Source organism: Bradyrhizobium sp. USDA 4510, assembly GCF_054059095.1.
Window position 1 is genome coordinate 5,274,146 of sequence record NZ_JBSSBT010000001.1, and the last position, 225,856, is coordinate 5,500,001.

Annotated in this window: 212 protein-coding genes, 1 tRNA gene, 1 other RNA gene and 3 pseudogenes (2 of these 217 cut by a window edge); 77 read left to right on the forward strand and 140 right to left on the reverse strand. The window is 64.1% G+C overall.

Features of this window, described 5'->3' with window-relative positions; all coding sequences use genetic code 11:
- A protein-coding gene (locus ACVMDN_RS24560; protein ID WP_246786778.1) for an adenylate/guanylate cyclase domain-containing protein crosses the window boundary here: on the reverse strand, window positions 1-1,302 show its 5' portion. Its footprint begins 105 nt before the window's first position; only the first 1,302 of its 1,407 coding nucleotides appear in the window; its start codon is at window positions 1,300-1,302; the stop codon falls past the left edge of the window.
- Window positions 1,303-1,697: 395 nt separating this feature from the next.
- A complete protein-coding gene (locus tag ACVMDN_RS24565; protein WP_244558996.1) occupies window positions 1,698-2,012 on the reverse strand; it encodes an invasion associated locus B family protein in 315 nt (104 codons plus the stop codon).
- A gap of 315 nt (window positions 2,013-2,327) precedes the next feature.
- Here ACVMDN_RS24565 and ACVMDN_RS24570 point away from each other — a divergent pair, with 315 nt between their 5' ends.
- The 3 genes from ACVMDN_RS24570 to ACVMDN_RS24580 all read left to right on the forward strand — a co-directional run bounded on the left by ACVMDN_RS24570 (window position 2,328) and on the right by ACVMDN_RS24580 (window position 4,104).
- Window positions 2,328-2,456, forward strand: a complete 129-nt coding sequence (locus ACVMDN_RS24570) for a hypothetical protein (protein ID WP_283805986.1) — start codon at window positions 2,328-2,330, stop codon at window positions 2,454-2,456.
- 64 nt (window positions 2,457-2,520) lie between these two features.
- Window positions 2,521-2,985 (forward strand): GNAT family N-acetyltransferase, encoded by a 465-nt coding sequence (locus ACVMDN_RS24575; protein WP_076834136.1) that lies wholly within the window; start codon window positions 2,521-2,523, stop codon window positions 2,983-2,985.
- A gap of 84 nt (window positions 2,986-3,069) precedes the next feature.
- Window positions 3,070-4,104 carry an AI-2E family transporter gene (locus tag ACVMDN_RS24580; protein WP_076834138.1) on the forward strand — a complete coding sequence of 345 codons (1,035 nt, stop codon included), beginning with the start codon at window positions 3,070-3,072 and terminating at the stop codon, window positions 4,102-4,104.
- On the opposite strand, the gene ACVMDN_RS24585 is transcribed toward ACVMDN_RS24580, so the two are convergent.
- From ACVMDN_RS24585 to xoxF5, 7 genes are all read right to left on the reverse strand, one after another.
- Window positions 4,101-5,819 carry a metallophosphoesterase family protein gene (locus ACVMDN_RS24585; RefSeq protein WP_307720412.1) on the reverse strand — a complete coding sequence of 573 codons (1,719 nt, stop codon included), beginning with the start codon at window positions 5,817-5,819 and terminating at the stop codon, window positions 4,101-4,103. The genes ACVMDN_RS24580 and ACVMDN_RS24585 overlap by 4 nt on opposite strands.
- Window positions 5,820-5,885: 66 nt before the next feature.
- Entirely contained in the window at window positions 5,886-7,025 is a 1,140-nt protein-coding gene (locus ACVMDN_RS24590) for an epoxide hydrolase family protein (RefSeq protein ID WP_076834141.1), read from the reverse strand.
- A 310-nt stretch (window positions 7,026-7,335) separates the two neighbouring features.
- Window positions 7,336-8,289 (reverse strand): hypothetical protein, encoded by a 954-nt coding sequence (locus ACVMDN_RS24595; protein ID WP_076834143.1) that lies wholly within the window; start codon window positions 8,287-8,289, stop codon window positions 7,336-7,338.
- A gap of 137 nt (window positions 8,290-8,426) precedes the next feature.
- On the reverse strand, window positions 8,427-8,990 hold the full coding sequence (gene gfa / locus ACVMDN_RS24600) for an S-(hydroxymethyl)glutathione synthase (RefSeq protein ID WP_016847312.1): 564 nt from the start codon (window positions 8,988-8,990) through the stop codon (window positions 8,427-8,429).
- A gap of 33 nt (window positions 8,991-9,023) precedes the next feature.
- The gene (locus ACVMDN_RS24605; protein ID WP_026193090.1) at window positions 9,024-10,133 is read right to left on the reverse strand and encodes an S-(hydroxymethyl)glutathione dehydrogenase/class III alcohol dehydrogenase; all 1,110 of its coding nucleotides are present in this window, start codon (window positions 10,131-10,133) and stop codon (window positions 9,024-9,026) included.
- A 50-nt stretch (window positions 10,134-10,183) separates the two neighbouring features.
- Window positions 10,184-10,666 carry a c-type cytochrome, methanol metabolism-related gene (locus tag ACVMDN_RS24610; protein ID WP_076834145.1) on the reverse strand — a complete coding sequence of 161 codons (483 nt, stop codon included), beginning with the start codon at window positions 10,664-10,666 and terminating at the stop codon, window positions 10,184-10,186.
- 123 nt (window positions 10,667-10,789) lie between these two features.
- Window positions 10,790-12,595, reverse strand: a complete 1,806-nt coding sequence (gene xoxF5, locus ACVMDN_RS24615; protein ID WP_076834147.1) for a lanthanide-dependent methanol dehydrogenase XoxF5 — start codon at window positions 12,593-12,595, stop codon at window positions 10,790-10,792.
- A 420-nt stretch (window positions 12,596-13,015) separates the two neighbouring features.
- On the opposite strand from xoxF5, the gene ACVMDN_RS24620 reads away from it, so the two are divergent.
- Window positions 13,016-13,990, forward strand: a complete 975-nt coding sequence (locus ACVMDN_RS24620; RefSeq protein ID WP_016847804.1) for a helix-turn-helix domain-containing protein — start codon at window positions 13,016-13,018, stop codon at window positions 13,988-13,990.
- Window positions 13,991-14,020: 30 nt separating this feature from the next.
- Complete coding sequence (locus tag ACVMDN_RS24625) at window positions 14,021-14,455, forward strand: YkvA family protein (RefSeq protein WP_076834149.1); 435 nt, start codon at window positions 14,021-14,023, stop codon at window positions 14,453-14,455.
- Here the strand turns inward: ACVMDN_RS24625 and ACVMDN_RS24630 are convergent.
- Window positions 14,452-15,816, reverse strand: a complete 1,365-nt coding sequence (locus ACVMDN_RS24630) for a histidine kinase (protein WP_076834151.1) — start codon at window positions 15,814-15,816, stop codon at window positions 14,452-14,454. The genes ACVMDN_RS24625 and ACVMDN_RS24630 overlap by 4 nt on opposite strands.
- Before the next feature lie 181 nt (window positions 15,817-15,997).
- On the opposite strand from ACVMDN_RS24630, the gene ACVMDN_RS24635 reads away from it, so the two are divergent.
- Both ACVMDN_RS24635 and fghA read left to right on the forward strand, forming a co-directional pair.
- Window positions 15,998-16,618, forward strand: a complete 621-nt coding sequence (locus tag ACVMDN_RS24635) for a response regulator transcription factor (RefSeq protein ID WP_016847801.1) — start codon at window positions 15,998-16,000, stop codon at window positions 16,616-16,618.
- A 30-nt stretch (window positions 16,619-16,648) separates the two neighbouring features.
- Entirely contained in the window at window positions 16,649-17,488 is an 840-nt protein-coding gene (fghA, locus tag ACVMDN_RS24640; RefSeq protein WP_076834153.1) for an S-formylglutathione hydrolase, read from the forward strand.
- Between the two features lie 189 nt (window positions 17,489-17,677).
- Here fghA and ACVMDN_RS24645 read toward each other — a convergent pair whose 3' ends face one another.
- The gene (locus ACVMDN_RS24645; RefSeq protein WP_143271241.1) at window positions 17,678-18,196 is read right to left on the reverse strand and encodes a DUF3280 domain-containing protein; all 519 of its coding nucleotides are present in this window, start codon (window positions 18,194-18,196) and stop codon (window positions 17,678-17,680) included.
- 146 nt (window positions 18,197-18,342) lie between these two features.
- On the opposite strand from ACVMDN_RS24645, the pseudogene ACVMDN_RS24650 reads away from it, so the two are divergent.
- The 6 genes and pseudogenes from ACVMDN_RS24650 to ACVMDN_RS24675 all read left to right on the forward strand — a co-directional run bounded on the left by ACVMDN_RS24650 (window position 18,343) and on the right by ACVMDN_RS24675 (window position 23,224).
- Window positions 18,343-19,525, forward strand: a pseudogene (locus ACVMDN_RS24650) (ABC transporter substrate-binding protein).
- A gap of 5 nt (window positions 19,526-19,530) precedes the next feature.
- Window positions 19,531-20,508 carry a YVTN family beta-propeller repeat protein gene (locus tag ACVMDN_RS24655; protein ID WP_076834157.1) on the forward strand — a complete coding sequence of 326 codons (978 nt, stop codon included), beginning with the start codon at window positions 19,531-19,533 and terminating at the stop codon, window positions 20,506-20,508.
- Window positions 20,505-21,326, forward strand: a complete 822-nt coding sequence (locus ACVMDN_RS24660) for an ABC transporter ATP-binding protein (protein ID WP_244558997.1) — start codon at window positions 20,505-20,507, stop codon at window positions 21,324-21,326. Before ACVMDN_RS24655 ends, ACVMDN_RS24660 begins: the two co-directional genes overlap by 4 nt.
- Window positions 21,323-22,171: an ABC transporter permease gene (locus tag ACVMDN_RS24665; protein WP_057020563.1), complete on the forward strand. Its 849-nt coding sequence runs from the start codon at window positions 21,323-21,325 to the stop codon at window positions 22,169-22,171. Before ACVMDN_RS24660 ends, ACVMDN_RS24665 begins: the two co-directional genes overlap by 4 nt.
- Window positions 22,168-22,785, forward strand: a complete 618-nt coding sequence (locus tag ACVMDN_RS24670) for a hypothetical protein (RefSeq protein WP_076834158.1) — start codon at window positions 22,168-22,170, stop codon at window positions 22,783-22,785. The genes ACVMDN_RS24665 and ACVMDN_RS24670 overlap by 4 nt, the downstream gene beginning before the upstream one ends.
- 142 nt (window positions 22,786-22,927) lie before the next feature.
- A complete protein-coding gene (locus ACVMDN_RS24675; protein WP_016847793.1) occupies window positions 22,928-23,224 on the forward strand; it encodes a copper-binding protein in 297 nt (98 codons plus the stop codon).
- A gap of 27 nt (window positions 23,225-23,251) precedes the next feature.
- Here the strand turns inward: ACVMDN_RS24675 and ACVMDN_RS24680 are convergent, their stop codons facing one another.
- Together ACVMDN_RS24680 and ACVMDN_RS24685 are read right to left on the reverse strand one after the other, a co-directional pair.
- On the reverse strand, window positions 23,252-23,806 hold the full coding sequence (locus ACVMDN_RS24680) for a PQQ-dependent catabolism-associated CXXCW motif protein (RefSeq protein ID WP_076834160.1): 555 nt from the start codon (window positions 23,804-23,806) through the stop codon (window positions 23,252-23,254).
- A complete protein-coding gene (locus tag ACVMDN_RS24685) occupies window positions 23,803-24,684 on the reverse strand; it encodes a substrate-binding domain-containing protein (protein WP_212056182.1) in 882 nt (293 codons plus the stop codon). Before ACVMDN_RS24685 ends, ACVMDN_RS24680 begins: the two co-directional genes overlap by 4 nt.
- 203 nt (window positions 24,685-24,887) lie before the next feature.
- Between ACVMDN_RS24685 and ACVMDN_RS24690 the strand changes: the two genes are divergently transcribed.
- A complete protein-coding gene (locus tag ACVMDN_RS24690) occupies window positions 24,888-25,778 on the forward strand; it encodes a quinoprotein relay system zinc metallohydrolase 2 (RefSeq protein WP_456835861.1) in 891 nt (296 codons plus the stop codon).
- Window positions 25,779-25,821: 43 nt separating this feature from the next.
- Window positions 25,822-26,646: a quinoprotein dehydrogenase-associated SoxYZ-like carrier gene (locus ACVMDN_RS24695; protein WP_456834859.1), complete on the forward strand. Its 825-nt coding sequence runs from the start codon at window positions 25,822-25,824 to the stop codon at window positions 26,644-26,646.
- Between the two features lie 121 nt (window positions 26,647-26,767).
- On the opposite strand, the gene ACVMDN_RS24700 is transcribed toward ACVMDN_RS24695, so the two are convergent.
- Window positions 26,768-27,109, reverse strand: a complete 342-nt coding sequence (locus tag ACVMDN_RS24700; RefSeq protein ID WP_371852187.1) for a hypothetical protein — start codon at window positions 27,107-27,109, stop codon at window positions 26,768-26,770.
- 149 nt (window positions 27,110-27,258) lie between these two features.
- On the opposite strand from ACVMDN_RS24700, the gene ACVMDN_RS24705 reads away from it, so the two are divergent.
- The 4 genes from ACVMDN_RS24705 to ACVMDN_RS24720 are packed head-to-tail and all read left to right on the forward strand — an operon-like array spanning window position 27,259 to window position 30,025.
- A complete protein-coding gene (locus ACVMDN_RS24705) occupies window positions 27,259-28,191 on the forward strand; it encodes an ABC transporter substrate-binding protein (RefSeq protein ID WP_168856108.1) in 933 nt (310 codons plus the stop codon).
- Between the two features lie 2 nt (window positions 28,192-28,193).
- Window positions 28,194-28,931: an ABC transporter permease gene (locus ACVMDN_RS24710; RefSeq protein ID WP_057020570.1), complete on the forward strand. Its 738-nt coding sequence runs from the start codon at window positions 28,194-28,196 to the stop codon at window positions 28,929-28,931.
- The gene (locus ACVMDN_RS24715) at window positions 28,921-29,631 is read left to right on the forward strand and encodes an ABC transporter ATP-binding protein (protein WP_076834171.1); all 711 of its coding nucleotides are present in this window, start codon (window positions 28,921-28,923) and stop codon (window positions 29,629-29,631) included. The genes ACVMDN_RS24710 and ACVMDN_RS24715 overlap by 11 nt, the downstream gene beginning before the upstream one ends.
- 40 nt (window positions 29,632-29,671) lie before the next feature.
- Window positions 29,672-30,025 (forward strand): hypothetical protein, encoded by a 354-nt coding sequence (locus ACVMDN_RS24720; RefSeq protein ID WP_057020572.1) that lies wholly within the window; start codon window positions 29,672-29,674, stop codon window positions 30,023-30,025.
- A gap of 5 nt (window positions 30,026-30,030) precedes the next feature.
- Here ACVMDN_RS24720 and ACVMDN_RS24725 read toward each other — a convergent pair whose 3' ends face one another.
- The 4 genes from ACVMDN_RS24725 to ACVMDN_RS24740 form a co-directional block, all read right to left on the reverse strand.
- The gene (locus ACVMDN_RS24725; protein ID WP_168856069.1) at window positions 30,031-30,267 is read right to left on the reverse strand and encodes a hypothetical protein; all 237 of its coding nucleotides are present in this window, start codon (window positions 30,265-30,267) and stop codon (window positions 30,031-30,033) included.
- A gap of 117 nt (window positions 30,268-30,384) precedes the next feature.
- On the reverse strand, window positions 30,385-31,269 hold the full coding sequence (locus ACVMDN_RS24730) for a hypothetical protein (RefSeq protein WP_375162599.1): 885 nt from the start codon (window positions 31,267-31,269) through the stop codon (window positions 30,385-30,387).
- A gap of 223 nt (window positions 31,270-31,492) precedes the next feature.
- Window positions 31,493-31,573 carry a pyrroloquinoline quinone precursor peptide PqqA gene (gene pqqA, locus ACVMDN_RS24735; protein WP_009031067.1) on the reverse strand — a complete coding sequence of 27 codons (81 nt, stop codon included), beginning with the start codon at window positions 31,571-31,573 and terminating at the stop codon, window positions 31,493-31,495.
- A 335-nt stretch (window positions 31,574-31,908) separates the two neighbouring features.
- On the reverse strand, window positions 31,909-32,307 hold the full coding sequence (locus tag ACVMDN_RS24740) for an EF-hand domain-containing protein (protein WP_092083082.1): 399 nt from the start codon (window positions 32,305-32,307) through the stop codon (window positions 31,909-31,911).
- A 193-nt stretch (window positions 32,308-32,500) separates the two neighbouring features.
- Between ACVMDN_RS24740 and ACVMDN_RS24745 the strand changes: the two genes are divergently transcribed.
- From ACVMDN_RS24745 to ACVMDN_RS24760, 4 genes are all read left to right on the forward strand, one after another.
- A complete protein-coding gene (locus ACVMDN_RS24745; protein ID WP_456814777.1) occupies window positions 32,501-32,746 on the forward strand; it encodes a hypothetical protein in 246 nt (81 codons plus the stop codon).
- Window positions 32,747-32,966: 220 nt separating this feature from the next.
- Window positions 32,967-34,631 carry a methanol/ethanol family PQQ-dependent dehydrogenase gene (locus ACVMDN_RS24750; RefSeq protein WP_076834181.1) on the forward strand — a complete coding sequence of 555 codons (1,665 nt, stop codon included), beginning with the start codon at window positions 32,967-32,969 and terminating at the stop codon, window positions 34,629-34,631.
- Between the two features lie 79 nt (window positions 34,632-34,710).
- Window positions 34,711-34,998, forward strand: coding sequence for a c-type cytochrome (locus ACVMDN_RS24755; RefSeq protein WP_229188856.1), 288 nt, complete (start codon window positions 34,711-34,713; stop codon window positions 34,996-34,998).
- The gene (locus ACVMDN_RS24760; RefSeq protein ID WP_141339829.1) at window positions 34,995-35,951 is read left to right on the forward strand and encodes a substrate-binding periplasmic protein; all 957 of its coding nucleotides are present in this window, start codon (window positions 34,995-34,997) and stop codon (window positions 35,949-35,951) included. Before ACVMDN_RS24755 ends, ACVMDN_RS24760 begins: the two co-directional genes overlap by 4 nt.
- 12 nt (window positions 35,952-35,963) lie before the next feature.
- Here ACVMDN_RS24760 and ACVMDN_RS24765 read toward each other — a convergent pair whose 3' ends face one another.
- The 11 genes from ACVMDN_RS24765 to ACVMDN_RS24815 all read right to left on the reverse strand — a co-directional run bounded on the left by ACVMDN_RS24765 (window position 35,964) and on the right by ACVMDN_RS24815 (window position 46,098).
- Window positions 35,964-36,872 (reverse strand): flagellin, encoded by a 909-nt coding sequence (locus tag ACVMDN_RS24765; protein ID WP_141339830.1) that lies wholly within the window; start codon window positions 36,870-36,872, stop codon window positions 35,964-35,966.
- 16 nt (window positions 36,873-36,888) lie between these two features.
- Window positions 36,889-38,664 carry a flagellar hook-associated protein FlgK gene (gene flgK, locus ACVMDN_RS24770; protein WP_456814778.1) on the reverse strand — a complete coding sequence of 592 codons (1,776 nt, stop codon included), beginning with the start codon at window positions 38,662-38,664 and terminating at the stop codon, window positions 36,889-36,891.
- A gap of 27 nt (window positions 38,665-38,691) precedes the next feature.
- Window positions 38,692-39,147 (reverse strand): hypothetical protein, encoded by a 456-nt coding sequence (locus ACVMDN_RS24775; protein ID WP_038379117.1) that lies wholly within the window; start codon window positions 39,145-39,147, stop codon window positions 38,692-38,694.
- Between the two features lie 19 nt (window positions 39,148-39,166).
- Window positions 39,167-39,421: a hypothetical protein gene (locus ACVMDN_RS24780; protein ID WP_141339832.1), complete on the reverse strand. Its 255-nt coding sequence runs from the start codon at window positions 39,419-39,421 to the stop codon at window positions 39,167-39,169.
- The gene (flgE, locus tag ACVMDN_RS24785; RefSeq protein WP_456834858.1) at window positions 39,418-40,707 is read right to left on the reverse strand and encodes a flagellar hook protein FlgE; all 1,290 of its coding nucleotides are present in this window, start codon (window positions 40,705-40,707) and stop codon (window positions 39,418-39,420) included. The genes ACVMDN_RS24780 and flgE overlap by 4 nt, the downstream gene beginning before the upstream one ends.
- A gap of 19 nt (window positions 40,708-40,726) precedes the next feature.
- On the reverse strand, window positions 40,727-41,386 hold the full coding sequence (locus tag ACVMDN_RS24790) for a flagellar hook assembly protein FlgD (protein ID WP_310885676.1): 660 nt from the start codon (window positions 41,384-41,386) through the stop codon (window positions 40,727-40,729).
- 231 nt (window positions 41,387-41,617) lie between these two features.
- The gene (locus ACVMDN_RS24795) at window positions 41,618-42,124 is read right to left on the reverse strand and encodes a hypothetical protein (protein ID WP_456834857.1); all 507 of its coding nucleotides are present in this window, start codon (window positions 42,122-42,124) and stop codon (window positions 41,618-41,620) included.
- Between the two features lie 103 nt (window positions 42,125-42,227).
- Window positions 42,228-42,671 carry a flagellar export chaperone FliS gene (locus ACVMDN_RS24800; RefSeq protein ID WP_456834856.1) on the reverse strand — a complete coding sequence of 148 codons (444 nt, stop codon included), beginning with the start codon at window positions 42,669-42,671 and terminating at the stop codon, window positions 42,228-42,230.
- Entirely contained in the window at window positions 42,671-44,368 is a 1,698-nt protein-coding gene (fliD, locus tag ACVMDN_RS24805) for a flagellar filament capping protein FliD (protein WP_456834855.1), read from the reverse strand. Before fliD ends, ACVMDN_RS24800 begins: the two co-directional genes overlap by 1 nt.
- Window positions 44,369-44,431: 63 nt before the next feature.
- Window positions 44,432-45,256, reverse strand: coding sequence for a flagellin (locus ACVMDN_RS24810; RefSeq protein ID WP_028336954.1), 825 nt, complete (start codon window positions 45,254-45,256; stop codon window positions 44,432-44,434).
- Between the two features lie 140 nt (window positions 45,257-45,396).
- Complete coding sequence (locus ACVMDN_RS24815) at window positions 45,397-46,098, reverse strand: RNA polymerase sigma factor (RefSeq protein ID WP_076834197.1); 702 nt, start codon at window positions 46,096-46,098, stop codon at window positions 45,397-45,399.
- Between the two features lie 667 nt (window positions 46,099-46,765).
- Here ACVMDN_RS24815 and ACVMDN_RS24820 point away from each other — a divergent pair.
- The 3 genes from ACVMDN_RS24820 to ACVMDN_RS24830 are packed head-to-tail and all read left to right on the forward strand — an operon-like array spanning window position 46,766 to window position 51,295.
- Window positions 46,766-49,114: a hypothetical protein gene (locus ACVMDN_RS24820; RefSeq protein WP_456834854.1), complete on the forward strand. Its 2,349-nt coding sequence runs from the start codon at window positions 46,766-46,768 to the stop codon at window positions 49,112-49,114.
- A 58-nt stretch (window positions 49,115-49,172) separates the two neighbouring features.
- A complete protein-coding gene (locus tag ACVMDN_RS24825) occupies window positions 49,173-50,531 on the forward strand; it encodes a hypothetical protein (RefSeq protein ID WP_456834853.1) in 1,359 nt (452 codons plus the stop codon).
- 38 nt (window positions 50,532-50,569) lie between these two features.
- Entirely contained in the window at window positions 50,570-51,295 is a 726-nt protein-coding gene (locus tag ACVMDN_RS24830; RefSeq protein ID WP_456835860.1) for a formyltransferase family protein, read from the forward strand.
- A 9-nt stretch (window positions 51,296-51,304) separates the two neighbouring features.
- On the opposite strand, the gene ACVMDN_RS24835 is transcribed toward ACVMDN_RS24830, so the two are convergent.
- On the reverse strand, window positions 51,305-51,526 hold the full coding sequence (locus tag ACVMDN_RS24835; protein ID WP_057020587.1) for a hypothetical protein: 222 nt from the start codon (window positions 51,524-51,526) through the stop codon (window positions 51,305-51,307).
- Window positions 51,527-51,646: 120 nt separating this feature from the next.
- Between ACVMDN_RS24835 and ACVMDN_RS24840 the strand changes: the two genes are divergently transcribed.
- Entirely contained in the window at window positions 51,647-51,844 is a 198-nt protein-coding gene (locus ACVMDN_RS24840) for a hypothetical protein (protein WP_456834852.1), read from the forward strand.
- A gap of 42 nt (window positions 51,845-51,886) precedes the next feature.
- Here ACVMDN_RS24840 and ACVMDN_RS24845 read toward each other — a convergent pair whose 3' ends face one another.
- Both ACVMDN_RS24845 and ACVMDN_RS24850 read right to left on the reverse strand, forming a co-directional pair.
- Window positions 51,887-53,341, reverse strand: a complete 1,455-nt coding sequence (locus ACVMDN_RS24845) for a short-chain fatty acid transporter (protein ID WP_456834851.1) — start codon at window positions 53,339-53,341, stop codon at window positions 51,887-51,889.
- A 53-nt stretch (window positions 53,342-53,394) separates the two neighbouring features.
- Window positions 53,395-56,796, reverse strand: coding sequence for a molybdopterin-dependent oxidoreductase (locus ACVMDN_RS24850; protein WP_456834850.1), 3,402 nt, complete (start codon window positions 56,794-56,796; stop codon window positions 53,395-53,397).
- 143 nt (window positions 56,797-56,939) lie between these two features.
- On the opposite strand from ACVMDN_RS24850, the gene ACVMDN_RS24855 reads away from it, so the two are divergent.
- Window positions 56,940-57,617 (forward strand): GntR family transcriptional regulator, encoded by a 678-nt coding sequence (locus ACVMDN_RS24855; protein WP_016844644.1) that lies wholly within the window; start codon window positions 56,940-56,942, stop codon window positions 57,615-57,617.
- A gap of 37 nt (window positions 57,618-57,654) precedes the next feature.
- On the opposite strand, the gene ACVMDN_RS24860 is transcribed toward ACVMDN_RS24855, so the two are convergent.
- The 8 genes and pseudogenes from ACVMDN_RS24860 to ACVMDN_RS24895 all read right to left on the reverse strand — a co-directional run bounded on the left by ACVMDN_RS24860 (window position 57,655) and on the right by ACVMDN_RS24895 (window position 65,458).
- Entirely contained in the window at window positions 57,655-58,815 is a 1,161-nt protein-coding gene (locus ACVMDN_RS24860; protein WP_456834849.1) for an acyl-CoA dehydrogenase family protein, read from the reverse strand.
- Between the two features lie 121 nt (window positions 58,816-58,936).
- A complete protein-coding gene (locus tag ACVMDN_RS24865; protein WP_057020591.1) occupies window positions 58,937-59,704 on the reverse strand; it encodes a crotonase/enoyl-CoA hydratase family protein in 768 nt (255 codons plus the stop codon).
- 20 nt (window positions 59,705-59,724) lie between these two features.
- Window positions 59,725-60,507 (reverse strand): SDR family NAD(P)-dependent oxidoreductase, encoded by a 783-nt coding sequence (locus ACVMDN_RS24870; protein ID WP_456834848.1) that lies wholly within the window; start codon window positions 60,505-60,507, stop codon window positions 59,725-59,727.
- An 18-nt stretch (window positions 60,508-60,525) separates the two neighbouring features.
- Entirely contained in the window at window positions 60,526-61,776 is a 1,251-nt protein-coding gene (locus tag ACVMDN_RS24875) for an acetyl-CoA C-acetyltransferase (protein WP_456814787.1), read from the reverse strand.
- A 216-nt stretch (window positions 61,777-61,992) separates the two neighbouring features.
- Window positions 61,993-62,256 (reverse strand): annotated as a pseudogene (locus ACVMDN_RS24880) (helix-turn-helix domain-containing protein); the annotation flags it as partial.
- Window positions 62,257-62,266: 10 nt separating this feature from the next.
- A complete protein-coding gene (locus ACVMDN_RS24885) occupies window positions 62,267-62,674 on the reverse strand; it encodes a hypothetical protein (protein ID WP_253639293.1) in 408 nt (135 codons plus the stop codon).
- An 802-nt stretch (window positions 62,675-63,476) separates the two neighbouring features.
- Window positions 63,477-64,688 carry a CaiB/BaiF CoA transferase family protein gene (locus tag ACVMDN_RS24890; RefSeq protein ID WP_253639292.1) on the reverse strand — a complete coding sequence of 404 codons (1,212 nt, stop codon included), beginning with the start codon at window positions 64,686-64,688 and terminating at the stop codon, window positions 63,477-63,479.
- A 2-nt stretch (window positions 64,689-64,690) separates the two neighbouring features.
- Window positions 64,691-65,458: an enoyl-CoA hydratase/isomerase family protein gene (locus ACVMDN_RS24895; RefSeq protein ID WP_141339846.1), complete on the reverse strand. Its 768-nt coding sequence runs from the start codon at window positions 65,456-65,458 to the stop codon at window positions 64,691-64,693.
- Window positions 65,459-65,707: 249 nt separating this feature from the next.
- Between ACVMDN_RS24895 and ACVMDN_RS24900 the strand changes: the two genes are divergently transcribed.
- Window positions 65,708-66,784, forward strand: a complete 1,077-nt coding sequence (locus tag ACVMDN_RS24900) for an AraC family transcriptional regulator (RefSeq protein WP_141339847.1) — start codon at window positions 65,708-65,710, stop codon at window positions 66,782-66,784.
- Here the strand turns inward: ACVMDN_RS24900 and ACVMDN_RS24905 are convergent.
- The 4 genes from ACVMDN_RS24905 to ACVMDN_RS24920 are packed head-to-tail and all read right to left on the reverse strand — an operon-like array spanning window position 66,747 to window position 70,316.
- Window positions 66,747-66,899, reverse strand: a complete 153-nt coding sequence (locus ACVMDN_RS24905) for a hypothetical protein (RefSeq protein ID WP_159109497.1) — start codon at window positions 66,897-66,899, stop codon at window positions 66,747-66,749. The two genes, ACVMDN_RS24900 and ACVMDN_RS24905, sit on opposite strands and share 38 nt — an antisense overlap.
- Before the next feature lie 15 nt (window positions 66,900-66,914).
- A complete protein-coding gene (fahA, locus tag ACVMDN_RS24910) occupies window positions 66,915-68,270 on the reverse strand; it encodes a fumarylacetoacetase (protein ID WP_456816409.1) in 1,356 nt (451 codons plus the stop codon).
- A 37-nt stretch (window positions 68,271-68,307) separates the two neighbouring features.
- Window positions 68,308-70,002 (reverse strand): cation/acetate symporter ActP, encoded by a 1,695-nt coding sequence (actP, locus tag ACVMDN_RS24915; RefSeq protein ID WP_256558674.1) that lies wholly within the window; start codon window positions 70,000-70,002, stop codon window positions 68,308-68,310.
- Entirely contained in the window at window positions 69,999-70,316 is a 318-nt protein-coding gene (locus ACVMDN_RS24920; protein ID WP_057020600.1) for a DUF485 domain-containing protein, read from the reverse strand. Before ACVMDN_RS24920 ends, actP begins: the two co-directional genes overlap by 4 nt.
- Window positions 70,317-70,713: 397 nt before the next feature.
- On the opposite strand from ACVMDN_RS24920, the gene ACVMDN_RS24925 reads away from it, so the two are divergent.
- The 3 genes from ACVMDN_RS24925 to ACVMDN_RS24935 all read left to right on the forward strand — a co-directional run bounded on the left by ACVMDN_RS24925 (window position 70,714) and on the right by ACVMDN_RS24935 (window position 71,560).
- Window positions 70,714-70,845: a hypothetical protein gene (locus ACVMDN_RS24925; protein ID WP_283809223.1), complete on the forward strand. Its 132-nt coding sequence runs from the start codon at window positions 70,714-70,716 to the stop codon at window positions 70,843-70,845.
- A gap of 85 nt (window positions 70,846-70,930) precedes the next feature.
- Window positions 70,931-71,128, forward strand: coding sequence for a hypothetical protein (locus ACVMDN_RS24930; protein WP_076834229.1), 198 nt, complete (start codon window positions 70,931-70,933; stop codon window positions 71,126-71,128).
- Window positions 71,129-71,395: 267 nt separating this feature from the next.
- On the forward strand, window positions 71,396-71,560 hold the full coding sequence (locus ACVMDN_RS24935; protein ID WP_156436541.1) for a hypothetical protein: 165 nt from the start codon (window positions 71,396-71,398) through the stop codon (window positions 71,558-71,560).
- Between the two features lie 391 nt (window positions 71,561-71,951).
- Here the strand turns inward: ACVMDN_RS24935 and ACVMDN_RS24940 are convergent, their stop codons facing one another.
- The 6 genes from ACVMDN_RS24940 to ACVMDN_RS24965 are packed head-to-tail and all read right to left on the reverse strand — an operon-like array spanning window position 71,952 to window position 79,380.
- Entirely contained in the window at window positions 71,952-73,178 is a 1,227-nt protein-coding gene (locus ACVMDN_RS24940; RefSeq protein ID WP_076834231.1) for a Zn-dependent hydrolase, read from the reverse strand.
- Entirely contained in the window at window positions 73,175-74,005 is an 831-nt protein-coding gene (locus ACVMDN_RS24945) for a type 1 glutamine amidotransferase (RefSeq protein ID WP_076834233.1), read from the reverse strand. Before ACVMDN_RS24945 ends, ACVMDN_RS24940 begins: the two co-directional genes overlap by 4 nt.
- A gap of 3 nt (window positions 74,006-74,008) precedes the next feature.
- A complete protein-coding gene (locus tag ACVMDN_RS24950) occupies window positions 74,009-75,181 on the reverse strand; it encodes an iron-containing alcohol dehydrogenase (RefSeq protein ID WP_456816411.1) in 1,173 nt (390 codons plus the stop codon).
- A 16-nt stretch (window positions 75,182-75,197) separates the two neighbouring features.
- Entirely contained in the window at window positions 75,198-76,583 is a 1,386-nt protein-coding gene (locus tag ACVMDN_RS24955) for an aldehyde dehydrogenase family protein (RefSeq protein ID WP_057020604.1), read from the reverse strand.
- A 35-nt stretch (window positions 76,584-76,618) separates the two neighbouring features.
- Complete coding sequence (locus ACVMDN_RS24960) at window positions 76,619-77,986, reverse strand: glutamine synthetase family protein (RefSeq protein WP_057020645.1); 1,368 nt, start codon at window positions 77,984-77,986, stop codon at window positions 76,619-76,621.
- 50 nt (window positions 77,987-78,036) lie between these two features.
- Window positions 78,037-79,380: an aspartate aminotransferase family protein gene (locus tag ACVMDN_RS24965; RefSeq protein WP_057020646.1), complete on the reverse strand. Its 1,344-nt coding sequence runs from the start codon at window positions 79,378-79,380 to the stop codon at window positions 78,037-78,039.
- A 352-nt stretch (window positions 79,381-79,732) separates the two neighbouring features.
- On the opposite strand from ACVMDN_RS24965, the gene ACVMDN_RS24970 reads away from it, so the two are divergent.
- The 3 genes from ACVMDN_RS24970 (at window position 79,733) to ACVMDN_RS24980 (ending at window position 82,458) form a co-directional block, all read left to right on the forward strand.
- Complete coding sequence (locus tag ACVMDN_RS24970) at window positions 79,733-80,554, forward strand: DeoR/GlpR family DNA-binding transcription regulator (protein WP_057020605.1); 822 nt, start codon at window positions 79,733-79,735, stop codon at window positions 80,552-80,554.
- A gap of 13 nt (window positions 80,555-80,567) precedes the next feature.
- The gene (locus ACVMDN_RS24975; protein WP_057020606.1) at window positions 80,568-81,599 is read left to right on the forward strand and encodes a helix-turn-helix domain-containing protein; all 1,032 of its coding nucleotides are present in this window, start codon (window positions 80,568-80,570) and stop codon (window positions 81,597-81,599) included.
- Between the two features lie 67 nt (window positions 81,600-81,666).
- On the forward strand, window positions 81,667-82,458 hold the full coding sequence (locus ACVMDN_RS24980; RefSeq protein ID WP_057020607.1) for an inositol monophosphatase family protein: 792 nt from the start codon (window positions 81,667-81,669) through the stop codon (window positions 82,456-82,458).
- Window positions 82,459-82,484: 26 nt separating this feature from the next.
- Here ACVMDN_RS24980 and ACVMDN_RS24985 read toward each other — a convergent pair whose 3' ends face one another.
- Window positions 82,485-83,441 carry a choline/ethanolamine kinase family protein gene (locus ACVMDN_RS24985; protein WP_057020608.1) on the reverse strand — a complete coding sequence of 319 codons (957 nt, stop codon included), beginning with the start codon at window positions 83,439-83,441 and terminating at the stop codon, window positions 82,485-82,487.
- Entirely contained in the window at window positions 83,438-84,394 is a 957-nt protein-coding gene (locus ACVMDN_RS24990) for a phosphotransferase family protein (RefSeq protein ID WP_063790183.1), read from the reverse strand. The genes ACVMDN_RS24985 and ACVMDN_RS24990 overlap by 4 nt, the downstream gene beginning before the upstream one ends.
- Window positions 84,395-84,595: 201 nt before the next feature.
- Between ACVMDN_RS24990 and ACVMDN_RS24995 the strand changes: the two genes are divergently transcribed.
- On the forward strand, window positions 84,596-86,002 hold the full coding sequence (locus ACVMDN_RS24995; RefSeq protein ID WP_057020610.1) for an amidase: 1,407 nt from the start codon (window positions 84,596-84,598) through the stop codon (window positions 86,000-86,002).
- Between the two features lie 4 nt (window positions 86,003-86,006).
- Here the strand turns inward: ACVMDN_RS24995 and ACVMDN_RS25000 are convergent, their stop codons facing one another.
- The 4 genes from ACVMDN_RS25000 to ACVMDN_RS25015 form a co-directional block, all read right to left on the reverse strand.
- A complete protein-coding gene (locus ACVMDN_RS25000) occupies window positions 86,007-87,827 on the reverse strand; it encodes an ABC transporter ATP-binding protein (protein WP_057020611.1) in 1,821 nt (606 codons plus the stop codon).
- Between the two features lies 1 nt (window position 87,828).
- Window positions 87,829-88,746 (reverse strand): ABC transporter permease, encoded by a 918-nt coding sequence (locus tag ACVMDN_RS25005; RefSeq protein ID WP_057020612.1) that lies wholly within the window; start codon window positions 88,744-88,746, stop codon window positions 87,829-87,831.
- A gap of 2 nt (window positions 88,747-88,748) precedes the next feature.
- Window positions 88,749-89,729 (reverse strand): ABC transporter permease, encoded by a 981-nt coding sequence (locus tag ACVMDN_RS25010; protein ID WP_076834245.1) that lies wholly within the window; start codon window positions 89,727-89,729, stop codon window positions 88,749-88,751.
- A 101-nt stretch (window positions 89,730-89,830) separates the two neighbouring features.
- On the reverse strand, window positions 89,831-91,393 hold the full coding sequence (locus ACVMDN_RS25015; protein ID WP_057020614.1) for an ABC transporter substrate-binding protein: 1,563 nt from the start codon (window positions 91,391-91,393) through the stop codon (window positions 89,831-89,833).
- A 341-nt stretch (window positions 91,394-91,734) separates the two neighbouring features.
- On the opposite strand from ACVMDN_RS25015, the gene ACVMDN_RS25020 reads away from it, so the two are divergent.
- From ACVMDN_RS25020 to ACVMDN_RS25030, 3 genes are all read left to right on the forward strand, one after another.
- Entirely contained in the window at window positions 91,735-92,544 is an 810-nt protein-coding gene (locus ACVMDN_RS25020) for an HAD-IIA family hydrolase (RefSeq protein WP_233475840.1), read from the forward strand.
- Window positions 92,541-93,524: a phosphotransferase enzyme family protein gene (locus ACVMDN_RS25025; RefSeq protein WP_076834296.1), complete on the forward strand. Its 984-nt coding sequence runs from the start codon at window positions 92,541-92,543 to the stop codon at window positions 93,522-93,524. Before ACVMDN_RS25020 ends, ACVMDN_RS25025 begins: the two co-directional genes overlap by 4 nt.
- A gap of 175 nt (window positions 93,525-93,699) precedes the next feature.
- A complete protein-coding gene (locus ACVMDN_RS25030) occupies window positions 93,700-95,859 on the forward strand; it encodes a N,N-dimethylformamidase beta subunit family domain-containing protein (RefSeq protein ID WP_141339852.1) in 2,160 nt (719 codons plus the stop codon).
- A gap of 367 nt (window positions 95,860-96,226) precedes the next feature.
- Here the strand turns inward: ACVMDN_RS25030 and ACVMDN_RS25035 are convergent, their stop codons facing one another.
- Together ACVMDN_RS25035 and ACVMDN_RS25040 are read right to left on the reverse strand one after the other, a co-directional pair.
- The gene (locus ACVMDN_RS25035) at window positions 96,227-97,270 is read right to left on the reverse strand and encodes a CapA family protein (protein ID WP_141339853.1); all 1,044 of its coding nucleotides are present in this window, start codon (window positions 97,268-97,270) and stop codon (window positions 96,227-96,229) included.
- Between the two features lie 52 nt (window positions 97,271-97,322).
- The gene (locus tag ACVMDN_RS25040; protein WP_141339854.1) at window positions 97,323-98,711 is read right to left on the reverse strand and encodes an MFS transporter; all 1,389 of its coding nucleotides are present in this window, start codon (window positions 98,709-98,711) and stop codon (window positions 97,323-97,325) included.
- Between the two features lie 169 nt (window positions 98,712-98,880).
- Between ACVMDN_RS25040 and ACVMDN_RS25045 the strand changes: the two genes are divergently transcribed.
- Window positions 98,881-99,774 carry a LysR substrate-binding domain-containing protein gene (locus ACVMDN_RS25045; protein WP_057020618.1) on the forward strand — a complete coding sequence of 298 codons (894 nt, stop codon included), beginning with the start codon at window positions 98,881-98,883 and terminating at the stop codon, window positions 99,772-99,774.
- A gap of 1,051 nt (window positions 99,775-100,825) precedes the next feature.
- On the forward strand, window positions 100,826-102,136 hold the full coding sequence (locus ACVMDN_RS25050; RefSeq protein WP_245311789.1) for a patatin-like phospholipase family protein: 1,311 nt from the start codon (window positions 100,826-100,828) through the stop codon (window positions 102,134-102,136).
- A 68-nt stretch (window positions 102,137-102,204) separates the two neighbouring features.
- On the opposite strand, the gene ACVMDN_RS25055 is transcribed toward ACVMDN_RS25050, so the two are convergent.
- From ACVMDN_RS25055 to nagA, 4 genes are all read right to left on the reverse strand, one after another.
- The gene (locus ACVMDN_RS25055; RefSeq protein ID WP_057020620.1) at window positions 102,205-105,564 is read right to left on the reverse strand and encodes an AAA family ATPase; all 3,360 of its coding nucleotides are present in this window, start codon (window positions 105,562-105,564) and stop codon (window positions 102,205-102,207) included.
- A gap of 228 nt (window positions 105,565-105,792) precedes the next feature.
- Entirely contained in the window at window positions 105,793-106,218 is a 426-nt protein-coding gene (locus ACVMDN_RS25060) for a YybH family protein (RefSeq protein WP_057020648.1), read from the reverse strand.
- Window positions 106,219-106,519: 301 nt separating this feature from the next.
- Window positions 106,520-106,681 carry a hypothetical protein gene (locus ACVMDN_RS25065; RefSeq protein WP_156436543.1) on the reverse strand — a complete coding sequence of 54 codons (162 nt, stop codon included), beginning with the start codon at window positions 106,679-106,681 and terminating at the stop codon, window positions 106,520-106,522.
- Complete coding sequence (gene nagA / locus ACVMDN_RS25070) at window positions 106,682-107,857, reverse strand: N-acetylglucosamine-6-phosphate deacetylase (RefSeq protein ID WP_076834254.1); 1,176 nt, start codon at window positions 107,855-107,857, stop codon at window positions 106,682-106,684.
- A gap of 119 nt (window positions 107,858-107,976) precedes the next feature.
- On the opposite strand from nagA, the gene ACVMDN_RS25075 reads away from it, so the two are divergent.
- The 4 genes from ACVMDN_RS25075 to ACVMDN_RS25090 all read left to right on the forward strand — a co-directional run bounded on the left by ACVMDN_RS25075 (window position 107,977) and on the right by ACVMDN_RS25090 (window position 111,141).
- Window positions 107,977-108,915 carry a BadF/BadG/BcrA/BcrD ATPase family protein gene (locus ACVMDN_RS25075; protein WP_141343127.1) on the forward strand — a complete coding sequence of 313 codons (939 nt, stop codon included), beginning with the start codon at window positions 107,977-107,979 and terminating at the stop codon, window positions 108,913-108,915.
- Between the two features lie 19 nt (window positions 108,916-108,934).
- Window positions 108,935-109,891: an N-acetylmuramic acid 6-phosphate etherase gene (locus ACVMDN_RS25080; RefSeq protein WP_229159522.1), complete on the forward strand. Its 957-nt coding sequence runs from the start codon at window positions 108,935-108,937 to the stop codon at window positions 109,889-109,891.
- A gap of 11 nt (window positions 109,892-109,902) precedes the next feature.
- A complete protein-coding gene (locus tag ACVMDN_RS25085; protein WP_057020624.1) occupies window positions 109,903-110,901 on the forward strand; it encodes an SIS domain-containing protein in 999 nt (332 codons plus the stop codon).
- A gap of 72 nt (window positions 110,902-110,973) precedes the next feature.
- Window positions 110,974-111,141, forward strand: a complete 168-nt coding sequence (locus ACVMDN_RS25090) for a hypothetical protein (RefSeq protein WP_156436544.1) — start codon at window positions 110,974-110,976, stop codon at window positions 111,139-111,141.
- 20 nt (window positions 111,142-111,161) lie between these two features.
- On the opposite strand, the gene tenA is transcribed toward ACVMDN_RS25090, so the two are convergent.
- The 6 genes from tenA to ACVMDN_RS25120 form a co-directional block, all read right to left on the reverse strand.
- The gene (gene tenA / locus ACVMDN_RS25095) at window positions 111,162-111,836 is read right to left on the reverse strand and encodes a thiaminase II (RefSeq protein ID WP_456835859.1); all 675 of its coding nucleotides are present in this window, start codon (window positions 111,834-111,836) and stop codon (window positions 111,162-111,164) included.
- A 737-nt stretch (window positions 111,837-112,573) separates the two neighbouring features.
- A complete protein-coding gene (locus tag ACVMDN_RS25100) occupies window positions 112,574-113,356 on the reverse strand; it encodes a C13 family peptidase (RefSeq protein WP_245311791.1) in 783 nt (260 codons plus the stop codon).
- Window positions 113,357-113,496: 140 nt separating this feature from the next.
- On the reverse strand, window positions 113,497-114,264 hold the full coding sequence (locus ACVMDN_RS25105; RefSeq protein WP_057020625.1) for a DeoR/GlpR family DNA-binding transcription regulator: 768 nt from the start codon (window positions 114,262-114,264) through the stop codon (window positions 113,497-113,499).
- Between the two features lie 151 nt (window positions 114,265-114,415).
- The gene (pdxA, locus tag ACVMDN_RS25110; RefSeq protein ID WP_057020626.1) at window positions 114,416-115,414 is read right to left on the reverse strand and encodes a 4-hydroxythreonine-4-phosphate dehydrogenase PdxA; all 999 of its coding nucleotides are present in this window, start codon (window positions 115,412-115,414) and stop codon (window positions 114,416-114,418) included.
- Window positions 115,411-116,718 (reverse strand): four-carbon acid sugar kinase family protein, encoded by a 1,308-nt coding sequence (locus ACVMDN_RS25115; protein ID WP_141342407.1) that lies wholly within the window; start codon window positions 116,716-116,718, stop codon window positions 115,411-115,413. The genes pdxA and ACVMDN_RS25115 overlap by 4 nt, the downstream gene beginning before the upstream one ends.
- Window positions 116,719-116,747: 29 nt before the next feature.
- Window positions 116,748-117,788, reverse strand: a complete 1,041-nt coding sequence (locus tag ACVMDN_RS25120) for a 2-keto-3-deoxygluconate permease (protein ID WP_141342408.1) — start codon at window positions 117,786-117,788, stop codon at window positions 116,748-116,750.
- A gap of 443 nt (window positions 117,789-118,231) precedes the next feature.
- Between ACVMDN_RS25120 and ACVMDN_RS25125 the strand changes: the two genes are divergently transcribed.
- The gene (locus ACVMDN_RS25125; protein WP_076834270.1) at window positions 118,232-118,699 is read left to right on the forward strand and encodes a hypothetical protein; all 468 of its coding nucleotides are present in this window, start codon (window positions 118,232-118,234) and stop codon (window positions 118,697-118,699) included.
- 197 nt (window positions 118,700-118,896) lie between these two features.
- Here the strand turns inward: ACVMDN_RS25125 and ACVMDN_RS25130 are convergent.
- The 7 genes from ACVMDN_RS25130 to ACVMDN_RS25160 all read right to left on the reverse strand — a co-directional run bounded on the left by ACVMDN_RS25130 (window position 118,897) and on the right by ACVMDN_RS25160 (window position 125,532).
- Window positions 118,897-118,972: transfer RNA gene (locus ACVMDN_RS25130), tRNA-Lys, on the reverse strand.
- A gap of 164 nt (window positions 118,973-119,136) precedes the next feature.
- Window positions 119,137-119,727, reverse strand: coding sequence for a Spy/CpxP family protein refolding chaperone (locus ACVMDN_RS25135; RefSeq protein WP_028332421.1), 591 nt, complete (start codon window positions 119,725-119,727; stop codon window positions 119,137-119,139).
- Between the two features lie 162 nt (window positions 119,728-119,889).
- The gene (locus ACVMDN_RS25140) at window positions 119,890-121,173 is read right to left on the reverse strand and encodes a TRAP transporter large permease (RefSeq protein WP_076834271.1); all 1,284 of its coding nucleotides are present in this window, start codon (window positions 121,171-121,173) and stop codon (window positions 119,890-119,892) included.
- Window positions 121,173-121,745, reverse strand: a complete 573-nt coding sequence (locus ACVMDN_RS25145; RefSeq protein ID WP_057020631.1) for a TRAP transporter small permease — start codon at window positions 121,743-121,745, stop codon at window positions 121,173-121,175. The genes ACVMDN_RS25140 and ACVMDN_RS25145 overlap by 1 nt, the downstream gene beginning before the upstream one ends.
- A gap of 320 nt (window positions 121,746-122,065) precedes the next feature.
- Entirely contained in the window at window positions 122,066-123,070 is a 1,005-nt protein-coding gene (locus ACVMDN_RS25150) for a TRAP transporter substrate-binding protein (RefSeq protein ID WP_028342401.1), read from the reverse strand.
- A gap of 169 nt (window positions 123,071-123,239) precedes the next feature.
- Window positions 123,240-124,301 (reverse strand): IS481 family transposase, encoded by a 1,062-nt coding sequence (locus ACVMDN_RS25155; protein ID WP_141342409.1) that lies wholly within the window; start codon window positions 124,299-124,301, stop codon window positions 123,240-123,242.
- A gap of 877 nt (window positions 124,302-125,178) precedes the next feature.
- On the reverse strand, window positions 125,179-125,532 hold the full coding sequence (locus ACVMDN_RS25160) for a DUF2200 domain-containing protein (RefSeq protein ID WP_057020632.1): 354 nt from the start codon (window positions 125,530-125,532) through the stop codon (window positions 125,179-125,181).
- Between the two features lie 343 nt (window positions 125,533-125,875).
- Between ACVMDN_RS25160 and ACVMDN_RS25165 the strand changes: the two genes are divergently transcribed.
- On the forward strand, window positions 125,876-126,793 hold the full coding sequence (locus tag ACVMDN_RS25165) for an MBL fold metallo-hydrolase (RefSeq protein ID WP_456834846.1): 918 nt from the start codon (window positions 125,876-125,878) through the stop codon (window positions 126,791-126,793).
- A gap of 689 nt (window positions 126,794-127,482) precedes the next feature.
- On the opposite strand, the gene dapD is transcribed toward ACVMDN_RS25165, so the two are convergent.
- The 4 genes from dapD to ACVMDN_RS25185 form a co-directional block, all read right to left on the reverse strand.
- On the reverse strand, window positions 127,483-128,454 hold the full coding sequence (dapD, locus tag ACVMDN_RS25170) for a 2,3,4,5-tetrahydropyridine-2,6-dicarboxylate N-succinyltransferase (RefSeq protein ID WP_057015083.1): 972 nt from the start codon (window positions 128,452-128,454) through the stop codon (window positions 127,483-127,485).
- 232 nt (window positions 128,455-128,686) lie between these two features.
- The gene (gene fdhF, locus ACVMDN_RS25175) at window positions 128,687-131,473 is read right to left on the reverse strand and encodes a formate dehydrogenase subunit alpha (protein WP_371852079.1); all 2,787 of its coding nucleotides are present in this window, start codon (window positions 131,471-131,473) and stop codon (window positions 128,687-128,689) included.
- Between the two features lie 36 nt (window positions 131,474-131,509).
- Window positions 131,510-133,222, reverse strand: coding sequence for an NADH-ubiquinone oxidoreductase-F iron-sulfur binding region domain-containing protein (locus tag ACVMDN_RS25180; protein ID WP_057015082.1), 1,713 nt, complete (start codon window positions 133,220-133,222; stop codon window positions 131,510-131,512).
- 207 nt (window positions 133,223-133,429) lie between these two features.
- Window positions 133,430-134,683 (reverse strand): molybdopterin molybdotransferase MoeA, encoded by a 1,254-nt coding sequence (locus tag ACVMDN_RS25185; protein ID WP_057015081.1) that lies wholly within the window; start codon window positions 134,681-134,683, stop codon window positions 133,430-133,432.
- A gap of 184 nt (window positions 134,684-134,867) precedes the next feature.
- On the opposite strand from ACVMDN_RS25185, the gene ACVMDN_RS25190 reads away from it, so the two are divergent.
- Window positions 134,868-135,752 carry a formate dehydrogenase accessory sulfurtransferase FdhD gene (locus tag ACVMDN_RS25190; RefSeq protein ID WP_082653657.1) on the forward strand — a complete coding sequence of 295 codons (885 nt, stop codon included), beginning with the start codon at window positions 134,868-134,870 and terminating at the stop codon, window positions 135,750-135,752.
- On the forward strand, window positions 135,745-136,377 hold the full coding sequence (mobA, locus tag ACVMDN_RS25195) for a molybdenum cofactor guanylyltransferase MobA (protein ID WP_057015079.1): 633 nt from the start codon (window positions 135,745-135,747) through the stop codon (window positions 136,375-136,377). The genes ACVMDN_RS25190 and mobA overlap by 8 nt, the downstream gene beginning before the upstream one ends.
- 115 nt (window positions 136,378-136,492) lie before the next feature.
- Here the strand turns inward: mobA and ACVMDN_RS25200 are convergent, their stop codons facing one another.
- The 13 genes from ACVMDN_RS25200 to ACVMDN_RS25260 form a co-directional block, all read right to left on the reverse strand.
- Complete coding sequence (locus ACVMDN_RS25200) at window positions 136,493-137,131, reverse strand: HD domain-containing protein (RefSeq protein WP_057015113.1); 639 nt, start codon at window positions 137,129-137,131, stop codon at window positions 136,493-136,495.
- Window positions 137,132-137,319: 188 nt separating this feature from the next.
- The gene (locus ACVMDN_RS25205) at window positions 137,320-138,312 is read right to left on the reverse strand and encodes a LysR family transcriptional regulator (RefSeq protein WP_057015078.1); all 993 of its coding nucleotides are present in this window, start codon (window positions 138,310-138,312) and stop codon (window positions 137,320-137,322) included.
- Between the two features lie 318 nt (window positions 138,313-138,630).
- Window positions 138,631-140,190, reverse strand: coding sequence for a 2-isopropylmalate synthase (locus ACVMDN_RS25210; RefSeq protein ID WP_038383406.1), 1,560 nt, complete (start codon window positions 140,188-140,190; stop codon window positions 138,631-138,633).
- Window positions 140,191-140,599: 409 nt separating this feature from the next.
- Entirely contained in the window at window positions 140,600-141,613 is a 1,014-nt protein-coding gene (locus ACVMDN_RS25215) for a phosphatase PAP2 family protein (RefSeq protein WP_158074158.1), read from the reverse strand.
- A 92-nt stretch (window positions 141,614-141,705) separates the two neighbouring features.
- Complete coding sequence (locus ACVMDN_RS25220) at window positions 141,706-142,647, reverse strand: polyphosphate kinase 2 family protein (RefSeq protein WP_057015076.1); 942 nt, start codon at window positions 142,645-142,647, stop codon at window positions 141,706-141,708.
- Entirely contained in the window at window positions 142,613-143,623 is a 1,011-nt protein-coding gene (locus ACVMDN_RS25225) for a branched-chain amino acid ABC transporter permease (RefSeq protein WP_057015075.1), read from the reverse strand. Before ACVMDN_RS25225 ends, ACVMDN_RS25220 begins: the two co-directional genes overlap by 35 nt.
- Complete coding sequence (locus tag ACVMDN_RS25230) at window positions 143,620-144,501, reverse strand: branched-chain amino acid ABC transporter permease (RefSeq protein WP_057015074.1); 882 nt, start codon at window positions 144,499-144,501, stop codon at window positions 143,620-143,622. The genes ACVMDN_RS25225 and ACVMDN_RS25230 overlap by 4 nt, the downstream gene beginning before the upstream one ends.
- A gap of 232 nt (window positions 144,502-144,733) precedes the next feature.
- Window positions 144,734-145,438: an ABC transporter ATP-binding protein gene (locus ACVMDN_RS25235; RefSeq protein WP_057015112.1), complete on the reverse strand. Its 705-nt coding sequence runs from the start codon at window positions 145,436-145,438 to the stop codon at window positions 144,734-144,736.
- A 4-nt stretch (window positions 145,439-145,442) separates the two neighbouring features.
- A complete protein-coding gene (locus tag ACVMDN_RS25240) occupies window positions 145,443-146,216 on the reverse strand; it encodes an ABC transporter ATP-binding protein (protein WP_050385458.1) in 774 nt (257 codons plus the stop codon).
- 22 nt (window positions 146,217-146,238) lie between these two features.
- Window positions 146,239-147,549, reverse strand: a complete 1,311-nt coding sequence (locus tag ACVMDN_RS25245; RefSeq protein ID WP_076824302.1) for an ABC transporter substrate-binding protein — start codon at window positions 147,547-147,549, stop codon at window positions 146,239-146,241.
- A 176-nt stretch (window positions 147,550-147,725) separates the two neighbouring features.
- Window positions 147,726-148,490: a substrate-binding domain-containing protein gene (locus tag ACVMDN_RS25250; RefSeq protein WP_076824300.1), complete on the reverse strand. Its 765-nt coding sequence runs from the start codon at window positions 148,488-148,490 to the stop codon at window positions 147,726-147,728.
- 15 nt (window positions 148,491-148,505) lie between these two features.
- Window positions 148,506-149,207: a hypothetical protein gene (locus ACVMDN_RS25255; protein WP_076824298.1), complete on the reverse strand. Its 702-nt coding sequence runs from the start codon at window positions 149,205-149,207 to the stop codon at window positions 148,506-148,508.
- 12 nt (window positions 149,208-149,219) lie between these two features.
- The gene (locus ACVMDN_RS25260) at window positions 149,220-150,245 is read right to left on the reverse strand and encodes an ABC transporter substrate-binding protein (protein WP_057015070.1); all 1,026 of its coding nucleotides are present in this window, start codon (window positions 150,243-150,245) and stop codon (window positions 149,220-149,222) included.
- Window positions 150,246-150,426: 181 nt separating this feature from the next.
- On the opposite strand from ACVMDN_RS25260, the gene ACVMDN_RS25265 reads away from it, so the two are divergent.
- Entirely contained in the window at window positions 150,427-150,876 is a 450-nt protein-coding gene (locus tag ACVMDN_RS25265) for a cupin domain-containing protein (RefSeq protein WP_057015069.1), read from the forward strand.
- Window positions 150,877-151,214: 338 nt separating this feature from the next.
- Window positions 151,215-152,423, forward strand: a complete 1,209-nt coding sequence (locus ACVMDN_RS25270; protein WP_456843658.1) for a 4Fe-4S binding protein — start codon at window positions 151,215-151,217, stop codon at window positions 152,421-152,423.
- Between the two features lie 72 nt (window positions 152,424-152,495).
- On the opposite strand, the gene ACVMDN_RS25275 is transcribed toward ACVMDN_RS25270, so the two are convergent.
- Complete coding sequence (locus tag ACVMDN_RS25275) at window positions 152,496-153,380, reverse strand: SDR family oxidoreductase (protein WP_057015067.1); 885 nt, start codon at window positions 153,378-153,380, stop codon at window positions 152,496-152,498.
- 92 nt (window positions 153,381-153,472) lie between these two features.
- On the opposite strand from ACVMDN_RS25275, the gene ACVMDN_RS25280 reads away from it, so the two are divergent.
- Window positions 153,473-154,306, forward strand: coding sequence for a helix-turn-helix transcriptional regulator (locus ACVMDN_RS25280; RefSeq protein WP_057015066.1), 834 nt, complete (start codon window positions 153,473-153,475; stop codon window positions 154,304-154,306).
- On the opposite strand, the gene ACVMDN_RS25285 is transcribed toward ACVMDN_RS25280, so the two are convergent.
- From ACVMDN_RS25285 to ACVMDN_RS25295, 3 genes are read right to left on the reverse strand one after another with little or no spacing between them, the layout of a single operon-like run.
- Window positions 154,303-155,088 (reverse strand): ABC transporter permease, encoded by a 786-nt coding sequence (locus tag ACVMDN_RS25285; RefSeq protein WP_057015065.1) that lies wholly within the window; start codon window positions 155,086-155,088, stop codon window positions 154,303-154,305. The two genes, ACVMDN_RS25280 and ACVMDN_RS25285, sit on opposite strands and share 4 nt — an antisense overlap.
- On the reverse strand, window positions 155,088-155,903 hold the full coding sequence (locus tag ACVMDN_RS25290) for an ABC transporter ATP-binding protein (RefSeq protein ID WP_076824296.1): 816 nt from the start codon (window positions 155,901-155,903) through the stop codon (window positions 155,088-155,090). The genes ACVMDN_RS25285 and ACVMDN_RS25290 overlap by 1 nt, the downstream gene beginning before the upstream one ends.
- 34 nt (window positions 155,904-155,937) lie before the next feature.
- On the reverse strand, window positions 155,938-156,105 hold the full coding sequence (locus tag ACVMDN_RS25295; protein WP_168857129.1) for a hypothetical protein: 168 nt from the start codon (window positions 156,103-156,105) through the stop codon (window positions 155,938-155,940).
- On the opposite strand from ACVMDN_RS25295, the gene ACVMDN_RS25300 reads away from it, so the two are divergent.
- Window positions 156,104-157,027 (forward strand): ketopantoate reductase family protein, encoded by a 924-nt coding sequence (locus ACVMDN_RS25300; protein WP_057015111.1) that lies wholly within the window; start codon window positions 156,104-156,106, stop codon window positions 157,025-157,027. The genes ACVMDN_RS25295 and ACVMDN_RS25300 overlap by 2 nt on opposite strands.
- Here ACVMDN_RS25300 and ACVMDN_RS25305 read toward each other — a convergent pair.
- Window positions 157,003-157,800 (reverse strand): IclR family transcriptional regulator, encoded by a 798-nt coding sequence (locus ACVMDN_RS25305; RefSeq protein ID WP_057015063.1) that lies wholly within the window; start codon window positions 157,798-157,800, stop codon window positions 157,003-157,005. The genes ACVMDN_RS25300 and ACVMDN_RS25305 overlap by 25 nt on opposite strands.
- Window positions 157,801-157,931: 131 nt before the next feature.
- Between ACVMDN_RS25305 and ACVMDN_RS25310 the strand changes: the two genes are divergently transcribed.
- Genes ACVMDN_RS25310 through ACVMDN_RS25340 form a run of 7 tightly spaced genes read left to right on the forward strand, consistent with a single transcriptional unit; the run spans window position 157,932 to window position 163,853 of the window.
- Window positions 157,932-159,167 (forward strand): ABC transporter substrate-binding protein, encoded by a 1,236-nt coding sequence (locus tag ACVMDN_RS25310; RefSeq protein WP_076824293.1) that lies wholly within the window; start codon window positions 157,932-157,934, stop codon window positions 159,165-159,167.
- 56 nt (window positions 159,168-159,223) lie between these two features.
- Window positions 159,224-160,573 carry an aromatic ring-hydroxylating oxygenase subunit alpha gene (locus tag ACVMDN_RS25315; protein ID WP_076824291.1) on the forward strand — a complete coding sequence of 450 codons (1,350 nt, stop codon included), beginning with the start codon at window positions 159,224-159,226 and terminating at the stop codon, window positions 160,571-160,573.
- On the forward strand, window positions 160,570-161,376 hold the full coding sequence (locus tag ACVMDN_RS25320; RefSeq protein WP_076824289.1) for an SDR family NAD(P)-dependent oxidoreductase: 807 nt from the start codon (window positions 160,570-160,572) through the stop codon (window positions 161,374-161,376). The genes ACVMDN_RS25315 and ACVMDN_RS25320 overlap by 4 nt, the downstream gene beginning before the upstream one ends.
- Window positions 161,377-161,408: 32 nt before the next feature.
- Entirely contained in the window at window positions 161,409-162,002 is a 594-nt protein-coding gene (locus tag ACVMDN_RS25325; protein ID WP_141341381.1) for a 3-phenylpropionate/cinnamic acid dioxygenase subunit beta, read from the forward strand.
- 39 nt (window positions 162,003-162,041) lie between these two features.
- Window positions 162,042-162,224 (forward strand): hypothetical protein, encoded by a 183-nt coding sequence (locus ACVMDN_RS25330; protein ID WP_076824309.1) that lies wholly within the window; start codon window positions 162,042-162,044, stop codon window positions 162,222-162,224.
- 23 nt (window positions 162,225-162,247) lie between these two features.
- The gene (locus ACVMDN_RS25335; RefSeq protein ID WP_076824287.1) at window positions 162,248-162,643 is read left to right on the forward strand and encodes a hypothetical protein; all 396 of its coding nucleotides are present in this window, start codon (window positions 162,248-162,250) and stop codon (window positions 162,641-162,643) included.
- Window positions 162,644-162,653: 10 nt separating this feature from the next.
- Entirely contained in the window at window positions 162,654-163,853 is a 1,200-nt protein-coding gene (locus ACVMDN_RS25340; protein WP_141341378.1) for an FAD-dependent monooxygenase, read from the forward strand.
- Window positions 163,854-163,877: 24 nt separating this feature from the next.
- Here the strand turns inward: ACVMDN_RS25340 and ACVMDN_RS25345 are convergent, their stop codons facing one another.
- The 4 genes from ACVMDN_RS25345 to ACVMDN_RS25360 form a co-directional block, all read right to left on the reverse strand.
- On the reverse strand, window positions 163,878-164,150 hold the full coding sequence (locus tag ACVMDN_RS25345; RefSeq protein ID WP_016844297.1) for a DUF3551 domain-containing protein: 273 nt from the start codon (window positions 164,148-164,150) through the stop codon (window positions 163,878-163,880).
- Between the two features lie 115 nt (window positions 164,151-164,265).
- Complete coding sequence (locus tag ACVMDN_RS25350) at window positions 164,266-164,538, reverse strand: DUF3551 domain-containing protein (RefSeq protein ID WP_076824284.1); 273 nt, start codon at window positions 164,536-164,538, stop codon at window positions 164,266-164,268.
- A gap of 39 nt (window positions 164,539-164,577) precedes the next feature.
- Entirely contained in the window at window positions 164,578-165,288 is a 711-nt protein-coding gene (locus tag ACVMDN_RS25355) for a hypothetical protein (RefSeq protein ID WP_244978797.1), read from the reverse strand.
- Between the two features lie 112 nt (window positions 165,289-165,400).
- Window positions 165,401-166,237: a hypothetical protein gene (locus tag ACVMDN_RS25360; RefSeq protein ID WP_026193124.1), complete on the reverse strand. Its 837-nt coding sequence runs from the start codon at window positions 166,235-166,237 to the stop codon at window positions 165,401-165,403.
- 230 nt (window positions 166,238-166,467) lie between these two features.
- On the opposite strand from ACVMDN_RS25360, the gene ACVMDN_RS25365 reads away from it, so the two are divergent.
- From ACVMDN_RS25365 to ACVMDN_RS25375, 3 genes are all read left to right on the forward strand, one after another.
- Complete coding sequence (locus tag ACVMDN_RS25365; protein ID WP_016844293.1) at window positions 166,468-166,683, forward strand: hypothetical protein; 216 nt, start codon at window positions 166,468-166,470, stop codon at window positions 166,681-166,683.
- Between the two features lie 148 nt (window positions 166,684-166,831).
- A complete protein-coding gene (locus ACVMDN_RS25370) occupies window positions 166,832-167,620 on the forward strand; it encodes an ATP-binding cassette domain-containing protein (protein WP_076824282.1) in 789 nt (262 codons plus the stop codon).
- Window positions 167,617-169,176, forward strand: coding sequence for a glycine betaine ABC transporter substrate-binding protein (locus tag ACVMDN_RS25375; protein WP_076824280.1), 1,560 nt, complete (start codon window positions 167,617-167,619; stop codon window positions 169,174-169,176). The genes ACVMDN_RS25370 and ACVMDN_RS25375 overlap by 4 nt, the downstream gene beginning before the upstream one ends.
- Window positions 169,177-169,275: 99 nt before the next feature.
- Here the strand turns inward: ACVMDN_RS25375 and ACVMDN_RS25380 are convergent, their stop codons facing one another.
- Window positions 169,276-170,988, reverse strand: a complete 1,713-nt coding sequence (locus ACVMDN_RS25380) for a sulfatase-like hydrolase/transferase (RefSeq protein WP_057015052.1) — start codon at window positions 170,986-170,988, stop codon at window positions 169,276-169,278.
- Window positions 170,989-171,159: 171 nt separating this feature from the next.
- Window positions 171,160-171,867, reverse strand: a complete 708-nt coding sequence (locus ACVMDN_RS25385) for a TetR/AcrR family transcriptional regulator (protein ID WP_076824278.1) — start codon at window positions 171,865-171,867, stop codon at window positions 171,160-171,162.
- 107 nt (window positions 171,868-171,974) lie between these two features.
- Here ACVMDN_RS25385 and ACVMDN_RS25390 point away from each other — a divergent pair, with 107 nt between their 5' ends.
- On the forward strand, window positions 171,975-172,595 hold the full coding sequence (locus ACVMDN_RS25390; RefSeq protein WP_076824276.1) for a hypothetical protein: 621 nt from the start codon (window positions 171,975-171,977) through the stop codon (window positions 172,593-172,595).
- 12 nt (window positions 172,596-172,607) lie between these two features.
- On the opposite strand, the gene ACVMDN_RS25395 is transcribed toward ACVMDN_RS25390, so the two are convergent.
- Window positions 172,608-172,841, reverse strand: a complete 234-nt coding sequence (locus tag ACVMDN_RS25395; RefSeq protein ID WP_076824274.1) for a hypothetical protein — start codon at window positions 172,839-172,841, stop codon at window positions 172,608-172,610.
- A gap of 28 nt (window positions 172,842-172,869) precedes the next feature.
- The gene (locus ACVMDN_RS25400; protein ID WP_076824272.1) at window positions 172,870-173,133 is read right to left on the reverse strand and encodes a lysozyme inhibitor LprI family protein; all 264 of its coding nucleotides are present in this window, start codon (window positions 173,131-173,133) and stop codon (window positions 172,870-172,872) included.
- A gap of 273 nt (window positions 173,134-173,406) precedes the next feature.
- Here ACVMDN_RS25400 and ACVMDN_RS25405 point away from each other — a divergent pair, with 273 nt between their 5' ends.
- A complete protein-coding gene (locus ACVMDN_RS25405) occupies window positions 173,407-174,426 on the forward strand; it encodes an adenylate/guanylate cyclase domain-containing protein (protein ID WP_076824270.1) in 1,020 nt (339 codons plus the stop codon).
- Between the two features lie 193 nt (window positions 174,427-174,619).
- On the forward strand, window positions 174,620-175,726 hold the full coding sequence (locus tag ACVMDN_RS25410) for a DUF2336 domain-containing protein (RefSeq protein WP_076824268.1): 1,107 nt from the start codon (window positions 174,620-174,622) through the stop codon (window positions 175,724-175,726).
- 157 nt (window positions 175,727-175,883) lie between these two features.
- On the opposite strand, the gene ilvC is transcribed toward ACVMDN_RS25410, so the two are convergent.
- From ilvC to miaA, 8 genes are all read right to left on the reverse strand, one after another.
- Window positions 175,884-176,903 (reverse strand): ketol-acid reductoisomerase, encoded by a 1,020-nt coding sequence (ilvC, locus tag ACVMDN_RS25415; RefSeq protein ID WP_018272993.1) that lies wholly within the window; start codon window positions 176,901-176,903, stop codon window positions 175,884-175,886.
- A 150-nt stretch (window positions 176,904-177,053) separates the two neighbouring features.
- Window positions 177,054-177,662 (reverse strand): LysE family translocator, encoded by a 609-nt coding sequence (locus ACVMDN_RS25420; protein WP_057015047.1) that lies wholly within the window; start codon window positions 177,660-177,662, stop codon window positions 177,054-177,056.
- Between the two features lie 7 nt (window positions 177,663-177,669).
- On the reverse strand, window positions 177,670-178,545 hold the full coding sequence (locus tag ACVMDN_RS25425) for an EamA family transporter (RefSeq protein WP_057015046.1): 876 nt from the start codon (window positions 178,543-178,545) through the stop codon (window positions 177,670-177,672).
- Between the two features lie 35 nt (window positions 178,546-178,580).
- The gene (locus tag ACVMDN_RS25430; RefSeq protein ID WP_028332477.1) at window positions 178,581-179,276 is read right to left on the reverse strand and encodes a class I SAM-dependent methyltransferase; all 696 of its coding nucleotides are present in this window, start codon (window positions 179,274-179,276) and stop codon (window positions 178,581-178,583) included.
- A 3-nt stretch (window positions 179,277-179,279) separates the two neighbouring features.
- Window positions 179,280-179,822 (reverse strand): acetolactate synthase small subunit, encoded by a 543-nt coding sequence (gene ilvN / locus ACVMDN_RS25435; RefSeq protein ID WP_016841057.1) that lies wholly within the window; start codon window positions 179,820-179,822, stop codon window positions 179,280-179,282.
- A gap of 21 nt (window positions 179,823-179,843) precedes the next feature.
- Window positions 179,844-180,824, reverse strand: coding sequence for a threonine dehydratase (locus tag ACVMDN_RS25440; RefSeq protein ID WP_456834845.1), 981 nt, complete (start codon window positions 180,822-180,824; stop codon window positions 179,844-179,846).
- A gap of 207 nt (window positions 180,825-181,031) precedes the next feature.
- On the reverse strand, window positions 181,032-182,807 hold the full coding sequence (locus ACVMDN_RS25445; RefSeq protein WP_016841059.1) for an acetolactate synthase 3 large subunit: 1,776 nt from the start codon (window positions 182,805-182,807) through the stop codon (window positions 181,032-181,034).
- 442 nt (window positions 182,808-183,249) lie between these two features.
- Window positions 183,250-184,179: a tRNA (adenosine(37)-N6)-dimethylallyltransferase MiaA gene (miaA, locus tag ACVMDN_RS25450; protein ID WP_076824264.1), complete on the reverse strand. Its 930-nt coding sequence runs from the start codon at window positions 184,177-184,179 to the stop codon at window positions 183,250-183,252.
- Here miaA and serB point away from each other — a divergent pair.
- Complete coding sequence (gene serB / locus ACVMDN_RS25455; protein WP_076824262.1) at window positions 184,178-185,083, forward strand: phosphoserine phosphatase SerB; 906 nt, start codon at window positions 184,178-184,180, stop codon at window positions 185,081-185,083. The two genes, miaA and serB, sit on opposite strands and share 2 nt — an antisense overlap.
- 57 nt (window positions 185,084-185,140) lie before the next feature.
- Here serB and ACVMDN_RS25460 read toward each other — a convergent pair whose 3' ends face one another.
- The 12 genes and pseudogenes from ACVMDN_RS25460 to ACVMDN_RS25515 all read right to left on the reverse strand — a co-directional run bounded on the left by ACVMDN_RS25460 (window position 185,141) and on the right by ACVMDN_RS25515 (window position 195,739).
- Complete coding sequence (locus ACVMDN_RS25460) at window positions 185,141-186,637, reverse strand: Do family serine endopeptidase (RefSeq protein WP_456834844.1); 1,497 nt, start codon at window positions 186,635-186,637, stop codon at window positions 185,141-185,143.
- Window positions 186,638-186,904: 267 nt separating this feature from the next.
- Complete coding sequence (locus ACVMDN_RS25465) at window positions 186,905-187,105, reverse strand: DUF2065 domain-containing protein (protein ID WP_028332483.1); 201 nt, start codon at window positions 187,103-187,105, stop codon at window positions 186,905-186,907.
- A gap of 94 nt (window positions 187,106-187,199) precedes the next feature.
- Window positions 187,200-188,099 carry a protease modulator HflC gene (gene hflC / locus ACVMDN_RS25470; protein ID WP_076824258.1) on the reverse strand — a complete coding sequence of 300 codons (900 nt, stop codon included), beginning with the start codon at window positions 188,097-188,099 and terminating at the stop codon, window positions 187,200-187,202.
- Window positions 188,096-189,235 carry an FtsH protease activity modulator HflK gene (hflK, locus tag ACVMDN_RS25475; protein WP_028342342.1) on the reverse strand — a complete coding sequence of 380 codons (1,140 nt, stop codon included), beginning with the start codon at window positions 189,233-189,235 and terminating at the stop codon, window positions 188,096-188,098. The genes hflC and hflK overlap by 4 nt, the downstream gene beginning before the upstream one ends.
- A 144-nt stretch (window positions 189,236-189,379) precedes the next feature.
- Window positions 189,380-189,892 (reverse strand): dihydrofolate reductase, encoded by a 513-nt coding sequence (locus ACVMDN_RS25480; RefSeq protein WP_076824257.1) that lies wholly within the window; start codon window positions 189,890-189,892, stop codon window positions 189,380-189,382.
- Complete coding sequence (locus ACVMDN_RS25485; RefSeq protein ID WP_076824256.1) at window positions 189,892-190,377, reverse strand: GNAT family N-acetyltransferase; 486 nt, start codon at window positions 190,375-190,377, stop codon at window positions 189,892-189,894. The genes ACVMDN_RS25480 and ACVMDN_RS25485 overlap by 1 nt, the downstream gene beginning before the upstream one ends.
- Before the next feature lie 20 nt (window positions 190,378-190,397).
- Window positions 190,398-191,192, reverse strand: coding sequence for a thymidylate synthase (locus ACVMDN_RS25490; protein ID WP_028332488.1), 795 nt, complete (start codon window positions 191,190-191,192; stop codon window positions 190,398-190,400).
- Between the two features lie 174 nt (window positions 191,193-191,366).
- Window positions 191,367-192,347, reverse strand: a complete 981-nt coding sequence (locus ACVMDN_RS25495; RefSeq protein ID WP_076824255.1) for a tripartite tricarboxylate transporter substrate binding protein BugD — start codon at window positions 192,345-192,347, stop codon at window positions 191,367-191,369.
- Window positions 192,348-192,479: 132 nt separating this feature from the next.
- The gene (locus ACVMDN_RS25500) at window positions 192,480-193,994 is read right to left on the reverse strand and encodes a tripartite tricarboxylate transporter permease (protein WP_018272999.1); all 1,515 of its coding nucleotides are present in this window, start codon (window positions 193,992-193,994) and stop codon (window positions 192,480-192,482) included.
- Window positions 193,995-194,001: 7 nt separating this feature from the next.
- Window positions 194,002-194,453: pseudogene (locus ACVMDN_RS25505) on the reverse strand (tripartite tricarboxylate transporter TctB family protein); the annotation flags it as partial.
- Window positions 194,454-194,597: 144 nt separating this feature from the next.
- Complete coding sequence (locus ACVMDN_RS25510) at window positions 194,598-195,131, reverse strand: chromate transporter (RefSeq protein ID WP_076824254.1); 534 nt, start codon at window positions 195,129-195,131, stop codon at window positions 194,598-194,600.
- Window positions 195,128-195,739, reverse strand: a complete 612-nt coding sequence (locus ACVMDN_RS25515; protein ID WP_076824252.1) for a chromate transporter — start codon at window positions 195,737-195,739, stop codon at window positions 195,128-195,130. Before ACVMDN_RS25515 ends, ACVMDN_RS25510 begins: the two co-directional genes overlap by 4 nt.
- Before the next feature lie 89 nt (window positions 195,740-195,828).
- Here ACVMDN_RS25515 and ssrA point away from each other — a divergent pair.
- The 6 genes from ssrA (at window position 195,829) to ACVMDN_RS25545 (ending at window position 199,585) form a co-directional block, all read left to right on the forward strand.
- Window positions 195,829-196,184, forward strand: a transfer-messenger RNA (tmRNA) gene (ssrA, locus tag ACVMDN_RS25520).
- A 148-nt stretch (window positions 196,185-196,332) separates the two neighbouring features.
- A complete protein-coding gene (locus ACVMDN_RS25525; RefSeq protein ID WP_057015035.1) occupies window positions 196,333-196,854 on the forward strand; it encodes an SspB family protein in 522 nt (173 codons plus the stop codon).
- 167 nt (window positions 196,855-197,021) lie between these two features.
- A complete protein-coding gene (fumC, locus tag ACVMDN_RS25530; protein WP_194295303.1) occupies window positions 197,022-198,440 on the forward strand; it encodes a class II fumarate hydratase in 1,419 nt (472 codons plus the stop codon).
- 274 nt (window positions 198,441-198,714) lie between these two features.
- A complete protein-coding gene (locus tag ACVMDN_RS25535) occupies window positions 198,715-198,903 on the forward strand; it encodes a DUF4169 family protein (protein ID WP_016841076.1) in 189 nt (62 codons plus the stop codon).
- On the forward strand, window positions 198,900-199,175 hold the full coding sequence (locus ACVMDN_RS25540) for a ribbon-helix-helix domain-containing protein (RefSeq protein ID WP_024580116.1): 276 nt from the start codon (window positions 198,900-198,902) through the stop codon (window positions 199,173-199,175). Before ACVMDN_RS25535 ends, ACVMDN_RS25540 begins: the two co-directional genes overlap by 4 nt.
- A gap of 56 nt (window positions 199,176-199,231) precedes the next feature.
- Entirely contained in the window at window positions 199,232-199,585 is a 354-nt protein-coding gene (locus ACVMDN_RS25545; protein ID WP_076824248.1) for a VOC family protein, read from the forward strand.
- 64 nt (window positions 199,586-199,649) lie between these two features.
- On the opposite strand, the gene ACVMDN_RS25550 is transcribed toward ACVMDN_RS25545, so the two are convergent.
- Together ACVMDN_RS25550 and ACVMDN_RS25555 are read right to left on the reverse strand one after the other, a co-directional pair.
- The gene (locus ACVMDN_RS25550; protein ID WP_253589638.1) at window positions 199,650-203,357 is read right to left on the reverse strand and encodes an AsmA family protein; all 3,708 of its coding nucleotides are present in this window, start codon (window positions 203,355-203,357) and stop codon (window positions 199,650-199,652) included.
- 200 nt (window positions 203,358-203,557) lie between these two features.
- Window positions 203,558-204,790: a cytochrome P450 gene (locus tag ACVMDN_RS25555; protein WP_028332498.1), complete on the reverse strand. Its 1,233-nt coding sequence runs from the start codon at window positions 204,788-204,790 to the stop codon at window positions 203,558-203,560.
- A 122-nt stretch (window positions 204,791-204,912) separates the two neighbouring features.
- Here ACVMDN_RS25555 and ACVMDN_RS25560 point away from each other — a divergent pair, with 122 nt between their 5' ends.
- Window positions 204,913-205,524 carry a TetR/AcrR family transcriptional regulator gene (locus ACVMDN_RS25560; RefSeq protein ID WP_057015033.1) on the forward strand — a complete coding sequence of 204 codons (612 nt, stop codon included), beginning with the start codon at window positions 204,913-204,915 and terminating at the stop codon, window positions 205,522-205,524.
- Between the two features lie 4 nt (window positions 205,525-205,528).
- Here the strand turns inward: ACVMDN_RS25560 and ACVMDN_RS25565 are convergent, their stop codons facing one another.
- The 11 genes from ACVMDN_RS25565 to ACVMDN_RS25615 form a co-directional block, all read right to left on the reverse strand.
- Window positions 205,529-206,821, reverse strand: a complete 1,293-nt coding sequence (locus tag ACVMDN_RS25565; RefSeq protein WP_141341109.1) for an MFS transporter — start codon at window positions 206,819-206,821, stop codon at window positions 205,529-205,531.
- Between the two features lie 170 nt (window positions 206,822-206,991).
- Window positions 206,992-207,630 carry a hypothetical protein gene (locus tag ACVMDN_RS25570; protein ID WP_076824193.1) on the reverse strand — a complete coding sequence of 213 codons (639 nt, stop codon included), beginning with the start codon at window positions 207,628-207,630 and terminating at the stop codon, window positions 206,992-206,994.
- Entirely contained in the window at window positions 207,590-208,231 is a 642-nt protein-coding gene (locus ACVMDN_RS25575; RefSeq protein WP_076824191.1) for a hypothetical protein, read from the reverse strand. The genes ACVMDN_RS25570 and ACVMDN_RS25575 overlap by 41 nt, the downstream gene beginning before the upstream one ends.
- Window positions 208,232-208,271: 40 nt before the next feature.
- A complete protein-coding gene (locus tag ACVMDN_RS25580; protein WP_076824188.1) occupies window positions 208,272-211,511 on the reverse strand; it encodes an adenylate/guanylate cyclase domain-containing protein in 3,240 nt (1,079 codons plus the stop codon).
- 223 nt (window positions 211,512-211,734) lie between these two features.
- The gene (locus ACVMDN_RS25585; RefSeq protein WP_141341108.1) at window positions 211,735-212,481 is read right to left on the reverse strand and encodes an ABC transporter ATP-binding protein; all 747 of its coding nucleotides are present in this window, start codon (window positions 212,479-212,481) and stop codon (window positions 211,735-211,737) included.
- Window positions 212,462-214,261, reverse strand: coding sequence for a branched-chain amino acid ABC transporter ATP-binding protein/permease (locus tag ACVMDN_RS25590; RefSeq protein WP_076824186.1), 1,800 nt, complete (start codon window positions 214,259-214,261; stop codon window positions 212,462-212,464). The genes ACVMDN_RS25585 and ACVMDN_RS25590 overlap by 20 nt, the downstream gene beginning before the upstream one ends.
- Window positions 214,261-215,118: a branched-chain amino acid ABC transporter permease gene (locus ACVMDN_RS25595; protein ID WP_076824184.1), complete on the reverse strand. Its 858-nt coding sequence runs from the start codon at window positions 215,116-215,118 to the stop codon at window positions 214,261-214,263. Before ACVMDN_RS25595 ends, ACVMDN_RS25590 begins: the two co-directional genes overlap by 1 nt.
- A 19-nt stretch (window positions 215,119-215,137) precedes the next feature.
- Window positions 215,138-216,334 (reverse strand): ABC transporter substrate-binding protein, encoded by a 1,197-nt coding sequence (locus ACVMDN_RS25600; RefSeq protein ID WP_244558644.1) that lies wholly within the window; start codon window positions 216,332-216,334, stop codon window positions 215,138-215,140.
- Window positions 216,335-216,495: 161 nt separating this feature from the next.
- A complete protein-coding gene (locus ACVMDN_RS25605; protein WP_141341107.1) occupies window positions 216,496-217,479 on the reverse strand; it encodes an NAD(P)-dependent oxidoreductase in 984 nt (327 codons plus the stop codon).
- Window positions 217,480-217,491: 12 nt separating this feature from the next.
- Window positions 217,492-219,348, reverse strand: coding sequence for a TRAP transporter large permease (locus ACVMDN_RS25610; protein WP_076824178.1), 1,857 nt, complete (start codon window positions 219,346-219,348; stop codon window positions 217,492-217,494).
- Window positions 219,349-219,357: 9 nt separating this feature from the next.
- Window positions 219,358-220,389, reverse strand: coding sequence for a TRAP transporter substrate-binding protein (locus ACVMDN_RS25615; RefSeq protein WP_076824176.1), 1,032 nt, complete (start codon window positions 220,387-220,389; stop codon window positions 219,358-219,360).
- Between the two features lie 159 nt (window positions 220,390-220,548).
- Here ACVMDN_RS25615 and ACVMDN_RS25620 point away from each other — a divergent pair, with 159 nt between their 5' ends.
- From ACVMDN_RS25620 to ACVMDN_RS25630, 3 genes are all read left to right on the forward strand, one after another.
- Window positions 220,549-221,289 carry a FadR/GntR family transcriptional regulator gene (locus ACVMDN_RS25620; RefSeq protein ID WP_076824242.1) on the forward strand — a complete coding sequence of 247 codons (741 nt, stop codon included), beginning with the start codon at window positions 220,549-220,551 and terminating at the stop codon, window positions 221,287-221,289.
- Between the two features lie 445 nt (window positions 221,290-221,734).
- A complete protein-coding gene (locus ACVMDN_RS25625) occupies window positions 221,735-222,466 on the forward strand; it encodes a cytochrome c biogenesis CcdA family protein (RefSeq protein ID WP_016846251.1) in 732 nt (243 codons plus the stop codon).
- 91 nt (window positions 222,467-222,557) lie between these two features.
- The gene (locus ACVMDN_RS25630) at window positions 222,558-224,246 is read left to right on the forward strand and encodes a SulP family inorganic anion transporter (RefSeq protein ID WP_076824174.1); all 1,689 of its coding nucleotides are present in this window, start codon (window positions 222,558-222,560) and stop codon (window positions 224,244-224,246) included.
- 295 nt (window positions 224,247-224,541) lie between these two features.
- On the opposite strand, the gene ACVMDN_RS25635 is transcribed toward ACVMDN_RS25630, so the two are convergent.
- Window positions 224,542-224,934 (reverse strand): hypothetical protein, encoded by a 393-nt coding sequence (locus ACVMDN_RS25635; protein ID WP_057015020.1) that lies wholly within the window; start codon window positions 224,932-224,934, stop codon window positions 224,542-224,544.
- 236 nt (window positions 224,935-225,170) lie between these two features.
- Window positions 225,171-225,856: the 3' end of a Spy/CpxP family protein refolding chaperone gene (locus tag ACVMDN_RS25640; RefSeq protein WP_076824172.1), read on the reverse strand. It continues 694 nt past the right edge of the window; 686 of the gene's 1,380 nt are visible here — the last part of the coding sequence; its start codon lies beyond the right edge, outside the window — the gene reads right to left on this strand; it ends in the stop codon at window positions 225,171-225,173.

Sequence of the window (225,856 nt, forward strand, 5' to 3'; positions counted from 1 at the left end):
CACCCGCGAGACAAATACCTCATTGCTTCCCGACTGCGACATCACCCGCGCGGCTGCGTGGACGGCAATGCCACCGATGTCGTTGCCTCTGATTTCGACCTCGCCGCAATGAAGACCTGCGCGTACGGGCAGGCCAATACTCTTGCTCTCTTCACTGAGCGCCAAGGCGCATCGCACAGCCCGCCCCGGCCCGTCAAAGGTCGCCAGAACGCCATCGCCTGTGCTCTTCACCAAAGTGCCGCGATGCTTGCTGACAATCCGGCCGGAAAGATCGTCGTGATTGTCCAAGAGGTCGCGCCAACGGTGATCGCCGAGTTGCAAAGCGAGATTGGTCGATCCAACGATATCAGTAAAGAGAACGGTAGCGAGTATGCGCTCCAGATCAATTCCCTCGCTGGCGCGTTGTCCAGTGATGAATTCTTCGATGTCTCCGGTAACGCGCTCAATGTCTCCCGTCCAGAACGCGTGATCGCCCGACGGATATTCAATGTATTTCGCTCCGGGGATACCGGCGGCGAGCTGGCGGCCTAACGTTACAGGCACCTGCGCGTCGGTTGTTCGGTGCAGCACTAGGGTTGGCGTGCGGACGACTGGGAGGATGGGGTTGATGTCTATCCGTCGGTTCGAAAGTATGTAGGATTTTAGTGCGCCAGGACTGCTGCCCAACTTTTCGAATTTTGCGATGCGAGCGAGTATCTCCGGATTGCCAGCATCACTCGCGAAAACTCGCTTGAGGAAGTCCCCGTTTCCCCAACTCTTTACGACGTAAGCTAACCGTTCCTGAACCTCGGATGGCGTGAGGTTGGGCGGGAGCAGGTCTGATATCCGCGCCAGCCCTCCGAATAAGACCAAGTGGGAAACGCGCTCTGGGTAGGTCGTCGCGAATAGAACGCTCATCGACGCGCCTTCAGAGAAGCCAACTAGCGCAGCACGCTTGGAGTTGATTGCGTCCATGATCGTGCGGACATCGTCGATACGTTCCTCAAGAGACGGTACGTCGGCCAACCGATCTGATAGTCCTTGACCTCTCTTGTCGAACGTGACGACCCTTGAGAACTTCGCCAAGCGACGAAGAAAGCGCGTATAGCCCGGGAGTTCGTGCTGAAAATCGATGTGGGATATAATGCCCGGAACTAGGATAATGTCGGTGGGCCCGTCGCCCATGACTTGATAGGCGATGTTGAAGTCGCCGCTCTGCGCATACTGCGTCTCGGGCAACGCTACTTCCGTCATCGCGGCCCCCACCATTTGTTCGCGTTTCCAACTATCTTCCAGATCAGGCCGGACATCAACGGACGTCATCCACCGTAAATGCCCGGTATTTGTCCGTCACACGATGGGCCGAAGCTATGGTCTGGCACCTGAAGGTGAACGGTCTAAGGGCCTATTGGGACCCAGCTCAAGCGACTCTGTTTAAGCCGTTGACAGACATGGCTTTTATTCGTTCTTTGGATCATGAAAAAATAGGCTTGGCATCAGGACCACACGACTTCACCGTCCACGTCATGCGCACTCGTCAGTTGCGCAATCGGCGTCCACCGCATCTCGACCCACGTTCGTGACGACCGCGAAGCGCCCCTCAATCGGGTGAGACGGGCGGAATTGGATCAATGATTTGCCCGACGACGGAAGCGGGATTTGCCCGTCGGGGTGATCTGTCGCAGCCATCGTGCGGTGGGCGCGGAACGTCGTGCCGCTCAGCTTCCGAGCTGAATGGTGCGCTCCAGCGCCGCGGCGAAGCCGTTGAGGGAGACGTTAAAGACGACGGCCTGCCCGTTGCTGATGCTCTGTGCGGCAACGGTGAGCATTTTGGCCTTGCTGATGGTGTCGGTCACGGCCGTGGGAAAGGATACCGGCAGCAAGCTGCCTTGCGCCGTGCAGGTGGAGAAGCGCGTCTGTTCGAGATCCTTGCCGTCAAGCTTGAGGACGGCCCCGGCGGGAGCACCGTCTCCATGCCGATCGACACACGGAGCCGGACGTCCGCGATGGACGGCGTGGTCCGCGCCGTCCAACTTCCCAAGGGCGCTTTCCGCGATCAGCGAGACCTACGGAGACTGGATCGTCAAATGCCAGCTCGACGGCGGGGCCAAGCTGTGTACCCTCGGGCAGACACAGTTCGCCAAGGAAACCAATCAGCAAATCTTCGCCATCGAACTGATTCCCAGGGACGGAAAGGCCGAAGGCAACATCTTGATGCCGTTCGGGCTGAAGTTCGACTGCATTCACTCCGCCTCGTTACGTCCCGAAACCGATTTGCCTCTTCGTCGGCGTATTCGTGGGCATAATTCCCACGTGGACGAGATAGGTCTACGTGGAGAGCCGCTGATATGCAAGAGCTGATCGCCGCCGGTGTGATTGTCGCGATTGTTGCGTTCTGCGGCGGGTATTTCTGGGCAATTGCACGTGAAGCCAGGACCGCGAACAAGGCCGCGAACAAGCAACAACGCAAATGGTAGTCCGGCGCCTCGACCTTGCTCCCGTGATTTGCCCGCGGGATGCGTTTTCAACTAAGCTCGCCGGATGGACATGCTCGTCAAGCTCTACGCCCTGCCCGATTCCCGGCCCGCCTACGATCGATTGCTCAAGGCCGGAATTGTCATGCGCCGCGCGCTCGCCCCGGAAAAGCACAAGGTCGTGGCCTGGGTGCGGGAGACATTCAGCGAGGCGTGGGCCAGCGAAGCCGAGGTCGCGTTCAGCCGCCAACCGGTCTCTTGCTTCATCGCGATCCAGCAAAAGAAGATCGTGGGATTTGCCTGCCACGACGCAGCCTGTCGCAACTTCTTTGGCCCGACCGGTGTCGCGCCGAAGGCGCAGCAGGGCGGAATCGGCAAGGCGCTGCTGTTTGCCTGCCTCGAGGACATGAAACACCAGGGTTTCGGTTACGCCATCATCGGCGGCGTCGGGCCGGCGGATTTCTATACGAAAGCTGTCGGCGCGGTGGCCATCGAAGGTTCCGCGCCGGGGATCTATCGAGGATTGCTGTAGCTGCGTCGCAAGTTCATTTCCGTCTTGTCGCGCTACGAGACAGACTGACAATCTCTGCGTTCACGGAGATCGGGTAACCCAAGGATGGCTGGCGGGTTGAAGATCACGACCGGCATCATCGCCGCGGTGCTGGTCATTGCGGCGGTGGCTCAGGCGCGCAGCGTGCTCGCCCCGCTTGCGGCCGCCCTGTTCATCATCGCGATCGTCTGGCCCGTTCAGCAACGGCTGCAGTCGTGGCTGCCAAAACTCTTCGCGCTCGCCATTACCGTCGTTGTTACGGTTGCCACCTGCATCGCGTTTGCCTCGCTGGCAGCATGGGGGTTCGGCCGCGTCGGGCGCTCCTTGATTGCGGATGCGGCGCGGTATCAGGCCTTCTACGATGCCGCGGTGATCTGGCTCGACGGCCATGGCGTCTCGTTCGCCGGCGTCTGGGCGGAGCATTTCAATGTCGGCTGGCTACTGCGCACCACGCAATACGTCACGGGGCGCGTCAACACCACGTTGAGTTTCTGGCTCATCGCGCTGGTCTATGTCGTGCTGGGACTTCTCGAGGTCGAAGACGCTGGTCGACGAATCCAGCGGCTGGAGAATCGCACAGCTGCCCGCGTCCTGCTCAAGGGCAGCAAAGCGACGGCCGCCAAGTTTCGTAAATATATGCTGGTGCGGACGCAGATGAGCGCGGTCACGGGTCTCTTGGTCGGCCTGTTCGCCGCCGTGACCGGGCTGCCATTCGCATTCGAATGGGGCGTGATCGCCTTTGTCCTCAACTACGTTCCTTTCGTCGGTCCTTTCATCGCGACGCTGTTCCCCACGCTGCTGGCCATGACGCAGTTCGAGAGCTGGCCCGCGGTGTTTGGCGTGTTCGCCTGCCTCAACGTCATCCAGTTCGTGGTCGGCAGCTATATCGAACCGCGGGTGGCCGGCTCGACGTTGTCGATCTCGCCGTTTCTGGTGCTGTTTGCGATCTTCTTCTGGAGCTCGCTTTGGGGCCTGTTTGGGACCTTCATCGGCGTGCCGATCACGCTCGCTATTCTGACCTTCTGTGCCGAGAGTCCGTCGGCCGCATGGATAGCCGATCTGTGTGGCGGATCGCACCATGACAAGCCGGAAGCGTCCTAGCTTGCGGCAATCTCAACCCGCTCGGGCTCGACGAGGCAGAGCTTCCGGTCCGGGCCGACCATCATTTTGTGGATATAGAAATAGCTGGCTGCATCGTCGGCCCCCATCACCGGCGACGGGGCCGAGACGATCCTCGACGCACCACATGTACCGATCCAGTCGATATGCCTGTGACCGTGCATCACCACCGAGCGATCGGAAAACCTTTGCAACCTGCGTACAAACCAGCTGCCGTTGATCAAGGCTGTCCCAATGCGCTCGGCAAATGTCTTCACCGGCATGGGATATTCCATCACGTGATGATGTAGCGCGATGGTCCAGCATGCCGTCGGAAAATGACGGATCGCAGCCTCCAACCGCCGCGTTTGCGCTTCCGAAACCAAACCGAGCGCGTTGGTGAAGGAGAAGTGGGTTTCGGCGTTGGAGTTGAGAATGGCGATCCCGAGGCCACCGTCCTGGTCCGGCGGCAGGATCATCGGGAATTGATCATCGAACAGGCCACGGAGCGCCGCTGCGCGGCGCACGCCTCCGTGCTGCGCAAATTGTGTTATCCGATCATGATAAGGGGCGAGCGCCTGGTTCAACGTGGCCGACGGTTTGCCGGAACTGTCGATGACGCGCACGCGATCGCCCTGGACGGCCGCGATCGCCGACAGGGTACGCATCTGCCGTAGCCGCTTGCCCGGGCTGAACGGCAGGTCGAGGCGCGCAGGATTGGCACGATCCACGACGTTAACGTCATGATTGCCCGGGAGCATGATGATGCGTGCTGCAAGCTCGGGATGACCTGCCAATGCATCGAGAAATTCCGCCCATTCGCCGGGCCGGCCGGCGTCCGTCATATCGCCGCTGATCAGCACGTGGTCGAGCGGATCAATAGTGTGAATTTCGGCAAGGCGAGCCAACACGCGATTGAAGTGCTCGTTTCCCCGCGGACCGGCGGTCCCGCTTTCGATGCGGAAGCCGTACCGCTCGCCGACCACGTGAAGATCGGACAGATGCGCAACGCGCCAGCAGCGGCCTCCGGACGGCGTCGCGTCGAATCCGGCCAGGTCGGCCGGTTGTTCCATACTGGCGTCGGCCACGCTCCAGGCCAGTGATGCGACCGCAAGATAGCAGGACACCAGCACTACGGCGTTCGCGAACGTCGGCAACACCAGACGATGGATCAGAACAAGGTCATTGACGGTCGCAGTCCATTGCGAGGCAGGCCAGGCCAGGGCCGCGATCAATGCCGCCCCCGCGGAGAGCAGTATGCCGGCGCCGACCGAGCAACCGCGGCGCAGCCTCGTGCGAGAAGCAGGAGTTGCGCCGGTGCGCCAAAGCAGCTCCGCCAGATGGCCCAGCGCCTCGCGCGTGAAGGCATAACTCGGTTGGACCGCGAGCGCGTTCAGCGACCAGAAGCTTGTTTCCGCGATTTGAAGCAGCGGTCGTCCGCCGAGCCATCCCAAGGCCGCGATCACAATCAGCATCAGCACGGCGCCCACTTCGGACAGGGCAAGAGCGTGTTGCGAAAGGCTCGAAATCCAGGCGGATGCGACAAGTGGCGCAAGGCCGAGCAGTACGCCCGGAAGCAGAAGCGAGACCGTCCAGGCGAACAACAGTTTCGCCGGGCTTATCTCAACCAGAAGGCTACCCAAGATCGCGAACAACGAACGCTGTTCCGGGCTGGCGGCATTGTCCTCAAAGTCGCCGAGGCGGGGATCAAGCAGCACGCCGACGTCCTCCGTTGCACGGCGCATTCTGTCACAAACCGCTTCAGACCAACATACGCGTCAGGCTTAGCGCAGCTTCCCGAAGAACTCGCGCACCTCGCCGATGAACAGCTCGGGTTGCTCGAATGCCGAGAAATGTCCGCCTTTCGGCATCTCGCTCCAGTGCTGGATGTTGGTGAAGTTTGTCTCCATCCATTTGCGGACCGGCGTGACGATCTCCTTGGGGAACACGGCAACGCCGGTCGGCACGCTCACCTTGTGCGGGGTTCGCTTGCCCGGCCCAAAACTTTCCCAATAGAGCCGCGCCGATGACGCAGCCGTCGCGGTGACCCAGTACAGCATGACGTTGTCGAGCAGTTCGTCGCGGCTGAGGATGTTTTCCGGATGGCCGTCGCAATCGGTCCAGGCCCAGAACTTTTCCAGAATCCAGGCCGCCTGCCCGCCGGGCGAATCCGTCAGGCCATAGCCGAGCGTCTGCGGCCGCGTGGACTGCTGCTTGGAATAGCCGGAATCCCAGTCGGCATAATATTTGATGCCGTTGAGCGCCCTCGTCTCCTCCGGCGTCGGCTGCCCCTCGACATTGGGCCGGGTCGACATCGCAAGCGTGATGTGGATGCCGGCGCAATGTGCAGCATCCTGCCCGCCGATCGCGGTCGTGACCGCGGAGCCCCAGTCGCCGCCTTGCGCGAAATAGCTGGCGTAGCCGAGCCGCTGCATCAGGACGGCCCAGGCCGTCGCGATCCGGTCGACGCCCCAGCCCGTCGCTATAGGCTTGGCCGAGAAGCCGAAGCCCGGCAATGACGGGCACACCACGTGGAAGGCATCGGCGGCGCGGCCGCCATGCGCGGTCGGATCGGTCAGCGGCTCGATCACCTTGTGGAATTCGACCACCGATCCCGGCCAGCCATGGGTGATGATCAAGGGCCGCGCCTCCGGATGCTTCGAGCGGACATGGATGAAGTGGATGTCGAGCCCGTCGATTTCGGTGGTGAACTGGCTGAAGCGGTTGAGCCGCGCCTCGCGCTGCCGCCAGTCATAGGTCTCGGCCCAATAGTGGCAGACGTCCTTGATCCATTGCAGCGGCGCGCCCTGGCTCCAGTCGTCGACCAGCTCGGCTTCCGGCCAGCGGGTCCGGCGCAGCCGATTACGCAGATCCTCGAGGACATCGTCGCTGACGGCGATGCGGAACGGGCTGATGGCGGTCATGGCGTCTCCACGGGGATGCTGAACTTTCGGGGAAGATAGGCTGGCGCGGGTCGCCGATCAAACCCCGCGCCGCAAACCTCGCCTGCACGAACCCTGCACGACTAGCCGCGAAATCTGACGACAAGAACCATCATCGGCACCGCGATCTTGCTAAGACATCGGCCACAATAGATCGACATCACGCGCAGGCGATCGAAGCGCTGATGTCGCAGAGGACGGAGCTTGTTGTGGCAATCTATCTGATTAGCATCCATGACAGACAAGATGCCGTGCTGAAGTTGGGATTGCCGCTGGTCAATAGCTCGCCGAGCTATTTGCCGATCGCCACCTCGAGCAGCGCCTGGGCCTGCCTGGTGGCCGCGGCGAAGGCCGGCTGTTGCGGCGCGCGCTCGGTGAAGCAGCGCTTGAACGCATCCTCGCCCTGCTGGCGCAGGTCACCGAGCTTGTCATAGGCCTGCCTGGTGACCTGCTTGCGCTCGAGCCTCTCGGCCGCCGCATCGGCCTTCTTGTTGTAGTCGGTTCGGATCGCGGTGCAGGCCGGCACTTGCACCGCCGGCTCGATCTCGCCATAGGCGACATACATCTTGCCGCCGGCGAGCGCCGCCACGAACACCTCGTCGGCCTTGTCGGGGAACGAATCCTGGGTGCGGCCGGCTAGGAAGCCGTAAGCTAGGGCGGCCGACGCCGGCTTGGCGATCGGCAACTCGTCGAAATTGACCACCGCGGCATCGGTCGAGATCGCCTGGGTGTAGAGGCCCTCGAACTTCAGGGCGGCATCGACCTGCTGCGGCACGTTCTTGCTGCCCTTGTCCCACCAGGTCTTGTGTTCGTGCAGCCAGCGCGTGAACAGAGGCTCGGTGGTGACGATGATATGGGCTTTCGGCTCGACGAAGCTGCCGTCGGCGCGTTTTTCTCCGATCTTTGCCCCGTCCCTGCCGGTGTCGGCATCGAAGCGCAGGCCGTCCAGCATGCCGAACCCCGTATCGCCCTTATATAGAGTGTCGAGGTTGAGCTGGGCCGGAGCAAAGCCCGGCCGGGCGGGCTGGGACAGGATGGCCGTCAGCTGCCCCTTCAGCTCGTCGCGCGCGGCCACCTCGGCCTTGTCGACGGCCTCATTGATCTTGTTGTCGTTCGACAGCTTGGCGAATTTGGCGATCGCAGCGTCACGCGCGGCGATATAGCGGTCTTCCGGTGACGCGGCGCGGGCCGGCGAAAGCAGCAGGATCGGGGAAAGGACGAGGGCAAAGCGGAAAATAAAATGCATGCCCCGTGGTCGTCCGCAGGGCATGCAAGGTTCAAGGTCACGGGTACTACCAGCATATCCCTCGCCGGCAGACCCTCTGCCGGCGCAGGATCTCGTCAAGGCGAGCCGGTCAGGCCGCCTTTGTCACGGTGCCGTCGTCAGGCCGCCTTGGACTTCGCCACGTGGGTAGCGATCGCATCCATCAGCGGCGGCGACAAGCAGTCATAGGGCTCGAGCCCAAGCTCCTTGAGCCGCGACCTGATCCCGGCCATATCGGCCGGCTTGACGCCGGACTCGATCACCGACGACACGAAGGCGGCAAATCCGGGCGCAGCCGAGCCGGACTCCTGGAACAGCTCGGGATGGATGAAGTCGAGGCCATAGAACGGATGGCCCTTGTTCTCGATCCGGCCGTACATGTGGGTGCCGCATCCGGTGCAGGCATGGCGCTGGATCACCGCCGCGGCATCGACGATCTTCAGCTTGTCGCCGTTCTCCAACACGGTGACGTTCTCGCGCGGCACCACCGCGACCACCGAGAAGGTGGCGCCCGAAGGCTTCCAGCACTTGGTGCAGCCGCAGGCATGGTTGTGGGCGACGTCGCCCTTGATGCCGACCTTGACCGGCTTGTCCGCGCATTTGCAGACCAGCGTGCCGCCAGCAAAACTGCCGGAGCCTTGCTTGACGCCATTGTCGACCGACGGGTGGATATGAACAGTCATTGACCTATCCTCCTAGTGCTTGGTGTTTTGATTTCAGAACACGACGACCGAACGGATCGATTTTCCCTCGTGCATCAGGTCGAAGCCCTTGTTGATCTCGTCGAGTTTCAGCACGTGGGTGATCATCGGATCGATCTGGATCTTTCCGCCCATGTACCAGTCGACGATCTTCGGCACGTCGGTGCGGCCGCGCGCGCCGCCGAAGGCCGTGCCCTTCCAGACGCGTCCGGTGACGAGCTGGAACGGCCGGGTCGCGATCTCCTTGCCGGACTCCGCGACACCGATCACCACCGAGACGCCCCAGCCGCGATGGCAGGCTTCCAGCGCCTGCCGCATCACGTTGGTGTTGCCGGTGCAGTCGAAGGTGTAGTCGGCACCGCCATCGGTCAGGCCCACCAGGTGCTGGACGATGTCGCCGGAAACCTTGGTCGGGTTGACGAAATGCGTCATGCCGAACTGCTTGCCCCAGGCTTCCTTGGAGTCATTGATGTCGACGCCGATGATCTTGTCGGCGCCGACCATCTTGGCGCCCTGGATCACGTTGAGGCCGATGCCGCCGAGGCCGAACACGACCACGTTGGAGCCCGGCGTCACCTTGGCGGTGTTGACGACCGCGCCGACACCGGTGGTGACGCCGCAGCCGATGTAGCAGCTCTTGTCGAACGGCGCGTCCTCGCGAATCTTGGCCACCGCGATCTCGGGCAGCACGGTGAAGTTCGAGAAGGTCGAGCAGCCCATATAGTGGAAGACCGTCTTGCCCTTGTAGCTGAACCGCGAGGTGCCGTCGGGCATCACGCCCTTGCCCTGGGTGGCGCGGATCGCGGTGCAGAGATTGGTCTTCTGGCTCAGGCAGCTTTTGCACTGCCGGCATTCCGGCGTGTAGAGCGGGATCACATGATCGCCAGGCTTGACCGACGTCACGCCGGCGCCGACCTCGCGAACGATGCCTGCACCTTCGTGCCCGAGGATCGAGGGGAAGATGCCCTCGCTGTCGAAGCCGTCGAGCGTGTAGGCATCGGTGTGACAGATGCCCGTCGCCTTGATCTCGACCAGGACCTCGCCGGCCTTGGGACCCTCCAGATCGAGCTCGACGATCTCAAGCGGCTTCTTTGCTTCAAATGCGACTGCGGCGCGGGTCTTCATCTTGGTCTCCACAAAACGTCAAACAGGTTTCTCGTTCGCACCGGACGGGCTCACTTCTTGTCGTTGTGCCCCATGCAGGCGTCTTCCGCCTTTCCATAGGCTTCCGACTTGTCTTCGTGCTTGGCCGGCCGAACACGCCCAACCGCGTCATTGGCGCGGGCGCGCAGGTAGACATAGAGGTCGTCCATGTAGCAGGCAACGTTGGGGTTATCGCCGAACGCCGGCATCACGTTCTCCTGCGCCGTGGAAACGTTCTTGCGTCCGCTCGCGACCACGCCCATGAAATCCGCGTAGCTCATGGTCTTCAGCGAATTCGACAGCGCCGGCGCATAGGTCGATCCCATGCCGTCGGGGCCATGGCAGACATGGCACTCCGAATGATAGCGGCGATAGCCGGAGTAGGTGTACCAGTCCGTCGTGCCGTCGGCCGTAACCTTGAACGTCGGGTTTCCATCCTTGTCGAGATACTTGCCGTCCTCGGACTTGACGGCGGTCGGGTCGCCAGCGTCCTCGGCGGAGGCAACTCCACCCATTGCCACGACAAAGATCGCAGCACTCACAAACCAGATCTTACGCAAAAGCATATCCTCGCGTGCAGATTGAAGACGGACCGGCGCATGGAGATCGCTCCATGCGCCGGAACGAGGTCGCTCAGCTCACTGCTGCGGCAGCGAGAACACGGTGAGCGTTCCGCCGAGCGCAGTGTAGTTGCTCAGCGCGGCATAGCCGCCGACTGCGCCGAGACCGGCCGTCGGATCAGTCAGACCGGCCGCGAGGCCGATGCCCGCCCAACCGCCAACACCCGACAGAATGGCGACGTACTGCTTGCCGGCATGTTCATAGGTGGTGACGTTGCCGATGATGCCGGACGGGGTCTTGAACTTGTAGAGCTCCTTGCCCGTCTTGGCGTCGACAGCCTTCAGGTAGCCTTCCAGCGTGCCGTAGAACACCACGCCGCCGGCGGTCGCGAGCGCACCCGACCAGACCGAGAACTGCTCCTTGTTCGACCACACGATCTTGCCGGTCTTGCCGTCCCAGGCGATGAAGTTGCCCATGTTGGTCTCACCGGGAGGCGGATACATCGACAGCGTCGCGCCGACATAGGGCTGACCTGCGGTGTAGCTCACCTTGAACGGCTCGTAGTCCATGCAGACGTGGTTGGTCGGCACGTAGAACAGCTGCGTGTCCGGCGAGTAGGCTGCCGGCTGCTCGTCCTTCGAGCCGAGCGCTGCCGGGCAGATGCCCTTCACGTTGACGTCCTCGCCCGCCTTGTCGGTCGACGCGGCATCAAGAACCTTCGGGCGACCATAGGTCGGCGAGTCCTTCTTCATGTCGACGCCGGAGGTCCAGTTCACCTTCGGATCGTACTTCTCGGCGACCAGCAGTTCGCCGGTGGCGCGATCGAGCGTGTAGCCGAGGCCGTTGCGATCGAAATGCGTCAGCAGCTTGCGCGCCTTGCCGTCGATCGTCTGGTCCGAGAGGATCATCTCGTTGACGCCGTCATAGTCCCATTCGTCATGGGGCGTCATCTGGTAGACCCACTTGGCGACGCCGGTATCCGGGTTGCGCGCCCAGATCGTCATCGACCACTTGTTGTCGCCGGGACGCTGCTTCGGATTCCAGGTCGAGGGATTGCCCGACCCATAATAGACGAGGTTCAGTTCGGGATCGTAGGAGATCCAGCCCCAGGTCGCGCCGCCGCCGATCTTCCACTGATCGCCCTGCCAGGTCTTCAAGCTCGAATCCTTGCCGATCGGCTTGCCGAGCTCGGTGGTCTTGTCGTCGACCAGGAGCTGGTCATCCGGGCCTTCCGAGAAGCCGCGCCAGACCTGCTTGCCGGTCTTGATGTCGTAGGCGGTCACATGAGCCTGGACGCCGAACTCGCCGCCGGAGATGCCGAGCAGCACCTTGTCCTTGACCACCAGCGGCGCGGAGGTACCGGTCGAGCCCTTGCTGGGATCGCCGTTCTTCACCGTCCACTCCACCTTGCCGGTCTTGGCATCGAGCGCCACCAGTGTGGTGTCGGCCTGGTGCAGGAAGATCTTGCCGTCGCCATAGGCAACGCCGCGGTTGACCGTGTCGCAGCACATCACCGGAATGACGTTCGGATCCTGCTTCGGTTCGTACTTCCAGACGATCTTGTTGTCCTGCGAAAGGTCAAGAGCATAGACCTTGTTCGGGAACGGGGTGTGGACGTACATGATGTTGCCGACGATCAGCGGGCCACCCTCGTGGCCGCGCAGCACGCCGGTCGAAAACGTCCAGGCGACCTGCAACTTTCCGACGTTCGAGGCGTTGATCTGATTCAGCTTGGAGTAACGCTGATTGGCGTAGTCTCCGGCCGGCATCACCCAGTCCTTCGGGTTCTGCGACATCTTGTGGAGTTCGTCATTGGCGTTGGCCGCTCCGGCGGCAAATACCGCCATTGCCCCAAGACCGGTCGCGTAAAGCATCTTGCGCATCGTGGATTTCCTCCCAGGTTCAAGAGCTCAAGGGTTTCCGCCGAAACGGCCCCACTTCTTCCATTTTGGTGCCCCAGTCGTAGTCCTCTCGAAGCGCGCTGACTTGCCCAAAAGAGAAGAGCCGTTTGCTCAAAAGCGAAGCTTCGTCAGATTTTTGTCGCCCGGCCCTGAATTGGCTGGAAAGCTTGCTTCATGTTGCAGGGCATCAATCGCGGCCGGCGCGATCCGGATGCCAGATTGACGCGTGCTAAGGTTGCGCTTGACGCGCCCAGAACTAAGTCGGAGGATCACCCGACATTAACCGGGAAGAAATCCCGCCGCCTCCCTAAGCTATTCAGAATCAGGGAGAAGGCGCATCATTCCGGGCCAGACTTAAGCTCGGTGAGCAGTCACGTGGGGATCGAATCGGTGGCTGGAAAGATGTCCGATACAGTCCATTCTCTCAGCACGAACGGATTGACGCCCAAGCGGCAGATTCAGCGCTGGTCGGATGCGCTCACTGACCTTTGCGGCCAGTTCGACGTCGATGCGCTGGAAGGATCCTCGCTCGAAGCCCGGGTCAATTTCACGACGGTATCGCGCCTGAAGCTGTGTCAGATCGAGGCAAGCCAGCACCGGATCGCGCATACCATCTCGCGCATCAAGCTGAGCGAGCACCCCTACATCAAGATCGTGTTCCAGACCCACGGCGTCTCGCATTTCGAGCAAGACGGCCTGCACTTCGACATCATGCCGGGCGACTGCTTCGCCTACGACGTGTCGTGTCCGCACACCATCATCAGCCCGTCGCTGACGCGGCACGAGGTTGTCATCGTTCCAAAGGACCTGCTCAAGGAGCGCGGCTTCCAGCTCTCCAAGATGGCGCCGTGCAAGCTGTCGGCGCGCAACGGCACCGGCCGCATCGCCTATGATTTCGTCCATGCCGCCTTCGGCGAGGCACCGACGCTGACGCCGGTCAACGCCGTCGGCGTGGCTGATGCGCTGATCGACTTGCTGCTGTTGCCGCTGCGCGAGACCGGCGCCATGTTCGACCGCGGCAGCGCCGAGGCCACCTATGTGCGTGCCCAGGGCTTCATCCGCGAGCATCTGCGCGATCCGGATCTCTGCATCGACCGCATTTCCGCGGCGCTTGGTTGCTCGAAGCGCTATCTCCACATGCTGTTCAGCGATCGCGGCATGACGGTCAGCGACTACATCTGGAAGGCCCGGCTGCAAAACTGCCGGCAGGAGCTGGAGTCCCAGAACGGCAAGACCATCACCGACGTCGCGTTCTCCTGGGGCTTCTCGAGTTCGTCGCATTTCAGCCGCGTCTTCCGGAAGTATTTCGGCATCGCGCCCTCCTCCGTCCACAAGGGCCTGCACGGCGGTATGCCGGCGGATGTGGTGCTCGAATAGCGGTTCCATCCGACGCGCAGGCGTTGCGCCATGCCGTCCGCCGACAGACTTTCTCCAACCAAGTTGTCCTCAATCAAGCTGTCCTCGATCAGGGTTTGGGCGCGCAACCTCAAGCGGGACAGCGTTGCGCTGTATCTCGCATCGCGTGATCCGCGCGTGCCCTGGTATGCCAAGGCCCTTGCCGTCGCCGTCGCGGCCTATGCGCTGTCTCCCATCGATCTGATCCCGGATTTCATTCCGGTGATCGGCTATCTCGACGATCTGATCCTGCTGCCGCTCGGCATCTGGCTTGCGATTTCGCTCGTGCCGGACGAGGTGATGGCGGAATGCCGTGCCAAGGCCGGCGCCGTCTTGCAGCGTCCGACCAGCCGGGCGGGAATGATCGCGATCGTCGTGCTCTGGATCGCCGGCGCGGCGGCGCTGGCTTGGGCGGCTTTCAGATATTGGCGACAGCCAATCGTCTAGGACCGTGCGGCCTTTGGCACGAGCGCCTCGACCGTCACGCCATCATCGCTGGAATTGATGTTAAGCGTGCCGCCGAGCGCGAGGATCCGCTCCTGCATCCCGGTCAATCCGCGGCCAAGCCTGTGATCCCTCAGCAGGCCACGGCCATTGTCGCGAATCCGCACCAGCGCGCAGTCGCGGCTGCCGCGCAGGCCGGCCTGCCGGTCCGCCGGTTCGATCGTGATATCGACCGCCGTCGCGCCGGCATGGCGGAATACGTTGGTGAGCGCCTCCTGGACGATCCGATAGATCGTCAGGTCGGCCATCTCTCCGGTATCGCCGAGCGCCGGCGAGATGCGGCTCTCGATCTCCACCTCCGGATGCGTTTCGCTCCATAGCCGCACCAGCGCGCCGAGCGCTTCCGCAAGCCCGAGCTCGGCCAGGCCGACCGGCCGCAATCGCTCAAGAATCCGGCGCGTGAACTGCTGGAGCGCGTTGACCTGCTCGAGGATGGCGTTGCCGTGCTTGCGCAATGCCGCAGGGTCCGGCTTTTCGACTTCCGCCAGCCGGGTCAGCGCGCCGGCATGCGCGCGCAAGGCAAACAGATAGGGCCCGAACTCATCGTGCAATTCGCGCGCGATCTCCTTGCGCTCGGAATCCTGCAGCGAGACCGCGCGCTCGGCGAGCTGCCGCTTGCCCTCGACGGCATCGCCAAGGGTCGCCGCCAGATGGTTCAGTTTGGCACAGATGGCGGCCAATTCCGGCGATCCGCCGGGCTCGACGCGGGCATCGTAATCCCCGGCCTCGATGCCGGTCATGGCCTGCGACAGTGCCTCCAGTGGCGCCAGCGCGCGGCCGACCACCAGCATGGTGACCAGAAGCAGCGCCACTGCGATCGCGGAGCCGACCTCGAGCTGGGTGACGATGCCGTCCCAGATCTCGGCGATTTCGTCGTCGGGATGCGAGGTGATGACCAGCGATTGCGGCTTGCCGTGCACCGAGATCGGCACCCGCACCGAGGTCTGCTCGGGATGAACCAGCGCGACGAACCACTGCGGCGGAGCGCGTTGATCGCCGGCGTCCTCGGGGCGATCAGGAGATTTTGCGGTCGCGCCATCCTGCCGCGTGATGCTGACGTGACGCAGCCGGCTCAGGTCCTGGACGATCTGGTCGAGCCGCGCATCGGGATCCGGCGCCTCGTCGAGACCGGCCACGATCGTCGCAACGAATTCACGCGCCAGGCGGATCACGCTCTGGTCCTCGGCCTGGACACGCGGCCCCGCTTCCAGCACGAGCCGCGCAATATTGATGCCGAGGCCAAGCGCCAGGATCAGCGCCAGCAGCAGGTTGATCCGCGCGCGCAAGGATAGCTTTTGCCACATGACGTTGCCCCCGACCGCGATCCCTCCTCCGAGAGGATCGTTGACAGCCAAATTTGCCCGGCTATCTAATCGCACCCTATCGCAATCCCGCACGAGGTGCACAACCGGTCGGAACCGACCTGTCCTTCGCGCAAACCGACGTGATGATGAGTGAATCGAAGCAGGTCGCCGGAACAACGCCATGCGCATTCTGATCGTTGACGATCATCCCATCGTTGCCTCCGGTTGCCGCACCGTGTTCGCCGACGATCCCGAGATCACGCTGCTGGAAGCGGCGGATGCCGAAAGCGGCGAACGGGCGTTCGTCGCGGAGAAGCCCGATCTCTGCGTGATCGACATCAACCTGCCGACGGTCTCCGGTTTCGAGCTGGCGCGCCGCATCCTGACGCATGATGCGTCTGCGCGCCTCATCATGTTCAGCATGAACGATGACCCGGTGTTCGCCGCCCGCGCCATCGACATCGGCGCCAAGGGTTACGTTTCGAAGACCGGCGATCCCAACGATCTGGTCGAAGCAGTGCGCGAGGTCGGCAATGGCGGCGTCTATCTGCCGCCAGCGATCGCGCGCAACGTGGCGTTTGCGCGGCCCGGCTTTGCGCAAAATCCGCTCTCCAAGCTCACTTCACGCGAGATGGAGATCCTGCGCCTGCTCAGCTCAGGCAAGAGCCTGTCGGAGATCGCCTGGCTGGTGCATTCATCATACAAGACGGTCGCAAACACGTCATCGATCATGCGCCAGAAGCTTGGCGTGCGCACTTCGGCAGAGCTGGTGCGGCTGGCGATCGAGAGCGGCGTCGCCTGACGCAGCGCTCCAACCAAGAGGAATACGACAATGCAGACGGTTTCCCAGAACAAGTCGCATGGCGGCACGCAAGGCGTCTATCGGCATCCAAGCCGCGAGACCAAGACCGACATGACCTTTTCGGTGTTCGTCCCTGAGCATGCTGCTGGCACAAAACTGCCCGTCGTCACCTATCTGTCGGGCCTGACCTGCACCCATGCCAACGTCACCGAGAAGGGCGAATTCCGCCAGGCATGCACCGAGCTCGGCCTGATCTTCGTCGCGCCCGACACCAGCCCGCGCGGCGAAGGCGTGCCCGGCGATCCCGCCAACTCCTACGATTTCGGGCTCGGCGCGGGCTTCTACGTCGATGCGACGGAGCAGCCGTTCGCGACCAATTACCGGATGTGGAGCTACATCACCGAGGAATTGCCGAAGCTGATCGCCGAGCAATTCCCGGTCGACACGACGCGGCAGTCGATCCTCGGTCATTCCATGGGCGGCCATGGCGCGCTGACGGTCGCGCTGCGCTACCCCGATCGTTATCGGGCGGCGAGCGCGTTCGCGCCGATCGTGGCGCCGTCGCAGGTGCCATGGGGCAACAAGGCGCTCGGCGGCTATCTCGGCAGCAACAAGCAAGCGTGGCGCAGGCACGACGCCGTCGCCCTGATCGAGGACGGTGCCCGCTTCTCCGATCTGCTGGTCGACTACGGCGATGCCGACGGCTTTCTCACCGAGCAGCTGCGGCCCGAACTCCTGAAGGCGGCATGCGAGAAGGCCAACATCCCCCTCACCCTGCGGCGTCAGCCGGGCTATGACCACAGTTACTATTTCATCTCGACCTTCATGGCCGATCATCTGCGCTGGCACGCCGCGCGGTTGAAGGCGTGAGCGTCACGCAGTCCGTTCATCCCATCATCCTGAGAAGGCCGCGAAGCGGCCAGTCTCGAAGGATGCATGGTCCGAATTTCTACGTGTGGCTGTAACCGAGCCGATTCATCCTTCGAGGCTCGCTCAGCGGCGCAATTGCGCCGCAAAGCTCGCACCTCAGGATAACGGAGGTCCATTCGTGAGCGCAGGCTACTGCGCCCTCGGCACGCCGTAGTTCGGCGCGAGCAGGCGGTTGCGCACGAGGTAGTCGGTGGCACGCGACCAGGATTCGTCGGTGTTGCCGCGCATGTCGGCGCTCGCCGCCGCCAACAATTGCCCGCTGTGCACGTCGCGCAAATAGAGATTGATGTTGAGGATGAGGTTGGAGACCTTCTGCACCACGCCCGTCATCACGAGATCAGCGCCCAACTCGCCGGCCAGCTTCACATCGCAGCCACCGCAGGCCTGAAGATTGCTGCCATGCGCCGCAGCATTGACCGGCGCGATGTCGAGCACGCGGAACTTGCCGGAGTCCGCGAGCTCCTTGCGCACCTGATCGCCGGCCCGGAGCAGCCGCGCCTGCTCATCACTGCGTGGCCCGCTCACTTCCCCCTGCAGGCTGGTGTCGATCATCTCGAGGTCGAACACCGCGAGCCTGGGCGGCTCGGCGCGCGCTGCCGCCGCAGACACCACCAGCAAAGAAACGGCGAAGGCAAACGCTGATCTCATGATTGTGAACCAATCGTAATTTGTAACGTCGCAACGACAAAAAGCGGGGTTGCAAGCTAGGCCAATTCCGGCATCTTGCAAGTCAACAGCATGGAGGCCGGATTTCCGAAGGCCATGCCGAGTGAAAAAAGACTGCGGGAGGAGTTATGTTGCGATGGCTGATCGGCACGATCGCGCTCAGCATGGTGGCGACCGGCGCGCTGGCGGCTGATCCCGTCGAGGTTCATATCGGCTATCTCGGCCATGCCGGCGTCAAATCGACGCTCTCGCTGGTCGAGCAACCCGCCGACAATGACGGCATCGCCGGCGCGCGCCTTGCGATCGAGGACAACAACACGACCGGCAAATTCCTCAATCAGCGCTTCGTGCTCGACGAGGTCAAGGTCAAGGACAGCGACGATGTCGCCAAGGTCGCGACCGACTTCGGCGGACGCAACGACTATATCATCACCGACCTGCCGGCCGATGCCCTGCTCAAGGTCGCCGACGCGCTGCGCGACCGCGGCACCGTGCTGCTCAATGCCGGCGCGATCGACGACCGGCTGCGCGAGCAGGACTGCCGCGGCCAACGTCATCCACATCGCACCCACCCGCTCGATGCTGGCGGACGCGCTTGGCCAATATCTGGTGTGGAAGCAGTGGAAGCGCTGGCTGCTGGTGGTCGGCTCGCATGATCAGGACAAGCTTTACGCCGACGCGCTGCGCCGCGCCGCGACCCGCTTCGGCGCCAAGATCGTTCAGGAACGGACTTTCGAGGACACCGGCGGCGCGCGCCGCACCGACAGCGGCGTGACCTTGATCCAGCGCCAGGTGCCGGTGTTCACGCAGCAGGCGCCGGCTTACGACGTGCTGGTCGCCGCCGACGAGAGCGAGGTGTTCGCGAACTATCTGCCGTACCGTACCTGGGACCCGCGGCCGGTGGCGGGCTCGGCGGGCCTCGTGCCGACCAGCTGGGACGCGGCGCATGACCAGTGGGGCGCGGTCCAGATCCAGAACCGCTTCGTCAAGCTGAACATGCGCCGCATGACGGCGCTCGACATGCAGGCCTGGACCGCCGCGCGCATGATCGGGGAAGCCACATCGCGCACCAATTCGGGAGACCCCAAGAAGGTCATCGCCTTCCTCAAGGGCAAGGATTTCTCGATTGCCGCCTTCAAGGGTACGCGCTTGACCCTGCGAGACTGGAATCTGCAACTTCGCCAGCCGATCCTGCTGGCCGATGGTCGTATGGTCGTTTCGGTCTCGCCGCAGGAAGGTTTCCTGCATCAGGTCTCCGAACTCGACACGCTCGGAGTTGACCGGCCTGAAACGAAGTGCAAGCTGCAGTGAGGGAGATGAAACGCATGTGGCGCCGCTGTCTGTTGACCGGGATGCTCGTTTGGCTTGCCGCGACACCGGCGTCCGCCTTCGTTGCCTACGTCTCCAACGAGAAGGGCAACACCGTCACGGTGATCGACACCAGCAGCTGGACGGTGACCAAAACCATCAAGGTCGGCCAGCGGCCGCGCGGCATCGAGTTCTCGCGCGACGGCAAGTTCGTGATGGTTGCGGTCGGCGACGACGACACGATCCAGGTGATCGATACCAAGACCCAGGAGATCGTCGACACCCTGCCCTCCGGTCCCGACCCTGAATTGTTCACCCAGGATGCCGCCGGCAAGACCATGTATGTCGCCAACGAGAACGACAACACGGTCACCGTGATCGATCTCGAAAAGCGCGCCCGGATCGGCGACATCCAGGTCGGCGTCGAGCCTGAGGGCATGACGATCAGCCCGGACGGCAAGATCCTGATCAACACCTCCGAGACCACCAACATGGCGCATTTCATCGATACGTCGACGCGCCAGATCGTCGCCAATGTGCTGGTCGATTCGCGGCCGCGTTTCGCCCAGTTCAAGCGCGACGGCTCCGAATTGTGGGTCTCCTCCGAGATCGGCGGCACCGTGTCGATCATCGATCCGGTCAAGCGCGAGGTGACCGGCAAGATCACCTTCGAAATTCCGGGCCTGCGCAACGAGGCGATCCAGCCCGTCGGCATCGGCATGACTAAGGACGGCAAGACCGCATTCATTGCGCTCGGCCCCGCCAACCGCGTCGCCGTCGTCGACGGTGTGACCCACAAGGTCCTCAAATATCTGCTGGTCGGCCAGCGGGTCTGGCACATGGATTTCACCCCGGACGAAAAATATTTGCTGGTCACCAACGGCGTCTCCAACGACGTCTCGGTCATCGACGTCTCGGCCCAGAAGGTGATCAAGACCATTCAGGTCGGCGAACTGCCCTGGGGGATCACGATCGCGCAGCCATGACCGCAAGCGACGCCCATATCGCGAACCAGCTCTCGCCGGATGCAGGCCCTGGAACAGCCGCGGCCGTGCAGCCGGCCCTGTCGATCGGCAATGTCAGCCACAGCTACGGTCCGCGCCGCGCTTTGATCGATGTCAGTTTCACGGTCCAGCCTGCGAGCTTCACCGCGCTGCTGGGTCTCAATGGCGCCGGCAAGAGCACGCTGTTCTCGCTGGTGACGCGGCTGTTCGGCATCCAGAACGGCCAGATCAAGATATTCGGCCACGACATCAGCCGGACGCCGGGTGAAGCGCTGCGGCTGATGGGCGTGGTGTTCCAGCCGCGCACGCTCGATCTCGACCTCTCGCTGACGCAGAACCTGCTGTATCACGCCGCGCTGCACGGCATCTCGCGGCGCGAGGCGCGGCTGCGCAGCGCCGAGGTGCTCGGCCGCATCGGGCTTGCCGACCGCGCCGCCAGCAAGGTGCGCGATCTCTCGGGCGGCCAGATGCGAAGGCTTGAGATCGCCCGCGCGCTGCTGCACCGGCCCCGGCTGCTGCTGCTCGACGAGGCCACGGTCGGGCTCGACGTCAAGGCGCGCGCCGACATTCTCGACCATGTCCGGCAGCTCGTCACCGAACAGGGCATCGGCGTGCTCTGGGCGACGCATCTGTTCGACGAGATCATGCCAAACGACGACCTCGTCGTGCTGCATCAGGGCCGAATGCTGGCGCACGGCCCGATGTCACGGGTGATCGCGGACGCAGGCGCCCAGGACGTCAACACCGCGTTCATGCGCCTGACCGGAACGGCAACACTCGCGGGGAGACCGCCGTCATGACCAGCACGACGGTTACGCCTGAGCGAAGCGGCTTCTCGCTGTCGGAATACATCGTCTGCCTGAACGGCATCGTGTGGCGCGAGGCGCTGCGCTTCCTGCATCAGCGCGAGCGCTTCGTGTCGGCGCTGGTCAGGCCGCTGGTCTGGCTGTTCATCTTCGCGGCCGGCTTCCGGCAGGTGCTCGGTATCTCGATCATCCCGCCCTACGAGACCTACATCCTCTACGAGGTCTATATCGCGCCGGGGCTGATGGCGATGATCCAGCTGTTCAACGGCATGCAATCCTCGCTGTCGATGGTCTACGACCGCGAGATGGGCAATATGCGCACGCTGCTGGTCAGCCCGCTGCCACGCAGCTATCTGTTGTTCTGCAAGCTGCTCGCCGGCACGGCGGTGTCGCTGCTCCAGGTCTATGCCTTCCTCGTCATCGCGTGGTTCTGGGACATCGCGCCGCCGACCATCGGCTACCTCACCGTACTTCCGGCGCTGGTGCTGTCGGGCCTGATGCTCGGCGCACTGGGCATGCTGATCTCGGCCAGCATCAAGCAGCTGGAAAATTTCGCCGGCGTGATGAACTTTGTGATCTTCCCGATGTTCTTCGCATCGTCGGCCCTCTACCCGCTGTGGCGCGTGCAGGAAGGCAGCCCGATGCTGTATTATATCTGCCAGTGCAATCCGTTCACGCATGCGGTGGAGCTGATCCGGTTTGCACTGTACGGCAAGATGAACTGGGTTTCGCTCGCGGTGGTCGGCGGCTGCACGGTCGTCTTCATGATCGGCGCGATCCTGGCTTACGATCCATCGCGCGGCCTGGTGCGCCGCGGACCCGGCGGAGGCGAGGCATGACAGGCTGGCGAACAGGACTGGGCGCGCTGCTCGCGATGGTTCTGTCGAACCAGGCCGCATCGGCTGCCGACCCGCGCTATCCGGACTGGCCCTGCCAACAGGCCAAGGTGCCCGAGATCTCGCTCGCCGCAGTCTGGGCCGGGCCGCCGCTCGGCGATGCCGAAACCAAGTGGAAGGACGACCCGAAAGTCAGCGCGCTCGCGATCAAGCTCGCGGCGCGCCGCGTTCCGCTCGAGGAGGCGCAGAAGGAAATCACCGAATTCCTGTCAGCGGCCGCGGCCGACAAGGCGAATGCGGGAAAACTGCTGTTTGCCGGTCTGTTCGATACGCTGAACGGACAGCGCGCCTCGGTCATGAACGGGCTCGAGCGCGTGATGCGCAAGCAGCGCGAAGCCGCGGAGAAGATCCGCGACGACACGCTCAAGCTGCAGGCGCTGCAGGACGCGACACCGCCGGACCAGGCCAAGGTCGACGAGCTCGGCAACCAGCTGGTCTGGGAGACCCGCATCTTCGAGGACCGCGGGCGCGTGGTGAAATTCGTCTGCGAGGTGCCGACCGCGATCGATCAGCGCCTGTTCGCGCTCGGCCGCACCATCCAGCAGGAGCTCGATTGAGGCCTGCGACCGAACGCCCCGGGATCGTCAACGCGCCGTTTTGACGGTCTTTTGGGTAACAGTCTGTTGGGCCACGCCGATCCGGAACAAACTGCACTGCCCGCTCGTTGTCTCCAACTATATCTGAACTTGGGAGACCTCCATGAAAGCAGCCAAGATCGTCATGACCAGCCTTGCCGCCGCGAGCCTGGTCACCACAGCGGCTTTGGCCCAGCAATCCATGTCGGGAATGGTCACCAAGATTGACCGACTGAGTGGAACCATCTCGATCCAGCAAACGCAAGGCGGCACGGTGGGCGCGTCCGGCGGCGCGATCCAGGAATACAAGGTGCCGAAGGGACAATCGCTGGAGGCCTTCCACGCCGGTGACAAGGTCTCGTTCACCACAACGGACAGCGACGGCGGCAAGACCATCAACAAGCTCGACAAGCAGAAGTAACGGCCCACGTGGCGCGCGAGGCCGGGCTTACTGCTCTCCCTCGCGCGGCTCGGGCTCGGCATCCGCCAGCGGCAATTTGGCACGCTCCCATCCGTCAGTTCCCTCCGGATACCACGCCACGTTGCGGTAGCCGTAGGACAGCACGCGCTTGGCCGCGTTCCACGACATCCAGCAATTCTCCTGGCAGTAGATCACGAGCAATCTGGTGGCGTCGCCGCCTGAGGCGCGGACCAGCCCGCGTCGCAGGTAGTCCTCCGTGGGCGCTGCGACCTTGCCGTAGCCGGTGTCAGGCAGCCAGATGCTGCCGGGAATGTTGAGGTGCGGCCTTTCGCGCCACACCGTGCCGGCTGGCAGATTTGGCTTCGGCGCACGCGGCAGCACGTCGACGAAGGCAGCGGACTTGTCGCGCCAGATCGCTTCCGCTTCCGCGGTGGTGAGCACCCGTGCGCCGGCAAGCGTCACCGGCACCGGAGCGCGGTAGTCCTCGGTGCGATAGCCCTCCGGCTCTGCGGGTGGGTCCTGCGCGCGGACAGGCGAAGCGGCGACGAACATCACCGCAAGCATGGCCGCGAGCCTGATCATGGTGATTTGGTCGCGGTCTCCGGCCCGATTGGACGGTCGTTCTCGTCGAGCAGCGGGACGCCGTAGTCGAGCAGGATCTTGTTGATCTCGGGCTGGTTCTCCTGGATCAGGCGATTGAGCTGGCGCTTCCAGTTCTGGTCGGACGCCCGCACGCCCATGCCGATGCGATAGATCAGCTTCGGTCCCGTGGTCTCCTTGACCAGCGGGGTGATGTGCAGCGGCGGGTTGGCCTTCTTGGCGTAAAAGCCCGCCATCGGCCCCCACAGGATGCCGGCGTCGATCTCGCCCTTGGCGAGATCGTTCATCATCGCCTCGGCCGACGAATCGTAGCGCGTATCGATCATCAGCGGATAAGGCTTCGCATTGGTCATCAGCCCGTTGATGGCCATGTTGGTCGCGGGCGGCGTTCCCGCCACGATGCCGATATGCTTGCCTTTCAGCCGCTGGTCCTCGAGCGTCGTGACCTCATCGAGCCCACTGCCCGGCTTGGCAACGATCGCATAGGCTGTGCGGTAATAGGGATTGGTGCCCTGCGCGAGGTCATCGCCTTGCGGAAAGCCCATGATCACGTCGCAGCGATGCGCGCCGAGCGTCATCCGCACGAACCCGGTCGCCTGCGGAAAGAACATGTAGTCGAGCTTCTTTTGCAGTTTCCCCGCCAGCAGCTCGCCGATCTTGTTCTCAAACCCCTCGCCCTTGTCGTTCGAGAACGGCAGGTTGCGGGGATCGGCACAGATGCGCAGCACGCGGGCATCGATGAGCTCGATGGAAAGTTCGCCCTGATCATTGACCTGTGCCCGCGCGGTGTCGCGGCCGGCCAGACAGGCGATGAAGCCGACAAGCGCGAGCAGAACAGGACGGCATCCGACAATTCTCATTACGCGGTCTCCTCTTGATCGGATCGATCGCCGCCATCCAGCAATTGCCCGGCGCACCATGACGTGCAACAGGAATAATGATCGCGACCACGCCGCGCTGCTTGCTGCAGCGCAAACTGGAACGCGACGACATCGATCGCGCGTCGCGGAGTAACTGAGGCGGAAACATGGCTCATGGCGGTTCGGTGCTTGCGCTGCTCCTGATGCTTTGGGCGCCGACCATAGCGCGGGCGCAAGAGGCGGAATTGCCTGTAAGCGAAGTCGCTCCCGGAATATTCGTTCACACCGGGGTCACCGCATTGATGACGCGCGAGAACGAAGGCGCCATCGCCAATGTGGGATTCGTGATCGGCGACAGCGCCGTCGCCGTCATCGACACCGGCGGCAGCGTCCGCGAAGGACGACAGCTGCTCGCCGCGGTCCGCAGCCGTACCGACAAGCCGATCCGCTACGTGATCAACACCCACGCCCATCCGGATCACAGCTTCGGCAATGCGGCTTTCGTCGGCGACGGGACCAGCTTCGTCGGCCATAAGTCTTTGCCACGCGCGCTGGCCGCGCGCGGGCAATTCTACCTCGACGGGTTTCGCCGGACCATGGGCGACGAGCTGATCGACGAGGTGAAGATCATCCCCCCGACCGTGCTGGTCGCGGACACGCTGAGGCTCGACCTCGGCGGCCGGGCCCTCACCCTGAAGGCGTGGCCGCCCGCCCATAGCGACAACGACCTCACGGTCCTCGACGAGCAAACCAGCACCCTGTTCGCCGGCGACATGGTGTTTCTCATCCATATTCCCGTGGTCGACGGCAGCCTCAAGGGCTGGCTGCGTGCGCTCGACGAGCTCGTGGCGATCACCGCCGAGCGCGTGGTCCCCGGTCACGGGCCCGTGAGCGCGTGGCCGGCCGCGCTTGCCGACGAGCGGCGTTATCTTGGGGTGCTGGCCGCGGACGTGCGCGCACTGGTCGCAAGCGGCAAGCCGATCACGGCCGCGGCCGAGCACGCGGCAGCCGCCGAGCGGCCGCGCTGGCAATTGTTCGACGACTACAACGCCCGCAACGCAACTGCAGCATTCTCGGAAATTGAATGGGAGTAGCTGTTCGTCCTATAGTGAGGCGGCTGCATAGGATTTCGCGAACATGACCGGACATCGCGCCCGCCTGCTTTGCATCGCAAGCCTGCTCACGATCGCGCTGGGCACACCGGCTGCGCCCGCCGCGGAGGCCTATGATCCCTGGCCGGGTCTTGTCCAGGACATCTTCAGCAACCGCCCGATGAATGACGGCAATGATGTCATCGGCATCGAGATGCCGATGCGCGCGGAAGACGCCGCGATCGTGCCAGTGACGCTGCGCACCAAGCTGCAGCCGAGCGACAGCCGCCGCGTCGTCGCGATCACGCTTGTGATCGACGAGAATCCGGCGCCGATGGCCGCGAAGTTCACGCTGGGGCCGGCCGCCAACGTCACCGAGATCTCGACCCGTGTCCGCGTCAACAACTACACCAATGTGCACGCCGTCGCGGAGCTCAGCGACGGCAAGCTCTATGTCAGCAAGATCTATGTCAAAGCCTCCGGCGGCTGCTCGGCGCCGGCCGGCAAGAACGTCGAGGAAGCCAGGAACCGCCTCGGCCAGATGCGCTACCGGCAATTCACCAAGCCCGAACAGGGACCTGCGACCAGCACGCGGGAAGCCCAGATCATGATCGGGCATCCGAATAATTCAGGCCTGCAGATGGACCAGGTCACGCAGCTCTATATCCCGGCCTTCTTCGTCAACGAGCTGCACATCTGGCAGGACGACAGTCCGGTGCTGGCGATGGAGGGCGGAATCTCGATTTCCGAGGATCCCAATATCCGCTTCACCTACGTCTCGAATGGCGCCAAGCGCTTCCGTGCCGAAGCCAAGGACACCGAAGGGCATATCTTCGAGCACGAATGGAAGGTCGAGAATCCCGGCACCTGACGCCTCGCGTCACGACGGACGCAAAATGCAATGAGATCAGGTTGGATCGCTATCGCGCCTTAGCCCGATATTTAAGCATGATGTTTCCGGAAAACCGCTTCGCACTTTTCCGGATCATGCTCTAGAAGCACCTGACTTCGGCTTCGGCCTGGGCGCGCCTGAGGTCGTTGAGCGCGTTCGCGGCCTGCTCGGACGAGCGGAACTGGCCGCCCAGATTGCCGCGCACCTGCGCCATGCTCAGCACGGTCTCGGCGGTGACATAGCGATCGTAGGGGATGATCGAGGCGACGACGTCGATCGAGCAGGAACATTGCTCGATCGACTGCCGGGATTCGCCATTGGCCTTCATGCAGCCGAACACATATTCCGCCCGCGCCGAGGTCGGATAGTCGTTGATCTCCTGGGCCCGCACGCTGACGGCCGTCCCGGCCAGCACCAGGATGGCGACAATCGGTCGTAGCATGCCAGCTCCTGCCATCGTCCTGCTTCCTCTTCTCTTTCCGCAAGCTATGCTATGGATGTTGATCAGAAAAGAAAACATTCGGGGAAGTGGCTCAAGAAACGATGATCATCTCTGTACGCACGGTGTTGGCTGCGGCAGTTCTGGCGGTCATGCAGTTCGGCACCTCGTGCTACGCGCAGACCATCCGCGTTGCAGCGCAGAAGACCGGAACGCTGGCCTGGGAACTGGCCGTCATTCGCTCCCATGGTCTCGACAAGAAGGCCAATCTGTCGATCGACGTCGTCGAATTGGCCAGCCCCGAGGCCGGCAAGATCGCGCTGCGCGCCGGCACGGCCGATGTGATGGTATCGGACTGGCCCTGGGTGTCGCGCGAGCGGTCGCTCGGCGCCAAGCTGCAATTCTATCCCTATTCGAGCGCGCTCGGCGCCGTGATGGTCCCGGCCTCCTCGCCGGTCAAGACGCTCGCGGACCTCAAGGGGCGGAAGCTTGCTATTGCCGGCGGGGCGATCGACAAGAACTGGCTGTTGCTGCAAGCCGCATCGAAGCAGGACGGCGTCGACCTGAAGTCGCAGGCGACCATCGTCTACGGCGCGCCGCCGCTGCTCGCCGCCAAGACGCTCGGCGGCGAGATGGACGCGACGCTCAATTACTGGAATTTCTGCGCCGCGCTCGAAGCCAAGGGCTTTCGCCGGCTCGCCGGGATGGAAGAGATCCTGCAAAAGCTCGGCAGCAAGGGCCGCATTGCCATGATCGGCTACGTGTTCGACGAAGCCTGGGCCAATGCCAACAAGGATCTGGTGGCCCGCTTCATCGCGGTGACCCGCGCGGCGAAAGAGATTCTGGCGACCTCGGATGCCGAATGGGACGCGATCGCGCCGCTCACCGGCGCGCAGGATCCCGCAACCCTGCATGCCTATCGTGAGCGCTACCGCGAAGGCATCCCGCGCCGTCCGATCGCGGACGAAGAGGCCGATGCGCGCGTGCTCTACCGGGTGCTGGCGCAGCTCGGCGGCCGCGATCTGGTCGGCACGGCAACCGAGCTCGATCCCGGCACCTTCTACCAAGCGATCCCGGGAGACTAGCGGTGCTGCGTCTCCTCTCATTCACGCTGTTCATCGCGACCTGGTGGATCGCCTCGCTGCTGATCGGCGATGCGAAGCTGCCGGCGCCGCCGGCGGTGCTGTCGGTGCTCGTCGCCGAAGCCCGATCGGGCGCGCTGTTCGTCAATCTCGGCGCAACCCTGGCCCGGGTCGCGCTGGCCTTCACCCTTGCCATGGCGCTCGGCTCGGCGATCGGCTATTTGATGGGCCGTGTCTCGCTTGCCAATCGCCTTGGCGATCCCTGGCTGATCCTGCTGCTCAACCTGCCCGCGCTCGTCGTCATCGTGCTCGCTTACATCTGGGCCGGGCTGACCGAGGTCGCCGCGATCGCCGCCATCGCCATCAACAAGCTGCCGACCGCCGTCGTCACCCTGCGCGAAGGCGCCCGCGCGCTCGATCCTGCGCTCGACGAAATGGCGACAGCGTTTTCTTTTCCGCGCGGCCGCGCCTTCCGTCATGTGATCCTGCCGCAGCTTGCGCCCTACATCGCGGCCGCTGCGCGCTCCGGGCTCTCGCTGGTCTGGAAGATCGTGCTGGTCGCCGAATATCTCGGCCGGCCGAACGGCGTCGGCTTCGAGATCGGGGTTGCCTTCCAGCTGTTCGACATCCCCTTGCTGCTTGCCTATTCACTGAGCTTTGCGGGTGTCGTGCTCATCATCGAAACCCTGCTGGTGCAGCCGTTTGAAACCAGGCTAACGCGGTGGCGGCTCCGTGCAGCTTGAAGTCAATATCACCGGCAAGAGTTTTGAGAGCGCGGCCGGGAAGCGGCACGACGTGCTCGACAACGTCACCTTCACGCTGAACGCTGGCGAGGTCGGCGTGCTGTTCGGCCCGTCAGGCTGCGGCAAGAGCACCCTGCTCCGGATCCTCGCCGGGCTCGACGCCAACTACCGGGGCCATGTCGCGCGGTCGCCGGGCATGCGCCTTGGCATGGTCTTCCAGGAGCCGCGGCTGTTGCCCTGGCGCACGGTCGAGGAAAATGTGCGGCTGGCCGCGCCGCATGTCGACGACAGCACGCTCTCTGCGCTGTTCGAGGTGCTTGAACTGGGCGCGCACCGCAACCATTTTCCCGCGGAGCTGTCGCTCGGCCTCGCCCGCCGCGTCGCGCTGGCCCGCGCCTTCGCCATCGAGCCCGATTTCCTGATCCTCGATGAGCCGCTGGCCTCGCTCGACAATGCGCTCGCGGGGCGGCTGCGCGACCAGGTCGCGACGCTGGTGGCGAGCCGGAAAATGATGACCTTGCTCGTCACCCACGATCTCGACGACGCCGTTCGCCTCGGCGATCGCCTGTTCTTCCTGTCATCGCGGCCGGCCCGAATCCTCCACGTCGAGACCATTGCCACACCACGCGCGACGCGCGGCGAACCCGAGATCGACGAAATCAAGCGGCAACTCTCACAGTTGGACCTTGCAAATATGTGAGACGCCGTCATCCTTGGACGAAGCATAAAGGAGAGGCTGGATGTCGCGCGCGTTGATCGCTGTTGGTGTTGCGTCGCTTGTGCTGCCGGCGACGGTGCTCGCCCAAAGCAAGGGCAAAGGCATTCGGCTGTGGAATCTGACCAGCGCCACGATTTCGAGCTTTGCGCTGTCGCCGGCAGGCAAGAACGAGTGGGGTCCGAACCAGACGCTCAATGACAAGGACAAGGAAGTCGACCATGACGAGCGCCTGCGGATCACCGGCGTCGAGCCCGGCCGCTACGACGCCAAGGTCGGCTACAGCGGCGCCAGGCAGTGCTTCGTTCGCGACATCGAGATCAAGGCCGACGCCGTGTTTTCGGTATCCGACAAGGACTTGAAGGACTGCAACAAATAGGAAGGCTAACCCGCCGGCAGCTCGCCGCCCGTGCCGGCCCGATCGTTGCTGTGCGGATATTCGCAACGCCAGCGCACCGCGGTCCATTTCGGATGTTCGCCGACCCACCGCGCGATGTAAGGCGGCGCGGCCATGGCGCATTGCTGCAGCGAGCCGTTCCAGTTGAACACCAGATGCTGCTCCTCGCAGGTGGCGGGCGACAGCACGGCACATACCGTGACGATCAGATCAATCGGGTTCATGCGCGATCCCTAAGCGTGCTCATGCAATAGATAACACGGCGAAATACGTAATCAGCCACGTCCGGGTTTCACAGCCCCGTGAGAGGTTGGGGAACCCGGTCCGGGAGGCTTCACGCTCTAGAAGTTCAAACCGTACACCAGCCGCGCCTGATGGCGCTCGAAATTGACGAGGTCGAGGGCGGCATTGCTTCCGGCCCGCTGCCCCCAGGCCTGGACGCTCCAGGTCGCGGTCAGGCGTGAACGTTCGGAGAGCTGGAAATAGGCGGTCGGTCCGATGAACAGCGCCTGCCCGGACAGTTCATCCAGGCCGATTCCCTCGTACTTCCTGAAATAGCGCGCTTCGCCGCCGATCAGGATATCCGGCTTCACCCTGGCCATGAGGCCGAATGCGGCACCGATGGTGGCATCCTGATCCGCAGCGCCGGTGCGCGGCGTGCGCGTCCATTCGGGCTCATAGCTTAGGTTGAGGGCCGCGATGACAAAATTCGGGATCACCTCGCGGTCGAACGCGACCGTGAGTTCGGTGCCATAACTACGGACGGCTGCGGCCGTCGTCTCGTCGACGCGATCGGCACGCGTCTCCAGCGCGACCGTCATGCCAAAGGGCGCCGTCTCGCGATTCAGAAAGCGATAGCGGAAATCGACCGAGACGCTCTGCCACGACAGCTGGCGCCGATCGTCAAGACCCGGAACGCGGTTGATGTCGTATGCGCCGAATGACGTTCCGAGCTCGACACGAAAATTCGGCGCGGGCACGAGCTCGAGCTCCATTTCCTGATTGAGCGTGCGATACCGGCCGCCGTCCTTGGCGAAGCGCCCTGTGGTCTGGCTCTGGAATTCGCGCTCACCGACATTGCCCACGTCGGAGCCGATCATGAAGCCGAAGATGTGCTCGGTATCAAAGTCCTCGGCATATGCGCCAGGCGGCAACGCCGCCGCGATGCCGGCAATCGCCGCGCACAGCATCCCCGCCCAACGCCCGGTCTTGAGTTTTGGATTCATCGTCCCCGCACCACCGCCTCAGGCCACACTGTAGGACAAAGCAGCTAGGCCCGCCAATCGCGCAGGTGGTGTCGGTCTCAAGGTCTTGTGGGAAGGGTATGAGAGAAGCTGTCCGAGCGGCCGCAGCGCCCGAGAAAGACACGTTCGACAAAAGACGCCTGCCCGGCTCGATGCAGCGCGCTGCACGAGCCGGGCAGGCTGTCTCGCGTTACTTGTCTTAAGATTACTTGCGCGCTGCGCAGGCGTACATGTTGATTTCCATGCCCACCGGCACTTCGACGATCTTCGGTGTTTTCCAGGCCATTTCCTTCTCCCAAGTCATAAGTTGGCGCAAGCCTCGCGCCGCGCGGCAAGCTAGGGCTGCCTTTTCCAGGGCGCAAGCCGGCCGGGTAAGGACCCGACTTCGCTGCTGGACATGCCGAAGCGGACGACGGCTCGCTGACATCTGCCCGGCATTGGGAACTCCGACACTGATCTGTCGGGCATTTTCCGGCTGCCGGGCGGCGACGCGTGGGTAAGGAGACCCGATTCATCCAGCCGCGTCTTGCCCAAGAGCGAAATCGCAACTTTTTTTGTTATGTGCGGAATTCTGCGTCAATATCCGGCAAATCCGCCCGGCAAAGTTCGCCGGCTGGCAACTTATTTGAGCAGGCGCAGCAGGGCCCGGCCGGCGCGCGAGTTCAACTCCTTCGCATCCAGCGTTCCGTCATTGTCGGGATCTGCGGCCTTGAAGCGCTGCTCGACGACCGCGAGATATTCGTCGAGCGTCAGGGTGCCGTCGTGATCGGGATCGGCAGCGGCCAGTTCTTTCGCGGTCAGCCGTCCACGCAATTCGCGCGCGTCGAGCGTGCCGTCATGGTCGGGATCGAGCTTCGCGAACAGATTGGCGGCAGCCTTCTTGGCTTCGGCGAGATCGACCGTACCGTCATTATCAGGATCGAGCATCTTCAGCGCGCCCTTGCGGCCGGATGCCGCCAGGGCGGGCGCCGACAGGACGGCCATGGCCAAAGTCAGAGCAAACGATCGACGCGAAATCATCATTCATCTCCCTTACGTGCCGCTCCGGCGACGGGGCGAAGTGCGCCACGAAAAGCGCACCATAACAGCCTTGGCGAACCTTCGACAGCTGGCGCAACCGGTGAGTCCTTGTCGGTTTTCGGGTGGAAAGAGACCTCCCGACTGGTCACCTGTGAAGCTCCGACGTATCGCACCAAGATGATCGAGGCGAGCCATGAGCGACATTTGGAGGAGCGCATTGGGCTGTCTGGTTGTGCTCGGTCTGCTTGCGCCCGTGTCCGCGCAGACCCGGCACCCTGCCCCATCGGCGGAGGCGGTCCAGCAGCGCGTGCTCACCGGCAAGGAGCGGCTCGGCCGCAAATGGACCGACGAGCAGCGTATCGATAATTGCAATGTGCCGCCGGACAAGCGGGGCGCGAAACCGCGGCCGGGTGTCTGTCCTCCGACGCCGTCCAGCTGACGGTTCGCGCCGCGGCATCACGGCGGGCCGCGCTGGTGTAGCGTATTCCACGCGGCAAGCCACGAACGCATCTGCGAAAGACCTGACGCTTTCGATCAGTCTCTTGCGGTTAGCGGGCGCTCGTTCACGTTTTCGTATTGACCCGTTTTGGTTTCAGGCGGATGGTTCCGTCCGCAACGTCAGGAATAGGCGTGCGAAAAAGGTTCATTGGGAGGATAGGATGAGACGCATTGCGCTGGCCGCAAGCCTCGTGATTCTTGCATCGTATGGTGCAAGCGCCCAGACCAACGAGCAGTTGGTCAAGGGGGCGACTGATACTTCGAACGTTCTCAATTACGGCATGGGTTACAATCTTCAGCGCTTCTCGACGCTGAACCAGATCAACAAGGACACGGTCAAGAATCTCGTTCCCGTTTGGAATTACAGTCTCGCCGACGATCGCAGCGAGCAATCGCAGCCGTTGATCTACCAGGGCACCATCTATCTCACCACGCACAACGCCACGATGGCGATTGACGCCAAATCCGGCAAGCAGGTGTGGAAGACCAAGGTCGAATATCCCGCCGAAACACCGCGCATCGTCTGCTGCGGCATCATCAACCGCGGCGCGGCGCTGTTCGATGGCAAGGTGTTCCGCACCACGCTCGACGCCAATGTGATCGCGCTCGATGCCAAGACCGGCAAGGAGCTGTGGCGCCAGAAGGCCGCGGATATCAAGGAAGGCTACTCGATGACGGTGGCCCCGCTGGTCGCCGACGGCGTCGTGATCACCGGCATCTCGGGCGCCGAGTTCGGCACCCGCGGCTTCATCGACGGCTGGGATCCCGCAACCGGCAAGCATCTATGGCGCACCCATACCATCCCGTCCCCGGACGAACCCGGTGGCGACACCTGGAAGGGCGACACCTGGAAGCTCGGCGGCGGATCGACCTGGATCACCGGCTCCTACGATGCCGAGCTGAACACCGTCTATTGGGGCATCGGCAACCCCGGACCGTTCAATTCGGCGGTGCGTCCCGGCGACAACCTCTACACTTGCTCGGTGCTCGCGCTGGATCCGAAGACCGGCAAGATCAAGTGGCACTACCAGTTCTCGCCGAACAACCCGTTCGACTATGACTCGGTTGCCGAGATGGTGCTCGCCGACATGACCGTCGAGGGCAAGCCGACCAAGGTGCTGATGGACGCCAACCGCAACGGCTTCTTCTACGTGCTCGATCGCACCAATGGAAAGCTGCTCGCGGCCAATCCTTACGTGACGGTCAACTGGGCGAGCGGCATCGATCTGAAAACCGGCCGTCCGATCGAGACCGACATCTCCAAGGATGCGCGCGACGGCAAGAAAGTCCTGGTGCAACCGTCGATCCTTGGCGGCAAGAACTGGGAGCCGATGTCGTACAATCCGCAGACCGGCCTAGCCTACGCCAATACGCTCAATATCGGCGGCAACTACAAGGCCGAGCCCGCGACCTACAAGCAGGGCGAATGGTATCTCGGCATGGACCTCACCGATCCCTGGGCCTGGCCCAACGGACCGCGCGGCTATCTCAAGGCCATCGAGCCCATGACTGGAAAGAGCAAGTGGGAGGTGGCGAGCGACATCCCGCGCTTCTCGGGTGTGCTCTCGACCGCCGGCGGCGTCGTGTTCTCCGGCCAGCTGACCGGTGAATTCGATGCGTTCGACGCCGAGAACGGCAAGAAGCTGTGGAGCTTCCAGACCGGCTCCGGCATCGAAGGCCAGCCGGTGACCTGGCAGCAAGATGGCGTTCAGTATATCGCCGTCACCAGCGGCTACGGCGGAGTGTACTCGATCTTCTCCGGCGACGAGCGCCTTGCGAAAGTGCCGACGGGCGGGTCCCTCTGGGTCTTCGCCGTCAAGCAGTGAGCGCGGATCGCACGTGAAGACAGTATCGATCTGGACGGCGGCGGTGTTCACCGCCGCCGCGATGACGGGCATCGCGACCATGACGATGCCTGCCATCGCACAGCAAGCAAATGCCGACGGCGATCAGGCCACGATCGACAAGGGCAAAGTCACCTACGCCCAGAAGTGTTCGCACTGCCATGGTCCGAACATGGTCAATTCGGGCACGGTCACGCCGGACCTTCGTACCCATCCCGATGACAAGACACGGTTCGTCACCACGGTGAAGCAGGGCAAGAACGGCAAGATGCCGCCGTGGGGCGACATCCTGAGCGACGAGGAGATATCGGATCTCTGGGCCTTCGTCGCAAGCCGGAGAAAGCCATGAGGGCCTGGACCGCGGCGCTAGCCGCCGCTCTCGGCTTCGCACTGATCTCGACGCTTGCCGGCGTGACCGCGGCACGCGCGGCCGACGAGCCGCTCCGAGTCTGTCTCGACGAGGACCTGCCGCCGTTTTCCGTGCATCATCGCGGCAAGCCCGCCTCGGGCTTCGACGTTGCGCTCGCGCAGGCAATAACCGGGCGGCTCGGCCGCAAGCTCGAGATCCAGTGGTTCGAAAGCAAGCTCGATGACACCGCAAGCCCGGCGCTCGAAGCCAATGCGCTGCTGTCGGACGGGCGCTGCTCGTTGGTCGGCGGCTACGCGCTTACCACGGACTCGCTGAAGGCGCCCGGCGTCACGACGGCCAAGCTGCCGGACTTCGACGGCGCCACCCGCGAGGATCGCCGCCGGCGGATCCCGATCGGCGTGCTGGCGCCGAGCCAGCCCTACATCTATTCGCCGATGACCGTCGTGCTCGGTCCCAAGGCCAAAGACAAGATCAAGGAGCGCAAGATCACCGATATCGGCGATCTCGCCGGCCTTCGCCTGACGATCGAAAGCGGCACGCTGGGCGACGCCATCCTGATGACCTTCGACAAGGGAAAGCTGATCGACGACATCACGCACCTCGTTCCGGGGCGCAGCGATCTGTTGGGCGAACTGGAACGCGGCGAATTCGACGCCACATTGCTCGACCTGCGCCGCTTCGACGCCTACCGCGCTGAACATCCGGACACCAGGATCACGGCCTCGGGCTACTATTATCCGATCGGCGCCAACCGCGGCTACGTTGCGCTCGAGACCGACAAGGTCCTGCTGGAATCGGTCAACAAGGTCCTCACCGACCTGCAGGCCAAGGGAACCATCGCGGAGCTCGGCAAGGCTGCCGGCCTCACCTGGCTTCCGCCGCGCGAGCCGATCATTCTCGGCGATGTCTGGCTGAAGATTCTGAACCGGTGATGCCGGCGATAGCTATCGCAAATAGCTCGCCAGATTCATGCTCTGGATCTTGGAGATCGCCGAATAGGACGCCGTCAGCTGCGCCTGATAGGTCGAAAGCTGTGCCGTCACGGCCGCGACATCGACGCTGGTGAGGTCCGTCGACAGCGTCTTCGCAAAATTCTGGTAATCGCTCTGGTTTGTGCTGGCGGTCTCGATCTGCGACGCCGCGGCCGACAGCTTTGCCTGCACGGTGGATGTGGCATCCAGCGCATTGCTCGCGAGGTCGAGCGCCTGCGTGATGTCGCTCGACGACAGCGTCGCGCTGTTGCCGACGTACTTCAACAGCCGCATCACCTGCTCGAACGCCGGATTGTCGGCGGTGACGCCGTACGAGATCGACTGGCTGTCCGACACGCGCACGGACGCGATCTCGCTGTCGCCCTTGTAGTAGCTGGTGTCTGATGTCGTCAGCGATCCGGTGCCGGTGTCGAAGCTCGACAGATCCGCCGGCGCGGTGTCGGTGCGGGCGCCGCTGAAGACATATTCGCCGTCATACTGGGTGTTGAGCAGCCCCTGCATCTGCGCCATGGCCTGCTGGGCGTAGTTGATCACCGATGCCGTCGCCGTGCTGCTGCCAGTGGTGGCCGCGCTGAGCTGGGTCCGCAACTGCGTGATGATGTCGGTCACCGAGCCGACCGCCGAATACATCACCTGCACCTTGTTATCGGCGAGTTGGCTGGCATCGATATAGGACTGCGCGCGCGTCACCGACACCTGCAAATTGATGACGCGCCCGGCGCCGGAACCGTAGCCGCCGAAATCTTCGGATTGCAGCCCGGAGGACTCCTGCACCTGCTCGTTGGCCATCACCGCCTGCACCCGCAACGCGTTCGATATCATCAGGTCCGACTGTGCAAAGGTGGCAACGCGCATCGTCATGACGACGGCCTCGGGTTCAGCTGGCGCTCATCGCGGTCATCAGCGCCGAGAACATGGCATTGATGGCGGTAATGATCTGGGACGCGGCGGCGTATTTGTTTTGCAACGCACTCAGATTTGCGGATTCCTCGTCAATGTTGACGCCAGACTGCGACGACAGCGAATTCGCATAGGTCGATTGCGCGGTTTGCTTGGCGGTGTAGGCCGCCGACGCCTGGGTCGCCTTGCCAGCGGCGTTGGCGACGATGGCGGCCGCGTAGTCCGTGAAAGAGCCGGTGGTCGCCCCGAGGCCGCCAGCCATGCCGAAATTGGTCGACCCCGTCAGCGCGCTCGAGAGCGCGTTCACCACCGTCGCCGAGCCCGGTGACAGCACCGAGTTTCCGGCCGTCATCGTGGACGACGCATCGAGCGTCGCCGTCGGCAGCGCCGCCGTGCCGTTGAGGATGTCGCTGCGAACGGCGATGTCGAACGCGCCGGTCCCCGTAATCAGGTCGTTGAACCCGAAGTAATCCGAAAAGCCCTCGCCCGAACTGCCGACCGAGCTCGTCATCTCGTTGATCGCAACGCCGTTGCTGGATGTGGTCGTCGAGATCGACAAGTGTCCGTTGGCATCGACCGAAGCTGACAGCCCCGAGATGCCGTTGATCGCGGTGGCGAGATCACCGACCGTGGCGTAGGACGACAGATCGAGGTCCCGGTAGGACACCAGATTGCCGCTCTTGTCCGCAACCGCGATGCGCACCGTGCCGGTTGCCGAGAACGGCGTCGTGCTGCTCACGGTGGCAGTTCCGGTCAGGCTGGCCGGCGGCGGCACCGACGTGCCCTGGTTCGACACCGCGTTGACGCTCGCGGTCAGCTGCCGGGCCAGCTCGTCGAGCTGCGACTGCGCGGCCGGCAGCGTCTGGTCGCGCAGCGTGATCAGCGCGCTGACCTTGCCCGAGGAGATCTGCGAGGTGATGTCGACGCCGTTGACGGAGATGCCGCTGAAACCGCTCGACGATCCCGCGCTGTACGTCGTCGACGCCGTGACGCTGGGCAGCGCCGTATAGCTCAGCGGATGCGCCGTGCTATCGACCAGCGCCTGCCCCGATCCGGTATAGATCTGCAGATCGCCGCTCGACGTGGTGAAATAGCTCACATTCATCATCGACGCGAGATCCTGGAGCGCACTGTTGCGCTGGTCCTCCAGATCGGCCGTCGACTGCCCGGCTGCCGCTTGCTGCTTGATCTGCTTGTTGAGGTCGGAGATCTGCTGCAGGTCGGAATTGATATCGGTGACCGACGATGCGATGTCCTGGTCGGCATTGGAGCGCAGCGTCTGGATGCCGTTCGAGGTCTGCTGCAGCTGCGTCGTTATCGCCGCAAGCGCGCTGACGGCGTTCGATTGCAGCGACGCGCTGCTCGGCGTGCTCGCCAGCGACGACAACGCCGACTCGAATGCCGCGATCGTGTTGGCCAGCGAGGTGCCCGTTGTGGAGCTGTCCGAGCTCGATGTGCTGCCATAGAGCTGCTGGAGCTCGGTCAGAAAGCTGTTGGTGGTATCGGCGGCGCCGAGATCGGAATCGGCCCCGACCAGCGACTTCAAAAGCAGCTTGTCGACCGCGCTGCTGATCCCCGTGATCGTGACGCCGGTACCGACACCGGAAGTGACGCTGCTGCTCTGGTTGGCGGTCTTCGCGGTATAGCCCTTGGTGTCGGCATTGGAGATATTGGCCGAAGCTACGCTGATCTGCACCTGCGTGGCTGACAGCCCGCTGAATGCGATGCTTCGTGCGATATCGAGCGACGACACGACCAACTCCCTCCGGCGCCGGCCCGATCAGGCCCGCACGTTGGTGCCATAGGACATCGCCGGCGTGACGCGACGACCGCCGGCGCCATAAGGCGATACGTTGGCGATCTGCTCGCGGATCGCCTGCATGATCGCCTCGATCCTGCGATTGCTGGCATCGATCGCAGCGCGTAGCCGCATCACATTCTCGTCCATCGCCATGCGCAGCTTCAGGATCCGGTCCATCAGCTGCTCGCGCAGCACGCGGTCCTGGACGTTGAGATTTGCCGTCTTGCCGACCGCTTCCGCCACACACTGCTCGAACAGGGTGGCAAGGCGATGCTTCTCGTCGACCTGCTTCAGTCGCGAGGCCGGCAAGCCCTTGGCGAGCTCGACATTCTCCTCGTTCACGATCGCGATCAGATTGTCGATCAGCGCGATCAACGACCTTGCGCGCTCGTCATTTCCCGCGGGATTGATCTTGATGTTGCGTTCCGGTGTCATGTCATCGCTCCCGTTCAAGCTAGTGTCCGCGACGCAGGGCGCGAACCGATTGTGCGCTGCGCCCGTACGCGGTGATTGCCGTTACCCGGACCGCGGCCCGGTTGAGTTCATGGTCGAGCCGCGCGCATTCGCGCATCAGCTGGTCCCGCAACGTTCCGACATCGTCGAGCAACGCACGAAGCTGCGCGCGATCGTCCGGCCGGACCGCAGCGGCCTTCGCCTTCAGCCGCTGAAGCCTGACCAGCAAGCGGTCACTTTGCTTTTCGGTCATCATCGCGACACCGCCGAGATCAGCGTATCGAACATCTTGTCGACTGTGGTGATCACCTGCGAGGCCGCCGAATAGGCCTGCTGCGCCGAGATCATGTTGGAGAACTGGCCGCTGGTATCGGTAGTGCTCGACTCCAGCTCGCTGCCGTAGATCGTGCCGGCGCCGTTGGTGCCCGAGGTCTGCAGCGTGGCGTTGCCGGAAGCTGCCGTCGCGGAGTACATGCCGTCGCTGGCCGCGCTCAATCCGTTGGGGTCGCTGAAGGTCGCGACCGCAATCTTGTAGATCGCGATCGTCTGCCCGTTGGAGTAGGTGGCGTCGACCACGCCCCCCTTGCCGATCGAAATGCTGCTCAGCTTGCCATAGGGCAGACCGTCCGACGTGATGCTGGTGAGATCGACCGCTGGCGTGGTCTCACCCGATGAATACTGCGTCAGGCCGTCGGTCTTGCCGGCCGTACCGAGATTGAGCGTGATGGCCGTGCCATTGGCGGCAGAACTGTCGGCCGCCCCATCCTTCCAGCCGGTCACCGAGATGACGGGAGGGCTCGGGCTGGTCGAGGCGAGCGAGCCGTCGCTGTTGAAGGTGATATCCACCGTATCGGTGATCGCGTTGGCGCTGTCTGTCGTGGAGTCCGAGGCGAGCTTTGGCGTCTCGAAATCGGCCTGCCAGCTGTTGTCGGCGGTCTTCTTCCAATCGATCTGGATCGTGCTTGCCGTGCCAAGCGAATCGTAGACCGTCATCGAGCTATTGAAGGTCGCACCGACCGCGGCATCGGCCGGCAGGTTCGCCGCGACGGTGGTCTTGGTGGTGGCGCTGCCGCTGGTGGAAGCCACCTGCGTATTGATCGGACCAAGGCTCGCGGCGGAGGCATTGCCGATGATGTTGCCGTCAGCGTCGGTGCGCCAGCCCTCGAGGTAATTGCCGTTGTTGACGAGGTAGCCCAGATTGTCGGTGGTGAACGCGCCGTTGCGCGTATAGGAGGTGGTGCCGCCGGACGTCGCGTTGGTGGTGACGAAGAAGCCGCTGCCCTGGATCGCGACGTCGGTGGCGTTGGTGGTCGCGGACAGCAAGCCCTGCTGGGTGATGTTGGCGCGGCCGGACACCGTGACGCCGCCGGACGTGTATGAGGTGGCGCTGTTCGACGCGGTCACCAGATCCTGGAACATCGCCGACGTGGTCTTGTAACCCGTGGTGTCGGCGTTGGAAATGTTGTCGGAAATCATTGCCAGCGACTGGCTCTGCGCGTTGAGCGCCGAGATCGCCGAGGAAAGAGCACCAGTGAGACTCATGATAAAACTCCGGAGGCAATCAGGACGTGACGCCGATGATGTTGGCGGCGCTGACGGGAACGCCGTTCACGAGCAGCGAGGGCGTCGAGCCGGAGGCATCGATGCCGGTCACCGTTCCTGTCATCGTGGTGTAGCTGAGCAGCGAGTTTCCGGCGGAGTCGGTCGCGGTCACCTGAATCGTGTATTGGCCACCGTCCTTGAGCTGGGTCCCGTCGGAGGACTGACCGTTCCAGGTGAAGGTGTTGGAGCCGGCGGTTCCGGTCCCCTTGCCGCTCCACACCGTGTTGCCCGAGGAGTCCTGGATCGTGATCGCGACGTTGGACGCAGCCGAGGTGAGCGAGTAGCCGAAGGTCGCCGAGCCGTTGCTCAGCTCCGCCGTGTTCGTCTTCGCCTCGACGGTGTGGCCGATATAGTTGACCGAGTTGAGCGTCACGAGGCTCGAGAACGAGCTCGCCAGCGACGTCATGCTGGCGTTGGTCGACTGCTGCTCGGTGAAGTTGGCGTAGGAGGTGAGCTGGTTGATGAAGTCGGTCGTGCTGGTGGCGTTCAGCGGATCCTGGTTTTGCAGCTCGCTGACGAGAAGGTTGAGGAAATCGGTCGAGCTCATCCCCATCGACGCGCTCGACGACGAGCTCGACGTGGTGGAGGTTGCAGCAGAGGTTGCCGAGGAGACGGTCATGACAAGGCTCTCTTCGCCGCGGAATGCGCGACGGAACGCGGTGGAACATTGGGGTCGTGATGTCGTTCGCAGATAAAACGGACGACGCGCCGATTTCAGGCGCGGATTCATCCACCCGGAATCACTTGAAGAATCGGCAGAACTTGCCGTGTCCGTTGCGGGTTCGCGGCTCGCAGCCGTGCATCTCGCCGCGAGAGCCCGCGGACAGCTGCAAAGGCAGTGCGGAGCGTTTTAGAGCGAAAGGCTGATCGGCAGATCCGGCTCGCCGAGCATCAATGCCGGCGGCGTCAATGCGGGCAACAGGCAGAGGGCCAGCAACAGCGCAGGCAGCACCTTGCCTTGCTGTGCGGATTGGTCCGGTGCTTGTGCATCGTTCGGCTGATCGTCAGCCGAGGCCGGCCCCGACGCGGGCTTCTGGGGCAATTTCGCCGCCGCGGTCATGATGCGGTCGGCAAGACCCTTGGGTGCGCGAACCGGCGGCGCCGCGAGCGCGCGGCGTACCGCACTCGCCTCCTCGTAGAGCGTCCGCGCCTCGGCCGAAGATGCCAGGAGCTGGGCGGCGGCAAGACGTTGATCGTCGGGCCAGCGGGACAGATCCTCCCCCAGCCGGTCGATCAGGTCTTCGAATGTCGCAACATCCATCGCGCGCGCAGATCCAGCCTCGTCGCCAAGGCTGTCATAAAGCATTCGCGGGACGGCGGAAATCAATTTCCGCCGCTGCCGCATCAGGTCCAGCATGGCGCTTGCCGCACGGCTATTTTCCCCAACCGGGAGCGCCCGCCCAGGCCCTTGCTGCGCCCGCTAGCCGCCCTCGCCGGGTGATTCGCGGCCCTCTCCGGGCTCAGCGGTCGGCGGCTGATTCGAGCGTCTTGTCGAGTGCCCTGGCCTTGGCGGCCTTGCCGGCGGTCGCCTCGACGAACTTCCAGGCGTCGCGCAATTCCGCCAGGCTCGCGATGATGCGCCGGAAATTCTCCCTGGCCTGCGGCCGGCCATAGGAGCGCAGGCACGCCATGATCAGAGCGCTATAGGTACGGTAGAGACGATCGGCCATCGCGCCGCCGCGGGTGAAGTCGAGATTGTGGCTCAACCCGCGCAGGATCGCGGTCGCCCGCGTCAGATAGATGTGCCCTTCCTCGAAGCGCTTCGCCTCGTGCGCGTCCAGCGCCTTCTGCAACAGCGTGATCGCGCCGTCGCACAGCATCACCACCGCCTTCAGCGGCGGCACCGCCACCGCTGCGGATCGATAGGCATTGTTGGCTTGGTAGGCCGTGGCATTCTGTGTCATCAGTTACTCGATGCTGCGTCTAGGAGTGCTTTCAGGTAGCCCAGCGTATTGTTCGCGCTTTCGATGGCCGCCTGGTAATTGGCGTATTGAACCTGCAGCTGAGCCTTGAACGTCGCCGCATTGCTCTGAATGTCGCTGACCTGGGACTGCAGGTCGGTGTCGCGCGACTGCAAGTTGGTGATCATGGTCTGGAGTTGACCGCTGGTTCCGGAACTGGTGTGCGCGAGCTGGTAGAGCTGCGTCGCCAAACCGGACGACGATGTCACCGTGATCGACTGCGAGGTCGAGCCCGTATAGGTGAAGGCCATACCGGCGTAGATCGTTCCTGAATTGCCGATGATGGTGTTGCCGACCACCGAAAAGCCGGAGCTGTCGCCGCCGACCGAGGCTCCGGTCAGCGTACCGGTGGAGTCCACCGTGAGGTCGAGCGTGAAGGATTGCGGCGACGTGCCGGTATTGACCACACTGAGCTGGCTGGACGAACTGGCGGTCTGCGCCGACAGCAGCTGGGTGACGCCGGCGAGATTTTGCGTCAGCACCGTCGACAGCGTTCCGGTATCGAGCTGGAGCTCGTTGTTCTCATTGAAGGACAGGCCGAGATCGGCCATCGTCATGCCGCCGACCGTCCCGCTGAGCACCTGCTGCAGCTGGGTCATGAGATCGCGCATCGTGCTGTCGCCGAACAGCACCGCGCTCGACGCGGCCGTGCCGTCGGAATTCTGCGCCGACTGCGCGATCACCTGGTCGCGAAATGCGTTGTAGTTGGTGACGAAGGTCTGCAGCGCTGACGTGATCTGGCTGGTGTCGGTCTCGATGCTGATGTTGACGCTGGTGCCGCTCGGCGTCGGCTGCAGCAGGTCGAACGTGACGCCGGACAGGACGTCGGAAATGTCGTTGGTGTTACGCGTGAGCGCGATGCCGTCGAGGGTGAACTCCGCGGACTGCGACTTCTGCAGCACGTCGATGAACGCCCCGGACGTGTCGGTGACGCCGAGCTTGTTCAGGATGTCATCGCCCGACGTCGACGAATAGGCGATGTCAGCGGCGTCCTGCGTCCCCGTCAGCACCATCTCGTAGGACCCGCTCGACACCTGGACGATGGAGGCCTGGACATTGGTGGTCGAGGTCTGGGCGTTGATGGTGTCGACGATATCCTGCATCGACATGCCGCTGGTGATCGAGATCGCCGTGCTGGTGCCGCCGGACAGGCCGAGCGAGAAAGTGCCGGAGAGGCCCAGCGCCATCGAGCTGCTCGACTGCGAGGAGCCGATCACCTTCTGCGCGGTTGCGAGCTGGGTGATCTGGAGCGTGTGATCGCCGGTCGCCGAGCCGCTGTTGACGCTCATGTTGAGCGCCGACGAGGCGCTGACGTCACCGGTGGACGAGATCGTCGCCGCCCGGGTGGCGAACGCGTTGGTGGCAATCGAATTGATGATCGAGGTGCTGAGCGACGACAACCCGGTCGCCAGCGTCGACAGCTCGGTCTGCAGCGATTGATAGGCCGTGATCTTGGCTTCGTTCGCGGTGATCGTCGTGGTGATCGAGGTCGCCGCTGCGAGCTTGGCGTTGACCTCGGCCTCGATCAGGGCATCCCAATCGATGCTGGTCGAATTGGTCGTGCCGGTCGTTGTCACCGTGCTGGCAGAACTGGTCGACGTCGTGTTTGATGTGCTCGAGGTGGCGCTGCTAACCGTCATGTCGACACTTCCGCCGCGATAGGAACCGGGCCGGCATCATGCCGGCCCGATCGGTCTTTCGAATTAGCCGAGCAGCTTCAGCAGGTACTGCGGCATCTGGTTCGCCGCGGTTTCAGCGGAGACCGCGGCCTGGGTCTTCACCTCGGCCGAGGACAGCGTCGCCTGCTCGGAGGCGATATCGACGTCCTTGATCGCCGAGTTGGCCGACTGCAGGTTCTGGGTCTGGGTCGAGATCGAGTCGGCGCTGAAGTTGAAGCGGGATTCCTGAGCACCGATCTCGGCGCGTGCGGACGAAACCTTGTCGATCGCGGTGTCGAGAGCCGTCATCGCGCTGGTGGCGCTCGACAGGCTGGACACATCGAGCGACGTCACGGACAGCGACGAGGCCGTGAGGCTCGTCAGCGTGATCGTGATGGTGTCGGCCGAGGTCGAACCGACCAGCACCGAGACGCCCGAGGAGAACACGCTCGAACCGTCGAGCAAGCTCTGGCTGCTGTAGCGGGTTCCGCTGGCGATCGAGTCGATTTCGCCCTTGAGCTGCGTGAATTCCGAGTTGATGTAGGCGCGGCTGGAATCGGCCACGGTGCCCGAGGCGGACTCGGAAGCCAGCGACTTCATGCGGGCCAGGATGTCCGAGATGTTGGAAGCGCCGCCGTCGGCGGTCTGCAGGATCGAGGTCGCCTGCGCCGCGTTGGTGGCGGCCTGCTGCAGCGTCGTGATGTCGGAGGAGATGCGGGTCGAGATCGCAAGACCGGCCGCGTCGTCGGAAGCCGAGGTGATGCGCGAGCCGCTCGACAGCTTCGACAGCGCGCTGGTTTCCTGCTGCGAGTTGATGTTGAGGTAACGGACCGCGGAGTTCGCGGCGGTGTTGGTGGAGATTGCCGGCATGAGTAGCTCCTGTGCTGATGGGGCATGGCATGCCGCATCGTGAAAAAGAGAGGTGACGCGGATCCAGCCCCCGTCCGCCCGATCAAACGGGTCGGCCGCCGGTGGTCAGGCGCAAAATCTTCAGAAGCTGGAATTTATGGTTAGCAGTCGGTAAACGCGCCGCGCAGGTCGCGCTCGTGCCGCTTCAGCATCTCGCGCAGCTGCTGCCGTCCTCGCTTCAACAGCGACTCCACCGCGGCCACGGTCGTGTCCATGACCTCGGCGATCTCGCCGTTGCTCATGTTCTCATGATACGACAGGATCACTGCGACGCGCTGCTGCTCGGGCAGGCGCTGCATCGCGACCTCCAGCAGATTGCCGATCTCGTTGCGCTCGATCACGGCGGAGGCATCGAGCTGGGTGTCTGCGACCTCGGGCACGACATCGACATTCTCGGTGCGCGGCTTGCGGCGCAGATCGATGCAGCGGTTGCTGACGACGCGATAGAGCCAGGTCGAGAACTTTGCGCGGCCATGCTGCCAGCGGCCGCGATGGGTCCACACTTTCAGCATCGTGTCCTGCACGACGTCTTCGGCGTCGGCGGCGTTGCCGACGATGCGCAGCGCGATCGCGTAGGCGCGATCGACGTGGCGTTCGACCAGAGCACGAAATGCCGTCTCGTCGCCGGCGGCGAGACGGTCGAGCAAGTCCTTGTCTTCGTCGTGGATCTCGACGGTGTCGAGTGGGCCCGCATCGGCAACGGTGGGGACGTTGCTCCACGGAGCAGCCGCTTCGGCCGGTGCAACCGCGGCCGGCGTGGCCTCCACTTCGGCCGGTGCCCTCATATCAAGCGCGTAACTCATCCGCCGCTCTCCAACCAACGCCGCTGGCACACATTCCATGCGGCTTCTGAGCGTTGAACGGAGGGGTCCAGCAAACCAGGCGAACTTTTTTCGTTATTTTTCAAACGCTTAGCTGGATGTTTTTGCCGACCGCCCGGCAAAAGCTGCCGCTGCGCGCAGGCGCAGGGAAAAATGCGACGGAGTTTGGAGCAGTCGTTCAGCATCGCCTCGCATTTCCGCGGAAGAGATCGTCGCGTCGGAAAACGCTGTTGTCACACCAACTAACGCCACGCGAACCCATGCATGCGCCGAGCATGCGAGTGACTCACCGCCGTTGGTCGCCATCTTGCATTCGACGATTGCGACCAGGCAATTTTTTCCGAATCACTGTTTCGACGTTATCGGATTTTTTGAATCTGTCAGTCGCGAAGCGCGCGTTTTCGAATCCCGCATCAACTTTTTTGAACTGTCGCGCCTGATTTGTCTCACGCGCGCGTTCAACGCATGAGGACTGGCGGGAATTTTGCGCATGACGATCATGACGGTCGACGCGACGCGTCGAGCGCAGAATGTTTCTGCATGTTCATTCGATGTTTTCGATACATTTCTGTTGCGCGCCTGCACGACGCCGGATGGCGTATTTGAAAGGGTTTTTCAGCGTTGCTGCATTGCTGAAAAATTTCCGAACATGTCCGCCAGTTTCGTTCAACATCGAATCCAGGCGGAGGCGCGGGCGCGCAAAGTATCGCAGGAGCGGTGCGGCTCAACTGAAGTACGCATCGCCGACATCTACCAATACTTTCCGTTCAGGCTGTTCGGCCTGAGTCGCGATGCGTTGCAGGATCTTGCGCAGATCGAGTTCGACACCGAACTGGAGCTCTGCCGCGTCAATCCCGAAATGCTCGAGCAATATCTGGACATGAAGCGCGGCGGCTTTCGCGTCGGCTTCATTTCCGACACCTACTGGAGCACCGACCAGCTCGCGCAGCTGCTGCGTTCCTGCAGTCCCGGGCTGAGCTGGGATTTCCTTTATGCGTCCTGCGATCACGGCAGCAGCAAGAGCGAGGCGCTGTTTGAGGCCTATCTCGCCGAGCAAGGCATCGACGCGGCAAGCTCGTTCCATGTCGGCGACAACCACACCGCCGATATCAAGGGCGCGCGCCGTCACGGCATCCGTCCGCGCTACTACCCGCAGGCCGGCGCGGCGCTGGCTTCCAAGTTTCAACGCGAGACATCGATCTTTGAATTGCTGTGCCCCGATCAGCCGTCGCGGCTCGACTGCGGCGCCCGCACGCTGCGGCGCGCGGTGACGGCGAAGAGCGCGGAGCCTGCTCCCGCTTTCGACCTCGGCGTGACCGTGCTCGGCCCGGTGATGGCGGCGTTCGACGCATTCATTTCTGCGCGGCGCAGCGCGCTTGCTCGCGAGGGCGCGCGCGTGGCGGTCGGATTCCTCGGCCGCGACGGCCTGCTGCCGCATCGCGTCTGGCAGGCAAACCACGGCGAGACCGGCGCCTATATCGAGATCAATCGTCGCGTCAGCCTGGTCGGGTCCGCCGATACGCTCGAACCACTCTGCGAGCTACTACGCCGGGTCGTCAAGATCGACGCGGCGACCTTTATCGACATCGTCAAGGTGCAGCCGCCCGCCGTGATGAAGTTCTTCGCGCAGTATCCCGACGGCATTGCGAGCGGCCGCGAACTCGCCGACGCCCTGCCCGATCTGATGGACCCGCGCGAGATCACCGATATCGCTGCCGGCGTCCGGACCCGTTTGCTGACCTATCTTCGCGCGCATATCCGGGATTTCGATGGCTGCACCGATCTGATCCTGGTCGACCTCGGCTATTCGGCGAGCGTGCAGAAATCGTTGCGGCGAATTTTCGATCGCGAGGGCATCCGCATCCGCCTGCACGGCGCCTATCTGCTGACGCTTGACGATGCCTTCGACGGCATCTCCGATGACGACACCGCGGAGGGCCTGATTTCGGATCGCGTCGTCACGCCGCACGTCAAGCGCATGCTGATCCGCAACGTCGCCTTGCTGGAGCAGCTGTGCTGTTCCACGGAAGGATCGGCGCGGGATTATCGCGGCGGTGAGGTATTGCGCGAGGGTGATCAGCGCCCGGCTGCCCAGCTGGCGCTGGCGACCGAGGTGCAATCCGGAACGCTGGCCTATGTTTCGCGCGCCCGCGAGCTGGCACCACGCTACGGATTGCAGCCCGATGCCGCCCCCGCGGTCGCGGCGCGCTGGACGGCCGCCGTGCTCGGACGCCTCCTGCTGCTGCCGGACGATGATGAGCTCGCGCTGCTCGGCGGCATCAAGCATGACGTCAATCTCGGCACCCCGGCGCTGGCGCCATTGCTCGATGCCGACTTCGTCAATGATAGCATCATCGCCCGCGGCCTCATGACCGCCTGCACGGCTCCGGCGCCCCCGATGTGGCTGGCGGGCAGCTTTGCCGCCCTGTCGCCGTCGCATGCCTATCTCTACACGCTGTTCGGCGCCAATCGCCTGCCCGCTAGCGTGTTCGGCGAAGCGCTGTGCGGGACGCTGCAGGTCGGTCTGTTCGAGCGGAACGGCCAGGCGTCGCTGGAGGCGATCAGCGTCTATCACACCGGGCTCGGCGATCTTCGCCTGCGGATCCCGCTGTCGCGCCGGATGGCAATCGCGACTATCGTGCTGCCGCTGGCCAAGCTCACCCGCGACGGGATGCTCCACGGCATCACGGTCCAATATGGCGAGAGCGCCGCGAAAGCCGCCGAGGGTTCGAACGTGACAGCGATCGCCGAGGGACGGCTCATCGATGTCGGCCTCGAACGGCGCGGCCGTCACTTCCGCGCCACCAGTGACGACGGCATGCTGCTCATCCCCGTCGACGGCTTCGAAGACGACGTCGCCATCTACACGGTCGCGCTGACCGCCCTCGACCATGACCGCATCCTTGCGGTCGCGGACCGCGACGGCAACGGCGCCGCTTCGGCCACACTGACCTGGCGCAGCGCCAGAGGCATGCCGACAACGAACAACAACAGCTGATTTGTCCGCCTGATCCGGCCGCCCCGCACGTAGAAGGTTAACGAGGGGTAGTGCGGGCATGATGTCTGTTGACACGGCGCAAGCTGACGGCTTGCAGACGAACTTCGACCAATTGCTGGCGGCGAACGGCATCCGGATGAGCGCGGCGCAGCGCCGGCGGCTCGCATGGTTGTCGGAGCGGCTCGGACCCGCGGTCGTCCATCAGGCCAGCTCAGTGCCGGCGAGGGACCATGGCGTCATCATCCTCGTCGAGCCGCCGAGCGGCCCCGCCGCCGAGATGCTTTACCGGTCGCTTCGCGCCAACTGCGCGGTCGTCGTCCCCTTCGGCGAGAATCCCGCCTTCGACTTCCTGAAATCCAAGTTGACCGACTTCGGAACGATCGGGCCGAGCTTCGATGGCCCGCATGAGATGTGGTGGGGCGGCCTCAATTGGCGCCCGATCGCGCCCGAGCAAGGCTCAAGGTCCGAGGCATCGCTGCGCGTGGTCTCCTGCTATCCCCGCGCTTGCGGCGACGACCATGCCCGCGCTCTCCGCGACAGGCTGGCCGAATTTCGGATCCCCTGCGATATCGCTCCGATCGACACCGCAGACGGCGAGCACATGCGCGCAGCCGAGAAATCCGCCTTCTTGCTGCGGATGTGGGAGCAGCATCGCGAGCCGCTGCTGTTCATCGAGGCCGACGCAGTCCTCAGCGAGCCGCCAATGCTGCCGTCGTCCCTCGCATGCGACATCGCGCTTCACAAATGGAACCGGTGGGAAATGTCGGCGCGCACCCTCTATCTCGCCCGTTCGCCCGCCGCCGAAGCGGTGCTGCGCAACTGGCATCACATCGCGAGCGCCTATCCCGCGGTCTGGGAAGGCTATCTGCTCGACCAGGCCTGGAGCCTGATATCGTCACAGATGGCGCTCGACACCGTCTGGCTGCCGCGCTCATACCACGCTCCGGCCGAAGACGCCGGCACGCCCCGCCACACCACGGTCGTTCACGACCTGCCCACCGACAGCAGCGATCTTGGACCGGATGCCGAATTCGGCGTCGCGATGCGGGCCGCGCGGCGCGCCAGCCGCAGCGGCGGCCGTGACGCCATGATCGTGATCCGGTCGCAGGCGGCCTCGAATGATGCGATCACCGTGATCATGCGCGATATCGCGACCAGCGACGCGCGCGAAATGGCTGCCAGCATCGAGGCGGTCACCGGCGCGTTCGCGGCCGATTGCGGCGGGTTCGGCCGGCTCGAGCTCGCACTCTGCCCCTGGCAGGACGATATCCGCGCGGCGAAATCGGCCGCGAAAAGCGCAAACAACCGCATCATCGAGATCGCGCCGTGGCAGACGCTGCCGGCCGACCTGTTCCGCACCGTGGGCCAGTCCCGCGATGCCGGCAGCGTCGTCGTGACGGCCGGGCAGCGCGGCTGATGAATGCTGGGAAGACAGAGCAAGGGAAGGACATCGACATCGTGAAGACAATCATCCTTCTTACCGGCGTCGCCAACCAGCAATTCGCGCTTACCGAGCTGTTGAAGGCGCACAATCCGGCGCTGTCATTCCGCTGCGCGGTAACGGCCGACGAGCTCGCCGCGATCGAGCCGGAGGTCTTGCGCGAGGCCCGGCTGTTGGCCTTCACCACCAGCGTCATCGTGCCGGAGCACATTCTGGCGGCGCTCGGCCACGGCGCCTACAATTTCCATCCCGGCCCGCCGCAATATCCCGGCTGGGCGCCGGCGCATTTCGCGCTCTATGACGGTGCCCGCACCTTCGGCGCGACGGCCCATGTGATGGCCGCGCGCGTCGATTCCGGCCCGATCGTCGGGGTCGAGTCCTTCATCATTCCCGACAAGATCAGCGTGCGCGGGCTCGAACAGATCGCCTATGTGCGGCTTGCCCATCTGTTCTGGCGGATGTCGCGCGATCTCGCCTGCGATCCGACGCCGTTGGCGGAATTGGAGATCGCCTGGTGCGGAATCAAGAGCACCCGACAGATGTACCGCGAGATGTGTGAGCTTCCCACCGGCATCAACCCCAGTGAGCTGGCGCGCAGGATCCGCGCCTTCCACGACGACTTTCGCGACATCCCGCTGACCTGCTCGCTGCACGGCATCCGCTTCCAGCTAGCAACGACTGCCACGCAGGTGCCCGAGCCGCCGCAGGTGGTCTCGCCGCCGCTCGCCGCGGCCTCCTGAGACTTGGCCTCAACCGCGCGTCGCACGGCCCCGGACCTCGCGGTGCCGCTGCAAATGCGCCCTCACCGCGCGCTCCGCGGCGCGCGCGGAGCCGAAATAGCCACCGTCGAGGCCGTCAAAGGCGCGATCCGAGGAGAAGAAGCAGAAGCCACGGTTGTCGCTGACGACGATACCAGCGGTCCGATCTGATACTTCGATGACATAGGCTTGAGACATTTGGGCTTGGGACATGCGTGTTCGATCGCCGGACGACGGCGCTCCTGTCTGATTGTCGGGTGCTTGACTTGTTGGAGCGATCAACAACAGACGCCGGTCGCCGCCGAGATGCAGCGATGCTGCATGCGGCTTCGCATGTCGCACATCAAGCTGCGGTGGTCGTGTCTCATTGCGGCGGCCTTGAACAACGCGGGGTATCGCGCAGCAATATCCGGCCGAACCGCGCGGCGGTCAATGAAATGGCTGACCAAAGATAAGAGCCCGGCGCGACGCCTCATTCGCGGCCAGCGGAAAAACAGCACAGTTTTGGTGGTGACGGTCGTGGAGCGCTGAATTGGCCGGACACCGTGCATCCCGGCGCCCGGCCAAGGTCGCTCAGGGCAGGATCGGCGGGTGATAGGTGAAGGTCGCCATCAGGATCGCCGCCAGCAGCATCACGATCGGGAAATGGATGAAGAACTGCACCGAGGTGTAGCCGATCAGATCCTTCGACTTCAGGCCGAGGATGCCGAGCAGCGGCAGCATCCAGAACGGGTTGATGAAGTTCGGCAGCGTCTCGGCGATGTTGTAGACCATCACCGTCCAGCCGAGATGCGCGCCGATGTCGTTGGCCGCCTTCATGATGTAGGGCGCCTCGATGATCCACTTTCCGCCGGCCGACGGCACGAAGAAGCCGAGCAGCGCCGAATAGATTCCGACCAGGAACGAAAACACGGTGGAATTGCTGGAGGCACCGACGAACCAGTGCGCGATCGTGTTCGACAGCGTCGTGCCGCTGCTGTTCGGGACCTTGGTCAAAATCTGCGCAATGCCGGCGTAGAACGGAAACTGCAACAGCACGCCGGAGACACTCGGCATCGCCTTCGAGAACGACTCGATGAGGCTGCGCGGTCGCCAGTGCAGCACGATGCCGAGGATGAGGAAGACGAAATTATAGGTGTTGAGGCCCGACAGCGTGATCAACGGATTGCCCGACTGGAATGTCTGCCACAACCAGCCGGCGGCAAGCACGGCGATCAGGATCGTCAGCAGCGGGCTGAACTCGAGCCAGTCGCCCGGACGCGCCGGCTTCCTGGCCTCGATGCGATCATCGCCGAGCGCTACGCCGAGGTCTTCTGCCGTCCTGGCCTGATCGGGCGCCGGCGTCGTGAAATAGCAGATCGCCGCGGACACGACGGTCACCATCACGACGGTGACCATATTCTGCCAAGTCAAGATGGTTTCGGAGAAACCGATCACGCCGGTGATCGGCAGGAGCGACGCCGGAATGCTGCCGGCATTGGCCTGCAGCTGCGCGGCCGAGGAGGTGATGCCGAGGGTGAAGCCGCAGCCGAGCCCGAGATAGCCGGCGGCGCCGGCCGCCCGGTAGTCGAGCCTGATGTCGGTGCGCCGTGCGATCTCGCGCACCAGAAGGCCGGAGAAGATCAGGCTCAGGCCCCAGTTCAGCAGCGACAGGAAGATGCTGAGCACACCGACAAAGACCACGGCGCCGCGCCCGGTCTTCGGCACGCTGGCGAGCCGCGCCAGCACGGCCGCCACCGGCGGCGACATCGCCACGACATAGCCGCCGATCGCGACCAGCGCCATCTGCATCGTGAAGGGAATCAGGTTCCAGAACCCGTCACCAAACGCGCGGCTGACGGCGAGCGGCGAACCGCCATGCAGGATCGCGCCGATTGCGACCGCAATCACCGCGATCAGGACGAAGACGTAGGCATCCGGAAACCAGCGCTCCGCAAACGCCACCAGGGCTTGCGAAAATCGCGCGATGATGTTGTCCGCGGCAGGTTTTCGTAAGCTCACGGTTTGATCGTGCGTTGCATTCGTCATCAATCTGATCCCCTTCCGGTAATTCGGTTACTGCCTTCAATCGGGTTTGGTCATCAAAGCGCGAGCGTGAGATCGGTCAGCGGCACGGCCTGGCAGGCGAGGCACTGTCCCTCGCTGCCATCGACAGCGCCGAGATGGGTGAACTCGCCATCGACGACCTGAACCGCACAGCTTTCGCATTGCCCGACACGGCAGCCGCTCGGCAGCGCGACGCCCGCCGCGCCGGCCGCATCAAGCAGCGTCCCCTGCTCCGGCCGCCAGGAAAAACTCTGCTTGCTGCCCGCAAGCCGGACGGTGCGCGGCGCAAGATCGCTCGGCACCGACGGCGGCGACACGAAGCTTTCGGCGAAAATGTCGAAGCGCGGCACGCCAAGCGCCGTCACGGCCTCGATCTGTGCCGCAACGAATTCCGGCGAGCCGCAGATGTAGACCAGCGGCCGGCGCGGCAACAGCGGCTTGACCCGTCCGAGATCAACCCTCCCCTTGCGCAACGCATGCGAGTCGATCGGGTCCTGCGCGAACTGCGCGGAATAGAACGTCACACGCTTCAGCCCTGGAATACCGGCTTCCAGCTCCGCAAGCCGCTCGGCAAACGGATGCTCCCGACTGCTGCGGCAGCCGTGGAGCAGCAGGATTTCGCCAACGCGATCTTGTGGGGCAATCCGTTGCAGCGTTTCGAGATGGCTGATGAACGGCGTGATGCCGATGCCGGCGGCGAGGAAGATCAGCGGCCGCTGCCCCTTCAATGGCGGCGTGAAGATGCCGCCCGGCGGCTCCAGCACGACCTCGTCTCCGACGGCAAGATGGTGCAGACGATCCGGCATGAAGAACGGCGCATCGCCACTCGGCGCCTCATTGAAGAAGCGCCCCTTCACCGCTATCGAGAGCACATCCGGCCGATCGCCCGATCCGGTCAGCGAATAGGCCCGTGCCTGCGTTGCGCCGGGCAGCGAGACCATCACGTGCTGGCCCGGCAGGAAGTCGGGCAGCGGACCATCGTCAAGCGGCAGCAGGTTGAGCGCGATGACATTATCCGCCTCGGCGCGACGCGCGCCGACCCTGAACCGCCGCTGACCGCTCCACAGGCCGCGACTGGCAATTCCGTCGCGCCTGATATCGCAGACGATCGCGCGCAGCGGGACGGAGCCGCTGACCGGATCGCGCGCATCGTCATGCAGCACGGCGTTGATGTTGCGGGTGTGGATGCCTGCCGTCGCGGAACGCTCGCGGCCGAGCGGCGGACAGTCTTCCCACCAGCCGAATTCGGCGACGACGACGCGATCGTCGAGCGCCGCATTGATGCGTACCTTCAGGCGCACGGCACCGCCATGCGTCTCCACCACGGCCCAGTCGCCTTCGGCAAGGCCACGCCGCTTGGCCAGCTGCGGACTGATCTCGACGGCCGGATCGGGCGACTTGCGCCGCAGCGAGGCGACGTGCCGATAAGAGGAGTGAACGAACCAGCCGCTCTTGGCGGTGGAGAGCGCGAGCGGAAAGCGTGCGTCCGGCGCTGCCGCGAGCGGGCTGCCGACCGGCTCGACGTGGTCGGGCAAGGGATCATACCCGTGTCCCAGCATGAGCTCGGAATAAAGCTCGACGCGGCGCGTCGGCGTTGAGAATCCGGCAACCGTTCGGTTCTCGCGCGCCACGGCGTATTTTTCGTCGCGGAAGACTTGCGGGAAACGGCGTCCTTCCGGATGGTCGCGCAGATCCTCGACACCGATGCCGAGCGGCGCCAGCTGATAGTTCCACCCGGCCTTGATGTCGCCGCCGAAGAACAAGTCGCCCATCCCGAGCTTGAGCGCGAGCGCGGCGGCGATCTCGTAATCGGCCTTCACCTCACCGACCGGCTCGACCATGCGCGGGCGAAACTGCACGGTCTCGACAGCTTCCTGCGTGATCTCGAATCCGATCTTGAGCGCATCGCGCTCCCATGGCGTGCTGGCCGGCAGCACGAAATCGGCGCTCTCCGCGGTCGGATTCATGAACATGTCGATATGGACCTGGAATTCCAGCGCGTTCAGCGCGGCGCGGTTGCGCTCGGAATGGCCCTGCGAGACGACGAAGTTGGTGCCGAAGGCGACCAGCGCGCGCACCCGGTAGGGCTCGCCGTCAAGCACGGCCCGGCTGAAGTCGCGCGCCGTGATCCAGCCCTTGGCCGGCGGGCCGAGCGGCAGCTCAGTAATGCCCAGCGCCTTAGCCTGCTGCTCCGGCGACAGAATGTTGTAGTCGTTGAGGGCACGGGTCGGCGGCGGCACCGGCCAGCGATTGCCGCCGGGCCGATCGCAAGCGCCGGTCAGCGCATACAACGTTGCAATCGTGCGCTCGATCGCGGTCGCGTTGGTGTGCTGGCCGACGCCGGTCCAGGAATGGTAGGCGAGCCGCGGCCGGCGAGCGAGCAGCGTGTTGAACGCGTCGACGTCCTCGACAGGAAGCCAGGTCAGCTCCGCGACGCGCGCCGGCGTGTATGTCGCGGCTCGCTCGACGAGCAGTTCGAACGCGGTAGCCGCCGCTATCAGCCGGCCGTCGCGTGTGCGGACCTGCAGCGCGCCACGCAGCTGGCCACAGCTCTCCGGCGCGTAGCGGGTGTCGCAAGGCACGGGCGCGCCCGACGCATCGAGACGAACGAAAGCCTCCGGCGCGCCATCCGGCCACAATGCGTCGGCGCGCAGGAAGCGTCCGGTCGCACGATCGACCAGCAGCGATCCATTGGTCCATGCGCCGACGAAATCCGCATCGAAGCTGCCGGTCGCGATGAGGTGACGGATCGCGCCCATCGCGAGCGCGCCATCGGCGCCCGGGCGAATGCGCAGCCACAGATCGGCCTGCTGCCCCGAGCCGTTCGGCTTGGGATCGATCACCACGACCTTGGCGCCGCGCCGCCGCGCATCGGCGATCCGCGTTGCCTGGGCAAGCCAGGTCCGCGCCGGATTGTGGCCCCACAGGATAATCGCATCGGCATTGTCGTAATCGGGAAAGCCGATGCCGCGGCCGAAGGTCAGCCCGTGCGCATAGTCCTTGTGCCAGCCGCAGATCTCGACCGCATAGATCAGATTGGGGCTGCCGAAGCCGCGGATGAAGCGCTCGACCCACTCGAAACTGTCGACCATCGGCGTGCCGCTCGGCGTGGTAACGCCGAACGCCACCGCTTCGGCGCCGCTCTCGGCGCGGATCGCACCGAGCTTCTCGGCGATCTCGGTCAACGCCTCGTCCCACGACACCTCGACCCAGCCCGGATCGGCAGCACCGCGCGGCTGGGTCCGCTTCAGCGGGACGGTCAGCCGGCGCGGGCTGGCGACGATTTCTGGGGCCGCGCGGCCCTTGGCGCATAGGGCGCCGCCGGTCGGGTGGTTATTTAATACCTCTACACCGACAAGACGCCCATCCTCGACCACGGTGACGGCACCGCAGCGCGAACGACAAAGCGTGCAATAGCCGGGTAGCCGCTGTTTCACCGCCGTCTCACTATCCGATCGCTCCTTGTGACGCATTTTTGTAATGCGTTACACATTTACGTCATACGCTATCGGCGGCGTCAAGGCTAAGTAATAATCAGCGACGAATCGGAGTTCCCAGCGAGAGGCGGCCACGACCACCGATGGACCAGAATTTGCGAGAACAAGTGCTGCAGCGGGTGCGGGCCGAGATCATTTCCGGGCAGAGCCTTCCAGGCACGATGTATTCGGTGCCGAGTCTCGCGGCGAGCCTCGGCGTCTCCTCGACGCCGGTGCGCGAGGCGCTGCTCGAGCTCAGCCGCGGCGGCCTGGTCGAGCCGATGCGCAACCGCGGCTTCAAGGTGGTGGAGCCGACGCTGACCGAACTGCGCAATCTGTTCGACATGCGCGAGGTGCTCGAGCTGCACGCCGCCGTGCTGGTCGCCGCCAATCCGCCGAAGGATCTAACAATCGTACGCGGCTGGGCCGACCAGATCGCCAGGGCCGTGGAGACCGACGACGTCCAGCTCTATCTGGAAGCCGACCGCAACTATCATCGCGAGTTCATCGCGGCCGCCGGCAACGACCTGCTGACCGACACGGTGATGGGCCTGCGCGACAAGATGCGGCTCTACGGCATCAGCTCCCGCGCCGGCCACGAGCGGCAGCAAGCGTCAGTGCCTGAGCACTACCGGTTGATCGAGCTCGCGCTCGCCGGCGAGACCGAGGCGCTGACCGCCCTGCTCCGCACTCACATCCGCTCCTGGGAGCCGATCTTCGTCGATGCATTGCTGCGCTCGAAGGAGCATGCGCGCGAGCCGCTGCGGCAGGCCCGCGGCTGATGCGGAACGGAGGCAGTTAGCCGGTCGTGCTGACCGGCTAGTCCAGAATGCTCTTGTACTGCTCCGAGAAGACATCGCGGCCGATGATCAGCCGCATCACTTCAGAGCTTCCAGCGAGGATTCGATTGACGCGCGCGTCGGTAAACATGCGACTGATCGGATATTCATCCATGTAACCTGCGCCGCCGTGCAACTGGACGCCAAGATCGAGCATCTTCCACTCGACCTCCGACGACATCATCTTAGCCTTGGCGCCCATATTGCTGGTCAGGCGTCCGGCATTGTGCTCGGCCACGCAGTGATCGACATAGAGCTGCACGAGATCGATTTCGGCATCCATCTCCGCCATGCGGAACTGGGTGTTCTGCTGTTCGGCAAGCGGCCGGCCAAACAATTTGCGGTCCATCACGTAAGTGCGCGTGATGTCGAACGCCTTGCGGCCATTGGCGATCGATCCAACCGCGGAGATCAGCCGCTCCTCGGCAAGGCCTTCCATGAGATAGTAAAAGCCCTTGCCGGGTTCTCCCAGCACGTTGGCCTTGGGCACCTTCACATTGTTGAAGAACAGTTCGGCAGTGTCCTGCGCCGGCATGCCCATCTTCTTGAGATTGCGGCCGCGCTCAAAACCTTCCATGCCGCGCTCGACGATCAGGAGCACCATGGCATGCTTCTTCTCGGCGCCCGTGAGCTTGGCCGCCACGATCACCACGTCGGAATTGATGCCGTTGGAAATATAGGTCTTCGAGCCATTGAGCAGGAAATGATCGCCCTTGTCTTCCGCGGTCGACCGCATGCCGGCGAGGTCTGAGCCCGCGCCGGGCTCGGTCATCGCGATGGCCAGGATGGTCTCGCCGTTGACGCATTTCGGCAGGAATCGGTCGCGCTGCTCCTCGGTGCCGAAGCGCTTGAAGTAGGATCCGACCAGTCGGCTGTGCAGCGTGTTGAACCAGCCCTTGCAGCCCGAGCGCGCGGTCTCCTCGATGATGATCTGCTCGTAACGGAAGTCCTCGTCGCCCATTCCGCCGTATTTTTCCTCGGGCCAGATCATCAGGAAGCCGAGGTCACCGGCCTTCTTAAACGCGCTGCGGTCGACGATGCCGGCTTCCCGCCACTCCTCCATGTGAGGCGTGATCTCGCTGGCGAGGAACTTGCGGTAGGAGTCGCGGAAAATGACCTGGTCTTCGGTAAAGCTGCGCATCAATCACCCAATAGCGCTCTCGTGGAAGCCCACCGACGTACGGCGAGGCATCGTAAAAAGTTTAGAGCGCCGGTTCTGCTGCAATCAAAACCGACGCCCCGTCATCGAAACAGGCGATGCCCTACTTGCCCTTCCAGTTCGGCGCGCGCTTTTCGGCAAAGGCAGCCGCGCCCTCGCGGGCATCCTCGGATACGAAGACAGGACCGACGATCTCCTGCTGCCTCTTCCACATCTCATCTTCCGGCCAGAGCCGGGATTCGACGATCACCTGCTTGGATGCCTTGACGGCGAGCGGGCCGTTGGCGCCGATCGCTGCCGCGAGCTCAAGCGCGGCGTCGAGCGCCGGGCCGTCGGTCACGCGATTGATGATGCCGAGTTGATGGGCGCGCTCGGCGCCGAAGAACTCGCCCGTCAATGCGAACTCCATCGCCACACGGAACGGCATCTGGCGCGGCATGCGGATCAGCCCGCCGGCCGCTGCCGCAAGTCCGCGCTTCACCTCGGGGATCCCGAACTTCGCGTTGCGGTTGGCGACGATCATGTCGCACGACAGCGCGATCTCCATCCCGCCGGCGAGCGCGTAGCCGTCGACAGCCGCAATCAGCGGCTTCTTCGGCGGGGCCTCGGTCAGGCCGGCGAAGCCGCGGCCGGGGATCGACGGCCGCTCGCCTTTCAGGAACCCCTTGAGGTCCATGCCCGAGCAGAATGTGCCGCCGGCGCCGGTGATGATGCCGACGCTCAGGGAATCGTCGGCGTCGAGCCGGTCGATCGCCGCGGCCACGCCCTTGGAGAGGGCGAGGTTGGCCGCGTTCTTGGCTTCCGGCCGGTTCAGGGTGATGATCAGTATCGGTCCGCGGACTTCAGTGAGGACCGGGGTTTCTTCGGACATCGCTTTGGTCTCCTGATCGCTCAACGCGGAGCCATGCGGATGGCGCCGTCGAGACGGACGTCTTCACCGTTGAAGTAGCCATTGGTGATCATGGTCAGCGCCAGATGCGCATATTCCTCCGGCATGCCGAGACGCTTGGGGAACGGCACCGACGCGCTGAGCGCGGCCTTGACGTTCTCCGGGGCGCCCTGCAGCAGCGGGGTGTTGAAGATGCCCGGCAGGATGGTGTTGACGCGGATGCCTTCGGCCATCAGGTCGCGCGCGATCGGCAGGGTCATGCCGACCACGCCGGCCTTCGAGGCAGAATAAGCCGCCTGCCCCATCTGGCCATCCTCGGCCGCGACGGAGGCTGTATTGACGACCGCACCACGCTCGCCGTGCTCCAGCGGAGCCAGCGACAGCATGCCCTGCGCCGACTTGGCGATGCAGCGGAACGTGCCGACAAGGTTGATCTGGATGATGCGGTTGAAGGCGTCGATCGGGAAGTGGGTGGGCTCGCCGGTCTTCTTGTCGCGGCCGGCGGTCTTCACCGCGTTGCCGGTGCCGGCGCAGTTTACCAGGATGCGCTCCTGGCCATGCGCCGCGCGGGCCCTGGCAAAGCCCGCATCGACCTGCTCGTCCGAGGTGACATCGACCTTGCAGAACACACCGCCGATTTCCTTGGCGATTGCTTCACCCTTCTCTTCGTTGAAGTCGAAGATCGCGACTTTCACGCCTTGCGCAGCCAGCGCGCGCGAGGTGGCAGCACCAAGGCCGGAAGCCCCACCGGTGACGACGGCGGCGACCGATGAATCGAGTTTCATGGCAATATCCTTTCGCGATCACATGCGTTCGATGATGATGGCGGGCGCCATGCCGCCGGCGGCACACATGGTGACCAGACCATAGCGACCGCCGCTGCGCTCGAGCTCGTCGAGCGCCGTGCCGATCAGGATCGATCCGGTCGCGCCGATCGGATGGCCGAGCGCGATCGAGCCGCCATTGATGTTGACCTTCTCGCGGTCCAGCTCGAGGTCGCGGATAAACTTCTCGGCGACGACCGCGAAGGCCTCGTTGATCTCCCAGACGTCGATGTCGTTCTTGGTCAGGCCGGCCTTGGCGAGTACCTTCTTGGCCGCCGGAACCGGCGCGTTGAGCATCAGGGTCGGATCGTCACCCTGGTTGGCATAGGCCACGATGCGGCCGCGCGGCTTGAGGCCGTGCTTCTCGGCATATGCCTTCGACGTGATCAGCACCGCGGCGGCGCCGTCCACCACGCCCGAGCTGTTGCCGGCATGATGCACGCCCTTCCAGTCGAGATCCGGATAGCGGCGCTGGATCTGCTTCTTGAACGTCGTGCCGTTGCCGAGGTCGAAATCGGCAAGCTGCTCGAAGCTCGGCTTCAGCGAAGCAAGGCCTTCAGCCGTGGTCTCCGGACGCGGGAATTCTTCACGATTGAGCGCAACGCTGCCGTCGTCGTTGAGGACGGGGATCACCGACTTGGCGAAGCGGCCTTCATCGATGGCCCGCTTGGCGCGCTGCTGGCTCGTCAGCGCCAGGGCATCGCAGGCCTCGCGGCTGATCCCCTCGCGCGTCGCGATGGCGTCGCCGCACACGCCCTGGTGCGACTGCGGGTGAATCTCGTCGAGCGCCGGATTGCCCGAACCCATCATCCGCGCCGGCTGCCCGGCCTTGGAGCGCTCGGCTGCCAGGGTCTGTTGGTAGCTCATCATCTCGGTGCCGCCGGCGATGACGCAATCTTCCATCCCCGACATCACCGACGCTGCCGCGAGGTTCACCGACGTGATGCCGCCGCCGCAGAAACGATCCAGCGTCGTACCGCTGGCGTTGATATCGTAGCCCGCCGCGAGCGCCGACATGCGTCCGAGATCGCCGCCCTGCTTGCCTTCCTGAGTCGAAGTCGACCAGATGATGTCATCGACGGTCGACGTGTCGAGCTTGTTGCGCTCCTTGAGCGCGCCGAGCACCGTCGCGGCCAGATGCTGCGGATGCAGGTGCGACAGCGCCCCCTTGCCCGGCTTGCCGATGCCCCGCGGCGTGCGAACAGCGTCAATGATGTATGCTTCAGACATGCGTTTCCCTTTGCTTCGGATGTTTCGTTAGCTTGCGCTCGTACCGATAGTCCCAACCGTCTCCGCGAGGCGTCAACGGTGTGGCGTCACCGCAAGCGGCTCGGCAATCGAGTTGCGCTGATCTTCGAAGTGCCCGAAGCGCGGCACCTGGCGGAGTTGCGGCTCGTCGGCGCAGGCAGGCTTGTCGCAACCCTGCGCAAACAACGGCGCGCCGGGCGCGGCGGCGTGGGGACCGAGAGCATATTTCTGCTCTTGCGGCAGATAGATCAGCTGGCCGATCTGGGTAAGCGTCAAGGTGAGACGCGAGACCGTCGATCGCGGAAGACCGCAGCGATCGGCGATTTCGCGATTTCCCAGGCGTATGCTTCGACCTTCGAAGCAACGCACGATGTCGAATGCGCGCGACACCACCTGGATCACGCGCCGGTTGTCCGTGCCGGCGGTCTCTTGCGCCATCAGTACCTCAGATCGACGTCCCATCGTTTACGCCTCACTCCTCATTTTCCATACGGGTGAACGAAGCCCACTCTGCTTCGGGCGGCAGACGCCGATCCGCGACATCACTGCCGGGGCGCGCATCGCTCGCGCGCCCGAACTGATGTGCGGGATTCGGCGGCAGTGATCGGCGGCGTGCACCGCGTGGGCGATTGCAGCGGTGCTGCACGGGTTTTTCCGGGATCGACGGTTTGACGCGATGGCCGGTCGCTCCGGCGTTCGGTCTGCCCGCGGTGATCACACTGACGTTGCGCTCGGCAAAGCGTGCGGCGGGCTCGGCAAGGTCATTCCCAGCCTGTTCGAGGCCGCTGCGCACGGAATGCACGAGCACCTTGTTTTCCAGCCAAGTGAGGCCGCGGCCGCGCGGGGCAAGCAGCTTCGGATGTCTCTGGCCGGCCAGCATCAGGCGGATTCTTTCCCTAGGGTTTTGGGCTTTAATTAATTGATTAATTAGTCAGGTGATTAAAGTGGGCGCTCTCCCCTGTCAACCGCCCTCGCCGCAGGGCGCCCCGCGCTCAGCCCGCACCTTCACCCCAACGCCTGTCAGCGCAGTGATCGCGGACCTGTCGTGATGAACTTCATCAGATTCAGACCGCTGCCGAACGGCGATCGAAATTCCGCGCGCGATAGCGGACATGCCCCGACGATTTGCCGGCCGGTGCGAAACGCAGGCGCAAGCAATTGAGGGCGGAGATCAGGAAGCGGCGTGAGGAAGCAGGCGATAGCGGTTGCCGGAACAGACGCGACCGCTGGCCGGGATGACCGTTACGAGGGCGGACTTAAGCTATGAAAGCTTGGTGGGCGCACCAGGGCTCGCGTGCATTGAACCTCCAGTTTGATTTCCTCTTGTCGGAATGGGGCAAGGCAAGTTTCGAGCGAGCCCGGACCAACTAACGATAAGGCGTCGGGAATTCGAGGCACTGGTCCGCTGCATCGCTAAGCCCACTATTCTCGAAGCCTTCTTTTCTACCTACGGGCAGGCAAACTCGCGAGGTCGCCTCCTGATACCCGTCAAAGGCCTCCTTTCGCCCGCAATTCCACCGCGAGAGGGTTAGAACCAGTTAGGTGCCGGCCTCGGGAGGCTCGCGTCGCGAAATGTCGGTTGCGGAAAGTGCCGAGAAGGTCGGCGCGGATCGCTCGATGTCGTCGGATTCCTCCTCCATCCAATTGAAGCGATCTTTTTGCCATGCCCGGACAAGCTCCGCCTATCGCCGGCTGAGCAGGATGTTGCGGTACTGCAGATCCTTGATCCTCTCGGGCGCAAAGTCGAGCTGGCCAAGGACGTCTTCATTGTGCTCGCCCTGATAGGCCGGCATACCGGGCGACGGCAGTTCCGAGCGGCTGAAGATCCAGGGATTGCCCGGCATTCGGACCAATCCGCCGGCCCGGTCATCGACCTCGACCACGGCATTCCACTCCTTGGCCCAATCGGTCTCCACGAACTCGTTGACGGTGCGCACGCGCCCAACCGCGAGCCCGGCTTCACTGACTTGCACCTGCAACTGCTCGAGATTCTCGAACGTCGTAATCCAGGCGCGAATTTCGGCGAGCAACGGCGCGAGGTTCTGCCGGCGCAGGCTAGCGGTGGCGTAGCGGGCATCGGCCAGCAAATCGCTTCGCCGCATCATCGCGCAGTAGCGCGTGAACATCGGTGAATAGATCGGGCTGGCGGCGATCGTCAGGCGGGTGCCGTCGGACATCTCGAAGATGTGCGACTCATTAGCCGACAGCGCGATAGGCTCGCCGTCGGTGTCGATCCCCGACATCATCGCGCCGGCGCGCTCGTTGACCGACAGCATCGTCGCAGCCATCGACACGTCGACGTGCTGTCCCTCGCCGGTGCGGTTGCGATGCTGGAGCGCGGCGAGCACGGCGATCACGCCCTGCAGCCCGGTATAGACATCGGCATGGCTGCATGAATCGCCGCGTGGCTCCGACAATGCCGCACCGAAATGGTCCTGCACGATCGAGGTCAGGCCGGTCTCGGCCTGCACCGTAGGCGCAAAGGCCGGCCGGTTGCGCCAGGAGGTCGACTGCCCGTAGCCGCTCAGCGAGACATAGATGATGCCGGGGTTGAAGGCACGGACGTCGTCGTAGCTGAAGCCGAACCGCGCCAAGGTGCCGGGACGGAAATTTTCGACGATGACGTCGGCCCCCCTACACAGGCGGGTGACTATCTCGCGTCCCTCAACATAGTTCAGGTCGATGCTGAGATTCCGCTTGCCGGCGTTCTGCTGCACGAAATACAGACCCATACCACCGACGTAAGGCAGTCCGGCGCGGCCAATGTCGCCGGACGGCGGCTCGATCTTGGTGACCTCGGCGCCGAGGTCACGCAGCGCCTTGGTGCAATGCGGACCGGCCAGCACGCGAGTGAAATCGACCACCCGCAATCCCTGAAGAGGCGCAGCCGACATCGTCAGTCTCCCTCGAAGACAGCTGTTGCCGGGCCCGACGCGAAGAAGGCGTCGGCGCCGCGCTGGCGATCCCTGGCCTTCCAGATCATGTCGTTGATCTCGACCTGTCGCGCGTCGGCAGCGGCGACGCCGCCGCGCGCCTGCAGGTTCGCCTGCATCTTGACGCCCGCGATGACCTTGGTCGGGCCGGCGGCGAGCTGCCGGGCCATGGTCATCGATGAAGCGCCCAATTCGGCTTCCGGGACGACGAGGTTGATGATGCCCCAGCGTTCGAACGCCTCGGGCGTGTGACGGCGGCCGAGCATCGCGATCTCCTTGGCCCGCGCGATGCCGGCGCGTTGCGCGATGCGCTGCGTGCCGCCGAGCAGCGGCAGCAACCCGACCGCAACCTCGACCTGGCCGAGGAACGCGGTGTTCGCTGCGATAATCATGTCGCAGGTCAGCGCGAGCTCAAGCCCGCCGCCAAGCACGCCGCCATTGACGGCGGCAACCGTGGGAACCGGTACATCCTCGAGACTACGCCAGATTTTTTCGAGGCCCGCCTGATCGGTGTGCAGCTTGGTGCCGATTCCCCAGGACGCCATCTCCGCGCCGGCGCAGAAGTGCCGCATCGAGCTACGCAGCAGGATAGCGCGGCAGCCGGCCGCAACCACCGCGTGGTAGGCGCCGACCACATCGTTGACGAGCTGGTCGTCGAGCAAATTGTGCGGCGGCTTCGCCAGCGTCACCACGCCAACCTTGCCGTCCATCTCGTGAAGTACTGTCGTCATCAGGTTCCCTCCGCTCGATGCAAAAGCCGGCCGGCAGCGCTTTCGACGCAGCGTCACGGCGGTCAGACGTCTCCTCGCTGCGGGCCTGCCCGGCGCAGATCCCGCTGTTCTGATGATTTGAATGTCGTCCGTCATAACAAACGTGACAACGTCAAGCTCTGCCAATTATGATGTCGAAGATTGCCAAACGGCCGGAAGAGCCGTTCGTCGGCCTGTCAATCTGTGCCAGCCGGACGTGGAGGAAGTGCCATGAAGCCGATCAAGATCGTGATGCCGATCTCGAGCGACCCCGATGCGCCGACGCAGAGCCTGCTCGGACTCGGCGCGCTGGCCGCCGAGCTGGCGGCACAGGGCGTGTCGGTGCGCGAGCTGTTTGCGCGGACCGGTCTCGATGCTTCCCAGCTCGAGGATCCCCACGCTCGCATCTCGCACCGCCAGCGGCTGGCGATCTACCGCAACGCGATGCGGCTGGCGAAGCGCTCCGATATAGGGTTGCTCGCAGGCGCTCGGCAGCGCATCAGCGATTATGGCATTTACGGCTATGCGCTGGTGTCGAGCCGGACATTCGGCGAAGCGCTGATGTTCTCGCTCGATCACATCACCATGGCCGGGCCGGCGGTCAGGCAGATCAGCTTCCGGATCGAGCATGGGACGACCGCGATCCTTCGCAGCCATGGGCTCGACCCGCTCGGCGAGCTGCTGCCGTTCGCCGCGGAATTCTGGCGCAGCTCGATGACCGCGGTGTTCAGCCGCATCCTCGAGTCGCCGTTCCCGAGCAAGAGGATGATCTTTCCGTTTGCCGCACCCGTGCACTGGCGCAACTACGAGCGGATGTTCAACTGCCCGATCGACTTCGGCGCCGATCGCATGGAATGGCATTTCGATGCCAAGGTGCTCGATCTGCCCTGCCCCAATGCAAACCCGATCACCGCGAAGATCTGCCAGCAGCTCTGTGACGTCGTCTTGACCGAGCATCCCGGCGAATCCGAGCTAGTAAGGCGGATCAGAGCCGCCTGCCTCAACAGCCCCAGCCGATTTGCGGGCGCGCCGGAGATCGCATCCAAGCTCGGGCTGTCGTTGCGAACGTTCCACCGCAGGCTGGCGGAGGACGGGCAGTCGTTCCAGTCGATCGTCGACGGGATGCGGCAGTCGATTGCGACAGAGTTGCTCGAAAACACCCATCTGGCAATCGATCAGGTCGCCGAGCGTGTCGGCTTTGCCGACGCTACCAGCTTCCGCAAGGCGTTCAAGAAGTGGACCAACCGCTCGCCGTCGGACTTCCGTCACCCTACAGCGCAGCGGCCAGCAGCGTCGCCAGACGCGTGACCAGCAGCAGCGATAACCCGACCGCAAATGTCAGGAGCTGTCCGAAGCGGAAGTCGTCTGGATCGAGCGCCGCGTTCTGGAGCTGTGCGTAGGTTAGCAGCGATTGACACTCCATATCACCCTCCCGCCATCAGGCATGGTTGTTTTCGGCAATCACGGCATCGGCGGGCCCGATCCTGCCGACGCATGAGCCGAAGCCGATGCCCGCAAAACCTTCCAGGCTGCAGCGGCCGCGGAAGGTGACCTCGTCGCCGTCCTCGAGGAAGCCGCGGCGCTCGCCGCTCGGAAGCACGGCCGGCCGTGATCCGGCGGCGGTGAACTCGAGCATGCTCGAAAGCTGCGCCGGGCTAGGCCCCGAAATGGTGCCAGTGCCGATCAGGTCGCCCGGCAGCAGATTGCAGCCATTGATGCTGTGATGCGCGATCATCTGCGCCGGGGTCCAGTACAGGTATTTGGCATTGGATGTGAGAATCGCCGCGGCGGGCTGGTTCGCGGCGCGCATCTGCGCGGTCGAGAGCAGGACCTCGAGGTGGACATCGAGTCCGCCGTGCGATTGATCGGCCGCGTCGAACAGATAGTCGAGCGGACGCGGATCGCCGTCCGGCCGCGCCAGCGCCGCGACGCGGAACGGCGCCAGCGCATCCGACGTGACGACCCACGGTGACACCGAGGTAGCAAAACTCTTGCTGAGGAACGGTCCGAGCGGAAACATCTCCCAGCGCTGGATGTCGCGCGCCGACCAGTCGTTCAGCAGCGAATAGCCGACGATCTGCTGCGATGCTTCGGCGATCGGGACGGGATTGCCGAGCCGGTTGCCGGCAGCGAGGTAGAAGCCCATCTCGAGCTCGAAATCCAGCCGTTCGCACGGGCCAAAGCCCGGCGCTGCGCCCGCCACCGTGGGCGGGCGTTGCCCGAGTGGCCGTCGCACCATCCCGCGCCCCACTTGCACCGACGAGGCACGGCCGTGATAGGCGATGGGCACCCATTTGTAGTTCGCGGGAAGCGGATTTTCCGGCGTCAGCAGCGCGCCCGCCGCCCGCGCATGATAGATGCCGGCGTAGAAGTCCGTGTAGTTCGAGATGCGTGTGGGCAGGTGCAACGTTGCATCCGCGATCGGCGTCAGCAGTTCGGACGCACGGCGCCTGGTGTCATCGGCCGCGCTGCCCTGCCCCAGCAGATCGGCGGCGCGGCGGCGCAGCTCCCGCATCGCCATAGGTCCGAGCGCGAACAGCGCATTGAGCGTGCCTTGCTGGAGCGCCTGGCGGATCGGCGCCGCGAGGTGCTCATCGGAACCGAGCGCTCGCTTCAGGTCGAAGACGAAATCTCCGATCGCGGTGCCGATCCGGGGCTGCGGATCGGCGGCGGTGCTGAAGATGCCGAGCGGCAGATTCTGGATCGGGAAGTCGGTCGCGCTGCCGTTTGCCGTCTCGACAAAACTCCGCCGTGCCGGGTCGTGGGTCTCGTCGAGTTGAACTGCGTTGGTCATGCTGCCTTCCAGGTTCCTCGATCCGTGCCGTCCATTGTCACGAGGCTGCGGCTGCGAGAGCCGGCCGCTCGCTGGCCAAAGCCGCTCCGATCTCGGATTGGATGAACTGCGCCGCAAACGCCTCGCGTTCGCGCGCAGCGCGCTCGCTGCGATCCGTTACCGAGAACAGCCAGACGAACAGGAAGGCGAGCGGCATCGAGACCAGAGCCGGATTGTCGTAGGGGAACAGCGCCGTCGGAAAGCCGAGGACGGCGACCCAGACCGTCTTGCTCAGCACGACCAGCACAACCGACGCGACGAGGCCCGCGAGACCGCCGGCGACGGCGCCGCGCGTCGTGGTGCCACGCCAGAACATCGCCATCGCCAGCACCGGAAAATTGCAGCTCGCGGCCACCGACAACGCAAGTCCGGCCATGAACGCCACGTTCTGGTTCTCGAAGGCGTAGGCCAGCAGAACCGCAACGACGCCGATGGCCACAGCCGAGACCTTCGAGACCAGCAGTTCGCGCGCTTCGGATGCCTTGCCGCCGGCCAGCACCTGGCCGTAGATGTCATGACTGACGGCGGAGGCGCCGGCGAGCGTCAGGCCGGCGACGACGGCAAGGATGGTCGCGAATGCCACCGCGGAGATGAATCCGAGCAGCAGCGGACCGCCCATCGCGTGGGCGAGATGGATCGACGCCATGTTCGGCCCGCCAACCAGATCGGCGATCTTGTTGAACTGCCCGGATGCCGCGACATTGAAATAGCTCGGATCCGTCATAAGGATCGCTGCGGCGGCAAAGCCCAGCACCGGAATGATCCAGCAGAAATACGCGACGCAGGCCGTCGCATAGAACACCGATTTGCGGGCCGCGGCGGCGTCCTTCACCGTGAAGAACCGCATAAGGATATGCGGCAGGCCGGCGGTGCCGAACACTAGCGCGAGGCCGAGCGAGATGGCGGACACCGGTTCGGCGAACAGTCCGCCGGGGACCAGAATAGCGGCTCCCTTGGGATGGACGTGGCTTGCGGCCTCCAGCAGCCGTCCGAGGCTGAACTCGAAATGCCACAGGGCAGCCAGCGCGAGCAGCGTTCCGCCGCACAGCAGCAGCACCGCCTTGGTGATCTGAACCCAAGTGGTCGCCTGCATGCCGCCCACGATCACATAAAGGATCATCAGCACGCCGACGCCGAGCACGGCGAAGATGTAGTTGATGCCGAAAAGCAGCTGGATCACCTTGCCCGCGCCGATCAGCTGCGCGATCAGGTAGAACAGCACAACGACGAGACTTCCGGTCGCGGCGACGAGCCGGACCGGCGTCCGCTGCAGGCGAAACGCGGCGGCATCCGCGAAGGTGTAGCTACCCAGATTGCGCATGCGCTCCGACATCAGGAACAGCACTATCGGCCATCCCGTGAGAAAGCCGAGCGCGTAAATGAAGCCGTCGAAGCCGTTGGCGTAGACCAGCGCGGATATGCCGAGAAATGCGGCCGCCGACAAGAAATCGCCAGCGGTCGCCAGACCGTTCTGCACCGGCGTGATTGCGTGTCCGGCGGTGTAGAAGCCCGCCTTCGATCCGGTGCTGCCGGCCGAGCGCCAGGTGATGACGAGCGTGACGGCGACGATAATCAGGAACATTCCGATCGCGATCCAGTCGGGCCCACGCGCCGCCGCGGCGGGCGCGCCCTGGGCCATCGCCGCAAATGGAAACACCACGCAAAGTGCGATCAGCAGCCATCTGGCGATCATCGGACGAGCTCCCGATTGACTCTGCGCGCGAGTTCGTCGAAGCGCGTGTTCGAGCGCTGAACATAGAAGGCGGTGAAAGCGATGATCGCCGCAACCATGAGAAGGGCGAGCGCGAAGCCGAGCGGCATCGCGCTGCCGGCGAAACTCGCGCCGAGCGCGGCTTTCGCGGTCGAGATCAGCGCAATGAAGCCGAAGAACATGACCAGCGTCAGGGTGGACAGACCCCATCGCAGCCGCGCGCGTCCCGAGACCAGTTCCCTGAACGCGGCGTCGGCAAGGATTTCTCGCGTGCGGTCCGGCGACAGTTGCGGCATCCGATTCCTCCCTCGTAGACATTTTGCTGATCGCCGTGCCCATCCGCGTGCGTTGCGCCGCAGAGAATCAAGGCTCGGGGTGTCTCCTCTCCAGGCTCGGAGCATTAGAATCCGGACCGCGATATCCTGCCAAACTCCGGGTGATTTCATGCCATGCTGGGCGCGCCGCGATTGTCGCGCCATCACCTGTCTCGACATCTCGCGACGATGCACAAGCCGGACAGTCGTAATTCGCCTATCAGCCGACCTACGGGCTGTCGTCGATGCCTGGGCGGCAAAGCAGGACGATACTCCCGGCCGCTCTGAGGACGTCCGCCGGCTCATCGAGTTCGAGCTAACTGTATAGCCCACGGCGCTGCGCGCTGAACGGCACAGCCCCAGGGAGCGCGCCCGCGAATTGGCAGGCGACGCAATCCACAAGGTGACCGACAGTACAGCCAGCCAAGACGATCAGGCCAGCCGCAAGCGCAAGCTCATCAAAGGGCCGGAGGAGTTTCACAAGGTGCGCCGCGACAGAAATCTAGAATGATCACAGCCTCTAGATCATTGCCCCATAATAGGATCGAAAGCTTGCTTCGCGCGTTGAATTAGTCAGCCCAAATGGGAGGTCAACAATGATTAAAGAGCGAGACCGACGGGCGCCGACGGCTGCGGAACGCGAAGCAAACAAGGCATTCAAAACTGTCAGGCCGAAGGATGCTATGACGGATTACGCCAAAGCGCAAAAAGCGGTCCATGATAATCGAGAGCGCCTAAAGGCCGAACGGCTGGCGCGGGAGGCAGAAGCGGCCAACCGCACAAAAGCAGACTAAGCGTCCCATGTGGATGATCACGGAGGACCAAAGTTTGTGAGGGTGAAATGGCCCTGCACTTCCGCCGAGTCGATACTGAACTGGAGATATGGATCGCAAGCAGCGACGACTATTCATTCGTCATCAGCAACGAGAGCCGGAGTGGACCTGGATTGCATGGAGAGCCGGGCTTTGTTGCATCATATCGCCCTGACTTTCTGAATATGCCAGCGGCTCACGTATCCGGGTCTCCCTTCAGTTCGTTCGCTGAAGCCGAGCGGGCCTGCAATGCGTTCCTGGGGCGCCTCATCATTAAGGGATGACTACCGTTATCCGACCGCCGCGGCTATGGCTTCTTCTGCGGCATCGCCGCGGCCGGCCGTTGCAGTCTACGCCGGCAAAGCCAAAGAGCAGACCATCGCCGAATTCCTGCTCAACATCATCCCGAAATAATCCTTCGTGCCCGAAGCGTTTATCGGCTCGTTCAAAAGAAAGGCTTGCAGAGCAAATCGAAGTTTATCGATTGCGATACTGGTTCCGTAACTGGGTTCAATGCGCACGAGGTCCGTCATATGGGTCCAAGCCGACCTCGGCGGTCCGCTTCGCCTTGGTCGGCTTTCCTCGCGAAGGCGGACATTGCAACCTTCTGCAAAGTTCAGCTTTGGGGCCAGAAGTGGAAATCAGCCAACGGTCTACTTTGATATGCGGCAGACGAGCTTCGAACGCGATCGTCGCTCATACGGTCAGGTTGCAGATTCGAGTCCCGCCGGACCCACCAGCAAATCAGTTACTTGTCGGGTGGTGTCCCTTCATCGCCCATTTAGGATCATCCACCCGAAATGCCTCACGCCTTCGCGGTAACCATTCTCCACAGCACCTCGGTCAGCACCGCGTAGCCCTTGTCGAGGGCCGCGGGCGCCGTGAACTCGCGCGGATTGTGGCTGAGCCCGCCCTCGCTCGGGACGAAGATCAGCGAGGACGGAACAGATTTCTGGATGGCCAGCGCGTCGTGGCCGGTGATGGTCTTGAACGTCATGGCCTTGAAACCGAGATCCGCGGCGACAGAAAGAACCAGTGCCACGCCGCCGGGGTCAAGCACGGTCCCCGCTCGCCTCTCGTCGGCAGCGATCGAGATACCAACGCCGATCTCGCCCGACTCACGCGCGATTCGCTTCAGAAAGCGATCGCTGATCGCCGAGACCACGGCTTCGGCCTCATGCCGGATCTCGAACCAGACCCGAACACGGCCCGCCACGACATTCGGCGAGTTGGGATAAACGCTGATGCGCCCCGCGGAGGCATGGGCGCCCGCAGTCTCCCTCGCGACCTCTTGGTACAGCGCCTCGATAGCCCGGGCCGCTGCGCGCAGTGCGTCGCGGCGGAGCGCCATCGGCATCGGTCCGGTGTGCGAGTAGTCGCCTTCGAACATCACCGATATCTTGCGCGTCATCCACGCGCCGGACACTGCGGCAATGTCGCCAGCCGCCTGCTCCAGGCGATCGCCCTGCTCCACATGCAACTCGACATAGCGCACCGGATTGTGTTCGAGGGGCGTCGTCCCGCAATAGCTGATCGCGGCCAGCGCCTCGCCCAGGGTGACGCCCTCTGCGTCGCTGCACGCATACGCATCCTTCAGGCTCAGGGCGCCGGCGAAAACCGAGCTGCCGGTCAGGCTGGGCTGGAAGCGGGCACCCTCCTCATTGGTCCAGTTCACGACGGCGAGGTTGCGTCGCGCGGCGCCGGGATTGGCACGGCAACGCTCCCTGACGGCCTCGACCGCGAGGATCCCGGCGAGCACGCCGAAGACCCCGTCATATCGCCCTCCGGTCGGCTGGGAATCGAGGTGCGAGCCGGTCATGACGACGTCCGTAGACGCCGGTGCCAGCATCGCCACGCCAAACAGATTGCCGATCGCATCGATCCTCGGAACAAGGCCGCGATCGGCGATCTCGTGCAAGAAGAGGTCCCTCGCCTCCTTGTCGCGCGCCGTTCCAGCCAGCCGACACACGCCACTGTCGTCGGTCGCACCGATCCTGGCAAAGCGCGCGATGAGGTCATGCAATGCGGTCATGTCTGCTCCAGCGATGCGATCCAGTTCCTCAGCTCGGTCTGCCGGCAATCATGGCTCAGAATGTCGCGGTGAAGTGCCAGTTTCCAGGCGAGATCGCCACGCCGTTCGTCCGCCTCGAGCGCCGAGAGGTCGGCGGCATAACGCGCGAGCGCGTCCAGATCGGCAAAGAAACCCTCGTCAACCAGGAGCTGTCCGTAGCGCCGGATGACGGCGACGACGTCGTGCAGGCGATATTCGGGATGATACTGCACGCCCCAGAATAGCCCGCGACCGAAACGGATCTCCGCCGCCTGAACCTCGCACATGGTATTCCAGGCGGTGACGGTTGCGGACTGCGGAAGGCGGGTGACAATATCGCTGTGGATGGCCGGCGCGTCGAACACCGCCGCACGGCCAGCATGCATGGGATGAGCGCGGCCTTCAGCCGTCAGCATGATCCTTCGCGCGAATCCGACCTCGCGCCCCGCCGGGTTGAGACCGACCTCGCCGCCCGCTGCGACCGTGGCGAGCTGCAAGCCCCAGCCCGAGCCGAACATTGGCACTCCGCGAACGAAGATCTCGCGCACGAGGTCGATCTGCCGCAGCGCTTCGACCTCTCGCTGGTAGATATTGAGGGCCGACCCCGTGATCGCGATGCCGTGGTAAGCTTCGAGCGGTTGCGGCAGCGCGAAGCTCGCATCCGCCGGTGTCGCGATGTCGACGACGACGCGAGGTGCAAGCGACCGCAGGACCGCCGCATAGCTCTCCGCAGGCATTGCGCCCGCCGTCTCGGCGATCCGTCGCCGGCCGGCCAGCGTGTTGCCCTCGAGAACTAGCAGCCTCAGCACGGCTCAGCTTCCAAGATCGCCTCGAATGGCGGCCAGCGTCAGCTGCTTGAACTCCGGCTCGGTCAACGGCCGCGGATTGGCACCCGCAGTCGGATCCTTGACGGCATCGGCCGCGATCGTTCCGGCGTCGGTCTCCTTCACCCCGAGCTCGGCGAGCGTATGCGGCACGCCGAGCTTCTTGCGGAAGGCCAGCAGCCAGGACAGCACGGCATCGAAGTCATGGCTCGGCAGGTTGAGCGCGCGGGCAATGTGCGGAATCTTGTCGGCGATCGCAGCCTTGTTGCAGACCAGGACATAAGGGAAGACCACACCATTGGTCAGCCCGTGATGGGTATCGTATCGGGCGCCGACCGGATGGGATATCGAGTGGATCGCGCCCAACCCCTTCTGGAACGCGGTGGCTCCCATCGAGGCCGCGGCGAACATGTAGGCGCGCGCTTCGAGGTCGCGACCGTTCTCGACCGCGCGCGACAGATAGTTATCGACGATCTTCATCCCCTCCAGTGCGATGCCGTCGGCAAGCGGGTGAAATGCCTTGACGCAGTAGGCCTCGAAGCAGTGCGACAGCGCATCCATGCCGGTTGCCATGGTGAGAAACGGCGAGAGACCGACCGCGAGCTCGGGATCCTCGATTGCGATCCTGGGCATCATCATGGGATGGAAGATGATCTTCTTCTCATGGGTATCCTCACGAGTGATCACACCGGCGCGGCCGACCTCGGACCCCGTGCCTGCCGTCGTCGGCACCGCAATGATCGGCGCGATGCCCTTGGTGTTGGCGCGCGTCCACCAATCGCCGACGTCCTCGAAATCCCAGACCGGGCGCGACTGCGCCACCATGAACGCCACGCATTTGCCGACGTCCAGCGCCGAACCTCCGCCCACCGCAATCACGCCGTCATGACCGCCGGCCTTGAAGGCTTCGACGCCGGCCGTCAGGTTGGTTTCGGTCGGATTGGTCTTCACGTCGGAAAACACGGCGAGCGGAATGCCCGCCTCGCGCACACGGTCGACGATGCTGGCGATGAGATCGGTCTTGGCAAGCCCGTGATCGGTGACCAGCAATGGCCTGGTGAGGCCGTTGGTCTGGCACGCCCCGGGAAGCTCGGCAATGCGGCCCGCGCCGGTAACGACGCGCGTCGGAAAATTCCAGGCGCCGGTGATCTGAACGTCCATGTGCTGCTCTCAATGCTCAATGCTCGATGCGAAGGTGGAATGATCTTGGGCGGGTCAACGCCTCGAAGCCGAGGCGCGACATGCCGACACCACGTCCGGTGTCCTTGAGGCCGGTCCACGCCAGGGCGGGATCGACATAATCGCAGCGGTTCATGAATACGGTGCCCGTTGCGATGCCGTCACCGATACGTTCGGCTGCGGCGGCGTCCTCGGTCCAGACCGATGCAGTCAGGCCATAGGGGCTGTCGTTCATTAGGCCAACCGCCTCCTGATCGGAGGAGACCTTCATGAGGCCGACCGCAGGCCCGAAGCTCTCCTCCATCATCACCTGCATGGAGTGATCGACGCCGACCAGGACCTGAGGCATCAGATAGGCCGTACCGATCTTGTCCGCTGGGAACCGGGCCGGATCGATCAGAGGCTGCGCGCCTTTTGCGACGGCCTCGCCGATGTGGGCGCGGACGGTATCGGCAAAGCGTGTCGCCGCCATCGGGCCGAGCGTCGTGTCCCGCGACAGCGGGTTGCCGAGCCGGTAGCGCGCGGTCAGGCCGGCAAAGGCGTCTACAAAGGAGTCATAGATCCGCTCATGCACGTAAATCCGCTCGATGCCGCAGCAGCATTGGCCGGAGTTGTAGAAGGCGCCGTCCACGAGCTGCTCGACCGCGAAATCGAAATCGGCATCCGGCCGCACATAGGCCGGATCCTTGCCGCCGAGCTCTAGCCCGAGGCTGATGAATGTCCCGGCCGCCGCTCGCTCGACCGCCCGGCCGCCGGCGACCGAACCGGTGAAGTTCACATGGTCGACCGAGCGCGATGAGATCAGCTCACTGGTCATGACATGGTCGAGCGTGAGCGTCCTGAACACCCCCTTGGGCAGGCCGACCCGGTCCAGTGCCGCCTGGAAGCGCTCACCGACTAGCAGGGTCTGCGCGGCATGCTTCAGGATCACGGCGTTGCCGGCCAGCAGCGCCGGCACGATGGTGTTGGCCGCGGTGAGATAGGGATAGTTCCAGGGCGCGATCACCAGCACGATGCCGGCAGGAACGCGCTTGATCATGCGGCGGAAGCCGGGCTGCCCGGTCGGCACGATCGGCGCCAGCGCTTCATCGCTGAGCTCGACCAGCACGCGGACGCGCTCCTCCAGGCTGCGCAGTTCGCCGCCATAGCGCACCGGCCGGCCCATCTGCATCGCGAGCTCCGGAACGACCTCGTCGTTCTGCGCCCGCATCTCGTGCAGGAAGGCGAGCATCATGGCCTTGCGCTCGGCGAGCGATATGCTCGACCATTCCTGCTGCGCTTTCCGTGCTTGCGCGAGAGCCGCGGCGACCTCGGCACCCGTTGCGACGGGCCGCCGGGCAACCTCGCTGCCGTCGACCGGCGAAATGCAGACGATATCGTTCACGTGATGTCACTCGTTTTTGGAAGGGAGGATCCGTCTCAAATGATCTCGAAGTAGCGAGCGAGCTCCCAGTCGGTGATGGCCTTGCGGAACTCGCGCTCCTCCCACTGCCGCGTCATCGCGTAGTGATCGACGAAGACGTCGCCAAACAGGTTGCGCGCCGCCTGCGAGGCGACCAGCCGGTCGGCCGCCTCCGACAACGTGCGCGGAAACGCGCGCTCGGGCGGATGCCTGCGCTCATAGGCGTTGCCGATGATCGGCTCGTCCGGTTCGATCCTGTGCTCGATTCCCCAGAGGCCCGATCCGAGCGCGGCCGCGATCGCCAGATACGGATTGATGTCGGCGGCAGCGACGCGGTACTCGACGCGCTGGCTGGCCGGCTTGCCGGGAATGACGCGCAACGCGCAGGTCCGGTTCTCGATTCCCCAGGTCGCGTCGGTCGGTGCCCAGAAGCCGGGGATCAGGCGCGAGTAGCTGTTCACGGTCGAGGCCACCATCGCGAGCAGCTCCGGAAGCAGCGCCTGCTGGCCGCCGACGAACCAGCGCATGATGTCGGACATGTCGCCGGGCCTGCCGCCCTGGTGAAACACCGGCTTGCCGTCCCGGTCGCGCAGCGACAGATGCAGATGCCCGGATTGTCCGGGATAGGCGTTCGACCATTTGGCCATGAAGGTGAGCATCTTGCCCTGACGCTCGGCCCAGACCTTGGAGAAGGTCTTGAACAGCACGGCGCGGTCGGCGGCCGCGAGCGCATCGGTGTATTGGATCGCGGCCTCCAGCACGCCGGGTCCGGTCTCGGTGTGCAGGCCTTCGACCGGCATGTCCATCTCGTTGCAGAGCTTGAGCAGCGAGCGATGAAATTCGGACTCGACGGAGGCGCGCAGCATAGAATAGCCGAACCAGCCCGGCGTGAGATTCTTCAAGCCGCGAAAGCCCTTCTCGCGCACGCTGTGCGGCGTCTCGTCGAACACGAAGAACTCGAACTCCGCGGCCACGGACGGCGAGAATCCCATGCCCTCGGCGCGGTCAATGACGCGCCGCAGCAGCCGGCGCGGACACACCCCCGCCGCGGCGCCCTCGAATTCACCGAGGAAGAACAGCATGTTCTCTTCCGTCGGCACATTGCGGCAGGTCGAAGGATCGATGCGCGCGGTCGCGTCGGGAAAGGCCGTATGCCAGCCGGTGAATGCACAATTGTCGTACATCTGGTCGTTGGAGTCCCAGCCGAACACGATGTCACAGAAGCTGAAGCCGGCCTCCAGCGCGCCGACGAACTTGTCGCGCGCGAGATATTTTCCGCGAATGACGCCGTCGAGATCGACGATGCCGAGCTTGACGTGGGAGAGGCCCCGCTCCTCGACAAGGGCCTTCGCCTCGGCGATAGTTCGTACGCTTCTTGCATCCATGATCTTCAAATCTTCGGCTTCTGTGGCATCGCGGGCTATCGGCGATCGCGTCACGACGCGGCCACCTCGCGCAACTCCTCGTCGCACGCGGTGATGAACATGTCGGCGTGGTCCTTGCCGAAGCACAGCGGCGGACGAATCTTGAGCGTGCTGCCGAACGGACCGGCAGCACCGATCAGGATGCCGCGCCGGCGCAGGCGATTGATCAGCAGGCTAGCGAGCTCCGGTGCGGGCTCCTTGCTGTCGCGGTCGCGCACCAGCTCGAGCCCGATGAACAGGCCGGCACCACGAACGTCTCCGATGGTCATGTGACGATTGCCGATCTCGCGCAATCCATCCATCAGGTGACGGCTGACCTCGCGCGCATTCTGCATCAAGCCCTCGTCCTCGATGACGTCGAGCACGGCAAGGCCTGCGGCCGCGGCCACCGGGTTGCCGCCGAAGGTGTTGAAGTACTTCACTTCCGCGGCAAAGCGATCGAGCAGCGCGGCGCGCATGGCGACGCCTCCCATCGGAAAGCCGTTGCCCATGGGCTTGCCCATCGTGACGATGTCGGGGACGACGCCATGGCGCGCGAAGCCCCACATCGCCGCCCCGGTTCGTGCGAAGCCTGGCTGCACCTCGTCGGCGATGAACAGTCCCTGACGTTCGTGCACGAGCTTCACGGTGGGGGCCAGGAAGCCGGCAGGGTCGGCATGGATGCCATCGCTCGAAAAGATCGTGTCCACCAGCAGCGCAGCAAAGCCGAAGCCGCTTCGCTCGAGATCGGTGATCGCTGCGGCAACGCTGTCGGAAAAGCGCTGGCCGGGATCGCCGACCGGATTGCGATACATCTCGGGTGCGGGAACTGCCCGCACGTGGGGCGGCAGCGGCTGACCGGGACGCGAGGACGGCGAGACATCGGTCACTGCGGCGCTATTACCGTGATAGGCGGTCTCCGTGACAATGAAGCCCGCCCGCCCGGTTGTCACTTTCGCGACCCGTAGCGCAAGGTCATTCGCCTCGCTGCCGGTGCAAGTCAGGACCAGATGATCGATCCCGCGCGGAAACGTCGCCAGGAGACGCTCCGCATAACCATCGACGACGTCGTTGAGATAGCGTGTGTGCGTGCTGAGCAGGCCGGCCTGGCGGCTTATCGCTTCGACAACGCGCGGATGCGAATGCCCGACCGACGGGACGTTGTTGTAGAGATCGAGATAGCGCCGGCCATCGACGTCGAACATATAGACGCCTTCGGCGCGCGCCATCCTGATCGGCTCCTGATAGAACAGCACCGAGGCTTTTCCGAACGAACGCAGGCGTCGTTGCACCGCCTCGCCGAGCGCTGGGTCGATTGACGACACCCGGCTCTGATCGAAGGCGTTCAACGCCAGAATCCCTTTCTCCTGCTGCATCGCCTGCCTTCCCTTTGGCCCGCGGCCTGCGCGGACCAAAGCCGTCCCCTGCGGCGATCATTCCCCAGCCGTTCCACCGCGACCTTGGATCTATGTGCGAATCCCCACAACTGAAAAGCAGATTGCAGGCAAGAGACACCAGAACGTCAGACATGCGCTCCGCATTCCAAAGCCATACCTCATATGTTTCAGTGCCTTATGTGATCGCCATGATTCCTTTGCGAATTCCATAGGCAGCACGGCGCCCAAAAAATGAGGAATATGCCACACGATTGATGTGGACTCACAACATCACTTGGGGGACGATCATGGCACGGACGCTGGAGAGGTTTGCAGCCGGAGAGACAGCGGAATGACGAGTGACGCCCCTGCTGAGGCCGACAAGCGGCCACGAAAGGCCGACGGCGACCGCCTCTCGAAGCTCGCGCGCCACAAGCACATCATCTCGCAACTCACCGCCGCGCCGACGCTGCGGGCTTCCGAGCTCGCCGCCGTGCTCGGCGTCTCCGGCGAGACCATCCGGCGCGATCTGATGGAGCTTCAGGAGCAGAAGCTCATCAACCGTACCTATGGCGGAGCGTCCCGTCCCTTCGCGCTCGAGCCGGCGCTGACCGATCGCAAGGCGATCATGATCGCCGAGCGCGAGGCGATGGCCGCGGTGATCGCCGACCTGATCCTGCCGAACGAGGTGTTGATGCTCGGCGCCGGCGCGACCACGTTTCACATCGCGCGACGGCTGGCCTCACGCGCGCACGACATCACCGTGATCACCCATGATTACGCCATTGCGGCCGCGCTAGCCGTCAATCCGTCGATCCGCGTGCTCTGCTGTCCCGGCCGCTATCACCCCACCGAAGGTTATGTGTTCGGCACGCAGACGATCGCGAACATCAACAGCTATGAGGCCAACCGCGCCATCGTGAGCGCGACCGGCATCAGCGCGCGCGGCGCGAATGATGCCGACGATGAGGCCGGTGCCATCTATGGCGCGATGGCCAAGCGCGCCGCAGAAGCCATCCTGGTGGCCGATCACGGCAAATTCGACCAGCGTGCGCTCACCGTCTTCGCACATTGGACCGATATCGATCGCCTGGTTACCGATCGGCAGCCAGAGGGAGCTCTGGCAACCGCTCTCCGTGAAGCCGGAACGGAGATCATCGTTGCGCAACCCTGAGAAAGGCCCAGCCATGGCACGCCTGACATCTGTTGCTTCCCGCGAGGAACACACCGGCCTTCATGCTGGCAACGACAAGGGCCCCGGTCCCACGCAGGATTGGCGGACCCGGATCGGACGCCTCGATCTCGAACTCGTCGGGCCGGATCACGCCTTTGCCCGCAACTGGGAACGCGTTGCCTGCATCCACGATGCCGCCTATGTGCTGGTGTTTCCGCAGACTGGATGCGTCGCATTCAGCCAGGACAGCCGCATCGGGATCGCACGTCCCGGCGAATATGTCCTGCTCAGCGAGCTCGCCTTCTACGAATTGTCGTCTGACAAGACCGCGCGCTTCCTGATGTTGCGGATTCCGGCCGCCGAGCTGCGCGGCCGGCTCGTCTCGGTTGAAGATCACATCAGTCGCCGCTTCAAGCCAAACGAACAGATGACGCACCTGCTGGCGGGCATGATCCGCAGCGTGGCCGAACTGTTCGTCGCCTCGCCGCCGCCGAACCCCCAGGCGCTCGCGACCGAAATGATCAGCTTCGTCGCGCTGACCATCGGATCGGAGGATCGCGGCGCCGCAACCGATGTGCGCAACGCGCGCTATCACCTGCGCCGCCGGATCGTCGACTTCATCGAGAGCCATCTCGGTGACCAGTCGTTGTCGCCGAAGAAGATCGCGGCGTCGAGCCGCATCTCGCTCAGTTATTTGTACAGCCTGTTCAACGACAACGAGACCACGGTCAGCCAGTTCGTCCAGACCAAGCGGCTGCAGCGGGCGTATGAAATCCTAGTCGCCGATCCGAAGGGCCGGCGGACCGTCTCGGAGGTCGCCTACGAAGTCGGCTTCAAGAACGTGTCGCATTTCTCCCGCTGCTTCAGCCGGCACTTCAAGGTGGCGCCGCGCGACGTTCGCCAGGCGCCCGTGTCGGCGCCGCAGCCGGCCGCTGGCGTGCGCTCGCCGCAGCCGAGGAGCCCTGCCGCCCGAGTGGCGCGGCGCAACGGATTCGACTCCCCCTATTGGGAGATCGACAAGCAGTCGGTCCACGAGACCGCGTAACGCCCCATCCCAAGGCAAGGCGTCGTGCGTCCCGCGACGTCGGCGCGCCTCCCGCCCGGAGCGACCATTGGACGACATTCAAGACAGATTATCGGCAAGCGAGCTCGCTTCGTTCTTCAATGAGCTTGCCGACGTGGCCGGACGGATCGCCGTGACGCACTTCCGTTCCCGCGTCGATTTCGAGCGCAAGCAGGACCTGACGCCGGTCACGATCGCCGATCGTGCGATCGAAATGGAGCTACGGCAGCTGATCGGTTCGCGCTTCCCCGATCACGGCATCCTCGGCGAGGAGATGGGATCGACGGCCGGGGACCGCTACACGTGGTATCTCGATCCGATCGACGGAACGAAGAGCTTTATCTCCGGCATGCCGCTGTTCGGCACGCTCGTCGCGCTCGCCGACGAGAGAGATGGATCGATCACCGCCGGCATGATCGATATGCCCGCGCTGGCCGAGCGGTGGTACGGCACCCGGCAAGGCACCACCTTCAACGGCGAGCTGGCAAGGGTGAGCCGCACCACGCGACTGGAAGACGCGCAGATCTACACGTCATCGCCGGACTTCTTCACGCCGAGCGACTGGGCCCGCTACGATGCGCTCAGCCAGAAGGCCATGTTCCGGCGATTTGGCGGCGACTGCTACCAATATGGCCTGCTCGCATCCGGCCACTGCGATCTCGTGGTCGAAACCTCCCTCAAGTCGTTCGACTTCATGCCGCTGATTCCGGTGGTCGAGGGCGCTGGCGGCATCGTCCGCGACTGGCAGGGGCGGCCGCTGTCGCCGGAATCCGATGGCCGGATCATCGCGGCCGCGAACGACAGCCTGCTCGAGCAGGCGCTCGCGATCCTCAATCAATAACTGCGGAAGCCCTCCCGTCGCGCGGCTCAGACGAGCCGCAACCAGCCATCCCAGCGGGGATCGTACATTACGTCGCGGGCACGCATGTATTTCCAGACGCCGTACTTCTGATAGTCGAAATCCCAGTCCTTGAGCTTCCTGTTCACAACCGCCCATGACGCCCATTTCAGGTCGGCGAGCGCCCGGTTGAGTATCACGCGCGCGACCATCTGCGGCCGCACCTCGCCCAGATATTGCTCGATCAGGGCCTCCGTCAGATGCTCGTCGAAGAACATCTCGGCGAACAGGACGCCGAGCTCATAGCTACGCTCGTTGTTGGATGCGAACTCGTAGTCGATCAGCTTCATCGGCCTTGGGCCGCCTGATTCCGCCGAGATCAGGAAATTGCCCGGCATCGGATCGTTGAAGCACGGCACGAGATCGAGACCCGACGCCAGGAACGCCGACTTGGCCTGATTGTAGCGATGCATCAGCCAGGGCATGTCCTGCGGGAAATGCGCGCCGAGCTCCCTGCCCTGCTCGATATGCTCCTCGATCATGTCGAAGATGGTCTTGGTCTGGCCGAGCTTCGGGCCGGCATGCAGGCGGCGGTAAAGGTCGAGAACGTCGGCCTGGATGGCGGCATCGCCGAAATCGGCATTGGTGCAGGCGCGATAGCCTTCGAGGAACTCGCTGATCTCGAGCCCGTCCGTGGCGTCGAAAAAGATCACCTCGGGCGCAACGCCCATGGCGTGGGCATTGCGCGCAGCCTCGTTGGCGGTCACGCGATCGATGAACATCTCCGAGCCCTCGCCGGGCACCTTGATGAAGTAGCGCCGTCCATCGCCGGATATCTCGACCAGCCAGTTCTGATTCATGAGGCCGCCGACCAGCGGGGTATAGGCCGCCCCCTTGCCGTGCCATTGCGGCACGCGGGCGATCGCTGCCTCGATATTGCGCTCGTGGACTGTCGCTCCCTCGCCAAGCTTCCTGCGGACAGTCATGCGATCCTCCGAAGCATCTCGCCAAAGCGCGGCTCCCGGACCGTCATGCGGCAACGTACGAAGCGCCAGCTGGCGAACTTGTAAAACTCAAAGGTGTTGCGCGCCGACCGCGCGGCGAGCACGGCGCCGATCAGGCCCCAGCGCAGATCATCCGCCATGCCGTAGATGCGGGCGCGGCTGAATGCGCGCTCGTCGAATCCGCCGGCGTTGCGGCTGAAGGCGTCGCGCGCCTCCGGCTCCTGCGCGAAGGCTTCGACGAGGAAGCTGCCGAGGTCCTCCAGCGGGTCGGCCGTCGTGGCGCGATCCCAATCGATCAGGCGAACCTCGCCGGTGTCGCTGATCAGGATGTTCGAGACATTGCCATCGCCATGGATTGGCACCGGTTTGATGTCGAGTTTCCTCAAGGCATCGGCCGCAAAACGCAGCTCCTTGACCAGCCATTCCGCATCAGACGGCAGTTGCGCCTTCGCGGCCTTTGCCGCCTCGTAGAAGTGCTCGATCTCGTCGAAGACTCCCATGCGCCGCGGCAGAGGCGCCCCTGCCTGGAACAGGCGCCGCGCCGCGATGACCGCGTCGACGATCTTCGGCTCCAGCATCCGCTCCAGCGTGCCGACCCGCCAGCCACGGTTGAGATCTTCCATGACCAGAAGTCCCGCGTCCGGATCCGCCGCAAGCACCTTGGGACCGATACCGAGATCGGATGCGCGCCGGGCCGCTTCGAACGCGCAGGCAACGTCGATGTAGAGCTTGGCATCCACATCCATGTTCTTGATGAAGATGCTCTCGCCGCTTCCGTTCCTGGTGGCGCGCCAGGGAGCGCCGTCGACCCCGCGCCAGCTTGGCGAGGCGAGGACCGGAATGGCGGGCTCGATCACGATATCGCCCGTCCCCCAGCCCGGGAGCCCGGCAATGTAGTTCCGGACCGTGGCGATTTGCGTTCCAGATTGGCTCATGACGACTTCTGATCTCTCGCGGGTGTCGTTCGGCCCGCCTGTCGCGGGCCTCCCGGTTTGATGACAAATTCGATCAAGACAGATGCAAAAGGGATGCCTCGCACTCCACCAAATCATGCCCTTACGGCAGCGGCACTACCCCGACAGGGGCGACTTTCGCTATCCGGACACTGATCCAGAACGCCATTTGTCGAGGCCAAGATGTCTGCTGCGGAACTGATCGGGATGAGCCTTGCGGGGCTGACGGAGGCCTACGCATCGCGCGCATTGTCGCCGGTGGAGGTGTTGCGAACCGTGCTCGGCCATGCCGAGGCGGTCAATCCCGCGATCAATGCGCTGTTCTGCTTCCGTCCGGAGCAAGCCATCGCAAGCGCGCAAGGCTCGGAAGCGCGATGGAAGGCGGGAACCGCGCTGGGTCCGCTCGACGGCGTCCCCATGACGGTCAAGGACAGCGTCGCCATGATCGGCTGGCCCTATTTTCACGGCATCGGCGCCAACCGTGCCCTGCCGCCGTCCAACTACGATTCGCCGCCGGCGATCGCGCTCCGCGAGGCCGGCGCGGTGATCTTTGCCAAGACCACGATGCCGGATTGCGGCCTGATGGCGTCGGGCATCAGCTCGCTGCACGGCGTTACCCGCAACCCCTGGGGGCTCGCCTGGAATACCGGCGGCTCGTCGGCCGGCGCAGGCGCCTCCGTCGCCGCTGGCGCCGGCTATGTTTCCGTCGGCACGGATATCGCAGGCTCGGTCCGCCTTCCGGCCGCCCATTGCGGACTGGCCGGACTGAAGCCGACCCATGGCCGTGTGCCGCATTTGCCGGCCGACACCATGCGCATGGCAGGCCCGATGGGTCGCAGCGTGGATGATATCGCGCGCCTGCTGACCGTGCTGACGCGGCAGGACGAGCGCGACACCTGGAGCCTGCCCGCCGATGGCGTGCGCTATCACGAGCATCTGAAGCGCGACGTGAAGGGACTGAAGATCGGCGTCCTCACCGACATGGGCTTCGGCATGAAGGCCGAAGCTACGGTTCGCAGCGCGGTCGATGCGGCCGGCAAGCTGCTCGCCGGCGCCGGCGCGATCGTCGAGCCGTTCACCTCTCCGCTCACCGACGACGCCTATGCGCCGATCGACCTGTTCCTCCAGGTGCGCGGCTATCTCGAATATGCATCGCTGCCGCCGCATGGCGACACCGCACGCGACATCAATCCCTACGTTCGCGCATGGTGCCTTGGCGGGGCGAAACATTCGGGCGCCGACCTCTACCGGGCGCTGGGCCGGATCGCCAAGATGAAGGCGGCGCTGCTCGCGGCCTTCGAGGGCTGGGACTATGTCATCGCCCCGACGCTGCCGGTGGTGAATTTCCCGGCCGAGGAGCCCGGCGTGTCGCGTGAGACGCCGCTCGCGCACACGCTGTTCACCGCCATGTTCAACCAGACCTGCCAGCCCGCCTCCACCGTCTGCATGGCATTCGATTCCCGCCATCTACCGATCGGCGTCCAAGTGACCGGGCACCGCTTCGACGATCTCGGCGTGCTGCAGGTGACCAAGGCGCTGGAGGACATGCGCTCGTTCGCGATGGACTGGCCCTTCAAGCCACGGCCCTGAGCGCTCAGGCCGCGGCCTGCGCCGGGTCGCCGTCGAGAAGGTGGCAGGCGGCGAAGCGCCCCGGCGCGTGTTCGACCAGCTTCGGCGTCTCCAGCCGGCAGCGGCCGAACGCCTTCGGACAGCGCGAGGCAAAGCTGCATCCCGCCGGGATATCGATCGGGCTCGGCGGCTCGCCCTCCAGCAAGAAGTCCGCCGGGTTGAACGGCTTCTCCTCCAGCGTCGGGGCGGCCGAGAGCAATGCCTTGGTGTAGGGATGCTGGGGATCGAAGAACAGCTCGCGGTTGTCGGCGATCTCGACCATCTCACCGAGATACATCACGGCAATGCGCGTGCAGACCCTGCGCACCATTGCGAGATCATGGGAGATGAAGACATAGGTGAGGTCGTTCTTCTCCTGCAGCTTCGAGAACAGGTCCATCAGCCTTGACTGCTCGCGTTGATCCAGCGCGGACAAGGTTTCGTCGAGGATCAGCAGCTTGGGATCGAGGATCAGGGCACGCGCGATCGAGATGCGCTGGCGCTCGCCGGTGGAGAGCGTGTTCGGGAGCTGGTCATAGAGCTCGGCGGCAAGACCGACCTCGGCCATCGCTGCGATGACCCGGCTGCGCAGGTCCGCGCGGGCGACATTGCCGCGGATCAGCAGGCTCTCCTCGATCATGCGGCCGACGGTGGTGCGCGGCGGCAGCGCGTTGTACGGATCCTGCAGCAGCAGCTGGAATTCGCTGCGGGTGCGGATCAGCTCGCGCGGCGACAACGCCCCGAGCGACGTGCCGTTGAGGACGATGCTGCCGTTGTCGGGAACCTCCAGCCAGGCCAGCAGGCGCGTGAGGGTCGACTTGCCGCAGCCGGATTCCCCGACGATGCCGAAATTCTCGCGCGGCATGATGTCGAGCGTTACGCCGCGCACCGCCTGCACGTTGCTGTAGGTATTGAACGTCCCCCGCTTGCGCGCGCGATAGGTCCGAACAACGTGCTCCACCTTCATCAGCGGCACTTCGTCTTGCGCCTTGCGGCGGGCCAGCGGGCCCTCGGTGGTCGCCCACATGCGCGGCACACTGGCAATGGCCTTGCGCGTGTAGTCGGTCTGTGGCGAGGCGAGCAGGCCGGCAAACGCTTGCTGCTCGACGAACCGGCCCTGATGGAGCACGGCCGTGCGGTCGCCGAACTGGCCGAGCGTGGGCAAGGAAGACGACAGATAGATTGTCGCCATCCTGTGGCGGAGGCACAGGTCGTGGAGCAGCGCCACGATCTGTGCCGCGATGGTGACATCGAGCGGCTGGGTAATGTTGTCGGCGATCAGGACGGCGGGCTCGGCGCAAATCGCGTCCACGATCATCGCGCGCTGCATCATGCCGCCGGAAAATTTTGCCGGGTAGTCCCAATAGCGCTCCTTCGGCGATGGAATCCGGACCTCGCCGAGGAGCTGCACGACCCGCTCGCGGCATTCGCGCGGATTCCATTCGGGCCTGACGCTGTGCAGCTTTTCCGCGATCTGGGTCCCGACCGGTATCGTCGGATCGAGCGAGCTTTGCGGCTTGGAGCCGATATAGGCGATGTCGCGGCCGATCCGCACCTCGCGCGCCCCGGCGCCGAGAATGTCGTGGCCGGCGAACGTGACCCGTCCGGAGCGATACGCCAGACTTTCCGGCAGCCAGTTCGCCAATGCGCGGCTGAGCACGGTTTTGCCGGCGCCGCTTTCGCCATAGATGCCGAAGATCTCCGAGGTGTTGAGGCGGAAGGAGATGTGATCGAGGATCGGCGCGGCGCCCGACGCCGAAGCGCCGACCGTGAGGTCGTCAACCTCCAGAATGAGCGAGAGATCCATCTCAGAGACCCCCATAGATGCGGTTGCGCGCCTTCTCGAGCGCCGACCCCATCAGGTTGATCGAGGTAAGCGCGATAGCCAGGAACACGCCCGGCGTGGTCGCGATCCACCAGGCATTGATCAGGTATTTGCGGGAGTCGGCGATGATGCTGCCGAAGCTCGGCGTCGGCGGCTGGATGCCAAGCCCCAGGAAGCCGAGGATCGCTTCGAAGATCATCATGCGTGCGACGTCGAGCACGGCGACGAATGCGATCGGCGGCAGGATGTTCGGCGCGGCGAACAGAAACAGGATCCGCCAGTCCCCGGCGCCGAGCACGCGCAGGCCGCGGACATATTCCTTGCCGCGCTCGGTGACCGCGGCGCTGCGCGCCACGCGCGCGTAGAGCGGCCAGCCGGACAGCGCCAGCACGATTATGATGGTCGGCACCGTCGGCCGCGACACGCCGAGAATGGTGATCGCCAGGATGATCATCGGAATCGACAATTGGGCATCGGTGATCCGCATGATGACTGTGTCCCACCATTTGCCCTTGAAGCCGGCGAACAGGCCAAGGCCGCAGCCGATGACAAAGATGAGCAGGACCGTGACGACGCCGACCAGCAGCGAATAGCGCAGGCCGATCAGGCTGCGCATCAGCATGTCGCGGCCGAGCTGATCCGTACCCAGCGGATGATCCCAGGTCCATTTGTCGCCGAGAAAGACCGGCGACATGAACTTGTCCTTCACCACCATCTTGGTCGCACTGATCGAGGACACCTCGGGATAGATGGCCGAGGCCAGCACCAGCGCCATGAAGATGAAGAAACCGATCTTGAAGCTCGGCATGCGCCAGGCGGCGGCCATGATGCGGCGGTTGACGGAACGGATTGGGGCCGCCGGCAAGGCGGGCTCCTCGGCGATGATCGTGGTGGCCGTCATGCTCAGATCTCCACGCGGGGATCGACCAGATAGGCGACCAAATCCACGATGATATTGATGAAGACAAAGACGGCGCTGGTCGTGATGGCGATGCCCTGGATGACCGGAAAGTCGCGCCCGACGACAGAGACCACGGTCAGATTGCCGAGGCCAGGATAGTCGAAAATGTATTCAATTACGAGAACGCCGCCGATCAGCGTCGAAAGCTGGATCCCGAGCAGGTTGACTAGCGGCACTGCCGCGTTGCGCAGGGCGTGCGAATAGACGATGCGGCGGCGAGACAGGCCGCGCACCCGCGCCTCATCGATGAACGGCGCTTGCATGACCTCGCCGAGCGAGGTCGTCAGCGTGCGGATGATGAAGGGGGCGATCTCCACCGAGAGCACGAAGGCCGGCAGGATGACATAGGAAAACCCCTGGTAACCGAGCGCCGGCAGCAGCTTCAGCTTCACCGACAGAAACAGGATCAGAACGATCGCGAGCCAGAAATTCGGAATCGAGACGAACAGCGACTGCATTCCGAACGCCAACGCATTCTGCCAACGATGCTGGTGCAGCCCGCCCGCGATGCCGATCGGAAACGACAGCAGCAGCGCGAACACGAGCGCCATTCCGCCCAGTTGCAGCGTGAACGGCAGGCGTTCGAGGATGAGATCGATCACCGGCGCCATATCCGACTTGGTCGGGTCAACATACTGGCCGCCGGTCGCGATCATGCCGCTGCGCGGCCGCAAATAGGATTGCCCGAGATCGCCCTGTACCAGCCCGCGCATGTACCGACCATATTGCACGATGATGGGGTCGCGCAGCCCCATCTTGGTCGCGACCTTCTCGACCACATCGGCCGGCGCCATGCCGCCGACGATCAGGCGCACGGGATCGCCCGGCACCACGCGCAGCAGCGTGAAGATGATCAACGACGTGATGAAGACGATCAGGATGCCCTGCGCGATCCGCTTGACCAGGAATTCCAGGATCAACATCGAGAAGAGCTACCCTTGCAATTCATGAGGACCAGACCCGACCAGTCCGGCCTGCGTTCGCGAACCGGCAGGCCGGGCGTACCCGGCCTGCCGAGCAATCATCATGCCAATGTTGCCTTGGTCATGTCCTGCATGCCGTTCGGATAGATGTACAGACCATCCAGCTTCTTGCTGTAGGCATGGATGAAGACCGAGGTGAACAATGCGAGCGCCGGGGCCTTCTTGGCGATGGTCGGCAGCGTCTCGGTCTGCAGGATCTTCTTGCGCTCCTCGATTGTCGTGGCGTTGCGCTCCTTGTCCAGCACCGCGTCGATGTCCTTGTCGACGATGCCGGTGATGCGCTTGGAGGAGGAGTGGAAGTGGGTGCGCAGGACGAGATCCGGCTCGGGCGAGCCGGTGCACCAGCCGCAGTCGATCATGTTGCCCTCACCGCCGCCGGGCTTGTCGTAAAGCAAATTACCCCACGCCGCGACTTCGAGCGTCTGCAGATTGACCTTAAATCCCTGCTCCTGGAGCATGCCGGTAATCAACTCGGCATATTCCTTCGTCTTCGGATAGAAACCGACCGACGTGTAATAGGTGAGCTCGGGCAGGCCCTGGCCTTTGGGGAAGCCGGCCTCCGCGAGCAGCTTCTGCGCCTTGTCCGGATCGAATTCAGGATAGTCGGCCACCTCGGCATAGCCGAACTTGACCGGCGAGATGTGCGCCTTGGAATAGATGCCGGAGACGCCGAGCACGTCGAGCACCTGCTTGCGGTCGATCGAGTAGCATGCGGCGAGGCGAATGCGCGGATCGTCGAACGGCTTCTTCGAGCAGCGGAAGAACAGGTATTTGTTCTCGACCGAAACCGCCTTGTGGATGCTGAAGCGGGCATCCTTCGAGATGGTCTCGACCTGCTCCTGCTCGAGCCGCTCGATGATGTCGGCCTCGCCGTTCAACAGCGACAGCGTGCGCGTCGTGGTGTCACCGACGAAGTGATACTCGACACCCGGGATCTTCGCTGCGCCGAGGAAGAAGTCGGGATTGGCGGCGAGAACGGTGGTGTCGCCTTTCTGCTCGACATATTTGTAGGGGCCCGTGCCGTTCATGCGCGCCGAGAGCTGCGCCTTATTGGCAACGTCCTTGGCCGACATGATCGGCAGGAAGGACGACAGGTAGTAGTAGAGCGTCGCCGGATAGCCCTGCACCTTCGTGTTGATGTGGCAGGTGTAGTCGTCGACGACGTCGACGGTGACGAGACCGGGGTACCACTGCGCCGGACGATCGGGTTGGCAGCCATATTCATAGGTCGCCTTGACGTCGGCCGCTGTGAACGGGGTTCCGTCATGAAATTTGACGCCCTTCCTGAGTTTCACCTCCATCGTATAGGTGTCGATGGGCTTCATCGATTCAGCCAGCTCGAAGATCAGTTCGTCCGGCTTCTCCGGCCGCATCGGCGCCCGCGTCAGGTAGCCGAACACGAAGCCCTCGACGATGAGCTGGCCTAGATTGGTATGGGTGGTTGGGTCCCAGTTGCCGGTCAGCGCTTCCGCGCCGAGAAAGCGCAGTGTCTTGCCTTCGGCGGCAAAGGCGGAATTCACAAGAAAGTCGGGATTGACCCGCCCGAAGCCGAACGCCGCGGCCCCGGCCAATCCCCCTAACATCAAGTCTCTGCGGTTGATCATATGGTAATCCCTCGATGATTTCGGCAACGCTGAAACTGCTCTCGAGGCCGCAAGGCACTCAGCCGTTTCGATCGTCTTGCACAAATCGTGGCTTTCACGCCTGCAAAGCCTAGACCAAAGGCCGCAATCGCCCGATTCCTGCTGCTCCACGATTCCGTTGCTGACACTCCCGGGGCGCCGCAGTCGCGCACGGAGATTTTCCGCTCCCGGAAGCATGGCGCACACCGGCAAGGCAAGGACGCCTTTCCAATGTGCAGCACACAAATCATGGATGCACAGAGCAGCAACGCCATGCAGACAACCATATGATCACGCTCGCGGAACTGAACGGAATCCCAGCATTGGAACAGCGCGTTGCTCCGGCCAACCATCCCATTCGCGGCGTCATCTCGGATCTCGACGGCGTCGCCTATCGCGGTGACACTCCGATCGACGACTCCGTCAAGGCGTTTCGCGGATGGAGCGAGCGGGGCCTGCCCTATGCGTTCGTCACCAACAATTCGACGAAATCCGCCGCGCAATTTGCCGCCAAGCTGAGCCGCATCGGCATTCCGGCCGAACCGTCACAGGTCTTCACGACGATTTCGGCGGTCACGTCCCTGCTCGAACGGCGCTGGCCGCGCACCACGCCCGTGTTTGCGATCGGCGAACGACCACTGCTCGAGGCGATCGAGGACATTGGCTATCACCTGACCGACGTCAAGCCCAAGATCGTCGTGCTCGGCTTCGATGCCACGCTCGACTACGCCAAGCTGCGCACCGCGGTCAGGGCCGCACTCGCCGGCGCAACCGTCATCGCCACCAATCCCGATGTCCTGACGCCGGTTCATGACGGCTACGATCCCTGCGTCGGCGTGATCACGGCCGCGGTTGCAGCGGCCGTTCCCAATACGAAGCCGATCGTGCTAGGCAAGCCGCAACCGTTCCTGATCGAACAGGCGCTGGCGCATCTCGGCACCGCCCGGCATGAGACCGTCATGGTCGGCGACCAGATCGGTACCGATATCGCAGCAGGAAAGGCCGCCGGCATGCGGTCGATCCTGCTCGCCAGCGACGTCCCTTTCAATGCGGTGGCGGACGTCGTTCCCGATCGCATCATCGCGAGCCTTCTTGACCTCGCGGAGCCCGAGACGGTCGGTTGGCCGCGATGATGACTCCCGGCCTCATCGAGAGCATGCAGACCTCTCTTGCCGCGAGCCTGCCGCGCTGGGGACTATCATCGCAATCGACGCTCGCCTTTCTCAGCCATTCCGAGAACACCACCTTTCTCGCGCAAGATCCGGCCGCTCGGCAAAAACTCGTGTTGCGCGTGCAGCGGCCCGGCTATCACTCACCTGACGAGATTGCGTCCGAGCTCGCCTGGATCGACGCCGTGATCGCAGACAACGTGGTGCTCACGCCGCGCCCGGTCGCCGATCGGGAGGGACACCTGTTATGCCCCATTCCCCTGAGTGGTGCGACACGACACGTCGTTGCATTCGAATTCCTCAGCGGCAGGGAGCCGGACGCCTCGGACGATCTGGCCACCTGGTTCGGCAAGCTCGGCGCGACCAGCGCGCGGCTTCACGCGCACAGCCGCCGATGGACATTGCCATCAACGTTCCAGCGCAAGGTCTGGGATTTCGATGCCATGCTGGGCCGCCGGCCACTATGGGGTGACTGGCGCGCCGGTCTTGGCCTGCGCGACGATGGCCGCAGGCTGCTGCAGAGGGTCGCCGACGAACTTGAACGGCGCGTCGAGGCTTACGGACTGGGCGAGCAGCGGTTTGGCCTCGTTCACGCCGACCTCCGCCTCGCCAACCTGCTCGTCGAAGGCGACCGGCTCGGCGTCATCGACTTCGACGATTGCGGCTTCTCGTGGTTCTTCTATGACTTCGCCGCGGCCGTCAGCTTCATCGAGCACGAGCCGGTGATGGACCTGCTCCAGCAGTCGTGGCTTGCGGGATACCGGACCGTCGCACCGGTCTCGCACGACGACGAGGCCATGCTGCCTGCGTTCGTGATGCTCAGGCGCATGCTGCTGACGGCCTGGCTCGCTTCGCATTCGGACACCGAAACCGCGCGACGCCTGGGTACGGGCTACACCGACGGAACGGTCGCGCTCGGCGACCGGTTCCTGCGCGGATCGTGACGCGGACTTTCGGGACCAGCCGCGGCGCGCCTGTCCGTTTCTCCAGTGTTGTTGCTCCCGGACTCCAGAATGCCGCAACAGATGTTTCCCCGCCGGCTTTGATCCGCGAATGATGGGCGCGCTCGGACATTGCGCGTCCGAAGCGGACTTAACCAGCGAGCGTGGGCAGCGTCAGATGGATATCCAGGCTTATTTCGAGGAGTGGTCCTGCGAGCCCGGCGATGTCGTCCGGCTCGCGATCAGCACGCCGCACGCCACCGTCCGCGCAAGCCTCGTGCGACTGGTCTCGGGTCCCGGGCGCGACGAAGCGATCGAGGGCAAGGTGGTCGATTTCTCGTCGGTGCTCGACCGCACCGTTTCCGGCGGCGTGCAATCCACGGTGGTCGGCTCGCACGCCGAATTTCCGCTTCCCTCACCGATCAACGATGCGGCGATCAGCGTCCATTGCTGGGCATGGCCGACCGTCCCCGAGCGGAGCGCGCCCCAGGCCATCTGGTCGATTGGCGACGTCGCGCTCGTCATCATCTCAGGCGGTCTTGCGCTTCGAATGGGCAGCGCAACGCTCGCAGTCTTGCCGGATGCGATCATCGCCAAACACTGGTATTCGATCCTGACTACCATCGGCGACGGCGAGGTCTGCATCGACCTCAGGCGTCTTGATGCCAAGGTTGGGGCACAACGCACGCTCCGCGCGGCAACCGGCGCGACGGCAAACGCGGCAACGCTCCTGCTCGCGGCGGCCGGCATCGGCCGGTCCGGGTCGCCGCTGGAGCCATATAATGGCAAGATCGACTCGCCAACGCTGTACCTCGCGAAGCCATCCGCCGAGATGATCGCCGCATGGCACGCGGGGAAGACTTCCACGCAGCCGGCATGGGCAGCATGGAAACTCGGCAGGGACTTCGCGTCGGAGACGATTGAGCCGGACGCTGGAGGCGAACAGGGGCACCTTGTCAACGGCGTCGAGCGCGGTGTGACCGGACGCAACTGGGACGGGCGAAGCGACTCCTTCGTCGAAGTTCCCGAGCAGTACTGTGCGCTGCAATTCCACGACGACGACATGGTGGATGCCGGCTGGAGGTATAATCTCGAATTCCGCCTGCCGGAGGACCTTCAAAGCGGAGTCTACGCAGTTCGGCTCGAGGCCGGCGGACGCCGCAATCATTTTCCGCTGTTTGTCAGACCGGTCCTGGGCACCTCGGCACCCGTGCTGTTCCTGGTGCCGACCAACACCTTTCTGGCCTATGCGAACGACCACCTGGCTTCGCTCGATTTCTCATCGGTGATGCCTCATGACAAGGTGGTGCCCGAGGACGAACAGTACCTGTTCTCACATCCCGAGCCGGGCCGCTCCTGCTACGATACCCATGCCGACGGAACGCCGGTTCGCTATTCGGGCCGCCGACGACCGCTGTTCAACGTCCGCCCTGGTTTTCCGAACTGGCTAACGGGCTCATACCGTCACTTTCCCGTCGACATGTACATCGTCGAATGGCTAGAGCACCTCGGCATCGAATATCATGTCGCAACCGACGAGGATTTCGAACGTGGCGGCCGCAACCTGGCCGACCGGTACGCGGCGATCGTCACGGGCTCGCACCCGGAATACTGGACACGAACCGGCCTCGATATCCTCGACGGATACCTGCATGACGGCGGACGGGTCATGTATCTTGGCGGCAACGGCTTCTACTGGGTAACGAGCCGGCTCAGTGCAAAGCCCTGGGTCATCGAGGTGCGCCGCGACAACAGCGGCACGCGCTGCTGGGATGCCCCCTATGGCGAACGGACCCATGTTGCGACGACTGAAGCCGGCGGCATCTGGCGCACGCGCGGCCGCGCCCCGAACAAGATGCTGGGCGTGGGCTTCGCATCGGAGGGATGGTCGAAGGGCTGCGGCTATCGGCGTCTGGAGGCGAGCTACAATTCGCCTGCCGCGAAATTGTTCGACGGCATCACTGAGGAAATCGTCGGCGATTACGGCTATGTGCTGGGTGGAGCGGTGGGAGACGAGGTCGACAGGTACGACGTTACGCTCGGAAGTCCCGAGCATGCCTATGTGCTCGGGACTTCGACCGGGCTTGGCAACGAGTATCAGCTCGTCATCGAGGATCTCACTCTTTCGCTCCCGGATCAGGGAGGCGCACAGCGGCCTGACGTGGTGAGATCGGACATGGTCCTGTTTCCGATCGATGGAGGCGGCTGGGTATTTTCGGTCGGCTCCATCGCCTATGCCGGCGCCCTGGCCTGGAACGGCTGCGACAACGGTCTTTCGCGCCTGACGGCGAATATACTCAGGGCCTTCACCGGCAAGGAGCCGGTGCTCGGAGCATGAGACCGTCAGTGCGACTTCGCCCCTGAAACGAAAGGTCAACGATCCTCGTTCGGCCACTCATACGTTCTGGTTGCAGGATTGAGTGCAAGAAGATCAACATCTTACTGGATACTCGTTGTCCCCCAGCGCGGCGACCGCACAGATACGTGCTTCTTTTTCGTTCGCGCGCAAGTTCACAAAGGCGACTAGCATCGCATGGTGAGTGCGATACGGTGGTACATGGAAGATCCAGGGCTTTTCCGCCCAAGGAGAATGTCTGACAGGCGGCAGGCGCTTTCCTCGCAGTCAGGAGCGAGGCCTCTTGCTCCCCTGATTGGATATCGCTCGGCAAAACAACGGCTCGGGGGAGTCAGCAGCCGCGTTAACCTTACATACCCTCAAGCCGCAGGTGAGTGGCCCTCGACAAGACGATTGAGTCTCCGAGTTTCCTGCTCAGCTGCTCGAAACGGCCGAGAATGTCCTTGCCCGCGCCGGTGTCTGCACTATGTACGCAGATATCGTTGTGCTCGTTGCGACGGACCGGTAGTAATTCAATTTCGGTGATCTTCTTCCCCGCGATCAAGCACCGCAGCGCCAGACCATCGAGATGACGGCCGCGCATAACGTCCCAGTCGAACGCAAAATTGCCAAGGCTGTAGAAGATCGGCTTACCCTGATAGATTTCGCCGGCCTGGACCACATGCGGATGGTGGCCGAACACCATGTCTGCCCCCACGTCGATGGCGGCTCGGGCTATTTCGCGCTGATATGCGACTGGCTCCTCTTTGGACGACACGCCCCAATGGCATGAAAGGATCACAAGGTCGACCTTGGTCCGCAGAGCGCGGACATCGTCCCGCATGGCCTCGAGTTCGTCGGCGTCTGCGAATGTATGCGTGATCGGCTCAGCACCCGGCATCTCCAGCGCGCGCGGGCCCGGCTCATAGGCGGCGTGGGCCTTGATGGTGGCGCATCCGGGGCTGTTGGCTGACGCGGCGTGATTGCTCGGCCAGAACACCGATGTGTAGCTCAAGAAGCCGAAACGAACCCCGTTCTTCTCGATGATTACCGGCTTCCTGGCCTCGGCCAGCGTTTCGCCAACGCCACAGTGGAGGATCCCCGCCGAATCCAGCGCCTTGACGCTGGCGACGGCGGCGCGCGCGGGATAGGCGACGTTGCTGGCGCAGCTCACGCCGACATAGCCCGCCTTCTTGAGCGCCGGACCTACCTTGGCGCCCGAATGGCGCCAACCCTTTTTGTGCGGGATATCGGGCCGCGCGGGATCGATCGAGGGCTCGGCAAGCGGGCCTTCCAGCTGTCCGAACAAGACATCGGCCGATGTCAGCATGTCACGCACATTGACGAATGCGCTGAAAGGATCTTCGCGGTTCTGGATGTTGGTATCGCCCAAGATGAGCAGCGTTTGATCCATGTGCAGTTCCTTTTTCGTGAGCTCTGGTGTGGGTGTCGGGATTGCGACCAGATCAGGCCGCGCTTTCAGCGGAGCGCGATGTTGTCACCGCCGCTTCGCCATCGCGCGCTGGCGCGATCGATTCCAGGGAGCGCTGGTTGGTTTCGATACCGAACAAGAGAATACCAAGCGCTAACAGCAGATAAAGCGACGCAATGGCGTAGAGCACTGATGGGAGACCATAATTGTCATAGAGCGACACAACCATGTAGGGCGATGCGATGACAGCAATCCGCCCCGTCATTTGGGCGATGCCAGAGCCGCGGAAGCGATATTCGGTTGCAAACAACTCCGGCGTGTAGCCGCCGAGACCGAAGCCGATCATCAGGCTCATGCCGCCCTGCAACAGGAAGCCAAAGATCAGCACCCAGGCGGGATCGGTCTGCTGCGAATACGCCAGCGCGAACACGCCACACCATAAGGCCGCAAACATGGTGCCGCGACGGCGTCCAATCCAGTCGGAGGTCAGCATGCCGACCAGCGGCCCGAGCGAACTGCCCAGCGCCATGACGGTCGCAAAGCTGAGCGACTTCGTGACACTCAGTCCCTGTTTGACGAAGAAGGTCGGCACCCAATAGGAGAAGCTGTAGGAACCGACCAGGCAGGTGATGCAAACCGCCATCGCGAGCAAGGTGCGGGTGACGACGCCGCGCGAGAACAGGATGGAGATCGGTACCCAGGCCGGCGCAGGCGCGGCCACTGATATCACCGGCGGGAGAGGCCCCGCCTTCGAGGCCTCAGCTTCGATATCCTGCATGATCTTTTCGGCTTCTTCATAACGGCCGCGCGCTTCGAGCCAGCGCGGCGACTCCGGAAGCTTGCGGCGCAGGAACCAGACCCATAATGCGCCGCAACCGCCGATCAGATACATCGGCCGCCATCCAAGTGCTGGAATGACGAATAGTCCGGTAAAATTCACAGCGAATGTCGATGCCATCGACACCACGCTGATCAGGCCAAGCGCCCATCCGCGCCGTTGCGGCGGCACAAACTCGCTGACCATGCCGTAACCGCAGACATATTCTGCGCCGATCCCTACTCCCATGAAGAAACGCATCGCCATCAGCCAGGTCATCGAGGGCGCGAGCATCGAGAGCAGGCACATGCTGCCGAAAATCAGAAGATTGAACTGATAGGCAAAACGCCGGCCGAACCGGTCACCGACCAACCCCGTCATCAGCGCGCCAATGGCGAGGCCGGCAAAGGTGATGGAAATGTAGTGGGCATTGGTCTCCATGTTCGACCAGCCCTCCTTAACGAGGGCGCCCAACACGCCGGCGGCCATCTGGTTGTCGAAACCGTCGAAGAACATCCCGAGGCCGATCAGGCTGAGAATCCGCCGCTGGAATGCGCCCATCGGGAGCCGGTCAAGCCGGCCCGCGGCGTTAACGGGGGTGGTCATAGAAAGCGTTTCTCCCGCAAGTAGCGGCGTTCAGCGCCGCTTATGCGGGCAAAATAAGCGGAATGCTTTGGGCCGAGTATGCTAATTTACTCATCACGACGATGACTTATCTTCAGAGCAACACAGAGAATGCGGCGCGGACGCGATCAGCCCTCAGTGGGAGGCGCTGATGGCCCGAAAATTGCCCCCGCTGAATGCACTTCGCGTCTTCGAGGTCGCCTCCCGCTCCGAGAACTTCACCCACGCCGCCAAAATACTCAACGTCTCGCAGGGCGCCGTCAGCCGGCATATCGCCCAACTCGAAGCCTTCCTTGGCCTGCGCCTGTTCGTCCGTAATCAACGCGACGTCAAGCTGACGACGCAGGGCGAACAGTACGCGCAGGCCATTGCCGAAGCCTTTGATCGCATCGAACTCGCGACCCAGGTCAGCCGCCGGGACAAGCAGAATCGCGTGGTGCGGATACGGCTGTTTCCCACGGTGGCGATGAAATGGCTGGTCAAGCGGCTCGCGCGCTTCCATACCATTTACCCAAGCATCAATGTGCAGGTCACGATCGCCAACGATCTCGTCGATGTGAGCGCTGGCGAGGTGGACTTCACCATTCAGACTCCCGCCATTCCAAAGCCCGGCGTGCGTTACGACACGCTGTTTCCGATCGAGCTGCTGCCGGTTTGTAGCCCCGCCGAATTCAACAAGCATCCACCCGTGCACGATTCACGAGAGCTGCTCGACCGCACGTTACTTCATTCAATGAAGCGCCCGCACGATTGGCGGATCTGGTTTGAGGCGGCGGACGTCACACCCGGGAGCTTTCGCGAAGGACTGTCGTTCGGCAATTCCTCGCTAGCCTATCAAGCGGCGATCGACGGGCTCGGCATCGCGGTGGCGCATCTGGAACTGGTCCAGGACGATCTCAAAGCGGGACGACTATTGGCGATCCATCCGCTGGTGGTACGAACCGCCGACAGTTACCACCTCGTCGGCCGCGAAACCGACGTTGGCAGGCCGGAGATTGCTGCATTCCGCGACTGGCTGCTGTCCGAAACCAGGACACAGAATTGACGTTTCTCCATCGGCAAGATCTTGCTCTGCTATTGTCAAATCAGCATCGCTGCGAGCTCGCCGACGGCGCTTGGATCGCCATTTGCCTTGGCTACGCACTTCAGGTGTCACGTTGCTCTAGTCTAGGCAGGGATTTCCTCTCGAAATCCCGGCTTATTTTGTTCGTCAGGCCTATACACGTATCGAGCTGGGCATCTGCCAGAAGCGAAGGCGGCTGATCCGCGAAGGTTAGGGGGGATCTCGCCACGCCTTGGCGCTGATGTTTTATTGCTTCTACATCAATGGCTAGGTGAATGATCCGGCCGGCCGAGGAATTCGGAGTCACCGGGAACAGTCTGGCCAACGTCTGCGACAGGCTGGACGTGCTTTATCTTCCGCGCGGCCCCTCGGCCAAAGAAGTAAGCCGGAAGCCGGTCGTCATACTTGAGCTTTCACCTCGGCGGGACAGGATCCCAAACACGGCAGATAAGGGAGGTATCTCTTTTTCCCCTGGCGTCGAACCAACCGACCACTGCTTGCTACGCCGAACACGACCCGTCTGTCTGAAGAGATGGAGCTTGCCATGCGGCGCATTCGGCCTGCCCATCGTATAGAGTGGCCTATAAATCCGACGGCCTCATGTGACTGGTGACTACGTCCGCTTTGCTCCTATAGCGACCAGGTTCGTGCGGCAGCGCAATATGTCGCGATGGGCCAGAAGCGGAAGCCACAATTGGACAACATCTCCCCTACTAACATCGGCGATAAATATCTTCCGTGAATTGGTTCACAAATGGGCGGGCCAGACCGCGATATGCTTGCTCGAGCTCTCGGCCGGCGTGCGCCCAGCGCGATCAGCAGGCTCGAGAAGGCGCCGAACCTCGACGTCCACCGTTCCGTCGCACGTATCGTGTTTCGCAACGCTGCGATCAATGAGTTGTCGAGTTGGATTCAACGGCATTCGGTGCGGCCGAAAGCCCGCGGACCCAGCAAACGACCAGTCTTTTAGTTTTACGCGGTTCAGAAACTTGATCAGAGAATAAGCCATGCAAAAAATTTGATGGAGGAACCAATGGTGAAGAGGGCGATTACGCTCGGCGGTGGTGGTCCGGCGGCAGGGCTGCACATTGGAGTTCTGGAAGCTCTTGCCAACGCAGGTATAACCTTTGACGTGTGGGCATTGTCCTGCATCGGCGCCTGGGTTGGGATCGTCTACAATCAGTTTGACAACGTTGACAATAAAGACAGGGCGAAACAGACCCATCAATTCTTCAAGAATGGCGTGTTTCGAGACGACGAAAGCTATAGGCGCTTTCCCATAAACACGGTGTTCGGCCCGGATTGGGAAAGCATCGGCAAGGCTCTGACCAACTTCGTCGCAGATCCCAATACCTATAAGGATTTGTGGGACCCAAACAGGGTCGCGAATGCCTTCAGGGAATCCATGTCGCTCTGGTTCGCTCAACAGCCCGACACGGACGGCGGGAAGAAGTTCACGAGCCCGGATGAGGGAGACGTAAACAGATGGGTTCTTAATCAGGTGCTGGCCCCAAATCCTTTCGTTCGTTATCTCACGTCAATGATGTATCTGTCCCAAGTCACCGGCCTCTCCAGGATCAACTATCCACACAGCCAGTTTATGAAGAGCATAAATTTCGACGCGCTGGGAAGACCCGAAAAGCCATTCATATTCCACAACGCCTGGAATCTCGATGAGCATAAACTCGCGTTGTTTTCCAACCGGCCGATGCCCAAGAAGGTCGATGAGAACAAGAAGGTCGACGGGAAAGAGTACAAAGTGCCTATCAGCGCATCCAGCTTATGTGCGTGTTCAGCCCTTCCCTTCGTGGAAGAAACCGTAGAGATCGACGGAGTTACCTACTGCGAAGGAGCACTGGTCGATACGGTCAACTTCGAGAGCTTGCTCCAGGAGCATCATAAGCCGGGCGATGAGCTGGACGAGATATGGGTGAGCAGGATCGTCGATTCAAAGCAAGTCCGCAAACCGGAAAACCTTCACGATGCCCTGGCCAATCTCTGCCAATTGTTCGCAGCGACCGTTGGCGAAGATGACGTCAAGCTCTTCAAATACCACGTGCGGTACGACAAGCCAAAATCCGGAGAGCATCCGTGGAAGGGCACAATCGTCGAGATTCATGTGCCGGGGCACATCAGTTTCAAATGGAACCACAGCAACCTGGACAGCGGGAGACAGTTGGGAAGGATCGCTGCTGAACAAGCAATCAAGGCATACTACGAACACGAAAAACGTCCGCCGCATGACGGGCCACATTTCATAAATGAGAATCCTGCGGAAAGCGATGAGGCGGGATGGCGAGAGGTTAAGGAGGCATATCACGAATGTCGAAGGCGGGCTGCGTAACGGCAAGGTAAAGCAGCCTTGAGGCCGACCTGCTGAGCCAAGCTCCAATATCCGCAGTCGAGGCGCAATTACTGCAGTCGGTCGAGTAATGCCTTTGCCTGCTTCAGATCCTGCGTTTCAAGACCCTCGACGAACCAGCCGTAGATGGGCACGAGCTGGTCGAGCGCTTCGCTGGTTCTGCCCTGATCGATCCACAAGTTGGCGAGGTCAACTGCTACTCGAAGTTCAAGGGCCTTGGCGCTCTGACTTTTCGCAGTTGTCAATGCGTGATCGAGCAGTGATCGTGCGTCGGTGCTGGCCTCCGGTGCATCGCGGACGAGCAATACGCGTGCCTTCAATCGATACAGCTCGGCCTCAAATATCCGTTCGCTATTGCGGCCGGTTGTAGCGAGACCCTGCTCAATCAGTTCGAGCGCGGCTTCGCTTTGATGGCTCGACAACAGAGCGGCACTCAGGAGCACATACAGTGCTGTGATGCCAAGCTGATAGCCCGCGCCGCGATATTCGTTCATCGCCGTACGGATTTCCTCAAGCGCGGCGAACGAAGGATCAAGGAAGGTGGCGCTTATCCCCCGGATGGCGCGAGCCAATCCTCGCCACTGCCGGAATCCGAGTTCTTCCGACAAGGCGAGACAACGATCCGCATAACGGTGTGCCTTTCGGAAGTCACCCCGAAGAGCGTGGAGAATGGATGCATAATAGCATCCATAGGCCTGCGAATGCGGATGACTGATGACGTCGGCACGCTGAAGGGCGGCATTTACACGCGCGAGTGCCGTATCAGCACGGCCCTGCAGCCAGAGCGCCCATGACATCAGAGCCAGGTCGGCCACACCCGCATCCTGGCCGGCAGCACGCGCCGCAAATCTATCATGCTCGCTGCTCGCTTCGAACGCTTCGAAGGCCCGTTCGATCACCTCCTGGGCACCTACGAGATTTCCCATGAAAAGGCGTATCATCCCTTGCCCACGCATCGCGTTGAGCAACGTTGGTCGATCACCCCGACCCTCCGCAAGATCGAGCAACACCGAGATCATTTCCTCGGCGACCGGCAACTCGCCGCGAATGACGCTCGCGGTGGTCAACCAAAACATGATTTGTAGTCGCTCGGGGGGATCTCCGAGCCGCTGGCACAGCTCGCGCGCTCGCGCAAAGGTCGCCACCGCCTGGGGCGAGGCCGGCCCCTGGGTGGCAATGAGGCAGGGCCCGAGCGCGTACTGGAAATCAAGCTCCAGCCGGTCTTTAAGCGCACCGTCGGCCAAATGGGCCGAGACCTCAATGCCTTTGCGCAAGTGTGCGATCGCTTCGAGGTTGGCGGAGCGCATGGCCGCTTTCTTGCCTGCCTGGAGCCAATATTCTCCCGCCTTTTCGAACAATCCCGCCTCGGTAAGGTGGAGTGCGAGAGTCTCGGGTTGAGACTCCACAATTTCCGGGAATCGTTGCTCGAAAGCGTTGGCGACGGCGGCATGCAGCGCTGCGCGTCGGCTCTTCAGAAGTCCCGCTTCGGCAGCGTCCCGCACGAGCGCATGCTTGAAGGTGTAGACCGCCCGGGGTATCTCGCCTCGGCAGAATATCAACTCCGCCTGAACCAACTGGGCAAGCGCCTCCTCAAGCCGTTGCCTTGGCAGCTTGGCGACCACGCTCAGCAGTTCGTACGAGAACTCGCGCCCCACAACGGCGCCGATCTGAGCAACTTCCTTCACGGGGGCCAATCGGTCGAGCCTAGCCATCAGCGATGCGTTCAATGTCGTTGGAATCGCCAACGAGGGTAGCGGACCGCTGACCACGTAATGGTCGTCTCGCTCCTGCAGCAAGCCGGTTTCGAGCACCGCCTTGGTCAGTTCCTCGACGAACAGGGGCACGCCGTCGGTGCGAGCGAGGATTTGGTCCAAGACCTCCTCCGGGAGCGTCTTGCCTGCCGTGACGCGCTCGATCAAGGCCGCCCCGTTGCGCCGGTTCAGCCGTGTAAGCGAGACGGTCGTCACATGTGCATGACCAGGCCAGGGCGGCGTGAACTCTGGTCTCGCGGTGATGAGCAGCAGCACTCGGAGTCGTGGTACCTTTTCCAGTGTAATCGTGAGCAGCTCCATCGAAGTCGGGTCCGACCAATGGGCATCCTCAAAGATGATGAACACTGGCTGCCGCGCCGCCAACGCTTCGAGCTGAGCCGAGAATGCCGCCAACGTCATCTCCTTGCGTTTCTGCGGACTGAGCTCGGGCAGCTGGTAGCGGTCACTGACCGGTAGCGACAGAAGGTTTGCTAGAGCCGGCACCACACGATCTGCGTCGGCGCCAGACCGCAACAGCAGAGCTTCAAGCTTGGCAAACTTCTCCGTCGGCGCTTCACCTCTTTCGAAACGGGCAGCACGTTCGAGATTGTCGATGAACGGATACAACGCACTGTTGGTATGGTGCGCCGAGCAGAAATGGCGGACCGTAATGTGTGGTTCGGCTTGGAGCCGTTCTTGAAGCGCCAGCGCGATGTGCGACTTACCGATACCTGGCTCTCCAGTTAGAACCACTACGCAACCTTCGCCCGAAGAGGCGTGCTGCCAGCGCCGCAACAGCAGCTCGATCTCCTCGTCTCGCCCGATCAAGGGCGTCAATCGAGTCCTGTGCTGAGCCTCAAAGCGGCTTTCGACTCCAGTCGTCCCGAGCACCTGCCAGGCAGGTATTGGCTCCGCCCATCCTTTCAGCGCGATCGAGCCAAGATCGCAGTATTCGAAATATCCTTCGGTGAGCTGGCGCGTACTCTCGGAGATCAGCACCGTACCGGGCTCGGCGAACTGCTGCAGACGAGCAGCCAGATTCGGTGTCTCACCGATCACCGCCTGCTCCTTGGCGGCGCCTTCGCCGATCAGATCGCCCACGACGACCATACCGGTAGCGATGCCAACGCGAACCTGCAGCTTGGTGCCGATATCTGTCTGAAGGTTGGCCACGGCATCGACCAGTGACAGCCCCGCACGTGTCGCCTGCTCGGCATCGTCCTCGTGCGCCAGGGGGTAGCCGAAATAGGCAAGCACGCCATCCCCCATGTAGCGCGCGATAACGCCCTCACTCCGGGCGATAACCTCAGCGATGCAGGCGTGATAGTCGCCGATTATCGAGCGCAAGTCCTCCGGGTCCAGCCGGGCCGAAAGTGCGGACGAGCCCACCAGATCGCAAAACATGACCGTGATTTGGCGCCGCTCGGCGCCGTCTCGCGGCGCTGGTTTGGCAGCCGCTTGGTCCGATGCAGCGACATCATCCTCAAGTGCCGCAATCGCGCGCAGCATCTTGCGCCGGTGCCCAAGCAGGACGCCGAGGTCCTTGAGGTCCTGCTCCGTGAGATCGCCGACGACCGAGAGGTCGATAGCGTTCTCTGCGAAACGATCGGCGTACTCTCCCAAACCGATCGATGCCAGCCACTCTGCAATACCTGTCATGGTATACCTATGGCCAATAGGGATAAGGGTAGCACATTGCAGAGACCTGCGAAGGCACATCTGCAAATGGAAGCACCGATCGCGAGACATCTCAGCCAGTTTAACACATTGGCTCCGGCGAAAGCTGGGCGCTGCCAAGCGATGCCATGGGGCCCCGATCGCGCGCGCCTTCGACCGTGCAATAGCCAACTCAACGTAAGCGCGAAGCACAGCTATGAACAGAGATGCCTAGTTGCCGTCGTTCCAGATGTCGGTGGTCAGCTTCCAATCATCGCCGACCTTCTCCCAAACCACGACATACTTTCCAGTCACATCCTTCGGTGTCGGTCCCTTGGTCTTGAGGGCGAACGTCCCAATCTCGCGCGCCGCGGTTGGACCAAGGGGCTTAACGTCAAGGGTTGCGAGCTTCGGATCGCTAACTTGTTCCGCCATGCTTTTCCACATTGCCTCGATGGCTGATCGGCCGTGAACCATCGCGGTACCTGGCGGGAATGCGGTCGCATCCGTGCTGTAGAGTGACGCAACTCCCGAGAAGTCGCCCTTGTTGAACAATTCAATCCATTTCGCATTGATGGCCTCGATCTCGGCTTTTTGAGCTAACGCCGGGGCGGTAAACGAGATCACGAATGCAATCATCAAGGCTATGCTACGCATGATCATCTCCAAATATGTTCGATGCGAATGCAGGGCGGACGTTGACTTGACAAGAACCGGGTGCGTTGAATGAGGTATCCCAGACCGGGTTTGGCGCGCCAGCAATTCCGGGGAATTACCGTCAGCAACATTGACTAACCAGCGCAACGCGCGCCTTATGGTAGCAAGTGACTTCGCGCAATTTCTCACCAATTCTCAAGCCGGATGCTCGGCCAGTGTGAAGCCAATAGCGACGTCGCATCCCCGCTCTGGAATTATGGTGCGCTCGGAGGGCGTTCGCATTTGCTGCGATTGCAACAGCTTACTTGGAAGGATGAAGGGACAAGGCGCATTTTTCCCGGTCAGAGGTGCCTTTCCCACTGCCGTGCAGGTCGGCGAGACTGCGCGCAACCGCGCGAATCTTCGCCGGTGTTTCAAGGCAGGCACCACCGTATTTCTGCACGACGATGGGCTGGTTGCGCATCTAACCTCGCTCGGAAGCCTTGTTCGCCTCGCCCATCGAACCAACACCGCCTATCCATGTACCAATGACCTCAAAGTTCGGATTAAAGGCGACAAGATCCGCGCGGTATCCGGGCGCGATCCGTCCAAGCTCGGACCCAAGGCCTAGAAATGCCGCGGGCGTCCGGGAAGCCATGATAAGAGCATCGACAAGGGAGATTCCGATAAGCGCAACAGCGTTGCGCACCGCCTCGATCATGGTGAGGTGAGCGCCCGCGAGCGTGCCATCCCGGTCAGTCAGGCGATTGTCGTGCAACGTGATCTCCCTTCCCTGTAGCAGGAATTGCCGGTCGCTCGTGCCCGCCAATGGCATGGCATCGGTAACCAGCATCAATCGATCGCGTCCCTTGCAGCGCAAGGCAACACGCAAGCCGACGCGGTCAACGTGGATGCCGTCGCAGATGATCCCTGCAAACAACCGGTCATCTCCCAGCGCGGCGCCCACCAAGCCCGGCTCTCGGGCGTTCAACTGCGACATGGCATTGAACAGATGGGTCACCCCCGAGACACCGCGATCGACCGCCTGCCCGATTTCGGCTGCGGTGGCGTCGCTGTGGCCGGCCGCGATACGCAATCCGGCGCCGATCAATTCATCGATCATGGACGCGGGCACGCATTCCGGGGCCAAGGTCACCATGGAGCGACCGCGGTCCCCGAAGCTTTTGATGGCGGCGAGATCGCGCCGATCGGGCACGCGTATCTCGGCTTCCGGATGAATGCCCTTGCGAGACCTGTTGAGGGCCGGACCTTCCAGATGAAAGCCGAGCACGCCAGGAATTTCGAGGCACGCCTGAGCTGCTACAGCCAATCGTTCGATGACCTCGCTTCGATCGGTGATGAGGGTTGGCAAACAGCCCGTGGTGCCGGCCTTGCGGTGCGCCTCGACGATGCGGCGAACGCCGGCCTCCGTTGGCTGGTCGTTGAGAAGAACGCCGCCGCCTCCGTTCACCTGAACATCGACGAATCCGGGTGCAAGTATCGCATCTCGGGGAAGGTGGATCGAGGCGCGCGCTTCCTCGGTAATGCCTTCGATCCGCCCCTGCGATATTCTGACCAACCCCGGCCCGCGCATGTCGGCACCGTCAAAGATGTGCTGCGCAGCAATCGAGAAAACCACGGAAGACCCAGCTTGGCCCATAAGTGCTGATCCGAGAATGGCAATCACGGACTCGTGAGGCGAGTCCCGTGTTGTACAGGTCCCAATATGTACACAACGGGCTTCAGGGACCCGGAGCTAAATCCTTGCGTTAACTTCTCATGGAAACAAAAGGTACCACCTATCTCGGCATCGATGGGGGCGGAACCCGCTGCCGCGCCCGGATCGAGGACGAAAACGGCAGGGTACTCGGTGAAGCGAGCTCGGGGCCTGCCACGACCCGGATTGGCTTCGACAGGGCCTGGCGGTCCATCATGGAGGCCACCGAAGCGGCGGCCGCACAGTCCGAACTGACGCGCGAGGATTTCGCGCGGATGCACGCCGGAATTGGCCTCGCCGGCATTGGTCGCCGGGGCGCGGAAGCGGCGCTCAAAGAGATCCCGCATCCCTTTGCGTCCGTTATCTTCATCAGCGATGGCCTAGCTGCCTGTGTCGGCGCCCATAGCGGCGCGGACGGGGCCATCGTGGTGGCCGGCACGGGCTCGGTGGGTGTCGGCCTGATTGGCGGCAGCGAGATCCGCATCGCCGGTTACGGCTTCCCAGTCTCGGACGAAGGCAGCGGCGCCGACATTGGCCTGCAGGTCGTTCGACTGGCGCTGCGGGCCGCGGATCGCCGCGGCGAGCTGACACCATTGCTTGCAGAGGTGCTGGGCGCATTCGATCAAGATCCTTATCAGGCCGTGGCGTGGTCTGAAGAAGCCCGGGCCACCGACTACGCCGCGTTCGCGCCGACCGTGATGCGGCATGCCAATCAGGGCGATCCGGTCGGCCGCCGCATTGTCGAACGCGCGGCCGATGCCATTGGCGATCTGCTTGATCTGTTCCTGGCTAAAGGAATTGACCGGCTCGCGCTGGTGGGCGGGCTCGCGGATGCGATTACGCCCTGGCTAACGCCTGACCTGCGCGCTCGCCTGAGGCGTCCTGACGCCGACGCAGCGGCGGGCGCGCTGCTTGTGGTCCGAGGGCGGCTCGACCTGCGCAAGCTGGACCCGCCCAAGAGAGAAACTGACCATGAACAGACTTCGAAGTTCCGCGTTTGATGGTGCTTGGATCACCGATATGGCCACCGAAGAAGTCGATCCCAGATTTACCGACCTTGATGCATGGTCGCTGACGTCAGCGATGGAAGCGATGTGGGAGGGCCAGCTTGCGGCGGTCGCCGCGATCGGCCATGCCCTTCCCGCGATCACTGCGGCAGCCGAAGCGGCCAAGACGGTGCTGGGCGACCGCGGACGCATTGTATATGTCGGCGCGGGCACGTCAGGCCGCGTGGCGGTCCAGGACGGCGCCGAGCTGACGCCGACCTTCGCTTGGCCCCGCGAGCGCGTCCGCTTCGTCGTTGCCGGCGGTGACAGCGCGTTCGTCACCAGCATCGAGGGCGCGGAGGACGATGTCGATGATGCAGTCACGCAGATCAGCGCCGCACGGCTCACGCCGCACGACGTGGTGATTGCGGTAGCCGCCAGCGGCACAACGCCGTTCACGGTCGCGGCGCTGCAGCAGGCAGGGTCTTTCGATGCAGTAACGATTGGTGTCGCCAACAATCCCGGCACCGCACTGCTGGCATTGGCAAAGTTTCCGATCCTGGTCGAGACCGGCCGAGAGCTGATCGCCGGCTCCACGCGGATGAAGGCGGGCACCGCGCAGAAGGTCGTGCTCAACCTGATCTCCTCGGGGATCATGCTGCGCCTTGGCCGGGTATATCGCGGCATGATGGTGAACATGCCGCCGACCAATGCCAAGCTGAAGCGGCGCGCCGAGGCCATGGTGGCGCAAATCGCGCGCTGTAATCCGTCGCACGCGGCACGCTCGCTCGAGCAGGCCGAGGGAGACATCAAGATTGCAGTCCTTCTGGCGCTCGGTGTCGACAGGGTTGATGCGGAGACCGTTCTGGAGAACTGTGACGGCAACCTTCGGCAAGTGTTTGTCGAGCTTGCCAAGAATCGTGACTCGCATCGTGACCGACTCCCAAAGGGAGCGGCGGGACGCGGCCGAGGCGGAGTGGTTGAGCCGTGACGACATCCGCGATGGCGAGCGAAATCGGGGAAAGCGCGGATGTTGTCGCTAACATTGTTCGCGGCCGACCCGCCTTGCGCGACATCGCACAGCGGATTGGGATTGACTCCGCCCCTTTGTGCGTCGTGTGTGGTCGGGGAAGCTCCGGGCATGCCGGGGTTTTCTTGAGATATCTTGTCGAGACGCGGCTTCGCCTTCCCGTTTCAGCAAGTGCTCCCTCGGTGATCACGGCATTTCGCACACCTTTGATGCTCCGCGATGCGCTGTTCATCGTAATCTCGCAATCGGGGCGCAGCCCGGATCTCGTCGCAGCGACCAGGTCGGCACGAGCCTCGGGCGCACGCACGATTGCCATCGTCAATGCGCCGTCGTCGCCGGTGGCTGACGAAGCGGAATTTGTCGTTCCGATCGAAGCCGGCCAAGAACACTCCGTAGCGGCCACGAAGACCGTGATCGGCTCGATGGCCGCCAGTGCCGGACTGGTTGCCGAGCTGGCGCAAGATCGTGCGCTGCGGTCAGCCCTCGACCGGCTGCCCGAGCGCCTGCACCGCGCGCTGGCGCTCGACTGGTCGGAGATTGCCGATGATCTCGTCAAGGCATCAGCCGTGTTTGTGGCGGCTCGGGGCCTGGGCCTGGGCTCGGCGAGGGAGATCGCGCTCAAGCTTTCGGAAATCATGCGCCTGCCCTCCATCGGACTGAGCGCCGCCGAGCTGCAGCATGGGCCACGTGCCGCGTTATCGTCGCGCACGCCAGTTGTCATGATGCGCCTCATGGATGAAACGGCGGCCACGGTGGACGCACTGGCAGAGGAATTGCGCGAGCAAAAGATCGCGCTGCATCTCTGCGGCGGACCGCATGGCTCGCTGCCTTGGTTGGTCGAGGATGACCCCGCCACCGACCCGATCACCATGCTCGTTCCGGCCTACCGGATGATCGAGCAGGCGGCATGCGCGCGCGGATTTGACCCGGATCGTCCCCCTCGCCTGAGCAAGGTTACCGAGACGTTTTGACTGATCGCTGGCTGGCGACCAAAGCGGGAGCGACATCATCAAAACGTAACAAACGCGAGCAGAAGCGACCGAATGCGCGGCAAAGGCGACGAAGCTGATCGCTATTCTGCCGCTCATAACGGTCTGGTTGCAGGTTCGAGTCCTGCCGGACCCACCAAAATCATCAAAGAGAGCCCAATTGAGACCAAATCTGCGGATAGCTTTGCCAACAAATTCGAACCGATGACCTTCAGGTTATAAGCATGACAGTTTCCGAAGCGCTATTCGACACGCTGGCCCGCGCGCCAGCCCATCTCCCAGAAGTCTGCCTCGAGACGAGTAGCTTCCTTGAAGATCGCAATCAGCTCTGCCTCGCGGGCCGGGGTGGCGTGGAGATCAGCGAGACGTTCCAAGTGTGCTCCCGCTTTCGCCGCGACCTCTTGGTATGGCGCACCAGCGTACTCGGCAATCCACACGCGATAGGGGTTCGTCGCAGCGTTCGCATCGGGTTGTGCAGCCAGCCGCTTCGCGATCTCCGCGTACCCGATCACGCATGGGGCCAGCGCCACCTTGAGTGCCAGCAGATCGCCGCGCATTCCAGCATCCAGCACGTAGCGAGTATAGGCTAGCATCTCGGCCGCCGGAGGGGTCTGTTCAAGGTCGCTTGGGGACAGACCCCAACCGGCACAGAGTGTCACATGAAGGTTCATCTCGACATCAAGGATGGCCGAAAGACCGGCCGCTGCTTCACGCATGTCGGCAAGCTTGGGCGATTTGTAGACCGAGAGCGCGTAGGCGCGCGCGAACTCGATGAGGAACAAGTAATCCTGAGCAAGATAATAACGAAATGCCGGTTCGGCGAGCGAGCCGTCTGCCAATCCGTTCGTGAAGGGATGCTCGGTGTAGGCGCGCCACTCAGCAGATGCCTCTGTCTTTAGACGCTCCCAGAAACTCACGTTATGTTTCGCCTGGCTTGTCATGAACCGCTTTGATTACTTCCCATAGCCTGCATTATGAGGCTGACCTTGGCCGGCCGCGGCGATCTGCCGGCACGCTGCCGTATGGAGGTCGCTTGCCGTCGATCGCTGGGCTTGAGTGCGTTCTCACGTTATCACCTACAGAACGCAACGTCCTGGTCCAAGATTCGACTACAGACAATCCGCACCAGTTTCGCGCCAATAACAACTCGCACGAAGGGCGGCGAACGTGGTCGAATTCGACGAAAAGGCAGGAAACTTAACAGCGGCGACGATTGTCCCACCGCTCATAACGGTCTGGTTGCAGGTTCGAGTCCTGCCGGGCCCGCCAATGAGATCAATAGCTTACTTCGTTCCCGTTGCCCGCAGCGCGACGACCGCACCAGAAACCGCACCAGATACGTGCTGTTTTCGTTCACACCAAAGTTCGCAACGGCGTCAGGCAAGCTCACCTGCTAAATGAGTGGACGCGACAGTGCCATCCACGATCCTCGCCTTCGGCCGACGGAGAGGCACCGACAGAAGCAGTCTCTCCCTTTGGCGGTGAAGTCGGCTATCTCCGGCAAAGCGGAAGTCAGCCATAACGCCAATCAAGTCCGCTAAGGGGCCCAGGCTGTGTTGGGCCAGTAGCAGACATGCGGCGCGATGCGGTGACCAGATCAACATGGACGAGGTTGACGGCACCCACCGGCGCCGGCCGCAAACGCGGCCGGTTCTCAAGGACGCGCAATGAGCAACGGCTGCACGTTTGCGCCGCCTGCCATCAGGGGATTCGACGGCTCGAAGCGAGCGCGCAGTTCTCGCTGCTGGACGAGCGAGCGTGCAACGACAAAGGCGTTCTTCAGGCTTCTGGCTTGCCGGAGTGCGACATTGAAAAAGGCGTTGCCGAAGTAGGTCCACTTGGCTTTGTCCCGACAGCCGAACGATGAATGGTCGGCATCGGCCGCGGTGATGACCAACGTATCGGGGTTCGCGAGACGAGGGATAAAGACCCCGGAATAACAGGCAGAGATGACCACCACCTTGTATCGCATGCCGGTCCGCGCCAACATGGCGGCGAGATGGGACGGCGTGAGCGTTTGCGTAAGCCGCCCGGCTTTGATTGCAAGCCCGTCGGGGGAGCCGTGCGAGGTGAGAATCAAGAACAGAACATCATTCTCGGCGTCCATCCCATTGGCCGCCGCCTGCAAGGACTTAGCCAGGCCTTCAATCGTTGCACCTCCGCCTTTCTTCGAATTGAATTGCACGTTGACTGGGCCGCTCCCGAAACGACCCGCTACGACCTGTGCTGCGCCGGTCGCCTCGCTTCTAAACACGCCCTGATCGCCGAAAAGGCCGAACGACACCACGCTCACCTTGCGAGCGTCCTCAACGGCGTGCACCGGCGAAGCCAACGGCGCGACGGTCAAAACAAAAGCGACGAGCGGCGCGCCAAGCCGGCTGATCCAAGAGCCGATCCAAGTGCCGTTCCAAGAACCACTCCAAGACTTGCACGCCATGGCGAACCTCGTTTGGTGATCGCCACCTAGCATATGGCGATTCAAGTTGACGGCATTGCGCCCCGATTCAGCGATTCCTTACCGCAACCCCGCCTCGGTCGATATTTTTCTCCGATCACGCGAAAAATTGCGATGCCGGCTCAGCGAACGCCGGCAACGATCACGCGCGCTCCCGCGTCGGCGAGACGCTTGCACTGCTCCTCAGATGCGCCGACATCAGTCACCAGAGTCCAGCGCGGCGGCAGCGGCGCCCAGGCCATCTGTTCGGCGCGGCCGAGCTTGCTGGCGTCGGCGAGAACGATGACTTCCTTCGACTGCTGCATCATCAGCGACTTCAGTGCGACCTGTTCGAGATCCGCTTCGCACAGGCCACGGCCATTCACCACGCCGTCGGCGCTCACGACGGCGCGGTCCGCGGTCATGCGCCGCAACGCCTCATTGGCGAGCGGCCCCATGGTGCTCATGCTGGTGGTGCGCAGCGCGCCGCCCAACACCACAAGCTCTATGCTCGGAGCCTTGGCGAAGAAGGGCAGCAGCGCAAGATTGTTGGTGATGATGCGCAGCCGCCGATGCTGCAGCAGTCGGCCGAAGGCTGCGACCGTCGAGCCGGCATCGAGAATCAGCGTGTCGCCATCCTCGATCAGATCGATCGCCGCGCGCGCGATCGCCTGCTTCTGTTTGCCCTGAACCGCGAGGCGCTGCTCGAGCGTTGTCTCGTTCGCGTGGGCGGTGAGAATGGCGCCGCCATAGGTGCGGCGCACGGCATTGTTCTTGGAAAGATGCTGCAAGTCGCGCCGCACGGTGGAAGCGGAAACGTCGAAGCGCCGCGCGAGATCGTCGACATCGATCTCTCCCGCGTTCAGTGCTTCCAACAGACGAGCGTGACGCTCCTTGCTGCGCATCGACATCGAACCTCAGCCCGCGGATTCATTGCCGTCAGCCGAGCTCGACCGTATCGGCTTCGCGGCACGGCCGATGGATACCACGATGCATCGGCCGCGCAATGTCTGCGCTTAACGCGCATCTCGCTCCTCATCCTGAGGAGCCCGCGCAGCCCTCTCAAGCCGCCTTCTTCGGCGCGAGATCGACCGCCTGCCGCAGCGCTTCGATCAGGCTGCGCTCGTCGGCGATGCCCTTGCCCGCGATGTCGAAGGCGGTCCCGTGATCGACCGAGGTGCGGATCACCGGCAGACCAACAGTGATGTTCACACCGGCTTCCAGCCCCAGCACCTTGATGGGTCCATGGCCCTGATCGTGATACATCGCGACCACCATGTCGTAGTCGCCGCGGCCGGCCAGGAAGAACAGCGTGTCGGCAGGCAGGGGGCCGTGCACGTCCCAGCCCTTGCGCTGACAGGCTTCCACGGCCGGCGCGATCTTCGCGGCTTCCTCGCCGCGACCGAACAACCCGTTCTCGCCGGCATGCGGATTGATGGCGCAGACGCCGATCTTCGGATTGGCGACGCCGGCGCGCACCAGCACGTCATGCCCGCGTGCGATGACACGCTCGACGAGGCCGGGCTCGATCTTCTCGATCGCATCGAGCAGGCCGATATGCGTGGTCACGTGAATGACGCGGAGTTTCGGCGACACCAGCATCATCGATACTTCCGGCGTGCCGGTCAGATGCGCCAGGAGCTCGGTATGGCCGGGATATTTGTGGCCGGCCGCATGCAGCGCTTCCTTGGAAAGCGGCGCGGTGCAGATGCCCTGCGCGAGCCCTGCCTGCACCACCTGCACGGCTTTCTCGATGTAGCGATATGCCGCCTCACCTGCCGTCGCCGACACCTTGCCGAACGGCAGATCGTCCGGCACCAGCTTCAGGTCAACGCACTGCACGGCCTTCGACGCAAAATTCGCCTGCTTCGCGTCGCTCAACGCATCGACTTCAAGCGGCACGCCGACGATCTGACCGGCCTTGCGCAGACGGTTGGAGTCGCCGATCACCAGCGCATTGCAGATCGCCCGCACCTGCGGCTGCGCCAGCGCCTTCATGATCACCTCGGGCCCGATACCGGCCGGATCTCCCATGGTGATCGCAATGGTCGGACGAGTCATATGAAACTTCCTCTGGTTCGGACGGCGCGAAGCCGCTCGCTGATGCGGATGAGGCTGTTCTCGTCACCGAACGCGCCCGCTTTGGTGGCGATCGGAACAGACAATCGGCCAAGAGTAAGGCCGAGCGACACGCCCGGCTCGATTTCGTCGGCAAGACGGATACCGTTGACACCGAAGCGCGACAGCATCGCCGCGGCGGTTTCGCCGCCGGTCGCAGCGAAGGCGCCGATCGCGGGTGCGACGGCCTCAAGAGCGTCGGCGAGCCCCTTGGCGAGCTGCGGGCCGAGCGACATGTCGGGGTGATCATCCATCATGATCTCAACCAGTGTATCGCCGCCGCCGGCAAGTCGTTTCATCACGTCCGCGGCGACCGCCGCCCGGCCGGCACCATCGTTGAGCAGCGTTTCCGGCGCGACCGGGAAATGCGCCACGGTGCCGGTCGCCTCCAGCTCGCGCGCGGCGGCGCGAGATGCGCCGGCGAGCGAGCCCACCACGATCAGGGTGCCGGATGCGCTCGTGGGAATGCGCAGCGGCTCGACGGCATGGCTGACTTCGAGGCCGGCCAGCGCATGCGCGAGGCCGGCGCTGCCGATGAAGAAGGTTGCGGGCGATGCATGCAGGCTCGCCTCCGCGATCAAACGCAGATCGTGTTCAGTCTCGGCGTCACAGGCCGCGACCACGTCGCCCTCCCAGGCGAGCCTCGCGAACGTGGCTTTGAGATCGCCACCGCGCACGGCAGCGAGCTTGACCTTCTCACCGCGAACGCCCGCGGTCGCGAGAACGTCGACAAGATCGGCATTCGGGTAGGTGTGGTCGCGGTGCCAGACCTCGGCCTCCTCGAGGGGGCGGCCTCTGACCAGGATACGCCCGTCGATGGTGGTCCGGCCGGTGGCCGGAAAGGCCGGCGCGAACACGCCAAGGGCCGGACCCGACCGTGACTTGAGATGCGCAAGCGCGGCGGCAGTCTCCGCTGCAGGTTGCCCCCGCAGCGTCGAGTCAATCTTCTTGAAAAGAATACGTCCGTCTTCGCAAAGGCGCGCCAGCACATCGGCATGGCGGGCTGCAGCGGCCTCGGCCGAAAGGCCTCGACTCGCGGCATCGTAGGCCAGGACAGGCAGCTGGTAGCCCGACGCGTCGGTCACCTCACCCCACGTCACCGCAGCCGCACGCCCCCTTCTGCCGAAGGCGATCGCACAGTCCGCGGCACCGGTGAGATCGTCAGCGACGATCAGCCAGCTTTGGCTTGACGCGTTTTCTTGACGCGAACCGGTATCCACTTCGCTCGAAAACGCTTTAGGGGCCATCTTCAGCGACCTGCTTCAGTGACTTTGCCTCAGTGACTTGCCTCAGTGACAACCGAGCGCGCCGCGGGGGTCATCTTGCCGGCAGAAGCCACGTTGTTCTCTTCTGCAGGCTCCTCGACGTCGCGACCAACAACGCGGGCTGTCCAGGCGGTGACGATCGGCACGAGGATTGCGGTAACCACGACGCACGCCGCGACGAGGATAGTCGCCGGCCGCGCCGCGTCCGCATAGGCTGGATTCGCCGCGGCGACAATCGCCGGGACGGCCGCCGCATTACCGGCCGTTGAGGCCGCCGCAACACCCGCGACACCATTCCCGCCAGTGATGCGATCGGCGAGGAACAGCGGGATGCCGGTCACAACCACCACGGCCACTCCCATGCCGAGGCCGAGCAGGCCGGCCTGCCAAACCTTCGACAGATCGAGGCCGGCGCCGAGCGCGAAGGCGAAGAACGGGATCATCACAGGCACCGCGCGGCTCAGGAAGTCGCGCATCTCTCTGTCGAGATTGCCGATGATCATACCCACCACCAGAGGCAGGATAGCGCCCACGAGGGTCTGCCATGGAAATGCCGAGAGGCCGGCGACGCCCAAAGTGATCATGGTGAGGAAAGGACCGCTCTCCAGCGACATGACGGTATAGGCGCCGACGTCACGCGGACGTCCATATTGGCCCATCAACGCCATATAGAGACCGCCATTGGTGTCGTTCATGGCGGCGACGATCGCGAGCGTCGAGACACCCGCGAACATGCCAGCTGCGACCGGCGTCTCTCCCAAAATGCGGCCGAAGATCAGGCCGAGGACAACGGCCACGCCAACCTTCACGATCAGCAGGGTGCCGCCCTTCTTCACAATGTAGGGGGTCGCGCGGAAGTCGATGCTCGCGCCCATGCAAACGTAGAACACGGCGAGAATTGTCAGCGCGCCAGAGAACAGTGCGCCGGTGAAGGAGCCAAAAAGCTTCGGGGTATCGGGAAAGAAGGTGGCAATAAGCGCCCCGACCAACAGAGGGACCACCATCATCCCGCCCGGCACGCTCTCGATCGCCCGCTTAATTGGAACCTGCATTTCTGTTGTCCTCCCGCACACCGCGCACTTCCGATCATTTTGCGCGTTTTGCTATAAAAACGAGCAAACGCCGGCCGTATATGCTCATATCGCGCAGTATTCAAGACTTATTGCGCATTTCGCGCAAAACATTCGCTCCGTCAGATGCGATTGATTTTGCTCGCGGGAGAATGCCAGGGAATTGGGTCATGAGAGGTTGGGCATGGTGCTCATCGCGCAGATGCTCGAAACGCTTACTTGGGGCAACACCCACCGAAGCCCCGACCGTCGCATGCTTCGGCCGCAAGGGTGCCCGGCCGGGCCCTCGCCGCAGGCGGGATACTGCCTCAGCCAGCGGAACGTCGGCCTGTAAGTCGTCGCGCTCGCGCAAGCTTTCTTCGGGCGCTAGCACGAAACCTCCCAAGACCGCTCTGAGATTGCCTCGGTATTGCAGGCGAAAGCCGTTGCGCAACGGCCGATGGACCTACTTCTTCGAGCTTCCAACGTGGGCACGTGCGCAAGGGTGTCACGTCAAGGCGAAGGCACTCGGTGAGAACTGCAATGCGGCCGTTAAGCGCGCCGAGTACGTTCTTCTGCCGGCCTTCGACAGCTGGCGGTCTCACGGGCTGACGGAGTGGTTGCAGCGCGAGGAGCATGTCGTCGGAGCTTTTGAGATTTCGCACTACCGCCCCAAGGAGCGGCCCAATAGCGTGAAGATCGTGCATCCGAAGAACGGCGAGGAAGCCTGGTGGCCGCTTTTCGATGATCGGGGCGAATCACTTTTCCCCGAACTGATGGCCGAGCTCGATGCCATCAAGCAGGTCACGGTTTCGGGTCTGGTCTTCAGGCGCGATCGCGCGCACCGCAAGTCGCGTACTCCGCCACCGTGGATACTGAGCGCAAGGACCTCCGCTACCTGCGCAGCGTCGTGAAGGACATTGTCGCCGCAGCCGGCCGCCACAGGTCTGCACGGCAATTGCCGATCTATGCAAAGCGGACCCGTAAACAGCTGATCTCGGGGACCCGGAAGCGCCGCGAGAAGCGAACAAAAGCAGCCGGTTTGTCGGAATAGACGCGGCCGTTTGTCGGAATGACAACTACGAGGGCTAACCTAAGCTATTGAAAAGCTTGGTGGGCGCACCAGGGCTCGAACCTGGGACCCGCTGATTAAGAGTCAGCTGCTCTACCAACTGAGCTATGCGCCCGGAACTTGTCCGGAAATGACCCTCGCAAGAGAGCGGTCGTTTAGCAAAGCGATTCCCCGATGTCCAGCAAGCTCAAGCAAGTTTTCCCGACTTTCTGACAACCGAAAGGCCGCCGGAATCCGGCGGCCTTTCATAGGCTTGGCGAGGGTGCCGGCGGACGGCGCTCAGAGCCGGCCGGAGCGCTCCTGATCAGGGCCATCGTCGCGGTCGAAACGGTCGTGATCGAAGCCGCGGCCGCCGCGCTCCCAGCGGTCCATGCCGCGCTCTAGGCGGTGGCGGCGCCAGCCTTCGGCGCCGAAGCCGCGCCCTTCCATATGGGTCAGCATGCTCAGCCGCCGCTTCTGGTTGTCGTCGAGCGTCTTGTAGAGCGGGTCGGCGGCATCGGCGATCTTCGTCAGCGACGTCGCGGTCGCCGCCATGTTGCCGGCGCGCTCGCGCAGGCGGGCGACCGGATCATCCGGCTTCTGCGACTTGTCCGCATCGGTCTTCTCGGCGGCCATCCGCGCATTGGCACGATCGAGCCGCATCTTCGCGAAGTCGCGCACCGCGGCCTCAACCGGCGGCCACAGCTTCTCCTGATCGGCGTTGAGCTTCAGCCCGGCGTGGACGGCGGCGATCCGCGCGTCGAGGAAGGCGGCCCGATCCTCGGGGCTCATCCGCATATGGCCGTGGAACCAGGGACGATGCTGGGCATAGACCGCGGTCGAACCGGCAATCGTGAGCGCCGCGATGCCGGCGAGCAGAACTTTCTTCATACGAACCTCCTTTGAAGGTTGCTCGAACATGATGCCGCCCGCCCGCGCCTTCAACTTACGGATTGGACAGAGAGAGCTCTGTTACCAAGATGTAATCCGCTTTCATTGCACCGCAGAAACATCCAAGGCGCGAGGTCGCGCTTTGGATGTCTGTTGTTTGCGCTAGATCATGCCGAGCAAGCGCGGCAGCCACAGCGAGATCTCCGGCACGTAGGTGATCAGGCCGAGGAACACCAGCATCGCGCACAGCCATGGCAACACCGAGATGGTGATCTCGCTGATGCCCATCTTGGCGATACTGCTCGCAATGTAGAGGTTGAGCCCGACCGGCGGGTGGCACAGCCCGACCTCGGTGTTGACGATCATCAGGATGCCGAGATGCACCGGGTGCACGCCAAGCTTGGTCGCCAGCGGAAACAGGATCGGCGCCATGATCAGGAGGATCGACGACGGATCCATCACGTTGCCGGCGAGCAGCAGGATGATGTTGACGACGAGCAGGAACATCCAGACCGAGAAGTTCTTGTCGATGATCCAGGCCGCCATCTCCTGCGGGATCTGCTCGTGCGTCATCAGGAACGAGAACAGCACCGCGTTGGTGATGATGTAGAGCAGCATCGAGCTCATGCTCGCCGCCTGCAGCAGCACCTTCGGCACCTCTGAGAGCTTCAGCTCCTTGTAGACGAATACGGTGATGAAGAAGGCATAGGTCGCGGCGACCGCGGCCGCTTCGGTCGGCGTGAAGATGCCGCCATAGATGCCGCCGAGCACGATCGCGATCAGCAGCAGGCCCCAGATGCTTTCGCGGAACGCCGTGAACTGCTGGCCGATGGTCGCGCGTGGCATCTTCGGATAGCCGTTGCGCTGTGCGACGAAGAAAGTCACCGCCGCCAGCATCAGCGCGAGCACGACGCCCGGCACGATGCCGGCCATGAACAGCGCGCCGATCGAGGTGTTGGTGGAGACGCCGTAGAGCACCAGGATGATCGAGGGCGGCACCAGGATGCCGAGCGCGCCCGAGGTCGAGATCACGCCGACGCCGAACCGCTTCGGATAGCCGTGATCGACCATCGCCGGCATCATGATCGAGCCGATAGCAACCACGGTGGCGACGCTCGAGCCCGAGATCGCCGCGAACATCGCGCAGGCCGCGACGCCGGCCAGCCCAAGGCCGCCGGGCAGATGCCCGACCAGCGAGGTGGTGAACGCGATCATGCGCCGCGCGACGCCGCCGCGGGTCAGGAAGGTGCCCGCCAGGATGAAGAACGGGATCGCCATGATGCCGAAATTGTCGAGGCCCGAAAACAGCTTCAGGCCGACGCTCTCGATCGGCACCTCGGTCATGGTGAACAGGAAGGTGAGCACGGTCAGGCCGAGCGAAATCGAGATCGGCATGCCCGTCAGCATCAGGGCAAACAGCAGTCCGAAAATAAGTGCGGCGCTCATCACGCTTCTCCAAGCGCGACGGGCGCGGTCTTGCTGGTCTCGACGCCATCGACATGGGAGGCGTCATGGTGCGGCAGGTCGTCGGTCCACCAGTAATTCCAGCACACCTGCAGGAAGCGGAAGCACATCAGATAGGAGCCGAGCGGAATGCAGGCGTAGACGATCCAGCTCGGGATCTCGAGATCCGGCGAGACCTGGTCGGTATGCATCAATTCGAACACGAATTTCGCGCCCATGGTCCCGACGATCCCGGTGAATAGCGCGCCGCCGAGCAGGCCGAAGGTGATGGTGCGCTTGCGCCAGAAATCGTTGAGCCGGTTGATCAGGACGTCGACGCCGACATGGACGCCGGCGCGCACGCCATAGGCGGCGCCGAACTTCGCCATCCAGATGAACATGTAGATGCAGAGTTCCTGCGACCATGCGAGATTGATGCCGAACAGGTACGGATAGAGCACGGGAACGTCGACCAGAAAACGGTGCACGACCGTGACGAAGGTCAGCAGCGTCGCGGCCCCCATCAGGCTCGCGATGATGATTTCCTCGAGCCGGTCCAGAATTTTAAGCAGCATTGATCTCCCCTGTCATGGCCTGATGCGGCAACCGGCCACGGCACCCTGGCCGCGACCTCACGCGGCCGCGGCGTTCACTATGTTTGCGGTTCAAGTCCCGCGTGACTGTTGCCGTCGATCGGAGCTGCCTCCGATCTACCTCGCCCCGCGTGCGGGGAGAGGTCGAAATTCAAGCGCAGCTTGAATTTCCGGTGAGGGGGAGCTTCCGCGAGCACATCTGGAGCCGCGTTCGCGGAGAAGGCCCCTCACCCCAACCCTCTCCCCGCAAGAACGGGGAGAGGGAGCTCGTCTGGCATCGCCTCAGCGGCGAAGCATCGCAGCTAGTTCATCGGGCTGCGGCCGGTTTCCTTGAGGAATTCGTCGATCAGCGGCTGGCCGACGCGCGAGGCAACGTCCTTGTAGACCGGCATCATTGCCTTGCGCATTGCCTCGTCCTGCTCCGGCGTCAACGCGACGATCTCGGTCTTGCCGGCCTTCTTGATCTCGGCGAGCGCGTCGTCGTTTTCCTTGGCCGACTGGCTGTTGCCGAACTCGGTGGCTTCCTTCATTGCCTTGGAGAGCTGCTCGCGGATATCGGCCGGCAGGCCGTCCCAGAACTTCTTGTTCACGACCACAACGTAGCCGATGTAGCCGTGATTGGTGACGGTGGCGTACTTCTGCACCTCATGCATTTTCTGGGTGTAGATGTTCGACCAGGTGTTCTCCTGGCCGTCGACCACGCCGGTCTGCAGCGCCTGGTAGACGTCGGAGAATGCCATCACCTGCGGGATCGCGCCGAGCGCGCGGAACTGGGCTTCCAGCACCTTCGACGACTGGATGCGGAACTTGAGCCCCTTGTAGTCGGCGGGCGCGACCAGCTTCTTGTTCGCGCTCATCTGCTTGAAGCCGTTGTCCCAATAGGCGAGACCGGTCATGCCCTTGGAATCCAGCTTCTTGAGCAGCTGGGCGCCGAGCGGCCCGTCGGTGACCTTCCGCAGCGACTTCAGGTCGGGCAGAATGTAGGGCAGATCGAAGACTTCGAATTCCTTGATGCCGATCGGGCCGAACTTCGAGTTCGACGGCGCCAGCATCTGCACCGCGCCGAGCTGCAGCGCCTCGAGCTCTTCCTTGTCCTTGTAAAGCGTCGAGTTCGGGTAGACCTCGACCTTCACCTTGCCGCCGGTGTACTTCTCGGCGAGTTCCTTGAACTTGTCGGCCGCCTTGCCCTTCGGCGTATCCGAGGCCACCACGTGGCTGAATTTGAGAACGATCGGCGACTGCGCCGCCGCAGGCCCGACAAAGGTCAAAGCCGCGATCGACGCCGCAGCCAATATGAGTTTACGCATGTTTCCTCCCGCGTAATTGCGGAGCGCGAATACCGGCCCCGAGACATCCGGTCGCACCATTACAGACAAGCAAAGACGATTGCCATTGCCCCTTTAGCAGGGGCCAATTGCACCATTGCTGCACCGCAAAATTCGATGCGGCGGTATCCCCTTCGGCTCTTGCGACCGTTCAATGACACCGCCCGCACGCTGTGCCCGGCCACGGCAATGAGGTCAATGCGAGGTTTGGCAATGGCGGGTTCGCCGGGCGCGAATGCTGCGCGTGTTTCTTGCCGGCTGTCGCCCCTGCGAAAGTGTTCGGTCCCGTGTGATTGGCGAGGGCCTGGATTGGCGCCAGGTAGCCGAGGCATTTGAGGCGGGTCCGATTGTAGTCGTGGACGAACTTGGCGATGAAGGTGTCGCGGTCGGCGTGGTTGACAAAGGTACGGCGCGCGCTGCCCCGTTTGTGTTCGCGGCCAATGGCTTCGGCGATGCGCCGGTTGAAACGTTCGACGAGTCCGTTGGTCTGCGGATGGTAGGGCTTGGTCAGGCGATGCTGGATGGCGCACTGTCGGCAGAGTTGATCAAAGGGGTGGTCGCCGGAAGGCTTCCCGGGCGGCTTGTTCTTCTTGTCGACGGCGAAGCGGTCGGTGAACTCGGCACCGTTTTCGGTGAGGATAGTGTGAACCTGGTGCGGAAAATCAGCCAGGAAGCGCTTAAGGAAACCGGTCGCGGTCGCTCCGTCCCGCCTGGAATGGACCTCGACAAAGACGTAGCGGGTGGCTCGGTCGATGGCGACAAAGGCATAGCTGGTGCGGCGCTGCAGTGCCGGCAGATACTTCACGTCGATATGGATGAAGCCGATACTGGCATTCTCGAAGACGCCGGCTTTGGGCTTGTCAGGCTTGGCAAGCCGGCTGATGCCGTTGCGCTGCAGGCAGCGGTGAATAGCACTACGGGACAGCTTGGCGTTGATGCATCGCCGCATCACCTCAACGATGTCGTCCAGCGGCAATTGGAGCGATGTCCGTAGTTCACAAACGGCCCTTTCTTCAACCGCGGAGAGGCTGGTCGTGAGGTTCTTCGGCCGGTGCGAGCGGTCTTCGACCGTCGTGCGGCTGCGCCAGCGATAAATCGTGGTCTCGCTGACCCCCAGCTCGGCCGCCAACTGAGCGACCGACTTCCGGCTGCGCTGGATGTAGGCACGTGTCTTCGGCGTCGTCGTGGCGTTCGCGTGCAAGCTCAGTTCCATGACACGAGGCGCTCCCTAACAAAGGCCACGCCTCGTTCTACACCGATTCCATCCAACCAATCTGCAGGGACCAAACACGAAAGCAGAGATCCATACGCCGCTGCAAATCTTGCAGATATGACTCTTCGTTGTCGTCCTGGCGAAAGCCAGGACCCATTACCACCGCATTTGATTGTGAACGAGGTCGTGGCCCCAGCATCGCACAACAAGTCTCATTTGGGGTAATGGGTCCTGGCTTTCGCCATGACGACACTGACGCCAAGACGACACTGAATGTGTTGGACCACGTGTGGCTCATGCTTCCGCAGTCTCGCGGCGCATTGCGTCCGAGCTTTGCATCTTGTTCCGCCCTCACCTCAAGCAGAGGGCGCAGGGAAAGCCGGGTGCCGATCGCACCCATGGGCCCCGAGCAATGGGTAGAAAGCTCGGGGGTAGGACCACAGGTGTAACCGGAAACAACCCGGCTTTCCCTGCGCGATGGGCTACGGCTTACTTCGTGCTCTCCCCGGCGAGACTGGGCTTGGTTGTCACCGTCTTCGCAACGCGCACTGCGCAATCGGAAAAGACACCTGCCGCTAGGGCGTCAGGACCACACGACTTCACCGTCCGCCTCATGCACGTTCGTCAACTGCGCAATCGGCGTCCACCGCATCTCGACCCACGTTCGTGACGACGGCGAAGCGCCCCTCGTGTCGGGTGAGACGGGCAGACCATACACCGAGCCACACTTCGGATAAAGCGAAATATTTTTGCTGCGAAGGCTTGCGCCGTCGGGCAACTCAGTGGTAGCGGCCCTCCCCGGTCCTTTCGTCATTGCGGGCGACGCACCAGCGTCCGGTGTCGCCTCGCCGGCGAACGGAATCCGGTCGATCAGGCGTCATTCCCTCCGCAGGATTTTATCCATGGCCTTTCCACGCGCCAGCTCATCGATCAGTTTATCCAGGTAACGAATTTCCCGCATGGTCGGCTCTTTGATTTCCTCAACCCTGACACCGCACACCATGCCCTTGATCAAGGCCCGCGAAGGATTCATTTCAGGCGCCTTTGCGAAGAACGTTTCGAAGTCGGTTTGTTTTTCCAACTGAGCTTCCAGCTCCTTCGAACCGTAGCCGGTCAACCAGGAGATCACCTGATCAACCTCCGCTTTGGTGCGTCCCTTCTTCTCCGCTTTCGCGACATAGAGCGGGTAAACGCTTGCGAAGCTCGTTGTATAGATCCGATGCTTGGCCATGAATTGCTCCGAACGTTCGTATTCCGGGGTCTCGACGAGGAGATATTAGTCCTGAGTTGAACCGGCTTCGCCAATCCGAAGTGTCGCACGTGGCTAGGGGCATGGCGATGGCTTGCTGCCTCCCGTTTCGTCCCCAGCGCTCGCGTGCGGCGGCCCGCATGCGTTGGCAGCAATCGCTCTACAGCGACGGCAACCACTCTGGGGCGGCGCCCCACCCGATCCGTTAGATCACCACCATGTCCAATCCACGGGCGGAAACAATGCGGCCCGCCGGGATCGAACATCAGGATCGAACGCAGGAGTTTTCAACGATGAACCAGATGATCCGCAATACTCAGCAAGCATGAACCTCGACAATGTCTCGCACGCCGGTCAGCCGGGGCCAAACGAGTTGGTGCCATCGCGCTACGCGCTGAAGATCGGCGAGATCGACGTGCTGGTCGTCAGCGACGGGGTGCTGCCGCTGCCGACCAAGATGCTGGCGCACAATGCCGAGCCGGCCGTCCGCGCGGCCTGGCTGGACGACATGTTCCTGCCGCCGGACGCGTTCGACTGGGCGCTGAACGTGGTCGTGGTGCGAAGCGGCCGGAAAACCATCCTCGTCGACGCCGGGCTGGGGTCGGACCCGGACGTGCACCTGCCGAAGGCCGGGCAGACGGTCAAGCGACTGGAGGCGGCCGGCATCGATCTTGGGTCCGTGACCGACGTGGTGCTGACCCACATGCACATGGACCACGTTGGCGGGCTGCTCGTCGAGGGCGTGAAGGAGCGGCTGCGTCCGGACCTGCGGATCCATGTGGCGGCTGCCGAGGTCAAGTTCTGGGAGGCGCCCGATTTCTCCCGCGTCTCGATGCCGCCGGGTTTCCCCGACGCGCTTCGTGCGACGGCCAAGCGGTTCAGGAAGGAATACCAGAGCCAGCTGCGGCTGTTCGACGAGGAGCACGAGGTGGCGCCCGAAGTGGTCGTCCGTCGCAGCGGCGGCCACACTCCCGGCCACAGCGTCGTTCGTCTGGCGTCCGGCGGCGACCGGCTGACATTCGCCAGTGACCTCGTGTTCGCGGTCGGGTTCGAGCACCCCGAATGGCACAATGGCTTCGAACACGATCCCGAAGAGGCGGCCCGCGCCCGGATCAGTCTGTTGCGGGAACTGGCGGCGAACCGCGAGTTGCTGGTTGCCACGCATATGCCGTTCCCGTCCGTTGGACATGTCGCGGTCGAGGGTGACGCCTTCCGTTGGGTGCCGGTGTTCTGGGACTACTGAGACCTGTCGAGTTAGAGCCGAACCGGGGCGCGTACTCATATCGATCATGGGGGCGGGCTCCGGCTTCCGCGCGGCCCTTCTGAGCAAAGGTCGGCTACGGTCCACAAGCAGTCATTCAAGCCGGCCGAGAGCGAATTAGCTTGCCTTGCTTTGAGTCCTTTTGCACTCTCAGGCAAAGGAGGCCGATGCATGAAGATAATGACCGTCGCGTGCGCTCTCGGAGCGGCCCTCGTGCTGTGCAACCTCGGGACGTCTGGTGCTGAAGCCCGGGCGCGGAAGGCACAAGTCGTTCATGAACCAAGGAGGGTCATTATCCCGACGCCCGTGATAAGGCCAACTCCGTGGGACTATTATATTGTTCCACGATATCAATATCGCCCTGAAGACGACCGGGTCGATCCATACGCCCCGCCCCTGGTGTCGTCGTGGCGCCTCTATGAGGCGTGGCGGTGGCCATACTGGTGGTGAACAGCGATCGCGCCAAACAGATCGCAATCCGAGTGGTGATCGTCCCCTGACGGACGGGGACTAGTGTGCTGAATGCGAAGTTCGTGCGATTTCGCGGCAGCCACTTTCACGAACTTCGCATTCATAAAGCACACTAGAATCATAAGTTTGCTAGTGTCCTTATCGAATCCGAAGTTCGCTCCGAAGGTGCGGCAAATGATGCGAACTTCGGATTCGGGACACTAGCTGTGAAGTTGCGCGTTGAGGCCGTCCCAATTTGGCGTACGCTTGGTTGCCTCAAGAGCGCCGCTCTGGGAATTCCGACGAAAAAGCAGGCCCTTCTGGCCCGAGAGTTCTTTGGCTTTCAGGACTCGGCCATCTTCCAAAAGGATGCGCGCGCCTGCCGTGACATAACAGCCCGCTTCGACGATACAATCGTCACCCAATGAAATGCCGATACCGGCGTTGGCTCCGATCAGGCAGCGCTCACCGACTGTAATCCTCTCTTTCCCTCCTCCGGACAGAGTGCCCATGATCGACGCTCCGCCACCAACGTCGCTGCCGCTTCCCACAACCACGCCGGCGCTGATCCGGCCTTCGACCATGCAGGGACCGAGCGTGCCCGCGTTAAAATTGCAAAAGCCTTCATGCATGACGGTTGTGCCCGGGGCCAAGTGGGCGCCGAGCCTTACGCGATCCGCATCTGCAATTCTCACGTCCGCTGGCGTCACATAATCGGTCATGCGCGGAAACTTATCCACGCCTGTCACCTCGAATGCGAGGGCACGCTTTCGTGCCTCCATTCGCGCGTCCGGTACACGGGAGCACTCACAGGGACCGAGGGTCGTCCAGGCAACGTTAGGTAAGAGACCGAAAACTCCCTCGAGGTTCAGACAATTCGGCTGGACGAGCCGGTGGCTCAGCAGATGGAGTCGAAGATACGCGTCGTGCACGTCCGTCGGCGCAGATGCAAGGGAGCCAATTTCTGCACGGATTGGAACGATGTCGACATTGCGAATGTCGTCGTGTCGCGCATATCCGTCCGCCGACTCGCCCAACGATCTGCTGACCTCGTCCTTCGTGAGAGGGACCGTTGCCGTCTTGTCGGCCTCCGCGACCAGGCGCAGCTGAAGAAACCAGGAATCCAGCACGCGCCCATCAGCGGCAATCGTCGCAAATCCCTCGCCTCTCGCGCCCCTCAGCTCCATCGTCATCTGAATTTCTCACACTGCGATCCTGCACGTCATGCATACGCGAGTTCTCGTGGAAATGGCAACTTCCGGGCTCTCAAACGGGTCCGCTTTGGGGCAAAGGGCGACATGGGTCCACGCCGCAGCGACGCCCCGCTCTTACGCTCTGAGCGGACGTCGATCGACGGTGCTTGCGGTGCTGTGTCGGGCGAGCGAGTAGCCGGCGGGCGGCTTTCCGCGCTTCGTCCCCGGACCGCTATTCCGCCGCGGTCCGGATATCGATCTTCTCGGCGCGGACCGCGCAGAACTTGAACTCCGGAATCTTGCCGAACGGGTCGAGCGCCGGGTTGGTCAACAGGTTGGCCGCCGCTTCCGCGTAGCAGAACGGCATGAAGACCATGTTCTCGGGCACGTCGCGGTCGGCACGCACCTTGACCTCGACCGCGCCGCGGCGCGTCTCGAGACGGATGAAGTCGCCGGGCGCGAGTCCCTTCTTGCGCATGTCCTTCGGGGTCATGAACGCGACCGCTTCGGGCTCGATCTGGTCCAGCACCTGGGCACGGCGCGTCATCGAGCCGGTGTGCCAATGTTCGAGCACGCGGCCGGTCGACAGCACCATCGGGTACTCGTCGTCGGGCAGTTCGTCCGGCGGGATCACCTTGGCCGGCACGATCCTGCCGCGGCCGCTTTCGGTCGGGAAGCCGGTGGTGAAGATGATCTCGTTGCCGGGCTTGTCGGGATCGTCGACCGGATAGGTCACCGCGCCCTCGCGCACCAGGCGGTCCCAGCTGATGTTCTTCAGTGACGGCATCAACTCGGCCATCTCGGTGAAGACCTCGCCCGGCCCCGCATAGTTCCAGGGCAGTCCCATCCGCTTGCCGATCTCCTGGATGATCCAGAGATCCTGCCTTGCATCGCCCGGCGGCTTGATCACCTCGCGCGCCAGCTGCACGCGGCGGTCGGTATTGGTGAAGGAGCCGGACTTTTCGGCGAACGCCGAGGCCGGCAGGATGACGTCGGCGTGGAACGCGGTCTCTGTGACGAACAGATCCTGCACGACGAGATGATCGAGCTTGGCCAGCGCCTCGCGCGCGTGCTGCAGGTCGGGATCGGACATCGCGGGATTCTCGCCCTCGACATACATGCCGTGGATTTCGCCGGCGTGGATCGCATTCATGATCTCGACCACGGTCAGGCCGCGCACCGGATCGAGCTCCTGCCCCCAGAGTTTCTCGAAGGCGCCGCGCATGTCGTCGCGGCCGACCGGCTGGTAGTCCGGAAGGAACATCGGGATCAGGCCGGCGTCGGAGGCGCCCTGCACGTTGTTCTGCCCGCGCAGCGGATGCAGCCCGGTGCCGGGGCGGCCGACCTGGCCGGTGATCAGCGCGAGCGCGATCAGGCAGCGCGCATTGTCGGTGCCGTGGACGTGCTGGCTGATGCCCATGCCCCAGAAGATGATCGACGATTTGGCGCGGGCATAGGCGCGCGCGACCTCGCGCAGCGTCTCCGCCGGAATGCCGCAGATCTGGGACATGCGCTCCGGCGTGAACTCCTGGATCTTCGCCTTCAGCTCGTCATAGCCCTCGGTATAGCCGGCGATGTACTGCTCGTCGGTCAGGCCTTCCGTGATGATCGTGTGGATCATCGCGTTCAGCATCGCGACGTCGCTGCCCGGCTTGAACTGCAGGTGCTGCGTGGCGTGGCGCGACAGCGTCTGCCGGCGCGGGTCCATCACGTAGAGCTTGGCGCCGAGCTTGGCGGCGTTCTTGATGTAGGTGGCGGCGACCGGATGGTTCACGGTCGGATTGGCGCCGATCACCCAGATCACCTCGGCGTCGGCCGCGGCCGCGAACGGCGCCGACACCGCGCCTGAGCTCAATCCCTCGAACAGCGCCGCCACCGACGAGGCGTGACACAGCCGCGTGCAGTGATCGACATTGTTGGAGCCGAAGCCGGTGCGCACCAGCTTCTGGAACAGATAGGCTTCCTCGTTCGAGCCCTTGGCCGAGCCGAAGCCGGCCAGCGCCTTGGCGCCCTTCTCGTCGCGGATCTTGCGCAGGCCCGCGGCGGCCAGATCGAGCGCCTCTTCCCAGGATGCCTCGCGGAAATGGGTGTAAGGATTGGCCGGATCGACCTGGTCGTTGGCATCCTTCTTGACGCCGGGCAGTCGCACCAGCGGCTTGGTCAGGCGATTGGGGTGATGGATGTAGTCGAAGCCGAAGCGGCCCTTGACGCAGAGCCGGTTATGATTGGCGGGACCATCACGGCCTTCCGCGTAGATCACCTTCTCGTCCTTGACCTGATAGGTGACCTGGCATCCGACGCCGCAATACGGGCACAGCGAATCCACTTTCTTGTCCGGATAGGTGACGCGGGTCTGCTTGTCGTCGAGCATGACCGCCGGCATCAGCGCGCCGGTCGGACAGGCCTGCACGCACTCGCCGCAGGCGACGCAGGTCGATTCGCCCATCGGATCGTCGAAGTCGAACACGATCTTGGCGTCGTGGTTGCGGTAGGCCATGCCGATCACGTCGTTGACCTGCACCTCGCGGCACGCCCGCACGCAGAGGCCGCACTGGATGCAGGCGTCGAGATTGACCCTCATCGCCGGATGGCTGGTGTCGGCGTGCCAGCGTTCAGTCGCGGGAAAGCGGCTTTCGGTCACGCCGGTCTTCTCGGCCCAGTGCCAGAATTTCGAGTCCGGATCGTGCGAAGTCTCGCGCGCCGGCTGGTCCGCCACCAGCAGCTCCATCACCATCTTCTGCGCCGCGACGGCACGCTGGCTGGCCGACTTCACCTTCATGCCGACCGTCGGCGTCCGCTTGCAGGACGCCGCCAGCACGCGCTCGCCTTCGATTTCGACCATGCAGGCGCGGCAGTTGCCGTCCGGCCTGTAGTCCGGCGCGGGCGAATAGCACAGATGCGGGATCTCGGTGCCCTGGCGCTTGGCGACCTGCCAGATCGTCTCGCCGGCCCGCGCCTCGACCTGCTGGCCGTCGAGCTCGAACTGAATCGTCAGGCCTGAGTTCTGATTGTTGCTCATTCAAATCCTCGTCGAAATTCGTCTGCTCGGCCACGCCTACTCGGCGGCTTGCTGCGGACGAAAGCCGTCCGGAAAATATTTGATCACGGAGGTCAGCGGATTGGAGGCCGCCTGACCGAGGCCACAGATGGACGCATCGCGCATCGCCTGGCTCAATTGGTCGAGCAGTTCCTTGTTCCAGACCGGCTGCTGCATCAACAGCGCCGCCTTCTCGGTTCCGGCGCGGCACGGCGTGCATTGCCCGCAGCTCTCGTCCTCGAAGAACTTCATCAGGTTCAGCGCGGCATCCCTGACGTCATCGGCCTGCGAGAGCACGACCACGGCGGCGGAGCCGATGAAGCAGCCATATTTCTCCAGCGTGCCGAAATCGAGCGGGATGTCGTCCATCGACGCCGGCAGGATGCCGCCGGATGCACCGCCCGGCAGATAGGCCTGCAAGGTATGGCCATCGGCCATGCCACCGCAGAACTCGTCGATCAACTCGCGCAGCGTGATGCCGGCGGGAGCGAGCTTGACGCCGGGATTCTTGACGCGTCCCGACACCGAGAAGCTGCGCAGGCCGTGGCGTTCGTTGCGGCCGTGGCTCTTCCACCAATCGGCGCCCTTCTCGACGATGTCGCGCACCCACCACAACGTCTCGATGTTGTTGATCAGCGTCGGCAGGCCGAACAGCCCGACCTGGAACGGATATGGTGGCTTGTGCCGCGGCAGGCCGCGCTTGCCCTCGATCGATTCCAACAGCGAGGATTCCTCGCCGCAGATATAGGCGCCGGCGCCGCGCCGCAGATGCAGCGTCGGACCACCCGGTGGGAGCTTCGCGATCTCGCGCGCGAGGATGTCGCGGCAGGCCGGGTACTCGTCGCGGATATAGATGTAGACTTCCGGCGCCTCCACCACGTGGGCGCCGATCAGCATGCCCTCGAGGAAACGATGCGGATCGGTCTCGAGATAATAGCGGTCCTTGAACGTACCGGGCTCGCCTTCGTCGCCGTTCACCGCCATCAATCGCGGACCGGGCTCGCCGAGCACCGCGCGCCACTTGCGGCCGGTCGGAAAACCGGCGCCGCCGAGGCCGCGCAGCGACGCATCGTCGAGCGCCTTCAGCAGGTCTTCGCGCGGCAGCTCGCCTGAGCGCAGGCGCGCCAGCAGCCGGTATCCGCCGCCCGCCACATAGGCGTCGTAGTCGACATATGGCGGAAGGTGCACATGGGTGTCGCCGCTCTTCGCCGCCGCCAGCACATTGGTGACGGTCGCATGATCGACGAAGTTGTGGCCGACCTCGGCAGCGGGCGCGGTGTCGCAGCGGCCGACGCACGGTGCGCGCACGACGCGGATGCCGGGGCCGGCGCGGTTCTGCAGATCCTTCAACAGCTGTTCGCCGCCGAGCATCGCGCAGGTCAGCGAATCGCAGACACGTACGGTGAGCGGCGCGATGTCAGCCTCGCCTTCCTTCACGATGTCGAAATGCGCGTAGAAGGTGGCGGTCTCGAACACTTCGGCGAACGACAGCTTCATCTCGTCGGCGAGCGCGGCAAGATGCGCCGCCGAGATCTGATGGTATTTGTCCTGGATCAGATGCAGATACTCGATCAGGAGGTCGCGCCGCCTCGGACGATCGCCGAGCAGCGTCTCGATCTCATGGGCGGCCACGGGGTCGACCTGGCGTCCCTTGGGCGTAGCCTTCGCTCGCTTCCTGCCCTGTCCGGGATGCTCGAACGCACGAACCTTGTGAACGTCGTCTCGACTCATGAAGCCTCGCCTTGGGAACCACGCTTTGCGCGAATTGCACTGCTTCGACGAACTCTATTCTCTGGTATGCCAGAGGCAAGCAGTTTTAGAACGTCTCTAGCAGCGTCGGGTTGCCGCGTAGGCCATTGTTTATGTTTGCCTATCGGGCGATCTGATTTTGCTATCGCGCACCCGTCGCGCTGCGCGGTCCCGACCGCGTTTCAGCTCTCACAGCAGGTCGGCGTAGCCGAGAAAGCCGACGGCATCGCCAGGTTCAACCCGCACCACCGACTCGCCGAGTTCGACCAGTCCATCGGTCTCGATCAGCGACGACAGCAGACCGGCTCCCTCGCGAGGAAACTTGTTCGCTTCCAGCGTACCGTCCGTCGCCCGTCGCAGCGAGACGCGGACATATTCGCGCCGCCCACTCTTCTTCTTGTAGCTGAAGGCCGCCCGCACCGGCATCGACAGCAAGGGGGACGGCACAGCGCCCGATAGCGCCAGCACGGTCGGCCGCACGACATGAACGAAGGTGACGAAGCTCGCCACCGGATTGCCGGGCAGGCCGATCAGCGGGGTGCCGTCGATGATTCCCATCGCCACCGGGCGGCCGGGCTTGATCGCCATCCGCCACAGCACCAGCGAGCCCGCCTGCTCGATGCCGGCCCTGACGTGGTCCTCTTCGCCGGTCGAGACCCCGCCGGTGGTCAGGATCAGGTCGTAGCGCCGCGCGACCTGCTTGAGCGCCGCGGCGAGCTCGGCCCGCTCGTCGCGCAGGATGCCGAGATCGCCGACCTCGCAACCGAGCCGCCGCAACATCGCCATCAGCATGAAGCGGTTGGAATCGAACAGTTGCGCTTCGGTGCGCGCGCTGCCGGGCGCAGCCAGTTCATCGCCGGTCGAGAACACCCCGACGCGAAGCCGCCGCACCACATCGAGCGTGGTGAGTCCGAAGGCGGCGGCGACCGCGATATCCTGCGGCCGCAGCCGCCGGCCCGCCGCCAGCGCGACGTGGCCGCGCGGAATGTCTTCGCCGCTGGGGCGCACATTGGCGCCGACCTTGAGGCCGGACGGCAGGATCACACGCCCGGACTCGTCGATCCGCACGTCTTCCTGCATGAACACGGTGTCGGTGCCATCGGGCATCGGCGCGCCGGTGAAGATCCGCACCGCTTGGCCCGCCTGCGCCGGCTGCGCCGACGCGCCCGCCTGCACCCGTCCGGCAACGGGAAACGCGCGCTCGCCGCTCGCCGGCAGGTCCGCGCCGGATACCGCGTAGCCGTCGACGGCGGAATTCTTGAACGGCGGCAGCGCAAGCGGCGCGACAATGTCGCCGGCCAGGATGCGTCCGTCCGCATCCACCAGGGCAACGGCTTCGGTCTCGCCGACAGGCTTGACCCGCGCGGCGATGATCGCGACGGCCTCATCGACCGACATCATCGGTCCGCCGAATGCGAAGCAGTCGTCCGAAAGCTGCGCCATGATCTCCCTCAGTCCTCGCCATCGACAAGATTTGTTCGACCCGGATCGCGAACTGCGGCGTTATCCTTAAAGCCGGACCGATCGATGGCAGTTCCGCCGACGCGGCGGAGAGTCGCCAGTCAGTCTCCGAACGTGCTTATATCCCTAGCTGCGTTGCCATGTGAACCCATCTGGACGTCAAGCAGTGCCCGAGAAAACCACCGCTCCCATCATTGTTCCTGATCCGGACGATCCGCGCCTGACGGAGCGCGTGGTCGGCGTCGATCAGACCGGCGCGCGGACCGAGATCAAGGTGCCGGTCGAGCGGCCGCTGACGCTGTACCTCAACGCGCAGGAGATCGTCACGATGATGACGATCAACGACTACCCCGAATACCTCGCGCTCGGCTACCTGCTGAACCAGAACATGCTCAAATACGACGACGTCGTCACCGAGGTCGAATATGACGACGATCTCGAGGTCGTCGTGGTGCGTACCGCGCACCACACCAATTTCGAGGCCAAGCTGAAGAAGCGCACCCAGACCTCGGGCTGCGCCCAGGGCACGGCGTTCGGCGACCTGCTCGAAGCCGTCGAGAAGGTCGCGCTGCCGAAGGCCGAACTGCGAACCTCCTGGCTCTACCGGATGACGCACACCATCAACACGATGCCCTCGCTCTATCTGGAAGCCGGCGCTATTCACGGCTGCGTGCTGTGCAAGGAGGCGACGCCGGTGTGCTACACCGAGGATGTCGGCCGGCATAATGCCGTCGACAAGATCGCGGGCTGGATCTACCGGCACAATGTCGATCCGGCCGACAAGATTCTCTACACCACCGGCCGGCTGACCTCGGAGATGGTGATCAAGACGGTGCGGATGGGGATCCCGATCCTGGTCTCGCGCTCCGGATTCACGGCGTGGGGCGTCGATCTGGCGCGGCAGGTCGGATTGACGCTGGTCGGTCGCGCCCGCGGCAAGCGCTTCATCGCGCTGTCCGGTGAGGAGCGGATCGTCTACGACCAGAACCTCGACTATGTCGAAGAGGAATCGATGCGTCACAAGCGCAAGGGCGAGACCGACAATGACTGACATTCCGGGGACTAGCATCCCGGGCGTGCTGCTCGCCGGCGGCCTCGCGCGCCGGATGGGCGGCGGCGACAAGCCGATGCGCAAGATCGCGGGCCGCACCATTCTGCAACGGGTGATCGACCGTCTCGCTCCGCAATGCAGTGGGCTGATCATCAACGCCAATGGCGACCCGGCGCGCTTCGCCGCGTTCGGCCTTCCGGTCGTCGCCGACGATGTCGCCGACTATCCCGGTCCGCTCGCCGGCATCCTGGCCGCGCTCGACTGGACCGCCGCCAACCGGCCGGATGCGCAATGGGTGCTGAGCGCCGCGGGCGACTGTCCGTTTCTGCCGTGCGACCTCGTCACGCGCCTGGAGCAAGCGCGCGCGGCCGTGAATGCCGAGCTCGCGGTCGCTTCATCCGGCGGGCAGACGCATCCCGTCATCGGTCTCTGGAGCGTCCGCTTGCGGAACGAGTTGCGCAAGGCGCTTGTCGTCGAGGACGTGCGCAAGATCGACCGCTGGACCGCGCGCTATCCGCTCGCAACGGTCGAGTGGCCGACCGAGCCGCTGGATCCGTTCTTCAATGCCAACACCGTCGAGGACATCGCGGAAGCCGACCGCCTCGCCGCGCTCGACGGCGGATAGAGCATCGGTTCTGATTGAATCAGAACCGAAGCTCTAGATTCTTGTTTTGACGCGTTTTCTTCACGCGAACCGGCGTCCACTTCGCTCGAAAACGCTCTAACGTCCGCCGCCCCACTCAGCTCGGCCACGGCGTGTTGCGGATCCGGGTGCAGGCGTTCGGCCTGTGAAATGTGGGATCGCGCTCCGCGACGAAGTCGAAATTGACGGTGCCGAACGTGGTCTGCGGCTTCTTCAGGGCCGAGCAGGTCTGAACCTCGATGAACTCGTTCTTGAAATCGCCGCGGGGAAACGCGGCAAGGACGCCGTCGCGCTGCTCGGCGGTATAGTCATCGTATCCGACGCCGACGGCATCGACCAATACGCCTGCATTGGTGAGCGCGATTTCAGGCCGCATGTATTGCGGAATGCCGGGCGTGGTGTGCAAGGCGATCGCCTCCCACACCAGGTCCGCTTTGGGCTCGGCGATGCCGTGGCTCCTGAGAAATTTGCGCGCCGCATCGGCGCCGTCGACCTCAAACCGTTTGGTCTCGGTATGAAAATGTTCGACAAGGCCGAGATCATGAAACAGCGCGGCAACATAAAGCAGTTCAGCGTCGAACTTCAGACCTTGCCTGGCACCCTTGAGCGCGCCGAACACAAACACTCGGACCGAGTGATTGAACAACATCTCGGTCTCATATTGCCGCACCAACTCGGCGGCCTCCCGCGCGATCTTGCTGTCCGGGATTCGAATGCCGGAAATCGTGTCCGCCATCATCGCACTCCTGCCCTGTGTAGCGTCCCGGATGCATGCACTGGACGGCCAATGGCGTCACGATTCATGCGCGCCGGCACTCCGCTGCAGTGAATCGTACCACTACCTAACCCGCGAAGCGGCAACCGGAAGGCCCCGGCTGCATGAAGATTCTGCAGGGAGATCGTGAGGCTGGTGCAATATCCGGCTCAGCGCACCTGCGCCACGCCTATCCGCGCCACGCTCCCCGCCTCCGCCGCCCGCAGATAGTCCAGCATCAGACGGCTGGTTGCCGACAGATGCGCGGTGTCGCGGACCACGATCTTCAGCTCGCGCCGTCCCCAATCGTCGCGCAGCGGGATCGCGCGAAGGCCCATGCCGGCGCCGACCACCTCGAAGGCGCGGCCGGGGATCAGCCCGAGCCCCATATTGGCCTGCACCATGCGGCAGACCGCATCGAAGCCGGGCACATTGATGCGCAGCCGCATCGCCTTGCCGGCTTGCGTCGCCGCATATTGCGAGCGCAGATAGATCGAGCTCGCGGTGTGCAAGCCGATATGGTCGAAATCGAGCGTCTCGGTGAACAGCAATGTCTCGCGGCCGGCCAGCCGATGGTCGGCGCGCATCACCACCACCAGATTGTCGTAGCGATAATGGAAGGCCTCGAGCGCGCGGCTGTCGGCCTCGGCCGAGCAGATGCCGATCTCGGCCGCGCCCTCCTCGATGCCGCGCACCACCTGCCCGCTCGGCCGCTCCTGCAGATCGACGCGGAGCAATTCATGCGCGGCGAAGAAGGCGGAGAGATCCTCGGGCAGGTATTGCACGATCGCCGAGAGATTGGCGAGCATGCGGACATGGCCGCGCACGCCTTGCGAATATTCCGACAGCTCGACCGCGATCTTCTCGACATTGAGCAGCGTCACCCGGGCGTGGTGCAGCAGCGCCTCGCCCGCCGGCGTCAGCGCCATGCCCTTGGCGAGCCGCTTGAACAGCGTAACGCCGAACGCCAGCTCGAAATCGTTCATCCGCTTCGACACCGCCGACGCCGCGATCCCCTCGCGCTGCGCGGCGCGGGTGAGGTTCTGTTCGTCGCAGACCGCGACGAACAGGCGAAGCGTTGTCAGGTCGACCCGGCGCGTCAGCGCGGTCTCCGCCGGCGTGGCGGCGCGCGGAAGGTCTGTCACGATGGAGGAGATCGGCATGGACGGCGTTCCCCGGGAAAGAACGCAGCGTAGCGCTGGAGATGGCGCGGAAGATTCCAAAGCAATGCGGGATGGAGCGGAATATTGGTAAATGATTCCAACGGTAACCGAAATGGTCTAATTTTATTCCAATCTGGCCAACTACCGCCGTCATTGCGAGGCGCGAAGCGACGAAGCAATCCATGTATCAGGAATCGGAGAGATGGATTGCTTCGCTACGCTCGCAATGACGGAGGACTCTCGCTCTAGATCTGCACGCCCAAACGAAAAACGCGGCGCCAGGGCGCCGCGTTTCAACCTGTCGGTCGACCGCGCTCGTCAGCCCGCAGCCTTGGCCGGGACGTCGCGCTGGCGCTTCATCACGATCTTGTTCAGCGCGCCGAGATAGGCCTTTGCGGAGGCGACCAGCGTGTCCGGATCGGCGGCGCGGGCCGTCATCGAGCGACCTTCATGGGCCAGACGCACCGAGACTTCGGCCTGCGCGTCGGTGCCTTCGGTCACCGCGTGCACCTGATAGAGCTCCAGCTTGGCCTCGTGCGGCACTAGGCGCTTGATGCAGTTGAAGACGGCGTCGACCGGGCCGTTGCCCTCGGCCTCCTCGATCTTGATCTGGCCGTCGACGTCGAGCTTCATGGTCGCGCGCTGCGGGCCATGGGTGCCGGCGATCACGGTCAGCGAGGTCAGCTTGATGCGGTCGTGCGCGGCCGCCATCTCCTGGTCGACCAGCGCCTCGATGTCCTCGTCGTAGATGTCCTTCTTGCGGTCGGCCAGCGCCTTCATCCGCGTAAAGGCATCCTCCAGCTGGTTGGCGCCGAGCTTGTAGCCCATCTCCTCCAGCTTGTGGATGAAGGCGTGGCGGCCGGAATGCTTGCCGAGCACCAGCGAGGACTGCTTCAGGCCGACCATCTCGGGCCGCATGATCTCGTAGGTCGAGGCGTCCTTCAGCACGCCGTCCTGATGGATGCCGCTCTCATGCGCGAACGCGTTACGGCCAACGATTGCCTTGTTGTACTGCACCGGGAACGAGGTGGCCGCGGACACCACCTTCGAGGCGCGGGTGAGCTGCGTGGTGTCGATCTTGTTCCAGAACGGAAACTTGTCGTTCCGCACATTGATCGCCATCACGATCTCTTCCAGCGCGGCATTGCCGGCGCGCTCGCCGATACCGTTGACGGTGCACTCGACCTGCCGCGCGCCGCCGACGACGCCGGCCAGCGAGTTCGCGACCGCCATGCCGAGGTCGTTGTGGCAATGCACCGAGAAGATCGCCTTGTCGGAATTCGGCACGCGCTCGATCAGCGTGCGCATGAAGTGGGTGTATTCCTCCGGCACCGTGTAGCCGACGGTGTCGGGGATGTTCACCGTGGTGGCGCCGGCCTTGATCACCGCTTCGACGATCCGGCACAGATAGTCCATCTCGCTGCGGGTGCCGTCCTCGGCCGACCATTCGACGTCGTCGATCTGGTTGCGGGCGCGGGCGACCATCGCGACCGAGGTCTCGATGACCTCCTCGGGGGTCTTGTTCAACTTCACCCGCATATGCAGCGGCGAGGTCGCGATCACGGTGTGGACGCGGCCGCGGCGGGCGAACTTCACGGCTTCGGCGCAGCGGTCGATGTCGGCCGGATGGGCACGGGACAGGCCCGCGATGACCGAGTTCTTGGAGCGGCGGGCGATCTCGCTGACCGCCTGGAAATCGCCTTCCGAGGTGATCGGGAAGCCGGCCTCGATGACATCGACGCCCATGTCGTCCAGGAGTTCGGCGACCTCGAGCTTCTCCTCGAAGGTCATGGTGGCGCCGGGGCACTGCTCGCCGTCGCGCAAGGTGGTGTCGAAAATGATGACGCGGTCCTTCTCGGACTTGTTCGCGGTGGCCATGTCAGAAATTCCTTTAAGCTTTGCGCCCGTCATGTTGCTCCTTGAGCAATTACTTGGGCGATATCAGGGTTCGGTGATCTCGTACAAACCCCTGAGTGCCCAGGCGCAAACGCCCAGCCGGCCCTCAGGGGCAGGTAAGAAGAAGGCCGCCAATAAGCAGGGTGGGCGCTGCGGCAGGGATCGCGGCGGTAGCCTGGGCCACCTCCCCTGAAATCCCATCAATTTGGCCGCGAATCAGCATTGCCAGACCCTGTTGAGCGCCAAAATCCTCGGGCAAAACCATTGACGGTTGGTTGCCGGGACGCGCTGTGCGCCGTCGTTCTAGACGATTATGGCAAGCTGCCGCAATGGGTAAAGATGGTCAGGTGGATTGACCTATCGTCATCGCATGGCTGGGGCGCGATCGCCCTCACCTGACTTCCGCCCGGGGCTCAGCTCGTTGCACCGCGGGTATCATCGCCCATGCTCCTCGCCGGACCACAGCCACGTGCCGCAGCATCCAGGTGTGAAGCCAACCAGCGAGGATCACGGACACGATCGTGATCACCAGACCGCCGATCAGGTCCGCGACGTAGTGACCGCCGACGATCGGCGTTGCCAGGATCATGCCCAGATTGACGAGCGTCATCGGGATGCGCAGCCAGCGGATGTTCCAGCTTGCCCAGATCAGGATCAGGGCTGCCGCGCAATGGAAGCTAGGAAACGCGATCAGTCCCTTGCCCTGGAAATTGCGCAGGCTTCTGAGGCTTCCTTCGCGAATCCGGATCAGCTCATCGATCCAGCCGTCGGACGACAGCGGCAAATTCCGGAACGAGGATATCTCGGTATCGCTGAGATGCAGATGGGTCCACGCGGTGGTGGCCGGAACCAGGGCAAAAATCCCAATCGTCAGCAGCAGTGATATGATCGCCGCCAGGATGAATTTCTCAAGCGTCTTGACATCCTTCTTGATGGCCAGCGCCAGGATCACAACATTGGGCAGATAAAAAATCGAGTTATAGAATTCGCTCACGAAGCGGACCATCGTGTCCGAGCCCGCGAAGAACCCCGCATAAGCTCTCCAATCATATCCGATCAGCTGATCAGCACGCAGCAATTGGTCGTCGATCAGGGGACGGCCGACTGTCGCGGCGGCATAGGTCAACATCGTCGCGGCGATCGCAACCACCAGATTCTGCGACCAGCAGTTTATGAACAATTGGACGAATTGGATTCGCAGTCCCTTTGTCACGAGGTAGGCGCTGAGCAAGATCGCTGCCATCCCGCCATAGCCGGCCCAATTGACATCGACGTGCCGGAATCCGGACCAATGGAAGGCAGCAAAGCAACCAGCCAGGAACAGCAGGACAGGCGCCCATAGCACGCCCGTCAGTGCGTCATCGTTCGGGTTGTGACTGCCTGTCGCTAAATCTGTGGTTGCCATACCCCCATGTTGCGTCAATTCATTAAGATTGCCTTGCGAGCGGCCGGTACGCGCTGGGAATATCCGCATGCGACAAACATGGGACGCGGCGCCTACTTCTTTGCAGACGTCTTCTCGCCCGCCCCGCCCTTGCCTTCCGCCTCCAGCGCCGCGCGGACGCGCTTGAATTCGCTCAAGTCGGCCTTGTCGACTTCGGGGAATTTCAGGTCGAGCCCGTCGAGGGCGTTGACGATGGTCGAGCCGATCACGACGCGGGCGAACCATTTGTGGTCGGCCGGCACGATGTGCCAGGGCGCCTCTTTGGTTGCGGTGTGATGGATCATGTCCTGATAAGCGGCCTGATATTTGGCCCACAGCTTGCGCTCGGCGACGTCGGCCATCGAGAACTTCCAGTTCTTGGCCGGCTCCTCGAGCCGGTCGAGGAAACGCTGGCGCTGCTCCTCCTTGGAGACGTTGAGGAAGAATTTCAGGATCACGGTGCCGTTGCGCGACAGATAGCGCTCGATCGACGCAATGTCCTCGAAGCGTTCGCGCCAGATGTTCTTGGTCACCAGCTTCTTCGGGATCTTCTGCTTGTCGAGCACTTCCGGATGCACCCGCACCACCAGGCACTCCTCGTAATAGGAGCGGTTGAAGATGCCGATGCGGCCGCGCTCCGGCAGCGCGATCATGGCGCGCCACATGAAGTCGTGGTCGAGCTCCCTGGTCGAAGGCTGCTTGAAGGAGGAAACCTCGCAGCCCTGCGGATTGACGCCCTCGAACACGCTCTTGATCGCGGAATCCTTGCCGGCGGCATCCATGCCCTGGAAGATCAGCAGCAGCGACCAGCGGTCCTGGGCGTAGAGCTTCTCCTGGAAGTCGTTGAGCCGCTTGCGGTTGGCCTCGATGATCTTGCCGCCGGCGTCCTTGTCGATGCCGCCCTTCTCGGCGGTCGGATACGATTTGAGGTGAAATTCGCCCGACCCGTCGAAGCGGAACGGCGCGACGAAGGGCTTCAGTTCATCGGCGAGCGATGGGGACGGTTTGTTGCTCATGGCTTCTCGACGGCTTGCGCGGCGATTTGATCCGGTCGATCACGCTACCAAGAATGCCCTTGGGCAGGAAGATGATGAACAACACCAGCAGTACGCCATAGACCAGATTGTCCCAGCCGACCGCCTTGGTGCCGAAAGAGATGCGCAACACCTCGGCCAGCACGATGGTGATGACGGCGCCGACCGTCGGTCCCAGCGCGACATAGACGCCGCCCACGATCGCCGCGAACACCATCTGCAGGGAGACCGCGATGCCGCTCACCGTGTCGGGCGAGATGAACATCTGGTACTGGCAGTAGAGCGCGCCCGACAGCGCGGTCATCAGCGCGCTGATCAGGGTGATCTTGAGCTTCTCGGCGGTGACGTTGACGCCCGCGGCGGCGGCGGCATCCTCGTCTTCCGAGATCGCCTCCATGGCATGGCGGATCATGCTGCGATCGATCGCGCGCCAGATCACGAGGCCTGTGATCCAGACCGCGAGCGCGATCAGATACCAGGTGGTCTTGTCGTCGAATTGCAGCGCGAGCAGCCCCTTGCCGCTCGGGGCGCGCTGCGGGGTGTAGCCGAGCGAGCCGCCGGTATAGTCGCGGGTCGCGGTGATGACCTGCAGCACGATGCCCGACAGCGCCAGCGTCACCAGTACGAAATAATGCCCGGTGATGCGGAAGCGGAAGCAGGGATAGGCGACGACGAGCGCGAGCACGCCGGCGGTCGCCATGCTGACGGGAATGCCGATCCAGGGGGACACGCCGAGATGGTTCCACAGCAGCGCGGTGACATAGGCGCCGATGCCCATGAAGCCGCCATGGCCGAGCGAGACCAGGCCGAAGCGCCCCATGATCGACCACGAGGTGTAGGCGAACGACCAGATCAGGATCAGCACCAGCACGTGCAGATGATAGGGATCGCGATGCACAAAGGGCACCGCGACGAGCGCGATCAGCGCGATGATCCAGCCGGCGGCTTGCCTGTTCACGAGCGCCTCGCCAGGAGGCCCGCGGGCCGGATGAACATCATGACGATGAAGAAGGCAAAGGCCAGCACGTAACCCCATTCGAGATCGGAGAACAGGCCGCCGAGCGAGATGATCTCGGCGAACACGAAGGCCGCGATGAAGCCGCCGATGAAATTGCCGAGCCCGCCGAGCACGCAGATCAGGAAGGTGATCGGCCCGAACGACAGGCCGACGAACGGATGCACGTCATATTGCAGCACCAGGAGGCAGGCGGCGAGGCCGGCAAGCCCGCCGCCGATCGCCGAAGTGACGAGATAGATGCGCTTGGGGTCGACGCCCATCAGCGGCATGATCTGGCGGTCCTGCGCGATGGCACGGATCGCGGTGCCGGTGAAGGTGCGGGTCAGGAACAGATAGACGCCGATCATGCCGAGCAGCGCGGCAGCGAACGACAGCAATCGCGCGTAGCTGAAATTCATCTCGCCGAGCGCGAGCACCGGCAGGCGGATGCCGAGATTGCGGAAGTCGATGCCGAAGGCGACGGTGGCAAAGCTCTGCAGGATGAACAGCACGCCGCCGGTGGCGAGCAGCTGGTTGATCGGCGGCGCGGTCAGGAGCGGGGCGATCACGAAGAAATGCAGCGCGGCGCCGAGTAGCGCCACCAGCAGGATCACCAGCGGCGCGGCGGCCCAGTATGGCAGGCCGTAGTACTGCACGAGATAGTACATGCCGTACATGCCGATCATGACGAGTTCGGCGTAGCAGATCCAGGTGACGTCGATGACGCCGAAGATCAGGTTGAGCCCGAGCGCAAGCAGCGCCAGCACGCCGCCGAGCAGGATGCCGTTGATGACGGCCTCCAGCAGGTAGATGTCGAAGATGTCGAGGAAGGATTGCATGGTGGCTCTGCCTTAGACCGAGGCGTCGTCATCTGGCCGAACTCGAACTAGCGCAACCGTCATCCTGAGGTGCGAGCGGAGCGAGCCTCGAAGGATGCACGGCCCGTCTGTGGCCGATTCATCCTTCGAGGCGCGCAAGAGCGCGCACCTCCCGAGCGAACGCAAACGCGTTCGTCCGGGGATGGCGGGGAAATATGTGAGTGCGCTTGCTCGATTCACGATCATTACCCCCTCACACCCCGAGATATGCCTGCTTGATGGTGTCGCTCGCCGCGAGCTCCGCCGCTGACCCGGCGGCGCGGATGCTGCCGGCTTCCAGCAGATAGGCGCGGTCGACCACGCGCAGCACCTGCTGCACGTTCTGCTCGACGATCAGGACCGTCAGCCCGCTTGAGCGGATGCGCTTGACGAGCTCGAACACCTGCTGCACCACGACCGGCGCGAGGCCGGCCGACGGCTCGTCGAGCAGCAGCAGTTTCGGGTTCGACATCAGCGCACGGCCGATCGCGCACATCTGCTGCTCGCCGCCCGACATCGTGCCGGCCATCTGGTGCTGGCGCTCCTTCATGCGCGGAAACAGCTCGAACACGAACTCCAGCCGCTCGGCGTAATGCGCGCGGGCACCGGGCATGTAGGCGCCCATCTTCAGGTTGTCGGCGACGGTGAGCCGGGGAAACAACCGGCGATTTTCCGGCACATGCGCGATCCCGAGGCTGACGATGCGATGCGGAGGTGTCGCGATGACGTTCACGCCTTCCATCGCGATCGTGCCCCTGATCGGGCGGATCAACCCTGAGATCACCCGCATCAGGGTGGTCTTGCCGGCGCCGTTCGGGCCGATCACGCCGACCGCCTCGCCCGCCTTGACGTCGAGGCTGACGTCGAACAGCGCCTGGAAGCTGCCATAGCCCGCGTCGATCGATCTCAATTCCAGCATGCGCTCACGCCCCGATCCGGCGCCGCGCCTGGGCTGCGGCCGCCGCTGCGAGGCTCGCATCCGCATCGGTGCCGAGATAGACCTCGATCACTCTTGCGTCGCCGGCGACATCGGCCGGCAGGCCCTCGGCGATCTTCTCGCCGTGATCGAGCACCATCACGCGATCGACCACGCGCATCAATACGCCCATGATGTGCTCGACCCAGATGATGGTGATGCCGAGCTCGTCGCGGATCCGGCGCAGCATGTCGGCGGCCTGGTCCATCTCGGCCTCGTCAAGGCCGCCAAGGCTCTCATCCGCGAGCAACAGCTTCGGGCCGGTGGCGAGCGCCTTGGCGAGCTCGAGCTTCTTCAACCCGGCGGCGCCCAGGCCCTCGACGCTGGCGTGACGATCGGTCGGCAGCCCGACCATCGCGAGCGCCCGCTCGGCCGCCTCCTCGGCCTTGCCGCGGCTGTGGCGGCCCTGGCCGTAGAAGCCGGCGAGCACGACGTTCTCGAAGATGCTGAGGCGATGGAACGGCCGCGGGATCTGGAAGGTTCGGCCGATGCCACGGTTGATGATCCGGTGCGGGGCGAGCCCCGCGATCTCGTGGCCGTCGAACAGGATCGAGCCGGAGGTCGGCGGCAAGGTGCCCGACAGCATGTTGAAGATCGTGCTCTTGCCGGAGCCGTTCGGGCCGATCAGGCCGAGGATCTCGCCCTGCTCGACGCGGAACGACACGTTGTTGACGGCACGAAAGCCGCCAAACCGCTTGACCAGGCCTTCGACGGCGAGCACGGCAGTTCCCTTCGCGAGCGAGCTATTTGTAGCTGTAGGTGGTGCCGGCCGGCAGCGGCAGCTCGGTCTCGCGCTGCATCTGGCTCTTCGGCCACACCACATAGGATTTGTCGTCGATATATTGCAGCACCACCGGGAACGAGCGCGCGTTCTGCCCGGCATACTGCTCTCCCTCGCCGTAGAACTTCACGCCGTAGCCGAGCATGGTGCCGCCCTCGGGTATGTCGGTGTCGAGCGCGGCCTTGCGCAGCGCATCCGGATCGACGCCGCCATACTTCTTGATCGCGCGCGGCAATACGTCGTCGAGGAAGACATAGGCGTTGGCCGCGCCGATGCCGACATGGGCGGATCGGATCGGCACGCCGGGCTTCAGCCGGTCAAACTCCTCGCCGACCATCTTGATGACCGGCGGCAGCTTGGGATCCATGTTCTTCTGGTTGGCAAGCCAGATCGAGATCGGGTCGGTGTTGAAGAGATAGTTGGCGTCGGTGCCGAGCCCTTCCTTCAGCTTTTCGTAGACGCCGTAGCCCGCGCCATGGCCGACGATGGCGCCGAACTTCAATCCCTGCTCGCGGGCCTGGCGGAACAGCAGGGTAATGTCCGGATTGTAGCCGGTGTGGAAGATCACGTCGGGCTTGGCGCGCTTCAGCTTGGTCACCAGCGCCGACAGATCGGGCGCGGTCGCCGAATAACCCTCCTTGAGCACGATGTTGAAGCCGGCCTTCTTGGCGCCGGCCTCATTGCCCTTGGAGACGTCGACGCCATAGGCGCCGTCCTCATGGATGATGGCGACGCGGAGGTCCTTCGGCTCCTTGCCGAACTTGGACATGGAGTATTGCGCGATGAAGTCGGTCGTCATCATGCCGTACTGGTTGCCGGCGGCCTGCGGACGGAACACGTATTTGTAATTCTTGCCGTCGAACACGCCGGAGGAAATGCAGGTCGTGATCCACATGAACTTCTTCATCTGCTCGACCCGCGCCGACACCGGCACGCATTGCGCCGAGGAGAAGAAGCCCATCACCATGTCGACCTTTTCCTGCTCGAGCAGCCGGACGGCCTCGTTGATCGCGATGTCGGGCTTGCTCTGCGCGTCGGCATAGACGGCCTCGACCTTGTAACCCTCGACGCCGGTCTTGGCGTAATGGTCGAGCATGATCTTGACGCCGGTGTATTGCAGCTCGGAGCCGCCGCCGGCCAGCGGGCCGGTCAAATCGAAGATCACGCCGATCTTGATCTTCTTGTCCTGCGCATGCGCTGCATTGGCCACACCAAGCGCCGCAAGCGCGACAGATAGACCCGCAAGCCAGCGGGCAGCCCTCCTGACCGGCATGAATCCCTCCCCAGAGATTGTGCACTGCATTTTTTGTTGTCGTGCCGCCCTATCACAGGGGGAGCGGCCGATGATGTCAAGCGCGATGGCTGCGTCCGCACCGCGCAGGCTTGCGCAAAGTTTCGGCGGAACGGTGCCGACGCACGGTGCTCGGGCGCGCGCGTGGCAGCGGCAATTTATCCGCGGGGCCGTTCCATGCCGGCCCGTTTGATGGCCGCGAGCAAGATATCGCTGTCCGAGACAAGAAAATCGATCAGGCGCTTGGCGGCTTCCGGCGCTTGCGCGTCGCTGACGATCGCGGCCGTGAAGGTCTGGACCAGCTGGAAATCTGGCGGCAACAAACCGACAACTTCGATGCCACCCTCCTGAACCAGTTCGCTGGTCGGGCCGATCGAGAGATTTGCCTTGCCTGCTCTCAGCGCTTCGGCCGCTTCGGTTCCGCGCGCCTCGAGGGTGAGCCTGACCGTGTCCGGCAAGTTCAGCCTGGGGAAAACCTTGTCGCGGACGTACTGTCCGCTCGTGCTGCTCGGCGCCACCACCTCGCCGGCATCGATCAAGGCTTTCCTGAGCGCGACATCATTGCCGATGTCCGGCTTGCGAGAGCCTGCTCGAACCGCCGCGGCCAAAGGTGCCGTCGCCAGTCCGGCTTCCGATCCCGCACGAATTCGGCCGTCTTCGGTCAGACTTCGAAGCCCCTCGCGCGAAAGGATCACCACATCCGCTTTGGTGCCGTTCGCAAGCTGGTGCCTGATCGTCTTCGGACCGGTGCCCTCCGACGCGCCCGATCCGGTCTCCACCCCGATGCCCGTGCTTCGCTCGAATTCAGGCAGCACGTCGCGGTAGACCGTGGCGAAACCACCCGAAATGATGACCTTGATCGTGTTGGGGCCATCGGCGATTGCCGGTGTCGACGCAGCGGCAGCGGTGCCTTGCTCGGTCATTGCGCATTCCTTTGCCTAGGCCGGCAGCTGCGTCTCGATGAATGCGGTGACGAAGCGCGGCATTGCGGGAGTGAGATCGGCGCGGCTGCGCACCAGATGGATGCCCGCAAGCTCGGGATTTGCCTGGCGCGCGAGATTGGCCTCGATCCGCGCCCGCAGCGCGTCACCGGGCATATCGACGCGCAGGATCCGCATCATCGCAAGCGCAGGCCCGGTGTAGATGCAGTGCCAATCGGCGTCGCCGCGGCAATCCGATGGCAACAATCCCGTCTCCTCCTCGAGTTCGCGCATCACGCTTCCGGCGATATCGACCGTGTCGCCCCTGATATCGTCGAGATCGGGCGTCCCTGACGGGAAATAGATGCGGCCGGCATTCGCGGTCTGCTCGCCCATCACCCCGCACACGAAGGCGCCGTCGCTGGCGAGCAGCGCCCCCATGCCGAAACCGTTGAACACCTCGTGGTCCGGAAAGCCCCAGTCGCGCCAAGCGAGGAAGCTCGCGAAATCGGTCTCGAAATAGCTCGCGCTGAGCCGCTCGCCGGCGAAGACCGGATCGCGCCCGAGCAGCACACGGCCGTTCCACAGGTTCGGGTTCAGCCGCTGCTGCTCGGCGAAATGCGCGTCGATCTCGACGCGCCGCTCGTCCGCAAACGGCCAGGGACGCCGCTGCAAGGCAAGGTCGAGCGCGGTGACACGACAAATGAGCGGAGACTGCATATCCGAACGTGTTTACTTCGCGTTTCCGGTCGTCTTCTTGACCTGGTCGACGAACTTGTTGGTGTAGGTCTTGGTGACGTCGATGCCGGCCTTCGCGACATCGGGTGACCCTTCGCTGAACACCGCGAGCACGGCTTCCGCGCCCTTGGGGTCCATCTTGCCGGTCTCGGAATACATCGGGATCGTGTTCTTCAGGGCCGCGAGATACTGCGCCCTGTCCTTGCCGACGAGCTCGTCGGGCATCTTGGCCATGATGTCTTCGGCGCTGTGCGAATGGATCCAGGCCAGCGTCGCCATGATCGCATTGGTCAGCGCCTGCACCTCCTTCTCGTGGCCGTTGACCCAGGCCGCGGTCGAATACAGCGCGCCGCCGGGATATTCGCCGCCGAACACCGCAAGCGTGTCGTGCTGGGTGCGGGTGTCGCTGAGGATCTTGAGGTCCTTGTAGCTGCCCTGCAGCACGGTGACGGCAGGATCGAGCATCACGGCGGCGTCGATCTGGCCCTGCTCCATCGCGGCCACCGCAGTGGCGCCGAGGCCGACGCCGATTACGGCGGTGCCCGTAGGATCGAGGCCGTTCTTCTTCAAGAGATATTTCAGGAAGAAATCGGTCGAGGAGCCCGGCGCGCTGACGCCGACCTTCTTGCCGGCGAGATCCTTGATCGAGTTGATCTCGCCGGTGTGCTTCGGCGACACCACCAGCACGAGGCCGGGATAGCGGTCATAGACCACGAAGGCCTGCAGCTCCTGCTTCTTGGCCGCAAGATTGACGCAGTGGTCGAAATAGCCGGAGACGACGTCGGCGCTGCCGCCGAGCACGGCCTTGAGCGCATCCGAGCCGCCCTTGAGGTCGACCAGTTCGACCGCGAGCCCGGCCTTGTCGTATTCGCCGAGTTGCTTGGCCAGCACGGTGGGCAGATAGCACAGGCAAGCGCCGCCCCCGACCGCGATGGTGATCTTGCTTTGCGCCGCGGCAAGGCCCGTGGACAGGGTCAGCGCCAGCAGCATTCCGGCAAGCTTGCCAAGCAGTTTGTTCATGACGTCCTCCGTTCGACTGGCCGGCAAGATAGAGGAGCCGGCAGGCCTTGAGAAGGCGACTTTCCGACAGCTGGTCAAGCCTGGGGGGCGGCATAGCATCGCGGATACAAGAAAACGCAGAAGAAGCGCCAAAACCATAAGCACCAAGAATACTTCAAGGGAAACATCAAGGGAGGTCTTCATGAATCGTATTGCAACCGCGCTGTCGATCGCTACCGCCTTTGCCGCGGGCTGTGGCATCACCCATTTGCTGCGGCCGGCGCTCGCCGCCGAAAACATCACGGCGCGGGTCATCCACACCGGCGAGATGGAGGGCGACAAGCTCGGCGACGCCAACAAGGTCGGCTTCCGTTCCAAGATGTTCGTCTCCGCCGACGGCGCCACCGTCTCTATCCAGGACGGCAATGGGCCGAAGCACATGCATCCCAACACCAACGAGATGCAGTTCGTCCTCGAAGGCACCGGCACAGTCTGGCTCGGCGACAAGGAAGTGACGGTGAAGCCGGGCGACCTGATCGTGATCCCGAAGGGCACGCCGCATGGCGGCACCAAGCCGAACGGCCGCGCCATCAAGGCCATCGCGATCAAGACGCCGCCGCAGGCGCCGGATGATACCAAGCTGCTGGATTGATTACGGCCATCCTCAACGTCATTGCGAGCGAAGCGAAGGCAATCCATCTCTCCGGATAGGCGGACCCATGGATTGCTTCGTCGCTTCGTTCCTCGCAATGACGAAAGTCGCGCGCGCGCCGGCGCCGGTTCCATGACATGACACTTGACAGATAATTCACTTGCCCCAAGTTCGTTCGCTCCATAGTATGACGATCGTCATTTAATAGAAAGCTAGACCCATGAGCCTGGACGATCACCCCACGGTCAGGGCTGTGCGCGCTCGCAGCAGCGAACCGGTCCGCGACGTCCCGGTTTCATCGGAACTGATCAAGGACATCGCGCGCAGATGCGGAGCCGATGATGTCGGCATCATCGAGTTCGAACGGGCCGCCATCGCGCGCGCAGCGGGACTTCATTCGCAAGGTCTATGGCCGGACGCGCTCCCTGCTCGCGATCGTCTGCCACATGAACCGCGAGCCGGTGCGCTCGCCCTCGCGCTCGGTCGCCAACGAGGAATTCCACAGCACCTACGATCACGTCAACGAAACCGCGCGTGCCATCGTTCGCGCGCTCGACGAGCACGGCATCCCGGCCTGCAACTCGGTTGCCGCGTTCCCGATGGAGATGGACCTGCCCAGGATCATGATGGTCCAGCACAAGCCGATAGCGGTGGAAGCCGGTCTCGGCCGCATGGGAATCCATCGCAGCGTCATCCACCCGAAATTCGGCAGCTTCGTCCTGCTCGGCACCATCCTGCTCGGATGCGAGGTCGACGCGCATGACCACCCGATCGACTACAATCCCTGCCTGGAGTGCAAACTGTGCGTCGCGGCCTGCCCGGTCGGCGCCATCAAGCCGGACGGCGGCTTCGATTTCCTGTCCTGCCACACCCACAACTATCACGACTTTCTCGGCAACTTCTCGCAGTGGGTGGAGAAGGTCGCGGATGCAAAGGACGCAAGGGATTATCGCGCCCGCGTTCCCCGCACCGAGACGCTAAACATCTGGCAATCGCTGTCGTTCAAGCCTGGCTACAAGGCGGCCTATTGCATTTCGGCTTGCCCGGCCGGCGAAGACGTGATCGGCCCCTTCCTCCACGATCGCGACGCCCACTTCTCCGATGTGGTGCAGCCGCTGATCGACAAGGACGAGTTCGTCTACGTGATCCCGGATACCGACGCCGAGGACACGGTGACGCGGCGCTTTCCGCACAAAAAACTTCAGCATGTCACGTCTGGCCGCCATACCGGCAGCCTGCAGGCCTATATCTTTTCGCTCTCGCTCGGATTCCAGCGCGGCAGGGCCCGAGGTCTGGATTTCGTGACGCATCTGCGCTTCACCGGCACGAGCGCGCTGGACATGACCGTTGCGATCAAGGGCAAGGATCTCCAGGTCGTGCCGGGACGGCATGTCGGAGAGGCGGCTCTGACCATCACCGCCGATACCCAGGCCTGGCTGCGCGTGCAGAACCGCGACCTCGAACTGGCCGACGCGATTGCCGCGAAGCTGGTGAGCTACAGCGACGAAGCATTGTTCGCCGCCTACATGCGGTGCTTCCCGCTCTGAGCCGCAGCGTAGATGCGTAGGGTGGCTTACGCCTTCAGCTATCCCACCCTACGCATCCTACTGCGCTGCTTCTTACTGCGCGGAATCGATCAGCTGTTCGAGATCGGCAATCAACCCCGGCCCGGTCGGCTGCCATCCAAGTTTCCTGCGCGTCTGCTCGCTGGAAGCCGCCATGTCGTATGCCGCGAACGTGCCGAGCCAGCCAAAGAAGGCCTGCGCCTCTTGCGGGGCGATGGATTTGACCGGCAGCTTCAGCCGCCGTCCGATCGTTTCGGCAATATCGCGCATCGAGACCCCCTCTTCCGCGACGGCGTGATACCTTGCGTTCGGCTCAGCCTTTTCGATGGCCAGCCGGTAGAGACGCGCCACGTCGAGAACATGCGCCGCCGGCCAGCGATTTTGCCCATCGCCGAGATAGGCGCACGCGCCCTTTTCGCGGTACACCGCGATCAAGGGGGTGATGAGACCCTGCCTGACGGGATCGTGGACCTGGGGAAGACGCATGGCCGACGCGCGGACGCCCTTTAGCGACAGGGCCGTCTGTTCCGACACACGGGGAAATGGGAAATCCGGCGATATCGTTTGGTCCTCAGTCGCGATCTGGCCGGGCGCGGCCAATCCCGCCAAGCCCCCGGTCACGATCAGCGGCCTGTCCGATCCGGCCAGAACAGAACCCAGCGCTTCGATGGCGCGGCGGTCGATCTCGCAACTCTTCGCGAAATTAGACCAGTCGTGAACGAAGCCCAGGTGAATGACAGCATCCGAAGCGCTCGCCCCCTTGCGTAAGCTATCAAGGTCCTCGAGCGAGCCGCGAAGAACCTCCGCGCCAATGGCAGAGATCGCGTTCGCCCCCTCGTCCGAACGGGCCACACCAAGAACCTGATGTCCGGCGGCGATCAGGTCCTTGACGACGGGCGTGCCGATGAATCCGGTGGCACCAGTGACGAACACACGCATGAGGAAGTCTCCAGGTTTCGTTGGAGACAAATCTGGCCCTGCGCGCTATCCTGTTAAAGTAGTGACCTTATCATGGTATAATAGCTAACAGGATGAGCGAACCGCTCGCGCAAGAGAACCTGCTCGGCGCCTACCTGAAGGACCGCCGCAGCAAGCTCGATCCGGCCGTGTTCGGCTTTCCGCCGGAGCGGCGGCGCACGCCGGGCCTGCGCCGCGAAGAGGTGGCGCAGCGCGCCAACATCAGCGCGACCTGGTACACCTGGCTCGAACAGGGCCGCGGCGGCGCGCCCTCGGCCGATGTGCTCGACCGCATCGCGCGTGCGCTGATGCTGACCGATGTCGAGCGCGAGCATCTGTTCCTGCTCGCCCTCGGCCGCACGCCCGAGGTGCGCTACCAGAAGAGCGAAGGCGTCACCCCCCGGCTGCAGCGCGTGCTCGACGCGCTGGAGCCGCGCCCCGCCGTGATACGCACCGCAACCTGGGATATCGTCGCCTGGAACCGGGCCGCGACCGTCATGCTGACGGACTACGGATCGCTGCCGGCGCGCGAGCGCAACGTGCTGCGCTTCATGTTCCTCGATCCGCGCGTCCGCGCGGCACAACATGACTGGGCCAGCGTGGCGCGCTTCGTGGTCGGCGCCTTCAGGGTGGACGCTGCGCGCGCCGGCGCAGCTGCCGAGGTGCAACCCTTCGTCGACGAGTTGTGCCGGCTCAGCCCGGAATTCGCGGCGCTGTGGCGCGACAATGACGTGCGAGCCCATGGCGAGGGCGTCAAGCAGCTGCGGCACCCGATCCTGGGTCAGGTCAAGTTCGAATATTCGGCGTTCGCGGTCGATGGCCGGCCCGACCTCAGCATGATCGTCTACAATCCGATTGACCCGGAGGTGACGGAGAATATCCGCGGGTTGATCGAGGCAGTACCCTAATCATGCGTCACCGGCGTCGGCCGCCACACCAGCAGCCGATTCTCGACCATCGTCACGCCCATGTCGATCAGGATGACGAAGGCGGACAGCACGAACATGCCCGCGAACACGCCGGCGACGTCGAAGACGCCCTCGGCCTGCTGGATCAGGTAGCCGAGGCCGGCGGCGGAGCCGAGATATTCGCCGACCACCGCGCCGACCACGGCAAAGCCGACCGAGGTGTGCAGCGAGGAGAACATCCAGGACAGCGCCGACGGCCAGTAGACGTGGCGCATCAGCTGCCGCTCGTTCATGCCGAGCATGCGGCCATTGTCGAGCACCGTGGTCGGCACTTCCTTGACGCCCTGGTAGACGTTGAAGAACACGATGAAGAACACCAAGGTCACGCCGAGCGCGACCTTGGACCAGACGCCGAGCCCGAACCACAGCGCGAAGATCGGCGCCAGCACCACGCGCGGCAGCGCGTTGACCATCTTCACATAGGGATCGAACACCGCGGCGACGCGCGGCTGCCGCGCGAACCAGAAGCCGACCAGAATGCCGCCGGCCGAGCCGATCACGAAGGCGAGGATGGATTCCCACAGCGTAATCGCGAGATGCTTCCAGATCACCCCGGTCGAGAACCATTTCACGATTTGGCTGAAGACGTCGAGCGGATTGGAGAAGAAGAACGGCGGCAACAGCACCTTGCCGAACACCGACACGGTGGAGAAGACCTGCCACAGCGCCAGCGTGACGACGGCGACCAGAACCTGCAGGGACAACAGTGTGACGCGCGACATCAGGCAGCTCCCGCCTGCGTCGACTGGACATAACCCTTCATAACCTCGTCCTTCAGCACGCCCCAGATCTCGCGGTGCAGGGCATGGAAATCCTTCTCCATCCGGATCTCGGCGATGTCGCGCGGCCGCGGCAGCGTGATGCGCCAGTCGCCGATGATGCGCGCGGAAGGACCGGCCGACATGATCACGACGCGATCGGCCAGCGCGATCGCCTCCTCGAGATCGTGGGTGACGAACAGCACCGCCTTGCGGTCGGCGCTCCACAATTCCAAGAGCAGATTGCCCATGATCTGCCGGGTCTGGGCGTCCAGCGGACCGAACGGCTCGTCCATCAGGAGGATCTTCGGATCGCGGATCAGGACCTGCGCCAGCGCAACACGCTTGCGCTGGCCGCCCGACAGCATGTGCGGATAGCGATTGGCGAAGGCGTCGAGCCCGACCGAGGTCAGCCATTTCTGCGCGCGCGCGAGCGCCTCGGCGCGCGGCGTGCCTGATATCTCGAGCCCGATCGCGACATTGTCGATCGCGGTCTTCCAGGGGAACAGCGCATCGGCCTGGAACAGGTAGCCGGCATCACGGTTGAGGCCGCTCAGCGGCTTGTCGAAGATCCTTGCTGTTCCGGCCGCGGGCTTGAGCAGCCCAGCCGTGACGTTCAGCAGCGTCGACTTCCCGCATCCGGTCGGACCGACAATGGCGACGAACTCGCCATGATCAACCGAAAGATTGGCCCGTTCGACCGCGGTATAGACGCGTCCATCCGCCAACCGAAACGCCACCGTCGCACTGTCAAGCGCGACCGCCGTCGGCTCCGTCATCGCCACGCATCCCTCCCGAACTTTCCGAGATGGCTTAGCGGTTCGGGCAGGCAAGTTCAACGCAGGAAGATGGCGTAGCAAACAAGGCTGTGGTCACGCGATTTTCAGACAGGCCGGGGTTGCGCAATTGCGCAACCGGGTTGCGCATTGCGCCGACATCGTCGAGGCTGCAGCCCAAAGCGACGAACAAGGAGACAATCATGCGGATCGCAGTGGTGGGCGCCGGAGGCGTCGGGGGCGGCTTTGGTGCGGCGCTCGCGCATGCCGGCGCCGACGTCACCTTTATCGCGCGCGGCGCTCATTTGGCCGCCATGCGCAGCGAGGGGCTGAAGGTTCAGGGTGGCCGCGGCGAAACCCATCTGGTCCCGACCCAGGCGACCGACGATCCGGCAAGCGTCGGCCCGGTCGATATCGTGCTGTTCTGCGTCAAGCTGTGGGACGTCGAGAGCGCCGGCCAACACATCAGGCCGATGGTCGGCCCCGACACCGCGGTGATCCCGCTGCAGAACGGCATCGACGCGCCCGACAGGCTGGTCCCGATTCTGGGACGCAACGCGGTGATGGGCGGCGTGGCACAGATCTCGGCCTCGATCATCAAGCCTGGCGTCATCAACCAGGTCGGCACCTTCATGCGCATGATCTTCGGTGAGCTCGACGGCCGCATCACGCCGCGCGGCAAGGCGCTGCTCGATCTCTGCCTGAAGGCCGGCTTCGACGCGACCTTGAGCGAGCAGATCAACACCGAGCTCTGGATGAAGTTCGTCGGCCTCGCCACCAATGCCGGCATGACCGCGGTCACAAGGCTGCCGATCGGCAAGCTGCGCGACGATCCCGATTTGCGCCCGCTCTTCGTATCGGCTTGCGAGGAGATCATCGCCATCGCGCACGCCAACGGCATCAGGCTGCCGCCGGATGCGCTGACGAAAGTGCTCGACTTCATCGGACACGCGCCGCCGGCGATGAAGGCCTCGATGGCGCTCGATCTCGAGCGTGGCAACCGGCTCGAACTGCCGTGGCTGAACGGCAAGGTGGTCGAGTTCGGCCGCAAGCTCGGCGTCCCGACGCCGACGCACGACATGCTCTATGCGGTGTTGAAGCCCTATGCGATGGGCGCGCCGTCCTGATAGCCCAGCAGAACCGAAATCTGCCGGCCGGCCTCGCGCACCAGCTTTGAATATTCCAATAGCTTCCGCTCGTCGATGCGCGCGCTCGGTCCGTAGAGGCCGACCGAACCGACCACCTCGCCGCGGTGATCGAAACAAGGCGCGGAGACGGCAACCGCGCCGGCGAAGATCTCGCCATGGCTGGTCGCATAGCCGTTGCGCCGCGCAAAGGTCAGCGCGTCCTCGAGCCGCGCACGGTCCGCGCTCTTTGCAATGCTGGCAAGAAGCGCGGCTTGCCGCTTCGGGTCCATGAAGGCCAGCATCGCCTTGCCGGTCGATCCCTGGATCAGGCTCAGACTGTGGCCGACGCCGCGGCTGATCGAGAGCACGTGACGGCTCTCGCATTCGAGGATGCAGATGCCGCGATCGTCCTGCTCGCGGAACAACGCTGCGGTCTCGCCGGTCGCCTCGCGCAGGCCTTCGACGACCGGGCGCGCGATCGCGACCACCTCGAGACCCTTCAGCCAGACATGGGCCAGCTTCATCACGCCGTGCGACAACCGGAAACGCTGCGGGTCGCCTTCGGCCTGGATCAGGTCGCGCTGCGCCAGCGTCTGCAGCAGGCGATAGAGCGTCGGCCGGCTCAGCCCGACCCGCTTCTGGATCTCGATCACGCTCATCGCCGGCTGATCCGGCGTGAAGCATTGCAGGATCGCGATGGCGCGGTCGACGGCCCGCACGCCTGACGCCCCCTGCTCCGCGTCCAGAACCTCTGCCTTCGGTTTCTTTGCCATCCGTCCACATCCGCAAAATCGGCAGGGGCGCGCTGCATCCAGCGCGCTTGACCAAGCGGCCCGCGCGGATAGTATCGCAAATTATGAGAATAATGTCCACTAGATGGACATGCGAAAAATCGACGGGAGGATTGGAATTGCTGGAGACAAACACCTCGCGCAGATGGGCCGCGGCCGCGATCGCCACGCTGATGCTCACAGCGCCGCTGGCGTACGCCGCACCCGACGGCTCAGGCATCTCGGACGGCGTAGTGCGGATTGCGGTGCTGGGTGACTACGGCAGCGGCCGCGATCTCGGCGGGCCGGGCTCGGTGACCGCCGCCAAGCTTGCCGCTGAGGATTTTCACAACAAGGTGCTGGGCAAGCCGATCGAGATCATCTCGGCGGATCACCAGAACAAGCCGGACGTCGCGGTCGGAATCGCGCGGCAATGGTTCGACGTCGAGCATGTCGACGCGGTGACCGATCTCGCCGTGAGCTCGGTCGGACTCGCCGTCGCCGGCCTTGCAACGCAGAGCAACCGCACCGCGCTGGTCTCGGGCGCCGCGACGTCCGATTTGACCGGCGACAAATGCTCGCCCGTCGTCACGCATTGGGCCGACGACACCTACGCACTGTCGGCCGGCCTGGTCGGCGAGCTGAGCCGCCGCGTCGGCAAGGAATGGTTCTTCGTCGCGGTCGATTACTCGTTCGGCACCGCGATGGTGAAGGACGCCTCGCGCGCGGTGACCGATACGGGCGGCAAGGTGCTCGGCGCGGTGCGCTATCCCTTCAACACCACCGACTTCTCATCCTTTTTGCTGGCCGCGCAGAGCTCCGGCGCCAAGGTGGTGGCGCTGGCCGGCACCGGCGCCGACACCGTCAACGCGGTGAAGCAGACCCACGAATTCGGCCTGCAACAGGGCGGGCAGACCATCGTCGGCATGCTGACCTTCATCTCCGACGTCCATTCGATCGGCCTGCGCGACGCGCAGGGCATGTACATCGCGTCCCAATACTACTGGGATGATGACGACGGCACCCGCGCCTTCGCCAAGCGCTTCATCGAGATCGAGAAGCGTGAACCGACCAAATTGCAGGCCGCGACCTACGCCGCCGTGCGCCACTATCTGAAGGCGATCGAGGCCGGCGGCAGCGACGAGGCGAAGGTGGTTAACGGCGAGATGCGCAAGCTGCCGGTCGATTTCTTCGGCCGCCCCGCGCACATCCGCAAAGACGGCCGCGTCGTCTACGACCTCTCGCTCTACCGCGTGAAGAAGCCGGATGAGAGCAAATATCCCTGGGACTACTACCAGAAGATCGCGGCCATCCCCGGCGACAAGGCCTTCCGCCCCGAGGGAACGGGCGGCTGCAAGCTCGACAAGTAGGACGCACCATTATCGCCGCGACGCGCGGTCGCGCATGCAAGATCAAGGAGGAGCCGATGCCGCTTCGCAACGATTTCGATCAGCTTGTTGACGTCAAGGGTGGCTTCATCAGCCGCGAGATCTTCGTGGACGCCGATATTTATCGGCAGGAGCTCGACAAGGTCTTCACGCGCGCCTGGCTGCTGGTCGGGCACGAAAGCCTGGTGCCCAATCCCGGCGACTTCTACACCTCGCGGATGGGCGAGGAATCCGTGATCCTCTGCCGCGACAAGAAAGGCGATATCCACGTCTTTCTGAATTCGTGCCGGCACCGCGGCATGAAGGTGTGCCGCTACGAGCAGGGCAACACGTCGTTGTTCACCTGCCCCTATCACAGCTGGACCTACACCACCGACGGCAAGCTGCAGGGCGTTCCGCTGCACCGGACGCTGTATGACGGGGTGCTCGACCGCGAGGCCAACTCGCTGGTCTCGGTGGCGAAGCTCTGCAACTACAAGGGCTCGATCTGGGCGACCTGGGACAAGGACGCGCCCGACTTCATCACCTATCTCGGCGATGCCAAGATCCATCTCGACCAGGCGCTCGACTGCCGCGACGGCCGCGAGGGCGGCTCCGAGGTGATCGGCGTCCACAAATGGGTGTTCCCCGCTAATTGGAAATTCGCCGCCGAGAATTTCCTCGGCGACACCTATCACAACCCGAGTCATCGCTCGGTTGACCTGATCGGCATAGGCCCGAGCGCTGCCGCCGGCAAGAAGGGCCGCCGCGACGACGAGCTGGAGAAGGCGCAGCACGTCTGGATCAGCTTTCCGGAAGGCCATGGCGTGCACAGCGCGATCCAGCCGGAGGCCAATGAATACATCGAGTCCTTCCTCGACAACCCGATCCTCGAAAAATACTTCCGGCACTGTTTCGAGGAACGCAAGCGGCGGCTCGGCGAAGGGGCGCGGCTGCTGCCGTTCGTCGGCACGATCTTCCCCAACACCTCCTATCACGGCCGCCAGCCGCGCGGACTTTGCGCCTGGCATCCGCACAGCCCGACCTCGACCGAAGGCTGGCGCTTCTTCCTGGTCGACAAGGACGCGCCGAACGAAGCCAAGGAATATCTGCGCCGCTACTACATGCGCTACTCCGGCCCCGCCGGCATGACCGAACAGGACGACATGGAGAACTGGCTCTATGCGACCGCGGCGAGCACCGGCACGGTGGCGCGGCGCTATCCCTTCAACTATCAGCAGTCGATGGGCGCCTACGTCACCGATCATCCGCTCGGCGGCGATGTCTCCACGCAAGTCACTGAGCAGATCGCGCGCGGCTTCTATCGCCGCTGGACCACCTACATGCAGGGCGGCGACTGGCACGAACTGCTCGGATCACCCGCCGGCAACCGGCAGGCCGCAGAATGAGCGCGCCCGCAAAAACCGTCCTCGTCAGCGGGGGCACCTTCGGCATCGGCCGCGCGATCACGCTCGGCCTCGCGCGGCGCGGCCACGCGGTGGTCGCCTTCGGTCTCGAGGCGGCGCAGGTCTCGAGTACCGCGCAGAACGCCATTCCGGCCCTGCGCGACGAGCTTGATCGCGAAGGCCTCTCCGCCGAACTGATGGAAGCCGACGTATCGCGGGCCGGCGATGTCGCCAAGGTGGTCGCCCACACGATGGCGCGGTTCGGGCGCATCGACGGCGTCGTCAACAACGCCGCGATCGGCCCGCTCGGCACAGTGCTCGACACCGACGAGGCGCTGTTCGACCGGATCATCGCCGTCAATCTGAAAGGACCCTATCTGACTAGCCGCGCCGCGATCCCGCACATGATCGCGCAAGGCGGCGGCTCGATCGTCAACATCGGATCCGGCGCCGGCTGGGGCAAGCCGAACATGGCGGTCTACAGCGCGAGCAAGGGCGGCGTTGTCGCGCTGAGCGCAGCGATGGCCTACGACTTCTTCCACCAGCGCATTCGCGTCAACACCGTGATTCCCGGCGGCGGCGGCATCGTCAGCGGCATGAGCCTCGGTCGTGTCGGCGGCGATGCGGCGCGTTTCGGCAAGGGCGCGCCGGGCACCGCCGCGGGCCGCGTCGCCGCCGGTGACGACATCGCCAATGTGGTCGCCTTCCTGCTGTCGCCGGAAGCCGAAACGCTGTCCGGCACCGTGATCGATGTCGGCTGCTTCGCCCAGCAGGGCGGACCGATCCCGCCCAAGCCGGCGCTCTGACAACCCCTGCGATGCCTGATGAGGAGATAGCGATGACGACGACCGTTCAGGATCAGGACCAACAACAACACGCCGGCAACGCCGCGATCGAGCGATCGGCGGCCTACTACCGGCTGAAGGCCGATGTCGAGGATTTCTACTACCACGAGGCCGATTTGCTCGACGACCGTCGCTTCCGCGACTGGCTCGAGCTACTCACCGACGACATCAGCTATTTCATGCCGATCCGCCGCAACGTGAAGTTCGGCCAGCAAGCTGCGCGCGAGAATACCAAACGCGGCGAAGGCATCAGCTGGTTCGACGAGGACAAATGGACATTGACCAAACGGGTCGAGCAGATCCTGACCGGGGTGCACTATGCCGAGGAGCCGCTGTCGCGCATCACGCACATGGTCAGCAATGTGCAGATCAAGGGCGCGCGGCCGGATATCGAGGCGGCGCGCGAGCTCGACGTCACCAGCCGCTTCCTCGTCTACCAGAACCGCGTCGAGTACGAGACCTACATCTTCGTCGGCCGCCGCAACGACGCGCTGCGCTTGACCGACACTGGCTGGAAGATCGCGCGGCGCGAGATATTGCTTGAACAGAGTATCCTGCTGGCCAAGAATCTCACGACGTTCTTTTGAGCGCGTCCAAGGATTGCAAGGGTAGCGATGATTGACGTGATGGCGATCAAGGTGGGGACGCGGCTGAAACTGGAGGCCGGCGTCGTCGCCGAAGTGGTGGAGAACATGGACGATGGCCAGTGTCTGCAGGTGCGCTATCTGGAGTGCCCTGCCCGGCCCGCCGACGTTGGCACGGTGGAGCTGTGCCACGCCCAGGACGTCATCAAGGTGCTCAGCGAGTAGTCCCAGTCAACGGACCGACGATCATGCTGCGATTTGAATACATGCCGAGCGATTTTCATCCGCTGTTCCTGTTCCTCGGCGAATCTGCCGATCTCGCCGCCCTGGCAATGCTGCTGCGGCGCTTTGCCGAGGACCCGCAGACCATTGCCGTCGCGGAGCGGATTCCCGGCGCCGTCTCGCGCGACGCGCTGGTGCTGGCGCCTGCCGACGACGAATTCGGCATGCGCGATCTCGGCGGCCGCTTTGCCTGGAAACTGACCGATTGGCAGGCGGAGCGGATCGCCGAGCGCATCGAGCTGTTAACCCCTCAGGATAACAAGTCCGGCTCGGAGATCGTCGAGATCGGCAGCGTCGGCGAGATCCCGGTCAAGCTGTCGCGCGGCGAATTCACCGACGACTTCCTGATCACGCGCAGATAGCGGAGTTCGCGTGAGTACACACCGCAGGCCAAAGGTCCTGATTGCCGGCGCCGGGATCGGCGGCCTTGTCGCCGGATTGTCGCTGCTGCAGCGTGGCATCGAGGTCGAGATCTTCGAGCAGGCGTCCGAGCTGCGCGAGCTCGGCGCCGGTGTCCAGCTCAGCGCCAACGGCACACGCGTCCTGATCGCGCTCGGGCTTGAGCAAGAGATGCAGGCGATCGCCTGCGAGCCCTCGGGCAAGGAGATCAGGCTGTTCAGCACCGGGAGGACCTGGAAACTATTCGACCTCGGCGCCTCCTCGCGCGCGATCTATGGCGCGCCCTACTGGATGGTGCATCGCGGCGACTTTCACCGCGTGCTGGTCGACGCATTCACGGCTCGGGCGCCGGGGCGCCTGCATCTCGGCAGCCGCTGCACCGGATTTGACCAGGACGACGACGGCATCTGGCTGCACCTTGCCAATGGCGAGCGTCGGCGCGGCGACGTCGTGGTCGGCGCCGACGGCGTGCACTCCGAAATTCGCCGGCAGATCGGCGGCGACACCAAACCGTTCTTCTCGGGCGTGGCCGCCTGGCGCGGCCTAGTGCCGATGGAACGGCTACCGGCGAGCCTGCAACGGGACGTCGGCACCAACTGGATCGGCCCGGGCGGCCACGTCATCACCTATCCGGTTCGCCGCGGCGAGCTGTTGAACTTCGTCGGCATCTTCGAGGGTGAGAGCTGGTCGGTCGAATCGTGGACCGAACGCGGCACGCGCGAGGCCTGCAGCGGAGCCTTTGCCGGATGGAATCCGCAGATCCACACCATTATCGCGAGCCTCGATATTCCCTACAAATGGGCGCTGCTCGGCCGCGACCCGCTCGATCGCTTCGTCGTCAGGCGCGCCTGCCTGCTCGGCGACGCCGCGCATCCAACACTGCCATTCCTGGCCCAGGGCGCCAACATGGCGATCGAGGACGGCATGGTGCTGGCGCGCTGTCTTGAAGGCTTCCCGCCCGACGAAGCACTGCAGCGCTACCAGACCGCACGGCTGACGCGGACGAACGCGATCGTGATGAAGTCGGCCGAGAATGCCAGGCGCTTCCATAATCCCGCGCTTGCCGACGCCGAAGGCGCCGACGCATATGTCTCGCGCGAATGGCAGCCGGACCGGGTGCGCGAGCGCTATGATTGGCTGTTCACCTACAATGCCTTGCGTGTGCCACTTTGACGGGACGAGTTTCGCGGGCCCGCCTCACTGAACGGGATGGCGTCCGCGGCGCACCGGACGTTCCGGCGGTGGTGGCGGAGGAGCGAAAAAGGGATTGACGATGCACATCGCAGAGAGACCCGATGCCGTCGCCTGACACTGCGGGATCGAGGTGTAGCTGCAATCGATGTGGTCTCCGGCCATCGGCCCGTTATAGAGATGCAAACAGACCGGATAGTTCGGATCATAGGCCTGTCCGGCGGCAGGTCGGGCCAGCGCGACCGCGAACGCAGCGATCGCGAAAAGTTTCAGGCGCATCGGATTCTCCTTATTGCTCGGACCGTTTCCTCACAACTGCCGGAGTTAGTCAACCGCACTGGGGACACGACGGCCATACAGTCTTGAGCGACGGCAGGCGGCAAGCCTGAGCGCGCTAGTTGGCGGACTGGCGTTGTCGCTGCCCCCGTTGCTTTGGCGGCTTTTTCGGACCTTTGTAGAACGGATTGACCGAACACGTCGCGGAGCGCCCCGAGGCCGTCGCCTGACACTGCGGAAGCGACGTGTAGCTGCAATCGATATACTCGGGCGTCAGCCTGCCGCCATAGACTTCCAGGCACACTGGATAGTTCGGATCGTACATCTGTGCGGCGGCGGGCCCGGCGATGCAAACGCCGACGGCGGCGATGATGATGAGTTTCAAACGCATCGAATTCTCCTCAAGCCTCGTCCGGAACGCAGGGCCCGGCTATCGTTGCTCGTCGGCCGGCTTGCCGTCGCCCTCACCGAGGCAGCGGATCATGAAGGCCGTCGTGTCCCGCGGCAGCACTTGCGCGGCGCGCGCCTTGAGACGGCATTCGAGCTGCGCGATCTGGCGCGCCCGCTGCCGTTCGGACGGCAGCGTCGATTGCCGCAACCGCCGCAACGTCATCGGCGAGCCGTCCGACTCGAAGCTCAGCTCGTATTTCTTGCCGTTCTGGTCGGTGGCGGCGCAGGTGATGGTGGACACCTGCCGCGTGATGAAGCTTCCGACCTGACGGCATGAGCCCGTCGACATCTCGACCAGCGGCACCGGCAGACCATCCACCCGCGGGCGGTCGCTCGACTTCAGCAACATGCGGTCGACCGCGAGCTCGAACAGATTGTCCTGGGTGCGCTCGGTGCTCTCGCCGGAGAACGAGATGATGTGGCTCTTGTCGGCGGGATCGTCGAGCACCACGGTGAATTCGGAACGGCCGCGCAGGGTGTGGAAATAGGCGACCGCCTTGCAGGTGTAGCTGCGGCCGGCGACGGTGACGTTGCGGCAAGTGCCGGACATCAACGCGTACAGATCGACGTCGTAGACCGGACCGGCGGCAACGGCGAGCGCCGGCCAGCAGAGGACGGCAGCCGCAATCAATTGAGCGAAACGGGAGATCATGCTGAAACGGTCGAAAACACGGTCGCTGGAGGGATCCATGGCGCAAGGTCGCTGATTTCCATGGACTGTGCAACGACGAAGCAGGCCTAAATGTGGACACCACGCGAACGGCTGGGGAACGCAGCACAATCCGTGCTGAAAGGCCGCGGCGTCAGATTTGCGGGCCGGACAGCGTCACCTCGCGCTCGGCGCGGAACACGTTGCTATAGAGGTTCGCGATCCACTGGCGGCCGCTTGCCGTCATGTTCAGGCAGTTGATGGCGCCCTGAATGTGCGGCGCAACCATGTTCCAGTAGAATTGCGGATAGCGGTCGACGATATCGGCCGGCGACTCATAGCCGAGCTGGCGGTTGATGCCGACCTCCTCGAACTCGTGATAGAGCGCGTTGGCCTTCCTGATATAGTTGGGATCGCCGAGCTGACCGATGAAATCGGCCGCCCGGACGATCGACGCCTCATCGTCATATTGCTGGCCTTCGGGCGCCGGAAACCGCGTGCCCTCGATGTTGCGCGCGACGCGCTCGCGATCGAGTGGAAGGACGGCCTCGAGCCTGTCGAGCACATACAGCTTCGAGCGGTCGACATGATACGGCATCAGGCCGGCATCCGACGAGCCACGCGGCAGCACCACCTTGTTGCCGGAGGCATCGATGACGTAGCCATCGGGTCCATCGCCTTTCAAAAGACCGCGCACATAGCCGATGTCGTGAGTCAGGCAGGCGATGATGGTGTGGGTGTAATCTTCGGCGGTGACGTGGGTGTGCAGCGCGCGGCCGCGGATGATGTCATGCCCGGCGAGCGTGACCAGCATGGTGTGCTCGACATTGTGGTAGAGCGCGTCGCTGTTGCCGATGCATTCCAGCGCGATGCGCGCGGCGGCCGGCAGGAGTTCGCCGAAGCGCGCCTGCGAAGCGCCGAAGGTGCGGCTGACATGCGTGGCGAGAAACTTCTCCAAAGCACCTGCCGCCAACTCAGGTAACGTCATCATCGATGCAGCCCCCGACCGCGCAACGTTCCTCGCTCGCCCCGATCTCACGCCGTAGTTGGGCAGCGACTATAGCGTATCTACGGGCGTGCGGCTACGCGCTGACGGCCGTGACGATTCGCTCCGGCCGTACTTTCCCGGTCTTGTCGGCTGCGACGCCAGAGCTGCCGATAGTGGCATGAACCCTGCATGATTCGGGTCAGACCGGGTTAACCCCACTGATAAAGGCCGTCATGCTCGTTACGCTCGTCGCCATCCTCTGCAATGCTCAACTCTGCATGGAAAAGGTCGTCACCACCAGTGACCAATCCGGCATCACCATGGGCGCCTGCGCAGTGAATGCGCAGATCGGCATCGCCGATTGGCTCGCCAAGGGGCCGTATCACGAATGGCACCTGCAGAGCTATAAATGCATCATGGGCAAGTACGTACCCAAGAACGAAGTGTGATGTGTGCTCACAGCCTCGGACGGGGCTGACCCGCTTCGACCGGAACAGCCTGCGAAACCACCGCGCAGGCGCCGCGCGCCTCGAGTCAAAGTCCAATTTATGGGCTATCACTGTCGTTAACGACGGTGAGACATGAGGTCGCCCTGGAATGCCCGCAACGCCGCTGATTGCCTATGCGCATGTCGGCAAGAGTTTTGACAGTGGTCGCGTGGTGGCGGTCGACGACGTCTCGCTTGACGTGGCCGAGGGTGAATTCCTGGCGATCGTCGGCGGCTCGGGCTCCGGCAAGACGACGCTGCTGAGGCTCGCCAATCGCCTGATCGAAGCCGACCACGGCCGGATCGCGGTCGAGGGTGAGGATGTCAGCCGCATCGACCCGATCCTGCTGCGGCGCCGCATCGGCTATGTCTTCCAGAGCGGTGGGCTGTTTCCGCATCTGTCCGTCGCCGACAACATCGGCATCACGCCACATCTGCTCGGCTGGACGCAGGCGGAGATCTCGGCGCGGGTCGATGAACTGCTCGACCTTGTGCGGCTCGACAACTCACAATATCGCGAGCGTTTGCCGCACGAACTCTCCGGCGGCCAGCGTCAACGCATAGGCGTCGCGCGTGCGCTGGCTGCGAAGCCGCGCATCGTGCTGATGGACGAGCCGTTCGGCGCGCTTGATCCCCTCACCCGCGACGCGCTCGGCGACGATTATCGAACGCTGCACCGCGAGCTCGGCCTGACCACGGTCATGATCACCCACGACATGACCGAGGCGTTGCTGCTGGCCGATCGTGTCGCGGTGATGCGCGGCGGCAGGCTGCTGGCCCAGGGCACGCCGGCGGAGCTCTCGGCCAGCACCGACGGCTATGTCGGCGAACTGATGCGCACGCCGCGGCGGCAGGCGGAACGCCTGGGCGCTTTGCTGCCGCGGGGCGACACGGCATGACTCTATCGGCCGATCCGCGCTGGAGCGAGGCGCTTTCCCATCTGCCCGACTATCTCGGCAATCATGTGCGGGTCAGCGTCGCCGCGCTGGCGCTCGGGCTCCTGATCAGCCTGCCGCTTGCGATCATCGCTCGTAACCGGCCGGTGCTGCGCACGACGTTGCTCGGGCTTGCCAGCATCGTGCAGACCGTGCCCGGTCTCGCGCTGCTCGCATTGTTCTATCCGCTGCTGCTGGCGCTCGCCGCGTTGACCGCAGCGTGGCTCGGCTTCAGCTTCTCCGCCTTCGGCTTCCTGCCCGCCGTGCTGGCGCTCGCGCTCTATTCGATGCTGCCGGTGTTGCGCAACACCATCACCGGCCTGTCCGGGGTCGATCCGGCGGTGCTGGAAGCCGCCCAGGGCGTCGGCATGACGCCGCGGCAATCGCTCACCATGGTCGAGCTGCCGCTGGCGCTGCCGGTGATGATGGCCGGAATCCGCACCGCGGCGGTATGGGTAATCGGCACCGCCACCTTGTCGACGCCGATCGGCCAGACCAGCCTCGGCAACTACATCTTCGCGGGATTGCAGACCCAGAACTGGGTGTTCGTGCTGTTCGGCTGTTTCGCTGCGGCCGTGCTCGCGCTTGTGGTTGACCAATTGCTGGCGCTGATCGAGAACGGCCTGCGGAATCGCAGCCGCATCCGGACGGCACTCGGCGGGCTCGGTATTGCCGCCTTGATCGCGGCGACGGTGGTGCCCGCGATCGCGCGCCCGCATGCGGGCATCGTGGTCGGCGCCAAGACTTTTACCGAGCAATATGTGCTGTCGGCGTTGATCGCGCAGCGGCTACAGGCGGCGGGCCTTCCGGCCACGACCCGCGCCGGCCTCGGCTCCAACGTGATCTTCGACGCGCTCGCGGCCGGCGATATCGATGTCTATGTCGACTATTCCGGAACGCTGTGGGCCAACCAGTTCCACCACACCGACATCAAGCCCCGCGCCGAGCTGTTGGGCGAATTGCAGACAACGCTGGCGAAGCAAGACATCACGCTGTTCGGCGAGCTCGGCTTCGAGAATGCCTATACGCTGGTGATGCCGAGGAAGCGCGCCGAAGAGCTCGGCATCCATTCGATCGCCGACCTCGCGTCACGCGCGGCGACGATGTCGATCGCCGGAGACTATGAATTCTTCTCGCGGCCGGAATGGACCGGCATCCAGAAGGCTTATGGGCTGACGTTCCGCGCCCAGCGTCAGATGCAGCCGGATTTCATGTATGCGGCTGTTGCCTCCGGCGAGGTCGACGTGATCGCGGGCTACACCAGCGACGGATTGATCGCGAAATACGATCTTGTCACGCTCGAGGACAACAGGCACGCCATCCCGCCCTATGACGCCATCGTCCTGCTGTCGCCAAAGCGGCGCGACGACGAGGCGCTCAAGGCGGCGCTGCGGCCGCTGCTCGGCAAGATCGATATCGCCGGGATGCGCGAGGCGAATTTGCGCGCGTCGGGCAACGACGCATCATCGTCGCCCGACGCCGTGGCGCGCTGGCTGTGGGGGAAGGTCGGCGGAAAATAGCCTCTCGCCTTCATTGCGAGCGAAGCGCAGCAATCCACCTCTCCGCATGCGAGGAAAGATTGATTGCTTCGTCGCTACGCTCCTCGCAATGACGACGTCTCACAATCCCTTGATGATCCCCGCGTCGATCAACAGGCGATTGAAGCGGCGTGCTTCTGCGCCGTCCTTGCAGGAATAGAATGCGCCGTTGCAGCGAAGCATGATCGCCTTCTGCTCCTCGAACGACGGGTCGAGCGGAATGCCCGCGGCTTCCTGAATCACCAGCGGCAGATAGGCGGCGTCGATCGTGTCCATCACCGCCGGGCTCTTCACGGGTTCGAAGTTGACGGCGTCGATCGCATAGTAGGTCGCGTAATAGCGCGGATCGTAATCCATCAGCTTCTTGCCGATGCCGGCCTCGTCGAGATCGGGATCGAGCAGCTGCGGCGAGAATTCCGGCTGATGATCGCCGTAACGCACGATCAGGAAAGGCTGCGCCGGAAACTTCTTCTTCAGCGCCGCGACGAAGCCGGCATAGTCGCCAGCGCTCATCGCCTGCCGGCGCAGATATTCGTCGACCGCGGGCGTATTGCCCGGCCGCTTCCACGACGGCAGCAACTCGGGACGGAATTTGGTTTCCCAGGGGAAATGATTGGCGGCGAGATAGACGAAGGCGAACAGCGGCGTGCCTGACGTCTTCTGCTCGGCCATCAGCTTCAGCGCCTTGTCGTAGAAGAAGCTGTCGGGCTCGACATCCTTCGCATGCAGGTCATGCGCGTCGTAGAAGCGCTGGATGCCGGTCGTGGTCTGGAAGTTGCGCGCGCTCATGAAGGCGCCGAATGCGGGATAGAGCGAGAGCGTGTCGTAGCCGCAGCGGCGCAGCGCCAACGGCAGGCCGCGCTCCACGCGCCCCGATGCGATGCGGGTGACGAAATAGGAGAACCGGCCGAACGAGCGCGAGGACAATCCCGCAAGCACGTTGTACTCGGTGAACCAGCTCGGCCCGCCATTGCTCTCGGCAAGGAATTTGCGCGCGACGCCGTCGTAGGACTTGAACTGGCTGCCATAGCCCGGCGGCACCTTGACGCCGGAGGCGGCGCGGATGTCGAAACTCGATTCATCATGGATCATGATGATGTTCGGCCGCCGCCCGGCGGGATGACAGGCATCGACCAGGGGCATCTTGAGCTGATCGCTCGCGGTCGGATCCGACTCCATAAAGCCGTAGGCGACGAAATCGGACACGGCCGTGACGCCGGAGCGCGCGAACTTCGAGAGGTAGCCGTCGTCGTAATAGCCGCGCCAGGCTTCATCCGGCCAGGCGAAGGCATAACCCGAGAGCGCCGCGGTGCAGGCGAGGCAGGCCGCCGCAGCCGGCAGCCGGCGAATGCGGAACGGATCGAGCCACCACAGCGCGTACATCAGGGGCAGCGTGACGAGGCCGGCGCCGATGATCGACCAGCGCAGGCTCGGGAAGATCGTCAGCAGGAACGCCGCGGTGTCGCGGTCGATCACCATCAGGTCGACGAAGTTCGCGGTCATCTGCACCACGTCGTGCTTGAAGCGCGACAGCAGCACCAAGACCACGACCAGTGTCAGCGACAGCGCGCCCGACAGCGCCGGCCGGCGCAGCAGCGCGATGAACAGGAAGTTCAGGATTCCCCAGGTGAGCAGGAAGCAAAGCCGCGAGCCGAAATCGGTCTCGGTGCGCAGCATCAGAATCAGCGCGCCGAAATGCGGTGCCGCGACCGCCATCAACCGCCAGATGCCAAGCGCGGCAAGACCGCCGGCCAGTGCGGCAACGGAGGAGTTCTGCTGAGGCGCGGGCGCCATGGGCGGGACGCAATACAACCCGGCGCAATGCCACCGCCTTGACTGGCAACGGCCAGGAGGCATGCGGCACAGCCGGTGTCTGGGCCGCGTCACAAAACCGTAATTGAATCGTCATGAACGCGCAATGAATTTGCCTGCCCAAGCCTAGCCGCGGCAGGCAGTGCGCGTGCCTTAAACTTTGGCGGCCGGCGCGGCGTGGCTCGCGATACCCGCGATGAAGAGATCGACGATGTCGGCAGCCATCTGCTCGACCTCCGCATCGCCGACACCCCAGCGCGGCAAATGACCGTCGATGTGCATCCGCGCGAAGCCATAGACCAGCGCGCGGCCGGCGATCTGGACCTGCCTGAGGTCGCGCGTCCCGAGTTGGCCAGCTGAAAATGCCTCCGCCAGCGTGCGCTCGGTCATGCCGATCAACTCGGCATTGTCGCCGGAGACGGCGGCCGAGCGGTCGTGGTCGAAGAAGCGGCGGCTGGAGATGATCTCGAAATGGGTCGGGTTCTTCATCGCCCAGCGCAGATAGGCGATCCCGAGATGGTGGAAGCGGCCGAGCGGATCGCCTGGCGGCGCCTCGGCCAACGCCGCCTCGATCTCGGCGCGAAAGCGGCGTTGCGCCTCCTCCGCCACCGCATTCATCAGCGCGTCCCGGCTCGGGAAATGCCGGAACGGCGCGCCCGGCGAGACCCCGGCGCGGCGCGCGGCCTCGCGGACGCTGACCGCCTCCGGGCCGCCCTCGCCGACCAGTTGCATGGCGGCATCGATCAGGACCCGGCGGAGATCGCCGTGGTGATACGGCCTGGCCGCCTGCGCCCGCGTCGCGACCGGACGCGGCTTGGCGGGCCGGCGGCCGGTGGGCGGGCTTTTGGCGGAGCGGCGCATGGCGATCCTCTAGCATCACCCGCTTGTGAATGTAAGCGATGATTACACGGATTGACCGCGCGCGGACACGAAATGTAACTGGTGATTACATAAACGGGAGGCGGGATATGGCGACGCATCGCAACTGGTTCGAGGGCTGGCGGCTGTTTGGCCTGCTCACGCTCACCCTGATCGGGCTTTCGATCTGGATCGCCGCCATGCGGCAGTTCGAGGTCGAGGGCGTGCGGATGGTGATCCGCTTCACGGCGCGGACCTCGCTCTTGTTCTTCTGCCTCGCCTTCTCGGCGGCGGCGCTGGCGCGGCTGTGGCCGAACGCCTGGACGCACTGGCAGCGCCGCAACCGCCGTTATTTGGGCTTCACCTTCGCGGCCTCGCACGCCATCCATGCGGTCGCGATCGCCGCCTTCGCGATGCTCGATCCGCCCGGCTTTGCGGCCGCGACCTCGATCGTCTCCTACGTCTTCGGCGGTATCGGCTATCTCGCCATCATCGCGCTGACCGCGACTTCGTTCGATCGCACGGCTGCACTGCTCGGCCCGCGCGCCTGGCGCAGGCTGCATCTGATCGGCGGCTATTATCTGCTGCTGCAGTTCATGGTCTCGTTCGGCAAGCGGATTCCCGAGATGCCGCTCTACGCGCTATTCCTCGTGCCGCTCGCTGCGGTGTTCGCGCTCAGGATGATCAGCATGGCCGGCCGGCCCGCGCCACGTCAGGCGCAGGCGAGCTAAGATCGGGCCACCTTACACCAGGTGAAACTTGCGGCCGAGCTGGCGATGAACCGATAGCACCGCGCGGTCGACGTCGCTGATCAGGCTGTCGCCGAGCACGACGTTCGGAATCTCCCAGTTGCGTCCGATCTGCGCATCGGGCAGCCCGGCGATCGCCGGCACGCGCGCGGTCTCACAGCCGGGCTGGGCGCGCAACGCCTCATCCGCAAGCCGGGTCAATTCGTCCTGGCTCTTTCCATCAGTCATGACCTCGGTCCTGACTCCGGAAGATGGCTCACTGATGGCCAAGATTCTCCAGTTCCTTAGCGCGGGCTTCGGTCATGCTGCGCATGCATTCACCGGCATCGAGCCGGGCGATAGTGCCCTCGCCGAGGTCGTAATACAGGCAGTTGGCGTCACGATACTGGATCCATAGCCGCTGCGCGGTGCGCAGCTGTTCGCGCTGCTTGTCGTCGGCGGCATCCTTCAACGCCTTCTGGTAGGCGACGTTCATCCGCTTGTCCCACTGCGCGGTCTTGGCCTTGAGGCATTCGACCATCTGGTAGGTGCCGCCGTCTCAGGATGGCTCGCCAACGCTCTGATCGCCGGCGCGGGCAACCGGCGGGGTGAAGGCGATGAAGACGGCCGTCAGAACGGCCATGAGCCTGCACGCGCCTGTGGTCACAGCCGATGTCATGCCACTTTCCCTGTTCGATCGATCCTGTCGTCGCAGCATACATGAGTGCCGCCGCGATGCATCCCGTCCACCGCCGGTCGCGCCGCAGCTGGCCTTCCCGGTCCGCGCAGGATATTTCATATGCATGGAGGGACCATGCGGCGCGCCGTGACGCCTGTGATCGTCTTGGCGGTGTTCGGCCTGCTCGTCGGTGGGCTGTTTCGCTATGCGTTCGATGAGTCCGACGAGGCCTCCGTCTCGAATTATGTGCGCAGCGCCCTCGACGGCGCAGCCCTCACGGTGATCGTCTGGGCGACGCATCTCTATCTGGCCGCACGTGGTGGCTGGCTGCGACGGCAATCACTCATCGTCGAGCTGATCGGCCGCTCTGTGATCCTCGCCGTCACCGTTGCGGCCGCCGCGATCGTGCTGGAAATCGTGCTTTACGGGCATGGGCTCGAAGCCAAGTGGATGCGCGAAACCTTCCTGAAGATCATTGGCGTCGGCCTGCTGCTGTCGATCCCGATCACGACGATCTACGAGCTGGTCCGGATGATCGGCGGGCACACGCTGCTCAGCATCGTGCTCGGACGCTATCGGCAGCCGGTGCGCGAGGAGCGCGTGCTGCTGTTCCTCGACCTGGTCGGCTCGACGACGCTAGCGGAATCGATGGGCGAGCTGCGCGTGCAGGAATTGCTGACGCGCTTCTTCTTCGACATCGACGAGCCGATCGTGTCGCACGGCGGCGAAGTCCACGCCTATGTCGGCGACGAAGTGATCGTGACCTGGCCGGCCAATGCCGACGGGCGATCGCGGCGGTATCTCGATTGCGTGTTCGCGATCGAGGATCGCCTCGCCAAGCGGGCCGATCAATATCGCAAGGAGTTCGGCGTGGTGCCCGCGTTTCGAGCCGGGATGCATGCCGGTCCGGTCGTCATCGCGGAATGCGGGGACTCGCGGCGGCAGATCGCCTATTTCGGCGACACCGTGAACGTCACGGCGCGGCTGCAGGCGCATTGCAAGGAGGCCGGCCGTCCGCTGCTGGTATCGGGCGACTTGCTGCGCCTGCTGCCGCCGGACCGGGATTTGGTCGTCGAGCCGCTCGGCTCGACGCAATTGCGCGGACGTGCCGCCTCGATCGACATCTTTTCCGTCGCGCGGCGCGTATCGTCCTAAACGATCTCTTAAAATGCACCGGCATCAGCTTCCGCCGAGCCGAAAGCGCGCATTGAATCGAGTCCGGTCGCAGCCTGTTAAGGATGCGATGCACACCGTATTTGCACCGGGTTCCACCTTAACGCAGGTGTAAGACCGCGCCCCGCATGGTGTGCAGACAGGTGTCATTCAACAAAAACAAGGTTGCCCATCGATGGCGCAACAGGCGTCACAATCGATTATTGCCGAACTCGAGGATGCGGTCCGGGACGGGACATCGGCCAAGCGTGTGCAGACGCTGCGGCAGGTCACCGATCTGTTCCTGAACGACGGCGACCGCCTCAACGATGAACAGGTCAAGGTGTTCGACGACGTGCTCTGCCTCTTGGTCGCGCGCGTCGAGACCCGTGCGCGGGCCGAGCTCAGCAAGCGGCTCGCCCCGCTCGACTATGCGCCGTTCGAGGTGATCCAGCACCTCGCCTGGGACGACGACATCAGCGTCGCCGGCGACGTGCTGACCCACTCCAGCCGCCTTTCGAACGACGCCCTGCGCGAGATCGCGAGCAGCAAGGGCCAGGACCACCTGTTCGCGATCTCCGCGCGGGAAAACCTGCCGCCTTCCGTCACCGACGTGATCATCGACCGCGGCGAGGACAAGGTGATCCGGCGTCTCGCCAAGAACGCCGGCGCGCAGTTCTCCGACAACGGCTATTCCAGCATCGTCGCCCGCGCCGAAGGCGACGACGAGCTGGTCGAGATCCTCGGGCTGCGCATCGACATTCCGGCCAAGCTGCTGCGCGACCTGCTGCAGCGCGCCAAGGATACGGTGCGCGCCCGCCTGCTCTCGATCGCCTCGCCCCGGGCGCGCGAGGAGATCAGCCAGGTGCTGAACGACATCGCCCAGGAAGAGGCCGCGGCGCCGCGCCGCAACTACGGCATCGCCGAAGAGCTGGTCAAGCTGATGAAGCAGCTGAACGAACTCGACGATGCGGCCGTCTACAAATTCGCCGAAGAGGGCAAGCTCGACGAGGTCACGGTCGCGCTCGCCGTGCTCAACGACATGCCGATCGCGATGATCGAACGGCTGATGCTCGGCCTCCGCTCCGACCTGATCCTGATCCCGTGCCGCTCGGCACGGCTCAACTGGCCGACGGTCGAAAGCATCCTGCGCAAGCGGCCGCTGCCGCTGCCGCTCGACAATGCGACGCTCGAGATCGCGCAGCGCGATTACCGCCGGCTCTCGCTGGAAACCGCGCAGCGCACGGTGCGGTTCTGGCAGCTGCACAACAGGATCGAGAAGCAGCCGATGGCGGCCGGCTAGCGGCCGCTGCGCCTCTGCGACAAAGACAAAGGGTGGGCAACGCGCCCACCCTTTTTCATCACAGCGTCATTCCGGGGCGCCTCGAAGAGGCGGACCCGGAATCTCGAGATTCCGGGCTCGGTCCTGCGGACCGCCCCGGAATGACAGGCCTCGCCTGTCAGTTCTTGCTCTTGTCGACGAGCGCGCCCTTCTTGATCCAGGGCATCATGTCGCGCAGCTTGGCACCGACTTCCTCGATCGGGTGTGCGGCGAGCTTGGCACGGGTCGCCTTGAACGAGGTCTGGTTGACCTTGTTCTCCAGCATCCAGTCGCGGGCGAACTTGCCGCCCTGGATGTCGGCCAGCACGCGCTTCATTTCGGCCTTGGTCTCGGCCGTGACGATGCGCGGACCGGTGACGTACTCGCCGTATTCGGCGGTGTTGGAGATCGAGTAGTTCATGTTGGCGATGCCGCCTTCATAGATCAGGTCGACGATCAGCTTCACTTCATGCAGGCACTCGAAATAGGCCATCTCGGGTGCGTAGCCGGCCTCGACCAGGGTTTCGTAGCCGCCCTTGATCAACTCGACCAGGCCGCCGCAGAGCACCACCTGCTCGCCGAACAGGTCGGTCTCGCACTCTTCCTTGAAGGTGGTCTCGATGATGCCGGCGCGGCCGCCGCCGATCGCCGAGGCATAGCTGAGCCCGAGGTCATGGGCGTTGCCCGACGAATCCTTGGCGATCGCGATCAGGCAGGGCACGCCGCCGCCGCGCTGGTATTCCGAGCGCACGGTGTGGCCGGGGCCCTTCGGCGCGATCATCAGCACGTCGAGGTCGGCGCGCGGATCGAGCAGGTTGAAGTGCACGTTGAGGCCGTGGGCGAACACGAGCGCCGCGCCCTTCTTCATGTTGTCGTGCAGGTGCTCGCGATAGATGTCGCCCTGCAGCTCGTCCGGGGTCAGCATCATGACGAGGTCGGCCCACTTGGCGGCTTCGGCGACTTCCATCACCTTGAAGCCGGCGTTCTCGGCCTTCTTGGCCGAGGCCGAACCCTTGCGCAGCGCAATCGCCACTTCCTTGACGCCTGAATCCTTCAGGTTCAGCGCGTGGGCGTGGCCCTGGCTGCCGTAGCCGACGATGGCGACCTTCTTGCCCTTGATCAGGTTCAGGTCGGCATCGCGATCGTAGTAAACTCGCATCGTGGTTTCCTCGTTTGAAGGGGGCCAAAATCGGCCGATGAATCAGGCATTCGGAAGGTCAGAACCGCCGGGCGCCCGCGAATTTCCGGCGTTGTCTAGAGCATTTTCCCCCTCAGGGGAAACCCTCATCTCGCATGGCGCGGTGCGGCATCATGCGTCCATGAAGACCGGGTAGAGCGAGGCCAGCAGCAGGATGGCCATCACCACATTGAAGGCGCGGATCGCCCGGGGCGAGGTCAGGATCGGCCGCAGGGCGGTCCCGAACAGCGCCCAGACGACGCAGGACACCGTGCCCAGGATCAGGCTCAGGCCGACCTGGATCGCGATGTTCCAGGGAAAGGCGGCAATTGCCGCATAGGCCGTGATGGTGCCGATCACCATCACCCAGCCCTTGGCATTGATCCACTGGAACATGGCGGCGCCCCAGAACGTCATCGGGCCGCGGCCGCCCCTGTCGTCCTTGTCCGCCGAGGGCGGCTCGGCCATGGCGATGACGGCGGCGAGATAGATCAGGTAGGCGACGCCGCCATATTTCAGGATCGTCTGCAGCACCGGATAGGCGATGAAGACGGTCCCCAGCCCGACGCCGACCGCGCCGACCATGAAGGCGAAGCCGACCGTGATGCCGGCGATGTGGGGCACTGTACGGCGGAAGCCGTAGGTCAGCCCCGACGACAGCAGCATGATGTTGTTGGGGCCCGGCGTGAAGAACATCACGACAGCGAACACGACAAAGGCGAACAGCAGCGAATTCGACATGGTGCCCTCACGCGACTTTCGGCAGAGCTTTTGGCCGCTTCGACAGCAGCATCACGGCGATGCCGGCGATCACGGTGACCATGCCGGCCAGCCGCAGCGGCCCGAATGTCTCGCCGAACACGATGCTCGACGCGGCGGAGCCGACGAACGGCACCAGCAGCGCGAACGGCACCACCTGCGCCGCCGGATAATCCCGCAGCAGCCGGCCCCACAGCCAGTAGGCGATGCTGGTCGAGATGCCGCCGAGGCAGAGCATGCAGACGAGCCCGGTCAGCGACATGTGGGTCAGCGCATGCCAGGTCGGCTGCGGGCCGTTCGTGATCAAGGTCAGCACCGCGAGCGGCACCGCGGCTGACAGGCACAGCCAGGCGAACAGATCGAACATCGGCGCGCCGTTCGCCTGCCGCAGGAGAAGATTGCCGATCGCGAAGCTGATCGGGCAGATCATGATGATCGCAAACGCGGCGACGCTGAAGTCGTAGCCGACCGTCCCGCAGATCATCAGCAGGCCGAGCGCGGCGATCGCGATGCCGATTGCCTGGCTCCGTGTCGGGATTTCCCCGAAGGCCAGGGCGGCGAAGGCGATGGTGAAAAGCGCCTGGCTCTGCACGATCACGCTGGAAAGCCCGACGGGAACGCCATGCGCGATCGCAAAGGCCTGTGCGAGGAACTGGCCGAGGAACAGCGTTGAGCTGATCGCGATCAGAAGCGGCCAGGAAACGCCGGGCTTGCGCAGGAACAGGCACGGCAGCGCGGCGATGGCGAAGCGCAGCGTCGTCATCAGCTCCGGCGAGAACTCATCGAGCGCGATCCGGCTTGCGACGAACGCAAGCCCCCAGATCACCGCGACCATGACGGCGATGCCAACATCGGCCGGCTTCATTGTTGTTCTTCTTGTGCTTCCGTTTCGGTCGGGATCTAGATCTGTTCGTCGGGCTTCGGTTTACGCAGCAGATAGGTGCCGTGCAGCGGCGCGTGGTAATCAACGGAGACCAGCGTGAAACCGGTCTCGGTCAGCATGCGCTCCATCACCCAGCCGAAGGTCGAGTATTCGTCGCGCATATGGGTGATCACGCTTTCGCGCTCGAAGCCGTGATTCTTGATCGAGAAGTCGGCCCATCCTTCGACATCGCGATCGACACCGTCGGGCATGCCGACGAACACCATGTCGCGCAGGTAGAAGTTCGCGCCGGGCTTCAACGCGTTGAAGATTCGCGACAGCGCCACCGCCTTCCAGAAGTCCGGCAGATGGTGCAGCGTGAACTCGCTGACGATGAGGTCGTAGGAATTCGGTTGGTAGGCGAACGACAGCAGGCCGGCCGGCTGGGTCCGGATCTTCGCCTTGCGGTCGCGCGCATAGATTTCGGCAAGCCCGATCATCGCCGGCGAGATGTCGATGGCGTCGACCTCGGCGCCCATCAACGCCGCCTCGGTGGCCAGCACGCCGTTGCCGCAGCCGATATCGGCGATCCGCCAGCCCGGCTTGACGCCGAGCATGGTCAGCGCCTGGCGGGCACGGACATCGCTGTCCTCGCTGACGTCATAGATCGAGGCCACCGCGGTATCGAGACCGACCTGCCGCCGTTGCGTATAGTACCAGTCGCGCGCCAACATGACTCACATCCCTTCCGGTCCGCGCGTGATCGCGGCCACCCCGGTTCGTGACACTTCGACCAGGCCCAGCGGACGCATCAGGTCGATGAACTGACTGATCTTGGACGAATTGCCCGTGATCTCGAACACGAAGCTCTCGGTCGTGGCGTCGATCACCCGGGCGCGGAACGCGTCCGCCAGCCGCAGCGCCTCGACGCGGTGATCGCCACCGCCCCGCACCTTGACCATCGCAAGCTCGCGCTCGATCGAGCTGCCGGTCAGCGTCATGTCGACGACGCGGTAGACCGGGATCATGCGGTCGAGCTGATGCTTGATCTGCTGGATCACCATCGGCGTGCCGGTGGTGACGATCGTGATCCGCGAGAGATGTTTCTGGCTCTCCGTCTCCGAGACGGTGAGACTCTCGATGTTGTAGCCGCGGCCGGAGAACAGGCCGATCACGCGCGCGAGCACGCCGGGCTCGTTCTGCACGAGCACGGACAAAGTATGCGTCTCGTTGGGATCGTGACGCTCTTCGAGGAAATAGGCGGATGCGGGCTGGTTCATGGTCGTCCCCTTACATTCTGTTCACGCCACCGCCCGCTCGGCGGCCGGCGCAGCATCCGTTCCGATCCAGGTCCGGAACAGATCGAAATCGATATTGCCGCCGCTCAGGATCAGGCCGACCCGCTTGCCGGCGAGCCTGCTCTTTTCCTGCAGCGCGGCCGCGAGCGCCGCAGCGCCCGCGCCCTCGGCGAGATTGTGGGTGTCGGTCCAGTAGGCGCGGATCGCCTGCCCGACCTCGTCGTCGCTGACCTGCACGATGCGGGAGGCACCCTTGCGGATCAGCGCGAACGCATCCGGAATCCGCGTCGCCATGCCGTCGGCAAGGGTGTTGCTGGACTCGGTGGTGACGATCTTTCCGGCCGCAAACGACAGCGCATAGGACGGCGCCTCGGTCGACTGCACGCCGACGATCTCGGTCTTCAGCCCAAGCAGGTCGCGCGCCATGATGCAGCCGCAGATGCCGGAGCCCTGCCCGATCGGCACATAGAGAATGTCGAGATCGGGCGCGGTACGGAACAGTTCGAGCGCGTAGGTCGCGACACCCAGCACGAGGTCCGGGTGGAACGACGGCACCATGTGCAGGCCGGCGAATTGGGCGCGGCGCTCGGCCTCTTCCCGCGCGGCCTGGAAGTCGTCGCCGTGCTCGACAAGCTCGGCCCCGAACGCGTGCATGGCGCGGTTCTTCTCGACCGAGTTGCCGCGCGGCACGTAGATCGTCGCCGACACGCCCTGACGTCCTGCCGCGAACGCCAGGCTCTGGCCATGATTGCCGCGCGTCGCCGAGATGATGCCGGGAACGTCGGGCCGCTCGCGCTTCAGCCGTTCGAGATAGACCAGGCCGCCGCGCACCTTGAAGGCGCCGGTCGGCGTGTGGTTCTCATGCTTGACCACGACCTCGGTGCCGAGCCGCTCGGCCAGCAGCGGCCAGGCGTGCGCCGGCGTCGCCGGCACTGCGGTGCCGACGATCCGGTGTGCACGCTCGAGCTCGTTGAGGTCAAACATGGGAGCCGCCCTCCATCCGAGCGCGCGATAAGTTCCCTCGCCCCGCTCTTTGCGGGGAGAGGGTTGGGGTGAGGGGCTGTTTCCAGAGTAATGGTGAGAGACGGACTCGCGGAGACTCCCCCTCACCCGGATTGCGCTTGCGCGCAATCTGACCTCTCCCCGCAAGCGGGGCGAGGTGAAAAGAGAGTGCTCCACGTCGATCCATCATCACACCAGCGCCTTGCCACCGGAGAAGGCCTTCGCGGTGGCCTCATCGGTCGCCTCTTCCGGCAGCAGCATCTCGTTATGCGCCTTGCCGGACGGGATCATCGGGAAGCAATTCTCCAGCGCGGCGACGCGGCAATCGAACAGCACCGGGCGCTTGATCGAGATCATCTCCTTGATCGCGCCGTCGAGATCGGACGGCTTGGTCGCCTGCAGCCCGACGCAGCCATAGGCGTCGGCGAGCTTGACGAAGTCCGGCAGCGCCTCGGAGTAGGAATGCGACAGGCGGTTGCCGTGCAGCAGCTGCTGCCATTGCCGCACCATGCCCATGTACTGGTTGTTCAGGATGAATATCTTGATCGGCAGCTCGAACTGGACCGCCGTCGACATCTCCTGGATCGTCATCTGCACCGAGGCGTCGCCGGCGATGTCGATCACCAGGCTGTCCGGATGCGCCACCTGCACGCCGACCGCGGCCGGCAGGCCGTAGCCCATGGTGCCGAGACCGCCCGAGGTCATCCAGCGGTGCGGCTCCTCGAAGCCGAAGAACTGCGCGGCCCACATCTGGTGCTGACCGACCTCGGTCGTGATGTAGGTGTCCTTGCCGCGGGTCAGCTCGAACAGGCGCTGGATCGCGTATTGCGGCAGGATGATATCGTTGTTCTTGCGGTAGGACAGCGAGTTGCGCGCGCGCCATTGCGCGATCTGCTGCCACCACGACTTGATGTCCGGCTTCTTGGCTTCTGCCTTGAACACCTGCAGCAAATCGCCGAGCACGTTGCCGGCGTCGCCGATGATCGGCACGTCGACGCGGATGTTCTTGTTGATCGAGGACGGATCGATGTCGATGTGGATCTTCTTCGAACCCGGCGAGAAGGCGTCGGTACGGCCGGTGATGCGGTCGTCGAAGCGCGCGCCGACGCACAGCATGACGTCGCAATCATGCATCGTCATGTTGGCTTCGTAGGTGCCGTGCATGCCCAGCATGCCGAGCCAGTTCGGGCCCGAAGCGGGATAGGCGCCCAGCCCCATCAGGGTCGAGGTGATCGGGAAGCCGGTCGCCTCCACCAGCTGGCGCAGCAGTTTCGAGGCCTCGGGGCCCGAATTGATCACGCCGCCGCCGGAATAGATCACGGGACGTTTGGCATTGGCGAGCAGCGCCACCGCCTTGCGGATCTGGGTCGCGTCGCCCTTGACGCGCGGCGTGTAGGAGATGTGCACGTCCGACTTGCGCGGCGGATGATAGGTGCCGGTCGCGAACTGCACGTCCTTCGGCACGTCGACCACGACCGGGCCGGGCCGGCCGGTAGTGGCGACATAGAAGGCCTCGTGCAGCACCCTGGCGAGGTCGTTGACGTCGCGGACCAGCCAATTGTGCTTGGTGGCGGGCCGCGTGATGCCGACCGTGTCGCACTCCTGGAAGGCGTCGTTGCCGATCAGGTGGGTCGGCACCTGGCCGGTGATGCAGACCAGCGGGATCGAATCCATCAGCGCGTCGGTCAGCGGCGTCACCATGTTGGTGGCGCCGGGGCCCGACGTCACCAGCACCACGCCGGGCTTGCCGGTCGAGCGGGCATAGCCTTCGGCGGCATGGCCGGCGCCCTGCTCGTGACGGACCAGGATGTGCTCGACCTCGCTCTGCTGGAAGATCTCGTCGTAGATCGGAAGCACCGCACCGCCGGGATAGCCGAAGACATGCTGCACGCCGTGATCGATGAGCGCGCGCACGATCATCGCGGCGCCGGTCATCTGATTGGGATCGTGGCTCTTGTCGGTCATGGTTCGCTCCGGATGCGCTTGTTTTTGCGCGGCTTTTGTCAGTTCTCGTCAGTTCGGCTTCGGGCAATAAAAAGGGGCCCCAGAGGCCCCATGCACACCGCCCGAATTTGGATGGCCGCTAGCCATCCCCGGCGGTGTGCCTGGGTACGACGGCGATAAGCAGTTTGGTAATAATGTTGCGCACGAGACGACCCAGTCTTCCCAAAGGTTGCGCGAACATAGCGGCCAAAGCCTGAATGTCAAGGCAAGGCAAGCACTTTCGCGATTTCCGTACTCTACCGGGGTTCCGCTCGTTCGGCGAGTGTTTTTGCGCGGGCGAACGCGCATGGCTGACGGGCGTGCGGGACCGCCGGCCCGGTAGCCCGTATGGGAGCGCAGCGCAATCTGGGATAGCCTCCGCGCGGAGGGGCCGGTCCCCGGATTGCGCTGCGCTCCATCCGGGCTACGGGACTTGCTCTCGCAGCCATTTGCCCGCCGTATCCGGCTCGACCCATTCGAATTCCGGGAGCTGATGGCGAAACCAGGTGAACTGGCGCTTCGCATAATGGCGGGTGTCGGCCCGGCCGATCTCGGCGGCCTCCTCGCGGCTGATCTCTCCCCTCAGGTGCCGGATCAGCGCCGGCACCCCATGGGCCTTCATCGCCGGCAGCAACGGATCGAGCCCACGCGCCGCCAGCGCCGCGACCTCGTCGAGCGCGCCGGCATCGAGCATGACACCGAACCGGGCGTCGATCCGTGCATAGAGCCTCTCGCGCTCCGGCGCGAGAAACAGCGCATGAAAATCGCCCGGCGGCAGCAGTGGCGGCAGGCCCTCGCGATGCCAGTCCGGCAGCGGGCGGCCGGTGGCCTCGACCACCTCGAGCGCGCGCGCGATGCGGGTGCGGTCGCGCGGCTTCAGCCGCTCGGCCGACACCGGATCGCGCGCTGCAAGCTCGGCATGCAGCGCCTCGACGCCGTGCTGCTCGAGCCGTGCGCGCACGCCGTCGCGCACATCAGCCGGGATCGGCGGCACCGCCGACAAGCCGCGCGTCAGCGCCTTGAAATAGAGGCCCGAGCCGCCGATGAAGATCGGCAGCCGTCCCTGCTCACGCGCCTCGCCGAGCACCTTCGCCGCATCGGCCACCCAGGCGCCAGCGGAGAAATTCACGCCGGCGTCGACATGGCCATAGAGCCGGTGCGGAACCAGCGCCTCTTCGCCTGCAGTCGGCCGCGCGGTGATGATCCGGAGGTCACGATAGACCTGCATGGAGTCGGTGTTGATCACGACCCCGCCGGTCCGCTGCGCGAGTTCGAGCGCCAGCGCCGACTTGCCGCTGGCGGTCGGCCCTGCGATAAGCACTGCCTTGTTCAACAATCCCGAATGCGCCTGCATGTCCCTCGTTGCCACGCTGATCTGCAATCCTGCAAGCCCCGCGCTCGACTCCACCATCGTCGACGGTGCGCGGGCCGTGCTGCCCTCACCCGGCCCGGCGCAGTGGCTGTTCAACGAAGTCGCCGCCGACATTCCGTTCGAGAGCGAGGACAGCAGCAGGGACGGTATCAAGGCGATCGAGGAACGCGTTCGCCAGGCCCGCGGCGACCTGCCGATCGACATCGTCGTGCAGCCTCGGATCGCCCGGCGCAAGAAGCTTTTTCTGGCCGACATGGATTCCACCATGATCGGCCAGGAGTGCATCGACGAGCTCGCTGACTTCGCCGGGCTCAAGGCCCATGTCGCTGCGATCACCGAGCGTGCCATGCGCGGCGAGATCGAGTTCGAGTCCGCGCTGCGCGAGAGGGTGGCGCTGCTCAAGGGACTGCCGGTCAGCGTGGTCGACGAGGTGCTCGACAAGCGCATCACGCTGACGCCGGGCGGCCGCGAACTGGTCATGACCATGCGCGCGCACGGTGCCTATACCTGCCTGATCTCGGGCGGCTTCACCTTGTTCACCAAGGTGGTCGCGGCGAAGGTCGGCTTTCAGGAAAACCGCGCCAACCAGTTGCAGGTCGTGGACGGCAAGCTGACCGGTGAGGTGGTCGAGCCGATCCTCGGCCGCGCCACCAAGCTCGCCACCTTGATCGAGCTCACCGAGTCCTTCGATCTCGACGAGATCGACACCCTTGTGGTGGGCGACGGCGCCAACGATCTCGGCATGATCCAGGCTGCGGGCCTCGGCGTAGCCTATCACGCCAAGCCGGCGGTCGCGGCCGCGGCCGCGGTCCGGATCGACCACGGCGATCTCACCGCGCTGCTGTACGCGCAGGGCTACCGGCGGGATGAGTTCGTGGCGGGGTAGCAAACCGTCATTCCGGGTTCGGTCCTGCGGACCGCCCCGGAATGACGTATGTGAATGTTACTGCACGCCGAGCGCGACGAAGCGCAGTTCGCCGTCGCCGTTCGAGACCAGCAACAGCACCGACTTCTTGCCGTCCTTCTTGAGTTGATCGACGCGCTTCTTGATGTCAGCGGCGCTCGACACCGCCTCCTGCGCCACCTCGACGATGACATCGCCCGCCGACAGCCGCTTCTCGGCGGCATCGGAATTGCCGTCGACGCCGGTGACGACGACGCCCTTCACGCTGTCCTTGATCTTGTACTTGGTGCGCAGGTCCTTGCTCAGCGCCGCGAGGTCGAGACCGAGCGCCTTCTGGGTCACCGGCTTCTCGGCGGTGTCGTCCTTCGACTTGGCGTTGACCTGTTGAACCTTCTCGTTGTCCTCGAGCCGGCCGAGCGTGACCTTGCGGGTCTCCTCATTGCCCTTGCGGATGACGACGACGTCGACTTCCTTGCCGACCGCCGTATCGGCAACGATGCGCGACAGATCCTTGGGGTCCTTGACGTTCTTGCCATCGAACTTGACGACGACGTCACCGGGCTCGATGCCGGCCGGCTTGGCCGGCCCCTTGTCGTCGACGCCGGCAACCAGCGCGCCGCGCGCCGGCTTGATGTTGAGGCTGTCGGCGATCTCGTCGGTAACCTGCTGGATGCGCACGCCGAGCCAGCCGCGGCGCAGCTCGCCGAATTTCTGCAGCTGGTCGACGACGCCGGCCACGGTCTTCGACGGCACGGCGAAGCCGAGGCCGATCGAACCGCCGGTCGGCGAGATGATCAGCGTGTTGACGCCGATCACCTCACCATCGAGGTTGAACAGCGGACCGCCGGAATTGCCGCGGTTGATGGCGGCGTCGGTCTGGATGTAGCTGTCATACGGGCCCTGGCTGATGTCACGGTTCTTGGCCGAGACGATGCCCGCGGTCACCGTGCCGCCGAGGCTGAACGGGTTGCCGATCGCGACCACCCAGTCGCCGAGCCGGATCTTGTCGCTGTCGCCGAACTTGACCGCGGTGAGCGGCTTCGGCGGCCTGAATTTCAGGACCGCGAGGTCGGTCTTCTTGTCGACGCCGACCAGCTCGGCCTTGATCTTGGTGCCGTCGTTGAGGATGACGTTGATCTCGTCGGCGTCGGCGATGACGTGGTTGTTGGTGACGACGATGCCCGCGGTGTCGACGATGAAGCCCGAGCCGAGCGAGTTGGTCTTGCGCGGCTGGAACTCACCGCTCTTGTCGCCGCCCTTGCCAGGCGGCCCGCGGCGGTTCTTGAAGAAGTCGTCGAAGAACTCCTCGAACGGCGAGCCCGGCGGCAGCTGCGGCATCGTCCGGTCCTTGGCCTCGACGGTCTGCGACGTCGAGATGTTGACGACGGCGTCGATTACCTTCTCGGCGATGTCGGCGATGCCTTCAGGACCGCGTGCGAACGCCGGCACGGAGCTCAGCATGCTCGCAGCACCGATCGAGATCGCGGCTCCCATCATGCGGAAGCGACGGCTCAGGGCTGGTCTGGCAGCGGTCATGTCGGAGTTTCTCCAGGCAAACGGGTTCAAATGAGCTAGTTACAGAGTGCGCCCGAACAGGCATACGGCGCAAGCATCTCACCCGGGCATTTCGGCGAAAAACCGGCTGCGAGAGGCTCACGATATGTTCAGTCTTGCCTGTCATTCCGGGGCAGCCCGACAAGGCTGAACCCCCGGGGGCACAATTGCGCACCTTTGGGAATCTCGAGGTTCCCCGATGCGCAATCGCGCATTGGCGGTCATGCTTCGCATGCTCCGGAGCGGCGACTATCTTCGCACCACCCAGATCAGGACAAGCCCGGCGACCGCCGAGCCGATACCGACGATGCGCAGGATGTTGTCGGGTGTCGCCAGCGCGCTCTTCATCGCCCGGCGCATCCAGGCGGGGCTTGCCGCGAACAGAATGCCTTCGAGCACGAACAGGATTCCCAACCCGATGAGGAAGTCGCCGAACGCTATGGACTTCATCGGATGGCAGCCTCCCGCTCGATGCTTGTTGTTTTTGGTCGGCGGCGAAGCGTCATCCGCATCGCCGCCAAGTCCTGATGTTCAAGTCGTGACGTTACTGCTTCGGCGCGGCGGCCGCCTCAGGCAACTTGCCGCCTGCACCGCCGAAGTATCTGAAGAATTCCGAGTCCGGCCGCAACAGGAAACGCGTGTCGCTGGAACGCAGGCCGTTCTCATAGGCCGTCATCGAGCGATAGAACGCGAAGAAGTCCTTGTCCTTGCCATAGGCTTCGGCGAACAGGCGGTTGCGCTCGGCGTCACCCGCACCGCGGGTCTGGTCCGCGGCCGAGTTCGCCTCGGCGACGATCACGGTCGCTTCGCGGTCGGCCTTCGAGCGGATTTCCTGCGCCTTCTGGTCGCCCTGGGCACGGAACTCGGCCGCCTCGCGCTCACGTTCGGTCTTCATCCGGTTGTAGACGGCCTGGCTGTTCTGCTCCGGCAGGTCGGCACGACGGATGCGGACGTCGACAACCTCGATGCCGTATCCGTCCGCTTCCCTATCGAGCTGCTCGCGGATCCGCTGCATCAGCTTCTCGCGATCGTCACGCACCACGGTGATGAAGTTGACCTCGCCGAGCACGCGGCGCAGCGCTGCGTTCAGCAGCGTGGTCAGCTGCAGATTGGCGGCCTGGATCGAGCCGACGCTGGTGTAGTAGCGCAATGCATTCTTGATGCGATAGCGCGCGAAGGCGTCCACCACGAGCCGCTTCTGGTCGGAGGCGATCACCTCCTGCGACGGGTTTTCCAGATCGAGGATGCGCTTGTCGACGTTGATCACCGAATTCCACGGCGCCTTGAAGTGCAGGCCGGGCTCGGTGACGATGTCGACCGGCTCGCCGAACCGCAGGACGATGGTCTGCTCGGTCTGCTGCACGGCGAACACCGAGCTGTAGCCGACGGCGAGCACAATGAAGAGGATGATCAGGGACACAATGCCGGTGACGGGAGACCTCATCGGGTGGCTCCCTGCTGCTGGCCGGTCGTGGCCGGTGCCGCCGGACGCCGCGGCGTCAGTTCGCCGAGCGGAAGGTAGGGCACGATGTTCTGGCCCGGGCCGCCGTCGTAAACCAGCTTCTCGGAGCCGCCGAGCACTTTTTCCATGGTCTCCAGATAGATGCGCTCGCGCGTCACGTCGGGTGCCTTCTTGTACTCTTCATAGACTTTCAGGAAGCGTGCGCTCTGGCCCTTGGCGTCGGCGACCGCCTGCTCCTTGTAGCCTTCGGCGGCTTGGAGGATCTGCGCGGAACGACCGCGCGCTTCCGGTACGATCCGGTTGGCGTAGGTCTGTGCCTCGTTCTGCTTGCGCTCGAGGTCGGCGCGCGCCGCCTGCACGTCGCGGAATGCGTCGATCACCTGCGCCGGCGGATCGACCTTCTGCATCTGCACCTGCGTGATCTGGATGCCCGCGTTGTAGGTATCGAGCGTCCTCTGCATCAGCTCCTGGACGCTCTGCTCGGTGACGTTGCGCGCCCCGGTCAGGATCGGCTGGATCTGCGAGCGGCCGATCACCTCACGCATCGCGCTTTCGGCAACCGCCTTCACGGTGCCTTCGGGATTCTGGATGTTGAACAGATAGGCGCCGGCTCCACCCGGCTTGATGCGCCACAGCACCGTGAAGTCGACGTCGACGATGTTCTCGTCGCCGGTCAGCATCAGGCTCTCTTCCGGCACGTCGCGCATGGTGCGGCCGCGGCGAGCGGGATCGTCGATCAGCGTCATGCCGATCGAGATCGTGTTGACGCGCAGCGCTTTCGGCAGCAGCACTGTCTCAATCGGATATGGCAGGTGGTAGCGCAGGCCCGGCTGCGCATCGCGGACATACTTGCCGAAGCGCAGCACGACGCCGAGCTCTTCGGACTGCACGCGGAAGATGCCGGTCGCGAACCAGATCGCCAGCGCGGCGACCAGCACCAGCGCGACGCCCATGCCGCTGAAATGTCCGCCGGGCAGCCACTGCTGCAGGCGGTCCTGGCCGCGCCGCAGCAGATCCTCAAGATCCGGCGGCCTTGGCCCGGCTGACTGCGGACCGGTGCCCCATGGCCCTTTCGGACCCGAGCCCCAGGGCCCCCCGCCTTGATTTTTCCACGGCATCAAACATCTCCTCGGCAAGTCCGGACGGGACGCCCGGCCTCGAATGTCCGGCCCGGTTATAGGGGACCGCTAGGGCCCTTACAACGCAAGCTTCCTGGCCGGACGAGCTATGCGCCGGGGCATAATTGTCAATGCAAACATTGGTTAACCCGGGCCGCGCCGACGATATGTCACATAGGAGAAGTCGGCACTGTCGTCCGGGCCTGCCGGATTTCGCACGCGCGCCACCTCGTCCCACAGCTGCGCATCGATTTTGTCGAACCGCGTGTCGCCGTCCGGCCGGGCATGGACCTCGGTGATCTCAAGGCGATCGGCGGTGCCCATCCATTGCGCGTAGATTTCCGCGCCACCGATGATTGCAATCTCAGTGGCGAAACGCCGCAGCGCGTCGCCAAGCGCAATGGCGCGGGCGTTGTCAAACGACGTCGTGACGATGGCGCCGCGCGCGCGGTAGTTGGGATCGCGCGTTACCACGATGTTGGTGCGGCCCGGCAGCGGCCTGCGCAGGGACTCAAAGGTCTTGCGCCCCATCACGACGGGCTTGTTCAACGTAATCGCCTTGAAACGCTGCTGGTCGGATTTCAGCCGCCACGGAATGGCGTTGTCGCTCCCGATCACGCCGTTCTCGGCGACCGCTACGACGAGCACGATCTCCATCAGAGCGTCCCTTCCGCGAGCGTCGACAGCGCCTCGCCGGAGACGCGGCAAATCGTCCATTCGTCCATCATCTCGGCGCCGAGCGACTTGTAGAATGCAATCGACGGCGCGTTCCAGTCGAGCACCGCCCATTGCAGGCGCGACCAGCCATTGGCGAGGCATTGCTTCGCCAGATGCACGAGCAGCGCCTTGCCGATGCCCTTGCCGCGCAGCGCCGGACGCACGAAGAGGTCTTCGAGATAGATGCCGTGACGGCCGGCGAAGGTCGAGAAGTTGACGAACCAGACCGCGAAGCCGGCAGGCTCGCCGTTCCATTCCGCGATGTCGCAATAGAGCCGTGGGTTGGCGCCGAACAGCGCCTCGGCGATATCGGCCTCGCTGGCGTGAACCTCATGCAGAAGCTTTTCGTATTCGGCGAGTTCGCGGACCAGCGAGAACACCAGTCCGGCCTCATCGGGCCGCGCGCGGCGGATCGTCAGCGACATTCAATCCCTCGGACCGCAACTCATACCGCCACCTCGGCCTTGATGTGCGGATGCGGGTCGTAACCTTCGAGTTTGAAGTCCTCGTAGCGGAACGCGAAGATATCCTTCACGTCCGGATTGATCGCCATCGTCGGCAACGGCCGCGTCGGCCGCGTCAACTGCAGGCGCGCCTGCTCGAGATGGTTGGAGTAGAGGTGCGCGTCGCCGAGCGAGTGCACGAAATCGCCGGGCTTCAGCCCGGTCACCTGCGCGACCATCATGGTGAGCAGCGCATAGGAGGCGATATTGAAAGGTACGCCGAGGAAGACGTCGCCCGAGCGCTGATAGAGCTGACAGGACAATTTGCCGTTCGCGACATAGAACTGGAACAGGCAATGGCACGGCGGCAGCGCCATCTTGTCGACCTCGGCCGGATTCCAGGCGCTGACGATCAGCCGTCGCGAATCCGGATTGCGCTTGATCATCTCGACCACGCCAGCGATCTGGTCGATGCTACGGCCATCCGGCGCGGGCCACGACCGCCATTGCGAGCCGTACACCGGACCGAGGTCGCCGTTGGCGTCGGCCCATTCGTCCCAGATCGTGACGCCGTTGTCGTTGAGATATTTGATGTTGGTGTCGCCGGCGAGGAACCAGAGCAGCTCGTGCACGATCGCCTTCAGCGGCAGCCGCTTGGTGGTCAGCATCGGGAAGCCGGCCGCGAGGTTGAAACGCATCTGATGACCGAAGATCGACAGCGTCCCGGTGCCGGTGCGGTCGTGCTTCTCGGCACCGTCGGCGAGGATGCGTTCGAGCAGGTCGTGATACTGGTTCATGGCGTCTGTTTCGGGCTTTCGAGAGAACGACCAATGTAGCGGCCAAGGCCGCCGGTCGGCACGCTGATTCGGCTGAACGTACCGATTATACCCTGAAAAGTGAGCACTCCGCGCCAAACGACAAGGGGCGGAACTCGTGTCCCGCCCCTGCCCTATCTGCCTGATTGTACTGGATTAAGTTGCCGGCTTGAGCACCGGCGTCCACTTCGCGATCTCGTTCTTGACGAGCGTCGCGAGCGCCTCCGGCGTACGGTTGGCGGGCGCCGGGATCACGCTGCCGAGGTCGAGCAGGCGCTTGCGGACGTTCTCATCGTCAAGCGCCTTGATGGCCGCGGCATTCAACGTGGCGATGATGGCGGGCGAAGTTCCCTTCGGCGCGAAAATCGCATTCCAGGCCTGGGCCTGGAACGCCGGCAAGCCGGCTTCCGTCGTGGTCGGCACATTGGGCAGCGACGGGTTGCGCTCGGGGGTGGCGACCGCATAGGCCTTGATGGTGCCGGCGTTGATCTGCGGCACCGCGTTGACGATCTGGTCGCACATGTAATCGACCTGGCCGGCGACCAGCGCATTCATGGCCGGGCCGGTGCCGTTGAAGGGCACGCCGACCGGTTTGACGCCGAGGATCGAGTTCAGGAGCTCGCAGGAGGCGTGCGAGACCGAGCCGATGCCGGCATGCGCGGCGTTGACCTTCTCGGCATTGGCCTTCACGTAGGCGACGAATTCCTTGAGATCCTTCGGCGGGAAGTCCTTGCGGGCAAGGATCAGGATCGGCGTGCCGGCGAGCAGCGCGACGGGCTCGAAATCCTTTTCCGGGTGATAGGCAAGCTTCGGATAGAGCGGCACGGAGGCGGCGTGCGTGCCCATATGCCCTGTAATCAACGTATAGCCGTCATTGGCGGCGCGTGCGGCGCGCGTCGTCGCGGTGGTGCCGCCGGCGCCGACCACGTTCTCGATCACGATGCTTTGTCCCAGCGTCTGCGCCATGTGCGCGGTCACGATGCGCGAGATGACATCGGTCGGGCCGCCGGCTGCGAACGGCACGATCATGGTGATGGTGCGGGTCGGATAGTTTTGCGCGGACGCCGGCACGGTGAAAGCGCCGAGCGCTACAAATGCCGAAAGGCATGCGCCCGCAAGCGAGCGAATGGACATCATCTCAATTCCTCCCGGAACGTTTGACCAATAAAAATGCCGGCCAAATCGGCCGGCATTTTCATTTCACGGGACGACATCGAGTGTCGATTCGACTTCCGCCTGCGGCGCGCCGACGCAGGGCCGGCGGCTCGCTCAGCCCTCGGACTCCACGAACACTTCGTCGCGCTTGGCACGCAACGTCGGCAGCACGGCAAGCACCAGGAGACCCGCCGCGATCGCCAGCAGCACCGCCGACAGCGGCCGCGAGACGAACACGCTCCAGTCGCCGCGCGAGATCAACAGCGCGCGACGCAGGTTCTCCTCCATCAGCGGGCCCAGCACCATGCCGAGCAGCAGCGGCGCCGGCTCGAAATCGTGCTTGATCAGCCAATAGCCGACGAGGCCAAACACGCCGGCGAGCACGACGTCGACCGGCGCGTTGTTCACCGAATAGATGCCGATCGCGCAGAACACCACGATCGAAGGGAACATCAGCCGGTACGGCACGCGCAGCAGACGGACCCAGATGCCCACCAGCGGCAGGTTGATGATGATCAGCATCAGATTGCCGATCCACATCGAGGCGATCATGCCCCAGACCAGATCGGGCTGCTTCTGCATCACCTGCGGGCCCGGCACGATACCATGAATGGTCATCGCACCGACCATCAGCGCCATCACCGCGTTCGGCGGGATGCCGAGCGTGAGCAGCGGGATGAACGAGGTCTGCGCCGCGGCGTTGTTGGCGCTTTCCGGCGCCGCCACGCCCTCGATCGCGCCGCGGCCGAACCGCTTCGGATCCTTCGCCAGCTTCTTCTCCAGCGTATAGGCCGCGAACGAGGCGATCACGGCGCCGCCGCCCGGCAGGATGCCGAGGATCGAGCCAAGCACGGTGCCGCGCAGGATCGCCGGCGTTGAATCCGCGATGTCCTTCCTGGTCGGCATCAGGCCGGTGATCTTCTGCTGCACCAGGTTGCGGTTCATCTCGGCGCCGTGGTCGAGGTTGCGGATGATCTCCGCGAAGCCGAACACACCCATCGCCACGGTGGCAAAGCCGAGACCGTCGGCGAGTTCGGGGATGTTGAAGGCCATGCGCGAGGCGCCGGTCTCGATGTCGGAGCCGACCATCGACAGCAACAGGCCGAACACGATCATCGCGATCGCCTTCAGCACCGAGCCCTTGGCGAGCACCACCGCGAAGATCAGGCCGAGCACCATCAGCGAGAAATATTCAGCCGGACCGAACGCCAGCGCGAGCTTGGTCAGCGGCGCGCCGAGCACGGCGATCAGTACGGTCGCGACGCAGCCGGCGAAGAACGAGCCGATCGCGGCGATCGCCAGAGCCGGACCGGCGCGGCCCTGCTTGGCCATCTGGTGGCCGTCGAGCGCGGTGACGACGGAGGTCGCCTCGCCCGGAATATTGACCAGGATCGAGGTGGTCGAGCCGCCATATTGCGCGCCGTAATAGATGCCGGCGAGCATGATCAGCGCACCGACCGGCGGCAGGCCGAAGGTGATCGGCAGCAGCATGGCGACGGTGGCGATGGTGCCGATGCCCGGCAGCACGCCGACCAGCGTGCCGACCAGTGCGCCGATCAGGCACATCAGAAGGTTGATCGGCGAGAATGCGACCGCGAAACCGTGGGCGAGATTGGCAAACAGTTCCATCACGCCCTCACTGGATCAGGAAACGCGGGAACATCGGCATCGGAAGTCCCAGCACATAGGGGAAAAGCAGCGCGCAGCCGAGGGTCAGACAGGCGCCGACAATGATGGCCTCGACCAACTTCGTCTCCTGCGAGCCCATCGCCGCGATCATGAAGGCGGCAAAGGCGGAGACCACAAGCCCGAGTGGCCGGATCGCCAATGCGAAGAACACGATTGCGGCGGATACGAACAACGGGCCGCGCCAGGAATAGGCCGCGATATGCGCGGGCCATTCTGCAGAACTCCCATCAGCGCGACACCACCGCCGAGCAACAGCAGCAGCACGGCGAACATGCGCGGCGCGGTTCCGGCGCCGAACGAAAATCCGTGCATGCCCTGCAAATCGCTCGAGGCCCACAAGGCAAACAGCGCAACCGCCATCATGGCGAGCCCGCCGACAAAATCCTGCGGACCGCGCACCCATTTCGGCAAGATCGATTTGACCGGCGCCTCGCTCGGCGTATCGCTCATGACTTCGCTTCCCCCGTCAGGGCTGTCCCGCCCGTTTTGATTGAATGGCTTGGTTTGTGGTGCGTTGACCGAAAGCCTTGCTAGCGATTTTCGTCAGATAACGCCAGCGAAACCCAAGAGGCCTCCGGCCAGCAACATCCACAAAGGGTTGATCCGCGTCGCAAAAGCAAGCGCGGCCGCGACAATGGTGATCAGGACCGCGATCCAACTTTGGTCTGAGGTCTGCGCCACGATCAGGCCGGAGGCCGCCATCAGACCGATCGACAGCGGAACCAGTGCCGCCTGGATCATCGCCGGCCAGCGCGCCTCGCGCGAGCGATCGAGGAAACGGCTCACATAATAGGCAAGCAGCGCGGTCGGTCCGCACATCGCCACCGTCGCGGCCAACGCCCCGGCGACGCCTGCGACAGAATAGCCTATCAAGGTCACGATCAGCACGTTCGGCCCCGGCGAGAGCTGCGAGATCGCGAATACGTCGGCGAACTGCTTGTCGGTCAGCCAGTGATGCACGTCGACGGCGGCACGGTGCATTTCGGGAATCGCCGAATTGGCGCCGCCGACCGCAAACAGCGACATCAGGCCGAAGGTCCAGACCAGCGCCGCGATCGGGTTGGACTCCGAGCTCATGCCCGCACCATGCGGCGCGTCAGGACCGTCGTCGCAATGCTGAGCGGGATCGCCACCAGCAGCACGATCTGGAGCGGCCAGCGGATCAGTCCGATCGCGACGAAAACAGCAGCCAGAATGACGAGGCCCGTGACATCGCGCCGCTTCAGGAGCGGCATCATCATCTTGAAGACGACGGCGAACAGCAGCCCGACCGCGGCGCAGGCGACGCCGGCGAGCGTCCGGCGCAGCACGTCGATGTCGCCGTAGCGGGCATAGAGCGCGGCAAGGATGGTCGCGATCACCATCGGCGGCCCGACCAGCCCGGCGAAGGCCGCGAGCCCGCCGGCTATGCCGCGAAAGCGCGAGCCGAATACGACCGACAGGTTGACGATGTTCGGACCTGGCAGGAAATGGCACAGCGCGAAGGTCTCGTTGAACTCCTCCGCGGTCATCCAGCGGTGCTGCTCGACGATCGCGCGCCGGGCCCAGACCAGAACCCCGCCAAAGCCGGCCAGCGACATCTTGGCAAAGGCCAGGAACAGCTCGAGCAGGCCGGGCTGGTGGGGCGGCGATGGTGCGGAGGCATCCGGTGCCGGGGCGGCAACCGGCGGAGAATCCGGGGGCATGGACAAAACCTAGAACGGCGCCGGGACAGCGCCAAGACCCTGGCCAACCCCAAATCGGCGGGTTTTTACAGCCGAAAGGGCCTGAATCGGCTCTGTTTTTCTAAGACTTTGCCGCTATATTGGGGGTGCCGGTTCGCCGGCTATGGAAATAAATGACCGTCGCAATAAACCATTCGGACCCGGGGGCGGTACCCGGCGCCTCCACCAAAATCCATCCGTCGCGGTGGCTTTCGGCGGGGGCGAAATAGGATCGACGAGGGCGTAAAGGGCGTGTTTTTTCTCGGTATGGTTCCGCCGACATCGGGCCAATGCAATAGTTGCCAACGACAACTTTGCTCCGGTTGCTCAGGCTGCGTAACGCAGTTTGAAAGACCATCTTAAAGTCCTAGCGGGTTAAGCTCCGCTAGGCGGGGTTCGGAGGCACCTGGCAACAGAAGCCTCCACTTTATCCCTTGTTTCCCAATCGGGCGTCCGCGCGCATTTCAGCGGCCAGCCCTGCTGATTTCCGGCTCCCGGCGGGGGTAGCATGGCAAAAGGCGAGTCGGACGGTCCGGCGCCGCCCCGGCGGGCATTTTCGAAGCGACAGGATCACCATGGCGACCGATCACATCCGATATGACGTGCTGGCGCGCGATGCGCTGCGCGGGGTGCTGCGCCGGGTGTTGTCCGACGCCGCCGAACATGGCCTGCCAGGTGAGCACCATTTCTACATCACCTTCCTGTCGCACGGCGACGGCGTGAAGCTGTCGCCCCGGCTGCTCGCGCAGTATCCGGAGGAGATGACCATCATCCTGCAGCACCAGTTCTGGGATCTGGTGGTGACTGAGGATCGCTTCGAGGTCGGCCTGTCGTTCGGCGGGATTCCCGAGCGGCTGACCGTGCCGTTCGCCGCGGTGACGCGTTTCCTCGATCCGTCCGCGCCGTTCGATTTGCGCTTCGATGTCTCGGACGCACTGTCCGAAGAAGCCCCTCCCGCCACCGCACCGGCCTCTCCCCTGCCCGCCCCTGCGGCCCACGCAGCGGCCGAGACCGAGAGCGCCGAGACCGAGCAGGAGCCCGCGAAGCCCAGCGAAGGCGCCGAGGTCGTGCGGCTGGACCGCTTCCGCAAGAAATAATCTAAGCGCAGATCACGCCTCGACCTTGTAGGATGCTTGCCGGGATCGGGATGACAAATCGTCATCGCGGCCTACCTTCTGCATGAACGTGCCCTTCACGCGGACGCTGTCGCGTTGCCGCGCCGGGCCACGTTTTGATGACGCAACGGCAAGCATCCACGGAAAGCATGATGGCTCGATCGACGATCCCCTCCAAGGCAAAGACCCGCAGCGAGACCGACAGCTTCGGTCCGATCGACGTTCCCGCCGACCGCTACTGGGGCGCGCAGACCGAACGCTCGCGACAGAATTTCAAGATCGGCCACGACCGCATGCCGATCGCGATCGTCCATGCACTCGGCATCGTGAAGCTTGCGGCCGCGGAGACCAATCGCGAGCTCGGCCAGCTCGATGCGCGCCGCGCCGGCGCCATCATCCGCGCAGCCAAGGAAGTAATCGAAGGCAAGCTCGACGACAATTTCCCGCTGGTGGTCTGGCAGACCGGCTCGGGCACGCAGAGCAACATGAACGTGAACGAGGTGATCGCCAACCGCGCCAACCAGATGCTCGGCGGCGAGCTTGGTACCAAGAAGCCGATTCATCCGAACGATCACGTCAACATGAGTCAGTCGTCGAACGACTCGTTTCCGACCGCGATGCATATCGCCGCAGCGAGTCGCATCGTCGCCGATCTGATTCCAGCACTCACCGAACTGCTTCGCGCGTTGCGCAAGAAGGAGAAGGCGTTTGCCAAGATCGTCAAGATCGGGCGCACCCACACCCAGGATGCGACGCCGCTGACGCTCGGCCAGGAATTCTCCGGCTACGCCGCGCAGGTCGAGAGCGGCATCGCGCGGCTGCGCGTCGCGGTGAAGGATCTGTTTCCGCTCGCGCAGGGCGGCACCGCCGTCGGCACCGGCCTCAACTCGAAGCCGCGATTTGCGAAAACCTTCGCGCGCCACGTCGCCAAGATCACCAAGCTGCCGTTCACCAGCGCGGCCAACAAGTTCGAGGCGCTGGCTTCCAACGACGCCTATGTGCTGGTGCACGGCGCGATCAACTCGGTGGCGACCGGCCTGTTCAAGATCGCCAACGATATCCGCTTGCTCGGCTCGGGCCCGCGCTCGGGCCTCGGCGAGTTGATCCTGCCCGAGAACGAGCCGGGCTCGTCGATCATGCCGGGCAAGGTCAATCCGACCCAGTGCGAAGCCATGACCATGGTCTGCTGCCAGGTGTTCGGCAATCAGACCACGATCACCGTCGCCGGCAGCCAGGGCCATTTCGAGTTGAACGTGTACAAGCCTGTGTTGGCATACTGTATGATAAATTCCATTCAGTTGCTGTCTGACGTTGTCCGCTCATTTACCGAGCATTGCGTTGTCGGAATACGCGCCGACGAAAAGCGCATCAACGAACTGATGCAGCGCTCGCTGATGCTGGTCACCGCACTCGCACCGAAGATCGGTTACGACAACGCAGCCAAGGTCGCCAAGTCGGCGCATGCGCGCGGAACGACGCTGAAGGAAGAGGCTTTGCGGCTCGGATTTGTTTCCGCGGATGAATTTGATCGCCTCGTGCAGCCGGACAAAATGACACACCCGGGCTAAAGCGAGGCGCGCATTGTCCGGATAATTACGGTCAGCGCGCGTGATATAATTATGGATCATAACGCCTAAAGACTAAGGCGCGTTACCTATGAGCTCTGCGCTGGCGCATGGTACAGACGTCTAGTTTTCGCAGAGCGAAACGGATTCTTTGATGCTATCAGAGCATCAAACGGGGATTCGGGATGGATATCGAGCCGGGCGCGTAGCGCAATTGCTCTTGCTTTCGTCACGATGCATCACCAATTCCGCTCTGGGGACGATGAGGACGACGAGCATGGGCGACGTGGTCAACTTGAAACGATTCAAGAAGCGCGGTGAGCGCGAACAAGCAGCGAAGCAGGCCGAAGCCAATCGTGCGCTATTCGGTCGCACCAAATCCGAACGAGCGCGTGACGAATTCCTCGGCGAGCGCAACGCGCGTGTGCTCGATCAGCACCGCATCGAAAATGGAGACGCATCATGAAGTCTCCCGTCGTCAAGCGCTCGATTGTCGTCGCCGGACACAAGACCAGCGTCAGCCTCGAAGAAGCCTTCTGGAATGGCATGAAGGAGATTTCCGGTCTGCGGAACATGACGCTGTCGGAGTTGGTCGGCGAGATCGACAACAACCGTCAGCAGGGCAATTTGTCCTCCGCGATCCGGCTGTTCGTGCTCGACTACTTCCGCTCGCGCGCCACGCCGGCGGTGCCCACGGATGTCAGGCCGCAACAGGTTGACACGCGTCAGCAGGCCTGACGGCCCTCTCCGACCCTCGCCACCAGTAGACGGTCGTTCCGCTGCGCGGGCTCAGCATGAAGGTCAATCGGATCGTCGCGAACGTTGCTGCACCGGACACAGCGGCAGCGAAGTCGTTTTATCGCGACGTGCTTGGCCTCGAGCCACTGATGGATTTCGGTTGGGTTGCGACTTATGGCTCATCCGAAACAATGCAGGCTCAAATCAGCTTCGCTTCCGAAGGTGGCTCCGGCACGCCGGTGCCTGATCTCTCCATTGAGGTTGACGATCTCGACGAGGCCCTGCGCCGAATGAAGGCAGCCTGCATCGCGATCGAATACGGACCGGCGGACGAGCCGTGGGGCGTGCGGCGCTTCTTCGTCCGCGATCCCTTCGGCAAGCTGATCAATATTCTCCAGCACCGATCATGAGCCAGCGCTTCGTTTGACGCGCTGTCTTGACGCGAACCGGTGCCCACTTCGCTTGAAAGCGCGTTTAGTTCTGCATCGCCGGCCGCTGCGGTGGATTGGCGACCTGCGGCGTCAGCGACAGCGGGGGCCGCAGCGGCTTTGGCCTGGCCGCGCCGGGCGCCGGCTTGACCTCGATCGGCGGCGGCAGCGGCGCCAGTTGCGGCTGGCTCGCAAGCGATGCGGGCGGCGCAATGGCGGGCGCGGTGGCGGCCGGCGGGACAGTCGGCGGCCGCGGCGCAACGATCTTCGGCTTCGCCGGCACGCGGCGCGGATCAGGACCAGGCCCCGGCAAGTTGGCGGAAGGCATGCCTGCCGAATTCGGGTTGGATGCATCCGGCGCCGGCTCGGCCGGATGCGGAAGCGCCGTTTGGGTCGGCGGCGGCGCCGGTTCGCCGCGCTCGATGGCGTCGAGCCGCTTGGTCTCCCGGTCGATCGCGCGCACCGCAAGCCACGACGACAGCGCCGCAATGTCGATGCTACGCGACAATCCGTCGGGCGTGCCCACGGCAAGCAACTGGATTTCCGGTCGGCTGTTGGCCGTGCCGACCTGCGTCGATGCCAGGGCGGCGCGGATGTCGGCCTGGTCGGCCGGAATGTCGTAGCCGCCGGATACGGTCGCATTGGCACCGTTCGCCGCGAGCGTGGTGGCGCCGACCCGGAGGCGGCCGTCGCGGATGTTGAAGGGGATTTGCGCCGAAGCAATCGACAGCGCGCCGCTCGCGAGCACCGGTTCGACGATCTGCCGCAGCCGCGTGTCGTCGGTCGCCTGCCCGGAATCGCTGGCGCGGATCGCAACCTCGAAGGCGCGCGGATCGAGGCCCGGAAGGCTCAGCCCCTCCAGCGTCACGGTGCCGCTGCCGGACAGCGCGCCGGTCAACGCCGAGGCACTGCGGCCCTGCGTCAACAGCGTCATCTGCATCGAGGCGCGTCCCTTGGGCATCGCGAGACTGCGGTAGTGCAAGGCTGAACTGTCGATGCCGGACAGCTGCACATTGGCGCTGAGCGCAAGTCCGTTGGCGCCCTGTCGCGCATCGATGGTGGCGGTCGCCTCGCCACCGCCGATCTTGCCCTTGATGCCGTCGAAGGTCAGCGATTGCCCGTCCGACCTGATGGTGCCGCTGACCGGCTGCAGCTCGGCGCCCCCCGGCAGCAGACCGTGCAGCGCTTCGAACGTGACCTTGCCGCGCCAGGCGCTTGTGAGGCCCTGGCCGAGCGGCTCCGTCGCATCGTGACCGGCCGCGCCGATCGCGGCCGCGAAAATCGGCGCCAGCGTGATCTGATCGAGACCGACTTCGCCGTCGACGCTTTTCTGATCGGCGAGCGTCAGCGCCAGATGACCGCGCAGCCGTGAACCGGCGATGATGCTGTCCAGATCGTCGAAGGTCAGCCTGTCGCCCGCGAGCGTGAGCTTCGACGACAGGCGGATGTTTGCAACCGGATCGGCTGGCTTCAGACTGAGCAGCGGACTGATGTCGGCGCTGCGGACGCGGAGGCTGATGCTCGATTTGCCCGCGTTGGCCCCGTCCTTGGTCCAAGGCTCCGCGGTCCCTTCGGCATCCGCATCGAGCCCTGCGCCCCAGAGCCTTGCCTTCAGCCGCAACGGCGTGCCCCACGCGCCGATCGCCGTGCCCTCGAATTGCGTCGAACCGGCACCGGCTGCGACCGCATGGTCAAGCCCAAGCAGCGCCAGCAAAGCGTTGCCATCGCCTGCCGAGAATTTCGTCTCCGCTGCAACCTCGTTGCGGCGAAGTGCATCGAAATCCAGCGCACGGATCGCGGCCACCTGTGGCGTCACCGAAATCACCGTATTGCCCTTGAGCTGCGGCGTGTCGAGATCGAGCGTCGCGCGCGCGCTGACGCGGTCGGCAGCCTTGCCCTTGCCGAGGTCGAGCGCGAGCCTGGCGCGAACCGGGCCGGCATCCGCGCGGAGCACGCCAAGCCGCGCCGCCAGCGCCGGCGCGAACGGCTGAACCACAGCGGTCAGCCGGCCAAGCGACGCGGCGGTCGCGTCGACCGCGAGCTTGCCGGTCGAATTGGCGCGGTCGAAATTGCCGCTGCCGTCCAGCGTGACATTGTCGGGCTGGCCGATCTTGACGCGCTCGAGCACGATATTCTTCGGGCTATAGGCGATCTTCGCCAGCAGCGGCCGCAATTCCTGCCCGGAAGAGACCGCGCGCCCGACGTCGAGCGACAGCTGCGCCTCGTCGGGCCATTCGCCTTGCGGACCGGCCAGTGAGCGGATCAATGCCGCGGTCGCGTCGAGATCGAGCCGATCCGCCTTCAACTGCGCCTCGACCTTCGAGCCGCTGGTTGCCTCGCGGTACGTAACCGCGACGCGGCCCTCGAGCGTGCCGCTTTCGATCTCCGCCTTCATCGCATCGATCGAAAAGCCCGATGGTGACACCATGACGTCGCCGCGCAAACGCAGCGGCCTCTGGCTGCGATAGGTGGCGTCGCCGCGCCCCTGCAGCCAGGTCATCAGCGCGTCGGGATCGGACGATTCGATGTTGAGCGCGGTCTTGAAGCTGTTCGCCGCTCCAGCTTGCGCGCTGGCACCGCTCATCGAGACCCGCGTGGATCCCGGCGCGCGAAATTCCAGCCGGCGCACCGTCCATGATTTCGCATCCGATCGCAGCTCCGCCGAGATGTCCTGCAATGGACGGCCGCCGAGCATGATCTGCTCGGATGCCAGCTCCACCTGCGCCGGTATCGGGCTTTGCGGAAGACCCGACAACAGCGCGCGCATCGCCGGCAGCACGCGGACCGGCTCGACATTGCCATTGCTGCTATCCTTGGCGGCGAACTTGTCGCCGTCGAGCTGCCGCGCCGTAAGCGAGGCGCGCAGCAGCGGCGACGCACCGAAACGCAGATCGCCATTGCCGGCGAGCTTCAGCGCACGATCCTCGGCGCCATAGCTCACGTCGATCTGGTCGAGCCGCGCCGCCGAATAATCCGATTTCACCTTGGCCGCGATCCGCCATGGCGGCGCATCGCCGCCGCGCTGACCGGGCGCACCCGCCAGCGTCAGCGTGCCCTCGAACCGCGGCGCGCGGGCCTCGAATGTCAGGATGCCGTCGAGATCGGCCGACACCGGCCGCTGCCCGGGATCGATGCTGAAGTGCAGGCGAGTGCCGCTGCCATCGGCGCTCTGCCCCGAGGAGACCCGAAACGGGTAGCGGTTGCCGTCGAACATGAAATTGCCGTCACCCCGGATCGCGCCGGCAAGCGAGCGGACGTCGCCACTGAAGGCAATGTCGTTGAGCTCGAGCGTGCTGCGGCTCGCTGCATCATGCAGCGCGATGCGGCCGGTCAGGTTGAGCCGGTCGATCGCCAGCGAAGCGAGGTTGAAGCTCCCGCTCGACGGCGACCAGTCGATCCGCCCTTTCGGGTCCAGCCCGAGATCGAGCGACACGCCGTTGATGGTGAGCTCGTTCGCGCGCCACTCGCCGCGCATCAGCGAGCTCAGGCTGAACTCCACGTCGAGATTGGCAGCCCGAATCTTGCGGAGGTCGTTGGCGCCGCCGACGGTGACCGTCTTCAACCGCAGCGAGGGTGCCGGCAGCAGCCGCGCGTCGAGATTGCCGGCGACGCGAATCGGCACGCCGATGATCTTGGACGCCTCCGCCTCGAACTGCGGCCGGAACTGGTTCCAGTCAACGAAATATGGACCGACCAGCGCCGCGACCAGTGCAAGAATGAAGGCAATTGCCAGGCCGAGCAGCGTCGTCTGCACGGTGTCTCCCTTTGAGCCAGCTCCGGGGCAGCCTCCTCATGCTGAACCCTTTGCCAACCTCTGGCCGGAGCAACCCAAATATAGAGACAAGTACGGCGAAGTCACAGCCGGTTTACTGCTGGGACTCTGGACAGATGGTTGATTTCCCGTTCAAGCGTGCGTGTGCCGGCGCCGCCGCGGATCGCTGACCTGCGGGAACGTCACCAGCTCGCCGGCAGCCGCTTCAGCCCGCGCAGCACGAAGGTCGGCCGCCACTCCGGATTTTCCGCGTCATCGAGCCGCAGGTCGGGAATCCGGCGGAGCAGTGTCGAGATCGCGATCTCGGCCTCGATCCGCGCCAGCTGGGCGCCGAGGCAGAAATGGATGCCGCCGCCGAACGACAGCGGCTTGACGTTCGGCCGCCGGATGTCGAGCCTTTCGGGGTGGTCGGGGTAGACAGCCTCGTCGTGATTGGCCGAGCCCAGGAGGCACAGCACGCTCTCGCCCTTCGGGATGCGCTTGCCACCGAGGTCGTCGATGTCTTCCAGCGCGACACGGCCGGTCAGCTGCACCGAGGAATCGTAACGCAGGAACTCCTCGATCGCATTGGTGATCAGGCCGGGATTGGCCTTCAGCAGCGCGAGTTGGTCCGGGTTGCGGAACAGCGCCAGCAGGCCGTTGCCGATCAGGTTCACGGTCGTCTCGTGGCCGGCGCCGAACAGCAGGATGATGTTGCCGGTCAGTTCCTCGTTGGTGAGCTTCTGGCCGTCCTCTTCGGCCTGCACCAGCTGGGTGGTGAGGTCGTCGCCGGGTTGCTTGCGGCGCAGCTCGAACAGCTGATGGAAATACATCGCCGCCATCGCATTGGCGGCGTTGCCCTGCTTGATTTCCTCGGGGGTCAGCGGCACCGGCTCGAGGATGCGGCCGCCATCGCGCGAACCGTTGTAGAAGGCCTCGCGGTGTTCCTCGGGGATGCCGAGCATGTCGCAGATGATGGTGACCGGCAGGCGGAACGCGAAATCCTCGATCAGGTCCATCTTGCCTTGCGGAATGATGCGATCCAGCGTCTCGTCGACGACGTGCTGGATGCGCGGCCGCATGTCCTCGACTCGCCGCGCGGTGAAGGCCTTGACGACAAGGCCGCGCAGACGGGTGTGGTCGGGCGGATCTTGCTGCAGCATCCAGTGGCTCATGCTGCGGAAGACCGGCTCCTCCATGATCTTCGGACCGTAGCGGCGGATCGAGCGCTCCGCAAAATCCTTGCCGAACCGCTTGTCGCGCAGCACGAGGCTCGCCTCGGCGTGCCGGCTGGCGACGAAAGCGCCGTGCACATTGACATGCATCGGATCGAGGCGGCGCAGCCGCTCGTAATACGGATAGGGATTGCGAATGAATTCAGGCGCCAGTGGATTGAAAAGCGGCTCGCCGCTCGCCGGCTGAACTTGCTCGTTCATGGTGACCTCGTTCGCACGCTACGCCTGGGCCTTAAAGCCTGGCGTGCCCTGGTGTCATCCTCAAGACCGCATCATCACGGATGCGGCTGTTCTGGTTCTGTCGAATGCCCTAAAATGCGCCGATGTCAAGGGTTCGAACCAGACCGACACGGGACGACACCTGCGAGAAGCTGTTCGAGGCTGCGGCGCGGGTGTTCGAGGAACAGGGCATCGGCGGCGCCAGCATCGAGGCGATCGCGGCCGCGGCGGGCTTCTCCCGCGGCGCCTTCTATTCGAACTTCAAGAGCAAGGACGAGCTGATCTTCGCGATGCTCGAGGATCACGTCGAGCAATCGATCCGGCGCAATCTCGACTTGCTCGCCCGGCACAGCAACCTGGCCGACTTCCTCGAAGCGCTGCGCACCATGGATCGCAGCCGGCAGGATCCGCTCGGCCGCTCCCCTCTCCTGCACATGGAGATGATCCTGTTCGTGGCGCGCGCCGAGAAGCGCCGGCCCGAGCTCGCCAAACGTCTGCGCGCGCGGCGCAAGCTGATCGCCGACATTGTCACGACTGCGCAGAAGAACAGCGGCCGGAACGGCAGACTCGATCCGGATTGGACCGGAGCGATCGTGCTGGCGCTGGAAGATGGTTTCCGCCTGCACCGCCTGATCGATCCGGAAACCACCCCCGCCGACAGCTGCCTGCGCGCGATCACCGACCTGCAGCGCGCCATCGGCGTTTCGTCGGCCTGACGCGTCAGGCCGCGCTTGCGACCTTGTGCACCTGTCCGGCGACGGCGCGGACCTTGCGGGGCGAGGCCTGCCAGATCGCAAATGCCGACAGCAGGCTGACGGCGATCCCGAGCAGGAAGGCGCTGGTATAGCTGCCCGAGAGATCATAGAGCTGGCCGGTGATCCAGGGGCCCGCAGCGCCGCCGGCGAGCGCAGCCAGCATCACGGTGCCGAAGATGCTGCCGTAATGCTTGCCCTGGAAGATCTCCAGCACGACCGGTCCCATCACGGATGTCAGGCCATAACCGAGCGCGCCCTGGGTGAAGACCATGAGATAGATCAACGCCATGTTCGGCCAGTATTTCAAGGCGGCGAGCGCGGCGAAGCAGATCACGAAGCCGAAGCAGGAGATCGCCCACACCCATTCGCGGCCGATCCGATCGGAGAGATGCCCGAGCCAGATCTGGCCGGGAATGCCGAGCAGGCTGACGACGCCAAGCGCCCAGACGCTGACGCTGGAGCTGAAGCCGATGTCGAGCAGGAATTTGGTCTGATGCACCTGCACCGCGTACCAGATGTACAGGCCGCAGAAATAACCGATCGCGATCCACCAGAACCGCGCGGTGCGCAGCGCACGCGACAGCGTCCAATCGGTGCCGGCCCACACGGGGTCGACGATATTCGATGCCGGCCTGGCTGACGTCGCCGTCGGCGCAGCATCGCCGTCGGGCTGCAGGCCGATGTCCTCCGGCCGCTTGTGCAGCAAGAGATTGATCGGCGCCAGCACGACCAGCACCACGATCCCCATTGCGGTGCAGGCGGTGCGCCAGCCGGTGTGCTCGATCATGTGCTGCACCCACGGCAGCAGCGTCACCGAGCCGATGCCGACGCCGGCGAAGGCGAGCCCGATCGCAAGTCCACGGCGGCGGAGGAACCAGTTCGGCACGAACAACGATTGTCCGGAATAGCCGAGGCAGACGCTGCCAGCGCCGACCAGCACGCCGATCGTGAGATAGAGGTGCCAGGGCTGCGTCGTCAGCGGCGCCAGCAGCAGGCCCGAGCCCATCAAGAGCACGCCAAGCTCCATCACCGCGCGCGGACCGCCGCGGTCCATCAACCGGCCGATCAGCGGACTTGCGATCGCCGAGGCGACAAAGCCGAACGAGAAGGCGCCCGCCGTGATGCCGCGCTCCCAGCCGAATTCCGAGATGATCGGCGGATAGAACAGCGAGAACGCCGTACGCGCGTTGACGCCGATCGCCATGGTGACGAAGGTCACCGCGACGATGATCCAGCCGTAGAAAAAGGGAAGTCGCATCGGACGCAGCATTCCATCCGCAACGGAACAGGCTGGACCGGCGCCGTAGCGGACTTTGGGCAGCCGGCAGCAGGCGCTGCCACCAGCCAGATTTCAGGACGACCTGGAGACAGAAGGGCCGACGCATCCGTCGACCCTTGCCGCCACAATCAACCGCTATGATCGCGTCGTCAACGCTTGCGCGGACGCTTGGCCGCCTTTTTGGCTGCCTTCTTCTTGCTGACGGCTTTCTTCTTGCCGGCGCCCTTCCCGCCGCCTGATTTGGCGCGCCTGAACGTTGGCCTGCGGAGCGAAAGCTCGGGCCAGGCGATCGGCTGTTCACCGCTGTCCGGGTCGTTGTCGCCTGGCGGATCTTCGGCGCTGTCATCCATCGGCCCTTGCACGACCAGATGGACAAGATAGGCGGTACCGGCCCCATTCAGGTAGTTCGCGAGTGGCTCGTTGTTGCTCGGAAACAGATGCGGATGAGTCACCACGCTGTTTTCCTCGACCGAGAACTTCACCGCCTTGATCGCGGTTCGGGTCATCGCGTCGCCCAGGATCTTCTTGATCGCCTCTTGCGTCTCCTGAGGCAGCACATGATGGAGAAAGAAGAACCATTTCCGCTTGGCATCATCCTTCCCGTAATCCTTGCTCGGATAGGCACCGATGCGGAACGCCACGCGCCGTAACCTGTGGCTCGGATCAAACAGCTTTTCCTTCTTGTTGTGCTTGCGAAGAGTAGCCAGATCCTTGCCGCTGAAGAGCTCATTCAGCCTATCCACGATTTCAGCGTCGGGACCGCTGCCGACGGGAAGTAGCGCACCCATTTGTCGTCTCCCTTTGTGCAATTTGATTCAGTCGTAAAAAACTGGACAGATAGCACCGCGGAATTGCCGGCGCGGCTTCCGGTCGAACCAGTACATGTTTGCGCCTCGGCCAATGATCGGCCCAGCACACGCTTGGACCGCGCTTGCGAGCTCTCAGGCCGCAAGCGGCAAGCGCAGTCAACTGCTCGATGCTCGATACCGCGCGCTCAATCGAGAGCGTGCGCCCGGTCTGCTTGCGTAGCCGGGCTGCGCCCTTGGCGAGAATCCAGCGGTCCGCCGCGCACTCGCAACCGAGCTCGGAATTGGCGGCGAGCCGGCCGCCTTTCGACAGATGGTGTCCGACTTCGTGAAGCAGGGCGAAGACCAGGCCATCGGCGTTCATCGCCGCGTGGTAAGCCAGTCCGCCATAGATCCGCACGACGCGGTCGTTGCCACGAATGAAGGCCTGAGCATTGACGGTTGCGCTGCCTTCGTCGAGCTCGAAAAGCAGATCGGGAAACGCACGCCTGAAATCGGCCAGGATGTCGCAAAGGAGCGCGTCCCTGCACGCGCGGGCGCTTCCTTTGCCGACCGGTTCGCTCGTCACATTCGCGAACAACATGAGATCATCCGAATGGGATCAGAACAATTTCACTCGCAACTCAATTATTATTGGCTTCGTTCGAACTTCGACTCGCTTTGACCGTCTTTCCCGCGCCACCGACAAAGGGCGCGAAGATCATCGCGCCGGTCTCGTGAAGCAGCGCGGTCGCGCGGTCCAGCTCCTTCGTGCCCTCCTCGGCCTCATCGCTCCGCCCGGAGCGCAACAGCAGATCGGCGCGAACCGATCGGGCAAGACATTCCGGAATGCGCGCGTGCCGCTTGACCGCAACCGCAATCGCCTCGTCGACGGCGGACAACGCTGCCGCCGCATCTCCTTTCTGCCGATACGCGTTCGCCAGATCGGCGAGAATCCGTGCTTCGTTTTCAAGGCCGGCCTTGCGGGTTCGCGCGAAGTCGAGCGCGGCCGTCAGGTCCTCGATCGATGATGTGATCCGACCTGCCACCATATGGGACAGGCCGCGGCTGGCCTGAGCGTAGACGCGCAAATACGGATTGCCGCTCTTGACCGCGAGCGAGAAGGCGCGATCGGCGTGGTGCTGGGCCAGTCCGACGTCGCCTTCGGACCAGGCGAGGTCGATATAGGCGAGGCTCGGAATGACATAGTGAATGGCATCGACCTGGCTGCCATCCAGTTGCAGCACGCGATCGAGCAGCGGCCGGGCCTCGGACCCGCGCCCCAGCATCACGAGCGTCTGCCCGCGCATGGCGGTCAACCAGACCTCGACGTCGAATCCAAGCGTCTCCCGGTCCGACTTCACGATCTCCGAGGCGCGCGCGGCCGCCTCCATGTTCATCTGCAGCGCCTCCGACATCCGCCCCGAGAGCCGGAGCGCGTGGCAGAGAATGGCCTTCAGCGTGACCTGGACACTGGTGTCGGTGCCGGTGTCGGCAAGCGCCTTGGCTTCCAGCACCCGCTCGACATATTCGTCGGCCGAGCCGCCATTCGCCAAAATCCGGCCGTAGGCAGCGTGAATCAGCGTGTTGGCGCGCAGGTCCCCCATCGCGAGCGCGAGGCCGCGGGCTTCCTCGAAATAGACCTGCGCATCGGCGGCGGAAATTCCCTCGCGCCAGCCGAAATTCACGATCTGGCCACAGGCCATCATCTTCAGATAGTCGGTCATTTGCGACGGGGGCTGGTGCGTCAGCAGTTCACGCACCTTCTTCCAGCTCCGCAAGGCCTGACTGGGATCGTTCGCGCCGACCCAAACCGCCGCACGCATGTGCTGCTGCGCCGCCTTCAAATGTTCGCCGGCATGCTCCCAGTGGTAGGCGAGAAGCGACGCCCGTTCCTCGGCGCGATCCTTGAACAGCTTCTCGATCGCCTGCGCGACGGCCGCGTGAAGCTCGCGGCGCCGTTCGTGCAACAGCGACAGATAAGCGACTTCCTGGATCAGCGGATGACGAAACGCGATCAGCCGCTGCTCGAAGGGAGGCACGTCGTAGAGCAATTCGGCGCGTCGCAAATGTCCCACGGCTTCCAGCAGCTCGGCCTTCGCCAGACCGGCAACGGCATCGAGAACCGACAACGAAATCTCGCGCCCGGCAACCGAAGCGACCTCGAGGGCTCTTTTGGCGTGTTCGTCGAGGCGATCGATGCGCGCCGCGACCACGGCCTGCACGGTCGTCGGAAGCGGAATTGTGTCGATGCCGCCCTTCAGCCGGTACGCGCCCTTCTCGCCCTCGAAATCGCCGCGCTCGACGAGGGCGCTCATGAGCTCTTCCAGGAAGAACGGATTGCCGTGCGCGCGCTCGACGATGTTCCGGCTCAACAGCGCCAGCGACGGGTCGGTACCAAAATGATCGCGCAAGATCGATTGCGCCTCCGCGGGCCCAAGCGGAGCCATGTTGATCTGCCGATAATGCGACCGCTGCATCAGCGGCGCGCTCAATCCGGCCCTGAAATTGACCAGCAGCATCGTCGTGGTTCCGACCACGGCGTCGGCAAGGGCCTCGACGAACTCCTCGCTCGCCGGATCGATCCAGTGCAGATCGTCGATCAGGACGACCGTCACATTGTCACGAGGTGCGGCGCGTACCAGTTCGCCGACGAAATCGAGCAATTGGGCCTTGCGGGCCTTGGGATCCAGTTTCGGCGCGGGCTGGTGCGGGTCCGCCAGACCGAGGAATTCCAGCAGCACGGGTGCCAGATGATCGGAGACCGGCATTGCCGCCAGCCGGTCGAAGATACGGCGGCGCGAAACGTCCGGCGCTTCCTCCTTGATGCGAAGCCCGAAAATATCCCGAAGCAGCGCCAGCACCGGCTGAAACGGCGTTGCGCGGCCGTGCGCGAGCACACGCGCCTCGAAGACGCGGATGCCCTTGCTACGACAACTCTCGGCAAATTCGAAGCAAAGGCGACTCTTTCCAATGCCGGCTTCGCCGACGACACCGACCGCCCGGCCATCTCCCTTGCGGGTGTTCTCGAGTTCAGCCGTCAGCGCCGCAAACTCGTCGGCGCGGCCGGTCAAGGGACTCAACCGTCGTCCGGTCCGGAATACACCGCTCGACGGCGCATGCTGAAGGCCCCTCAGCCTGAGCACCTCGACGGGAGCCGCGAGCCCCCGAATGGCCTGCTCGCCAAGCGACTCCACCTCCACGAACTGCTTTGCGACAGCGTAGGTTTCCCTCGAGACCAGAATGGTGCCGGGCTCGGCAAGGTGCTCCAGTCGACTGGCGAGGTGCACGTTCGCGCCCGCGGCGTCATAGGTTTGATAGATGCCGTGCTCGATGGCCTGGAAGACGACCTCACCGGTATGGACGCCGACGCGGATTTGCATATCGACGTCATGCAGCCGCTTGACGTCATCCTGCATCGCCAGCGCCGCGAGACAGCCCCGAACGGCGTGATCCTCATGAGGCTGCGGGGCGCCGAACATCGCCATGACGCCGTCGCCTTGGGCCTTGTTGACGACGCCGCCGTAGCGGTGAACGGCCTCGTTCATCAGGTCGAGCACCGGCTGCAAGCGCCGCATGCCCAGTTCGGGATCTCCGAGGCTATCGATGATGCCCGTCGAGTTGCTGATATCGGCGAAAAGGATCGTGAGGCGCTTCCGCTCCCCACCCTTGGCATGCAGGCTCCTCAGCGCATGCTCGTGCGACGGCTGAACCCGGGTCGCGTCAATCGCCGTCGTCAACGCAGCGCCGCACTTTCCGCAAAAGCGGCTGCTTGATCCGTTCAGGTGGCCGCAAGCTTCACACGTAATTCCGAGAGAGGCCCCGCACCCTTCGCAATACTCATTGGTCGCCCTGTTCTGACAACCGCAACGCAAACATTGCATCGTAGGCCTCTTAAAGAGAGCTGCAGACGCAGGCAACCGCAACAAGTCTTAAAAACAACGCGACAATGATCACAATCGGGTATCGCTGTGAAGCTTAGCAAAGCCGCCTGCACCTGTCGTGCCATTTTATGGCGCACGTGCAGATTGCGCCAAAACGGCAGTCGACGCCGCATCCGATCACAAGTTGCGTGGCCGTTGGCGTCGAGCACACAGGTTGTATTGGCTAGGTCTGCAACGCGTGGCTCTCATGGCCGAAATAGGCGCGCTCGAGCCGATGCGCGAGGCCGCTCTCTCCGGTCGGCGCCTCCAGCGCGATCGCACCCTGCACCAGCGCGTAGACGCGATCGGCGCAGGCGAGCGCCTTCTCCAAGAGCTGCTCGACCAGCAGCACGGAGGTGCCCTGCTCGCGCAGCCGGCCGATGACGTTGAGGACGCGATCGACCAGCACCGGCGACAGTCCCGCGGACGGCTCGTCGAGCATCAACAGCCGCGGCCGGCGGACCAGGCCCTGCGCCACCGTCAGCATCTGCTGCTGCCCGCCCGACAGCGCGCCGCCGCGTTCATGCCGCTTCTCGGCGATCTCGGGAAAGAACGCCAACGCCTCCTCGATGCGCACGGCACGCTCGGCGCGCGGCAGGTCATAGCCGGCGAGCAGCAAATTGTCGGTCACCGATATCTGCGTGAACACGCGATGTCCCTCGATCACATGCACGAGCCCGGCCCGCGCGGCATCGCGTGGCGTGGCGTTGGTCATGTCGCGGTCGCCGAACCGGATTTGTCCGGCAGTGACGGGCAACAGTCCGGACATCGCGCGCAGCAGCGTGGTCTTGCCGGCCCCGTTGGGCCCGAGCAGCGCCACGACCTCGCCGGCGGCAATCGTGATGTCGATGCCGTGCAGCACACGGATCTTGCCATAGCCGGACTCCAGCCGATTGACCGAGAGCAACGGTTCAGCCGCCGAGATAGGCACTGACGACCTCCTTGTGGACGCGGATTTCCGCCGGGGTTCCCGCCGCCAGCGTCCGGCCCAGATTGAGCACGGTGACCTGGTGGCAGATATCGAAGATCAGATCGGCATGGTGCTCGACCAGCAGCACACCGGTACCGCGGCCGCAGACCGCCTTGATCAGGCTGGAGAGTCGCTCGATCTCGTCATTGGAGAGACCCGCGGCGGGCTCGTCGAGCAGCAGGAAGTCCGGATCGAGCATCAGCGCCCGCGCGATCTCGATGAAGCGCAATTCGCTGTGCTGCAGGCGATCGGCGCGGATGTCGGCGAGCGCCTCGAGGCCGACGACGCCGAGCAGCGCGTGCGCCTTGGCGGCGAACAGACGCTCGTCGGCGCCGTTGCGCGGCAGTGCGAGCATCGCCTCGACGAAATTGGCCCGGCCCTCGATCGAGCCGCCGATCATGACGTTCTCCAGCACCGAGGCTTCGCCGATCACGCGCGGCGTCTGGAAGGTGCGCGCGATGCCGCACGCGGCGCGCTTGACCGGCTGGCCCGCGGCCAGGACTTCGCCGCCAAGCATCATGGTGCCGGCCTTGGCGGCGTAATAGCCCGAGATCACGTTGAGCGTCGTGGTCTTGCCGCTGCCGTTCGGTCCGATCAGTCCGTGGATCGCGCCGGGCGCGATATCGAGATCGAGGCCGTCGATCGCCTTCACATTTCCGAAGTTCAGCGCGATGCCGCGCAGCTGCAGCGTCTTGCCGCCGTCCCTGCGGCGCACGATGTCGGTGAGTGCAGCGGGACGCGGAACGATGGCGCGGTTGCTGGCGAGCGGCCGGCGGTTGCGGAAATCGAGCAGCGCCGCGATGCCGCCGGGCATCACCAGCACGATCACGAGCAGCAGCACCGCGTAGAGGAAGGTCGACCACGCCGCGAGCGGTGCCGCGATCTCGGGCAGGATGGTCAGGATGATGGTGCCGAGCATGGGCCCGAGGATCGAGCCGCGGCCGCCGATCAGGATCGCGATGAAGAACAGCACCGAGAGATCGAAAGTGAACGCATCGGGCGTGATGTAGGTCTGCAGGGTCGCGAACAATCCGCCGGCGATCGCCGCCAGCGCGCCGGCGAACAGGAAGATCGCGATCAGCATTTTCGGCTTGGAGATGCCGCTGGCCTCAGCGGCGACCTCGGCGTCGCGCACCGCGATCAGCGCGCGGCCGAACCGGCTGCGCGCGACATTGGCGCTCATCCAGGTGGTCAGCGCGGCGACGGCGATGCATAGGGCGTAGAAGCCCCACGGCGTATTGAACGGCGGCGGGAATTCCGGACCTGCAATGCCAATGCCGCCGCCGGTCACGCTCTGCCAGGCCAGCGCGATCTGGGTCACGATGGTGGCAAAGCCGAGCGTCGACATGGCGAAGTAGAAGGTGCGCAGGCGCAGGGCCGGCAGGCCGACGACCACGCCGAAGATCGCGCCGATCAGGCCGGCGATCGGCAAGGCGACGAATACCGGAAGCGCCGGCATCACGTTGCCGGCAACCAGCACGCTCGTCGTGTAGGCGCCGAGCGTCAGCAGCGCGACATAGCCGATCGCAAGATGACCGGCGAAGCCGACCACCAGATTGAGGCCCGACACCAGCACCCAGTAGATCGCCATGCGGGTACCGATCAGCACCCAGTAATCGTTGCTGACGAACGGCAGCAGCACCGCCGCCACCAGAATGCCGAGGAACGGCAGGACGTGCGGCAGCGCGGCGCGCCACACGCCGCTGTCGGTTCGGGACGGCGTGGCCACGACCGACGTCATCACACTCTCCGCGCGGTCGAGGCGCCGAACAGCCCTTGCGGCGCGGCGAGCAGCACCACGATGAACAGCGTGAACACCGCGACCGAGGAGAAGATGCCGCCGACCAGGAAGTTCGCGGCCTGCTGGAACAGGCCGAGCGCCAGCCCGCCGATGATCGCGCCTCTGTTATTGCCGAGCCCGCCCAGCGCCACCGGCACGAAGCCGTAGAAATTGAGCAGCGCTCCGTTGGCGAAGAAGGCGAGCAGCAACTGCCCGCCGGAAAATCCGGCGATGCCGCCGACCACGCCGGCAAGCGCGTAGCTCGCGACCCGCAGATTGCGCTCCGGCAGGCCGAGCGCCCGCGCCGCAAAATTATCCTCGGCGATGGCCAGGAACGCGCGGCCGACCAGGGTGCGGCGGTAGAGATATTCAAGGCCGATAATGGTGACGGCGCAGGCGAGGACCGGCAGCCAGAATTTCTCGTCGAGGATGCCCTCGCCGAATCCTGCGATGCGCGGGAACGGTTGCGGCTCGGTGCCCCATTTGATCGCGGTGATTTGCTGGATCATCAGCGCGACCGCGAGGGTCGAGAGCACGTAGAGATGCTGGTCGAGGCTCTTGAGCACCGGCCGCACCGCGACGAATTCGGTGATGATTCCGATCACCGCGCAGCAGAGCAGCGTCAGCACGAAGCCGACGGCAATGGGCAGGCCGAGTCTCAGCGTGAACATCGAGCCGAACACGCCGCCCAGCATCGCCAGCTGGCCGGCGGTGAAGCTCATCACCCGCGAGGTCGAGAACATCGTGTTGTAGGTGACGCCGACGAGCGCGTAGATTGCGCCCGCCGCGAGACCGGATGCAAGGATCGAGGCCAGCATCGGCTGCGCCCTCGCCCTTCTATGTATACCCCGGCGCCAGCGCGAAGGTGCCGTCTTTGGCGGTAGAGGCTTCCGACATCACGATCTCTTCGGTCAAATAGCCGTTGTGCTCGGTCGGCGAGAAGCGGTAATTGCCGAAATAGCCGGGATAGGTCGACAGCGTGTTCCAGTACTTGATGATGCCGGCGCTGTCGGTCGAGCCGCTTTCGGCGACCGCCTTGGCGATCAGCTCGATGCAATCGATGCCGCCCGCGACCCACCACAACAGCGTGTCGTTCAGCGCGATGTTGGCCTTGGTCAGGCGCGCGACCAGGTCCGCGCTCTTCGGCGGCAGCTTGCCGGCGCCGTCATAGCTGCAGCTCTTGTAGCCGATCGCGTAGACCTTCTTCCAGTTCTCCGGCTTGGCGACCAGGCTCGCAAGCTCGCCCGACGCCATCGAGGGATGCCCGACAAAGGGCACGTCCCAGTTCATCGCGGCGCGGGTGTTGAACATGCGCGCCTCCATGCCGGTCGAGACGCTCCACACCACGATCGCTTCCGCGCCGGCATTCTTGGCGCGCAGCATGTCCGGCGTCATGTCGGGCTGCGTGGCGTCGATATTGGCCTGATAGGCCACCTCGGCGCCGTCCTTCTTGAACGCCGCGACGGAGGCGCCGACCGCGGTGACGCCATAGCCGGTGGTGTCGCCGATCACCGCGACCTTCTTCACCTTGAGGATCTTGAGACAGTAATTGCGCACGGCATCGTCCCATTGGTTGTTCGACGGCGCGATGCGGAACGCATTGGGGAACTTGACCGGGTCGATCAGGGTCTCGACGACGCAGGGATGCAGGTCCGGCATCTTGGCGCGCGCCATGATCGGCGTCGTCGCCAGCGCCTCGCCCGAGTTCAGCGGACCCCAGATCGCGTGCACCTTGGCCTGGCTGATCAGCTCCTGCGTGGCGTTCACCGCCTTGGTCGGATCGCCCTGGGTATCGCGCATCACAAGCTCGATCTTGCGGCCCTTCACCCCGCCGGCGCCGTTGATGGCGTCGACCGCGAAGTTGACGCCGCGATTGAAGCCGACGGTCGGCGCCGAGCTCGGGCCGGTGATCGCCGCGAGACAGCCGATCTTGATCGGTTCCGATTGTGCGATGGCTGGCGCCGGGAAGGAAAATGATGCGGCGCTAAATGCACCGGCGCTGCCCAACAAAACGTCACGGCGTGAAATAGCCAAGTGATGCCTCCCTGTTTCCCTCTCGGCGCCCGTCGTTTGTTGCGGGACGTCCGTTCATTGATTGTCCGCGCGCTCAGGGGCCGCGGTTATGCGGGCCAAGTCTGGGCCGGATGCGAAGCTCTTGTCCAGCCCCGCGAACGACATTGGGCTTCGCCAAACTTTCATGGCCGAGGCCGCCGCGTCCAGTAGCCGGCATTGACCGCGCCGACGGGTATCTCGCCGGCAACGATCTTCGCAACCTGGCGTACCGTCTCCGACGACTGATGCTCGATCGCCTGCGGCGTCAGGCCGCCGACATGCGGCGTTGCGATCACATTGTGCAGCTTCGCAAGCTCGGGCGTCGGCATCTGGTCCGGCGCGCGGCCGACATCCATCGCGGCACCCGCAATGCGGCCATCGCGCAGCGCGGCCGACAGCGCCGCCTCGTCGACGAGGTTTCCGCGCGAAAGGTTGATGAAAAATGCGTGCTTCGGCATCCGCGCCAGCGCGGCCTGCCCGATCAGGTTCTCGGTCTGCGCGTTGGCGATCGCGAGACAGACAACGTAGTCGGCGCGCGCCAGCAGATCGTCGAGCGGCAGATGCGCGATCGCCGCATCGTCCGGCGTCACGAAGGGATCGGCGACCAGCACATTCATGCCGAGCACTTTTGCGATCCCGGCAAGATAGCGCCCGATGCTGCCATAGCCGATGATGCCGATCGTACTTCCCGCAAGCTGGCGGCCCATCACGACCTCGGGCGCCCTGCCCGCGTGATAATCCGCGGTGGCGCGCGAGACGCCGCGCGACAGATCGACCATGAAGCCGAGCGCGAGCTCGGCGACCGACTGGACGAAGCCGGCGCTCGCCTGCGTCACCAGCACGCCGGCGGCGGAGGCCGCAGCCACGTCGATGTTGCGGATATCGACCGCGCAGCGCACGAACGCGCGCAGCTTCGGCAGCTGCGGAAAAATCGCTCCCGGCCCCTGCGTCATGCGGTCGGCGACGATGATGTCGACATCGGCCGCGGCCTCGACCAGCGCCGCCGCATCGAGCGCGTCCTCGCCCTCGTGCAGCTTGACGTCGGCGACCGCGCGCAGGCCGTTCAGGCTGCGCTCGCCATAATAGTCGCGGCGCATCTGCGGGGTATGGGCAAGCAGCACCTTCACGATCCCACCCCCCTAGTAGCCGAGCGCATGCGGCAAGGCCGTGCTGATGGCGGGCACGAAGGCGATCACCAGCAGGCACAGCAACAGCAGGCCGAGATAACCCGCGATCGGCTTGATGGTCTGCTCGATCGGCACGTTGCCGATCAGGCAGGCGCCGTAGAGCCCAAGGCCGAGTGGCGGAGCAAAGAGCCCGAGCCCCATCGCGATCACAAGCACGACGCCGAAATGCAGCGGATCGATGCCGAGCTTGACGGCAACCGGCAGCAGCAGCGGGCCGAAAATGATCAGCGCCGCGGCGCCTTCGAGCACCGAGCCCATCACCACCAGCACCAGGATCGACAGCAGCATGAACAGCCAGACGCCGTGGCTGCCCGAGATCGCCAGCATGAGGTCGCCGACGGCATGCGGCACCTGCTGCAGCGTCAGGATGAAGGCCAGCGACTGCGCCGCGGCGACGATGAACAGCACCAGCCCCGAACGAACAGCCGCATGCACGAAGCAATGCGCCAGACTCCTCGCACCGAGCTCGCGGAACAGCAGGCTGCCGACGGCGATGGCGTAGACCGCGGCGAAGGCGGAAATCTCGGTCGCGGTGGCAAAGCCGCTCTTGAAGCCGAAGAAGATCATGAAGATCAGCCCGAACGAGGCGATCGCACCGGTCCAGAGCCCGGATACCGCGGCGCGCGGCTCGGCTTCCACGTTCGTGGCAGGACGCTTGCCGAAGATGATCGACACCGCGATCAGCGCCAGCGCCATCAGCGCGGCCGGCAACATGCCGGCCACGAACAGTCCGCCGATCGACAGGTTGGCGACGAAGCCGAGGATGATGAGGTTGATGCAAGGCGGAATGGTCTCCGCCATGACCGCGGAGGCGGCGAGCAGCGCCACCGCCCCGCCCGGGTTCTGCCGCGAGCGGCGCGCCGCCGGGATCAACACCGAGCCGACCGCGGCAACGTCGGCCATCTTGGAGCCCGAGATGCCGGAGAACAGCACCATCGACATCACCATGACGACGTTGAGCCCGCCGCGCATCCGTCCGACCGCGCGCTGCAGCAGCTCGATCAGCCGGACCGACATGCCGTTGGCTTCCATCAGGTAGCCGACCAGGATGAAGAACGGGATCGCGAGCAGCACGAAATTGTCGATGCCGCGCGCCATCTGCTGGGCGAAGATCACGCCGGGCAGCGTGCCCTCGGCCCAGATGAAGATCAGCGCCGCCAGCGCCAGCGCAAAGCCGATCGGCAGTCCGCCGAACAGCGTGAGGAAGAAGCCGATCAGCATCAACGTTTGCGATGACGGTACGGACGATGGTGCGAATGCATCCCAGGCGAGATAGAGACCCACGATGACGGCAGTCGCGACGATGGCCACCGTCATGTCGCGCAACGGCCGGCCACAGAACGTCTCGAACGCGAAGATCGTCATGAACGCCGCGCCGACGCCCATCGGATAGAACGTCCATTCCAGCGGCAGGCCGGAGCCGGAGGTCTGACCGGTGGTCAGCCAGCCCATCTTGACGGCGTTGAACGCGACATAGCCGGCAATGATGGTGACAAGCAGCGCACCGACCGCGTCGACCACCCGCCGCACGCCCGGCGGCAGCATGTTGACGAAGAAGGCGACGCCGAGATTTTCGGCGCGGGCGAGCGCGCTTGCCGCGCCGAAAAAGCTCGACCCGACCATCAGGCCGCGGGCGACGTCGTCGGACCATTCGACCGGCGCGTTGAACAGGAAGCGGGCCAGCACCGCGACGCAGACCACCACGAGATCGGCGGCAAGCAGGAGCGCGGCGATCGCGTCGCTGACGGCGAGCAGCGGTGCCGTGATCCGATCGGCGCTGCTTCTCGCCTCGACTGCGGCGACTGACATGCGCCGACCTCAGGCCTGGGTGGCGCGGATCAGGTCGACGACGGCCTTGGCCTCGGGCCGCGTCTTGATGAAATTGTCGGTCTGCGGCAGCACGCGCTTGCGGAATGCCTCCTTGTCGCATTCGACGAAGGTGACGCCCTTCTCCACCAACGCCGCCAGCGCCTCCTTTTCCACCGCAAGGCCGTGCGCGCGGGTGTCGACCGCGGCCTTGTTCGCCGCGTCGAGAAAGCCTTCGCGCAGCTTGGAAGCCATGCGGTTGAAGCTGGTGTCGCTGAAATAGACCGCGAGCGGCGAGAAGATGTGCTGGGTCAGCGCATAGTGCTTCGCGGTCTCGTAGAACTTGCTCGCCAGGATGGTCGGCGGATCGTGTTCAAGGCCGTCGAGCACGCCGGCCTGCAGCGCCGTATAGATCTCGCCGAACGCCAGCGGCGTTGCGGCGGCGCCCATCAGCCGCAGGCACTCGGTGATGATCGGATTGGGCAAGGTGCGGATTTTCAGGCCGGCGAGATCCTCCGGCGTCTTCACCGGCTTCTTCGCCAGCACGCTGCGCGCGCCGAAATTATAGGCCCAGCCGATGATATGAATGCTGGCGCCCTTGAGCAGCGCAGCCTCGATCGGCTTCGCCGCGCCGGCGTCGAACGCCTTGGTCTGCTGCTGAAAGCTGGTGAAGAGGTAACCGAGGTCGAAGGTGCCGACCAGCGGCACGAGATTCGCCGAGATCGACGAGCCCGACACCATCAGGTCGATCACCCCTAGCTTCACCGAATTGATGACGTCGATCTCCTGACCGAGCTGGTTGTCGGGGAAGAAGGTGACCTCGATCTGCTCGCCGAGTCCGTTCGCCTTCAGACTCTTGACCAGATTGTCGTAGTAGACGCGGCCATTGGCGTATTTGGGATCGTTCGGAAGCGACGACGAGCATCGCATTTTCATCACCGCAGCCTCGGCGCGGCCGATGATGGCGGGCGCGGCGGCAAGCCACGCGGTCGCTGCGACCGACGACTGCAGCACAATGCGGCGGCTCACGCGGTTCGACGTCATGATGGTGCTCCTCCCGGGGACGGATCTTTATTGTGTTGGCCACCCGCCTGACGGCGTGAGCTTGGCAGCCGATTTGTCATAATGTATGACAAAACGGATACGGTTGTGCAAGGGCGCGGCTCGGCGGCGGCGCAGGCTGCAACCGCAGCGAGGCCCTCGATGTTCCAGACATCCAACGCGTTGCGTCGGAGCGTGCATAGTCAGGTCACCGACCGCGTCGGCAGCAGCATCGTGCGCGGCGAGATCGGCGTCGGCGAAACGCTGCCGCCGGAAATCCGGATCTGCGAGATGATGGACGTCAGCCGCACCGTGGTGCGCGAGGCGATCCGCACCTTGACCGGCAAGGGCCTGATCGAGTCGCGGCCCAAGAGCGGCACGCGGGTTCGGCCGCCCGAGCAGTGGAATCAGCTCGATCCCGACGTGCTGCGCTGGCACCTCGAGACCGCGGAGATCGACCGTTACCTCGCCAAGCTGTTCCAGCTGCGCGCCGCGGTCGAGCCGGCCGCGGCAGCGCTCGCGGCGACCCATGCCGAGGAGGTCGACGTCGCCCGCATCCGCGCCGGATGCGACGGCATGGACGCTGCAGAGAGCAACGAAGAGTTCGTCGCCGCCGACATTACGTTCCACCAGGCGATCTATTTCGCCACCCGCAACGAATTCTTCTGGCCGATCGCGCAGATGTTCGAGATCACGCTGCGCCAGAGTTTTACGATCGCAGCGCCGGGCTCGCACCGTCCGCGGGCGCTGCGCGAGCACCGCGCGGTGCTGGACGCGATCGCCGCCGGAGATGCGGAGACGGCGCGCACAGCCACGGTCGTGCTGCTGACGAATTCCGCCGACGACCTGGTGCGAATCCGTGGCCGGGAGTTCGAGACGCCACGTCCAGCCAAGCGCCGATGATGTTGGTGACTGCGGTCGTGATGCGCTCACTGCTTCCACATGGTCGTCCTGGCGAAAGCAGGAACCCATACGCCGCGGCCGATGTTGTCGGTGGGACTCGTCGTTCCAGCGTCGCGCAACCTAGCTCAGCGGTGGTTATGGGTCCCGACCCCCGTGTGCAATTGCGCATTAGGCCGGGACGACAGCGAATGTGTGGTGCCGCTTGCAGGTCAAAAATCCGCATCAGTGATTGGCGCGTGAACGAGGCACCGCCGGAAGGGTTCCCTCCCCCTTGCGAGAGCGGGAGCCGCGCGGCGTGCTCGCCTCACCGTCATTCCGCGCCTGCCACGAGAGTCGACCCGCACACGGGCCTGTGACCATAGTTGAAGGCTGCGACGACGAAACTTCTGGATTGTTGGCCGCATAGACGCCAAGACAGGAACGCTATTCTGCGAAGGTTTCATTGATGCACGACGTCTCGATCCCGGCGGCCCTGATCGCCGGTCTGGTCAGCTTCCTCTCGCCCTGCGTGCTGCCGCTGGTGCCGCCCTATCTGATCTATTTGACCGGCGCGACCATCGAGCAGGTCAACCAGGACGGCGCCACCGCGGCTTCCAAGCGCGCGGTGATGACGGCGGCGCTGATGTTCGTGCTCGGCTTCTCCACCGTGTTCGTCGCGCTCGGCGCCAGCGCCTCCTTTGTCGGCGGGCTGGTGCGCGCCTGGTCGGCCGAGCTCTCGATCCTGGCGGGCATCGTCATCATCATCATGGGCCTGCACTTCCTCGGCGTGACCCGGATCGGCCTGCTGATGCGCGAGGGGCGGCTGACCGCGCCGAAGCCGGTCGGGCTGTGGGGCGCCTACGTCATGGGCCTGGCCTTCGCCTTCGGCTGGACGCCATGCATCGGGCCGATCCTCGCCGCGATCCTCTCGATCGCGGCCGCGGAGGCCACGGTGACGAAGGGCGCCGGCCTGCTCGCGGTCTATTCCGCCGGGCTCGGCATCCCGTTCCTGCTTGCGGCCTTCATGGTCAAGCAGTTCTCCTCGCTGTTCGCGCGGATGAAGCGCCATCTCGACACCGTCGAGCGGGTGATGGGCGTGCTGATGGTGGTCACCGGCATCGGCTTCCTGACCGGCGCAGTCTCGAGCGTCAGCGTCTGGCTGCTGGAAACCTTCCCGGCGCTGCAAAATATCGGCTAGGCCTTCACGCCGACGCAGGGTGCCGTCGGCTGGCTTTTGGCCGCGCGATGTCGGACTATCGGGGAATCGCCGCAATCCTCACGGGGCACCGATGGGCCAGGATCGTCAGACACGCGCCAGCTGGCCGGTCTTCCGTTCGCTCACGTCGTTCCGGCCAAGCGACCTGCCGGGTGACCTGATCGCCGGGCTGACGCTCGCCGCGATTGCGATCCCGGAGCAGATGGCGACCGCGCGGCTCGGCGGCTTCTCGCCGCAGATCGGCTTCTTCGCCTTCATGGCCGGCTCGCTCGGCTTTGCGATGTTCGGCGCCAACCGCTTCCTGTCCTGCGGCGCCGACTCCACGATCACGCCGATCTTCGCCGGCGGCCTTGCGCTGATGGCGACCGCCGGCTCGCCGGACTATCAAGCACTGGCGATGGCGCTGGCGCTGATGGTCGGCGCGATCATGATCGCCGGCAGCCTGTTCAAGCTCGGCTGGATCGCCAATTTACTGTCGACCCCGGTGACGGTCGGCTTCCTCGCCGGCATCTCGGTCCACATCCTGGTCTCGCAATTACCCGGCGTGCTCGGCCTGACCACGCCGGACGGGCCGACGCTCTACAAGCTCGGGGTGCTCACCGAGGAGATCGGTCAAACCAATTTCTACACGCTGGCGATCGGCCTCGGCGTGCTGGCGCTGGTCGCCGGATCGGAGAAGATCAGCGCACGCATTCCGGGCGCGCTGATCGGCCTCGTCGTGGCCACCGTCGCCGTGATCGCTGGCCATCTCGAAAGCAAGGGCGTCAAGGTGGTCGGCACCGTGCCCGGGACGCTGCCGACGCCATCGTTTCCGGACATCGCGCCGGAGCGATGGATCAAGCTGTTGTCGCTGGCGATCCTGATCGCGGTTGTCGTCATGGTGCAGACCGCGGCGACGACGCGCTCGTTCCTGTCCGATCCGGACAAGCCGGCCGACGTCGATCGCGACTTCCTCGGCGCCGGTGCCGGCAGCCTGCTGTCCGGGCTGTTCGGCGCCTTTCCGGTCAACGCCAGCCCGCCGCGGACCGGCATCGTGTCGGAGACCGGCGGACGCACGCAGCTCTCGGGGCTGTTTGCCGCGGCCATCGTGCTCGCGCTGCTCGCGTTCGGCGCGACGCTGCTGCGGCACGTGCCCGACGCGGCACTCGGGGGCGTGCTGCTGTTCGTGGCGCTGCGCATCATCCGCGTCACGCAGATCGTCGCGATCTTCCGCCAGTCGTTCCATGAATTCCTGCTGGTGGTGGCGACGGCAGCCGCGATCATCGTGCTGCCGATCGAGCAAGGCGTCGCCGTCGGCATCGCCTTGTCGCTGCTGCACGGCATCTGGACCACGACGCGCGGCCAGCTGGCCGAATTCGTCCATGTGCCCGGCACCACGATCTGGTGGCCGACGGGCCCGCACGTCACAGGCGAGCGCACGCCCGGCATTGCCGTCGTCGGCCTGCAGGCGCCGCTGTCGTTCCTCAACGCGGAAAGCTTCCACAGCGGCGTGCTCAAGACCATCGGCGGGGCGACGCCCAAGCCGCGGCTGCTGGTGATCGAGGCCAGCGGCATGATCGAGATCGATTTCACGGCGGCGCAGGCGCTGCGCGACCTGTTTCGCGAATGCCGCGATGACGGCGTGACGGTGGCGGTGGCGCGGCTCGAATCCGAGCGCGCGCAGGATGCGTTCGAGCGCTTCGGTCTCTACGAGGTGTTGCCGCGGGACCATGTCTTCCACAGTGTCGACGAAGCGATCCGCACGCTCGGCGGACAGGCGTAGAGGTTGGTGAGATCAGTAGCCCGCATGAGCGAAGCGATACCCGGGAAATCCGTTCCCGCATATCGCTTCGCTCATGCGGGCTACGCACGATCCTCCGTCATTGCGCGCAAAGCGAAGCAATCCATCGTGTGGCATATGCGGAAGCATGGATTGCCTCGTCGCTATCGCTCCTCGCAATGACGGAGCTACAAATTGCTGAGTAGCCCGGATGAAGCGAAGCGCGATCCGGGATTTCTCGCGCATTGATGAACCGTCCCGGATTTCGCTTACGCTCCATCCGGGCTACCGGACGACTTCAGGCCTGCTCACCCTCGAGCGTCGGATGCTCCCTCAGGACCTCCGCCTTGATCGAGCCCGCGTGGATGGCGCGCAGCAACGCCCGCCCCGTCTTGATGTTGTTGGCCCTCATGCAGAGACCGACGATCTCGCGCACCGCGGAATCTCGCACCAGCTCGTCGGAGATCCTCATCGCGGTCTCCATCGCGACCTTGGCGGCACGCTCGTAGCGATCACGCTCGATCTGCTGCTTCTTCGCTGAGCGCTTGTCGGGCGAGCCGACCGCCTCGGCACAGCCGGCGGCATCGCGGCAGATCGCACGGATCCGCTGCGCAGCTTCGATGTCGCCGAGCGGGTGCGCGACGGGATCGTCCCAGATATCCTTGTGCTCGTCCTTGCTGAACCACCACATCGCCGCACCTTGAAAGCACGGCAAACATAGCTGGCCTTGGCGCAACCTGTGAACCGCAGAGTCGACTCGGTGCCGAGCAAGAGGTGCACACTATGGCCCGGCGGCCACACCCGCGGCCGATCCGCGCGCGAATTGATGTCGAACTCATGGAATAATGCCCGTTTCGGTTCTGATTGCGTCAGGGCCGAGGCTGCGGGGATTTCGCTCGCCGCGTTTTCACGCGAACCGCCGAGGCTCTAAGCCGATCGTTTCGGCCCGATCGCCTCGAACTGCGCCTTTTGCTCATCGCTGAGCGTGGCGTAGAAATTTTCGAGCGCGGCGCGGACATCCTTGACCGCCTGCAGCATGACGTCGAGCCGCCTGGCAACGAAGGCAAGACGTGCGGGCGGGGTCATCGCCTCATTGGTCTGGCACGCGGCCTTCAGCTTCCGCGCGGCGTCGGCGCTGGCATCCTGCAGCGCCTGGAGCGCACCGCGCTGGGCGTCGCTGAGCTGCAGCCGCGCCTCGATCTCGCCGGTCGGCCATTCCTGCATCGCCGGCTGTGCGGCGCCGCAGCTCTGGGCGACCGTCGCGTTCGGATCGCGCGCCGCGGCTTCCTTGCGCTGGTTCTCGGCAAGCGCGTTGAGCCGCGCTTTCTGCTCGTCATCGAGCAGGCCGTAGAATTTGTCCAGCGGAGGCTTCACGATTCCGACCGCGGTGACCATCGCTTCGATCCGCTGCTGCATGGCGGCGAGGCGGTTCGGGGCCGTCAACACCACCTGCGCGGGACATGCCGCGCGAATCACCTGGGCCGCCGCGAGCGACGCGTTGCCGAGCTCGCCGAGCGCCACCGATTGCGCTTCGGTCGGCTGCACCGTATCCGCGATCTGATCCACCGGCAGGCCGGCGACCGAACGGCTGTCATTGCCGCACATCTGCTCGA

Bases quoted from the DNA above. Each gene is read 5' to 3' on its own strand.
- ACVMDN_RS25010 (WP_076834245.1), bottom strand. From the start codon at position 89,729: ATGTTGATCCTGGAATTCCTGGTCAAGCGGATCGCGCAGGGCATCCTG.
- ACVMDN_RS25560 (WP_057015033.1), top strand. From the start codon at position 204,913: ATGTCAAGGGTTCGAACCAGACCGACACGGGACGACACCTGCGAGAAG.
- ACVMDN_RS24590 (WP_076834141.1), bottom strand. From the start codon at position 7,025: ATGACCGCCATCAGCCCGTTCCGCATCGCCGTCAGCGACGATGTCCTC.
- ACVMDN_RS25620 (WP_076824242.1), top strand. From the start codon at position 220,549: ATGTTCCAGACATCCAACGCGTTGCGTCGGAGCGTGCATAGTCAGGTC.
- ACVMDN_RS25495 (WP_076824255.1), bottom strand. From the start codon at position 192,347: ATGATGTCCATTCGCTCGCTTGCGGGCGCATGCCTTTCGGCATTTGTA.
- ACVMDN_RS25235 (WP_057015112.1), bottom strand. From the start codon at position 145,438: ATGCTGGAATTGAGATCGATCGACGCGGGCTATGGCAGCTTCCAGGCG.
- ACVMDN_RS25250 (WP_076824300.1), bottom strand. From the start codon at position 148,490: ATGACCGAGCAAGGCACCGCTGCCGCTGCGTCGACACCGGCAATCGCC.
- ACVMDN_RS25540 (WP_024580116.1), top strand. From the start codon at position 198,900: ATGAAGTCTCCCGTCGTCAAGCGCTCGATTGTCGTCGCCGGACACAAG.
- ACVMDN_RS25065 (WP_156436543.1), bottom strand. From the start codon at position 106,681: ATGCGCAACCAGCCCATCGTCGTGCAGAAATACGGTGGTGCCTGCCTT.
- ACVMDN_RS25300 (WP_057015111.1), top strand. From the start codon at position 156,104: ATGCGGATCGCAGTGGTGGGCGCCGGAGGCGTCGGGGGCGGCTTTGGT.
- ACVMDN_RS24670 (WP_076834158.1), top strand. From the start codon at position 22,168: ATGACAGGCTGGCGAACAGGACTGGGCGCGCTGCTCGCGATGGTTCTG.
- ACVMDN_RS25375 (WP_076824280.1), top strand. From the start codon at position 167,617: ATGACTCTATCGGCCGATCCGCGCTGGAGCGAGGCGCTTTCCCATCTG.
- ACVMDN_RS24595 (WP_076834143.1), bottom strand. From the start codon at position 8,289: ATGCATTTTATTTTCCGCTTTGCCCTCGTCCTTTCCCCGATCCTGCTG.
- ACVMDN_RS24845 (WP_456834851.1), bottom strand. From the start codon at position 53,341: ATGACGAATGCAACGCACGATCAAACCGTGAGCTTACGAAAACCTGCC.
- actP (WP_256558674.1), bottom strand. From the start codon at position 70,002: ATGATCGCCAGATGGCTGCTGATCGCACTTTGCGTGGTGTTTCCATTT.
- ACVMDN_RS25230 (WP_057015074.1), bottom strand. From the start codon at position 144,501: ATGCAATCCTTCCTCGACATCTTCGACATCTACCTGCTGGAGGCCGTC.
- ACVMDN_RS25355 (WP_244978797.1), bottom strand. From the start codon at position 165,288: ATGGATCCCTCCAGCGACCGTGTTTTCGACCGTTTCAGCATGATCTCC.
- ACVMDN_RS25535 (WP_016841076.1), top strand. From the start codon at position 198,715: ATGGGCGACGTGGTCAACTTGAAACGATTCAAGAAGCGCGGTGAGCGC.
- ACVMDN_RS25440 (WP_456834845.1), bottom strand. From the start codon at position 180,824: ATGTTTGACCTCAACGAGCTCGAGCGTGCACACCGGATCGTCGGCACC.
- ACVMDN_RS24745 (WP_456814777.1), top strand. From the start codon at position 32,501: ATGAGCGACATTTGGAGGAGCGCATTGGGCTGTCTGGTTGTGCTCGGT.
- ACVMDN_RS24865 (WP_057020591.1), bottom strand. From the start codon at position 59,704: ATGTCCGAAGAAACCCCGGTCCTCACTGAAGTCCGCGGACCGATACTG.
- ACVMDN_RS24870 (WP_456834848.1), bottom strand. From the start codon at position 60,507: ATGAAACTCGATTCATCGGTCGCCGCCGTCGTCACCGGTGGGGCTTCC.
- ACVMDN_RS24985 (WP_057020608.1), bottom strand. From the start codon at position 83,441: ATGACTGTCCGCAGGAAGCTTGGCGAGGGAGCGACAGTCCACGAGCGC.
- ACVMDN_RS24605 (WP_026193090.1), bottom strand. From the start codon at position 10,133: ATGAAGACCCGCGCCGCAGTCGCATTTGAAGCAAAGAAGCCGCTTGAG.
- fdhF (WP_371852079.1), bottom strand. From the start codon at position 131,473: ATGAGCAACAATCAGAACTCAGGCCTGACGATTCAGTTCGAGCTCGAC.
- ACVMDN_RS24860 (WP_456834849.1), bottom strand. From the start codon at position 58,815: ATGCGCAGCTTTACCGAAGACCAGGTCATTTTCCGCGACTCCTACCGC.
- ACVMDN_RS24815 (WP_076834197.1), bottom strand. From the start codon at position 46,098: ATGAGTTACGCGCTTGATATGAGGGCACCGGCCGAAGTGGAGGCCACG.
- ACVMDN_RS25040 (WP_141339854.1), bottom strand. From the start codon at position 98,711: ATGACCACCCCCGTTAACGCCGCGGGCCGGCTTGACCGGCTCCCGATG.
- ACVMDN_RS25315 (WP_076824291.1), top strand. From the start codon at position 159,224: ATGCCGCTTCGCAACGATTTCGATCAGCTTGTTGACGTCAAGGGTGGC.
- nagA (WP_076834254.1), bottom strand. From the start codon at position 107,857: ATGGGCCAAGCTGGGTCTTCCGTGGTTTTCTCGATTGCTGCGCAGCAC.
- ACVMDN_RS25270 (WP_456843658.1), top strand. From the start codon at position 151,215: ATGATGTCGGCATCATCGAGTTCGAACGGGCCGCCATCGCGCGCGCAG.
- ACVMDN_RS24680 (WP_076834160.1), bottom strand. From the start codon at position 23,806: ATGATCAGGCTCGCGGCCATGCTTGCGGTGATGTTCGTCGCCGCTTCG.
- ACVMDN_RS24920 (WP_057020600.1), bottom strand. From the start codon at position 70,316: ATGCCGCAACTGTCGCCGGACCGCACGCGAGAAATCCTTGCCGACGCC.
- ACVMDN_RS25060 (WP_057020648.1), bottom strand. From the start codon at position 106,218: ATGCGTAGCATAGCCTTGATGATTGCATTCGTGATCTCGTTTACCGCC.
- ACVMDN_RS25380 (WP_057015052.1), bottom strand. From the start codon at position 170,988: ATGGCGCCCGCGCCTCAGCAGAACTCCTCCGTTGCCGCACTGGCCGGC.
- ACVMDN_RS25630 (WP_076824174.1), top strand. From the start codon at position 222,558: ATGGGCCAGGATCGTCAGACACGCGCCAGCTGGCCGGTCTTCCGTTCG.
- ACVMDN_RS24780 (WP_141339832.1), bottom strand. From the start codon at position 39,421: ATGATGACCGAAAAGCAAAGTGACCGCTTGCTGGTCAGGCTTCAGCGG.
- ACVMDN_RS25460 (WP_456834844.1), bottom strand. From the start codon at position 186,637: ATGACCGCTGCCAGACCAGCCCTGAGCCGTCGCTTCCGCATGATGGGA.
- ACVMDN_RS25360 (WP_026193124.1), bottom strand. From the start codon at position 166,237: ATGATGACGTTACCTGAGTTGGCGGCAGGTGCTTTGGAGAAGTTTCTC.
- ACVMDN_RS24700 (WP_371852187.1), bottom strand. From the start codon at position 27,109: ATGCTACGACCGATTGTCGCCATCCTGGTGCTGGCCGGGACGGCCGTC.
- ACVMDN_RS25150 (WP_028342401.1), bottom strand. From the start codon at position 123,070: ATGCGTAAACTCATATTGGCTGCGGCGTCGATCGCGGCTTTGACCTTT.
- ACVMDN_RS25100 (WP_245311791.1), bottom strand. From the start codon at position 113,356: ATGGCGTGCAAGTCTTGGAGTGGTTCTTGGAACGGCACTTGGATCGGC.
- ACVMDN_RS25625 (WP_016846251.1), top strand. From the start codon at position 221,735: ATGCACGACGTCTCGATCCCGGCGGCCCTGATCGCCGGTCTGGTCAGC.
- ACVMDN_RS25335 (WP_076824287.1), top strand. From the start codon at position 162,248: ATGCTGCGATTTGAATACATGCCGAGCGATTTTCATCCGCTGTTCCTG.
- ACVMDN_RS25320 (WP_076824289.1), top strand. From the start codon at position 160,570: ATGAGCGCGCCCGCAAAAACCGTCCTCGTCAGCGGGGGCACCTTCGGC.
- ACVMDN_RS25055 (WP_057020620.1), bottom strand. From the start codon at position 105,564: ATGACAGGTATTGCAGAGTGGCTGGCATCGATCGGTTTGGGAGAGTAC.
- ACVMDN_RS24800 (WP_456834856.1), bottom strand. From the start codon at position 42,671: ATGACACAGAATGCCACGGCCTACCAAGCCAACAATGCCTATCGATCC.
- ACVMDN_RS25410 (WP_076824268.1), top strand. From the start codon at position 174,620: ATGGCGCAACAGGCGTCACAATCGATTATTGCCGAACTCGAGGATGCG.
- ACVMDN_RS25035 (WP_141339853.1), bottom strand. From the start codon at position 97,270: ATGGATCAAACGCTGCTCATCTTGGGCGATACCAACATCCAGAACCGC.
- ACVMDN_RS24660 (WP_244558997.1), top strand. From the start codon at position 20,505: ATGACCGCAAGCGACGCCCATATCGCGAACCAGCTCTCGCCGGATGCA.
- ACVMDN_RS24675 (WP_016847793.1), top strand. From the start codon at position 22,928: ATGAAAGCAGCCAAGATCGTCATGACCAGCCTTGCCGCCGCGAGCCTG.
- ACVMDN_RS25370 (WP_076824282.1), top strand. From the start codon at position 166,832: ATGCCCGCAACGCCGCTGATTGCCTATGCGCATGTCGGCAAGAGTTTT.
- ACVMDN_RS24575 (WP_076834136.1), top strand. From the start codon at position 2,521: ATGGACATGCTCGTCAAGCTCTACGCCCTGCCCGATTCCCGGCCCGCC.
- ACVMDN_RS25595 (WP_076824184.1), bottom strand. From the start codon at position 215,118: ATGCTGGCCTCGATCCTTGCATCCGGTCTCGCGGCGGGCGCAATCTAC.
- ACVMDN_RS25395 (WP_076824274.1), bottom strand. From the start codon at position 172,841: ATGACTGATGGAAAGAGCCAGGACGAATTGACCCGGCTTGCGGATGAG.
- ACVMDN_RS25075 (WP_141343127.1), top strand. From the start codon at position 107,977: ATGGAAACAAAAGGTACCACCTATCTCGGCATCGATGGGGGCGGAACC.
- ACVMDN_RS25350 (WP_076824284.1), bottom strand. From the start codon at position 164,538: ATGCGTTTGAAACTCATCATCATCGCCGCCGTCGGCGTTTGCATCGCC.
- ACVMDN_RS25140 (WP_076834271.1), bottom strand. From the start codon at position 121,173: ATGAGCGCCGCACTTATTTTCGGACTGCTGTTTGCCCTGATGCTGACG.
- ACVMDN_RS24635 (WP_016847801.1), top strand. From the start codon at position 15,998: ATGCGCATTCTGATCGTTGACGATCATCCCATCGTTGCCTCCGGTTGC.
- ACVMDN_RS24970 (WP_057020605.1), top strand. From the start codon at position 79,733: ATGACGAGTGACGCCCCTGCTGAGGCCGACAAGCGGCCACGAAAGGCC.
- ACVMDN_RS24975 (WP_057020606.1), top strand. From the start codon at position 80,568: ATGGCACGCCTGACATCTGTTGCTTCCCGCGAGGAACACACCGGCCTT.
- ACVMDN_RS25085 (WP_057020624.1), top strand. From the start codon at position 109,903: ATGGCGAGCGAAATCGGGGAAAGCGCGGATGTTGTCGCTAACATTGTT.
- ACVMDN_RS24665 (WP_057020563.1), top strand. From the start codon at position 21,323: ATGACCAGCACGACGGTTACGCCTGAGCGAAGCGGCTTCTCGCTGTCG.
- ACVMDN_RS25465 (WP_028332483.1), bottom strand. From the start codon at position 187,105: ATGAAGTCCATAGCGTTCGGCGACTTCCTCATCGGGTTGGGAATCCTG.
- ACVMDN_RS25005 (WP_057020612.1), bottom strand. From the start codon at position 88,746: ATGACGGCCACCACGATCATCGCCGAGGAGCCCGCCTTGCCGGCGGCC.
- ilvC (WP_018272993.1), bottom strand. From the start codon at position 176,903: ATGCGAGTTTACTACGATCGCGATGCCGACCTGAACCTGATCAAGGGC.
- ACVMDN_RS24760 (WP_141339829.1), top strand. From the start codon at position 34,995: ATGAGGGCCTGGACCGCGGCGCTAGCCGCCGCTCTCGGCTTCGCACTG.
- ACVMDN_RS24645 (WP_143271241.1), bottom strand. From the start codon at position 18,196: ATGAGATCAGCGTTTGCCTTCGCCGTTTCTTTGCTGGTGGTGTCTGCG.
- ACVMDN_RS25165 (WP_456834846.1), top strand. From the start codon at position 125,876: ATGAACCTCGACAATGTCTCGCACGCCGGTCAGCCGGGGCCAAACGAG.
- ACVMDN_RS25220 (WP_057015076.1), bottom strand. From the start codon at position 142,647: ATGAGCAACAAACCGTCCCCATCGCTCGCCGATGAACTGAAGCCCTTC.
- ilvN (WP_016841057.1), bottom strand. From the start codon at position 179,822: ATGAACCAGCCCGCATCCGCCTATTTCCTCGAAGAGCGTCACGATCCC.
- ACVMDN_RS24940 (WP_076834231.1), bottom strand. From the start codon at position 73,178: ATGACCGCATTGCATGACCTCATCGCGCGCTTTGCCAGGATCGGTGCG.
- ACVMDN_RS24855 (WP_016844644.1), top strand. From the start codon at position 56,940: ATGGACCAGAATTTGCGAGAACAAGTGCTGCAGCGGGTGCGGGCCGAG.
- ACVMDN_RS25105 (WP_057020625.1), bottom strand. From the start codon at position 114,264: ATGTCGATGCGCAGCAAGGAGCGTCACGCTCGTCTGTTGGAAGCACTG.
- ACVMDN_RS24935 (WP_156436541.1), top strand. From the start codon at position 71,396: ATGCGTTCCTGGGGCGCCTCATCATTAAGGGATGACTACCGTTATCCG.
- ACVMDN_RS24580 (WP_076834138.1), top strand. From the start codon at position 3,070: ATGGCTGGCGGGTTGAAGATCACGACCGGCATCATCGCCGCGGTGCTG.
- ACVMDN_RS25405 (WP_076824270.1), top strand. From the start codon at position 173,407: ATGCGGCGCGCCGTGACGCCTGTGATCGTCTTGGCGGTGTTCGGCCTG.
- ACVMDN_RS25555 (WP_028332498.1), bottom strand. From the start codon at position 204,790: ATGAACGAGCAAGTTCAGCCGGCGAGCGGCGAGCCGCTTTTCAATCCA.
- ACVMDN_RS24965 (WP_057020646.1), bottom strand. From the start codon at position 79,380: ATGCAGCAGGAGAAAGGGATTCTGGCGTTGAACGCCTTCGATCAGAGC.
- ACVMDN_RS25565 (WP_141341109.1), bottom strand. From the start codon at position 206,821: ATGCGACTTCCCTTTTTCTACGGCTGGATCATCGTCGCGGTGACCTTC.
- ACVMDN_RS24810 (WP_028336954.1), bottom strand. From the start codon at position 45,256: ATGCCGGCAATCTCCACCAACACCGCCGCGAACTCCGCGGTCCGTTAC.
- ACVMDN_RS25575 (WP_076824191.1), bottom strand. From the start codon at position 208,231: ATGTTGTTCGCGAATGTGACGAGCGAACCGGTCGGCAAAGGAAGCGCC.
- ACVMDN_RS25215 (WP_158074158.1), bottom strand. From the start codon at position 141,613: ATGGCAACCACAGATTTAGCGACAGGCAGTCACAACCCGAACGATGAC.
- ACVMDN_RS24790 (WP_310885676.1), bottom strand. From the start codon at position 41,386: ATGACCGTCTCCTCGGCAACCTCTGCTGCAACCTCCACCACGTCGAGC.
- ACVMDN_RS25430 (WP_028332477.1), bottom strand. From the start codon at position 179,276: ATGTTGGCGCGCGACTGGTACTATACGCAACGGCGGCAGGTCGGTCTC.
- ACVMDN_RS25510 (WP_076824254.1), bottom strand. From the start codon at position 195,131: ATGAGCTCGGAGTCCAACCCGATCGCGGCGCTGGTCTGGACCTTCGGC.
- ACVMDN_RS25255 (WP_076824298.1), bottom strand. From the start codon at position 149,207: ATGCAGTCTCCGCTCATTTGTCGTGTCACCGCGCTCGACCTTGCCTTG.
- ACVMDN_RS25275 (WP_057015067.1), bottom strand. From the start codon at position 153,380: ATGCGTGTGTTCGTCACTGGTGCCACCGGATTCATCGGCACGCCCGTC.
- ACVMDN_RS24730 (WP_375162599.1), bottom strand. From the start codon at position 31,269: ATGAATCCAAAACTCAAGACCGGGCGTTGGGCGGGGATGCTGTGCGCG.
- ACVMDN_RS24630 (WP_076834151.1), bottom strand. From the start codon at position 15,816: ATGTGGCAAAAGCTATCCTTGCGCGCGCGGATCAACCTGCTGCTGGCG.
- ACVMDN_RS24610 (WP_076834145.1), bottom strand. From the start codon at position 10,666: ATGGGTGGAGTTGCCTCCGCCGAGGACGCTGGCGACCCGACCGCCGTC.
- ACVMDN_RS24570 (WP_283805986.1), top strand. From the start codon at position 2,328: ATGCAAGAGCTGATCGCCGCCGGTGTGATTGTCGCGATTGTTGCGTTC.
- ACVMDN_RS24685 (WP_212056182.1), bottom strand. From the start codon at position 24,684: ATGAGAATTGTCGGATGCCGTCCTGTTCTGCTCGCGCTTGTCGGCTTC.
- ACVMDN_RS25285 (WP_057015065.1), bottom strand. From the start codon at position 155,088: ATGTCGCGCGTCACACTGTTGTCCCTGCAGGTTCTGGTCGCCGTCGTC.
- ACVMDN_RS24895 (WP_141339846.1), bottom strand. From the start codon at position 65,458: ATGACGACAGTACTTCACGAGATGGACGGCAAGGTTGGCGTGGTGACG.
- ACVMDN_RS24740 (WP_092083082.1), bottom strand. From the start codon at position 32,307: ATGATTTCGCGTCGATCGTTTGCTCTGACTTTGGCCATGGCCGTCCTG.
- ACVMDN_RS25045 (WP_057020618.1), top strand. From the start codon at position 98,881: ATGGCCCGAAAATTGCCCCCGCTGAATGCACTTCGCGTCTTCGAGGTC.
- ACVMDN_RS24725 (WP_168856069.1), bottom strand. From the start codon at position 30,267: ATGAACCCGATTGATCTGATCGTCACGGTATGTGCCGTGCTGTCGCCC.
- ACVMDN_RS25295 (WP_168857129.1), bottom strand. From the start codon at position 156,105: ATGATTGTCTCCTTGTTCGTCGCTTTGGGCTGCAGCCTCGACGATGTC.
- ACVMDN_RS25580 (WP_076824188.1), bottom strand. From the start codon at position 211,511: ATGCAATGTTTGCGTTGCGGTTGTCAGAACAGGGCGACCAATGAGTAT.
- fahA (WP_456816409.1), bottom strand. From the start codon at position 68,270: ATGACCAACGCAGTTCAACTCGACGAGACCCACGACCCGGCACGGCGG.
- fghA (WP_076834153.1), top strand. From the start codon at position 16,649: ATGCAGACGGTTTCCCAGAACAAGTCGCATGGCGGCACGCAAGGCGTC.
- mobA (WP_057015079.1), top strand. From the start codon at position 135,745: ATGACTGACATTCCGGGGACTAGCATCCCGGGCGTGCTGCTCGCCGGC.
- ACVMDN_RS25120 (WP_141342408.1), bottom strand. From the start codon at position 117,788: ATGCAGGTTCCAATTAAGCGGGCGATCGAGAGCGTGCCGGGCGGGATG.
- ACVMDN_RS25610 (WP_076824178.1), bottom strand. From the start codon at position 219,348: ATGTCAGTCGCCGCAGTCGAGGCGAGAAGCAGCGCCGATCGGATCACG.
- ACVMDN_RS25365 (WP_016844293.1), top strand. From the start codon at position 166,468: ATGCTCGTTACGCTCGTCGCCATCCTCTGCAATGCTCAACTCTGCATG.
- ACVMDN_RS25245 (WP_076824302.1), bottom strand. From the start codon at position 147,549: ATGCCGGTCAGGAGGGCTGCCCGCTGGCTTGCGGGTCTATCTGTCGCG.
- ACVMDN_RS24905 (WP_159109497.1), bottom strand. From the start codon at position 66,899: ATGGAGTGTCAATCGCTGCTAACCTACGCACAGCTCCAGAACGCGGCG.
- pdxA (WP_057020626.1), bottom strand. From the start codon at position 115,414: ATGACTCGTCCGACCATTGCGATCACCATGGGAGATCCGGCCGGTATC.
- ACVMDN_RS25325 (WP_141341381.1), top strand. From the start codon at position 161,409: ATGACGACGACCGTTCAGGATCAGGACCAACAACAACACGCCGGCAAC.
- ACVMDN_RS25330 (WP_076824309.1), top strand. From the start codon at position 162,042: ATGGCGATCAAGGTGGGGACGCGGCTGAAACTGGAGGCCGGCGTCGTC.
- ACVMDN_RS24820 (WP_456834854.1), top strand. From the start codon at position 46,766: ATGTCCGCCAGTTTCGTTCAACATCGAATCCAGGCGGAGGCGCGGGCG.
- ACVMDN_RS24690 (WP_456835861.1), top strand. From the start codon at position 24,888: ATGCTTTGGGCGCCGACCATAGCGCGGGCGCAAGAGGCGGAATTGCCT.
- ACVMDN_RS25545 (WP_076824248.1), top strand. From the start codon at position 199,232: ATGAAGGTCAATCGGATCGTCGCGAACGTTGCTGCACCGGACACAGCG.
- ACVMDN_RS25570 (WP_076824193.1), bottom strand. From the start codon at position 207,630: ATGGGTGCGCTACTTCCCGTCGGCAGCGGTCCCGACGCTGAAATCGTG.
- ACVMDN_RS24655 (WP_076834157.1), top strand. From the start codon at position 19,531: ATGAAACGCATGTGGCGCCGCTGTCTGTTGACCGGGATGCTCGTTTGG.
- ACVMDN_RS25305 (WP_057015063.1), bottom strand. From the start codon at position 157,800: ATGGCAAAGAAACCGAAGGCAGAGGTTCTGGACGCGGAGCAGGGGGCG.
- ACVMDN_RS24835 (WP_057020587.1), bottom strand. From the start codon at position 51,526: ATGTCCCAAGCCCAAATGTCTCAAGCCTATGTCATCGAAGTATCAGAT.
- ACVMDN_RS25425 (WP_057015046.1), bottom strand. From the start codon at position 178,545: ATGAAGCCGGCCGATGTTGGCATCGCCGTCATGGTCGCGGTGATCTGG.
- ACVMDN_RS25115 (WP_141342407.1), bottom strand. From the start codon at position 116,718: ATGGCCCCTAAAGCGTTTTCGAGCGAAGTGGATACCGGTTCGCGTCAA.
- ACVMDN_RS24930 (WP_076834229.1), top strand. From the start codon at position 70,931: ATGATTAAAGAGCGAGACCGACGGGCGCCGACGGCTGCGGAACGCGAA.
- ACVMDN_RS25590 (WP_076824186.1), bottom strand. From the start codon at position 214,261: ATGACGTCGGTCGTGGCCACGCCGTCCCGAACCGACAGCGGCGTGTGG.
- ACVMDN_RS25145 (WP_057020631.1), bottom strand. From the start codon at position 121,745: ATGCTGCTTAAAATTCTGGACCGGCTCGAGGAAATCATCATCGCGAGC.
- ACVMDN_RS25290 (WP_076824296.1), bottom strand. From the start codon at position 155,903: ATGACGGAGCCGACGGCGGTCGCGCTTGACAGTGCGACGGTGGCGTTT.
- ACVMDN_RS24990 (WP_063790183.1), bottom strand. From the start codon at position 84,394: ATGAGCCAATCTGGAACGCAAATCGCCACGGTCCGGAACTACATTGCC.
- ACVMDN_RS24890 (WP_253639292.1), bottom strand. From the start codon at position 64,688: ATGTCGGCTGCGCCTCTTCAGGGATTGCGGGTGGTCGATTTCACTCGC.
- ACVMDN_RS25080 (WP_229159522.1), top strand. From the start codon at position 108,935: ATGGCCACCGAAGAAGTCGATCCCAGATTTACCGACCTTGATGCATGG.
- ACVMDN_RS24825 (WP_456834853.1), top strand. From the start codon at position 49,173: ATGATGTCTGTTGACACGGCGCAAGCTGACGGCTTGCAGACGAACTTC.
- ACVMDN_RS24620 (WP_016847804.1), top strand. From the start codon at position 13,016: ATGTCCGATACAGTCCATTCTCTCAGCACGAACGGATTGACGCCCAAG.
- ACVMDN_RS25515 (WP_076824252.1), bottom strand. From the start codon at position 195,739: ATGCCCCCGGATTCTCCGCCGGTTGCCGCCCCGGCACCGGATGCCTCC.
- ACVMDN_RS25155 (WP_141342409.1), bottom strand. From the start codon at position 124,301: ATGGAACTGAGCTTGCACGCGAACGCCACGACGACGCCGAAGACACGT.
- ACVMDN_RS25135 (WP_028332421.1), bottom strand. From the start codon at position 119,727: ATGAAGAAAGTTCTGCTCGCCGGCATCGCGGCGCTCACGATTGCCGGT.
- serB (WP_076824262.1), top strand. From the start codon at position 184,178: ATGTCCCTCGTTGCCACGCTGATCTGCAATCCTGCAAGCCCCGCGCTC.
- ACVMDN_RS24995 (WP_057020610.1), top strand. From the start codon at position 84,596: ATGTCTGCTGCGGAACTGATCGGGATGAGCCTTGCGGGGCTGACGGAG.
- ACVMDN_RS25500 (WP_018272999.1), bottom strand. From the start codon at position 193,994: ATGGAACTGTTTGCCAATCTCGCCCACGGTTTCGCGGTCGCATTCTCG.
- ACVMDN_RS25480 (WP_076824257.1), bottom strand. From the start codon at position 189,892: ATGGAGATCGTGCTCGTCGTAGCGGTCGCCGAGAACGGCGTGATCGGG.
- dapD (WP_057015083.1), bottom strand. From the start codon at position 128,454: ATGACGATGGAGCTGAGGGGCGCGAGAGGCGAGGGATTTGCGACGATT.
- ACVMDN_RS25030 (WP_141339852.1), top strand. From the start codon at position 93,700: ATGGATATCCAGGCTTATTTCGAGGAGTGGTCCTGCGAGCCCGGCGAT.
- ACVMDN_RS25210 (WP_038383406.1), bottom strand. From the start codon at position 140,190: ATGGCCACCGCGAACAAGTCCGAGAAGGACCGCGTCATCATTTTCGAC.
- ACVMDN_RS25205 (WP_057015078.1), bottom strand. From the start codon at position 138,312: ATGCCGATCTCCTCCATCGTGACAGACCTTCCGCGCGCCGCCACGCCG.
- flgE (WP_456834858.1), bottom strand. From the start codon at position 40,707: ATGAGTCTCACTGGTGCTCTTTCCTCGGCGATCTCGGCGCTCAACGCG.
- ACVMDN_RS25445 (WP_016841059.1), bottom strand. From the start codon at position 182,807: ATGACCGACAAGAGCCACGATCCCAATCAGATGACCGGCGCCGCGATG.
- ACVMDN_RS25260 (WP_057015070.1), bottom strand. From the start codon at position 150,245: ATGAACAAACTGCTTGGCAAGCTTGCCGGAATGCTGCTGGCGCTGACC.
- ACVMDN_RS25490 (WP_028332488.1), bottom strand. From the start codon at position 191,192: ATGAACCAGTATCACGACCTGCTCGAACGCATCCTCGCCGACGGTGCC.
- ACVMDN_RS25050 (WP_245311789.1), top strand. From the start codon at position 100,826: ATGGTGAAGAGGGCGATTACGCTCGGCGGTGGTGGTCCGGCGGCAGGG.
- ACVMDN_RS24750 (WP_076834181.1), top strand. From the start codon at position 32,967: ATGAGACGCATTGCGCTGGCCGCAAGCCTCGTGATTCTTGCATCGTAT.
- ACVMDN_RS24950 (WP_456816411.1), bottom strand. From the start codon at position 75,181: ATGGACGTTCAGATCACCGGCGCCTGGAATTTTCCGACGCGCGTCGTT.
- ACVMDN_RS24875 (WP_456814787.1), bottom strand. From the start codon at position 61,776: ATGTCTGAAGCATACATCATTGACGCTGTTCGCACGCCGCGGGGCATC.
- ACVMDN_RS25635 (WP_057015020.1), bottom strand. From the start codon at position 224,934: ATGTGGTGGTTCAGCAAGGACGAGCACAAGGATATCTGGGACGATCCC.
- ACVMDN_RS24755 (WP_229188856.1), top strand. From the start codon at position 34,711: ATGACGATGCCTGCCATCGCACAGCAAGCAAATGCCGACGGCGATCAG.
- pqqA (WP_009031067.1), bottom strand. From the start codon at position 31,573: ATGGCCTGGAAAACACCGAAGATCGTCGAAGTGCCGGTGGGCATGGAA.
- ACVMDN_RS25345 (WP_016844297.1), bottom strand. From the start codon at position 164,150: ATGCGCCTGAAACTTTTCGCGATCGCTGCGTTCGCGGTCGCGCTGGCC.
- ACVMDN_RS25000 (WP_057020611.1), bottom strand. From the start codon at position 87,827: ATGGATCTCTCGCTCATTCTGGAGGTTGACGACCTCACGGTCGGCGCT.
- fumC (WP_194295303.1), top strand. From the start codon at position 197,022: ATGATGGCTCGATCGACGATCCCCTCCAAGGCAAAGACCCGCAGCGAG.
- ACVMDN_RS24720 (WP_057020572.1), top strand. From the start codon at position 29,672: ATGTCGCGCGCGTTGATCGCTGTTGGTGTTGCGTCGCTTGTGCTGCCG.
- ACVMDN_RS25025 (WP_076834296.1), top strand. From the start codon at position 92,541: ATGATGACTCCCGGCCTCATCGAGAGCATGCAGACCTCTCTTGCCGCG.
- ACVMDN_RS24885 (WP_253639293.1), bottom strand. From the start codon at position 62,674: ATGCTGGCCGGCCAGAGACATCCGAAGCTGCTTGCCCCGCGCGGCCGC.
- ACVMDN_RS25615 (WP_076824176.1), bottom strand. From the start codon at position 220,389: ATGACGTCGAACCGCGTGAGCCGCCGCATTGTGCTGCAGTCGTCGGTC.
- gfa (WP_016847312.1), bottom strand. From the start codon at position 8,990: ATGACTGTTCATATCCACCCGTCGGTCGACAATGGCGTCAAGCAAGGC.
- ACVMDN_RS25160 (WP_057020632.1), bottom strand. From the start codon at position 125,532: ATGGCCAAGCATCGGATCTATACAACGAGCTTCGCAAGCGTTTACCCG.
- ACVMDN_RS24840 (WP_456834852.1), top strand. From the start codon at position 51,647: ATGTCGCACATCAAGCTGCGGTGGTCGTGTCTCATTGCGGCGGCCTTG.
- miaA (WP_076824264.1), bottom strand. From the start codon at position 184,179: ATGCAGGCGCATTCGGGATTGTTGAACAAGGCAGTGCTTATCGCAGGG.
- hflK (WP_028342342.1), bottom strand. From the start codon at position 189,235: ATGCCGTGGAAAAATCAAGGCGGGGGGCCCTGGGGCTCGGGTCCGAAA.
- ACVMDN_RS25090 (WP_156436544.1), top strand. From the start codon at position 110,974: ATGCGCGGCAAAGGCGACGAAGCTGATCGCTATTCTGCCGCTCATAAC.
- ACVMDN_RS25525 (WP_057015035.1), top strand. From the start codon at position 196,333: ATGGCGACCGATCACATCCGATATGACGTGCTGGCGCGCGATGCGCTG.
- ACVMDN_RS25200 (WP_057015113.1), bottom strand. From the start codon at position 137,131: ATGGCGGACACGATTTCCGGCATTCGAATCCCGGACAGCAAGATCGCG.
- ACVMDN_RS24705 (WP_168856108.1), top strand. From the start codon at position 27,259: ATGCAGTTCGGCACCTCGTGCTACGCGCAGACCATCCGCGTTGCAGCG.
- ACVMDN_RS25185 (WP_057015081.1), bottom strand. From the start codon at position 134,683: ATGGCGCAGCTTTCGGACGACTGCTTCGCATTCGGCGGACCGATGATG.
- ACVMDN_RS25390 (WP_076824276.1), top strand. From the start codon at position 171,975: ATGGCGACGCATCGCAACTGGTTCGAGGGCTGGCGGCTGTTTGGCCTG.
- ACVMDN_RS25485 (WP_076824256.1), bottom strand. From the start codon at position 190,377: ATGTCGCTGACGATCCGCCGCGCGCGGCCCGATGAGGCCGGACTGGTG.
- ACVMDN_RS24625 (WP_076834149.1), top strand. From the start codon at position 14,021: ATGCCGTCCGCCGACAGACTTTCTCCAACCAAGTTGTCCTCAATCAAG.
- ACVMDN_RS25420 (WP_057015047.1), bottom strand. From the start codon at position 177,662: ATGTCGAATTCGCTGCTGTTCGCCTTTGTCGTGTTCGCTGTCGTGATG.
- ACVMDN_RS25015 (WP_057020614.1), bottom strand. From the start codon at position 91,393: ATGATCAACCGCAGAGACTTGATGTTAGGGGGATTGGCCGGGGCCGCG.
- ACVMDN_RS24775 (WP_038379117.1), bottom strand. From the start codon at position 39,147: ATGACACCGGAACGCAACATCAAGATCAATCCCGCGGGAAATGACGAG.
- hflC (WP_076824258.1), bottom strand. From the start codon at position 188,099: ATGAGGTCTCCCGTCACCGGCATTGTGTCCCTGATCATCCTCTTCATT.
- ACVMDN_RS24795 (WP_456834857.1), bottom strand. From the start codon at position 42,124: ATGCTGGACCTGATGCGGCAGCGGCGGAAATTGATTTCCGCCGTCCCG.
- ACVMDN_RS24765 (WP_141339830.1), bottom strand. From the start codon at position 36,872: ATGACGATGCGCGTTGCCACCTTTGCACAGTCGGACCTGATGATATCG.
- ACVMDN_RS25280 (WP_057015066.1), top strand. From the start codon at position 153,473: ATGAGCGAACCGCTCGCGCAAGAGAACCTGCTCGGCGCCTACCTGAAG.
- ACVMDN_RS24960 (WP_057020645.1), bottom strand. From the start codon at position 77,986: ATGGATGCAAGAAGCGTACGAACTATCGCCGAGGCGAAGGCCCTTGTC.
- ACVMDN_RS25180 (WP_057015082.1), bottom strand. From the start codon at position 133,222: ATGAGTCGAGACGACGTTCACAAGGTTCGTGCGTTCGAGCATCCCGGA.
- ACVMDN_RS24900 (WP_141339847.1), top strand. From the start codon at position 65,708: ATGAAGCCGATCAAGATCGTGATGCCGATCTCGAGCGACCCCGATGCG.
- fliD (WP_456834855.1), bottom strand. From the start codon at position 44,368: ATGACGGTTAGCAGCGCCACCTCGAGCACATCAAACACGACGTCGACC.
- xoxF5 (WP_076834147.1), bottom strand. From the start codon at position 12,595: ATGCGCAAGATGCTTTACGCGACCGGTCTTGGGGCAATGGCGGTATTT.
- ACVMDN_RS25265 (WP_057015069.1), top strand. From the start codon at position 150,427: ATGAATCGTATTGCAACCGCGCTGTCGATCGCTACCGCCTTTGCCGCG.
- ACVMDN_RS25385 (WP_076824278.1), bottom strand. From the start codon at position 171,867: ATGCGCCGCTCCGCCAAAAGCCCGCCCACCGGCCGCCGGCCCGCCAAG.
- ACVMDN_RS25400 (WP_076824272.1), bottom strand. From the start codon at position 173,133: ATGGTCGAATGCCTCAAGGCCAAGACCGCGCAGTGGGACAAGCGGATG.
- ACVMDN_RS24695 (WP_456834859.1), top strand. From the start codon at position 25,822: ATGACCGGACATCGCGCCCGCCTGCTTTGCATCGCAAGCCTGCTCACG.